This is a genomic window from Candidatus Pantoea multigeneris, assembly GCF_011752615.1.
Taxonomy (GTDB): Bacteria; Pseudomonadota; Gammaproteobacteria; order Enterobacterales; family Enterobacteriaceae; genus Pantoea; species Pantoea multigeneris.
This window is the reverse complement of sequence record NZ_VWXF01000004.1, coordinates 1-230,686: the sequence shown is the minus strand read 5'-3', so window position 1 is coordinate 230,686 and position 230,686 is coordinate 1. Positions and strand designations below refer to the sequence as shown.

Here is a 230,686-nt window from a genome sequence, read left to right as displayed (position 1 = left end):
AGGGCCGGGCGCATCAACTATCCCATTTATGATAAGAGTAAGTGCCATTTTTACCATGTAGTTAACGTATTTGATAGCAACTAAACTCGAATCTCTTTCATCCTTGAGTGACTTGTTATGCCACTTATCACACAGACGTTTAATCATCGTTCGCTGATGCGAATAGCCATTGTCATCGCGTTTATCCAGTTCACTAATGCGCTGGAATATATGGTGTTCAATCCTGTTTTTGCCTTTATGGCGGCAGATTTCGCCGTCCCGATCTCTTTTTCCGGCTACGTGTCCGGCATGTACACGTTCGGCGCGGTCCTTTCGGGAATTATTGCCTTTTACTGGATTGGACGTTGCAATAAGAAACGTTTTTTAATCGTTAATATGGCACTGTTGGGCCTGCTGACACTTTTGACGACATTCACGACCAGTTTTCATCTTCTGCTTGCGCTGCGATTCTGCGCAGGCGTAGTTGGCGGGACCACAATGGGTGTGGGAATCAGCATTGTCATCAATAACGCCCCGGCCGATGTGCGCGGAAAAATGATGGCTACGGTGATTGCATCATTTGCGCTGGTCAGTATTGTTGGAATACCCGCTATTTTATTTCTGTGTACCCACGCTGGTTGGCATCTCGCGCTGTGGTCGATAACTGCACTTTGTTGGTTAGCATTACCACTGATTGTCTCTACCATACCTCAAGACCCTGTCTCTTCGGATAGGATCTACATACCGCGTCTCGATACGGAAACCTTACTGTTTGCCTCCAGTAATGCGCTGGTACAGTTTAGCCCGATGCTGGTCATGCCGGTGTTGGTTCCCTTAATGTTACAACAGTTGGGGGCTGCGCCAGACCAGCTACCCTGGTTGTTCTTTGGTGGCGGTGTTACAGGTTATCTGGCGACAAAAGTAACCGGTATGTTGACCTCTCGTTTTTCCGCTTTCATTCTGGCAACAGGTTCAACCAGCATCTTTATATTGAGTTTGCTGATTCCTCTCCTGGGCTATCAGCAGTCGGTATTATTTATCACTCTTTTCCTTGGTGCATCTTATAGTCGCCTGGTGGCTTCTTCCACGCTAACGATGCAGTTTCCGGATAGCGGACAGCGAGCTGGATTCTCTTCATTGCAGACATCAATAATGTATTTAATGACCACCATAGCTTTTTTCCTGTCCGCTCTACTATTCCCTGAACACGGCATGACACAGAGGGATACAAACACCTTACTAACGATAAGCGCAATAAGCGCATCAAGCTTCCCGATGGTCGTGATTATTCTGCAAAAGAAGCTGGCAAAACGTTTTCAACCATCAATCATACAAAGTTAGCCGTTGGTTTTTAATCCACTGAGGGCCAAAGGGCGTCCCTGCCCTTAGCCTTCTTAATCTTTGCTTACCCACACATCGTAGGCATTTTCCGGGATCTGACGGAAGGTACGGAAACCAATGCCGTGGACATGTGACGCGGCGGCAATTTCATCATCCGGAGCGTACAGCGGGATCGCGAGCGCCTGTTGAAGAATGGCGTAATTTTGCAGTTCGCTATAGATGGCTTTGCGTTTGGCTTCGTCCAGCGTGTGTGCAGCATCGTTCAGCCAGGCAGAGACTTGCGGTGCATCGGTGCGGCTGTAATTGATCGCGCCACCGGCATCGATCGGCAGGTAGTGATTTTCCAGATCGAGGCCGTCCGTATCGTCGTGAGAATTTGGAATGGAGCCGTAATTGCCATTCTTAATGTACTGATAATAGGTACCGGGATCGACATAGCGGATTTTCAACTCAATGCCTAAACGCTGGCGAGCCTGCGCCTGCACCGCTTCCAGCAACACATCTCGCTGATCGCGCACCGTAACCTGTGATTGCACCACCAGAATGCTCAGCCGCTCGCCATTCTTCACGCGGATGCCATCGCTGCCCTTGAGGTTCCAGCCGGCTTCATCCAGCAATTTATTGCCAAGCTGAGGATTATTACCGTATTTGCCCTCAATGCTCTTGTCATACAGCGGATCAATCGGTGAGGTGATCCCCCAGCTATGTACGCGGTGACCACGGTAAATCGACTTGATAATGCTGTCGATATCCAGCCCCTGGAGCAATGCTTGTCGCACATTTAACTCTTTGGTTGGCCCGTCTTTGATATTCAGGAACAGGGTGTAAGGCGTCCCCGTGTTGGGTGCGCTCTGGTAGCTAAAATCGGGATTATCGATAAATTCACCCGCATCATTACCTGAGATGCCCTCAATAGCATCAACCTGACCGGATAACAGCGCGCCGGTTCGCACCGAAGACTCCGGTAAAATACGATAGGTAATACTGTTGAGATACGCCGGTCCCTGGTGATGCGCATTCCCGGAAGACCAGTGATAATTTGGATTACGTACAAAAACAATTTGCTGATTCTTATCCCAGCGTTTCAGGATAAATGGCCCGGTGCCATAAATATCCGGTCCGCCTTGTTTCAGGTCTGGCTGTTTCCATGACGATGGCGAGAGTAATTTCAGCCAGCTAATATACGAAAGAAACGGACTATAGACTTCTTTTAACGTCACGCTCACCGTATATTCATCAGGGGTAGTGATACTCGCAATGCGTGAGCCAATCACGCACATGGTGGAGCCTGCACAATAAGTCAGGTTTTGCAGATTATGGAAATTCTCAGCAACCGCAGCCGCATTAAACTTTTCGCCATTAGAGAACGTCACATCCTGACGTAAGTGGAATGTGTATGTCTTATTATCTTTGCTGATTTCATAGCCGGTAGCGAGCCAGGGAATATAGCTACCATCGGCTTTGCGCGCCAGCAGGGACTCAAACGCTGCACGCTGCACCAGCTCCACTTTCGTCTGACCGTTAAACTGTGGATTCAGTGTAGTGGGATTGGTTTCAATCCCCCAGACGAAATCTCCCCCCTGCTGCGGTTTTTCAGCAGCATTATCGGCGGCGTAAAGGGGGTGTAAGCCAGATATAACCAACAGTGCGACAGCACTTAGTGAATATTTCATAATACTCTCATCGACAGGTTGCGAAATAATCCCGGAGGGTCATTAGCCAGATTAAAAATGTCTAATATGAATAGAAAAATGACGAATGATTATTGATGAGAGCGTTGACAGAGTAAAATCACAATACCTGCATAGAATGGATAATAAACAGCATTGTGCTTAAATATGGCGTGCTATTTAGCCATTGATCGCCTGCGGGTTGCCCTCTTCACACTCTTCAGGACGCAAGGTATTAAACGTGTGTAATAACGCTTTAAGCTGCTGCATCTGTTGCGGCCCAAATTGCTGCTCAATCTGCTGGTAACCCGCATCTATTTCGCTACACGCTTGCTGATACAACTCGACGCCGCTCGGCGTCAGTGAAGCAAACAGTTTACGTTGGTCGTTCAGCGGTTTGAGACGAAACACCAGCCCATCACGTTCCAGCCGGGTCAGAATGCCGGTCAGGCTGGGGCGCAAAATACAAGCCTGCTGCGCCAGGTCGTGAAAATCCAGTGACCGGTGTTCCGCCAGAATACGAATGATGCGCCATTGCTGCTCCGTCAGGTTGTAGCGATTCAAAATCGGACGGAAGTAGCCCATCGCCGTTTCACGCGCCTGGAGCAAGGCAATGGTCAGGGAATCATACATATTCAGCACCGTTCAGGATTGGTTTAAGGATGAGTTACGCAGTATAGGGTGATGCAACTCACATGCCTATCTGCAAATAATGACACAGCTTCACAAAAGCATAATGTTAACAACTTAATAAAGTGATCGCCATCACAAATAAATTAACAAAAAAATAACACACCCAGGTTCATACAAATCATAACCACATGATTATTAGTAATATAATCCTGTTTTTTGTCCGAAAAATTCAATTTCACCCCCTTTTTCACCGTCTTGACCACCTCCACAACTCCGATCTAATAATAATTCATTAACATGTTAACGATGTGGCGTAGATGCCCTCACAGCTACAAGGAATCGCAATGAAAAGGTCCGTATTTGCTGTTGCGCTCAATCATGGCTCGCAAACAGCAGCCTGGGATGAACGCTTTCATGAAGCTCCCTACAAAACGCCGCCGAAAACCCCGGTCTGGTTCATTAAACCGCGCAATACCCTGCGAGCTAACGGTGATGCGGTACAACTGCCGCCGCAGTTAACCACCTACAGCGGCGGTACCCTTGCGGTGGTGATTAGCAAAACGGCACGTAAAGTTGCCGTGGGCGATGCCGCGAAGTTTATCGCCGGGTATGCACTGGCCAATGATGTCAGCCTGGCGGAGGAGAGCTTCTATCGCCCCGCCATTCAGGCGAAATGCCGTGATGGCTTCTGCCCGATTGGCGAAGTGGCAATGCTGGAGGACGTCAGCAATGTGCAAATCCTCACCACCGTCAATGGCGTCGAGCGCCAGCGCTGGTCCACCGCCGAGTTGCACCGTAATGCGGCCGAATTAATTGCCGCGCTGAGCGATTTCGCCACCTTGCAGGCCGGGGACGTAATTTTGCTGGGTACCCCGCAGGTACGCGTTGAGCTAGCACCGGGCGATGACGTGGTGATTAGCGCAGCCGGGCTCCCTTCGCTGCACACCCGCTTTACCGCTGATGCCGTGATTGCCAGCCAGCCGGACGGTCAGCCAACGCTGTTTGCTCTGGGCCTGAACTACGCCGATCACGCCAGTGAACTGGACTTCAAAGCACCGGAAGAGCCGCTGGTATTCATCAAGGCAGCCAACACCATAACGGGCGATCACAGCGTTAGCGTACGTCCAGACAATCTCGAATATATGCACTACGAAGCCGAACTGGTGGTGGTGATCGGCAAAACCGCGCGCAACGTCAGCCGCGCCGAAGCATTGCAATATGTGCAGGGCTACACCGTCTGCAACGACTACGCGGTACGTGACTACCTGGAAAACTACTACCGCCCTAACCTGCGCGTAAAAAGCCGCGACACGCTGACGCCACTGTTACCCAAAATTACGCCGCGTGATGCCATCCCGGACGTGCAGAACCTGCAACTCAAAACCTTTGTTAACGGCCAACTGACCCAATCCGGCACCACGCATGACATGGTCTTCGACGTTGCCTACCTGATTGAGTATCTGAGCAGCTTCATGACGTTACAGCCAGGCGACATGATCGCCACCGGCACGCCAAAAGGGCTGGCGGATGTGAAACCCGGCGACGAAGTGGTGGTGGAAGTTGAAGGCGTAGGCCGTTTAACCAACCGGATTGTCAGTGAAAAAGCGTTTGAGGAGAGCCTGAAATGAAAAAGATTAACCACTGGATTGACGGCAAAAGCGTCGCCAGCAACGACTACTTCACTACCGTCAATCCTGCCAATGGCGAAGTGTTAGCCGAAGTGGCGTCTGGCGGGGAAAAAGAGATTCATCAGGCCGTTGAAGCCGCTAAAAATGCGTTCCCGAAATGGGCCAACACCCCTATGAAAGAGCGCGCACGTCTGATGAACCGCCTCGGTGAGTTGATCGACAAAAACGTGCCAGAAATCGCCGCGATGGAAACCGCCGATACCGGCCTGCCGATCCATCAGACCAAAAACGTGCTGATCCCACGCGCCTCGCACAACTTTGAGTTCTTCGCAGAAATCTGCCAGCAGATGAACGGTCGCACCTATCCGGTTGACGACAAGATGATGAACTACACGCTGATCCAGCCGGTGGGCGTCTGCGCGCTGGTGTCACCGTGGAACGTGCCGTTTATGACCGCCACGTGGAAAACCGCGCCCTGCCTGGCGCTGGGTAACACCGCCGTCTTAAAAATGTCGGAGCTTTCACCGCTGACTGCCGACCGTCTGGGTGAACTGGCGCTTGAGGCCGGTATTCCGGCGGGCGTACTCAACGTGGTGCAGGGTTATGGCAACACCGCGGGTGATGCGTTGGTGCGCCACCATGACGTGCGCGCTATCTCCTTTACCGGTGGCACCGCAACCGGCCGGAAAATCATGCAGACCGCAGGTCTGAAAAAATACTCGATGGAGCTGGGTGGTAAGTCCCCGGTGCTGATTTTTGAAGATGCAGACATTGATCGCGCCCTGGATGCGGCGCTGTTTACCATCTTCTCCATCAACGGTGAACGTTGCACCGCAGGCTCACGCATCTTTATTCAGCAGAGTATCTACCCGGAATTCGTACGCCGTTTTGCTGAGCGTGCCAATCGCCTGCGCGTCGGCGACCCAACCAATCCTGAAACCCAGGTCGGCGCGTTGATCAGCCCGCAGCACTGGGAAAAAGTCTCCGGTTATATCCGTCTTGGTATCGAAGAAGGTGCCACCCTGTTAGCGGGCGGCCCGGACAAGCCAGAAGGCCTGAGCCAGGGTAACTATCTGCGCCCTACGGTGTTTGCCGATGTGGACAACCGCATGCGCATCGCGCAGGAAGAAATCTTTGGCCCGGTTGCCTGTCTGCTGCCTTTCAAAGATGAAGCAGAAGGTCTGCGTCTGGCCAATGACGTTGAATATGGCCTCGCCTCTTATCTCTGGACTCAGGATGTCAGCAAAGTCCTGCGTATCTCGCGCAGCATTGAGGCCGGCATGGTCTTCGTCAACACCCAGAACGTCCGTGACTTGCGCCAGCCGTTTGGCGGCGTCAAAGCCTCAGGAACCGGACGTGAAGGCGGCGAATACAGCTTCGAAGTGTTTGCTGAGATGAAGAACGTCTGCATCTCCTTTGGCGACCACCCAATCCCGAAATGGGGCATCTAATCCCGGTTCAGTCTCTCCACGCGCTGGAGAGGCACATTGTTACCCTACTGAGAGTTTTACGATGACAACAAAATTAACTACCGGCCTACCCGCGCCTGATGTACTGCGCTGCGCCTATATGGAAATTCAGGTCACGAACCTGAAAGCGTCGCGCGAATTTTACGTGGATATTCTCGGTCTGCATGTGACCGCAGAAGATGACAAGACGCTGTATCTGCGTTCGCTGGAAGAGTTTATCCATCACAATATCGTGCTGCGTGAAGGCCCGGTGGCTGCCGTTGCCGCTTTCGCTTTCCGTGTCCGTAGCCCGGAAGATGTGGATCGCGCTGAGGCTTACTACAAGGCGCTGGGATGCAAAACCGAACGCCGCGTGAACGGTTTCGTGAAAGGCATTGGTGACTCCGTGCGCGTTGAAGACCCGCTCGGCTTCCCTTACGAATTCTTCTATGACGTGCAGCACGTAGAACGCCTGGCGTGGCGTTATGAACTCTATACCCCAGGCGCACTGGTGCGTCTTGACCACTTTAACCAGATCACGCCAGATGTGCCGCGTGCACTGGAATACATCGAGGGACTGGGTTTCCGCGTCACCGAAGATATCCGCGATGATAAAGGCACCGTGTATGCCGCCTGGGTGCGCCGTAAATCAACGGTACATGATACCGCGATGACCGGCGGTGCAGGCCCACGTATGCACCATATTGCTTTCGCTACCCATGAGAAACACAACATTCTGGCGATCTGCGACAAGCTCGGGGCGCTGCGTAAATCAGACATGATTGAGCGTGGCCCTGGCCGTCACGGCGTCTCTAATGCCTTCTATCTCTATATTCGCGATCCAGACGGGCACCGCATTGAGATCTATACCCAGGATTACTACACCGGCGATCCAGACAACCCGGTAGTGAGCTGGGATGTGCATGACAATCAGCGTCGTGACTGGTGGGGAACGCCTGTGGTCCCAAGCTGGTACACCGACGGATCACTGGTGCTGGACCTCGATGGCAAACCACAACCGGTGCGTGAACGTGAACACACCAGCGAAATGGCCGTGACCATCGGCGCCGATGGCTTCTCCTATACCCGCAAAGGGGATGAAGAAGCCGGTTATAAGCTCGGTAACACGCTCTAATCCTCAGGCTGCGGTCCTGTCCACCGCAGCCTCCTTCTTTCAGGAGTTCGCTATGCCCCACTTTATCGCCGAGTGCACTGAAAACATTCGCCAGCAGGCCGATCTTCCTGGCCTGTTTGCTGAGGTTAACCGCCACCTTGCCGACAGCGGTATTTTCCCGCTGGGTGGCATCCGCAGTCGCGCCCACTGGATCGATACCTGGCAGATGGCGGATGGCAAACACGATTACGCCTTTGTGCATATGACACTCAAGATCGGCCATGGCCGTCAGTTGGATGAGCTCCAGCCAGTGATTGCCGCGCTGTTTGAAAAGATAAAACAACACTTTGCGGCGCTCAGCGCAGAACGCTATCTGGCACTGTCGCTGGTGCTGGAAGAGCTGCATCCGGTGCTGAACTTCAAGCATAACAACGTCCATGCGCTGTTTCGCTAACCTGTAAGGAATCTCCCGTGTTAGATAACGCCACCATCAAAGCGCTGGCCCACGAACTGCACCAGGCGGAGCAGAAACGTGAGCAGACGCGCCAGCTTTCTCTGCGTCACACCGACATGACCATTGACGATGCCTATGCCATTCAGCGTCAGTGGGTTGCCACCAAAATTGCCGAAGGCCGGGTATTGAAAGGCCATAAGATCGGTTTGACGTCCAAGGCCATGCAAGCCAGTTCACAAATCAGCGAACCGGATTACGGTGCCTTGCTCGATGACATGTTCTTTGACGACGGCAGCGATATTCCCATTGATCGTTTCATTGTTCCGCGCGTTGAGGTCGAACTGGCTTTCGTCTTAGCTAAACCGCTGCGCGGCCCCAACTGCACGATGTTTGATGTCTACAACGCCACGGATTACATCATCCCGGCGCTGGAGATCATTGATGCACGCTGCCACGGTATCGATCCGGAAAGCCAACGCCCACGTAAAGTGTTCGACACCATCTCAGACAACGCCGCCAATGCCGGGGTAGTGATGGGTGGCCGTCCGATCAAACCTGATGTGCTAGACCTGCGCTGGATTTCAGCGCTGATGTATCGCAATGGCGTCATTGAAGAGTCAGGCGTAGCCGCTGCCGTGCTGAACCATCCGGCCAACGGTGTGGCCTGGCTGGCCAATAAACTGGCCCCGCATGACGTGGAGCTGGAAGCGGGACAAATCATCTTAGGGGGTTCATTTACCCGTCCGGTTGCCGCGCGCAGAGGTGACACCTTCCACGTAGATTACGGCGTGATGGGTGCTATCAGCTGCCGCTTCGTTTGAGGAAAAGCGATGATAATCAATACGTTTAAGCAAGCGTTGGCGGCGAAGCAACCGCAAATTGGCCTATGGCTTGGCCTGGCCAGTAGCTACAGTGCTGAAGTAGTGGCCGGTGCCGGATTTCACTGGTTGTTGATTGATGGCGAACATGCGCCCAACGACGTGCGTTCCGTGCTCGGTCAACTCCAGGCGATAGCGCCTTACGCCAGCCAGCCGGTCGTGCGACCGCCGTGGAACGATGCGGTGATCATCAAACAGCTGCTGGATACCGGCGCACAAACGCTGCTGATCCCAATGATACAGAACGCGGAAGACGCGCGTAACGCGGTAAAGGCCTGTCATTATCCACCGCGCGGTATCCGTGGCGTGGGCAGCGCCCTCGCCCGCGCCTCACGCTGGAACCGGGTGCCGAACTATCTGCAACAGGCCGATGATGAGATGTGTGTGCTGGTGCAGATCGAAACCCGTGAAGGCGTCGCCAACCTTGATGAAATCCTCGCCGTAGAGGGTGTTGATGGGGTGTTCATTGGCCCGGCGGACCTCAGTGCCGACATGGGCTATATGGGTAATCCGGCACATCCTGAAGTTCAGGCCACCATTGACCGGTGTATTGAGAAGATTCTCGCGGCCAACAAAGCGCCAGGCATCCTGATGGCGAATGAAGCGCAGGCTCAGCGCTATCTACAACGGGGGGCGCTGTTTGTTGCGGTCGGCGTCGATACCACGCTATTAGCACGCAGTGCTGAAGCATTGGCAGCCCGTTTTACCTCTTCCCTTTCACAGTCAACCGACGGTCAGCAGTCAGTCTACTAAGCTACCGGGAGAAAACCATGACGACTTCAACGCAACAATCCTTTGATGCTAACGTTTCTGCCACTGAACAACGTGTTGTGAAAAAGCTCTTTCGGCGTCTGATTGTGTTTTTATTCGTCCTGTTTGTTTTCTCCTTTCTTGACCGCATCAATATCGGCTTTGCCGGGCTGACCATGGGTAAAGACCTCGGTCTGACATCCACCATGTTCGGTCTGGCGGCCACGTTGTTCTATGTCACCTACGTGATCTGCGGTATCCCCAGTAACATCATGCTGGGCATTGTTGGCGCACGCCGATGGATTGCCAGCATCATGGTGCTGTGGGGCATCGCTTCTACCTGCACGCTATTTGCCACCAATGCCCATACGCTCTATCTGTTGCGCATGCTGGTAGGGATTGCCGAGGCGGGCTTTCTGCCGGGCATTTTGGTTTATCTCACCTGGTGGTTCCCGGCGTATTATCGCGCCAGGGCTAATGCCCTGTTTATGATTGCGATGCCGGTCACCATGATGATTGGCTCGTTGCTCTCTGGTTATATTCTCGCGCTGGATGGCCTGTGGGATCTCAAAGGCTGGCAGTGGTTGTTCCTGCTGGAAGGCTTACCCTCAGTCCTGCTGGGGATTGTGACCTGGTTTTTTCTGGATGATAAACCCGCACAGGCGCGTTGGTTAGACGGTGATGAGAAACGGGCGCTGATCGCCATGTTGGATCGTGAGCGGGAAATTCCTAAGCCCAATTTTTCCACGCGTAAACCGCTGTGGCGTGAAGTTTTGACTTCTACGGTGCTGCTCTACACGCTGGCTTACTTTTGCCTGACCAACACCCTGAGTGCGATCAATATCTGGACGCCGCAGATCCTGAAAAGCTTCAATGAAGGCAGCAGTAATATCGTGATCGGCGTGCTAGCCGCAATCCCTCAGCTCTGCACCATCCTCTGCATGATTTGGTGGAGCCGCCGCTCAGACCGTTTGCAGGAGCGCAAGCGCCATACCATTTTGCCCTACCTGATGGCGGCAGTCGGCTGGCTGCTGGCCTCGGCAAGTGCCCATCCGCTGCTGCAACTGCTGGGCATTGTGATTGCCTCCTCTGCCGCCTTTACCGCCATGGCGATCTTCTGGACCACCCCGGACCAGGCGATCAGCTTTACCGCTCGGGCGTTAGCACTGGCGGTGATCAATGCCATGGGCAATGTCGGTTCTGCTGTTAGCCCCCTGCTGATTGGCATCCTGCGCGACACAACAGGCAGTTTCAGTGCGGGATTGTGGTTTGTCGCAGGGCTGCTGGTGCTAGGGGCGCTGGTGTTGACCAAAATACCGATGAACGTGCGTAAACCTTCCTCCGTCTCCTCTGCGCAGCAGTCAGGCCCCCTTCCTCAGGAGACACAATGAGTAGCTTTGAGAATATTGATATTGGCAAGGTGTATCAGCCCGACCACGCCAGCGAGGAGGTGCATTACGAAACATTTGCCCGCCTCGCCAGCTTCTTTGGCCGTGATATGCATCCCCATTGGCACGATCGCTCTTTTCAGCTGCACGTTCTGGTCACCGGGAAGATCACTCTGCAACTGGATGAACATTTTTATGATTTGAAGGCGCCGCTGTTTGTGCTCACGCCGCCCTCCGTGCCCCATGCCTTTATCACCGAATCAGACAGTGATGGTCACGTGCTGACCGTACGCCAGGAGCTGATTTGGCCGCTGGTGGAGAAGCTGTGGCCAGGCAAAGCCGATGCGATCAATCGCTCTGGCATTTGCCTGTCGCTGGAGTCGGCCCCAGCGACACTGGAGGCGCTGCACCACTACTGGCCGCTGATTGCGGCGGAGTTTCAGCAAAATTCGCCGGGGCGGGAGCTGCTGCTGAACGCACTGGCCCAGGCGGTGTTTACCCTGGTACTGCGTGAAACGCCCCCCGAGGAGATTGCCGTCAGCGGTATTCGCGGAGAGATGCGCCAGTTCCAGCGCTTTAACCGTATGATAGATGATTGCTTCCGCCAGCATCTCACGGTACCGGACTACGCGCGCGAGCTGGGGCTGAGCGAATCCCGGCTCACTGAAATGTGCCGCCGGTTCGCTAATCAATCGCCCAAAAAGTTGATCTTTGAACGCGTGCTGCGTGAAGCCAAGCGCCAGCTGCGTTACAGCAGCGAAAGCGTCAACCAGATCTCCTACGCGCTGGGGTATAAAGATCCGGCCTATTTCGCGCGTTTTTTCCATCGAATGGCGGGCTGTTCCCCGACGCAGTTTCGCCAGCAGTAGTTTCTTTCCCGCCATAAAGCGATGAGGTTTCCCCCTCGTCGCTTTTTTCGTTTGACGTCGATCTCACTTTCTCCCGCGCTGGTGAAAAGTACCGGCTTTCCCCTGAAACGTCTCTTCCGACAGCGTCGATCCAGCGCTTAAATCAATTAACAGGAACAATACATTCATATAACAACCCGGCGTTTGTACCCGAAGCGTCACCCTTTTGTGAGGTAATATCATGAAACCTGAAGATCATCGCGCTGCGACTAACCGCCCCTTCACCGGCAAAGAGTTTCTTAACAGCCTGCAAGATGGCCGTGAAATTTATATTTATGGTGAACGGGTCAAAGATGTCACCACGCATCCGGCGTTTCGCAATGCGGCCGGTTCGATCTCCACGCTGTATGATGCGTTGCACGCTCCTGCAAGCCACGACAAACTGTGCTGGCAAACCGATACCGGCAACGGCGGCTATACCCACCGCACCTTCCGCTTCGCCCGTTCAGCGGATGAGATTCGCCAGCAACGTGACGCAATCGCCGACTGGTCCCGCCTGACTTACGGCTGGATGGGGCGTACACCAGACTACAAAGCGGCTTTTGGTTGCTCGCTCGGGGCAAACCCGGAGTTCTACGGTGAATACGCTGACAACGCGCGCCACTGGTATAAACGCATTCAGGAAGCGGGCCTGTATTTTAACCACGCGATTGTTAACCCACCGATCGATCGCCACAAACCTGCTGATGAAGTGAAAGATGTGTACATCAAGGTCGAGAAAGAGACCGATGCGGGCATTATCGTCAGCGGCGCAAAAGTGGTTGCCACCAACTCAGCGCTGACCCACTACAACTTTATCGGCTTTGGCTCCGCGCAGGTCATGGGTGATAACCCCGATTTCGCCCTGATGTTTGTTGCGCCCATGGATGCCGATGGCGTGAAGCTGATCTCCCGCGCCTCTTATGAGCTGGTAGCCGGTGCCACCGGTAGCCCGTTTGACTACCCGCTCTCCAGCCGTTTTGATGAAAATGACGCGATCCTGGTGATGGACAAGGTCTTGATCCCGTGGGAGAACGTGCTGATCTACCGTGACTTTGATCGCTGTCGCCGCTGGAGCGTCGAAGCCGGTTTCGCCCGTCTCTACCCGATGCAGGCCTGTGTTCGCCTGGCGGTGAAACTCGATTTTGTCACCGCGCTGCTGCAAAAAAGCCTCGAATGTTCCGGCGTGATGGAGTTCCGTGGCGTGCAGGCTTCGCTGGGTGAAGTGGTCGCCTGGCGTAATCTCTTCTGGTCACTGAGCGATGCCATGGCCGCCGAGGCGCAGCCGTGGAAAAACGGCGCGTGGCTGCCGGATATGCAGGCGATGCAGACCTACCGCGTGATGGCGCCAATGGCCTACGCGAAGATTAAAAATATCATCGAAAGCAACGTGACAAGCAGCCTGATCTACTTGCCTTCCAGCGTGCGCGATCTGCAAAACCCTGAAATTGATCAGTACCTGGCACAGTATGTACGCGGCTCCAACGGCATGGATCATGAGCAGCGTATCAAGATCCTCAAACTGATGTGGGATGCAATGGGCAGCGAGTTTGGTGGCCGCCATGAGTTGTACGAAATCAACTACGCCGGAAGTCAGGATGAGGTGCGCCTGCAGTGTCTGCGCCATGCTCAGGGTTCCGGCAACATGAAGAATATGATGGAGATGGTGGATCGCTGCCTGGCGGACTACGACCGTGACGGCTGGACGGTGCCACATCTGCATAACAACAGCGATATCAATCAGCTTGATCGTTTACTGAAGTAAGAGAGGTAGATATGTCTACGCAAGAACAGCATCGTCTGAATTTCCGTGACGCAATGGCAAGCCTGCCAGCTTCGGTGAACATCGTCACGACCCAGGGCAGCGCAGGACGCTGTGGGATTACCGCGACCGCCGTCTGCTCGGTGACCGATACCCCTCCAACGCTACTGGTGTGTATTAATAACCGTAGCGCCATGGTGCCGGTCTTTGAGGAGAATGGCAGAATGTGCGTTAACGTGCTGAATCACCAACAGGAAGAGATGGCCCGCCACTTTGCGGGCATGACCGAACTGACGATGGAGCAGCGTTTTACCCTGGATGGCTGGCGTGAAGGCGCGCTGCAACAGCCAATTCTGCAACAGGCACTGGCGAGCCTGGAAGGGGAAATCCAGCAGATTCAGACCATCGGCACTCACCGCGTCTATCTGCTGGAAGTGAAACAGATTACGCTGGCCAGTGAAGGCCAGGGACTGATCTACTTCAAACGTGAGTTTCACGCTACGCCGCACAGCGTACCGGCTTGATACCTGACAAAAACCCGGCTCAGCCGGGTTTTTTTATGGCGTCAGATCGCCACCAACTGCCTGACGCCGTCGGCCTCCATGTTTTTACCGCTGCCACGCTGAATAATTTCACCACGAGACATCACCAGATAGTGATCGGCCAGTTCAGCAGCAAAATCATAAAACTGCTCCACCAGCAGAATCGCCATGTCTCCCCGCTGGGCGAGGTGACGAATCACCGCCCCAATCTCTTTGATCACCGAAGGCTGAATGCCCTCTGTGGGTTCATCAAGAATCAGCAATTGCGGCTGACAGGCCAGTGCGCGACCAATCGCCAGTTGCTGCTGTTGTCCGCCGGAGAGATCGCCACCGCGCCGCAGCTTCATCTCCTGTAGCACCGGAAACAGTTGGTAGATCTCCTCGGGGACGTGTTTCGCTGCACGGCCGGTAAAGCGCGCTCGCCCGAGTAACAGGTTCTCTTCCACCGTCAGCCGGGGGAAGATCTCTCTTCCCTGTGGCACATAAGCCATGCCCGCTTGCACCCGCTGATGGGATTTGCGCTGGTTTATCAGCTTCTCCTGCCAGCGGATCTCACCGGATTTAGCCGGAATTAATCCCATCAGACATTTCAGCAAGGTGGTTTTTCCTACCCCATTACGCCCCAGCAAGCAGGTAATTTCTCCCGGTCGGGTTTCAAATGAGAGGCCGCGCAAAATGTGGCTACCGCCATAATATTGATTCAGTTCAGAAACCTGTAACATGTCAGCGCCCCAAATAAACGTCGATAACCCGATCGTTAGCCTGTACTTCGCGTAACGATCCCTCCGCCAACACCTGTCCCTGATGCAGTACCGTCACGTGATCGGCGATGGTTTCGACAAAGCCCATATCGTGTTCCACCACCATCAGTGAATGCTGGCCCGCCAGGCTGCGAAACAGCTCTGCGGTGTACTCGGTTTCTGCATCGGTCATGCCTGCCGCCGGTTCATCGAGCAGCAGCAGATGCGGGTCCTGCACCAGTAACATGCCAATTTCCAGAAATTGCTTTTGCCCGTGGGAGAGCAAACCGGCCATACGCTGCCGTTCGCCACCCAGTCGCAGCAGTTTCAACACCTCATCAATGCGATCATGCTGTTCGCCGTTGAGCCTGGCGCGCAAGCTGGCCCATACCGACTTATCGGTCTTTAAGGCAATTTCCAGGTTCTCGAATACCGTTAGCGCTTCAAATACCGTGGGTTTCTGAAACTTACGGCCAATGCCTGACCGCGCGATCTCCACCGATGACAGGCGAGTGAGATCCGTGTCCTGGTCATAGATCACCTGGCCGTTGTCAGGTCGGGTCTTCCCGGTGATCACATCCATCAGTGTGGTTTTGCCCGCCCCGTTGGGACCGATAACGCAACGCAACTCGCCAACACCGATCTTGAGTGACAAATCGGTCAGCGCGCGAAAACCATCAAACGACACATTCACTTTCTCCAGTTGCAGTACCGGATCACGCTGATCGCGGTAGCGGTCGGCTGGATGGGGCTGAGTAAATAGCGGTTCAGTCATTACGCCTCCGGCGCAGCAGGCCAATTACACCACGCGGCAAGAACAGCGTGACGAGGATAAACATCAGTCCGAGAAAGAACAGCCAATACTCCGGGAAAGCCACGGTAAACCAACTCTTGGCCCCATTCACAATCGCAGCCCCCAGCAACGGGCCAATCAAAGTACCTCGACCGCCCAGCGCCACCCAAATCGCAGCTTCAATGGAGTTAGTCGGCGACATTTCTCCCGGATTAATAATGCCTACCTGCGGCACATACAGCGCCCCCGCCAGACCACACAGCATGGCGGATAGCGTCCAGACAAACAGCTTGAACCCTTTGGGATCGTAGCCAATAAACATTAAGCGGTTTTCTGCATCCCGCACCGCCGTCAACACGCGACCAAACTTGCTGCGCGCCAGGGCAAACCCAACGCCGAGGCTTGCCAACAAAAGCAACACGGTACAGACGAACAGGCCAATACGGGTGGTGGTGGCGGTGATTTCAAATCCCAGAAGGGTGGTAAAACCCGTAAAGCCGTTGTTGCCACCAAACCCCGTTTCATTACGGAAGAACAGCAACATGCCAGCATAAGTCAGTGCCTGGGTCATGATAGAAAAATAGACCCCTTTAATCTTCGATCGAAACGCAAAGAAGCCGAACAGCAGCGCTAATCCGCCGGGCACCAGCACAATCAGGCACAACGCCCACGCGAAATGCTCGGTTCCCGCCCAGAACCAGGGCAATTTGTCCCACGATAAAAAGGACATGAACGCCGGAAGCTGGTCCCCTGCCGCCTGGCGCATCAGGTACATGCCCATGGCATAGCCACCCAAGGCAAAAAACAGGGCGTGGCCCAGCGAAAGCAGACCGGCATAGCCCCACACCAGATCCAAAGCCACCGCCACAATGGCATAGCAGAGGATCTTGCCGACCAGCGTCAACGTATAGGTAGAGACCGCCAACGGATGGCTGGCCGGTAAAAGTGCCAGAAATGGCATCACCAGTAACATCAGGGTGATGATGATCCCGCAGCACCAGCTCAGTCGTGGCGCTTTACGGGCGAGTGTTAATGTCAGTGGCTGGCTCATCAGTCGATTACCCTCCCCTTGAAGGCAAATAATCCCTGCGGACGTTTTTGAATAAACAGGACGATCAATACCAGGATCAGGATTTTGCCCAGCACCGCGCCAATCTGTGGCTCCAGCACTTTATTCAGAATGCCCAGACCAAAGGCGGCAACTACCGTACCCGCCAGTTGCCCCACTCCCCCCAATACCACCACCAGGAAGGAGTCGATGATATAACCCTGCCCCAATTCCGGCCCGACGTTGCCGAGTTGCGACAGTGCAACACCGCCCAGGCCAGCAATCCCGGAGCCCAGGCCAAATGCCAGCATATCGATGCGCCCGGTCGGCACCCCACAACAGCCCGCCATGGTGCGGTTCTGGGTAACAGCACGTACGCTAAGGCCGAGCCGGGTTTTGTTCAGCAGCAGCCAGGTCAGTGCCAGAACCACAAACACAAAGCCAATCACCGCGATGCGGTTATAAGGCAGAACAAGGTTTGGCAACACCTGCCAGCCGCCAGAGAGCCAGCCAGGATTAGACACTTCGAGGTTCTGCGCACCAAACATTACGCGGACTAATTGAATCAGCATCAGGCTGATGCCCCAGGTCGCCAGCAGCGTCTCTAACGGGCGACCATACAGATGGCGGATAATCAGGCGTTCCAGCAGCATCCCCATCATAGCGGTGATCAGGAATGCCACCGGCAGTGCCAGAAGCGGATACCAGGCCAGCCACTGGGGCGCGAATTGCTGAAACAGGCTTTGCACCATCCACGTTGCATAGGCCCCCAGCATCAGCATCTCGCCATGAGCCATATTGATCACGCCGAGCAGACCATAGGTGATCGCAAGGCCAAGTGCGGCAAGCAGCAAAATGGAGCCAAGGGAGAGGCCGGTAAACGCCTGTCCTAACCAGTCGCCCCACATCAGGCGATGCTTGATCTGTTGAAGACTGTGGCTAGCCGCTGCGCGAACCTGGGCGTCAGGCTCATTGCTGACCTGGGTTAAACGATTGAGACTGGCCTGCATATTAGGGTCGCTCGACGCCCCCAACAGGGTGACGGCGTCAAGGCGTACGGCAGCATCCGGACTGGCCAGTTGCAGATTGGCCGCTGCCATCGCAAGCACCCGATGAACCTCGGGATCTTTTTCTGTCGCCAGGCGCTGTTGAATAAGCGGGAGTTGATCGGCAGCGCCATCGTTTTGCAGCTGTTGGGCGGCGCGAAGGCGAACTGCCGGATCTTGGCTTACCAACTGATGCGCCGCGAGCGCGCTGGCAATCAGTTGGCGCAGCCGGTTATTCATAAACAGTTTTTTCGTTTCGCCCGTGGGTTGCTGAGCGCTATCCAACGGGAGCAGTTTGTCAGCCTGTTTATCGAACGGCTGTTTGTTTTGGTCGATGACTACGCTTTCGTTGCGCAGCGCCTGTAACAGTGGCACGCGGCTGGCCTGTGGCGATGCGGCCCATTGTTGCAGCAGCGTCGCCTGTTGATTACGGCTGGCGGCGGCAAAGTCAGCGCCATCGCCCGCCTGGGCGAGCCATGGCAGGAGCAGCAGCAGACAGCAAAGATAACGGCGGATTGTCATGGTGATGATCCTGTTTGTCGTTGGTGCGGCTTGACGCCCTCACCCTGTGGGTGAGGGCATCAGCACGCTACTGGGTCGATTTCACCGGATAATCCGGCTTCTTATCATTGCCTGCGATATACGGACTCCACGGCTGCGCGCGGACCGGTTTATCGGTCTGCCACACCACGTTGAACTGGCCGTTATCCTCGACTTCGCCAATCATCACCGGCTTATGCAGATGGTGGTTGGTTTTATCCATGGTCAGGGTGAAACCGTCTGGTGCTTTGAACGTCTGGCCAGCCATCGCTGCCCGCACCTTATCCACATCCGTGGTCCCCGCCTTCTCGACGGCCTGGGCCCACATGTGAATGCCGACATAGGTCGCTTCCATCGGGTCATTGGTCACCACGGTGTCTGCATTCGGCAGGTTATGCGCTTTGGCATAGGCACGATAATCCGCAACAAATTTGGCGTTGGTGGGGTTATCCACGGACTCAAAGTAGTTCCACGCCGCTAACTGCCCGACCAGCGGTTTGGTATCAATGCCACGCAGCTCCTCTTCACCGACCGAGAAGGCAATCACCGGAATATCCGTGGCTTTGATGCCCTGGTTAGCCAGCTCTTTGTAGAACGGCACATTGGAATCGCCGTTGATGGTGGAGATCACTGCCGTTTTACCGCCAGCAGAGAATTTCTTGATATTAGAAACAATGGTTTGATAATCGCTGTAGCCAAACGGGGTATAAACTTCTTCGATATCTTTATCCTGCACCCCTTTGCTATGCAGGAACGCACGCAGAATTTTATTGGTAGTGCGTGGATAGACGTAATCAGTACCCAGCAGGAAGAAGCGTTTGGCCGCCCCGCCGTCTTCACTCATCAGGTATTGCACCGCCGGAATGGCCTGCTGATTAGGCGCAGCGCCGGTATAGAAGATGTTCGGTGACATCTCTTCCCCTTCATACTGCACCGGGTAGAACAACAGACCGTTCAGTTCTTCAAACACCGGTAACACCGACTTGCGTGAAACAGAAGTCCAGCAACCAAACACCGCAGCGACTTTGTCTTGCGTCAGCAGTTGGCGTGCTTTCTCGGCAAACAGCGGCCAGTTTGACGCCGGGTCAACCACCACCGGTTCCAGCTTTTTGCCCAACACACCGCCTTGCGCGTTAATCTCATCAATGGTCATCAACGCCATATCTTTTAACGGTGTCTCTGAAATCGCCATGGTGCCGGACAGTGAAGAGAGGATGCCAACCTTGATGGTGTCAGCGGCCTGGGCACCAAAGGTAAACCCCAGACTTGCCACAGTGGCGGTGAGCGCAAAAGCTTTTAGCAACGAACGTCTTTTCATTGTTAAACCCCTAAATATGTTGATGTTGTTATTCAATGGGTTGAAGCCTGGCCTGCTGTAACATATGCAATGTGATCTTTCTGACCTCTGCCTTACTGACCGCGATATGGTCAGTTAAAATGCGTTGCGCCTCCTCGGTGTGTTGCTGGAAAATTGCCCGTAAAATCTGGGCGTGTTCACGGTATGTCGCATCGACCCGGTCATCTCGCGTGAAGTCGAGACGGCGGATAATGCGGATTTTTTCGGTCAACTCGGCGTGGATGCGCGCCATCTCCTGATTGCCGGCGGCGGCGACCAGCGCCATATGAAACGCTTCGTCTTGCAGCGACACCGCTTTGCCGTCTTCTAGCTGGGCCGCATCCATCCAGAAGCTTTTCAACGCGCTGAGGGTCTCGGCACAGGACAGCGGCGGCAGCGCACACAGGCGGCGCACCGCTTCGCGTTCCAGCACGGTACGGAAGTCGTACAACTCCTCGAAGTATTCGAAGTCGAACGGCTTCACCTGCCAGCCACTGCGGAACCACACTTCGACATAGCCCTCGCGTTCCAGCCAGAACAGCGCCTGACGCACCGGGGTACGGCTCACCTCCAGCCGCTCAGCGATTTCGTTTTCGCTGAAGCGGTCACCGGGCATGAGGCGAAACTCAAAAATGTCCTGTTTCAGTGCCTGATACACCTTCTCCGCCAGCGCTTCCGGGCGGCCTTTACTGCGTGGGCTTTGATTCATGGGATCTCCTTATTCCAGCCACAACAGGGTGTCGCCCGGACTCACCGGACGCCCGGACTGGCAGGCAATGCGTTTCACCGTGCCAGCCTGCGGCGCGACAATGGCCAGTTCCATCTTCATGGCTTCAACGATGATCAGCGTCTGACCGGCTTCCACCGCATCACCCGGCTGCACCAGCACTTTCCAGATATTGCCGTTCATATCCGCGCACACTGCCAACGCATCGTCATCGGCTTGTGGTGCAACCAGCGTCTCTTCACGGGTTAGCGGCGCGTTCTGCTCTTCCTGCGCCCACAGCATCACTTCCTGTTCGAAAGCGGCAGACTGACGCTGACGGAAGTCGGCAATCGAGTCGGCGTTTTCCGTCAGGAACTGCTGGTGAGCAGCAAAATCAAACAGCGTCTCTTCGATGCGCACCGTGGCGCGCCCCTCGCGGAAGTCATCGCGCAGTTGGGTGAGCTCATCTTCCGTCACCGGATAGAAGCGCACCTGATCGAAGAAATGCAGCAGCCAGGGCTCATCCGCCGCGAACTGATCGTTTTTAAGGAATTTGTTCCAGATCGGCAGCGTGCGGCCCACCAGTTGATAACCGCCGGGAGAGTCCATGCCGTAGATGCACATGTACATCCCGCCAATACCGACCGTGCCTTCGGCGGTAAAGGTACGTGCCGGGCTGTATTTGGAACTGAGCAGGCGATGGCGTGGGTCGATCGGTACCGCGCAAGGCGCACCGAGATAGACATCGCCCAGTCCGAGGATCAGATAGCTGGCATCGAAAATCGTGTCGCGTACCGCTTCACGACTCTCCAGACCGTTGATGCGCTGAATAAAGTCGACGTTGTTGGGCAACCAGGGCGCGGTAGTCCGCACGGTTTCCTGGTAGCGCTCAACGGCACCCAGCGTAGCGCTGTCTTCAAATGCCATCGGCATCCAGACCACGCGCGACGGGACTTTCAACTGGCTGACATCGCCGAGTCCCGCTTCCAGTTCCAGCAGCAGATTCATTAGCTGTTTTTGGCTGAGAATCAGGCTGTCATAGCGCACTTGCAATGAACGTACACCGGGCGATAGCTCTTCAACACCCGGCACCGCGCGCTCACTCAACGCTTTCATTAACAGGTGTACCCGCAGGCGCAGCGCCAGATCCAGTACGTTATCGCCATACTCAATCAGCACGTATTTATCCCCGGCCTGCCGATAGACGGCAGCAGGCGTGGTGTCTGCGGCGGGCAGTGCGGCCAGCAAGGTTGCGGAGCCGAACGCCGTGGCCGCTAATGACGGCACAGCAAACGACCTGGCGTGATGGCTGCGCAGCGTGGCGACCGACTCAGCCTGCGCTTTTTCAAGTGCCACCGCTTCTTCCGCACTGACCGGATGGAAACGAATGCGGTCGCCGGGTTTTACCTGGCCGACTTTCCACAGTTCGGCTTTAGCAATGGTCACCGGACAGACGAAACCGCCGAGACTTGGGCCGTCATGGGTGAGAATCACCGGGAAATCGCCGGTAAAGTTCACGGCCCCAATCGCATATTCGCAGTCATGAACGTTGGAAGGATGCAGCCCGGCTTCCCCGCCGTTGGCACGCGTCCAGGTCGGTTTTGGCCCCACTAAGCGCACGCCAAGGCGGTTAGAGTTGTAGTGAACCTGCCAGTCACTGGCAAAGAACTCATCAATCGCGGCTTGGGTAAAGAAATCTGGCGCGCCATGGGGTCCATACAGCACACCAATGCGCCATTCGGTGCCGTAATGTGGCACCAAAGCACGATCCAGCGCTTGTGGTTCGCTCACCGGCGCTGGCGTGGTACAGGCGGCCAGCCGTGGCTGAGAGATCGGCAGCATATCAGCGACGCGCAGGGTGCGACCGGCATGGCCGCCAAACTGCCCCAGAGAGAAGGTAGAACGGCTGCCAAGATATTCCGGCACATCGAAACCGTTACGCACCGCCAGATAGGTGCGGCAACCACTTTGAGCACGGCCAAGGGCCAAGGTTTGCCCTGCTTTAACGCCGACCGGCTGCCAGTAATCCAGGCTCTCGCCATCCAGTTCTGCCGGGCAATCAGCCCCGGCCAGGGCAATCACCGCATCGCTGTGAAAACGCAGCGTTGGCCCTTGAAGGGTAAATTCCAGCCCAGCGGCGCTGTCGTGGTTGCCGACAATGCGGTTAGCAAGGCGGAAAGCATAATCATCCATCGGGCCAGAAGGAGGGACGCCGATATCCCAGTAGCCAAGGCGGCCAGGGAAATCCTGAATGCTGCTGAAGGTGCCCGGTTGCAGCACTTCAATCACACTGGCAGATGGCATAAAGCTGTCGAGGAAACGCGTCCACACTTTGCCGCTGCGGAACGCTTCCGTGGCGACAATCTGGCGCAGATAGTCGAGGTTGGTGGCAATACCGTGCAGTTGCGTGGCATCCAGCGCCTGCTGCATTTTCGCCAGCGCCGCTTGACGAGTGTCGGCGTGAACGATCAGTTTGGCGATCATCGGATCGTAAAACGCCGAGACCTCCGTGCCGGTATCGATCCAGCCATCCACGCGCACGTCTTCCGGGAAACTGACGCCTGTCAGCACGCCTGGACTCGGCTGGAAGTTTTTCAGCGGATCTTCTGCGTAGATACGGACTTCAATCGATGCGCCTGCGGGTGCCTGTTGCAGACGCGCCCAGTCAATGGCATCACCTGCGGCAACCTTCAGCATGCACTCCACCAGATCGAGGCCGGTGACACACTCCGTCACTGGATGCTCCACCTGTAAACGGGTGTTCACTTCGAGGAAGTAGAACGCGTCCTGTTCGGCGTCGTAGATGTATTCCACGGTACCGGCACTGCGATAGCTCACCAGCTCGCCCAGACGCACCGCCGAAGCCAGTAGTGCTTCACGCGTGGCCTGAGGAAGATTGGGCGCTGGCGTCTCTTCCACTACTTTCTGATTGCGGCGCTGGAGTGAACAGTCTCGCTCACCCAGGGCGATCACTTTGCCGCTGCCGTCACCAAAAATTTGCACTTCAACGTGGCGCGCACGGTCGATAAACCGCTCCAGGAACACGCCTGCGTCACTGAAGAATTGTTCGCCGAGACGACGCACACTTTCCCACGCTTTACGGAGCGCATCAGCGTCGTCACAGCGAGTTAAGCCAATACCGCCGCCGCCCGCCGTGCTTTTCAGCATCACGGGATAACCGATGTTTTCGGCGGCGCTAAGCGCGTCTTCCAGTGAGTTCAGTAACGGCGTACCCGGCGTCATCGGCACGCCTGCGCTGGCGGCCAGTTCTCGCGCGCGGTGTTTCAGGCCAAACTCACCAATCTGCTGTGCGTTCGGGCCAACAAATGCAATCCCTGCCTCTTCGCAGGCGGCGGCAAATGGCAGGCTCTCAGACAGGAAACCGTAGCCCGGCCAGATGGCTTCTGCGCCGGTCTCTTTGGCGGCGGCCAAAATTTTATCGATGCGCAAATAGCTGTCGCTGGCTTTATCGCCACCCAGCGCAATCGCCACATCGGCTTCTTTCACATGGCGTGCATTACGGTCTGCATCGGAATAGACCGCGACGCTTCTCACACCGAGGCGTTTCAGGGTACGGATCGCGCGGCAGGCAATTTCGCCACGGTTAGCAATCAGAACGGTGCTGAACATGGTTATTTACTCCCCTGAGAGGCCAGCCAGTTGCGCCAGCCACCGAATTCGGTAATTTCCAGCGCCTGTGACAGCACCGCCGGTTCGCAGATAAAGCCTTTCACTACCCGGCCATCGGCCAGCGTCAGTGAGCCAATGCCGAGCGGTGCCGGGATTTCCGCCACGAACTCACCAAAGCGCGCCAGCGGGATATCCCACAGTTCCACGGTGATGGCGGCCCCGCTGTCGCCTCGCAGCAGGCCCGGTTTTTTGATCGGCCCATCAAGCAGAGCAAACAGGCGATAGTGGTTGGCCGTTTGCGTCTCTTCCACCAGTACGGCGTTGCGGGTGGTGAGCTGGAAGTTGAGTGGCATGCCGGTGAGGTGCGCCCCAACCACCGCCACGCGTACATGATCGGTAGAAACCGGTAATGCGCCGGGTTGGATCGGCAGAGTTTTTCCGGTGGCCCCTAACGTCAGCGCCATCTGTTGCTGCCAGCGCAGGCCAAAACCGGCCAACGCGCGATCCTGCCAGGCTGGTGCGATCACGGTGATCCCGGCAGGCAGGCCGTCGTTGCGGAACGGGCCAGGCAGCGCCAGTGCGCTGAGATCGGCGAGATTGGTGAAGTTGGTGTAGGTGCCGAAGTGTGAGTTGTAGTGCACCGGTTCCAGCTTCATCTCTTCCAGCGTGTGGATAGTTGGAGAAGTCGGCACCACAACCGCATCAAACTGCGCCAGCGTGTGTTGGATCTGGCGTGTTAACTCAGCACGCAGGTATTCAGCCTGATAAGCCTCGACGGCGGTGTATTTCAGGCCGCTGCTGACGATGCCATACACCACCGGGTCCATCTCTTCCGGGCGGTTGATCATTTCGCCGACCGCCACGGTGCGTTCTGCCACCCAGGGGCCGTAATAGAGTTGTTCGGCAAGCCGATGGAACGGGGTGAAATCAATCGGGTGCAGCGTGGCACCACCCACTTGCAGTTGCTCTAGCGCTGCCAGCCAGGCCGCTTCGGCCTGCTGGTCCCCAAAGAATTCTGGCGAGGCCGGGATAGCGAAATCGGGCTGCGCTTTAAAGCTGGCTGGCGCAGTGTGCGGGTTGCTGCGGGAGTAAGCATCACCCGCGTCGTAGCCGCCTGCGGCAGTCGCCACGGCAAAGGCATCTTCAACCGTTAAAGCAAACACCGAGATGGTGTCATTCAGGCGACAAGCAGGCACCACACCGCTGGCAGAGAACCACCCTTTGGTTGGCTTTAATCCAACGATGTTGTTAAAGCCTGCCGGTACGCGTCCCGAACCGGCGGTATCGGTGCCGAGAGAGAAGCCAACCAGACCGCGCGCCAGCACCGAGGCGGAACCCGAGCTGGAACCGCCGCTGACATAGTCAGGATTAAAGGTGTTGCTCACTGCGCCAAATGGAGAACGCGTGCCCACCAACCCCGTTGCATACTGGTCGAGGTTGGTTTTCCCTATCACCACCGCACCCACCGCTTTTAACTGCGCTACCACAAAAGCATCGACTTCAGCGGTGTAGGTGAAAGCCGGACAAGCTGCGCTGGTGGGCCAGCCCGCAACGTCAATATTGTCTTTCACCGCAAACGGCACCCCAAACAGCGGCAGCGCTGACGGGTTACGCAGGTAACTCGCCAGCAGAGGCTCAATCTGTGCCTGTAACTGCGCCGGTGTAGCGAGATAGAGCCAGGCATTGTCTTGCGTGTCTATGGCGTCAAGGTGGGCGGCCAGCACATTACCGATCGCTTCAGGTTGATGTTGATACAGCAGTTGCCAGTCTTTCAGGGTCAAACCAAAGGTAGAGGCCATAATGAATTCCAACTGGTATACAAGATGGGATTTGTATTGCAATTGGCTTGCCAGTTTTTTAACCAACTGAATTGTATTGTTTTTATATTTATGCAGTCGGGATTGAACGCATTATCGTCAGAGAATGGTGCAGCCGTTGCACCAAAAATAAGCTGAAGGGAAGTCTTTAAAGCGGTAATAATCCTGGCGGAATACGGGTGACGTCACAGCAGAATGCTGGTGACCAAATTTCAGAACAATTGATGAAATTAACTAATAAACCCTAGCTAATTACCCTGTCTAATCAAATAAATTACTTCGCGTTATGCTTTTTCTCCACAACAGCTAAAGGATAACGCGATGCAAACCGTAAAACTGAACAATGGTGTTGAGATGCCCCTGCTGGGCTTTGGTGTGTTTCAGATGTCTGATGCCGCGGAATGCGAGCGCGCCGTGATAGATGCCATCGATACCGGATACCGCCTGATCGATACCGCCGCGTCTTATCAGAACGAAACCCAGGTCGGCAAGGCACTGCAACAGGCGGATATTGCACGCAGTGAGCTTTTTGTCACCACCAAACTTTGGCTGCAAGATACAAATTACGCGGGCGCTAAAGCCCAGTTCGAACGCTCCCTGAATCGGCTGCAACTTGACTACGTTGACCTGTATCTGATTCACCAGCCTTACGGCGATGTGCATGGGGCCTGGCGCGCCATGGAAGAACTACAGCAGGCAGGCAAAATTCGTGCTATCGGCGTCAGTAACTTCCATCCAGACCGACTGGCCGACCTTATGGCCTTCAACAAGGTGATTCCTGCGGTAAACCAGATTGAAGTTAACCCCTTCAACCAGCAGTTGCACGCCGCACCATGGATGCAAAGCCGTGGTATTCAGCCGGAAGCCTGGGCACCGTTTGCTGAAGGCAGAAATGGTCTGTTTCAGCATCCTGTGTTAACTGCGATAGGTCAAAAGTACGGCAAAAGCGTGGGCCAGGTGGTACTGCGCTGGATCTTCCAGCGGGGCATCATTTCACTCGCCAAAACGGTGCGGAAAGAACGTATGGAAGAGAATATCAACATTCTCGATTTTGCACTCAGTGCGGAAGATATGCTGCAAATTGCCGCCCTCGACACCGCAACCAGCGCCTTTTTCTCTCACCGCGACCCGGCAATGGTGGAATGGCTGACTGGCCGCAAACTTGATGTTTAACTCGCGATAGCAAGGGGTTTTATTCAATGCAAAAACGTTATCTGGGACAATCCGGACTCGAAGTATCCGCTCTTGGACTCGGCTGCATGGGCTTAAGTCACGGCTATGGCCCAGCGACCGAGACCCGTCAGGCTATCGAACTCATTCGCGCAGCGGTTGAGCGTGGGGTCACATTCTTCGATACCGCTGAAGTGCCATCAATCACTCGGTGAAAACAAGTTGTTTTCTTATGTACCTATTAGGCTAGTGTGGTGAATACACGGTGTAAAGACGAATTTGTAGGCAATGATCTGAATTTTAGGAATAAAAAACCCGCCGAAGCGGGGTTAATTTAATTCCTGGAGACAGTAGCCGACTTGAGGGCTGGTATCGCGGGATATAATGAGAACGATGAATTTTTGTACATTCTTCTGAATTTCATTCGGCGTCCAGCCACTTAAATCGACCAACATACCTTTGTTCCAAGGCAGGAAACCTTTAGCGCCGACACCCAAATCACTCAAACGATCTTCAAATACCTGCCCCTTTGCATTGTAGATGCGCACATCACAAATATCATAAAGGCGGACAGCCCAGATTTTAGCACCTTGAACTGTTTGATCATCATCGCAGACTAAGTGCTCAAACCAATTAAGCAAGAAAATGTAAGCTCTACTACTCAAACCCTGTTGTTGGAACGATCGCTCAACTTTCACCCCAGCAACTTGAGGTGCAACAACTGCTTTGCCGTCGTCATCAGTGAAATGATAATCGCGTAGCGCTATTCTTCCTGCAGGTTGACTTTTAGCTTCATCAAGCAGTCCTGAACCCAACAAATGTTCTACAATCTCCGCATCTGATGCGTCATCTTTCATATCAAGAATGACATCCGTTATCGCTTCATAGTCATCGTCGGCTGCGCCCACTCGCTCAATTGTGACATAGGTATGAATCTCATCTTCGGGGTCAACAAGCCTAAGTTGGGTTAACTTATAAAGTGCAATGTTGGTGAAGAGATATCCAGAACGAACAAAGCAAGTCTCCCCTTCGTGGGCAAACTTGCTTATGTCTTTATCGAATGAAGAACCTAGAACTAGTGTAGGAGCCATTTAGCGTTATCATTAGCATTATTGGTGCCGCCGATAGTATCACGCTTATTTAGGAATTCGCGAATGGAAGATTCGATTACCTCTGAGAACATAGACATATAAGATTCTAGCTCAGGGTATTGTTTAGATGGCTTCACCGTAAAACGGACACGACCCTTAAGAACAATTGCTTCGGCAAGTGGTTTTACTTGAGCAATAGCGTTCTCAACATCGTCCTTGAAGGTCACGATGAATTGCAGGTTCTGTGGCTCTAAAGCCTCATTGTCCAGCGTGCGCACTTGTACCGTCTTTGCGTTTAACAAATGGGTAGAAATGACACTCGTGCAATCACGAATAGTCTGAATTGAGCGCTTAAAATCTTTTAAATTCAGAGAGTCACGCATGTGTCCACCTTAGCCGAGTGCATGTTTCAGCATTTCGGCGCCCCCTACTTGGGGATTTAGAGGCTACGAGTATGCTTCGTAGGTCTTCATATAAATTGAGTAATAAATTTTTTTGTTACACGCAAAACATACGCCATTACTCAAAAAAGATCAAAGTAAATGTGCGTTAAACCCCAGTGAACAAACAGATTACTGAGGTTCAATAAGATTTTACCACGCAAATTCAAAGGTCTAAAAAAGCGGAAAAGTCGCTGGCTTTCGCGCTCCCAATGACACAACGCAGCACCTTAAATGTTGTGGGTAAGGATCTTACGTTTTGTTTCCTGTATCAGCTAATCACGATAGCTGATGTAAATGGAGTTTGCAGCATCGCAGAACAACCAGTCACTGCGCTGCAAAGCGAATACTCCATGCGATCACATGAATCTGAATAGGAGATTCTGCCGTTACTGGAAGAGCTGGGCATTGGTTTCGCTCCCTTCAGCCGCTTAGGTAAATGGCTTTCAGACGGGAGCAATTAAACCAGGAACAACGTTTAGAAAGGATGATTACCCTAGCACCGTGCCACGCTTCGCCAATGAAGTTGTTGGGTGAACTGGTTAAAGGCAGCCCCGTTATACCCGGTAACGTAGTAGATCAATCATCAGTGCAAAAGCGGGTGGATACTTCTTACGACTCGGGTAGTAAAAATAAGTTGAATGTGTGCGCTAACGCGCCAGAACAAAAAACAGACTGGACACAGGAGGTTTTCCGTTTGCCAAACGAGGCGCTACAGTTAATTGATGATATCTCCAATGGCATCAATTTATGCGCACCTCTTTAAGGACACATCTGCACGCCCGCCTCTGGCTTATCCTGGCGATTCTGGCTGGGGTGTTCTGTTTCCTGCTGCTGCCAGACAAACTGGGCTATCTACAAAGGTTGCTGATTGGCTGGAACGTTCTGGCGTGGTTGTATCTGGCTTCTCAGTGGTTTCGCATGCTCCATGCCAAAACGGAGCATATTGAACATATCGCCAGAATACAGGATGAAAGCGCGTCGTTGGTGTTAAGTGTGATTATCCTGGCCTGCCTGGTCAGCGTGCTGGCGATATTACTTGAGCTTTCATCGCTAAAATCATTAACAGGTACGCCGCGCGTGCTCCATATTGTCCTGACGGCCACCACGTTAATTGTTTCGTGGACGCTGCTACCAAGCTCTTTTGCCATTCATTACGCGCACCATCATTACCTGCACCGCAGTAAAAATGTGGTGCCACTGCGCTTCCCGGAGAATCCAGAAGATCCCAATTACTGGGACTTTCTCTATTACGCTTTTACCATTGCGGTGGCTTCACAAACCGCTGATGTGGCAACAGGCTCGCGTGACATACGCAGAATCACCCTGCTGCAATCGGTGGTCTCTTTTGTCTTCAATCTTGCGATCCTTGGGCTGTCCGTCAATGTGGCGGCCGGTTTGCTCAGTTGACCGGCCAGCCCGATGTAGAGGATTACTGGCGGCGCCCCTTATTAATGGAAGCGGACCAGCTAAAGTCAGAGACTTCACTTGCCGCCAGTGAGGCAGGTTTTTTCTTACGCACCGGCTTGTTCTTTTTCTCTGCGGCCGCTTTCTCTTTTGCCAGCTTCACTGTCATGACCTGTTGCCTTGCTTCGGCACTCAGCTCTTTACGTTTTTTGTCGTCTGGCTCCTTGCCACTGCGTTGACGGAATTTCTCCACCAGCCCGTTGAGCGTCTCTTCAACGACCAGGCGTTCATCGGGGGTGAACTGATCGATGGAAATCATTTTCTTGTCGTTCATTACGTTTTCACTCCAGGGGGATCACCACCACAGTGTAGCGCAGTTACTGCAAAAACCGTGCGGTAAAACCCAACGCCGCTCAATGAATATTCTTTGCGTTTATTCATCTTAATAAGACAGGACGGTCACCGCTAAAGTATCTGCCTTGATTCCCGACATCACATTTAGCATGCATAACCGATACCTTGAAATTAACCGTCGTCGCAAACGCTTTAGCGGCACAGATATCCGCCAGGCCACGACCCTGAGTGATTTACAGCATCTGGCGCAGAAACAGCTGCCCAATTTCGTTTATGAATATATTGCCGGGGGCGCAGATGACGAGATCACTTTGCGTCACAACCTCGACGTATTCAGCAAGCAGCGCTTCTCTCCCTATACGCTACGTGATGTCTCCCATCCCGATACACGGATAACGCTGTTCGGCAAGCAGGCGGAACTGCCGCTGGCAATCGCCCCTACAGGCCTGGCCGGGCTGTTCTGGCCCGATGGCGATATGCGTCTCGCTGAAGGCGCTGCGCTGGCGGGCGTGCCTATGACACAAAGCACGGTGTCGATGTCATCCATTGCCGATGTCGCCGCAGTACCGGGATTGCGCCACTGGTTCCAGCTCTATTGCTACGGCACGCCAGATATTTACTCCAGGCTGATTGCACGAGCGCAAGAGTGTGGCAGTGAAACGCTGGTGGTGACGACGGATTTACCAGTTACCGGCAACCGCAGCTGGGATCGCAAAAATTACAGCTCGCCAAAAAATCTCTCCCTCAGAAGCAAACTGGATATGCTGCTGCACCCCACCTGGGGACTGCGCATGCTGCGTAATCGCAAGCGCCCCAATTTTGTAAACCTGCTGGAGTTCCTCGAACCGGGTAAACAAACCCTTCAGGATGTGGCGCATTGGATCAATCAGCATAAAAACCCAGGCTTAAGCTGGAAAGATATTGAGTACATCCGCACCCTCTGGCCGGGAAAACTGGTGGTGAAAGGCATTTTGCGCCCGGAAGATGCACTTATCGCGCGTGATAAAGGCGTGGATGGCATTGTGGTCACTAATCATGGCGGAAGACAGCTCGATCAGGTGGTGTCGCCTTTGGAGGTTCTACCGGCGATCCGCCAGGCGGTGCAGCAAGATCTGACGATCTTTATTGATAGCGGCATTCGACGCGGCAGCGACATAGCGATCGCCCTCGCGCTGGGTGCCGATGCTGTCCTGTCTGGGCGAGCAACGCTGTACGGCTTGTCGGCTGCTGGTACTGCTGGCGTGACGCAGGCGCTCTCCATACTTCGCCGTGAACTGGAAACCACACTGGCACTCAACGGGCTGAATAACGTGAGTGAACTCAGCCCGGATATTTTAGTGCCGGTGCGTTAAGTCCTGAGATCGTCATCTATCTTTCACCTAGCTAGCGAGGTCAGCAACTATGCTTCAGGTATCCGTATTTGTCGGGGAGATGACCGATGCCTGCTGCGCTTAGTCCATCCGAAAAGGCGTTACTGCCGCTGATTGATCAGTGGATCAACCAGCATCGTCCACAGTTTATTGCCGATCTCGCCGGTTGGATTGCTCATGCCAGCGTCAGCCGCGCCGATTTGGCTCTACCTGGTGCCCCGTTCGGCCCGGCATGTGCCGCACTGTTGCAAGAAGTCTTAGCTCAGGCACAAACGGCTGGCTTTCGCACTGAGAACCACCAGGGCTATGCCGGAACCGTGGTTTACGGCCAACAGCGGTACGAGATTGGATTGATCGCCCATCTGGATGTGGTGCCCGCAGGCGATAACTGGACATTTCCTCCGTTCCAGCTCACGCAACACGGAGATTTCCTGACGGGACGCGGCGTTGGCGATAATAAAGGCCCGGCCCTGATGAACCTCTATCTGCTGCGGTTACTGCGTGACCTTAACATCCCGCTGCATCATAACCTGCGGTTGATTTATGGCGTGGCTGAAGAGACCACGATGGCTGACCTTATCTGGTATCAGCAGCACGCGGCGATACCCGAGTATTCACTGGTCACCGATGGCTTTTTTCCGGTGAATCATGCGCAAAAAGGACAGCTGACCTTTACCCTGCGGCTGGAAAATGCCGGCGAACTGGCTGCCATTCGCGCAGGCAACGCCAGTAATTCCATTCCCGCCAACGCCGAGTTGATCGTCGACGAGGAAAGGATAAAGCAACTCGCCGCTCAACAACAAAACAGACATCATGACGTGACATTGTCACACAATGTTATGTGTACCCAAGGCAGTGGCGGACATGCCGCATGGCCTGAGGGTTCCACCAACGCCGCATTACGACTGCTGAGCGCCCCACTATTACTGGACTATTTACCCGTGCGGGAACAGCAGTTGGCACACCAACTCGTCAGCCTGTTTGCCTCACCCTACGGTGCCGGTTTTAATCTCAGTCTGGAAGACGAGGCTTCAGGCAAACTGACGCTTAACGCCGGATTATGGCAAGGTGATGGTCCAGGGACGTTACGCATCACCTGCGACATTCGTTATCCCGTCTCCTGTCGAGGCGAAGAGATTATCGCGCGGATAAAAGCGCAAATTGCAGGCTCTGAACTGGTTCTGGAAGATCAATGGGAGGATAGCGCGCCGTTTTATCTGCCAGCGAACCATCCGGTTATTTCACTGTTGCAAGAGAGCTGGAATGCGCTCAGCAGACGTGATGACCCCAGCTATGCCATGGGCGGTTTGACCTACTCGAAAGTTTTCCCCCGCGCGATAACTTTCGGTCCCGGTTATCAACCAACCGCCGAAAACACCCCTGACTTTCTCCCGCCGGGCCACGGTTTCCCCCATGCGGCAGATGAAACTCTCCATCTGCCCTCGCTGTTGCAGGCTTTACCTCACTATGTGATTGCGTTAATTCGGCTGGATGGATGGTTACACCATCACCGCCAAAAATAAGGCAGATTTCACCGCAAAAATATGATGAAGTGATGAGCACAGGATAAAGACACTCTCCACGGATTCAGGTAAACATCATGACAATGCTACTACCACTGGTCTATTTGCTGCTGGGTTGGCTCTGCGGTAAAACCCACTGGAATGTAAAAACCCCCGCCTCCTGGCTATTAACGCGTTTTATTATTCCGTTGGTCATCATCTACAATCTCTCCACCCACTTCAGCAGCATGGCAGGCATTATTGTCGTGACCGCGCTGGCGATGGTATTGATGCTGATGCTGGCCCGCTGGCTTTGGGGCGATGCAGTGAAAGCGTTGTGCTTTGCCTATCTCAATATTGGCTGGTTGGGCCTGCCAATTGCCAGCGCCCTGTTTGGCAATGATGCCGCAGCGATTATTATTGCCGCCTATGTTGGCAGCTCTTTAGTCGGTAATTCGCTGGGTGCCAGCATGCTTGCCAGTGATGCTTTTAGCCTGAAAAAAATCGTACAGACGCCGCCTGTCATTGCACTGGCTATTGGTATTCTTCTGATTCCTGTTGGCCCATGGATAACCCAACACGTTGGCGGTATTTATCAGCTCGCCAAATTTCTGATGAGTTTCCTGGGTATGGCGGTGCTGGGTATCTGGCTGGCAAAAACGCCCTTGAACCGAGGCAATATCGGCGTGGAACTGAAAGCCTTTCTGCAACGTGCCGCTGCCGTGTTTGTTCTTGTTTCACTGCTTTATGTTTGCGCCCGCATCGGTCATTTCGCACTGATAACCGATAACGCTGCCGTGCTCTATCTATTCTGTCTGCTGCCGCCTGCCGCCAATATCATCGTGCTGGAAACTCACTACCTCGGCACCGGTCGCTCTGCCAGTATGATCACTTGCGGTACCTGCATTAGCCTGGTGGCGATTGCGCTGTACTCGCTGGCGATTATTGGCGCCCGGCTGCTGGCGGCCTAAGCTTGATCTTGCATTAACTCAGCAGATTTATTTGTTTTCCGCTCAGGCGTAAAGCCGTTTTACTGCCTGCAATCCTGCGCAGAACAACGGTGCGGGCAACTGATGTGGAGATTCATGCATGGCATTCAACTGGGAAAATCCCTATCCCTCCGTACGTACCCCGTTATTCGCCCGTAATGTGGTTGCGACTTCTCACCCTCTGGCGGCACAAGCGGGGACTCGTGCTCTGCTCAGTGGCGGCAACGCCGTCGATGCTGCGATCGCCGCAGCCGCAACGCTTACGGTGGTTGAACCCGTCTCAAACGGGCTGGGGAGCGATGCTTTTGCCATGGTCTGGGATGGCAAGCAGCTCCATGGTCTTAACAGTTCTGGTCCCGCCCCAGCCAGTTGGTCGCTGGAAAGGTTTGCACAACGTTACGGCAGAGATGACCAGGACCTGGCAAAATTGCCACAGCGCGGTTGGGACACCGTCACCATTCCCGGTGCGGTGGCAGCCTGGGGTGCGCTGCATCATCGCTTTGGCCGGTTGCCGTTTTCCCGGCTAATGGAAACTGCCTGTGAAATCGCTGAGCGCGGAGTCACCATCGCCCCACGGGTGGCGCAAAAGTGGCAGGCCGCCGCCCCACTGCTGGCGGATCAACCCGGTTATGCGGAAACGTTTTTACCTGATGGGCGCGCACCGCGCACCGGCGAGAAGTTTGTGATGCCGGGTGCTGCCAGAACACTGCGGCTTCTGGCCGATCGTGGCTACCGCGATTTTTATCAAGGGGAAGCAGCGGAAGCGATAGTCAGTTGGGCAAGAAAAACCGGGGGACAGATAACGCTGGAAGATCTGGCGGGTTATCAGCCGGAGTGGGTGAATCCGATCGGTCAGCGCTATCGCGGTTATGACCTGTTTGAGCTACCGCCAAACGGCCAGGGGATTGCAGCCCTGATGGCGCTAGGAATTCTGGAGCACTTTGATCTCAGGAGTCTGCCGCTGGATGGTGCGGCCTCACAGCATCTGCAAATCGAAGCGATGAAACTCGCTTTTGCCGACTTATATCGCTACGTCGCCGATCCACGCAGTATGGACATCACACCCGAGCAAATGCTGGAATCTGACTATCTGGCCCGACGAGCAAGGCAAATTAATTTACACCAGGCTGCACGGCCCCAACCGGGTATGCCTGCCAGCGGCGGAACCGTCTACCTCACCACCGCAGATGAAAGCGGCATGATGGTCTCTTTTATCCAGTCAAATTTCATGGGATTCGGCTCCGGTGTCGTGGTGCCGGAATACGGTATCAGCTTACAGAATCGCGGTGCGGGCTTCTCAAACGATCCTAAATCCGCAAATGCTTTAGCCGCCGGGAAGCGCCCCTTCCACACCATCATCCCCGGTTTTTTGTTTAAGGACGGCCAGCCACAAATGAGCTTCGGGGTGATGGGCGGAGACATGCAACCACAGAGTCATGTGCAAACCCTGGTGCGAATGCTGGATTATCAACAGCAACCACAGGCCGCCTGCGATGCCCCTCGCTGGAAGGTTAATCGGGATTTCACGCTCGATCTGGAACAGGGGTTTGACCCTGCGGTGGGAGACGTCTTGCGTCAACAGGGACATGAATTAAAGTCAGTCTATGACAGTTACATGGACTTTGGTTCAGGGCAGTTTATCTGGCGATTGTCACAGGACCCTGAGCATGGCTATGTTGCGGCCAGTGACAGCCGACGTGACGGGCAGGCCGTCGGATTTTAACGTCGTCCCTGCCATCAGGCAGGGACGTGGAAAACACTTAGAGGAAAGCCCACAACAGCCAGGTCAGGGCGAAACCGGTAATGCCCATGATCGTGGTCAGTACGGTCCAGGTTTTCAGGCCATCGGCCACAGACAGGCCGAGGTAACGGGTCACGACCCAGAAACCTGCATCGTTCACATGTGACAGACCGAGGCCACCAAAACAGGCCGCCAGCGTCACCAGCACGCGCTCCATATCGTTGACACCGCTCACCGCTGAGGTTAATAGCCCGCTGGTGGTGAGAATGGCTACCGTTGCAGAACCCTGTGAAGCACGCAGCGCCAGAGAGAGGATAAATGCAGCGGGTACCAGAGGCAGGTGCAGCGTTTCCAGCGTGACGGCCAGCGCTTTACCCACGCCAGACTCCACCAGCACCTTACCGAAGGCACCGCCTGCACCCGCAACCAGAATCACACTGGCGGAACCCGGAATCGCACGCCCCGTCAAATCTTCCAGTTTGTCTTTGCTCCAGCCACGACGCACACCCAACAGCCATGCTGCCAGTGCCAGCGCAATCAGCAGAGCAATCGGTGGTGTGCCAATAACGGTCATCACTTTACGCAGTACAGAATCTTCGGCTAACACCGAGTGAGAAACCGTTCCCAGCACAATCAACAGAATCGGGATAACGATCAGGCCAGCAATCGTCAGCGCACCCGGTGGTTTAGGCTGATCTTTCTCTACCACACCTTCCGGTTTCGCCAGTTGCAGGTTCTCCAGCACTTCCACCGAGAGCTGATAGTTACGACGGTTCATCCCTTTAGCGACGTAGTAACCCACTGCACCCACGGGAATCGATACCGCAATGCCCAACAGCATCAGCCAGCCCATGTCGGTATGTAAAATCCCCGCCGCCGCCGCAGCCCCTGGGTGCGTCGGCAATGCCACGTGGACCGTCAGCATCACGCCCGCCATCGGCAAACCAAACTTGATCGGCGAGACGCGTGCCACTTTGGCGAAGCCGTAAATCAGTGGGATCACGATGATAAAGCCCACTTCAAAGAACACCGGAATGCCAAGAATAAATGCCGCCATCGTCAGCGCCGCAATGGTGCGCTTAATACCGAGCGACTTGCTGAAACGCTGTGCCAACGATTCCGCACCGCCGGAGGCTTCGATCACTGCGCCCAGCATCGCCCCCAGCACGATAATAATCGCGATATGGCCGAGTAAATTACCCATGCCACTCATGATCACTTCCATGATCTTATCTGTCGGAATGCCAGTGGCGAGGGCCACTAACAAACTCACAATTAACAATGAAACAAACGGATGGACTTTTGCTTTAATGACCAACAACAGCAGGATAAATATGCTGGCGGTCGCGATGGTTAATAGCAACGCTGTGGACATGGTAAACCTCGGGTATCATTATCGTTTTATAATCAATCGGGTACAGAGCGCCCTGGTGTAGGCAGAGGTTACAAACAGACCGGTGCGTTAACACCGGTCTCAACACACTTTTCGGTCAGGCTTTTTTTGCCCACGGCTGGAACCAGCCGAGCCCCTCAAGCGTGGTGGTGCGTGGGATATATTCACAGCCGATCCAGCCGCTGTAGCCCACTTCATCCAACAGCTTAAACAGCCATGGATAATTGATTTCGCCCTCATCAGGCTCGTGACGGTCCGGCGCGGAGGCAATCTGGATGTGGCGATAACGCCCTGCGTTATCGCGGATCAAACGGCTGAGGTTGCCATCCACCAGTTGGGCGTGGAACAGATCCAGCTGCGTAAACACATTCGGTCGGTCGATACGCGCGGCGATATCCAGCGTCTGATACTGGCTGGCGTAGAGATAACCCGGTTTGGTTTTCGGATTCAGCGCTTCAAGCAGCAGTGCAATACCGTGCGGTGCAAAGCGTTCTGCCGCATAGTGCATGTTGCTGATAAAGGTCTCGACGTAGGCCTCACGCGAAGCCTCCTCGGGGACCACAGAAGCCATCACATGAACTTGCGGTACGCCTAATACCCGCGCATATTCCAGAGCGCGATCGATATCCGCTCTGGCATCAGCTTCACGTCCTGGCGTCGCCGCCAGCCCCCACTCTCCGGCGGCAACATTGCCCGGTGCCGTGTTAAACAGCACCAGCTCAAGCTGATTGTCATCCAGCAGCTGTTTTAACTGCGTAGCGGGATAGTCATACGGAAACAGAAATTCGACCGCGGTGAAACCCGCTGCGGCTGCGGCGGCAAAACGTTCAAGAAACGGCACTTCCGTGAACATCATGGATAAGTTGGCTGCAAACTTTGGCATCAGTAATTCCTTAATTCCGCAACTTCTTCAGGGGTGAGATAACGAATCGCGCGGTTACCCAGGGTGAACATCAGTCGCGCCGTCTCCTCCAGCTCTTCCGTATTGTTGGCCGCTTCACGCAGAGATTTACCCACGACCACCGGACCATGATTCGCTAACAAGAAGGCGCTGTAGCGGCTGGCCAACTGCGCCAGATCCTGTGCCAGTCGGTCATCACCTGGCTTGTAGTAAGGCACCACAGGCACATCACCTACGCGCATCACCACGTAAGGGGTAAACGGACGAATACAGTTTTCAGTGTCCAGCCCTTCCAGGCAGGAGAGCGCCGTCAAATAGTGGCTGTGCAGATGCACCACCGCTTTGCATTCTGGATTGTTCAGATACAGCGCACGGTGAAAGGCGATCTCTTTCGAGGGTTTATCGCCGGAGATCCATTCGCCCTGTAGTGTCACTTTCGACAGGCGATCGGCTTCCAGCTCACCGAGACAAGACCCGGTTGGCGTCGCTAACAGATTGCCATCTTCCAGCAACAGCGACAGATTCCCTGCCGAGCCGGTGGCATAGCCGCGATCAAAAAATGAGGCACCGAGCTTCACCATTTCCAGACGAGCTTGTTGTTCGGTCACTGTGAAAACTCCGTTTGTGCGCGGCGGAAGAATTGCTCATCGCCAAAGTTGCCCGATTTCAATGCCAGCGACAGCGGCTGGTGAATATCACGCACCCAGGGAACCCCAGGAGAGATGGTCGGGCCGATGTGGAAAGCAGTGACGCCCAGGCTCTGCGCCACCACGCCAGAAGTTTCTCCTCCGGCGACGATAAAGCGCTGCCAGCCTCTTGCCTGCAACTCACGGGTCACTGCAGCAAATAACTGTTCAACCGCATGACTACTGCGCTCGGCTCCGTATTGCTGCTGGATCAGCTGCAATTGCTGGGCATCTGCGGTAGCAAACAACAACGGGGCCAGCGATTGGTCGCTGTTGGCAACCACCCAGTCACACAGTTCCTGAGCATACGCGGAGGCATTCTCCAGGCAGCGCACCACATCCACTTCATGAGAAGGTGCCTGTTGACGATAGGCATTAACCTGTTTGTTGGTCATCTGGGAGCAAGACCCAGAGATGACCACTGCGCGGGCACCCTGTGGACGGCCTGCATTCTCAGCAGCCCGGCTATTGCTGCCCGGTTGCGCCCATTGACGCGCCAGACCAATAGCCAGACCCGATCCTCCCGTCACCAGGCGCATATCACGCAGGGCTTCCCCCTGAACCAACAGGTGCTGTTCGTTCAGCGTATCCAGCGCGACATAGTTAATCCCCTGCGCTTTCAACTCGGCAAGCCTGGTGCGGACAGCTTCCGCGCCTTGATCCAGGACCGGAGCCGCGATCAATCCGGCTTTACCCTGAGACTGACGCTCCATCAATCGCAACAAGTTGCTGTCGGTCATTGGTGTCACGGGGTGATGACGCATACCCGAATCAGACAGCAGTTGTTCACCGACAAACAGATGACCGAGATAAACAGTACGGCCATTAACCGGTAACGCCGGACAGATCACCGTTTGCGTCTCGCCCAGTTCCGCTAATAAGGCATCGGTCACCGGGCCAATGTTGCCTTTTTCAGTGCTGTCGAAAGTAGAGCAGTACTTGAAGTAAAAACGGTCACAGCCTTGCGCCTGCAACCAACGTAAGGCTGCCAGCGACTGCTCCACCGCTTCATTGACCGGATTAGAACGCGACTTCAGGCTGATGACGATAGCTTCTGCCGTCAGGGTGTCATGCTGCTGCGGCACACCGTTGAACTGGATGGTGGATAGCCCGTTTTGCACCAGGAAGCTGGCGATGTCGGTCGCCCCGGTAAAGTCGTCGGCAATGACTCCTAAACGTGTCATGCTGACTCCTTGCCTTGTGGCAAAGTAATCCCGCTGAAAATCTTAATCACCGCGCTGTCATCTTCACGGCCATGGCCGGCATTGCTGGCCTCGGTAAACATGTTGAGTGCGGTAGACGCCAGTGGCAGCGGGAAATGCAGTGATTTCGCCGTTTCCGCGACCAGGTTCAGGTCTTTCACAAAGATATCAACCGCTGATTTCGGGCTGTAATCGCCATCCACCACATGACGCATGCGGTTCTCAAACATCCATGAGTTACCGGCAGCGTTTGTGACCACGTCATACATGGTGTCCAGTGGAATGCCAGCACGCGCGGCGAGGGCCATCGCTTCAGCACCCACGGCAATATGCACACCGGCCAGCAGTTGGTGAATAATTTTTACCGTGGAGCCAAGACCAATTTCGCTTCCCACGCGATAAACTTTTGCCGCCACCGCATCCAACACCGGCTGTAAGCGTTCAAAGGCCGCATCACTTCCGGAAGCCATCACCGTCATATCGCCGGTTGCTGCTTTTGCCGCACCACCTGAAACCGGTGCATCCAGCATCAGAAGCTGATGCTGTGCCAGCTGCTGTTCAATCTGCTGCGCATCCTGAGCGGAAATGGTGGAAGAAACCATCACGACCGTGCCTGGCTTTAATTTCGCAGCTAAACCGTTGTCACCAAACAGGATGCCTTTTACCTGAGCTGCGTTAACCACCAGCAGCAACACCGCATCCAACTGATCAACAAAGCTGTCTGCTGAGGTTTGCGCATCACGCGCGCCAGCCTGACGCAGTGCTTCCAGCGCTACCGGGTTCAGGTCTACACCCCAGGTGTTTAAACCTGCGCGAATACAAGAGGTTGCAGCCCCCATTCCCATAGAACCTAAACCGATAACACAGACATTTGAGAGTGGCACTGTCGGCCTCCGCTGTTAAATTAAGTGATTATTTGTTCGATACTGTTAATCCTGCCAGCTTATCCGCAGCCGAAATGTGCCAGACATCACAGTTTTCACACAAAAGAACACACATAACAAAAATTCACATTTCACGTCACCGCCTGTTTCACAGGGGATTTCGGACGATTTCATCTCTGATAAGGCCCTTTTTCTGTACGCGTATGCGCAAGATTGTTTTACAATGTGAAAAATTGATAACGCGCGCAGAGGCATACGTGATTCCAGTCGAACGACATCAACAGATATTAGCCATGGTGGCAGAGCGTGGTGTAGTGAGCTTTGCTGAACTCACCGATCGCCTTGGCGTCTCGCATATGACCATCAGACGCGATGTACAAAAACTGGAGGAGCAAGGTTCATTGCTTTCGGTATCGGGAGGCGTACGTTCTGCCGACCGGCTAGCCAGCGAGCCTTCACATCTGGCAAAGACGTCGCTGTATAACGCGGAGAAAGATGCGATTGGTCGTTACGCGGCGCAATATATCCCGCTTAACAGTTGCATCTACATTGATGCCGGGACTACCACGCTGGCGCTGGCTCGCGAGTTGCTGGAGCGTGAGGATTTATTGGTGGTGACCAATGACTTTATGGTGGTCAATCTGCTCATGGAGCAGAGTCGCTGCCGAGTGATCCACACTGGCGGTACGGTGTGCCGTGAAAACCGTTCTTGCGTAGGAGAGAGCACCGCGCGCAGCTTACGTAACCTGGCCATCGATATCGCCTTTATCTCCGCCTCCTGCTGGGGGCCGCGCGGGCTGTTCACGCCTGATGAAGATAAAGTGACGGTCAAACAGACCATCTGTGAGGTCAGCAGCAAGCGGGTCTTACTGAGCGACAGTTCGAAATACAACAAGATTGCGACCTATCTGGCGCTACCGCTAAACAGCTTTGACACCATCGTGACGGACGGCGGTCTGAGCAGCGCAGCGCAGACCGCCTTAAGCAAAGGCAAATGGGAACTGGTGCTGGCGGAGTAATCCGCCACCGGTTTAACGTCCCTTCTTCTTACGGCCAGGTTGGGTGAAACGCTTGCGGTTGCCTGCGTTTGCAGCCGGTTTATCTGCCTGAGCCGTGCTTTTTACCGCCGGTTTTTTCGCTGGCGCACTTTTGGCTGGGGTCTTCTTTTTCGGCTTATCTTCAGAGGTGGAGCTTTCCAGCAGTTTGAACAGATCGATAAGCTCATCGTCAGTCAAATCACGCCACTCGCCCAGCGGGATCCCTTTCAGGCTGACATTCATAATGCGCGTACGTTCCAGCTTGGTCACTTCATAGCCGAAATGCTTGGTCATACGACGGATCTGACGGTTCAGCCCCTGTACCAGGGTGATGCGGAAAACAAAGGTCGACTCCATCTTGACCTTACATTTTTTCGTCACTGTCCCGAGCATAGGAACGCCTGCGCCCATCCCCAGAATAAACTCCTGAGTAATCGGCTTATCGACCGTGACCACGTACTCTTTTTCATGGTTATTACCGGCCCGCAGGATCTTATTCACCAGATCGCCATGGTTAGTGAGGAAAATCAGTCCTTGCGAGTCTTTATCCAGACGGCCAATCGGGAACACGCGTTTGCTGTGATTCACGAAGTCACTGATATTATCGCGTTCGCCCTCTTCCATGGTGGTGATGATGCCCACCGGCTTATTCAGGGCAATCAGGACCAGATCTTCTTCATCGCGCGGTTCAATCAGCTGACCGTTAACTTTTACCTCATCCCCGGCGAATACCTGCGCGCCGACCGTCGCACGTTTACCGTTAATAAATACGTTGCCTTGTTCGATGTAGCGATCGGCATCGCGACGTGAGCAGATACCGCTCTCACTGATATATTTGTTCAGGCGTATGGATGAGTTAGTCAGCATGATTCCTCCGAAAAAAAACGGACTATACAGCAATATTATGTGGCGAAAACGCTTTTTTAACGTCGCAGAGACGACATTACGCCAATAAAACCGTACCGGTCGTAATTATTGACTGGCGGGCGAAAATAACTATTATCCCCCCGCCCAACTTCAGGCGCGAAGCAATCGATTGCATTTCTGCACTTGGCTCCGCCGGGCATTTTTCCTGTCTGTTAAGACAGGCTTTTAACACCAAGCAAGACTGGAATGAAAATGAAAAAATTTAACGTCGCATTGACGTTGCTGGCAGGGGTGATTTCTCAAGCGTGTTTACTGGGTCAGGCTCAGGCGGCGACCTTCTCTTCTTCTGCAGCGTGCAACGCCGATTCAGTCGATTCCCTGACTGAAATGTTCAGCTGTGGCTCGGTACATGGCAGCCTGCGTTCTCTTTACTACTCCACGCACAATGCCTATTTCTCCCATGGCGTGAGCCAGGACACCATCAGCTACGGTGGCAGCGTCAAATACGCGACCGCTGAATATGAAGGATTTAGCCTGGGTGTGAGCGGCATCTTCCAGCGCGGTATCGCCCATAACCAGGATCACCTGGTTAGCGAACTGGCTGATAATGAGACCGGTGTAGGCGAAGCTTACCTGAGCTGGCACTATCAGGATTTCCGCATTACCGCTGGCGATCAACATCTTAACCTGCCTTTCGTCGGTGATTATGACTGGCGTATCACCCCGAGCCTGTTCCGTGGTGTAGATGCCAACTACGGTGACGCAGAGAACTTCCTGCACGCCACCAAAGTCACACGCTATAAACCATGGGGTGACGATCAGTTCCTGCGCACAACCGCCTATGGCGATGAAAGAACCAATGGCATGTGGGCATTGGGTGCAGGTCGTGCGGTGCAATTGGATAATAAAAAGCTGACCGGACAGCTGTGGTATGAAACCTATACCGACTATACCCGCATTGGTTATGCTGACAGCTTCCTGTCATGGACCGATAACGCTGCGCAACCAAAAATCGGCGTGCAGTTCATTCGCGGTGTGAGTGATGGCAAAGCCCTGGCCGGTGAAGTCAACAGCACCAGCTACGGCGCGCAGTTCAGCATGAACCTGTCGCCTGCCGTCCAGTGGTCACTGAACTATGACCATATCGCAGCAAACAGCAATGCCTACGGCAATGGCGCGTTGGTTACCCCTTATGCGCACAATATTTCTTCAGGTCCGTACTTTGCTCAGCCATTCTTTACCAGCACCCAGGATCTGGGCAGCGGCAACGCGTACTCCACTAACCTGAACTGGACCACCAGCGAAACCCTCTCTCTGGGTGCGCAGTACTCGTTCATGGATCTGACTGCCAGCGCAGGCGCAAGCAGCAGCAATCAGTCAGAGTATCTGGTTTACGGGACGTACAGCTTTGATGGCGTGTTGAAAGGGTTGAGCCTGACCGATCAGTTTGGCGTGCAGACCGTGTCGACGTCGGATAGCAGCTTCTGGCAGAACCGTGTGACCTTGCAATACAACTTCTGATAAAAAACGCGCCCCATCGGGGCGCGTTATCACATTCAGTGGCTACGAACCGCTGCGCGATCCTGTTGCCCTTGTTTCTTTCGATGAACCACCCGACTCACCGCCACCACAATCAACGTTAACAGTCCGGTAGCCAGCACCTCAATCCGGTGTACTGGATTAAACAGCATGATCCCTAACACCCCGATAATAAAGGCAATCGTGACCCACGTCAGGCCAGGGAACAACCACATACGGAACGCCATCTTTTCACCCGCCGCTTCGCGTTTCTTACGCAGTACCAGATGAGAAATTGCAATCACCAGATACACCAGCAGTGCAATGGCCCCTGAGCTGGCCAGTAAGAAATTGAAGACTGCGTCCGGCGCGAGGTAGTTAGCAATGACAGCAAGGAACGCCGCTGCTGTAGAGAGCAGAACGGCAACCCACGGGGTGCCACTCCGGCTGGTACGTGCGGCCGCAGCAGGCGCATCTTCACGCTTCGCCAGTGAGTAAAGCATACGCGATGACGTATACAGGGCCGAGTTCAGGCAACTGCACACCGCTGTTAACACCACCAGGTCAACAATCTGACGCGCATAAGGAATGTTCATCAGTTGCAGCGCGGTTTGATATGAACCGACTTTGATCAGTGAAGGCGAATTCCACGGGACTAATGACACGACGAGGAAAATCGACAGCAGGTAGAACAGTGCAATACGCCAAATCACCGAGTTAGTCGCTTTAATAATCTGTGCACCCGGATTTTTTGACTCTGCTGCTGCGATGGTGACAATTTCGGTCCCCATAAACGAGAACATAGTGGTGAGAATAGCAGCCACCACAGCGCCAATACCGTTCGGCATAAAGCCTTGGGTATCAAACAAATGCGAAACGCCGCTGGTTGAACTGCCCGGAATAAAGCCAAATACGGCCAACCCAGCAGTACAAATAAAGGCCACGATGGCGACGACTTTGACGATGGCCAGCCAGAACTCGAATTCACCGTAGTTCTTCACGCTGAATAAATTACTGATAGTTAAAAACAGAGTAATGAGTAAAGTGAACTGCCAGATTGCCACTTGCGGGATCCAGGCATGGAGAATGGTGCCAGCGGCATTCGCCTCAAGTGGAATCACCAATACCCAGAACCACCAGTAAAGCCAACCTATCGTAAAACCTGCCCAACGCCCCAGAGACTTCTCCGCGTAGGTGGAGAAAGAACCGGAATCCGGCGAAGCCACGGCCATCTCCGCCAGCATACGCATAATCAGCACGACCAGCGCACCCGCTGCGATGTAGGCGAGGAGTACCGCAGGCCCGGCTTCCGCAATCGCATGTCCGGACCCCACAAAGAGTCCGGCCCCAATAACACCGCCGATTGAAAGCATACGTACATGGCGTGGTTTCAGGCTCTGGGCCAGCGCATCACGCTCTTTATGTGTTGTCATCTGTTTTCCTTGTCATCAATGCTTAGCCGGTACAGCTGGCCACCTGGTCTTCACAGAAGAGGAGGAATTGGCCCGCACCATGCGGGCCGGGGTGTTATGCAGAAACAGTGCCAACCTGTGGATTCGCCACGCAGGTTTCCATGACCTGAGCCAGAATTTCCAGCGCCTGGTCAAACTGAGCCTGAGGAATGGTGAGCGGATAGAGGAAACGAATGACATTTCCTTTTGGCCCGCAGGTCAGCAGCAGCAGCCCCTGCTCCATCGCCTCTTGCTGAATGGCGGTGGCGAGCGCGGCTTCGGTAAACTCCACTGCAATCATTGAGCCCAGCGCACGTACATCAGTGATGGCTGCGTACTTTTCACTGGCATGGTGCAGAAAACCAGTGAGTTGCTCCCCTAATTGCACCGCACGCTGGCATAACTGCTCTTCGTCAATCACGTCCAACACCGCGTGAGCGGCAGCAATCGCCAGCGGGTTACCGGCGTAGGTGCCACCCAAACCGCCAGGGCCGGGTGCATCCATCACTTCAGCGCGTCCGGCTACTGCCGAAAGCGGCATCCCCCCCGCCAGGCTTTTTGCCATGGTGATCAGGTCAACTTTTACCGGGTAGTGTTCCATGGCAAACAGCTTGCCCGTGCGGGCGAAACCACTTTGCACTTCATCAGCAATCAACAGAATGCCGTGCTGATCGGCCAACGCACGCAGGCGATTAAAGAACTCAACCGGTGCAACATGGAAGCCACCTTCCCCCTGAACCGGCTCAAGCACAATCGCGGCCACATCTTGCGGGGCGATATCCTGGGTGAAGAGGTCCTGTAAGCTGCTGAGCGCATCTTCAATGCTGATACCTTGCAGCGCATTCGGATAACGGGCATGCCACACAGAGGCCGGCATCGGACCAAAATCGCGTTTATAAGGTGCGACTTTGCCAGTCATCGCCATCGTCATGAACGTACGGCCATGGAAAGCGTTGCCGAAGGTAATGATGCCGTGGCGACGCGTGGCAGCACGGGCAATTTTCACGGCATTTTCTACCGCTTCTGCACCCGTGGAGAAAAAGGCGGTTTTGGCCGTTCCGACAACCGGTACACGGGCATTGATGCGTTCAGCCAATGCAACATAGCTCTCGTAGGGAGTGACCTGGAACGCCGTGTGGGTAAATTTTGCGAGCTGTTCTGCAACCGCTTTTTCGATGCGTGGATGGCGATGCCCGGTATTTAATACGGCAATCCCACCGGCAAAATCAGTCCATTGACGCCCTTCGATATCCCACAGCGTTGCATTTTCAGCACGTTCCACATACCACTGGCAAAGATTGCCAGTACCGCGTGGTAATGCTGCATTTTTACGTTGTTGTAGCTGCGCGTTTTTTCCGTTCATACCCTTTCCTCAGTCAGATGCGTCTTTACAAATCACAGTAAACACGGTTATTTAGCCGTGGGGCCAGGTGACTTGCCAGAGCCAATTCAGTACAGAAGGATGGAGCCAATTGCGTACTCTCTACGCCGATCATGTTTTAGAACGTTTACAGTTTTTAACCGAAGGATCGCTGCAACAGCGCCTGCTCAACTGCATGCAAGCCGCGATTATCGAAGGGATTTTTCCGCGCAGCAGCAGGCTTCCTGCTTCGCGTGAACTGGCACGTGAATTAAAAGTTTCGCGCAATACCGTGATTAACGTTTATGAAAATTTAATGGCGCAAGGCTATGTTATTGCACGTACCGGTAGCGGAACCTGGATCGCCGAAGCGCTGCCAGAGGGGTGCTTACAAAGCCCATTAGCCCCACAAGATACGCAAACGTTACCCAGCAAACAGGCGACGATTTCGCGACGCGGTGCAACGTTACTTGGCCATGCCACAGCTTCACCCTACCAATGGGGCGCGTTTGTTCCCGGAGCGCCGGATGTGGCTGCGTTTCCTCACAAGTTGTTTAGTCAGATCCAGGCGCGATTAAGCCGTGAACCGGATGTCCATCGCCTGATTTACAGCAGCGGTGGCGGTTGTCCTGACCTGCGCCATGCCCTGGCGGGTTATTTGCGTGTTGCGCGCTCAGTACGCGCTGATGCTGAACAAATCATCATCACCGAAGGCATACATCAGGCGGTAGATCTGATCTCTCGGGTATTAAGCGATCAGGGCGATACCGCCTGGATCGAAGAGCCGGGGTATTGGGGAACCCGTAACCTGCTGCGCATCAACGGGTTGAAAATTCGTGCCGTTCCGGTGGATGAGCAAGGCTTAATCGCCGATTTACCACCGCGAACAAAAGCGCCAAAATTGATATTTGTGACACCGTCACATCAATATCCCCTCGGTGTCCACCTGAGCCTCGAAAGGCGGCAGCAGTTGCTGGCCCTGGCGCGTCGCCATAACAGCCTGGTAGTGGAAGATGATTACGACAGTGAGTTCCGTTTTTCCGGTCACCCTCACCCTTCACTGCAAGGCCTGGAACCCGATGCCCCCGTGATTTACATGGGAACCTTCAGTAAGACGCTCTACCCCGCGCTGCGCATTGGTTATATGGTGGTCCCCAGGAATCTGGTCGAACCGATGCGCATTGCAGCGGCTGAGCTCTATCGTGGTGGTCATCTGTTAATACAACGAGCGCTGGCCGAATTTATCCAGGCTGGACACTTTAGTGAGCATATTCGCCGTATGCGACTGCTTTACAGCCAGCGGAGACGCTTTTTGTACGGATTGATTGAGCGCTATCTCGGGCCAGAATTTTTGCCAGTGGTAAACCATGATGCCGGGCTGCATCTGGTGATGAACCTGCCTGACGGCTGCGATGATGTGGCTATTGCCGCATCAGCACTGCGGCGGGGAGTCAAAGTCCGCGCACTGTCGCAATATTACATGCTGCCACAGTCACGACGCGGCCTGCTGATGGGTTATGCCTGTGTCGATGAGCGCCAGTGCCAGGACGCCTTTGGTATTCTCAAGGCCTGTCTGGCGGATGCGGGTATTCGTCCACGTAACACTTCCGTTTTTGCACGCTAGATTTAGTCTTCGCGCCAAACCTGGCGCAACACTATGATGAAACAGGAAAGCCGAAAATCAAGACTTGACTTGGTTATTGTCTTTCCTGTAAACTCCAAATGATTCCAGTAAATTCTTGTGTTACTTTTCGCTGGTCCACTCAAGGAGCAGAGAAATGTACACGCCAGCCACTACCTCAACGCCGCATGATGCCATATTCCGCCAGCTACTCTCTTGCGACACAATTGCCAGGGATTTTATTCAATTACACCTGCCATCAGAGTTTCTTAAAATTTGCCAGTTAGACAGCCTTAAACTGGAATCAGGTTCATTTATCGAAGAGAACCTGCGTGCTTGCAATAGTGATGTGTTATACAGCCTCAACACCCAATACGGCATGGGATATGTGTATGTGCTGATCGAACATCAAAGTACTGCCGATCCGCATATGGCATTCAGATTAATGCGCTACGCAGTAGCCGTGATGCAGCGGCATCTGGATGCTGGAAATACCCGTTTACCGTTGGTCGTGCCTGTTCTCTATTACGCAGGTAAACGTACTCCGTACCCTTATTCGAATCGGTGGTTAGACGGTTTTGAGGACCCAGAACTGGCATCCAAAGTCTATAACCGTGATTTTCCGCTGGTCGATGTAACGACAATGCCCGATGCGGAAATCGCAACACAGCGCAAAATGGCGGCACTGACGTTTCTGCACAAACACGTTAAACAGCGGGATTTAATGCAGGTAATGGATGACTTTGTCGCTATTTTGCAACGTCACCACATCACCGCTACGCATTTTCGTCGATTGATTCAGTACATGCTGAGCACCAGCAGTATCGAAGACGTGGATGCGGTATTAGCAACGTTGGCAGAAAAACTGCCACAACGAAAGGAGACATTAATGACATTAGCGGAGCAGTTAATTGCCAAAGGTGAACGCATTGGCAGTGAGAACCTGATGCTGGTAATTGCCCAAAAAATGCTGGATGAAGGTGAGGAGCAAGACCGTATCATTCGGTTAACGGGTATTGATTCTCACAGCCTGGCGGGGATGGTGGCTGATCGTACGCAGGCCGCGCACGATCGGTAATCAACTAAACGCCATCCAGCGGGATTTATCTTGATTGGGCCGCATGCGGAAATTCACAAAGGTTTCGCATTCATCCAGCGCCAGATAAATATTCATCTTATACAAATGATCCATGCGCTGACCGGGTGCCTTAACAAAAGTATGACCGGGGTAAATCAGCGCATCAGCAGCGAGTCTCTGTTTGAGTTGTTGCACGCTATTGAACAACGTTGTTGCCGCTTCCCGATCCGGGCAGAGCCCCACGCCTTCGGCAAACAGGGTATCACCAGTGAAAACGTTTTGGCCTATCTGAAAACAGCTACTGCCGGGCGTGTGACCAGGGGTGATGAGCGTTTGAATCGCCATACCGCCGATTTCAAGTACCTGCTCGCTGAAAAGCTGTAGCTGCTCGGCATGATAACCCGAATGCTCAGCTTCCTGCTGAGAGAGCCAAATTGGGCAGTGGTATCTATCTGCTAATGGCTGCGCCAGATTAATGTGATCGTCATGGGCGTGAGTCACCAGAATCCCCTGCAAATCAACCTGACACTGCTGCATAATCTGTTGGATTTTGTCTAACTGCCACGCAGGATCGATAATAACCGCAGCCCGGTTAGCACAATTAATCACCAGATAGCAGTTGTTGATAAATTTCCCCTGAGCCACTTTTATCGTGATGACCTGGATTCCTGCATCCTCACTGGCTGTCATTATAGATTCCCTGTTTTCTTAGAAATAATCACCTGCATGCCTCACATACAGGCAGTTATGCTGCGGCGTGCCCAATTTGCTGTTTACCCATGTCTGCTACCAGACCGCGTTTTGACAACGCCAGGCTTAATACCTCTGCGGCTGGAAGATACCACATCTCCGTCTTATCATCTTGTTCGTTGAGTACCGTTCTTCGACCCAGAGGAGATCACGTAAAACGGTATCACCTTGTTCAGATAAACATCAAACCCATGACATTAGATTACCAAAACTAATGAAAAATTATGTCACCACCATCAACAAAAACACAACAAATTGATTTTAAACAAAAAATACGCCAAAAAGGAAAAATAAAAAACTAAAAAAATTAATTATTTCTGTTATGGGAAGATCGATATTCATTTAGCTACCCTGCTGTAATAGTCATGACAATTCCCCTTGTTGCAAGGCGCAGGTGCAAAATCTGGCACCATTAGGTAACAAAGACGAAGGTCATACCTGTAGTAGCAGTAGGAGCCGGGCACACACCCGGCGATTGTCGATTAATATTGGGCAGTCACAATCTTCGCTGCGGCGGCCAGTACATCGCGACGGCTTTTAGCATCAGGCTGAGGTTGCACGAAGAAGGTCGTCAGGATCAACGGAGCCCCTTTTTCACGCCAGATCACCGCAATATCGTTAGTCCCACCGTAATCACAAGAGCCGGTTTTATCCCCCACTTTCCAGCCAGAGGGCAAGCCTGCGGCTATGCTCTGACGCCCGGTCGTATTGCCCTTCATCCACTGTACCAGTTGCTCACGCTGGGGAGCAGCAAGTGCCTTGCCCAAGGTAAGCTTTTGCAGGCTATGAGCCATAGATAAAGGCGTGGTGGTATCTCTGGGGTCACCTGGAATGGCACTGTTAAGCTCCGGCTCTTTCCGATCGAGACGAAAATCACTGTCACCCATTTCCTTTGCAAACGCAGTCACCTTTGCCGGTCCCCCAAGATGGTCCAGTATCAGATTCATCGCTGCATTATCACTGTATTGCAAAGCTGCTGCGCTCAACTCGGCCAGCGTCATGCTGCTGCCAACCTGTTTTTCGGTGATGGGGTTGTAGTTCACCAAATCGCTGGCGTTGATGGCCAATCTCTGCTGCAACACCGCACTGTTCTTTTCACTTTGCTGGAGTAATGCTGCCACGGCCATGACTTTGCTGGTGCTGCACATCGGGAATCGCTCATTAGCCCGGTAGCGAATTTGGGTGTTATCCGCACTGTCAATCAGCACCACGCCTAATCGTCCCCCTGACTGCGTTTCAAGTTGGTGCAGCTGCTGCTGAATTTTCTCAGAGCGCGATTCTGCATGCACACCACTGACCACAAAACCCGTTAGTATCAGGATAGCAGCACGAAAATAACCTTTATTTTCAACTCTCAATTCAATACTCCCTATTCTGTAATATTAGCTAAAGAAATGCGTCATGTATTAATGTCATAAAAAAAGATATAATAGATTAAATTGACAAGTCACGCCCTCGTACCGATCACGTTCGGGGTTTATTTACAATGATTTAACGCTTTGATCACCTGGCAAATTGTAATAACGCACGACAGCAATTCACTGCCGGTATAAATAATTAATGAGAACGTATGAAAAAAAGAATCCTCATGCTGGTTGACGGCTTACCAACAGGTAGCGCGGAAAAGGCTGTGTTAACGCTGGCCAGCGGCCTTGTTGCTCTGGGACACCACGTCGCCATTTTTTCGCTCCGTAGCGTATGCCACTATACTCTCCCCGAGGGAGTTGTTTATCAGGTAATTACTGACAAGCATCGTTCGTCATGGCTAAACATTAATGAATCTAAACGTCGCGCACAGCATCTGGACGAGATTATTAGCCGAACGCAGAAATTCGAAGGTGATTATGATTTAGTCATTTCACATTTATATAACAGTGACAAGATCGTAGCGCGTTGCCGCTCATTGGATCAAAATAAAGTCTGGTTTTGCCTGCATGAAATGCTGTCTGTTTCCTCTGATTTATCGCGTTCAGGCTATTCAGGACGCATTAATAAAAAAAGTATTCAGCGTGTTTATCAGCAGCGTAATATTATCGCAGTGTCACAATCAATCCTGGACGATATTAAACAGACTTATCAGATTGAACCGGCACGCAGCGCAATAATTGGTAATCCTTATAATATCGCTGAAATTCAAAATCAGATGAATGAACCCTTCACACCTCCGGAAGAGGCGTATCTGCTGCATGTTGGGGGTCTGGATCAGAATAAGCGACACGATCGTCTGTTAGAAGCGTATGCGCTTTCAGGTGTAACGCTTCCGCTGGTGCTATTAGGGGAAAGTGAAACTGCACAGTTGGGCACGCTTAAAGCCCAGGCGCAGACGTTAGGCATTGAAGACCGGATAATTTTCCAGGGCTACTGTGCTAACCCCTACCCCTGGATGCGTAAGGCAAAAGCGCTGGTTCAAAGTGTAGACACAGAAGGGTTCGGTGACGCCGCACTGGAAGCCATGTTATGCGGCACCCCCGTGATCAGCACGCGCAGTGCAACAGGGACCGTCGCGTTGCTCAAGGGTGATTTAGAGCGAGGCCTGGCGGATGCTAATGCACCAGCGCTGGCAGAGAAGATTCGTGAAGTGGTGACAAACCCGCCTGACGTTTCCGCTGTTGATTTCAGCCAGTTTGAGACGCAACAGGTGTGCCAACAGTACCTGGCACTCAATTAAGCTGCACCGGGCAACAGTGCCCGGTGCCTCAGCGCTCAGAAGCTACTCTGAGCGCTGCTTACGTGAAATAACATAAGCACCAGAATCGATGAGATAGTGTTCTGCATTCTCAATCCGCGCCACCGCCTGCTGACCATGTTTTGCCACTAACAGGGCCAACAAACATTCCGCAATCCCCATTCCTGACACAATCGAAGGGAAAAATGAGGGCCCATCCGTATTGAAGTACAGTGAACAAGCGGCTTTCTGAGCCACGGGTGAAACCGGTGAGTCGGTTATGGCAATAATTTTACTGCCTGCTTTAACTGCCGCATTCACCAGCTTCAGGACTTCTCGTGAGTAGGGGGAAAAACTGGCAATCAGCACGCAGTCATCTGCCGTGAGTTCACGACTGTAAATCTCACTGCCGCTGGCCAGTCCATCAATCAGCGTGACACGGGGATTAAACAGTCGGTAAACATAGAACAGTGACCAGGCAATGGGAAAACTGGCACGGTACCCGCAGATATAAACGTGACGCGCATTATCCAGCAACTCAACCGCCTGCTGCATCGCGGCATGGTTCTCAACTTTGGTGTGTTCCAGGTTACTGGCCTGAGCGTTAAAGACCTCATGGTACAGGTCTTGTTTAGTTTCACTGTTTACCAGTTTTTCCGCTCTTGATACATATGTATCATTTCTTAACCCTAGTTCATCAATGAAAGCATTTTTCAGATCCCCCCAGCCGGGGAAGCCGAGACGCTGAGCCAAACGCATCAGCGTAGCCGGTTGTACTCCTGCACTCACGGCAAAGGTACGCATCGATTCCACAACCAACTGATTGGCATTTTGCAGGGAAAACTCAGCGGCATGTTGAAGTTGAGGCGAAAGTTGGCTGAACTGACTGGTAATTTTGTCACGAAGGTTCATACAAAACAGGTTCTCGGCACAAGGCGGTAAGGTGTTTACCGGCGGAATATGCTGACTTTACCAAAGCTGCGGCGTGGTTAACACCGCTTAAATCCTCGGGTGTTAACTGGACAGGCGAATTTTATCGCCGACCTGCAGAAATTCCGGCACTGGGCCAGTTAAATGCACCGTGCCGGGTAACTCTGCGTTGTTAGCACCATCAAAACTCAACGTAACATGTCCTAACCGGGTGAAGTTTGCATTTGCCACCTCACCCACTGCACTAATTTCTCTCCATTGTTGGCCGATCTGTAACGACCGGCCCGGATATAATGTTTCGCCATCTGGCAACCTGTTGATCACCACACAATAATCAGCCAGTTCCTGAGGAAGCGGTTGGGAAAAAAGTATCACTTTACCCTCACGCAAAAACTCGGCGACATACTGACCCACGGCAATAATCTCAAAGGGCGGCTTCACTTATTTTTATTCGCAACGGTACGGGAAGAGACAGGATAACCAGGGTTTTCTCTGACAACTATCTCAGGTTGCGGCGCTTTAGCCCGCAGGCGCTTATCAAACCAGCCGACCAGCAGCGGTGCCAGCAGCATGGTAATAATGCTGGCTGTTGCTAACTGCGCCGTGGCCGCGTCAACGTAGCTGGCCAGTGAAGGGTCAGCCTGTGCAACCATTGCAGGCGTCAGAGCGGAATTCGCTGCCGTGGTCCCTAATGCAGCACCCAGTGCCGTTTTCTTTTTCAGGAACAGGTTATAGATAAAATAGAACAGCACACCGGTTGCCGCTGAGATTAACCCCAGAACCACGCCTGAAAGCCCGGCGGTGAAGACTGTGTTAATGCTGGAATTGGCACCAATCGCAAACGACATCAGAATAATCACCAGCGGCTGCGCAGCGCTACACAAGCTTTTGAAACGCTCATCCAGGTTGCCCCACAGCATACCAATCACTAACGGCACTAGCATGGAGAGCAGCGCAGCAAAAGGAATATTGGCTAACCCACTGACGCCAAGCACCACCATCGTGACAAATGGACCATCCTTAATGCAAAAGACTGAAATAGCGCCCGCATCACTGGCATCACCGTAATTGCTACACAGCGCAATATACAATGAGCTGTTTGAACTGGTGAGGCAGGCTACGAGTGCCATGGTTGAGATGCCAAAGAAACCCGCTGCACCGAAGAAATAGCCCGCAGCCCAGACCGTCAAGGCCCCCGCCACACATTTCAGGATCAGCAGTACCGAGCCTTTATATAGGGGCAATCCCGCCTGACGAATATTAATTGAGCTCCCGCAGATCAACAGGAAGATGCCCATCATGGCACTGGATCCCACTTTAAATAACGCCGTCGTTGGGCCGCCAAGTGCCAACGCCTGGGGGAAAAAGGTATTAATCAGTATGGCTGCCAGCAGAGGAATAATAATTAAGCCACCTGGTACTTTATTCATTTTCTCGAGAATATTAATATTCATAGATTCGCTCGCCTGAAGAAACTGGACATAAGCATCCCCTTACGCCACTTTTCAGTAGCGTAGAGAAGTGCTGGAGTGTTGTTATTGCTCTGCTTCGCGATAAATACGACTAATAATAGTGCTGACAATATCTTCCGGTCCGGTAAGCCCTCCTTTGCCAACACAGATCAATCCGTCATAGCGGCCACCGATGATCTTCACCATGTCGGTTTGCGGGATAACGTAGTCAATCATTTCAATGCCACTGGCACCTAACGCTTTGACTACATGGACCATAGTGTCACCGCCAGTCAAATACAGCCCTTTAATCTCATCACCCGTGAGTGCCAGCAACTGCTGCACAATGCTGGCCAAACCATGATTGATATTTTCTGCGGCCTGGCCTGGGTTAAGAGAAAACTTCTCTTCTTCATGGGGTAAATCTAACAGTGTCCCGGTTAAAGCGGATTCAAATACAAACAAGGCGTTTTTATTTTGCAACATACTTTGCTGGGCAAACTTTACTACACGTTCAATTTCAATCCCGGCGGCATGTTGACGGTCAATTAATAATTCAGCATCAACCGGAATATGACAAACACGTCGATCGTGGGCAATTAAATGGCTTAATTGTTTTCGTGTCACCGCAGTTGCACTGCCTGCAACAATCAAAATAGATCCGGATTCAGCCTGTGCACTGTTTTCCTGCTGTGAGAGGGAATGTAAATTCCCCATCAGACCACGCTTTGCCGCCAGACGCTCGGTAAAGGGGCCGGGATCCACCGCCAGCACATTCCAGTTTAAACCGATCACTGCTCGAGCAATGGCATCAATGTCGTCCAGCGTAATCGCATCTACTACCACTACCCGGTTGCCCGCCTGCTGCTGCGCCTGTAACGCCGGGACGATTCCTGCCTCTCCCTGTAACACCTGTGCCAGCGCAATGTGCCCGACCGAGAATTGCGTTTGGCGCGCCAGCAAACCAGGTATCCAGGACTCAGTGACAGGTGTACGCACATCCCGTGCCACATCAGTACAAGAGAGGGCTACCGAATCAATAACGGAATAGCCTCCCACCAGAATACGTCGCGACTGCGGCATCGCCGGAACCACTATTGCCAGCGTCTCCTGCGGCAGTTGAGCCAGCATGGCATCAATTTCATAGCCAATCCCGCCACGGAGCGTGGTATCAATTCTTTTCGTGAAGTAGTGCGCACCGCGCGCCTTTAGATTTTGTACCGCTACCGTTACCCGTTGCTGTGCCTCCGCTTTGGGTAAAGGGCGACTGTCACTGCTGACCACCATCGCTGGATAAACAGCATCATTGGCCGCAAAAGTGTCGCTATCAAAGAAGGCGGCACTTTTTAACCCATTGTGGGCCAGTAAGACACCGACAGTGGTTGCCCCTGTCAGATCATCTGCCACGATCCCCAGTTTGCCTCCCTCACCCTGCGGATAAACCCGCTCGATACTGGCCGGTGTGACGCCCGAAACGTAGATATCTTCATGGATGAAGGCGGCTAACGGGCCTGATTTCCCCGTAGGGTGTAGATTGATAGTGGGGATCCCGCGCTTGGGATAGAGCCCACAGCGCAAGGTACCACCACAATCAATCACCATAATGCCAATCTCTTCTGCCGCGGGTTCGCCATGCCTGAAAACATCGACGGATGGCCATCCGGTTAGCTCACACAGGCGATCTACCACGGCTGGACGCTGCCCTCCCGTGATATAGGCAATTTTTTTGGACTGGGCGAGGTTGATGCGAAGTGGCCCGCCCCAACCTTTACCCCCTTTGCCGATCAACAGATAGTTATCCATACACACTCCTTTTAACCTGCGGCAGAGAGGGGCTTAGTGCTGTTTCATTTTCCAGTAACGCGCAACCACCAGCGTCGATTCCAGCATACTGACCGAGCCCGCAGTGCCGGTCCCGGCGATGTCAAAAGCGGTGCCGTGATCGACCGAGCTACGCATAAACGGCAGACCGAAGGTAATCGTGATCGATTTTTCGAAATCCAGCGTTTTACAGGCGATGTGGCCTTGATCGTGATAAAGCGAGAGGATGGCATCGTAACGGCCCTGTTTGCCCAGGTGGAACACCGAGTCTGCCGGGATCGGGCCAATGGCATTGATGCCCAGTTCCTGCGCGGCTTTCACCGCCGGGATCAGGTTGTCCTGTTCTTCATGTCCAAACAGGCCGTTATCTGAGGCGTGTGGGTTCAGTGCTGCAACAGCAATCAGCGGATTTTTGATGTTCAAGTCATTGAACTCATGATGGATCTGCTGAACGCAGGCCAATACGTTCTCTTTGTTGGCATAGTCACAGGCCGCTTTGAGTGAAATATGACGGCTGACAAAGAACACGCGCAGTTTCTGCACGTGGAACATGGTTAAGCCATAATCAGAACGCGTTTCGACCTGGTAAATTTCGGTATGGCCCGGCAACTTACACCCGGCCAGCTTGATTGCCTCTTTGTGAATCGGGGCGGTAGACACCGCGTCAATCTTCCCTGCCATCCCCAGCTCAATGGATTTCATTACATAGTCCAGCGACATTTTCCCCGCCAGCTGCTGTACTTTGCCCCACTCGATGCTGTCACAGTCATAGTCGCCCGTTTCCAGCACATCCAACGTTCCCCAGCTGAATTTTGCTTCGGCGGGTTCCGAAATTTTGTTGATCGGGAAATCACATTTCAGAATTTTCATCGCCCGCTGGATAATCGGTATAGAACCAATTAAGAATGGCTGGCACTCCTCGTACACACCTTTGTCCATCATCGTGGCGAGTGTAATTTCTGGACCTATCCCTGCTGGGTCGCCAATGGTGACTGCTACTACGGGTTTCTTCTCTGCCAGTGCCATAATTACTCCTGATTAGATCAAACAAATGTTCACATGTTAATCATATGAACATTAGCATAGCGGATGTTTAGCCCACTATTAAGTGACCAAAATCACAGTTACAGAGGAGAAAGCCAGCACTTATTCAAATTGTGACCGAGGCAATAGTTTTGATTAATTGATGAATAGACAGAGAATATGCGGGGTTATGTGGGATGAGGGCAGGTGAATCAGCATTGTCGTTCATTTGTGTTATATTTGAACTTTTGATATGAAGCCAGAGCCCTGTTAATGACTCTGGCTTCATCTTACGCAGGATCAGGCTTCATTTTGATGATCGCCGGAAAGTCAGGCTGGCCCCGCTCACGGAAAGCAAGGCCAGCAGTGTCATCGCGATCACTGGGGTCAGCACCCCCCACCAGGCCCGCTCAACATACGGCATGCCTTCTGCCAGAATTCGGCCCCACTCCGGCGACGGCGGTGCAGCCCCCAATCCAAGGAAGCCCAGTGACGTAAGCGTGAGTGCAATACCGGGCACTCGCAGCATGGCGTGTCTGAACAATGGGCCCGCAAGTGCTGGCAGAATATAGAAGTAATCACGCCTTACAGGTCCAATCCCGCTTAACGGTAGCAGTCTGAGCCAGGGTCGAGCACGAATTTCTGCGGCGAGTGCCGTGCTATGTGCGGCCAACGGTGCCCAGGCTATCAGAACCACCGCCAGAACAGCACCGCTCTCTCCCGGCCCAAGCAGCGCCACCACCATCATGCCCGCCAGCGTGGTGGGCAGCGCGTTAGCCAGTTCCATCGGACCGCTAAATACGCCGGGATAGATGCCTGCAATCATACCGGTCACCAGGCAAATCAGCGCCACGCCGAGCGCCAGTAGACAAGTGTGCAGCGTACCATGCGCCACTCGCGCCAAGAGATCCCGGCCCATAGCATCGGCACCAAATGGCAACCCCCAGTCAGGATCCGCCAGTCGCGTAAAGGCGGTCTGCCACGGATCTCGCGGCAAACCCGCCATCAATAAGGCAACTAACAGGCACAGCGATATTCCCGCTAGCAAGTAGCTGGAATTTGCCTTTTGTGTGGGTTCGGGTGTGGAGAGGCTAAAGCTGCGCATCGCCCTGCCTGCCAGCACCGATTGCACCAGACGACAAGCGCAGCTGACTGACATAGCGAAGAAGAGCAACAACAGAATGCCACACTGCAATGCAGGCAGATCCTGAGCGATAGCTGCGCCTAATGTAGCGCGCCCGATACCGGGTATCGCAAAGACCTTCTCAACGGCGATCGCCCCACCCGCCAGTGCCACAATGACCTGACCGAGCACCGGTAACAGGCTAATCAATCCCCGTTGCAATACTGCACGGATAATTGCCCAACGTCTTATACCCGCCATACGCCAGGTGATGACCCAGCGCTCACTGAAAGCCGTGCCGATAGCCTCTGCGTACAAACGCCCCAGATATCCCCCTGCGGGTAAACCCAAAGCCAGTGCAGGCAGCACTACGTCCCGTGGGGATTGCCAGCCATAAGGGGAAAACCATGGCTGCCAGACGGCAAACAGCAGCAACAACACGGTAGCGAGGAGAAATTCAGGCAGAGTCGTCAGGAGTACCGCAACTGCGGATCCAGACGCCGGCTGTCGACCCGCAACACCGCGCCACAGTGCAGGCAGAGACAGCATGAGTATGACGGCAACCGCCACCAGCAGTGACCAACACATCAGGGTGAGAGAAACACTGCCCGCGTGCAGCATCCCTGCCATCACGGGTTTGCCAGATACCCAGGACACGCCCGCATCCCCCCGGAGCATTCCGCGCGCCCATTGCAATAACAATGCGAACGGCCCCTGATCCAGCCCCCATGCCGTGCGAATGGCTGCCAGGGTTTCCGCACTGGCTTCCTGCTCCCCCGAACGCGCACGCAGCAAAGCTAATGCAGGATCGCGACCCGACAGCCAGGGCAACAGAGCAATCAGCAGCAGAATGCCCACAGCCGCAACCCCGCGTGATAACCAGGCAATAGCTGACATCCGTTACTCCGCCTGAATCCGTGTATTACTGTCTATCAGACTGCGCTCACGCGGGTCACGGATAGCTGCAATAACCCGCTGACTCTCACCCTGAATCACGCGCTCATGCAGCATCGGAATGGCGGCATCCGTCGCCAAAATCATCTTTTCCACCTGCATAATCGCCACCCGACGCTCGTGACCCGCCGGGATCACCGCGGCTTGCTTCAGTGCTGCGTCTATCGCTGGTTGACACAACTGAGCAATGTTAAAGGAGCCATCGCAGGCGAAATCACTGTACAGGTAAGCCAGCGGATCACCTGAGTCCAGCACGGTGGCGCGGGAGAGGATAAAGGCATCAAATTTTCCCGCCAGCGCATCTGACTCAATCTGCGAATACTCGCGGACCACCTGCTTAACGCTAAAACCCGCAGCGGTCAGCTGCTGTGCCAGATAGACCGCGACTTCAGGCAGTTCGGTACGATCGCTAAAGGTTGCCAGCGTAATTTGCTGGCCCGAAATAGCCGCGGGTTGTATCCGATTTGTCGGGGGTGTACGCAGTTGCGCTGCCCAAGGCAACGCCGGACCTAGCAACCCTTGGGCAATATCTGCGCGTTTTTCATAGACGTTGTCCACAATTTGCTGTCGGTTGATGGCACTACGGATCGCCGCACGAATAGCCGGATCCTGTGTAATACCGGTGCGGGTATTGAGATACAGGGTATTGGTGCGCGGCATGGGTACTTCATGGACCCGCTCAGGATCGAGCAGCGGAGCCTGTGCAACGGGAATCGCTTCGACAATATCTGCTTTGCCGCTGCGCAATGCTGCTGCGCGTGCGGTGCCATCCGGCACAAAACTGACATCAATCCCGCTGGCAGAGGCTTTTTCGCCCCAGTAGTCGGCGAACCGTTCCAGGGTTGCGCTGCTCGTGCCGTCCACATGGGTCAATACATAAGGTCCACTGCCATGATTCACCGGATCGACCCCATGACCACTGCCGTAGGCCAGAGGGGAGAGAATCGCCAGCTGCGGACTGGAGAGACGCTGAGGTAACAGCGGGTCCGGCTGCTGGGTAGTAATTGACAGGGTATATTCACCCTCTGTCGCCATTTGCCACTTTACCCCATCCAGAATACGCGGCTTAGGCGCGGCACTGTTCGCCGCCGTCAACGCATTCACCACTGCCGCTGCGTTGAGCATTTGCCCGTCGTGAAACTTTACGCCCTGGCGCAAGATCACCTGCCAGCGAGTCGGGGTGAGCTGCTGCCAACTGAGCGCCAGCGCGGGTTGAGCCTCCCCGACGCTGTTCAAGGTGACCAGCGTTTCCGCCGTGCTCCAGCGGGAGAGCTTAAAAGCGTCATCGCTGAGTGGCGTCAGCCCCGATCGTGGCGGCTGTAGCATCGCCACCCGGATACGATCATTTTGAACAGCGGCCGCCGCCGGGTCGCTGTCATCAAAACAGCCCGCCAGTAGCCATGTAGCCCCCATTAGCGCGGCAAATGAGGCGAAATAACCGGTCTTAGTCATCTTTTTCCCTTGGTAGAGATGTAATGGCCCCGCCTCTGCATGCAGCGGTGAGGAAAATAACATCCATTTTTTGATTAAATGTTGAGTTGAGGTATGGCCTGAAGCAGTCGGCGGGTATAAGCCTGATGCGGTTGGATCAGTACCTGTTGTAACGGGCGATCTTCAATAATTTCGCCTTGTTGCATCACCAGCAGACGGTCACAGAGATCGGCAGCCAGCGTAATATCATGGCTGACCACCAGCATTCCCATCTTACGGCTGTCACTGATGCGTATCAGCAGTGCCGTCATGGCCTCACGCAGCGGTAAATCCAGCCCGCTCACCGGTTCATCCGCGAGTAAAAAATCAGGTTCCACGATCAACGCCCTGGCCAACGCCACCCGCTGGGCCTGCCCGCCAGAGAGCTCAGCGGGACGTTTTTCCAGCACACGCAGGCTAAGTTCAACCTGATCAAGCGTCTGACTTAACTGCTGTCGGTTTGCTTTAATACCTGAAAGCCGTAACAGCGGTTCTGACAGTAATTGTCCTACGCTCAATCGAGGTGCCAGCGCGTTAAGTGGATCCTGTGGAATGTATTGCACGCGCCGCCAGTAGCGCTGTAGATCCCTACGAGGTCGGACCTTAATCTCACGGCCTTCACAACGTAACGTGCCACTTTGCGGTGCTTGTAACGCCAGTAAAATCTGCAATAAGGTGGTTTTACCGCAGCCAGAACTCCCTACCAGACCAACCCGCTGGTGTTGTGCTAGCGCCAGAGAAAGCCCCTGAAACAGAGCCGGACAGGCACAGCCATAATGCTGGCGAGGTGGGTGGTAATGCAGGTTTTCCAGCTGTAGGAAGGGAAGTTCATTATGCATTGTCATCACCCCGCCAGCGCGACTGGCGCCTGTAACCGCTGGCAACTGCGGCGGGCGGAGGCCACCAGAGCCTGAGTGTAAGGATGCTGAGGCGTGTGAAGTAACTGCCGCATACTGCCCTGCTCGACAATACGTCCCTGCTCCATCACCAGGCCGCGCTGGCAAAGCTGCGCAGCAATCGCTATATCATGGGTGATGAACAACAATGTCAGTGGCGTGAACTGCTGTAATTGCTCTAGAACCCGTTGCTGCGTCAAGACATCAAGAGCCGTTGTGGGCTCATCAGCGACCAGCAGCGTAGCCCGACTTAACAGCGCAAACGCGAGGCAAACCCGTTGCCGCTGCCCGCCGGAAAGTTCCCCCGGATAACGACTCAGCAAATGAGGAATGTCATCCAACTTCATTTTTTGCATGGCCTGCTGAAGTGCGGATTTATCACGTGTGGCCAGCACTAACGCAAACTGCTGGCCAATTTTTACCAGAGGATTGAGCGCCGTGGTGCTGTCTTGTGACATGCAGGCAACCCGGCTACGCGCTGTGCGCTGCATGGCATTACGGTTGAGTATCTCTTCATCCAGCAGGGAAATTTCGCCCTTGCTCACGGCGGTTGCAGGCAAGAAACCGGCAATCGCGCGCGCGGTTAACGATTTTCCCGACCCGGAAGCGCCAAGTAAACACACCCTCTCTCCCGCATACAGTTGAAAGCTCAGGTTATGAATTACGGTTTCGCCCTTTAGCGCAACAGAGAGCTGCTGGACTTTGAGCAAAGGAAGAACAGGATGAGTTTCAACAGCCATAACGCAGTACACCGCAGGAATTAAGTTATGTGATAACATAACAAAATGAATCAGGGTAATGCAAAATGTTTCAACGCGCTTTCACTCGTGCCTTGCTTTGTAAAGTCTTACAACCTGAGGACATACTTTCTTAAGCCTTAAGCCCCCCTGTTACCAAACGCCAGGCTGTACATCCCCCTAAGATGGGTTAACAATGCACGTTGAATTTTTTCGCTATACCCACTGCAATTCACAAGGATTTAATTATGTCGGTGAGACAACAACTTCTCGCAATTACCCTCGGTGCCGCTTTACTGCCAACGCTGGCTGCTGCTGCGGATAGCACCCCTGCTTTCACACCAGAACAGGAAGCCCGCATCGGTCAAATCGCCTCTGACTATCTGGTGGCCCACCCAGAAGTGTTGCTTCAGGCAAGCCAGAAATTGCAGCAGTTGCAAGAACAACAGCAGATGGGCGCGATGACCGAAGCGGTTATTCAAAATCAGGCTGCGCTGGTTAACGACAAAAACACCCCAACCTACGGTCCGGCAAATGCAAAAGTCGCCGTAGTTGAATTCTTTGACTATCAATGCATCTTCTGTAGTCGCCTTGCGCCAGTAATGGAGCAGGTGGTGAAAGAGAATCCAACGACGCGTTTCGTGTTCAAAGAGTGGCCAATCTTCGGCGATCGTTGGGAAAACTCATTAGTCGCCGCGCAAACCGGATTGCAGGTTTACCAGCAGAAAGGGGCTGAAGCTTATCTCGCCTACCACAACGGTATTTATGCCACCGGCCACAATGAAGGCAAGCTGACTCAGGATGATATTACTCAGGCAGCTAAAAAGGTGAAATTTGATGCCAGCAAAGCCACTGATACCCAGCCCGTGCTGGTGGAAATCAATAAGCTAGCCCAGCAGATTGGGCTGAGCGGCACACCAGGTCTGATTGTATTGCCTACTTCCGGTGCAAACGCCCAGAACACCACCGTTTTCCCTGGCCTTGCCAGCAAACAGGCGATTGAAGCCGCCATTAAGAAAGCGGCTGGCGGCTAATTTCCTTATTTCAAGTCTGAAAACCTGCACTTAGGTGCAGGTTTTTTTATTTAATCCTCTTTATGTTCCGCATTGTGTTTTTTCCCATCACGCATCTCAAAACAAATATTTTTTCTTTTCTCCGAACTTTCAAAAAACAGTCGAAACTAAACTCAGGCAATATGATTTAACAACATAAAATCTGAGCGCCTTTATCTTTAATAAAGAAATATATAAAACCTAAAATTAAATACGTGCATAGCCGTCCGACAGCAAACCATTAGCCTCAAAGCCATAAATGAGGCAAGGACTGCGATCACGAAAAAACAACCAGGAAATTTATGCCAACTATTCCATCTACTGCATTTTCAATTGTCCCGTTGAATAGCTCACTTAACCACCAACCCAATGCCATGCCACTCATGAGTAACCTGAACCAGGTTGCTCATACCATCAATGAAGTGAGGGAAAAAGTCGGCAGCATTGGCATACCAACCCCTAGAAAACAAAGGGTTAAAGATGCTAAAACCTTCTATGCACTCACCACCGGGATTGAGCAGGCACGCCTGAAAACAGGGCTTTATCAGGCCGCACATGACCACGCTGTAAAAATATTAACGCAGTTAAACAAACCCAATTTGAATCCAGACACCATTTATTTAAACCGTTTTTCTGATAGCGTCAGTGATTCACGCTCCTTTACCGGCTGGCAACATAATAATCTCCCTGACAGTAGTTATAGCCTGACAGAAGCGGTTATGCGAAACTTTCTTCCGGGTGAGGTTGATTTTGGTGAAATCTCTGGCATGGACCTGTATAGCGGCATTTACCACACGGGAAAAAACAGCACCCAAGGTTACAATGCAAACAATGAAGTTCAGTTATTACCATCAGCGTTCATGAATAAACTCGAAGCAAGCGATTTTTCGCGAGCTTATAAAAAAACCTGTACTGATTTCTGGCAAAAATACAGCAATGATTCTCGTGTCATCGCAAAAGCCGTATTCATTACGGCGGCAGATAATGCACGTAACAGTGGTCACCTGAGTGAAGCGGGTTACCGTTTAGCGACCAGAGCAGCGTCCCCCGACCTGGTGCTGTCAAATATCAAATCTGATGACGCTGGGCACGCCTTGTCGCTCAAAAACTTACAAACTCAGAATCCACTAAAAGGTGCGGTGCGTCCTCTTGATGTTTATGGTTATCCGTCTAACTTGCTGATTTTCAGCGATCCAAATCAGGCACAGGGCCGTGGTAAACAAGTGCTCTATAGCCCTGTCACCCACCAGTTACATGAATTCGACAGTAAAAACGCGCTTTGCCAGTGGCTAGTCGACCAGGCTAAAGATGGCAAAAAACGTGAGGCGCTGCTGCAACACTGGACACTGTATAACCAGCAGGATGGCAACACCTATGCCGGGGTAAAAAAAGCATTAGAAGGTATCGGAACAGGCGATGCGTCCTGGCGGCCCCAAACCAAACCGTACAAATATCTGCTGACTCAAGATAAGCCGTTAAAAGAGGATGTATTCACTCACATCGCCAAACAGGCTCAGGCCGCTCAGGCTTCGAATGCTGACATGCTGGTCACCTCAAATGCGCAAGTACAGGAAGCGATCTACCTTGGCGATCTTAAAGCAGCAGAAAGTATCCTGTTGCCCTTAGCGATGCTGGGACCGGAACTGTTTGCGATACCTGCCGCTATTGATGCGGGCGCTGAAACGGCAATTGGCCTGCACGGTATGACTGACAATGCGAGGGCCTCCGACCGCAAACAGGGATTTGTCACGACTCTGTCTGGCTTAATCGACGGTTTGTTCTCTGCCGGATCGGAAGTCCCGGTTTCCAGAGATATGCCAGAACTACAGGGGGTGGATTTTGCCAATATCGATCATGATACCATTGGTGATGAGTTCAAGATTGATGACGCTAACGATATTGAGTTGCAGCAGATGTCCAGCCCGGCAACGCCGCTGAATCGTAACCATAAACTGGATTTGACTGGCGCAGTAAATCAGGCGGATACCACGACCAGGACCGCCAATGCGGGCAGTATCTGGACACTTCCCGATGGCCAAAATGCCTTTGTTAAGTCATCCGTAGCCCACCTGATGAAATGGACGGAAGTTGAAGGCAAGCTTGAGATGCAATATTTAGGCGCTCCAACTGCGGCTGAGCAACGTTTCTTTGTAGAAAGAGAGGTTGCAGCAACCCGGCAAACAGCCCTGCAGGCCTTACATGAAAATGCCACCCCTGAAGCTTTTATTGGCACAAAAAAGTCCGCTGAGGGCATAGAAGAAAACTTTGTCGCCACCAAAGCGCTCAGCAATTTCCGTGAGCTGGGTGAGATTTTGGTCGACGGCACCTTTGTAGAAGACCAGTTAGCCGTCAGCAAGTTAAACAAGCAAGGAAAAACTGCACTGCAAGGAAAAATTGCCGAGTTGCGCCAACTGCAAACGCAGTTCGATGAACTCAAAGCCAAAGATCCACAATGGTACACCTCGCAGGATGATGTCCTGAAACAGTCAATCGCCAGGATGCGGGAACTGCGCACCGAGGTCGTCAACGAACTTTTGCCCGCCAGGTTACAACGTCAACTGCTGGCTCACGTTATGAATGATCAGGTCATCGGCGAGCTGGATACCGTTAATACCTGGGGACAGAACGTGGGCTTTGCGAAGTCGACAACCGGCAAGTGGCAGATGGTCGCGCTCGATCGCGGCGCGTCCTATGACGTCGGATTCTGGGGAACCGCGAAAGATCAGGATGGCTTTAGCACGGCAAAAGGCCAACGCCCGTTTATTCTGCAATCAGCCAGCGAAGAGAGTTACACCCGCCAAAGCGCAAAATACTCCGGTCCATTACCACAGTTAGGCACTGACCTGTCCAACTTCCCTTACCCTGAGGATGTAGCCACCATTGCTGGCGCAGGACAAAATGAAGCCATTCGTAAAGAAACCCTCAACATGCTGGCCTATCAGGATATGTTGTTAGAAGGCCGCGGCGGTGCCGATAGTGCGTTTAATCAGAACTTTGAAATCCTTTCTGATCCGCCAACGGATCGCCTGAAAGAGAACGGTCTGATGACAAAAGATGAGGTGATTGCGGCCGATAAGTTACGCCGTGATGCACGTATCGTGCAAGCCGGTGGTGAAGATGCCGTATCGCAATGGGCAAAAGAGCATCCGGTTGACGCAGGAAATATAAAACAGTTGGCCAATGCAAAAAGAAGCCATATGGGGCTTAACCGCATTGCCTGACAGCATCAAGGCGAGCAGTCGCTCGCCTGATGTCATCAACGCTTAACGCTGGCTGGGAAACGCAAACTGTGCGGCTTCCTGGCTTTGCGCTTTAGGCCAACGCTGGGTGATGGTTTTGCGGCGCGTGTAGAATCGCACACCATCCGGGCCATAAGCATGCAGATCACCAAAGAGAGAACGCTTCCAACCGCCAAAACTGTGGAAGGCAACCGGGACCGGTAATGGCACGTTAACCCCCACCATACCTGCCTCAATTTCATTTCCAAACTGACGTGCCGCTTCACCATCACGGGTAAAGATACAGGTCCCGTTTCCGTACTCATGCGCATTAATGAGCGCAATCGCCTCTTCCAGGGATTTGGCTCTGACCACACACAACACCGGGCCAAAAATCTCTTCCTTATAAATCCGCATCTCCGGCGTTACCCGATCAAACAAGCATCCTCCGAGGAAGAATCCGTTCTCATGGCCTGAAATTTTCAGCGCTCGACCATCAACCACTAACTCTGCGCCGACATTGACGCCATCATCAACATAGCCGCTGACTTTGTCACGGTGTGCGGCAGTGACCAGCGGCCCCATATCCAGCCCACACTCTGTGCCTGCACCGATTTTTAACGCCTGAATGCGCGGCACCAGCTTATCAACCAATGCATCAGCCACTGCATCACCAATACACACGGCCACGGAAATGGCCATGCAACGCTCACCGCATGAGCCATACGCTGCGCCCATCAGAGCATTCACTGCATTATCCAGATCGGCATCCGGCATCACCACGGCGTGATTTTTTGCACCACCCAAAGCCTGCACGCGTTTACCACGCTTTGTCCCTTCACTGTAGATATATTCCGCCACAGGGGTGGAACCCACGAAGCTAATTGCTTTTACATCTGGGCTTTCCAGTAGCGCATCAACCGCTTCTTTGTCGCCATTCACCACATTCAGCACGCCTTTCGGCAAGCCCGCCTGCTGGAACAGCGAGGCAATCAGTAACGTTGAGCTTGGATCACGTTCGGAGGGCTTCAGAATAAAGGTGTTACCGCAGGCAATCGCCAGCGGATACATCCACAGCGGTACCATCGCCGGGAAGTTGAACGGGGTGATGCCCGCCACCACACCCACGGCATGGAAGTCACTCCAGGAGTCGATTCCAGGCCCGGCATTACGGCTGAATTCGCCTTTCAGCAATTCTGGTGCAGCCGTAGCGTACTCCACATTCTCAATGCCACGTTTCAGCTCGCCTGCGGCATCTTCGCGGGTTTTACCGTGCTCTTCGCTGATCAGCGTAACAATCTGCTCTTCGTTCTCTTCCAGCAGCTGTTTAAAGCGGAACAGCACCTGCGCACGCTTGGCCGGCGGCAACTCACGCCAGGCTGGCAGTGCAGCCTTAGCCGCATCAATCGCCTGTTGGACCGTGGCACGGCTTGCCAGCTCTACCTGGCGAATAGCTTCACCGGTTGCCGGGTTATAAACCGGCACGCTGCGCCCCGCTGCTACAGGTGTTTCGCCGTTAATTAAGTGTGTGATTACTGTCATCATCGTTTCCTTAAGCGGTTGCGTGAAGGGCTTCGCCTACCGCATCAAACAGGCGGTCCAGTTCAGCAGGTTGGGTATTAAACATTGGACCGAATTGCAGCGTATCGCCGCCGAAGCGCACATAAAAGCCGGCTTTCCATAACGCCATACCAGCTTCGAATGGCCTGATGATGGCATCGCCCTCGCGCGGAGCGATTTGAATAGCACCCACCAGACCGCAGTTACGAATATCCACCACATTCGGGCTGCTACGCAGCGCGTGCAGGCTGTTTTCAAAATGCGGAGCGAGTTCAGCAGACTGTGTCACCAGGTCATCTTTCTCCAGCAGTTCCAGGGTTGCCAACGCAGCAGCACAAGCCACCGGATGGGCTGAATAGGTATAACCGTGACCAAACTCCACGGCGTATTCTGGCAGTGGTTGAGACATAAAGGTGTGATAAATCTCACTGCTGGCGACCACGCCGCCCATCGGGATTGCTCCATTGGTAATCTGCTTGGCGAAGTTGAGGATATCTGGCGTTACGCCAAAATACTCAGCACCACTCCAGCGCCCCATGCGGCCAAAGCCCGTGATCACTTCATCAAAAATCAGCAAAATATTGTGCTGGTCGCAGATTTCGCGCAGGCGCTGTAAATATCCCTGTGGCGGGATGATCGCACCCGCAGAGCCAGAGAGAGGTTCAACAATCACAGCCGCGATGTTGGACGCATCATGCAGTTCAATCAGCTTCAGCATCTCATTTGCCAGCGCAACTCCGCCCGTCTCGGCCATGCCGCGGGTGAAAGGGAGATCCGTCTGTAAAGTATGTGGCAGATGGTCAACATCCATAAACTGGCCAAACATTTTACGGTTGCCGCCAATTCCTCCCAGGCTGGTGCCTGCGATGTTGACGCCGTGATAACCGCGCGCACGACCAATGAATTTGGTTTTCGCCGGTTGTCCCTTCGCTCGCCAGTAAGCGCGTGCCATTTTTACTGCGGTATCCGCAGATTCCGAACCCGACCCGGTGAAAAAGACGTGATTCAGATCGCCAGGCATCTTTTGGGCAATTTTGTCTGCCAGCGCAAACGACAAGGGGTGTCCGTACTGGAAGCCCGGTGAGTAATCCAGTGTACCGAGTTGTTTGGCTACAGCGGCCTGAATTTCACTGCGGGTGTGACCCGCACCACAGGTCCACAATCCTGAAAGACTGTCAAAAATCTGGCGGCCTTTATCATCCGTTAACCAACGGCCTTCTGCTGCCACGATAAAACGCGGGTCACGCTGAAAATTACGGTTAGCACTGAAAGGCATCCAGTGTGCTTGCAGATTAAGTGAAGCAATATTGATGGCATCAGACATGGTCGGCTCTCTTCCAACAGGTGTGGATTCAGTGTGCCGTGACTACATAGGTAAGTTAAATCACAATAATTGCACCATTAGATACAGAAAAACTCACCCATAAGCCTGACCGATAATGCGGTGGTTCTTTCCGGGATCTGCGGATGTTTTTATGCTGAATAAGTGCCTACGAGCTAGCGGATTTCACTGCTTTTGGCACAGGTAATTTGACCGGTTTCGCATTGTGAAAATAAGAAATTTGTATCCCTTGAACAAAGCGGCATTTGCTGGGTTGCTGAAGAAACAGTCGTGTGGACAGTGGCAGAGTAAGATCTGGTTGCTGTTTCAGCACAGCAACCAGAATCTACGCGCGTTTGGGCTTGTAATACCTGCTGCCATAGCATTACGGAGATAACACAAGAAATTACAGCCGGACATTTTTTCTTACTCTGCGCATTCCTGAGCCGCGTCTTAATGTCTCCTTAATCTTACCCTGAGAAAATCAGTGGGTGTTCCCCGAGAAGAGTTGAACAATGTTCAAACCAACAGCTGAAGATAAATTGTGCGAGATGTTTACCCTGCTGCTCAGCGCAGTGGCGGTCGTGGGATTTCTGGCGGTGTGGTTCACCACCTAATCCGACGAGAACTCCACCCATGCGCGGCAACCGGGACCCGGTTGCCGGTTTTGCAGATGGAAACGCCCTTTATGCAGTTGGACAATACGGCTAACAATACTCAGACCCAAGCCAATCCCCCCATAGCGCCGATCCATCCGGACAAAGGCTTTACTCAGTTCACCGCTTTTTGCTTCATCAATACCCGGTCCCTGGTCTTCCACGATTAACTCTGCCTGGTGATCATTCTTAATGGTCACCGTAATGATGGAGCCTTTAGGGCTGTAGCGTGATGCGTTTTCCACCAGATTACGCAGCAACATGCGAATTAAGGTTTCATCTCCTTTTACGGTCGGTTCACTCTCCGTCACTAACTGGAGCTGCTGTAAGCGTGGTGCGAGTAGCATTTTCAGTTCATCCTGCATAGGCAGCACTACACCTTCAACCAGCGCCACACTCTGATACTCTCCGGCGGTGAAGGATTGTCCTACCCGTGCCAGGTGCAGCAGCTGAGCAACGCTGTTCATCATATGGTCGAGCCGATCAATCAGCGGCTTCATACTGATATTATGCGATTTCTCAATCAGCTCGAGATGCAAGCGTAGCCCGGCAATCGGGGTACGTAATTCATGCGCAACATCAGCGGTGAACAGGCGTTCACGTTCCAGGTTGCTGGTTAAGCGACCAACCAGTTGATTGATGGAATGGGTGACGGCATCAATTTCCCTGATGGCGCTGTGATAACGCACCGGTTCGATATTGTCATCGCTGCGATTTTCCAGCTCTTGTTGTAAGTGGGACAAAGGACGGGTGATCCATTTGACGGCCTGCAAACAGAGCACCAGCGCCAGGGTAATCATTACCAGGCTGGGCACCGCCAGGCTCGCCACCGCTTCATGAATCTCCTTCTCAACGTGTCGATGCTCATTTCGATGTTGGATAGCGGCATCCACCAGGAACTGAATCTGCTCTTTACTTTCATGCCAGAGCCAAAACACGCTGATGACCTGACAGAACAGCAAAATAAGGCCGATAGCCAACAGCAGGCGAAAACTCAGCGTGGTACTTTTGCGCGTTTTAGCCGGTTGTTTCATGACGCGGTGTCCTGCTGCTCACTATTGACCAACGCATAACCAAAACCACGCACTGTTCGAATGGCTGATTTACCGATTTTGTCGCGCAGGTTGTGGATGTGTACTTCCAGCGTATTGGTGGAAGGTTCGGTTTCCCAGTTATAGATATCGTTATAGAGGATTTCACGGTGTACAGGATTCCCGGCCTTAAGCATCAACCGCGCCAGAATGGCGTGCTCTTTGGGCGTCAGATCCAGGCGCTGTCCGGCTAATGTAATTTGCCGCAATGTCATGTTGAGCGTCAGGTTGCCGACCTGCACCAGCTCGTCCCCTTGATTTACGTGGCGACGGATCAGCGCACGAATGCGCGCCAGCAGTTCATCCAATGAGAATGGCTTGACCAGATAATCATCCGCCCCGGCATCCAACCCGGCAATGCGTTCCTGAACCGTATCACGGGCAGTAAGGATCAACACCGGATGCATATTTTTCTGCCGCCGCAAGCGCAGCAGAAAATGTAAACCGTCTTCATCCGGCAAACCTAAATCCAGCACCAACAGGCTATACATGCCTTCGCGAAAGGCGGCTTCCGCCTCACGCACAGTGGTGACACCGTCACAAACATAACCTTCACTTTTCAGTGCCAGGGTTAAGCCCTGTAACAGCAGGGCATCATCTTCAACCACTAATATTTTCATGCTCTGTACTCCGACAGCCCGTAAGAATGTCATCTGCCGGGCGATATTCCTTTGTCGCAATGCCCGTCAGGCCCAGCATAGTGGAAAACAGGTTATCCTGGGAGAAATTCGCCGATTTTGCACGTTGCTCCAGGCAGGTCTGGCTGACACCGTAGCGTTGCTGATAGTCCGGCGACAGCCACAGCAACATTGGTACATGCTTCTGAGCTTCAGGGGCGATGCTGTAAGGCAATCCGTGCAGATAAACGCCGTCTTCACCGAGTGATTCACCGTGGTCAGAAAGATAAACCAGGCTGGTGGTGAACTGGCTCTGATGCGCCTTCAGCAGGTTGATCGCCTTATCGACAATATAATCGGCGTACAACACGGTATTATCGTAAGTATTCACCAGTTGCTGCTGTGAACAGGTCTGAATCTGACTGGTTTCACAGGTTGGGGTAAACTTCGCAAACTCAGGTGGATAGCGATGATTGTAGGTTGGGCCGTGGCTACCAATGGTATGAATCACGATCACCCCATTCCCTTTCAGGCTTTCTATATACTGCTCCAGCCCGTGGAACAACACTTCGTCATAGCACTCACCTTCAATGCACATGCCCGGCAAATTCAGCGCGTTCATATCCTGGTGTGGCACCCGGTTACAGACGCCTTTACAGCCGCCATCATTCTCATTCCATAACACCTGAATACCGGCACGCTGTTCGATATCCAGTAACCCTTCCTCATGGCTGGCAAGACCATCGTCATAATGGCTGCGTGGCATATTAGAGAACATGCAAGGTACGGATACCGCTGTTGACGTGCCACAGGAGGCGGTATTAGGGAAATAGATCACCTGATCTTTTGCCAACCGTGGATTAGTCTCACGATTGTATCCACCCAGAGAGAAATCACTGGCGCGCGAGGTTTCACCCAACACCATAATCGTCAGATTTGGTTTGGTATTGCTGCTGAAAGCGGGTTTTTGCTGCGCATCAAGGCCAATTTGTACCAGCGGCAGGTTATCCATACGGTGGTGGACATACCAGGACCAGACGGCAGTAATACTGTTAGAGGGGCTTAGAGATTTTACCAGCTCTTTGTTATTGCGGAACAGTGAGGCGTAGTCCTTGTAGAACAACAAAGCCACCAGAATGATCGCGCAACAGGAAAGCACCACGCTGAGGCTGCGATTGCGCAAGCTACGCCAGCCGGAAGCCGGTTTCTTGACCTGTAACCAACAGGCCAGCAGGCTGCTCACTACCGCAGTAAATGCCAGCGTCAGTAACATCTGCGGAGTCACCAGTGCCCAGCTTTCAGCAGGAGTGGTATCCACAATGTTACTGATCATGGAGCGATCCAGCACAATGCCATAGTTCTGAATAAAGTACTGCGCACTGGCGGCGACCAAAATAAACAGCACGATGACCAAGCGGTCCAGCCAAATAAACGAAGCCAGCGTCACCACAATATTGATCACGCTAAAGGCCACGACCGGCATTGAAAGAAAGACCAACAAACTTTGTCCCTGATGCAGCGGCAACAGGCTAGCGGCCTGGCGATAAAAGGCAATATTAAGAAACAGCGCGATATACGCTGAGAAAAGCATTAAGAAGCGCAACTGGCCAAGCGCAGGCCGACGCAAAGTAATCCGGGACATAGACAATTTTCCATCATGAATAATGGTCGTTATCTTGCCCGGTACAGATTAAGACAACCTTAAGATGCTTAAGGTTGGCAGGTTAACGGAGGTCGCTGGCTGCCCGCTTGTTCACTCGCTGCCAGTGCATCAGACCGATGAGCACCAGCAGGCTCAGCAGCGCTGCGCCACTGAAAACCCGGCTACTGTCACCCGGTATGTAAACCATAAAAGCTGCGAGGAACTGCCCACTGAAGATCGCCATCGCCAGTCGGGCCAGATTTTTCCCTCGCAGAGGCGCAGAGCTGTAATCTACGGTCATATGATTGACCAGCGGGATAGAAAACCCAAAGCCACAGCCGAGCATAACACCGCCGAAAATAAACAGCGGTAGCTGAGTTGCGAAGGCAAAGAACAAATGTGCAGTTGCCAGGCAGAGAAAGGCGACACTCAGCAACTGCGCATCACGTATGTTTTGCAGCAGACGCGGCATCTGCGAAGCGGCGGCAACCGCGACCAGGGAAACAAACGACAAAAAATAACCCGTCATTGCCGGACTAATGCCCGCCGCATGAAAATGCTGTGGGATCATAATGATCGCCGTAAAGAAAATGATCATGGCGCTACAGGCCGCTAACTGAGCAAGGCGAAGTCCAGCGGGATGATTTCCCAACGTCGGCATGTTTTCCCCCTCACCTGCTGTATTCGTGGTGGCAACACGTGGAACCCAGCGCCACAGCATCAGCAAAAGCAGCCAGGCACACAGATAAAGCGAAAATGGCCAGCGCCAGTTTTGTTCGGCCAGCACGCCGCCAATTGCGAGAAAAATCACGCCCCCCAACTCAATGGACATCCCCTGCCACGCCATCATTTTGAGTCGCGTTTCGCCGTGCCAAAAAGTCGCAATCAGCGCTGTACCCGCACTCATGACCATCGCGGTAGCGCCGCCAAGCAATAACCGTTCGGCAAAGACCATTACCACGCCTTGCAGGAAAACAGCACCCGCGCCAAGCAAGCCATACAGCAATAATCCCGCCGCCAGGGTATGCCATGCGCCCAGACGATCAATGCATCGACCTGCCAACGGCGCAAATAGCACCACCCCCAGAGACGGCAAGGTGATTAGCCAGTTAGCGCCATGTGGCACCCTCAGCCCCTTTGCAACGTCATTGATGCCCGGCACGATCACACACCCGACCATGATCGTCAGGCAAGCAACGGCAAGCAGAGTAAATACGCCCGTTTTAGTTGGATAAGACATAGTGATCCCGTAAGTAAAATTGTCCGTTGAATGGATAATACGGGAGAGTAAAGCACGAAATTACGCTGCATAAATGCTGTAACCTGTCCATACTGTCCACTTGGTGGATAAACAGCAGCATCGAGAGTGGCTTTATGCAACAAGACCAACAAACGAGTTCGCAAGTCATCGCCCGTACGGCGCTGATCCTGCGTACTCTGGAGAATTATCCTCAGGGTTTATCGATTTCAGCCCTGGCCAGGGCGACCGCCATGCCACGTACCACAGTGCATCGCCTGGTCACATCGCTGATGAGTGAAGGACTACTGAGCCACAGCGAACGGCTTATTTGCCTTGGCCCCGCACTGATCCGACTGGCTGGCTCTGTGCATACTGATGTGATCGCTATTGCCCGTCCAGCACTTGAAACCCTAGGCCGACGAACGCGAGAAACCGTCGAGCTTTCCGTTTTTCGCGGTACCCATGCCATTTCACTGAGTCAGGTGCCTTCAGACCAGGAGCTACGTGTGGTATCCGTGGTGGGTACGGCATTCCCTTGTCACTGTAGTGCGCATGGCAAAGCCCTGCTGGCTGATATGAGTGACAAAGAGGTTCTGCAACTTCTTGGCACACAGCCAGAGAAACGCACGTCATTGAGCCTGGATACACCCGAAGCGATCCTTGCCGATCTCATTGCTACCCGCACTCAGCGCTACGCTACTGACATTGAAGAACACGCGCGTGGTGTCTGCGGTATTGCCGTAAGCCTAAGGACCGGACCAGGAGAGCGCTATGCTTTATCCATTGCAGTGCCCGCTCAACGTTTTAGCGAACAGCGTTCGCGGTTATTAGCCGCATTGATGCAATGTCGCGCTGAAATTGAGGCAGCACTCTCCCGCTAGTTTCTGATATGAACCTGCCTAAAAATCATTCAAATTAACTGAATTAGTTCAGCAAATCGTTCAGCTTTTAACCTTGCCAGTTCAGGCCTATCATTTCCTACATCAAGGCGAAATGCCTTACAACAAACAATATCTTCTGAGGAAATGACCATGAAAAACATCAAAACTTTAGTTGTAGTTTCAGCTCTTTCACTGTTCTCTGCGGCTGGTTTTGCCCAAACTATCAGCGCAACCAGTTCTACGCTGGATGGTGCAGAAGCCAAAATTGCCGCTCAGGCACATCAGGCAGGCAGCCAGTACAAAATTACCGAAGCGTATAGCGGTAACCGCGTGCACATGACCGCTGAGCTGACAAAATAATCGCAAAGAATGATAAAAACCCGATGAAATGATAACCGCACTAATTGATAACAAGCTAATAGTAACATGGGTTATCATTACTTCATCGCAGGCACACAGCCTGAACCTGATAAGCAAAACGCAAAATTAAGGATACCGACCATGAAAACTATCAAAACATTGTCATTAGCTACCGTTGCTGCGCTGTCACTGATCTCTTTCGGCAGCTTCGCCCAGAGCGTGACTGCGACCAGCTCAACCCTGGATGGCGCAGAAGCAAAAATCGCCGCTCAGGCACAGCAAGAAGGTGCGAACTACAAAATCACCGAAGCGAATTTCAATAACGGTGTGCACATGACCGCCGAGCTGTACAAATAATATCCCTCTGTTGATTTAGCCGCCGCAAGGCGGCTTTTTTTATGCCTTTTAACGGGTATTCAGGCGTTCAATCTCCCCACTGATGGCTTTGATTGTCATCTGCGCAGCACGCGAAAGCTGGCGTGAAGGTGCAGTACACAGCGCCAGCGTCAGGGGGCGAATCAGTTGCCCTTTCAACGGGACAAAACAGAGCTGCTGCTGTTTAACCTCTTCCAGCACATCCAGCAAGCTTAATACCGCCACACCGGCACGCTGACGCACCAGCGATTTGATCAGCCGGATGTCATTACACACAATCGCATTTTCGGGTGCCAGGCTATGATGCCGGTAGAGCAAACGCACCCGGTCATAAACCACGAGCGGCTCACCGGGAATAATGTGGCGTTCCTCACTGAGTTCGCCAGGTGACAGACTGGCGCGTTCAGCCAATTCATGCCCGGTCGGCAACACCACACCCATGGGCATTTCAGCAAATGCCAGTACATCCAGGCCACTTTGCCCTTCCGGATCGAGCACCAGACCAAAGTCGATTTCAGCCTGCCGAATGCGCTGGCTGATTGACAAACTGTCTCCCACCGAAAGATCGAGGCGTAACCACGGCCAGTCGCTGGCTATGCGGGCAAAGGCATCCGCCATACAGCCATCACTCAACGCCTGAATCAGTCCCACGCTAACGTGGCCCCGTTTCACCCCTTGAATATCATCGAAATAGTGGCAGGTCAGGCGGAACTCTCGCTGCCAGCGTTGAATATTATCCAGCAGGAGTTCTCCTGCGGTGGTCATCCGTAACCCATCGGGCAACCTTTCAAACAGCGGCAGGCCATATTCGGCCTCCGCTTGCAGGATTTGCCGGTTGATTGCCGAAGCAGATACATGAAGCCGCTCAGCCGCTTTCCGCAGGCTACCGCTGCGGGCGACTTCGGCAAAATAAAGCGCAAAGCGAGAAAATGGACTCACGGCAACTCCTGTACTGTTTTTTGCAACACATAAGTGAATTCTTGCTGATGGATGTAAACACCTTAATCCGTACAAAATGCACTGACAATCATTTTACCGGTGGCTGACACCGGATTTATGTGAGCAAAAAAAGGAAGCCTCCCATGACAACACTTGCCCCTCCTGCCCATTGCACATTCGAACCGGACGATTGGCTGCGTCTGGCCCAGCAGTGGCATCCGGTCGCCCGCTCTTGTGATGTTGGGCCGCAGCCAACCAAAGCCGTGCTGCTGGATGAACAGTTAGTGGTTTATCGGATCCATGGCAAGGTGGTCGTAGCACGGGATGTCTGTCCCCATCGTGGTGTGCCTTTGACGCTGGGGTTCCACGATGAAGAGGGCGTTATCTGTCCTTATCACGGCTTACGCTTTGGTGACGATGGCCGCTGCAATCGCATCCCTTCCAGCCCAAATCAGCCGATACCCGCCAAGCTGAACCTGATCACCTATGCGGTGGAAGAGCGCTTTGGCCTGGTGTGGGTCTGTATGGCGCCTGATGCAGAATCGCCCGCCCCGTTGCCGCAGATGCCGCACTGGGTCGATGAAGGTTTTCAGCAGATTAACTGCCCGCCGTTTGACGTAGACGGTTTTGCCGGTCGTCAGGTTGAGGGTTTTCTCGATGTCGCACACTTTGCGTGGATTCATACTGAAACCTTCGCCGATCCGGATAATCAGGAAGTTCCCCCCTATAACGCCGTCGAGACACCCACCGGTTTTGTGGTGGATTACTGGAGTAGCGTGGGCAACTATCCTGCCAGCTCAGAGCATCAGGCTCCCGAAGGGTTCGAATGGCTGCGCCATTTTGAAATGCACTTACCGTTTACCGCGACCCTGACCATCCACTTCCCCGGAACAGCACGTCTGGTGATCATGAATGCGGCATCACCGGTATCCGCCAGAAAGACCCGTATGTTTGCCCCGCTGGCGCGCAATTTCGATCTGCATGTGCCGGTGGAAGACGTCCATGCTTTCAATCACAAAGTGTTTGAAGAAGATCGTTTGATGGTCGAAACACAGCGTCCAGAACGGCTGCCGCTGGATCTGACCCTGGAAGCCCATATTCCGGCAGACCGCAGTTCAATTGCTTATCGGCGTGGTCTGAAAAAAATGGGCTTCGGCGAATTTTTCCTCGTTTAACGGAGGTGAAACATGCAGACATTACGCGTCAGAGTCGAGGGGATGTGGTGCCAGGGACGGCACAACCTCGCCGTCACATTAGCGTCTATTGATGGCGTTTCATTGCCTGCCTGGACTCCCGGTGCGCACATTGATGTGCACCTTGGGAATGGTATGGTGCGGCAATACTCTTTAACCGGCAGCGCGCGTGATGCGCAACACTATATGATTTGTGTTGCCAAAGAGTCAGCGTCTCGCGGAGGTTCACGCTTTATTCATGAAAAACTGCGCCCCGGTGATGAACTAAGCATTTCACCGCCACGTAACCTGTTTCCCCTGTTAGAAACACCCAAAACGATTTTACTGGCAGCCGGTATTGGGATTACGCCCCTGTATGCGATGGCCGACCAACTGCGTGCCAACGGACAACCGTGTGAATTGCACTATTACGTGCGGGAACGCCAGGATATTGCTTTTGCCGAGGCTTTACACCAGCACAACTGCACTTTCTGGTGTAGTAGTGAGGGCTATAGCCCACGACAACACAGTGTGGAATCGCTGATGCATCCACAGCCGCTCGCCCGGATTTATCTGTGCGGTCCGGCCGGTTTTATGGCACGTATGCAGGAGATTGCACTGGCGTACGGGTGGCAGCCAGAACAAATTTGCAGTGAAGCGTTTGCGCCAGTACCCTCCGTGGCTACGGCATCAGGGGATAATGTGTTTCATGTAATGCTGACATCCACGGGACAGCGCTGGCCGGTGCCTGCGGACAGCACCATCGCTCAGGTATTACAAGCCCAGGGCGTTGCCGTTCCGCTCTCCTGCGAGATGGGTCTCTGCGGGGCCTGTCTGACACCAGTGAAGCAGGGCGAGGTCGATCATCGCGACACAGTGCAGAGTGAAGCGGAAAAATGCGCATCACAGCAGATGATCGCACTGTGCTGCTCACGCAGTCATTCGCCGGAACTGGTGATTGACCTTTAAATCAATTCGCGCAGGTTGTATATCACGCCTGCCACCGCAATCAGCAGCAGGAATAGCGCACTTATCCGCGCCAGTAATGGGCTGCGACGTCCTGGCAGCCAACGTCGTACCAGTAAAATCAACAGTGAAAGAATGCCCAGATCCACCACCAGCCAGACCAATGTTAGCCAGATCAGACTGCGTGTCAGATCTGGCGTAATCGCAATGAACTGCGGGAAAAAGGCGGCAAAAAACAGAATATCTTTCGGATTTGCAATCGCGGTGAGAAACCCGCGTAACCAACCGCCCCGCAATCCCGGTTGCAACCCGGTGTCATCTGGCGCACTGCGCAATGCCGACCAGGCCATGGAACCAATATACAGCGATCCTACTGTTCCCAACACAGCCAGCCAGCGCCCTTCAAGTGCCACCACGCCAGCTAACGTCAGCGCCGCCAGGGCAATCAACACCAGCGAGGCCATATTCGTGCCAATGGCGGTGGCAAATGCACGGCGCGGACCCTGTGCTAATGCAGTGCCGGTGACCAGCGCCACCACCGGCCCTGGCGTTAACAGTAACAGCAACGTAGCGGTGAAATAAGCCAATAACAGAGCGATGTTCATTTAATGTTTCTCCCGAATATGGCCACGAAGTATTGACGATTCGGCTCGTATTGCAAAACGTAAAAAACTGACGTTCAATGTGATTAATACTCACAATGGATGATGGTTTATGTCTTTGCCTCCGCTGTACGCCCTGCGGGCTTTTGATGCCGCCGCACGCCTGGGTTCGTTTAGCCAGGCGGCACAACTGCTGCACCTTACGCCCGGGGCGATAAGCCGCCACGTCCGCACCCTGGAAGTGTGGTTCAACTGTACGTTATTCCATCGCCATGGCCCACGCGTGGTTTTGAGCGACGCGGGCCGCGCACTGGCGGCTGAACTGGCCGCTGGATTTGAACAACTGGAACGTGCCTGTGCGCATTTCCGGCAACAAAACGGCGAACTGCGACTGAAAGCCCCTTCCACGTTAACCATGCGTTGGTTATTACCGGCGCTACAATCCTTTAATGAGTTTGAATCAAGTTTCCGCGTCCAGTTAACCAGTGTCTGGATGGATAAAGACAGTATCGATTTTCATCGTGAGCCTTTTGACTGCGCCATTTTGTTAGGCAATGGGCAGTTTGGTGCAGAAACCCACGCACAGCGGCTGTTTGATGAGTGGTTAATTCCCCTCTGCGCGCCTGATTTCCCGCTAGCAGGACAGGATTACGATGTCATCCACCCTTCTCCCGATCGGCGTGACTGGCGGCGTTGGTTACAACGCAGCGGTATAACAGGTTCGCAACGCCTTAACCAAGGTAAGGTGTTTGATACCCTTGAACAGGGCAACATGGCCGCCATCAGTGGTCACGGTATTACCGTGGGCGATCTGCTGTTGAGTCAGTCGGCGCTTGAGTCCGGGCAGTTAGTCACTCCCTGGCCGCAGGCGGTAGCAACCGGAGACAGCTATTATCTGGTGTGGTCGCAGCGCTCCACGCGTTCAGCCAACATTGAACGCCTGAACGCGTTTTTACAGCAACGTGTGCCGCTATTGCCCACTTCGGGCGTGACACTTCTCCCGGAAAAAATATAACGCTTTCCAACGCCGACATTCTCAGGCACCATTTAGGTAACAATCACTTCCTAAATGGCGCTTGAAATGTCTCTTACCCCGCGACGTGAACGTGGACGGCCACGTGAGTTTGATCTCAATCAGGCATTAGACAACGCCATGCTGGTGTTCCGTCGTCAGGGATTTCACGGCGCTTCCATCACCGATCTCGGTGCTGCCATGCAGTTAACCGCGGGAAGCATCTACAAAGCCTTTGGCGATAAGCACGGGCTATTCTTGCAGGTCTTTGAGCGTTATCTCCAGCTACGTCACCAGGCTTTGCGACACGCCCTGGAAAATCAGCCTGACGGACGCAGTGCGATCAAACAACTCCTGCAATTTTACTTCGACTCCTCACGTGACTTACAAGGCCGCCTCGGCTGCATGGTGGTGAATAGTACCGTGGAGCAAAACCTGTTAGAGGAGCCATTGGCGCAACGCGTGCGTGAAATCGTGCTCAGCAACCGTACCCGGCTGGTGCAACTGATTGAACAGGGGCAACAAGATGGCTCAGTCAATCCCGATATACATGCCCAGGCGGGTGCAGAAATGCTGCTCTGTGTGTTATTTGGTATGCGCGTGGTGGCTAAGAACGACAATCTGCAACATGAAGAACAGAGTCTGGCACTGATCCTGAAGATGCTGGATTAAAAAATTTTCCCCATTTAGGAAGCGATCACTTCCTATATAAGATACGAGGTTACTATGCACCATCATTCAGTTCCAACAACACAACACGTTGTTGCAGGATTAGCCGATTTTTATCACCACTATGCTGTCGTTGATGGCGTTCGTCTCCACTATGTCGCGGGTGGCAACCCCGCAGGAGAAACACTAGTCTTGCTGGCCGGTTTTCCGCAAAGCTGGTTTGCATGGCGTGACGTGATGGCACGTTTAGCCGCCAGGTATTTCATCATCGCCCCTGACCTGCCGGGACAAGGGGATTCCGACTGTCCGCTGCAAGGTTACGATACCGAAGCTTTAGGGGATACCTTGCACGGGCTGCTGACACAGCTTGCCGTCTCACGTTATTTCCTGGCCGCGCATGATGTCGGCTCGTGGGTGGCTTTCCCCTATGCGCTACGCTTTGGTGAAGAACTCCAGGGGCTGGCTTTGCTGGATGCGGGGATACCCGGTGTGACGTTGCCCGACCAGCTTCCGGTCACACCCGATCGCGCATGGAAGACCTGGCACTTTGCCTTTCATACTCTGGCAGACTTACCTGAAATGCTGTTACAGGGGCGAGAAAGGCAATATCTGGAGTGGTTTCTGCAACGTAAAACGGCACGCGCAGATATCTTCACCCCGGCGGTCATCGATGAGTACCTGCGTACTTTAGTCCGCCCAGGCGGATTACGGGCCGGGTTAGCCTATTACCGTGCAGCCTCACTCTCTGCCAGCCAAAACCGGGAATGGATTGCGCAAAGCAAACTGACCGTTCCGCTATTGGCTGTTAGTGCCGATCAGGGGTCTATTCCTGACATGGCAGCCCCGCTGCGTCAGTACGCTACGCAGGTGGAAGGCATCAAGCTTTCCCAGTGCGGGCATTACATCCCGGAAGAACAGCCTGAAGCATTGTCTGCTGCGCTGGACGGTTTTTTCGCCGGTATTTGTAGCAGCGATGGACTTCATTAAAGATTTATTGACCTTTTGCAGGCATTTTTGCGCTACCCTGTGCCGCGTTTCTTCTATTTCAATCAGGTATTTTCATGACAAAGCGTAAAATGACGCTCACTGCTGCTCTGTTGGCTGCTGCTGCACTGGTAGCCTGGTGGCTGGTTCCGCACTACAGCAAAGAGGATGAGGCTTATTACGTTTCGGTGTTTTGTGCGATTCACCACGACGATAGCTCGCTATTTCTTAAGGATATGAACACGGTGATTGAGGGCGGGAACTCAGACTATGCACTGCAAAAGATTCATTTCATCCCATCGTTGGGCAAGAAGGTCGTAAACAGTTGGTCGAAACTCACCCCTGAGCAACAACTGAAGGCCAAAAACGATAATCCAGCTTGCCAGCAGTTAATGCACCAGCAGCTGGATCGATAATCTGTCACGTCGCGCCGCTATCACCTCTGCGGCGTGACGTTGTCACTCAATGCCACAAGCGCTATCAAGGCGATTTGCCGCCACAATGGCAAGCTGGCTAAAACCTCTTCTTTCCAGTGTCATTGCCGCTTGTGCTGCACGAATCCCGCTGGCGCACACGAAGACAATTCTCCGGTCGTGTGGCGGTTGCCACCCAGCCAAATCTCGCGGCAGAATACGTAAAACTTGCGCCTGAATACTTTGTGGCGCCTCCTGTTCACTGCGCAACTCAACAATACAATCGCCCTCCATTAACATCGAACTGTCAATAAATGGCACGCCGGGTTCCAGCGGTTCTTCTGCCTGATCAAAGCGGAATTTACGAAAATGCCAGTTAGCAAAGTCACAGTTAATCAGACTGCCCAGCGGAGAAGGCTGTAGCTCCAGCAGCACGCTGAGCGCCATTTGCGCCTGCATCGCACCCAGCGTGGCGACAGCCGGTCCCATGACACCGGCGGTATTGCAATTAGCGGCGGCGGCAGGCAGACGTGGGAACAGCGCCCGATAGCCAGGCGCACTGCCACAAAATCCCCCCACGTAACCCTGACGACCCAGTACCGAAGCACTGATCAAGGGGATACCCAACGCCTGACAGGCATCCGATAACGGATAGGTCACCGCAAAATTATCCGCAGCGTCCAGTGCGAGATCGATATCGACCAATGCCTCCGCCACATTGCCCGGCAGCAGCGGTTTGATCACCGCTTCAACCACTACGTCAGGATTCCTCTCTGCCACCGCGCGTTGCGCACAGAGCGCTTTTGGCTGGCCGATATCTGCCAGGGTGAATAAGTTTTGCCGGTGTAAATTATGCTCTTCAACGACATCGTTATCGTAGAGGCGAATAAAGCCCACCCCGGCACCCGCGAGCAGAGGTAACAGAGACGACCCGAGGCCACCCGCACCGACAATCAATATCCTTGCTTGTGCCAGCTTTTGCTGCCCGGCATCGCCGACTTCTTCCAGCATCACCTGACGCTGATAGCGTGCGTGGCTCATGACCCAAACTCCGCCAGACCGAATAATGGCGTTGAAGCCGCAGCCATATCCCGGCGTTCCATCAATCCCGCTTCATGTGCAGTCAAACCCGCCTGAACCGCCTGACCAAAGGCCGTCGCCATGGCGACAGGATCACGTGCTTTTGCGACTGCGGTGTTCAGCAGAATCGCATCAAATCCCATTTCCATTGCCTGTGCGGCCTGGCTGGGCGCGCCAATGCCCGCATCAATAATCAGCGGCACATGCTTAAACCAGTTTCGCATGGTGCGCAGGCCTTCGATGTTACGTAATCCCTGACCGGAACCGATGGGTGCGCCCCACGGCATCAACACTTCACAGCCCGCTTCCAGCAGTTTTTCCCCCAGAATCAAATCCTCTGTGGTGTAGGGGAAAACCTGGAAATCTTCGCGACACAGAATACGTGCGGCTTCGACCAGCGCGAACGGGTCGGGTTGCAGCGTATCGGCGTGACCAATCACCTCTAACTTGATCCAACGCGTGTTGAATACCTCTCGCGCCATATGCGCCGTCGTCACCGCGTCTTTGACGGTGTGGCATCCTGCGGTGTTAGGCAGCACCCGTTTATTGAGCTGCGTGAGCAGTTGGCGAAATGCTCCCCCACCTTCACCTTCACGCCGTAAGCTGACGGTGATGATATCTGACCCGGAAGCCTCCACCGCCTGCTGTAACACCGCGGGTGAAGGATAACCGGCAGTACCAAGCAGCAGACGTGACTGTGGTTGATAATCGTAGAACATGGCTCAACCTCCCTGCATCGGCGACAGCACTTCCAACTGCTGCCCCTCAGCCAGCGCAAAATCTGCGTAACGGCTGCGTGGGACAAACTCGCCGTTCACTGCGCTGGCAACACAGCTGGCATCAATATTTTGCTCCAGTAATAACGCCGCGAGCGTCATTGCGCCGGTTTCTACCGGTTGCCCATTCAGTTCAATTTTCACGCCAGATTCTCCTGGGATAATTTTTGCATTAATTGTTCAGCCATGATTGGCGCTAACAAAAAACCGTGACGGTACATGCCATTCACGTGGAAGACGCCATCTTCATAGCGTACCTGTGGCAGATTGCAGCGATAAGCCGGTCGTAGGCCGGTGTTGCTTTCAATCACACGCGCTTCTGCCAATGCGGGATGTAACGTATACGCCGCACTCAGTAACTCCATCATCGCGCGTGCACTGATAACACTGTTGTCATCACTTTCGACCATGGTCGCTCCCAGCATGAATCGCCCCCCTTCTCGCGGGACCAGATAACAGGGGAAACGGGGATGCAACAGGCGAACAGGACGGGAGAAGGACACTTCACTGGACTGCAGGATAATCATTTCACCGCGCACCGCGCGCAATTCTGGCTGGGCCTGACGGGCATGAATACCACGGCAGTCAATCACCCTGCCGGTAGCAGGTCCGCTGTGGAAATTCACGCCTGAAGCAATCAGTTTTTCACGTAGCGTAGTCAGAGCAATGCGAGGATCAAGATGGGCTTCACCGGCAAAGAACAGTCCGCGACTGAAGCGTTTTTCCAGAGCAGGCTCCAGCGTTTCTGGATCAACCCACTGATGCTCACGCGTCATAGCAGCGAAGCGGTCCAGCTCGCGCGCATCGCGGGGTGGAGCCACTACCAGCGTCCCCTGATGTTGAACACCGGGGATCCGGTCAGCCCACCAGGCGGCACTGTGTTGCCCCCACACAATCACTTCTTCAGGCGCGCTTTCCGCTTCGCACCAGGGGGCCAGCATGCCGCCCGCACACCAGGAGGCGGGCTGATGATCGCTGGTGATCACTTCCAGCTTTTCTCCGCGTTCCGCCAACAACGTGGCGACACAAAGCGCGCTTACGCCATTGCCCAAGATTGACCAGTGGCTCATGGCAACACCTCTGGCTGTAAGGTCTGAAAATGTCGGGAATTTTTCACCGTGGCCTCATGATAAAACAGCTGTGAGACCCGTGATACATCGTGGAATAAGCGAGAGAAGTGGCATGGCGTGGAGGCGCGTGCAGCAGTACAAACGGCGCAAAATGCCTGTCTTCCTCCGCCAGTATCAACTGGGTCAGGTTCTAAGGGTCGCTGAACCGCGCAGATGCGCTACCAGCCTCTCAGTCTCTTGGGCGAGACTCCCCTGACGCCCCTAGTTGTAGTGTAAGCGGTGCTGCGCCGTCAAGAATTTTCCCGCAAACCCTACCCTGTGTTGAACACAGGGTATACTCTGCTCCATTGTGCTAAACGCAAAGAACCTGCCCTATGAAAATGCCTGACCTGAATTTACTTATCGCGCTGGATATCTTACTGGAGGAAGGCAGCGTGGTGGGTGCTGCCCGTAAAATGAATCTCAGCCCGGCGGCGATGAGTCGCACCCTGGGCCGGATCAGGGAAACCCTGAAAGATCCCATTTTGGTGCCCGCAGGCCGCAAACTAGTGCCAACACCGCGCGCATTAGCGCTACGCGAAGAAGTCAGACTGGCAGTGAGTCAGGTCAAACACTTGCTGACCCCGGACAGCGCGATTGATGTGAGCTTACTGGCACGCCGTTTTAACGTGCGGGCGAATGATGTTTTTGTCGGGCTCTATTCCGGCCGCCTGCTGGAGAAAATGGCGCTGGAGATGCCGCTGGCATCACTCTATTTTTCCGCCGAAGAAGATAATGTCGATGGTGACGTACTCCGTCGGGGAAATGTTGATTTGTACATCAGCGCTTCACGCCCCCTGGGCGCGGAAATCCGCGTTCAACCCCTGTTTACCACTTCCTTTGTCGGCATTGCCCGTGAAGGTCATCCCATCTTCGATAATCCTATTAGCATGGAAAGTCTCACCCAGTGGGAACACATTGGCGTGTCCAGACGTGGAAAATTCTCCGGCCCCATTGACGATGCATTAGCGGAAGCAGGCTTGCAGCGCAAAGTCGCTCTCGTCGTCTCCACGCCCTTTACCGCGCTATTTGCTTTGCAGGATTCAGATCTGCTGTTGCCGCTGCCTGAACATCTGGCCCGTCACGCGCAGGCAGCAGGTTTACGTATTCGGTTATTTCAACTGCCGATTGCGTTGCAAACGGTGCTGTTTACGCAAGCCTGGCACCCCCGCTTTCAGCAGGACCCGGCGCACCAGTGGCTCAGACGCACCATCCACAGTTTATGCAATATCGATTGAGCCGTGCGTTTAACGCAATCATCAATTCCAATCATGTCACTTTCCATCATGGATAACGCTGCCTAAAGTACCGCTGCACACACTTTAGAGACAGCAAAATGAGTGATACCCCCTTATCCCTACGTCTGGTGCGACGGCTCAGCGCACTGGATATCACCACGGCACACAGCACCTACTTATTCCGATCGCTGCTGGCTGCCTGGCTGGCGCTGGTGACAGCCTATCAGCTACAACTCGAATCCCCGTGGTCAGCCGCCTCTACCGTACTGCTGGTGATTAATCCCATTCAGGGCGCGGTTATCGGTAAAGGCAGTTGGCGTATTCTCGGCACACTTTTAGGAATGGTCGTGTCGGTGTTGCTGTTGGCATTTTTTGCCCAACAACCCTGGTTCTTTTTAACTGGCTTCAGCCTGTGGCTGGGTTTTGCCGTCGCTGGAATGACCCTACTGCGGCACTTCCGGGCCTCTGGCATGGTGGTTGCCGGATATACCGTGGGTCTTGCCACTTACGGTGCGTTGCAGCATCCCGAGTTAACCTTTGAGCAAGTGATCGCACGCGGTTCAACCGTGGTGGTCGGTGTCGTTTCTCTCGGCATTGTCACCGCCTTATTCAGCCGCCGTAGCATTACTGCGAAGGTGGACAAACAGCTAGCCCATCTGACACAAGCGTGTTTTGAGGCGATCAGCCTCTCCTCCACTGAAGAGTTTTCGTCCCGCCGTCGCCATTTGCTGGCAGATCTCTATGCTATGGATGACCTCCTCGCCGTTGGCAAAGCCGAATCTGCGGTTCTCGCAGCCAGGGCAAGGGCCCTACGCTACTGGGTCTCCTCTCTGTCGGCGGCACTGACGGCACCTGCAAGCCAGGCGCACGACTGGGCACAGATCCATCAGTTAATTTGTCAGGGAAATCATGGACTGGTATCAGCCCTGCATCGGTTAAAACCCGGCCGGGATCACCATCAGGATGCACAGTCATACGCTTGCTATCAGGCTTTACGCTGTCTGGCGCACGATAAAAAGTTACAGCGTCACAGAATCGTACCGGCAATCAGTTTTCATCGTGATAGCAGAATGGCGATGATTAACGGGAGTCGTGCCGCATTGACCCTATTTTGTGGGGGTGCGGTGTGGTTACTCAGCGGCTGGAGCAATGGCGATACCATGCTGTTGATCCTGGCGCCCTACTGTTCTTTGTTGGCACTTTCGCCGGCACCCGCCATCGGGGCAAAAGGCTTTGTGAAAGGGACGCTATATGCGATCCCTCTTGCTGCGGTGTGTGCTTTCGCTATCCTGCCCGCCATTCATGATCTCCCGTTACTGCTGCTGGTGCTTGGGCTGTTCTGGACGCCGGGTATTTTAGCGACCACCCAACCCCGCAATATGTTGGCCGGACTCGGTTATCTGGTGGGATTCAATACGCTAGTCGCGGCGGGCAATCCGATGCAGTTTGATGGTAACGACTTTCTGAACCAGTCCGTCGCCTGGCTGCTGGCAAGCTGTTTTACCCTGCTCAGCTTTCGCGTGCTGTGGCCGCCTAACGCTCCACGCCAACTGGCGCGATTGCTGCGAACGATACAGGCAGCCGCTCTGCAGCCAGGTCATTCGCCACGTCATCTCTGGCGCCAACAACATCGCCTTGCGTTACTGGCTGCAATGACTCGCGCACATCCGGATGTCAGTCATCCCGTGGACGGTAGCCTACCGCTGCTGCAACAACAGCAGCTGATCCTGCAATTACAGCAGCATATCCGGGATGATCATCGTCACAGCATTACCCTCCAACGGGCATTAAAGCGTATGCGACAAAGGCATCACCAGCCAGTGCGAGCCGCGCAACCGCTACGCCATGCTGCATGGTTAATCCGTCGTCAGGATAACCCCCATGACCACGCGTTGATCGCACAACTCAATCTGCTGGCGAAATTACTGACTGACCAAGGAGATAAAAATGCTAAGTGAAGTCGCGGTGGCAGGTGCATTGCTTCCCCCACTGTTTGTTTATGTCTTATTCACAATGCCGCTGTTTTTGCTCTTGCGCTGGCTGCTGGTACGCAGTGGTGTGCTGGCGCGCATCTGGCATCCCGGGCTGTTTGAGTTTTCCCTTTCCCTTTCACTTTTGGCGTTGATGGTGTTGTATGTTTGATCGCTTTTCCTTTATTAAACCGTGGATTAAAGTCATTTTTACTCTGCTGTGCGCTGCGTTTGCGGTAGCGCTAGTGATACAGCTGTGGCAAGTCTATATGCTGGCTCCCTGGACCCGCGATGGCCGAGTGAGTGTTCAGGTCGTGCGAAGTGCACCTGATGTTTCAGGCCCAGTTGCTCGCATCAATGTTGTAGATAACCAATATGTGCATCGCGGTGATGTGCTTTATCAAATCGACGCGGAGCGCTTTAGCCTGGCGGTCGCTCAGGCGGAGAGCGAACTCATGGCCGCACGCGCCACGTTGCAGCAAAAAGCAGCAGAAGCACAACGCCGCCGTCAGATGAAAAATCTCATGGCCGTCGAGGAAGTACAGCAAGCTGATGCCGCTTTGACACTTGCGCAGGCCGCCGTACAACAGGCGCGGGTGACGCTTGATACTGCCAGGCTCAATCTGCAGCGCACCACGCAACGTGCGACTGTTGATGGCTACGTCACCCATTTACGTCTGCAGCCAGGAGATTACGCCGTGGCAGGCGAAGCCAATGTGGCTTTGGTCGATGCCCACAGTTTCTGGATCACAGGATATTTTGAAGAGACGCGTCTGCATGGCATTCACATTGGCGATCGCGCTGAAATCCGACTGATGGGCTATCAACAGCCTCTGCTCGGCCATGTCGTGAGCATTGGGCGCGGCATCACCGATCAAAACGAGCAATCAGGATCATTGGGCCTTGCCAGCGTTGAACCGAGCTTTACCTGGGTGCGATTGGCTCAGCGCATCCCGGTGCATATCGCGATTGATCATGTCCCGCCAACAGCGGTTCTGGTGGCAGGAATGAGCAGCAGTATTGCAATTAAAGCACCAGGGCAACCCCATGGCACCCTGCTGGCATTGATCCAAAAGCTGAATTAATTTTCCCTGCCGACGTCGAGTTCGTTCATCGAAGGCGGGCAAGGGAAATGTTGGCGATTTCAGGCTGAAATCCTGTTGTAACAATCAGATAGCACTGCGTAGCTTTGGTATACGCAGTGCTGCCTGGTGGGTATCACATTACGCTTCCGTTTTACTCACTGCTTTGATGCGTGCCGCCAGTGCGCGCTCAATGGTCTGGCGATGATAGGGTGACATTTTGCGCCACTCTTGCGCTTCTTTGCGCGTGCGGCCGCAGCCTCGGCACCAGCCAGTTTTACCCTCAAACAGGCATAAATCCGTACAGGGGGATTTTACCGCCATCTTTGACTCCTTTTAAATTAAACCATGAAGGCCGTGCCAGCCCATATAGAGACCCACCAGGGCGATTAATCCACTGGATAAATAGGGTGCTCTGCGCGCCAGTTGTTCAAACCCACTCCAGCGGCGGCTGACGTGGCGCACACTCAGTGCGGCGCCCACACCCACCGTGACCAGCGTTAACGCCAGACCTACGCTAAAACAGATCACTAAAGCTGCCCCGAGGCTGAACTGTTTAACCTGAATACAGAGCAGCAGTACGGTAATTGCTGCCGGACAAGGGATTAAACCGCCCGTGAGACCAAACAGTAAGATCTGCCCGTTGGTGACCTCACGGCCATCGAAACGACGGCGAATATCATCAGCATGAGCGCGTTCATGTGCATCCTGATACTCTGCCGATCCCTGTTCCAGATCTGCCAGCTCTGAATGATGATGTTCATGAAAATGCAGATCGTAGCGATGTTGGTGATCCCCATGCCCCAGCATCAGCGTGACGTTAAATTCATGCGGCTCGGGAATAACATCCCTGGACCTGATCTGATCGGCCAAAACGTGAAAAGTAAACTGCTGACTGCTGCCATCAGGTCTCCGGGTTTCTAACTGAATGCTCTCTGCCTGCCACTGGTGTCCGGAAACTGGCGTGAAGACCCAATACGCAGGTCCGGCGGACTCATCAATAGCCAGTTGCACTTTTCCATGTCCAGTATCAATCAGCAGGCTCTCATCATGCTGATGCGGCTCCCGACCCTGGTGCCATTCCCTTGCCTCAGACCAGGTTCTCCACCCCATCCAGATTGCAGTAACCAGAATAATGACGCCAGAGATCGTCTGGAGCCAGGGTTCAGCAGCCTGCGCGGTGAAATGATGGCTGATTGTCATTCCGCCCAACGCAATCAGCCACACCACCATGGTGTGCGACACTGTTGCGGCAAGACCCAACAGCACGGCCTGTTTTACCGAGCCGCGGATAGCCACAATGAAAGCGGCCATCATCGTTTTTGAATGCCCCGGCTCCAGCCCATGCAGAGCGCCAAGCAACACTGCGCTGGGAATAAACAGCCAGGCACTGGTGACTCCCTGACTGAGCAGAGCAGTAAAATCTGTCATAAAAAGATCCGTGTCGTGATAAGTTGAAGACGGCATTGCAGTGCCGTAAAATGAAAACACGCATACTATACCCCAGTATAGGTATTGATCAACGGAGAAGTTATGGCGCATACGCTAAAACACCAAAAGAGCCTGTTAACCCGCGTTCGGCGCATTAAAGGCCAGGCAACCTCACTTGAAGCGGCGCTGGAATCAGGCGAAGACTGTTTGAAAGTACTGCAGCAAGTGGCTGCCGTCCGAGGGGCGGTGAATGGCCTGATGAGCGAATTACTTGAAGGCCACATTCGGGAACATCTGATGAATGAGTCGGCATCTGCCGAGGACCGTGCTCAGGATATGGAAGACATCGTGGCGGTTATCCGTTCCTATCTCAAATAAAGTCGTCACGGGGAACACATGCTCTGGATAATCAGCAAATACGCTATCACGGCGGCTATGGTGGTACTGATTTCTGAGGTGGCAAAGCGCAGTGACCGGTTAGGGGGGTTGATCGCAGCACTGCCCCTCGTCACAGTGCTGGTTTTAATCTGGATGAAACTGGAAGGACAGAGTCAGGCCAAAGTTGCCAACCATGCCTGGTACACCTTCTGGTATGTCGTGCCTACCTTGCCGATGTTCGTCGCCTTTCCGTTTCTCTATCAGCGATTGGGTTTTTGGCTGACATTACTGGCCTGCTGCGCAATGACGATTGTGCTGTTTGCTCTCTGGGCGCTGTTCCTGCGCCGTTTTGGCATTGAATTGATGTAGTGGATCACATGCTGTGCCGGATCAACATTGCGGAATGTGATCCGGCGCAGCTTTCCTGTGCGCAGACCCGATGCGAAAGATAATTTTTATTGTTATCTTTAAATGGAAAATAAATTTCAAAAAGGACAAAAAGATGAGCGCGATCCCTTCCGCAGAACAGATCATTCAACAGGAACGAGAAGCCCGGCTACCCCGCTTTGATTTTAGCCTCGCATGGACCATTGGACAGGCGATTCAGCAACAAGCCAACGCGAAAAAATACCCGGTTGCCGTTGAAGTTTACGCCTTTGGACAAACCGTGTTTCTGTCAGCACTGCCTGGCTCAGCACCGGAAAATATATTCTGGTTAACAAGAAAACGAAACACAGTGTTGTTTACGGGACATGCCTCAATGTACGTTGGCCTGGTGAATGAACAAAACGGCAAACGCATGGAGCAACAAAACTGGATGGATCCAGCGCAGTACACCGATCACGGTGGCTCCTTCCCACTGATCAATCAGGATGGCGTTGTTTTTGGTGCTGTCAGCGTCAGCGGCCTTCCATCGGAAGACGATCACGCCCTGGCTCTGTGGGGCATTCAGCAACTCCAGCAACAGCTGTCACAAGCGGATTAATGGATTTCACTCCAAATTGACGGCTTTGGTGATGGTACTGGTGATGGCATCACGCAACTCTGCGGGGCCAGGAAACCCGCAGTGGCAACATTACACCGTTAACAGATAAGCTCCACACATCAATAGCTCATCAGTTTATTGATCCAGGACAAGGCTGGGTTGTCGTGGCTCTGTCACGCTGTGTCTACCGTGTTAGGCGCAGGAGAGCAGAAGATGACCGCAAAAGCAGCACTTATCGGGGGAATTGTGGTGTGGGGGGTTTACGTTGCCTGGATAGCCCATTACTACGCCGCAACCTTTGTGTCATTTGGTTCCTGAAAGACAAAACTGCAGCCATAAGCTGCAGTTTTTTATTCATACCACGTCAGAAATGCACTCAAAGCGTGCAAGTCACGCTGATATTAGTGGCAGACTTGAGGCAGTTCACTTTCTGAAAGACCGGTGATGCGTAATACAACATCACGATCAATGTGGTTTGCCAGCATTTTTTCGGCGAGTTCAAGCGTCCTCTCACTCATCGCTTCTAATCGGCCCTCTTCAAACCCTCTCTTTCTGCCAATTTCTTCCAGTTGTTCTGCAATCGTCATTAAATCATCCTCGTGTTTTGGCAGCTTATGTGCCAGTTCAACGACAAACGTTTTAGCATCAAAGGTTTCACCCGTTTTAAGCAGGTAGTTTATCAGAGAAACTAGTTGCTGTCGTGTGATAGCCTCAACAGTTAAGATTTTGTTTAATTGCTTAAACAAAGGTGAGAGGTCGCGCTGAAATATATGCTTTTGTATTAGCGTCAGTGCTGCCATTCGCCGATGATGCACAATTTCATCATCTGGAATAACGGTAACATCCACCAAAATAAACTGGCTTTTGTAGAAATACTCCGCCTGTTTAGGATCGTAGAACACGTCCAGCAATGAAGTTGTGTACGGGTAAGGGCTTCTTTTTCCGGCATAAAACAGTACTGGAACCACTAACGGCAACTTCTTATGGCCTGCATCAAGATGCCGCTGCATTGCAGCTATACCATAACGAAGCAGCCGAAAAGCCATGTGTTGATCAGGGCTTGACTGATGTTCAATCAAAACATAGATATAAGCATCCTGATCCGCGACTTTCAGGCTATACAGGACGTCACTGAAATAAGGACGAAGCGTCTCTTCGACAAAGTTACCGCATTCCAGCTTTAATGTAGCATAATCACACATCGTCTGTAGCGATTCAGGTAAGTGCAACTGCATAAAATCCTGTGCGGTTTCAGGATGCATTAAAAACTGCTTAAACACCGCATCATGAGGTGTTGAAGTTCCTCGAGGGGAATTCGCTGCTATTCCATCTGCCATCTCTTTTTCCCTGGGTTGGTTAACGCGGCAGAATGCTAGAGAAATTTAAGCCTGATAACGGCAAGACCTGGCCTGGAATAGGCATATTTTCAGCCGTAATAGTGCGGTAATTAAAGAGAGTTCGGGAGAAGTAACAGTATTCAATGAAAATATTGAAACTGGCGCTCCCGTTGCGGGAGCGCCATCACAGCTATTTCAATTCGGTTTCCAGGGCAGTACCGCCCCCCATGACTTTATACAGCGTAATCAGGTTGGTGTAGTAAGCCTGCTGGGTACTGACCAGGCTGGTACGTGCGGTATATAACGTGCGTTGTGCCGTCAGCGCATCGAGATAGGTATCAATTCCGTTACGATAACGCAGATCGGCCAGATGGTAGTAACTTCCTGCTGAAGCCACATAGTTCTGCTGACGCATCAGTTGCTCGTTTATGGTGCCACGACGTGCCAACGCATCCGCCACTTCCTGGAATGCCGTCTGCACGGCTTTCTCATAGGCTGCTACGTAATACTCTTTTTGCGCTTTGGTGTAACGCAGTTGCGCTACGTTATACCCACCGGCAAAAATCGGTAGCGACACACTGGGCGCAAATGACCACACACCCGCACCATTTTTAAACAGCGATGAGAGCTGGCTGCTTCCCACGCCGCCGCTGGTCGTCAGTGAGATGGTCGGGAAGAAACTGGCCCGCGCCGCCCCAATGCTGGCATTGGCTGATTTCAACGTATGTTCAGCTTCCAACACATCTGGACGATTCAACAGCACATCTGAAGAGATCCCGGCCGGAATATTGGCGAATGCCTGCTGCAAAGACTCGATGCCCTCTGGCAACAGGTTATCCGGAACAATTTGTCCGACCACCAGATCCAACGCGTTTTTATCCTGCGCTACGCTGGTGGTGTAGCTGGCGATATCCGACATGGCCGACTGGTAAGTGGTATCCGCTGAGGAGACGTCCACCATTGAGGCCGTTCCATGTTCGAACTGCTTACGCGTCACTTCCAGCGACTGGCGAGCACTCTCCGCCGTGTCTTTAGCAATCGCCAGATTACTGCGATCGGCCGCCAGGGCCAGCCAGTAATCCACCGTGTTGTACAGCACGGTTAGCCGCGTACTTCGCGCGGCTTCGGCTGTGCTGAGGTAAGTTTCATACTGCTCTCGCGTCAGACTCTGGTTCTTGCCAAACAGATCCAACTCGAAGGAGCTGACACTACCCTCAGCGGTGGCACTGCTGCTAATAGCGGTCTGATTACCCGTCCCGGTCAGTGCACGACTACGGCTGCCAGAGAGTTCTGCATTGACCGTTGGGAACAGAGCAGCGCGCTCTTCCCCATACTGGGCATGCGCCGATTTCACGCTGGCAATCGCTTCACGCAGATCACGACTGCTACTGAGCGCCATGCCCACCACCTGCCGCAGACGGGCATCGAGCACATACTGCTGCCAGCTCGTATTGCGATACTCCTCTTTTTGTACCGGAGTCAGCGCAGTATAGGCTGCGCCCTGCGGCGTCTGGCCTGGAACAGGTGATGAAGGTCGGTCATAGTGCGGATCGAGAGAAATACAGCCCGAGAGCAACAGGGGCAGAACCGCGATCAGAAAACGTGGTGACATCTTATTTCTCCTCCTGCGCGGCAGTATCAGTCACTTTTCCATGTCCATAAGGCACAGACGGGAAGACTCGGCGCACAATCACAAAGAACAGCGGCACCAGGAAAATCGCCAATGCGGTCGCAGAAATCGTACCCCCGATGATACCTGTACCGATGGCGATGCGGCTGTTAGCGCCCGCACCGCTGGAGATAGCCAGTGGCAGAACCCCGGCGGTAAAGGCCAGCGAAGTCATGATGATGGGGCGCAAACGCATGGATGCGGCGTGAATGGCCGACTCAATCAGCCCTTCCCCTTTACGATAATTTTCCTCTGCAAATTCAACAATCAAGATGGCGTTCTTCGCTGAAAGACCAATGATGGTGAGCAGCGCTACCTGGAAATACACGTCGTTTTCAAGGCCGCGTACCGCAACGGCCAGCAGTGCTCCCACAACGCCCAGCGGGACGACCATCATTACAGAGAACGGCACTGACCAGCTTTCATACAGAGCAGCAAGGCAGAGGAACACCACAATCAACGACAGCCCATACAGAGACATGGCCTGATTGCCCGACAGACGCTCTTGATAAGAGAGACCGTTCCACGAGTATGTGGTGCCCGCAGGCAATTTCGCGGCCAGCTTCTCCATGGCTGTCATCGCATCCCCTGAACTTCCCCCATCACCCGCTTCCCCTTCAATCTCATAAGAAGCCAGGCCGTTGTAGCGTGACAGTGCGTCCGCGCCATACGCCCAGTGTGAAGTTGAGAACGCTGAGAACGGTGCCATCACCGTGTTACCACTGCTGTCTGTTCCACTGACAAACCACTGATTGATATCTTCTGGCTTGCTACGGAACTGCTGATCGCCCTGCATGTAAACTTTTTTCACACGACCGCGATCGGTGAAATCATTCACGTAAGTTCCGCCAATGGCGGCACTGAGCGTGCTGTTGATATTGCTGATTGAAAGCCCCAGTGACTGCGCTTTTTCATCATCGATATCCACCTGCAACTGTGGCAGGTCTGGCAAGGTGTTAGCACGCACGTTCGCCATCGCGCTGTCTTTGTTCGCTTCAGCAATCAGCTGATTACGCATCTTCAGCAGTTCATCACGGCTGGTGCCTGCTTTCGCCTGGAGCTCAAACGTAAAGCCATTAGACTGCCCCAAACCGGAAACGGCGGGTGGTGACAGGACAAACACCTGTGCGTCACGGATGGAAGAGAGCTTCATCATGGCGCGACCGGCTATGGCATCCGCGCTATTTTCACTGCCCTTACGATCGCTCCAGTTTTTCAGCGCGATGAACCCGACCCCGGCATTCTGCCCACTACCGGCAAAACTAAAGCCGTTAACCAGCATGCTGACGTTGACGTTATCTTTCTCTTCCGTCGCGAAATAGTGCTGAATCTGGTCACGCACCGCATTGGTCCGGTTTTCCGTAGCACCTGGTGCCAGGGTGTACTGCACCATAATGTAGCCCTGATCTTCCGTTGGCAGGAAGCCAGTAGGCAGCTTGATATAAATCACTGCACAGGTCGCCAACACAATGGCATACAGTAATAAATAGCGCGCCCGGCTGTGGATCACATGTGCGACACGATGGTGATATTTGCCCTGCAATTTTTCGTAATTGCGGTTAAACCAGGCGAAGAAACGTCCCTCTTTCTTGTCTTTGTCATGTGGCTTGAGCAAGGTGGCACACAGCGCTGGCGTCAGCGTCAATGCGACAATCACTGAAAGCACCATAGAAGAGACAATGGTAATGGAGAACTGGCGATAAATAACGCCGGTCGAACCACTAAAGAAGGTCATTGGCAGGAATACCGCCGACAGCACCATCGCGATCCCGACTAACGCACCGGTGATTTCGCGCATGGACTTTTCCGTGGCTTCCCGTGGTGGCAGATGTTGCTCTCGCATCACGCGTTCCACGTTCTCCACCACCACGATGGCATCATCCACCAACAGCCCTATCGCTAGCACCATACCGAACATGGTTAAGGTGTTGATGGAATAACCGAAGGCCGCCAGCACGCCAAACGTACCGAGCAGAACCACCGGGACGGCAATCGCGGGAATTAACGTAGTACGGATATTTTGCAGGAACACAAACATCACGATAACCACGAGAATAATCGCTTCAACCAGCGTTTTTACGACTTCTTCAATGGAGACTTTTACGAAATCGGTACTGTCCAGCGGATACGCAACCACATAGTTAGAAGGCATACCGCGTTCGAGTTCTGCGACGGTACTTTTCACTTTCTCCGCAGTGGTCAACGCATTCGCGCCTGAAGCCAATTGCACCGCGATACCGGAAGCAGGATGACCATTAGCCAGCACATCTGCACTGTAGTCTTCCGCGCCCATCTCAACGCGAGCCACATCGCTCAGATGCACGACCGAACCGTCCGTTTTACTTTTCAGCACAATGTTCCGGAACTGCTCTGGCGTTTGCAGACGCGAGCGAGACTGCACCGTCGCCACTAACTGCTGCTCTTTGCTGGCCGGTTGTGCCCCTAATTGCCCGGAAGAGACCTGGGTGTTTTGCGCTTCAATGGCGGTTTCCACATCCGAAGGCATCAGCGAGTAGGCAGCCAGCTTGACCGGGTCCAGCCAGATACGCATCGCGTACTCTGCACCAAACACCTGTACCCCACCAACCCCAGATACACGCGCCAGCGTATCTTCGAAGTTACTGACCAGATAGTCGGCAACATCAGCAGAGTTACTTTTGTTGCTTTTGTCATACAGCGCCATGATCAACAAGAAGTCACTTTGTGCCTTCTCGACCGTAACCCCCTGTGTGGTCACCGCATCTGGCAGTCGGCTTTCCGCCTGCTGAACTTTGTTCTGTACCTGAACCTGAGCGATATCCGGGTCAGTTCCCTGGGCGAACGTCACGGTGATCTTGACCTGCCCGGTGGAAGCAGTACTGCTGGAAGAGAAGTAAAGCAACCCATCCAACCCGGTTAATTGCTGTTCAATAACCTGGGTAACACTGCTCTCCAGCGTTGCCGCTGAGGCACCGGTATAGGTGGCTTGAATGCTGATTTGCGGTGGCGCGACGTCAGGGTACTGCGCAACCGGCAGGCTTTGAATACTGATTATGCCGAACAGCATAATCACAATGGCGATCACCCACGCGAAGACCGGGCGGCGTATGAAAAACTGAGCCAGCATCTTACTTGCCTCCGCTCGCGTCGCTATCGTTGGTGGTGCTGCTGTCAGTTTCTACCGGTTTCACCGTCATACCAGCCTGAACTTTAGCCGTGCCCTGGACAATCAGACGATCGCCGCTCTGCAACCCGCTATCCACTAGCCAGTTGCTGCCAATCACCTGGTCGGTCACGACGGTACGACTCTCAACTTTATTGTCTTTATCCACCACCAGCGCCGTGGCATTACCTTTGGCATCACGCGTAATGCCCTGCTGCGGCGCTAGTATCGCATCCTGACGCGTCCCGTTACTTACGGCAGCACGCACATACATGCCAGGCAGCAGTTCATGCTCAGGATTCGGGAAGACTGCACGCAAGGTCACAGAACCGGTAGACTCATCAACAGAGACTTCCACTAACTCCAGCTTGCCCTGATGTTGATAGGTGGAACCATCTTCCAGCGTGACTGTTACGGGGACGATCTCATTTGACTGATGCTGGGCCGTTTGCGCTTTACGCAGCTTGAGCAGTTGCACGCTGGATTGTGTTAAATCCACATAGATCGGGTTGAGGGCACGAATGGTTGCCAGTGCCGTCGTTTGGGCCGCTGAAACCAGTGCGCCAGGCGTTACAGAAGAGATACCGATGCGGCCAGCAATAGGCGCTCGCACTGCGGTGTAGTTGAGATTAATACGCGCACTTTCAACCGCTGCTTTGTATTGCGCGACTGAGGCGAGGTTTTGTTGGTAAGTAGCATCTGCATCATCGGCATCCTGACGCGAGACACCGTTTTCTTTCACTAATGCACTATAACGTTCCGCTTTCAGTTTGCTGCTTTTGACAATCGCAACGGCGTTTTTCCACTGTGCCACCGCCTGATCGTACGTCGCTTGATAACTGGCCGGATCAATCTGGTATAGCACCTGGCCAGCTTTTACTTCATCACCTTCGGTAAAAAGACGCTTAAGAATAATGCCATCAACCTGAGGGCGAACATCTGAAACCATTGAATCGGTCACGCGTCCGGTTAACTGACTGGATAGCCCAACAGGCTGGGCTTTAAGCGTAACCACACCGACTTCCGTCGCGGGCGGGGTTGCAGAATCCGTTGCAGGTTTATCGCAAGCACTTAACAACAAAACCAGCGCGGGAATCATAAGCCGCTGAATAACCATAAGGTCAGTCCTTTTATATTATGAAATCAGTTTCCCAGTGTAACAAATAGCTAGCGAAACGGTATGTAAGTAAAGTGAAAAATAAATGACGCTTTTTTTGTAAAAAAAACGGCACTCTCAGCGCTAATTTTTTTGCATGGTCTATGATTATAAGTTGGCTCTTTTACACGCAGTGAAGTTTATTGATAATTAAATGCCATTCAAATTATTTTATATTTAACTTGAATATTTTTATCGAGTGTGAACAGCCTGGCGGCAAGGGAGAGTGATGTGCAGAAGCTGTAGCGGCAGCCTTAGCTGCCGCCAGACAACCCTTATTTCAGCGCAATACGGACAACGCTATCAGGGCCTTTTGTGGTGTTGTCTTTATTGAAGTCCTGTTTCAGCGTGACATACAGCGTTTCACCATCAGCAGAGAGCAACAGGCTATTTGGATGCGTGTCAAACGACCAGCTATTTTTTACTGCCAGTGTGGTGGCATTCAGCTGCAATACTTTCTGGCTTTCACGCTGACTGATATAAATCTCATTGCGTTTCGCATTAAACTTGATACCCAGGGCATCACCTTCAATACGCTTAATCACTTTTCCAGTGTGCTCGTCGAATACCAGCGTGGTTTTCGCCTTAGAATCGTCAGTTACAAACAGACGACCCGTGGCCGGATCTTCTGCCAGGTTCAACAGCAGGTACTCTTTACCATCACCCGGTGTCCAGCGTTTTTCAATCTTGTGGCTGTGTGGGTTGATAACCAGCACTTCACCGCCGCCGTTCGCAGCATAAATACGGTCGGTCACTGGGGAATAAATAATCCCGGTTACCCATTTTCCGGCATTTTTGATGCGCGCTTTCAGCTTCATGGTCTTCGCATCAACCACCCAAATCACGCCTGGGTCGCCGACACCACCAATAAACAGATCGCCTTTATGCCAGAAAATTTCACGGGCACCGTAGTGATCGCCATCTTTGCTGCGTTCGCTAAATTCCAGACGTTGCAGGACTTTACCGCTCTTCGCATCAATTTTAGAGACAGTGCCATCCAGTGAATTGGTGGCAAACACTTCGCTGCCATCTGGATTGCTCGCCATACCGAAGTTTTTCAGGTCGGTGTGGGTTTCACCGGTGATTTTCAGCGTAGCGGGATCAAGACGATAAATCACCCCACCGTTCACATCTTTGAATGACTGCGCGCTGGCAACAAACAGTGCGTTGTTCTGGCCAGAGAGCGCCATTTCATACAGACCATCGCCCAGTGTGGCTTTGGTTATCTGACTGTCTGCCGCTTTCGCTGGAGCAGCCACAACTGCAGGGGCCTGAGTTTTCTGTGCGGGTGCCTGGCAGGCTGACAAAGTAAAGGCGGCAACCACCGCCAGAGCCGCCGCGCTATGACGCGGCTTGAACAACGCTTTCATGCTGAACTCCCTTGAATAATGAGGTCTTTGCATCCAGCAAAATTACCGATGCAGACGTCAAAAAGAATGAGAAGCATACGTATTATCAACCAGTAAGTAAATCGACATGCCCCCAGCGCATTTTCGTCAATTTTTGTTACACCTTGCCTGCACTAATGTCGCGACGACTCAAAGGCTAATTATTATCATTGCGATTCTCATAAGAGAACGATACCGGTTGTGGGTAACATGCAATAGTTGGCAGGAAAACCCATACCTGGTCGGCATCACGCCATAAAACCTACATTCCTTTTAGGGAAGTGAATATGTCTTTCAAAAGCAGGGAAACCGGCACCGGTCTGCAAACCACCGGTGTCAAAACAAGCTTCAAGTGGTCTTTATTAGCCCTTTCTGTCAATGCGCTGTTCAATCCGCTGGCAGCATTGGCAGCAAGTAGCACAGCCACCACCACAGCAGCAACTTCGCAGGATCTGGTGGTCGATGCCAGCGTCGCGGGCAGTGATGACAGCGATAAAAAGGATTACACCGAGCAGGTCACGCGTGCAGGTACAAAGCTGCTACTGGCACCACGAGATGTACCGCAATCTGTGACGGTCGTGACACAGCAGCGCATGAAAGATCAGCAGTTGCAGACGGTTGGCGATGTTCTCACGAATACCACCGGTATCTCGGCCAGCCTGTATGACAGCGAGCGTTCGAGCTACTACTCTCGCGGCTATCAGATCACCAGCTACAGCTACGACGATATCCCAACTTCGGTCAGTGATACCTGGAACCTCGGCGACGCCGCAGAAGACTCGGCTATTTATGACAAAATTGAGGTTGTGCGGGGTGCCAATGGCCTGATGAGCGGATCGGGCAGTCCAGGCGCGTCGGTCAATATGGTGCGCAAACGTGCCGATAGCAAAACCTTCACCGGCGATCTCTATGCCAGTTATGGTAGCTGGAACAATCAACGCTATGTTGCCGACCTGTCCGGTCCCCTCAACAGCACGGGGTCGGTGCGTGGCCGCGTAGTGGCGGGTTATCAGGATCAGGACAGTTGGTTAGACCGCTACCACAAGCGCAAAGAGTTCCTGTATGGCGTGGTCGATGCGGACCTGACCGACAGCACGACGCTCTCATTGGGCTATGACTTCCAGGAGAGCCAGACCGCGAACCCAACCTGGGGCGGGCTGCCTATTTGGTACAGCAACGGCGCACCAACCCACTTTGCCCGCAGTACCAACCCTTCAGCGGACTGGACACATTACGACCTCAGCTCACACAAGGTCTTTGTTAACCTCGACCAGAAATTCGACAACGGCTGGGTATTCCGTCTCAATGCTACCCATGCCCAGGCGACCGTGAATGACAAACTGATTTACCTTGAAGATTTTGCCGATGCGCAAACCGGCCTTGGTTTATCCGCCTTTGGCAGTAAGGACCAGGGCAAACGTAATCTGGATTCTGTAGATACCTTTACCAGTGGCCCGATTGAGCTGTTTGGTCGCCAACACCAACTGCTGGCAGGACTCAGCTTCAGCCGCCAGCACAACCGCTATTACAGTTCAAATGGTGACTTCGGTGACACCACCATGCCAGACATCAACAACTGGAACGGTGACGTGGCTGAACCGTCATGGGGCGACTGGTATCTGGACTCTGATGATATCGTGCGACAGAAATCCATGTATACCGCCGCCCGTTTCTCCCTGGCCGATCCGCTCTCGTTGATCATTGGCGCACGCTATACCCAATGGAGCACACACGGTAGCAGCGGTAACGTCACCAAATATAACACCACGCCGTATGGTGGCCTGGTGTATGACATTAATGACACATGGTCCGCCTACGCCAGCTATACCTCCATCTTCCAGCCGCAAACCTATCGCGATGCCAACGGCCATTATCTTTCACCGGTTACCGGGAAAAACTATGAAACCGGCCTGAAATCAGACTGGTACAACGGCAAACTCACCGCAACGCTGGCGGTATTCCGTCTGGAACAAAGCAACGTCGCCCAGGCGCTGGATGGTGTGTTCGTGAATAGCTCCAGCGAACAAGCCTATACCACCGCCAACGGCACCGTCAGTAAAGGGGCCGAGTTTGAACTGAATGGTGCCGTCACTGACAACCTGAAAATGACGTTTGGCATCAGCCGTTACGTGGCTCGTGACAATACCGGCGCACGCCTGAACAGTGATATGCCGGAAACCGAGATCAAGCTGTTCACCAGTTATAACCTGCCAATGCTGCCGGAACTCACCGTCGGCGGAGGCGTAAACTGGCAAAACCGCGTGTATAAAGATGCGACCTATGTTGATGGCTCAACCAAACGTTACTATCAGGGCAGCTACCCGCTGGTTAATCTGTTTGCACGCTATGACGTGACTAAACAGCTTTCCGTGCAGGCCAACCTGCAAAACCTGTTTGATCGTGGTTACTACACCTCCATGGATGATGACCTGGTCTACGGTCAGCCGTTTAACTACTCCGTCAGCCTCTCTTATCACTTCTGATGCCGCTCAAACCCCCGCTTTTTGCGGGGGTTTTCAATCCCGGCTTTTCTCTTGCCGGTGATTGTAATCGCCCGCTGAATCACGTATAAAAAATGCCTCTCCGAGGGGTGTCCAGTGATGGGCTGAGATGGTGCAAACCGAACCCTTTGAACCTGATCTGGGTCATGCCAGCGAAGGGACGGGTCGGCAATCCTGCTACGTGCAACTGCCTGTTCTTACCTCCGGATGCCCGGATCTCCTGAAAGCGAATGGAGGTCCAATGTTTCTTCCTCAGTTTGATGCTGGCCTGTATGGTCAGTTACGCCGCAATGCTGGCTCCGTCTGGCAATCCTATGTCTGTCATGATTTCGTCCAGCAACTCGGTACAGGCACCCTGCCACATCATGCTTTCCGCCACTATCTGACCCAGGACTATCTGTTCCTGATCCACTTTGCCCGCGCTTATGCGCTGCTGGTCAGTAAATTCTCCACCTTGCCGGAAATGCGTGCGGCGACAACTTCCCTCAATGCCATCGTGAATGAACTGCCACTGCACGTGGCTTATTGCCAGCAGTGGGGGCTAAATGAAAGCAAGATGGAACAGGTGGAGGAAGCGGCTGAAACCATGAACTACACGCGCTATGTGCTGGATATTGGTCATCGTGGTGATGCACTGGATCTGCTCGCGGCATTAATGCCTTGCGTTGCCGGTTATGCCGAAATTGGCTTACGCCTGCTGAATGACCCTAATACGGTGCTGGAAGGCAATCCGTATGCTGACTGGATCCGCAACTACGGCGATCAGGCTTATCTGCGTGGCGTGCAGTCATCCCTTGATCTGCTGGAGAAAGTGGCTCATCAGCGCGGGGGAGAGAGCCGTCTGGCCGAACTTAACACCATTTTTAACACTGCAACCCGGCTCGAAGCGGCTTTCTGGCAAATGGGGTTGGATGCACCGGCGCAATGAGAAATCCACCGTTTAATCGCACCCAAGTGCCACCGGGTATCGCCGTACGCGATCTCTGTTTACGCTTCGGTCAGCGCACCATTTTCGAACGGTTGAGTGTCGATATTGCCAGCGGGCAAATCGTCGCCCTGCTGGGGGCCAGCGGGGCGGGCAAAACCAGCCTGCTCAGGATCATCGCCGGGCTGGCACAAGCCACATCCGGCAGTGTCATGGGCAGCGATGGGCTACCCATCAGCGGCAGAATTGCGTGGATGGGCCAAAAGGATCTGCTCTACCCGTGGCTGAGCGTGCAACAAAACGTGATGCTGGGTGCGCGCCTGCGTGGCGAGCAACCGGACCACGACTGGGCATTGCATCTGCTCGAACGCGTCGGTTTGCAGGATCAGCGTGATGCCCGTCCGGACACGCTTTCAGGAGGGATGCGCCAGCGGGCCGCGATTGCCCGTACCCTGTATGAACGTCAGCCCATTGTCCTGATGGATGAGCCCTTCTCCGCCCTTGATGCGATAACCCGCGCACGGGTACAGAACCTGGCCGCTGAACTGCTACAGGATCACACCGTGCTGCTCATCACTCACGATCCGGTGGAAGCCTGTCGCCTGGCGCACCAGTTGTTGGTGCTGTCACCGCATCCTGCCGGACTGGACACCTCACACACGCTGGCAGGAACACCGCCGCGCGCCTTAGATGATCCTGAACTGCTCCGCAGCCAGGGGGCGTTAGCCCAACAACTTCTGCGAGGAGCCGAATAATGGAGAGAACCGATTCTCGCCTGAACCGCCTCTGGCGCGGGGCTGTGGTCTTTGCGGGTTTACTGCTGCTGTGGACGCTGGTCACGATGAGCGGCGTTCCTCGTTTTCTCTTGCCCAATCCTGCTGCCGTGGTCGAAGCCTTGTGGCAGAACCGGGATTATCTGGCCGACCATACGCTGGTCACCGCGATGGAAATTCTCAGCGGCCTGGTGTGCGGTGTGTTGCTGGGCAGTGTGCTGGCGCTGTGTATGGTGTTTTCACCGCGCTTGCAGCGTTGGGTGATGCCCATGGTGCTCACCAGTCAGGCCATTCCGGTTTTCGCCTTAGCCCCGCTGCTGGTGTTGTGGTTTGGCTTTGGCATGAGTGCCAAGGTGGTTATGGCCGTGCTGGTGATTTTCTTTCCTGTCACTTCCGCTTTCTATGACGGCCTGCGCCGCGTCAGCAATGACTACCTTGATCTGGCTCGCACCATGCGCGCTTCGGGCTGGGCGCAGCTGCGCCATGTGCGGCTGATGGCCGCTTTGCCTGCCTTCGGCACCGGACTGCGCATGGCGGCCGCCGTGGCACCGATTGGGGCGATCATTGGCGAATGGGTAGGATCAGCCGAGGGGCTGGGCTACGTCATGATGAACGCCAACGCCCGAATGCAGAGCGATTTATGCTTTGCTGCACTGTTTATTTTGATTTTGATGACCATCGCGCTGTGGGTGGCGATCGATACCCTGCTCCGCCGCCTGATTAGCTGGGCACCGGATACACATTAAAAATTTTACCAAGGAAAGACCATGTTCAAGAAAACGGCGACCACCTTACTGTTAGCCGCCTGCATTAGCCAGGCGCATGCGGCGGAAAAACTGACACTGATGCTCGACTGGTATGTTAACCCGGATCATGCGCCGATTATGGTGGCAGAGCAGATCGGTGCCTTCAAAGCAGAAGGGCTGGACGTGAAAATCGTTCCACCTTCCGATCCTTCACTGCCACCGCGCTTGGTGGCGGCGAAACAGGCTGATTTAGCCATCACCTACCAGCCGCAGTTGCACTTCTTCGCCGATGAAGGTTTGCCGCTGGTGCGCGTGGGCACGTTAATCAACACGCCGCTGAACACGGTAATTACCCTCGATCCTAAGGTTAAATCTCCGGCGGAACTGAAAGGTAAGACCATCGGTTTCTCCGTCAGCGGGATTGAACAAGCCACGCTGAACACCATGCTGGCCCACGACGGTGTCAGTGGCAAAGAGGTCAAACTGGTCAATGTTAACTTCCAGCTCACCAGCGCCCTGTTGACGCACAAAGTTGATGCCGTGATTGGCGGTTATCGCAATATTGAAGCGCTGGAGATGAAAATGCAGGGGGCAAAACCAGTGGTGTTCAACGTGGAAGATTATGGCGTGCCTGCTTACGATGAGCTGATCATCGTTGCTAACCGCGACGAAGTGAACGACCCACGGATTAAGAAATTCCTCGCCGCGCTGAAAAAAGGCAGTGACTATCTGCACGCGCATCCGGAAGAGAGTTGGAAAGCGTTTGCCGCCGCGCACCCGGAACTGAATACCGACTTCAATCATCAGGCATGGATGGCATCACTGCCGCTGTTTGCACGCGACCCGGCGAAGCTGGACAAAGCCCGCTACGACGCGTACGAAAAATTCCTGTTTGATAACAAGCTGATCAAAAAAATCACGCCGGTAGACAGCTACGCCGTCGAGCCTGAGTAAGGCATCCGTGCAGGAAACGCCGTCGCGTTTCCTGCCGCTCCAGGTTAAAACTCTTTCTGTCCACCTAACTCGATCACCCGGTTAGGCGGGATGCGGAACTGCTCGTGAACCCGCAAAGCATTTCGCTGGAAGAAATGGAAGATCCCACCTTTGATTCGCGCCAGCCCCTTGCGCTTTTTCATCACCAGCGTGTCATGGGAAGTAAAGAATGAGGCTTCGTTAACTGAACAGCCAAAGCCTTCCATGCCGCATAAATGCAGAATTTCTTGCATTGAGGGGACTTCGTGCCAGCCATAAGCCGCCGTCACCTGCCAGAAAGTGGGTGAAAGTTGCTGCATGCTCAGGCGCTGCTGGTTGTATACACGCGGCGTATCAACGGTGCGGATGTGCAGCAGCACAGTACGCGCATGTAACACCCGGTTGTGTTTCAGGTTATGCAGTAGCGCCTGCGGGATTTCATACTCTTTACGCGCCAGGAAGATGGCGGTGCCTGCCACACGCTGAGGTGGATTGGCTTCCAGCGACTGAATCATCGCTTTTAAGCCTACGGGGTCATTGTCAAGACGGCGGATCAGGCGGATACGCTCACTGCTCCAGATCCACATAAACAGTAACATGGTAAACGCCAGCAGCACCGGTACCCAGCCGCCGGAGAGCAGTTTCATCAGATTGGCGCTAAACAGGGTGACATCCACCAACAGCATCACAGCGAGGCAAGCCAGCACCGCAGGCAAAGGCCAGTGCCAGTTTTTAAACGCCACAATGCACACGAGGCACGCGGTCAACACCATCGTACCGGTAACAACGATGCCATAGGCCGATGAGAGCGCTGAAGACTGGCGGAATGCCAACACGATAACCGCCACGGCGACAAACAACAGCCAGTTCACCACCGGAATATAGATCTGCCCGGATTCGGTAGACGAAGTATAAATAATGCGTACTGGCGGCAAAAAGCCCTGGCGAATCGCCTGGTGCGTCAGTGTATACACGCCACTGATCACCGACTGAGCCGCAATAACTGTCGCCAGCGTCGCCAGCACAATCAGGGGGATTTGCCCCCAACCCGGCGCCAGGATATAGAACGGGTTTTGCACCGCTTCGGGTTGCGCTAATACCAGCGCGCCCTGTCCAAAGTAGTTAATCACCAGCGCCGGCATCACCAGCACTATCCACGCCAGACGTATCGGTTTTTTCCCCAGATGGCCCATATCGGCATACAGGGCTTCCGCCCCGGTTACCGCCAGCACCACCATGCCCAACGCTGCAAATGACAAGGCTTTATGGCTGAATAAGAATTCCAGCGCATAGGCCGGGTTGATCGCCAACAGCACGGTCGGATTCATCATAATGCCCCGCACGCCGAGCAGCGCCAGGGTGATAAACCATACCAGCATAATCGGGCCAAAGATCCGGCTCACTTTTTCTGTGCCGTGTTTTTGAATCATAAACAGCCCGACCAGAATCAGCAGAGACAGCGGAACAATAATATGTGACAGCTTGGGTGCCACCACCTCGATCCCTTCTATGGCCGAAAGTACAGAGATAGCAGGCGTAATGACCCCATCGCCATAAAAAAAGGCACTCCCAATCAGGCCCATTAAGACGATGATTTGGCTGGCACGCGCCGATACATGCTGCCTGGCTAATGACATCAGGGTCAAAATGCCCCCTTCGCCATCATGATCCGCTCGCATCACAAAGCAGACATATTTAAGCGTAACGATCAGCGTTAATCCCCAGAAAATCAGCGAGAGAAATCCCATGATGGCAGTCGGGGAAATGTGTCCATCCGGTAAGATCGACAGGCATTCCTTGAGGGTGTAAAGCGGGCTAGTGCCGATATCACCAAACACAATGCCCGCCGCTGCCAGCATCGCAGCAGGAAGGGGCTGTTTATTTGCGGTCATAAAAAGTGATGATTCCCGTCAGTTGTTGAGCAGCCAAAAACCCAGACAGGTGAGAACCTTGCCACCTGTTCAGTCAGTATAAGCTGACATCTGCGCATCAGGTATGAAGATTAGACGGGGCCAGCAAAGTCCTTAACAGGCACTTTGCTGGCGAGTAAAAAGGGGGAAACTACGCGTATCAGGCGTTCTGTGTTTGCTGTTCATCCCGTGCTGAAGTTGAGCAGCACAGCGCCAGAATCACCATGATTAACACCGGCAGCATCGCCATCCGCAACCCGGCGTGTTCACCAATAAAGCCCAACGCCGGTGGCCCGACGAGAAACGCGATATAGCCTAAGGTGGCAGCAATCGTCACTCTTACCGCACTGTTCTTGCCTTCACCGGCGGCTGAGATGGTCAACGGGAACCCGAGGGAAGCGCCCATGCCCCAGAACAATACTGCTGCGGCCGCCAGCCACGCCTGGCTGGAAAAAATCACCAGCGCGAGTCCGATTGCGGCAGACGCTGCGCTGGCACGTAGCATCCAGACCCGACCAAACAGCGCCACCAGAAAACCGCCCAAAAAGCGCCCGGCTGTCATCCCGGCAGTGAAACCCACATAGATCAATGTCCCTGCCGCTGCGCCGAAGTTATGACCATCGATCATCAGTAACGGGATCCAGTCGTTGGCAGACCCTTCCGCCAGCGCCATCGCCAGAATCACCACGCCCAGTAACAGCAACCGCCGATCGCGCAGCTGTGCTTTCACCTGCGTGAGATAATTTTCCTGCTCGGCATGTTCATCTTCAACCGGCTGTGACCAGGGAAACTGACGCCACATCATCAACGCCATCAACACGGCGACCACGAACACCAGGCTAAAGTGCAGTGCGGTGCTGATATTTAGCGCCGTCATCGCCATGCCAAGAAGCGCGCCACACAGCGTGCCAAAACTGAAAAAACCGTGCAGCGTGGTCATGATGGTCTGACCGCTGCTTTGCTCAAACGCCGCGCCTTCAATATTGATTGAAATATCAATCCAGCCCGTACCTGCGCCAAACAAAGCCAGCCCCAAAAACGCCAGCGCGGTGCTTTGTAACGCCAGGCCCGCCGCCAGCACCGGCAGCCCCATCAGCAATAAAATAAACCCGGCGGCCATCACGGTACGAATACCAAAACGATGGGTCACTTTGCCCGCACTCAGTACTCCAAACAAAGAGCCACAGGAAAAACCAAACAGGATCAAACCCATCAGTTCAGTGGATGCGTGCAAGGTGTCACGCATCGCTGGCGTCCGTGTCACCCAACTGGCCCAGCTGAATCCGGGCAAAAACATTAATCCATACAGCGCGGCTTTTTGCCGCAATAACGAAACCGACATGCTCTCTCCAGCGTCCTCAACGACAAAACCCCAACAATATGCATAAGATTTTGCGATAGTGAGTCATTGTAGCGACAAATTCCCTATGTCGCTCAAGGCAATCACACTGCCGGGAGGCCAAGATGCCCGCGCAAGGTCGTATGTTGATACTCGGTACGGAAAATGCCGCGCTCCTGTAACAGCGGTACGACTTGCTGGAAAAAGGCGTCTGACGCGCCAGGCACATAAGGCGGCATGATGACAAAACCATCCACGGCCCGTTCCTGATACCAGAGTGCAATCCGGGCGGCTATCGACTCGGCGGTACCTGCCACAATGAAACCACTGCGTGCCACCCACTTAGTGAACTGGCGCAGCGTCATGTTCTCTGCTCTGGCGTGATTCAACATCGGTGAGAAACGCTCACGACGGCCCAGTTGGGCTGAAATGTCCGGCACTGGCTCATCCAGCGCGTGCTGCGACCAGTCATAATCCATGGTGTTCGAAAGGTGAGTTAGCGTTGCCAGCGGATGATGCAACTGCGTTAGCGTTTCTAACAGCTCATCCGCCTCTTTTTGTGTCGCAGCAATGATCGGTTGTAATCCAGGCAATACTTTCAGGCTGTCTGCTTGCCGCCCTTGCCGTTCAACCAGCGCTTTAAGGTTGGCGTAATAACTTTTAGCACTGGCAAGATCGGCTTTCTCGGCGGCGAAAATAACGTCGGCATGTCGCGCAGCCAGTTCAGTGAACGCGCTGGAACCTCCCGCCTGAATCGTGACCGGATGGCCCTGTGGCGGCCGGGAGATATTCAGCGGGCCTTTAACCTTGAACCACTGATTATCGATATCGACATAGCGGATTTTTCTGCCATCCGCATACACCCCCTGTTCACGATCGCCTTGTATCGCATCACCTTGCCAGCTATCCCAAAGTTGCGTGACAGCCTGAATAAAAGCTTCCGCTTTCAGGTAACGCCGATCGTGGCTGAGCAGTTGCTGACCAAAATTGCGCGCCTCTGCGGCACTGGTGGAGGTGACGACATTCCACCCGGCCCTGCCAGCACTGATATGATCCAGCGTTGCCAGCGTGCGGGCAGTAGCAAAAGGGCTGGCAAATGAACTGGAAATGGTGCCAGCCAGGCCAATCCGATCGGTTACGGCAGCCAGTGCTGAAAGCACCGAAAAGGGATCGGGCCGCTCGGTGACACGATGCTGTACCGCATCGGCAAAGTGGCCAGCATAGATGTCATCTACCGAGAGCTTATCGGCCATGAACACCAGATCGAATTTAGCCGCCTCTGCCTGCTGCGCCAGACTCTTGAGCAGGCGGAAGTCAGCAGGATGAGGCACCTCAGGCAAACCCGGCATGCGCCAGCCCGCGTAGTGACACCCCGTAGTTTCGAGAAATAGCGCCAGGTGTAAGGACATCATCAATCTCCCTGATGGCTAGCGGGGGGTTGGCTTAAATCGGTATCAAACCATTTCTGGGAAATTTTCTTTAAGGTGCCATCGGCGCGTAGTTGCTGAATGGCCTGATCCACCCTTTTACGCAGTTCCTCACCGCGCGCATCTTTGCGGAACGGTAATGCAGCAGGTTTCACCCCAAATGGCTCACCAACAACCTTCAATGGCAGCCCTTTCTGTTTGATTTGGCCAAGCAAAATCACCTGCCCGGAGACAAAGGCATCCACTTTGCCCTGCGCCACCGCATTGGCGACCACATCCATCCCTTCAAAAGTCACCAGTTTGATCTGATTTTGCGGGTCAAACTCCTTTAATACGTTGGCGTAATTCGAACCCAGCTCTGCGGCTACGGTTTTGCCTTTCATATCCGCCAGTCCGTGTATGTTGTAATTATCTTTACTGACGGCGAGCTGCGCGGCGGAATAATAGTATGGCGTGGTGAAATCATACTGTTTGCGCCGTTCCGGGGTATCGGCGAAGTTGCCCACCGTATCAATCTTGCCGGTTTGTAGCGATCCCAGCACCCCGACCCAGTCAGACATTACCCACTCGATTTTCAGGTTCGCTTTTTGGGCAATTGCCGTGATGATGTCAACGCTAAAGCCTTTAAGCTGGCCGTGATCGAGAAAGTTATGAGGATACCCTTCCGGCGTCGCACCAACGCGAATCACCTCCTGACCAGAGGCCGCAGTGTCGGTTTTATCACAACCGCTCAGTATCAGACCCGCCAACACAATAGCCCCGGTATGTAACAGCTTCATGCGTAAAACTCCTGTTTCAGTTGTTATAAGGTTTACCGACATACTTCTCTAAGCGCCGCTGCCCTTCTCCCAGCAGAATGGTCAGCGCCCAGTACACCAGCGCGACCGCAGCGTAAGCCTCAAAAAATTTCAGCGATTCAGTCGCCGCCAGTTTGCCCGCCGAAAGTAACTCGGTGACCCCCAGGGTAAACGCCAGCGATGAGTTCTTGATCAGGCCAATGTAAACATTGCCGGTCGCGGGAATGGCATTACGGCACACCTGCGGCAACAGAATGCGCCAGCAGGCCACCGGCAGGCTGAGGCCACTCGCCAGCGCCGCCTCGGTTTGCCCTTTATCCACCGAGTCGATCCCCGCGCGAAAAATTTCTGCCAGATAAGCCGATGTATTTAACGCCAGGCCGATAATCACCGCATAAATCGCCCCCATCGCGTTCAACACCGGGAATAGTTGTGGTAAGCCAAAATAAATAATCAGCAACTGTACGAGTACCGGTGTACCGCGAAAGAAGGAGATATATATCGCGGCTAAAGATTTAAGCACCCTGCCACGGCGTAATAACACCGCCATAAACACACCAATCAGGGTGGATATCACCATCGCAGCAACAGAAATCACTAAGGTAATCGGGAGATAGGTCAAAATAACCGGGATCACCTTAAACATGTAAATCAAATCAAAATTCATCGCGCTATATCTCAGATTTAAATTTCGTAATCATTGACAAAGGCACCAATACGGCTGTTTGCTTCATGATTAAAAAATTGTTCAGGGTTACCCTGTGCGGTGATTTTCCCCTGTTCCATAAAAAACAGGCGGTCGGAGATTTCTCTGGCAAAGCTCATCTCATGCGTCACAATCACCATCGTCAGTTTCTGTTGGGCGATGTCAGAAATCAGTCGCAGCACGCCGCGCCGCATTTCAGGATCGAGAGAGGAAGTCGGCTCATCCATCAGAATGACTTCAGGCTGTAGGCTTAACGCACGAGCAATGCCTACCCGCTGCTGCTGCCCACCAGACAAGGTTGCTGGATAGGCATCGGCTTTACTACTGAGCCCCACCGTGTTGAGGTAATGTAACCCCTGCTCCCGCGCCACCCTGGCACTGAGTTTTTTGCCATATCGCAACACTTCAGTGATATTTTCCAACGCCGTTTTGTTGCGAAATAAATTATAATGCTGAAACACCATTGATGTTTTCTGTCGGATTTTATTGATCTCTTGATGACTTATTTTCGCCATATCGACGTTAATGTCGGCAATCGCCATTTTTCCACTGTCAGGCTTGACCAGTAAATTTAGCGATCGCAGCAGCGTCGACTTTCCCGATCCTGAAGGACCAATAATCGAGACCACTTCCTGCGGAGCCACAGAGAAATTAATATCAGCGAGCGCCTGAAAGGTATGAAATCTTTTATTTATTCCCTGAACACTTATCATCATTTCCCCAAATGGTCATTAACCACACGGGAGTGATTATCATAATTCAACCGGGGCAAACAAAATGCTTTAACAGGGAAAGGTTATGCAGGGGAACACAATTAAGTGGAGCAAGGCAGATGTTACTGCCTTGCTCATTGGATTACTCAGTCCGTGGAATGGCCACGCTCAGGGTCATTTCTACCTGACGGAGATCGCGGTAGAGGCTCACCATATAAAGCAGTATCACCACGGAAAACGGCAGGCCACAGAGTACCACCGCCGTTTGCATCGCGCTGAAACTGCCCGCAGATAACAGCCCTACACACACCAGCGTGGTCACTACCGCCCAGAAAATACGTAGCCATGCCGGGGCATCATCACTGGCTGTCCCGCCGACGCTGGAAAGGTTCGCAATCATCAGCGTGCCAGAATCCACCGGTGTCAGGAACAAAACAAAACTGATTACCACGGTGAAGCCAGAAATCGCAGTGGTCCAGGGCAGGTATTCAAACAGTTTAAACAGCGCCATCGGGGGATCGCTAATGGCAATTTGCCCCAGCAGATGTTGACCGCCCTCAAGCACCAGATTAATCGCCGTATTCCCAAACAGCGACAGCCAGGCCAGGGTGAAACCCAGCGGGATCAACAGTACGCCAAAGATCAGCTCACGAATGGTGCGGCCCTTGGAAATACGCGCAATGAACAAACCGACAAACGGTGCCCAGGCAATCCACCACGCCCAGTAAAACAGAGTCCAGGCTCCCTGCCACGCCTTCGCTTTACCGTACAGATAGACATCAAAACTGCGGTTCACTAACGAAGTCAGGTAGTCACCGGTATTCTGTAACAGCCCGTTTAGCAAAGTGAGCGTCGGTCCGGTCACAAAGATGAAGAGCAGCAGCAAGCAGAGGAACACCACGTTGAGGTTAGAGAGCATAGCAATCCCTTTCTCAACGCCAGACACGGCCGCCAGCGTCGCGACCGCCATCATCACCACAATTAAAATTAACAATACCTGGGTATTCTGCGGGATGTGGAACAGATAATTGAGTCCGGAATTGACCAGCAGCGCCCCGATACCGAGATTGGTGACCATCGAAATCACCGTGACCAGAATGCCAAAACTGTCTACCAGATGCCCCGGCCAGCCATGAATACGGCGGCCAAACAGCGGATAGAGCGCCGAACGCAGTGCCAGCGGTTGCTCACGTCGATAAGCAAACCAGGCCAGCGCCGTCGCGATCAGTGCATACAGCGCCCAGCCGTGTAATCCCCAATGGAGGAAGGTAATCGCCATCGCCTGTCGGGCCGCGGCAACCGTGCCTCCCTGGCCTTCAGGCGGTTCGAGGAAGTGGTCCAGCGGTTCATAAGCGCCATAGTAAACCAGCGCAATACCGATACCGGCAGAGAACAACATCGCAACCCAGGAAAGATAACTAAACTCAGGTTTTTCATCTTCACGTCCAAGCCTGAGATGGCCGAATCGCGACAATGCTAACCAAAAGACAAACACCATACACACCACCATCAGCAGCATGTAGTACCAGCCAAACACATCTGAGACCCAAAGTTGAGCCTTATTTAGCCATGTCTGGCTTGCCTGGGGATAAAGAACAATCAGGAGACTGAGCAGCAGAATAACGCTGGCTGAGCCAATAAAAACAGGGAGATTTACACGTATAGGTGGTTGAGTTTCTTCAGTTTGTTGACTTATCACTGTCATGTTGAAGGTTCCGAGTTCTGAGTGGTAAGAGCCGCTCTTGCTACATCGAATATGACAACTGGCGACATTTATATGACACTTTTGCAGCATATTCGCTATTGATTGATCATTCAATCAATGAATAAAATAAAAGCCTGAACCCTACGGAGAGAACCTGGTGCGCAAAGAAATTCCAGAACAGCGCAAGCAGCAGCTGATTGAAGCTGCCTTTGAAGCAATACGTAATGTCGGCCTGGCAGGCGTCACGATGTCGCAGGTGGCTAAGCAGGCAGGCATGTCTACGGGCTTGGTCAGCCACTACTTCGGCGATAAACACGGCCTGCTCCACGCCACCATGCGCAAAATCCTGCGGGATTTGCAACTCGCGGTGGCGGAATGTCGCCAGCAGGCAGAAGGCGATCCACAGTCGCAGCTGTACGCCATCATCGATGGCAACTTCGACCCCAGCCAGACCAATGAAACTTCGATGCGGGTCTGGCTCGATTTTTGGGCCGCCAGCATGCACTGCGACGACCTGCGTCGCTTGCAGCACATCAACGATCATCGTCTGTTCTCGAATATCTGTTATCAGTTTGCTCGCGTGTTCCCGCAGCAACACGCCCGGTCTGCCGCACGCGGCCTGGCAGCGATGATCGATGGCCTGTGGCTGCGCGGCAGCCTGACAGGTAATCAGTTTGATGTAGAAAAAGCCCGCTTAATTGCGCGTGACTATGTTACGCAAAAACTTTCAACTCACTCTGTGGAGAAAGCACACTAATGGCAAAGTTTCCCCTGCAACAACTCTATATTGATGGCCGGTTATGCGATGCCACCGGCAATCAAACATTCCAGACCTTCAACCCTGCCAATGGCGAATTGCTGGCAGAAGTACAGGCAGCTAGCGAGGCGGATGTTGAGCGTGCAGTGGAGAGCGCAATACGAGGCCAACGCATCTGGGCCGCGATGACAGCCACTGAACGTGCCCGCATCCTGTTACGTGCCGTAGAACTGCTGCGCGAACGCAACGATGAACTCGCCGCACTGGAAACGCTGGACACCGGTAAACCGCTGTCAGAAACCCAGGCCGTGGATATCGTCACCGGCGCAGACGTGCTGGAGTATTACGCCGGCCTGGCAACGGCGATTGAAGGACAACAGTATCCGCTGCGTGACAGCAGCTTTTTCTACACGCGCCGTGAACCGCTGGGCGTCACTGCCGGGATTGGGGCCTGGAACTATCCGATTCAAATCGCGTTGTGGAAGTCCGCTCCGGCGCTGGCCGCCGGTAATGCCATGATTTTTAAACCCAGTGAAGTCACCCCACTGACGGCCCTGAAGCTGGCGCAAATCTACAGCGAGGCGGGCTTGCCTGATGGCGTGTTTAACGTGCTACAGGGCGCAGGCGCACAAGTCGGACAATGGCTGACTGAGCATCCTCACATTGAAAAGATCTCCTTCACGGGCGGGGTGGAAACCGGCAAAAAAGTGATGGCCAGCGCAGCGGCGTCGAGCCTGAAAGAGGTAACCATGGAGCTGGGCGGAAAATCACCGCTGATTATCCTGCCAGATGCGGATATCGAACAGGCTGCGGATATTGCCATGATGGCTAACTTCTACAGTTCTGGCCAGGTCTGCACCAATGGCACCCGGGTATTTATTCATCGTTCGCAGAAAGCGGCCTTTGAGCAGGCGTTGTTGGTCCGTGCTCAGCGCATTCGTCTGGGGATGCCGACCGATCCCGCAACCAACTTTGGTCCTCTGGTCAGCTTCTCACACATGGAAAAAGTGCTGCACTACATTGAACTGGGTAAACAGGAAGGCGCAACCCTGCTGACCGGCGGTCAGCGTGAAACCCGTGGTGAGTTCGCCAACGGTGCCTTTGTCCAACCCACCATCTTCACCGACTGTACTGACCACCAGCGTATAGTGCAGGATGAAATTTTTGGCCCGGTGATGAGCATTCTTACCTGGGATGACGAAGAGGAAGTTATTCGTCGTGCCAACGCAACCCACTTTGGTCTTGCCGCTGGCGTTGTCACGCAAAACCTGGCCAGTGCCCATCGCATCATCCACCAGATTGAAGCCGGTATTTGCTGGATCAACAGCTGGGGAGAATCTCCGGCACAGATGCCAGTCGGCGGTTACAAACAGTCAGGTGTCGGGCGTGAAAACGGCCTTTCTACTCTGGCACATTACACCCGCATCAAGTCAGTTCAGGTCGAACTCGCCCCCTTCAGCTCAGTGTTTTAATCCAAGGAGACTGCAATGACCACCATCAGGGAATATGACTACATCATCATCGGTGCCGGTTCTGCTGGCAACGTCCTAGCAACGCGCCTGACCGAAGATCCGTCTGTCTCGGTGCTGTTACTGGAAGCCGGAGGTCCGGATCATCGCCTTGATTTCCGCACTCAAATGCCTGCCGCGCTGGCTTACCCACTTCAGGGCCGCCGCTATAACTGGGCCTACCTGACCGATCCTGAACCCCATATGAACAACCGTCGCATGGAGTGTGGTCGCGGCAAAGGGCTGGGTGGATCGTCGTTGATCAACGGCATGTGCTATATCCGTGGGAACGCGCTGGATTACGATAACTGGGCGCGCCAGCCTGGGCTGGAAAACTGGAGCTACCTCGACTGTCTGCCCTACTTCAAAGCGGCAGAACGCCGTGATATTGGCGGTAATGATTACCACGGTGAAAGCGGCCCGGTCAGCGTCACAACTCCTAAAGCCAGCAAAAACGTCCTGTTCAACGCGATGATCGAAGCCGGTGTACAGGCGGGTTATCCTCGTACGGATGACCTGAATGGCTATCAACAGGAAGGCTTTGGTCCCATGGACCGGACAGTGACACCGCAGGGTCGCCGGGCCAGCACCGCACGCGGTTATCTCGACCAGGCACGATCGCGCCCTAACCTGACCATTGAAGTCAATGCGCTGACTGACCGTATCTTGTTTGATAACAAACGCGCCACTGGCGTGCTCTGGCTGCACGAAGAGACAAAGCATCAGGCACGGGCGCGCCGTGAAGTCTTGCTGTGTGGCGGTGCTATCGCCTCGCCACAAATTCTGCAACGCTCCGGCGTAGGCCCGGCAGAACTGCTGCGCAGCCTGAACATTGATGTCGTGCATGATTTACCCGGTGTCGGGGCCAATCTGCAAGACCACCTGGAGATGTACCTGCAATATGAGTGCAAACAGCCAGTTTCCCTGTCACCGGCATTGAAGCTACACAATCAACCGGCGATCGGGGCGGAGTGGTTGTTTAACGGCAGTGGGATCGGGGCCAGTAATCAGTTTGAAGCTGGCGGCTTTATCCGCTCGGATGAAGAGTTTGAGTGGCCAAATATCCAGTACCACTTCCTGCCGGTGGCGATTAACTACAACGGTTCTAACCCGATTAAAGAGCACAGCTTCCAGGCGCATGTGGGCTCGATGCGTTCACCAAGCCGAGGCCGCGTACAGATCCGCTCGAAAGATCCCCATGAGCACCCGAGCATTCTGTTCAACTACATGGAACACGAACAGGACTGGCGCGAATTTCGTGCCGCCATCCGCATCACACGTGAAATTATGCAGCAGCGCGCGCTGGACCCGTTCCGTGGGCGGGAAATTTCACCGGGTGCAGGCGTCGAAACCGATGAACAATTAGATGCCTTTGTGCGCGAACATGCAGAAACGGCCTATCACCCTTCGTGTTCGAATGCGATGGGGTATCACGAAATGGCGGTAGTGGGTAATGACGGTAAAGTGCATGGCATGGAGGGATTACGTGTGGTAGATGCGTCGATCATGCCGCAAATCACCACTGGCAACCTCAACGCACCAACCATCATGATCGCCGAAAAAATTGCCGACATGATTCGCGGCCGTCCACCGTTACCGCGCGTTGAAGTTCCTTACTATGTGGCGAATGGCGCACCGGTAAAACGTGCGTAATACGCGACAACAGGCAGCCCGTTTGCAGGCTGCCTGTTAATTCTCACCGAAAGAGCGGTACGCACTTTCTTCACCTGTAGCAGCCACATTGCTTCGCGATCCGTATCACATCAGAGCATGATAAGATAAACGCCTCTAATTCAGCCCCTTATCTTTATCGCATCAGGAAGCCAGATGGATCTCATCGGTATTATCATGTCAGCCGGGAAAGCCTCGGTGAATGTGGCGCTTTACACACTTATTCCAATCATGGTGGTCATGTTGATTATCATGCGCTACCTGGAAAATCGCGGCATTCTTGATCGAATCGTCCACCTGATGACGCCGCTGTTGCGTCCGTTTGGTGTCACTGGCATGGCTATCTTCGCGCTGATTCAGCTGAACTTTGTCAGCTTTGCCGCCCCCTTGGCCGCACTGGCGGTAATGGAAAAACGCGGCATCTCCGATCGCCATATCGCAGCGGCCCTGGCGATGTTATTTGCGATGGGTCAGGGTAACGTGTTCTACCCGCTCATCCCCTACGGCCTCCACATGGGCGCGGCGGTGGCTATCTCCATCGTCGGGGGCTTGTGTGCTTCCGCCCTCACCTGGCATGTCGTGGGGCGAAAGCTCTCATCCGCCACCCTGGCGCGTGATGAAGATGAACTGATGCAGGAGAAGAGTAATACCGGGTTGATCGCGATTATTAATGGCGCAGGTGCCGATGCCATTCGCCTCTCTTTAGGCTCAGTGCCAATGCTGATTTTGTCACTGACGGTGGTCGGTATTTTAACGCAGGCTGGAGCGATTGATGCATTGACACGCGCGCTGACGCCGTTACTCAACTGGCTGGCCATTCCTACGGTCTTTGTCCTTCCCGCGCTGACCAAATGTCTTGCCGGGGGAACGGCCTATTTCGGCGTGCTGAGCGATTTAATTCACAAAGGAATGGTGAATGTCCACCAGATCAATGCGTCTGCCGGACTGCTGATCCAGACCTTTGACCTGCCCGGTGTGGGCATTTTCCTCGGCCTCGCGCCGCGTTTTGTGCGGCTATTTCGCTTTGTCATTCCTGGCGTAATTGTCGGCATCGCACTGCGCGCCGCGCTGCACATGTGGATTTTCTGACGGCATTCTTAACCTGAGTTCATAAATCTATGCACGATCAACGTCTCAAAGATATTGTTCCGTTCGTGGTGAGCGTCGAGTGCGGCAGCTTTACAGCGGCGGCAGAACGCCTACAGGTTACCGGTTCCGCCATCAGTAAAAGCGTGACCCGGCTTGAGAACCGCCTGGGCTCACGCTTGCTGGAGCGCAGCACCCGGCGATTACAATTAACCGATGCTGGTAACGCTTATTACCAGACTTGCATGCGCATCATGGAGGAGCTGGCCGAAGCAGAATCAGTACTGGCGGCACAGCGCACTATCCCATCAGGCCGGATACGCCTGAGCGTCCCTAATACTTTTGGCCGACTGGCCGTGATGCCGGCACTGATCCCGTTTTGTCAGCAGCACCCGGAACTGACGCTAAGCCTGACGTTTTCGGATCGGTTCGTTGATCTGTTTGAAGAGGGCATTGATGTTGCCGTTCGCATCGGTAACAACGTCGACCTCCCCGCCGCTCTCGGCTCACGGCCGATGGGGCGCGAACGCCTGGTATTTTGTGCCTCGCCCAGCTATCTCCAGCGCCATGGCACTCCGCAAACCATTGAACAACTGCTCCAGCATCCCGCTATTGTCTACGAGAAAGCCGATGGCAGTGGCAAACCTTGGTTGTTCACCGGCGCAGACGGCCACCCTGAATGGCGCAACGTTGCCCATCGCATGTCACTGGGTGAGGTCGATGCACAGTTACAGGCCGCATGTGCTGGCCTCGGCATAGCACAAATGCCCACCTGGCTGATTCGTGAAGCGCTGGAGAGAGACGAACTGCGCATCATACTGCCGCAACTGCAACCGGAGGGATTGCCGCTGACGCTGATCTGGCCGCGTCGTAAGCAACTCCTGCCAAAAGTCGATGCACTGTTGCTGGCGCTCGAAGGGCTACGCATTCACTAACGGTTTACTGCTGAAACTGCCCCGGTGTACTGCCCATCACTTCACGGAAAGCGGCGGTAAACGCTGCCGGGCAGGAGAACCCGAGTTGAAAGGCGATCTGTTTCAGTGAAATGCCATTCGCCAGCAGATCCAGCGAGGCATAGATACGCGCCCACTGCTTCCAGCCGCGCAGCGTAAAGCCGGTATCTTTCACAAACTGCCGTGAAAATGTACGTTCTGACATGGTCGCCAGTTCGGCCAGTTGGCTGAGTGAGGCGTGCCAGTTATTGTGCATCATCATTTCCAGGGCGGCACGATGCAGGCGGCTATCCAGCGGCATCGGCAGTGCGGCTGGCAAGATCTCCGTTTCACTCAAGACCTGGAGCAACAGGCTTGCCATCAGGCGATGACTTTCAGCGTTATAATTTTGATCAAACATCCCGGCGATCAGTTGACGAAACAGATCGGTGACCGCAATGACATGCACCTCATCGCGCGCCTTAAAATCCTGACACAACGCAATAAACGGCGGCTCAAAATACACCGTTCGCAGTTCAGTACGGGAAAACACGTTAAAGGTGTGCTCAACGTAGGAAGGCAGCCACAGCGCGCGCTGCGGGGGGATCACCCAACGCTTATTTGCGGACTCCACCAGCATCACACCGGTGATGGCAAACAGTAACTGTCCCTGCGGATGTGAATGCGGTAGGCGAATATCTCCGCGCTCATAGGTACGGGCAAGGCATCCCCAGCCGGGCTGGGTATTTACTTTTGGCGTGTCATCTATCTTGTTTGGCATTTCGCATTCTGAAATTACATTTAACATGGTTTCTCTGGCGCGATTGGCACCAGCACGCTTGACCTGACTTGGCTTAAGTCAGACAAGTCCTGAAACCAGTGTAGAGGTGAACAGGGCATAAGGTGAAGCGTGATTTTTTTTGGAAAACAGGGGCTATGGCCTCGCCTGCTAACGGAATCTTACTATGTCTTTAACCTCAACCAACGCGCACACTGCGTCGCCCAACCAGGATACTGATGCTCAACAGTTACTGGTGAGTATTGTCGGCGCGGTCGCCATTTCACATGGCTGCAATGACTTCCTGCAATCGATGCTGCCGTCGATCTATCCGATGCTGAAAGACAGCTACAGCCTGAGCTACGCACAAATTGGCCTGATTACGCTGGTCTTCCAGATCACCGCCTCGCTGCTACAGCCGTGGATTGGCATGTACACCGATAAGCATCCGAAGCCCCTGCTGCTGCCAGGCGGTATGGTGGTTTCACTGGTGGGCGTCGGCCTGTTGGCGATGGCCTCAAGTTTCGGTCTGATCCTGCTTGCTGCCGCGTTGATTGGCGTCGGCTCCGCGACCTTCCACCCAGAAGCCTCCCGCGTGGCGCGCATGGCTTCTGGCGGACGCTATGGCACCGCACAATCTACATTTCAGGTCGGCGGTTATATCGGCACGGCTATTGGGCCACTCGCGGCGGCGCTGCTGATTATTCCTCATGGTCAGATGTCAGTCGCCTGGATGATGCTGGTGGCGCTGTTAGCCGTGGTGATCCTGTCGGTGATCAGTCGCTGGACGGTCAAGCATGGCCACGCCAACATGAAGAAAAAAGGCGGTGCCGTACTGCGCCAACTCTCGCGCAAAGAGGTTTGGCAGGCGCTGGGCGTGGTGGGCATTCTGATGCTGGCGAAATTTACCTACATCTCGTCGATCAGTACCTATTACAGCTTTTATCTGATGCAGCGTTTTAACCTTACCCTTGAACACGCGCAGTACTATCTGTTCAGCTTCCTTGCGGCTGTGGCGATTGGCACCTTTGTGGGTGGCCCGATTGGCGACCGTATTGGGCGTAAAGCCGTGGTCTGGATTTCTTTTCTCGGCGTAATCCCGTTCGCACTGCTGATGCCGCACGCGAACCTGATGTGGACCGTGATCCTCACCATTTGTATCGGTCTGGTGTTGTCCTCCGCCTTCGCGGCGCTGGTTGTCTATGCGCAAGAAGTGGTGCCAGGGCGCACCGGGATGGTCTCCGGCATTATGTTCGGTACTATGTTCGGCATTGGCGGTATTGCCGCAGCTGCACTGGGCAAGTTTGCTGATACCTGGGGCATTACGCTGGTCTATAACGCCTGCGGCTTCCTGCCACTGCTCGGATTTGCCACGCTTTTGATGCCTGAAACCCGTCTGAAAAAACAGTGATACCCGGTGGCGAGCACCTTGTGCTCGCTACGCCTTTATCGTCTGCCTGCTTCTCACTTTGCCGATCACGGAAAATAGGAATAGCGATTAAACACATGTAGCGGTGTTTTCACGCTGGCTACGGCTTCCCCCCCGCCGCATTCGGTTGACCAGCTCAAGGCAGTGTTGGATTTCCGCACGGATATCATGTCCCAGCACAATATCCATCTCCCCAGATTCCAGTAACAGGCGGCTCTCTTCACTCAGCTCATGGCCGATAAAGATCACGTTCTCCTGCAACTGATACTCTTTTAGCGCACGCGCCACACCACGATTCCCCCCCGCCATGTTATATATGCCCACCATCGGTGGATTGCTCGCCAGGAATTTTTTCACGCTCTGATAAGCCCCGTCTGACTCATCATTGATATTTACGCGCTCGACCACGTTCAGCCACGGGAACTGTTCACGCAGCACGCGACGAAACCCCACTTCCCGCTCTTCCTGCGTGCGATAGGTCGAACTGTAAACCAACAGAATATTGCCGCTCTGCTGCGGTAGCAGTCGGCCCATAAACCATCCAGCGGTAGCCCCCGTGCTGATTTGGTCGATACCGATATAGGCCGAACGCCGGGAGTTGGGCAGATCGGTAGACAGACAGATCACATGCACACCGTTATCCACCGCCTCGCGCACGGCTCGGTTCACTTTGAGGTGATCGCGCGAGACTAAAATGATGGCTTCACTCTCACGCGCCCGTCGTGTAATGGTCAGACTGAAACGATCCGCATCCACCTGCACATTTGGCACACTGTCGAGCGTAAAGCTGATATCCAGGCGGGCGGCAATCAGCGCCCGCGCCTCTTTTTCCACCAGCGTCAGGTAGCCGGAACCGGCTTCACAAATAAAAGCAATTCGCCTTTTTTCCGGGCTTATCTCCCCTACGGCCTCCGGTTTTCCCAGCCGAAACAAGGCCGCCTCCACTTTTTTACGCGTAGCTTCCCTTACACCAGGGCGACCATTAAGGACACGATCCGCAGTGGCGGTACTGACTTTTGCCTCTGCGGCAATTTGGCCTATGGTGGGATTTTTCCATGATGGTTTCGTCAGCATCACTGTTTTCCTGATTGTCTAAACCTCATTCAATGCACGCAGCATAACAAATAGATCGCAAAAAAAGAAATCAAGTAATCTATTGATGTGTATGGATAAAGCTATTTTTGATGTTAATCAAATCAAATAAATGTGTGATTAAAATCATTGTTTAAAACATAAAACATCACATTGCTTTGACTTCATCTCCCGCCAGGCCGATTAATGACGTCACATTTCACCCCTTTGCCATTGCCTGATGCAGTGGCCGTGATTGTCAGGAGCCGTTATGTCTACCCAAGCAGTAACCAAAACCGCCAACCCCGTACGCTGGGGGATCGTCAGTACCGCCAATATCGCCTGTGCCCGTATTATTCCGGCCCTGCTGGCGAGCAGTAACAGTGTTATCCACGCCATTGCCTCACGTTCGCAGGCGAAGGCCGCCGAAAAAGCAGCAGCGTTTGGCATTCCGGTGGCTTATGGCTCTTATGAAGCGTTACTCAACGATCCCCAGATCGAAGCGATTTATGTCCCACTGCCTAATGACCAGCACGTGGATATGGTGTTAGCCGCAACCGCCAGAGGTAAGCACGTACTGTGCGAAAAACCGGTGGCATTGAATGCGGAACAGGCTCGCCGACTGCTGGATGTGCCGCAAAATCTGGTGGTGGCGGAGGCGTTTATGGTGCGCCATCACCCACAATTTGCCCGCCTGCGGGCGGAGTTGCGCAGCGGCCGCCACGGCAAACTGCAAACCGCACAGATCCTGCTCTCTTTCCTGCTGGATAATCCAGGAGACTTCCGCTTCGACGTCACCAAAGGAGGCGGAGCGCTGTTTGACCTCGGGTGTTACACGGTCATGACGGCGCGTTATCTGCTGGAACGCCAACCTGAACGGGTGTTCTGCTCGATGGTGCGCTCACCGGTCAACGGCACCGATGAGCAGACCCACGCGATCCTCGATTTTGGTCACGGCCAACAGGTCACGCTGAGCGTGGGCCTGAAACAGGCTGCGGCACAACGCGTACAGGTCGTGTGTGAAAAATCCCTGCTCGATCTGAATGCACCTTATGTGCCCAGCCTGGGATCGCCCGCCACGTTGAGTATCAGTAGTCACGCCGGGTTGGATGATGCCGCCTTGCAGCCAGAAGCCCTGCCGGTGGTTGAACAATATCAGTGCGAAGTTGAGCATTTTTCCCGTGCGGTACGCGGGGAAGTACAGCCCGAGTTTGGCATTAACGATGCCATTGAACAGATGCAGGTCATGGATGCGCTATTCGCCTCTGCGGCCTCGGGCCAATGGGTCAAGGTTTAAGGAGACGGCATGAAACAGATCAATATTGCCATTATCGGCGCAGGGATGATTGGTGCAGCACATGCCAGCGGCTACCGCAGCCACCAGGCGCGACTGTCCACGAGCCAGCAACAGTTCGTGCTCCACACGGTATGTGATGCGCGTGAATCCGCCGCCGCTGAACTGGCCGCTGTCTGGGGTTTTGCACATGTTGCCACTGACTGGCAGGCGGTAGTCAACGATCCGGAGATCCAGGTCATCAGCATTGCGTTGCCAAATTTCCTCCATGCCGAAGTGGCCGCCGCTGCATTAAAAGCGGGTAAGCATGTGCTGTGTGAAAAGCCACTGGCGTTAACCGCCAAAGAGGCCTGGGATCTGACCCAACTGGCGCAGCAGAGCGACAGCATTTGCGGCAGCGTCTTTAACTATCGCCGCATCCCGGCGGTGGCACAGATTAAACAGTGGGTGGATTCTGGTGAAATCGGCAACTTACAGCATCTGCTGATTCAGTATCAGTGCGGCTATGCCGCCGATCCTCAGCTTCCTTACAGTTGGCGCTACCGCCAGCAAACCGCAGGCGGCGGTGCGCTGCATGACATTGGTGCCCACGCGATTGATATTGCCCGCTTTATTGCGGGAGATGTCGAAACCATTAATGGCGCATGCAGCAGCATCACCATTCCCCAGCGTTTCGTGGCATTAGGCGCAAATGCGGGCCACAACCATGTGGCGCTGAGTAACAAGCGTGAAACCGTCGATACCGATGACATCGCTTCCTGCGTCATGCGCTTTACCTCCGGGTGCCAGGGGCTGTTCTCTGCCAGTCGCGTTACGGTGGGGATGGGTAATACCCTCTCGTTCACGCTCACCGGCAGCACCGGGACTATTCAGTTTAATTCGGAGCGACCGGGTGAGTTTCAGATCAGTCGGTTTGGCCGTGAAAACGGTGCCTTTGTCACCGTGCCGAACCAGCCCGCCTTTCCGTATCTCAGCCAGTGGATCCCGGTACCGCATGACGGTGTCGCGATTGGCTATGCCGAAAGCTTCGGCTTCATGATCGCCGAGTTTATGCAGGCGGTCAGCGAAAACCGTCCGTATCGTAACGGCACGTTCTCTGACGGCTTTGCCGTTGCCCAGATACTGGAAGCGATCCAACGTGCTGCTGAGCAGCAACGTCCCGTCGCTATCCGTGAACTCACGTTTTAACCGGGGATACATTATGTTGAAAGTTGCTGTTATCGGCGCAGGCCGAATTGGTCAGATCCATGCTGGCAATATTGCGGCTCACCCACAGTGTCAATTGGTCAAAGTCACCGATGTTTATGCACCCGCTGCTACGGCACTGGCGGAAAAACTGGGGGCACAGGTTGCGACGCTCGATGAGATTTTAGGTGATGCGAGTATCGATCTGGTCGCGATCTGTAGCGCCACCGATACCCATGCCGATTTAATCGAAGCCGCAGCCCGGGCCAAAAAAGCCATTTTCTGTGAGAAGCCGGTGGATTTAAGCCTCGAACGGGTGCGCCGCTGTCTGGCTACCGTGCGCGAACACAACGTACCGCTGATGGTCGGTTTCAACCGCCGCTTCGATCCCAGCATGGCACAACTGCGTGAAAGTCTGCGTGCGGGTGAAATCGGTGCCACTGAAATCGTCACGATCAGCTCACGTGACCCCGGCGCGCCGTCTCCCGAGTATGTGAAAACCTCCGGCGGGCTGTTCCGCGATATGACCATCCATGACTTTGATATGGCGCGCTGGCTGCTGGATGAAGAACCGGTGTCGGTTTTCGCCTCAGCGGCCGCCTTAGTCGATGAAAAAATCGGGGCTGCGGGCGATGTGGATACTGCGGTGGTGACCCTGACCTGTGCCAGCGGAAAAATGGCGGTGATCACCAACAGCCGCCGCGCCAGCTACGGCTACGATCAGCGTATTGAAGTTCATGGCAGCGAAGGCATGTTAGCGGTGGTCAATCACCCGGAAACCAGCCTGGTGAAATCCGTCGCAACCGGCGTGATCGCCCAAAAACCGATGCATTTCTTCCTGCAACGCTACGGCGATGCCTACCGCAACGAACTGGCCGCGTTCATCGATCAGCTCAGCAAAGGCACCGCGATTGCACCGGGCGGCGAAGATGGATTACAAGCCCTGTTGCTGGCGGATGCCGCACTGGAATCACTGAAAACCGGCAAACCGGTTGCGCCAGGAGCTCTCTGATGCATATCGGCATGGTTACTGACAGCCTGGCGCAGCTCAGCACCGATGAGGTGCTCCATACCGCCGCCGAACTGGGACTGAAATCGGTCGAATTTTGCTGCGGCAACTGGAGTGCCGCACCACACCTTAATCTGCAACAGCTATTGAGCAATAGCAAAGCGCGTGAAGACTTCCACGCCAAAGTGCGCGATCACGGCTTGACCATTTCGGCCCTTAACGCCAGTGGCAACCCGTTGCATCCTGGAAAAAGCGGCGTGGAGCACCATGCCTGCGTGGAGGGCACGCTGGAACTGGCTGGAAAGCTGGGTGTGGAACGGGTGGTGATGATGTCTGGCTTACCCGGTGGACCGGGCGATCAATGGCCGAACTGGATCACCGTAGCCTGGCCCCCCTTCTGCGCCCAAATCCTCGACTATCAGTGGAACGACGTGGCGATCCCGTGGTGGAAACAGACGGTGCGTACCGCTAATCAGCACGGTATCGAAAAGTTGTGCATTGAGTTTCACGGTGGGCAACTGGTTTACAACTTACCGACGTTCTGGCGCTTGCGTGAGGCGGTCGGCGAGACGGTGGGGGTTAACTTCGACCCCAGCCATCTGTTGTGGATGGGTGCCGATCCCCTGGCCTGTATTGATGAACTGGGCGATGCGATTTATCACGTCCATGCAAAAGATACATCGATTAACCCCCGTCGGGCAGCACTGAACTCACGCCTTGAGTCACAGCAGGGTGCCCATCCGCGTGAACGTAGCTGGAACTACGTCACGCTGGGCTACGGGCAGGATGAGCGGTGGTGGAAGCAGTTCTGCTATCAGCTGCGCCTGGTGGGGTATGACGATGTGCTGAGCATTGAACATGAAGATGCGCAGCTCTCGCGCCTGGAAGGGATACGCAAATCGGTGGATTTGTTGCAACGCACGCTGGCAGCGGAGCCTTCTGACTATCAGCTGCCGGACATCGGTTAATTCGCTGTACCTACAAGGGCGGTGTCATGCCGCCCTCTTACCCTATAAAAAAGAAGAGAAAACATCATGCGTACAACGTTAAAAACCTTCGCTACCCTGCTTTGCATGTTGCCGCTCTCCACCCAGGTACTGGCCGCCAGCCCACGCGTTAGTGTGACGATGTCGGCCTTTGACGATAATTTTCTTACCGTATTACGCAGCGCCATCGCTCAACAGGCAGCGACGGATGGGGTCAAAGTCCAGTTCGAGGATGGAAAAAACGACGTCAGTAAACAATCAAGCCAGATCGACAACTTTATCTCTTCGCAACCTGACGCCATCATCATTAATCCTGTCGACAGCACAGGCGTATTACCCATCAGCCAGAACACCGCTGATGCAGACATTCCGCTGGTTTACGTTAATCGTGAACCGATCAACATCAAAACCCTGCCGCCTTATCAGGCCTTTGTCGGCTCCTCAGAAATTGAAGGCGGCACGCTGGAAGCCAACGAGGTGTGTCGTCTGCTGCACGGCAAAGGTAACGTGCTGATTATGCAAGGCGATCTGTCGCAACAGTCGGCCATTCTCCGCACCAAAGCGGTGGAAGAGGTGTTCAAACGCCCAGACTGTAACGGCATTAAAGTGGTCGATAAACAAATTGGCAAATGGACTCGCACCGGCGGCAACGACCTGATGGCGAACTGGCTCTCCACCAACGTCAAATTTGATGCGGTAATCGCCAACAATGATGAAATGGCCCTGGGTGCGATTCAGGCGCTGAAAGCCTCTGGTCGGGATATGAAATCGGTCGTAGTCGCGGGGATCGACGCCACTGATGATGCCGTGGCCGCCATGAAAGCAGGCGATTTGGCCGTCACCGTGTTCCAGGATGCCAAAGCTCAGGGCCGCCAGTCGCTACAGGTCGCCGAGCAGTTGATCAAAGCCAAACAGCAAAATCAGCCCACTGCCGTGCCCAAGTCGATCCTGATCCCTTATACCCTGGTGACCCCTGCCACGGTGAATCAGTATCCGAAAAAATAACCGGAGGCGACAATGATCTCAGCCACTCTGAATCAGGTCGCCCATAACGGGCAGCCTAAACGTAGCACCTACAGCGGCGATTTTGTGCTGGAAGTAGACCAGGTGACGAAAGCTTTCCCAGGCGTGATCGCACTGGACAACGTGTCATTACGCATCCGCCCCGGCAGTGTTCATGTCCTGATGGGCGAGAACGGTGCAGGCAAATCTACCTTGATGAAAATCATCTCCGGTTTATATCAGCCGGACAGCGGCACGCTGCGTCTGCGGGGAGAAACGGTGCAGCTTAACAGCCCACTGGCCGCTCAGCGTGCTGGTATTGCTATGATTCATCAGGAGTTGCTCTTGATGAACTCCATGACGGTCGCCGAGAACATCTGGATTGGCCGTGAGCCGCGCAACCGCTTCGGCGTCATCGACCATAGCCAGATGCAACGCCAGACCGAAGCCTTACTACAGCGCCTGAAGCTGAATCTCGATGCGGAAAGTGAAATTCAGTCGCTCTCCATGGCGAACCGCCAGATGGTGGAGATTGCGAAAGCCGTTTCGCTGGAAGCCGATGTGCTGATCATGGATGAATCGACCTCTTCCCTGACCGAAACCGAAGTTGAACATCTGTTTGCCATCGTTAACGACCTCCGCGCCAGCGGGATTGGCATCGTCTATATCACCCACAAGATGAATGAGCTGTTTGCCATCGCCGATGAGTTTACCGTGTTTCGCGATGGTAAATATGTCGCAACGCATCCAGCCAGTGGCATCACACGTGAGGCGATCATCAAATTGATGGTGGGTCGGGAAATCAGTCAGATGTTCCCGAAACAGCCTGTGGCATTGGGTGAGGTGGTATTAAGCGTTGATCAACTCGGACTGGATGGCGTGTTCGCCAACGTCAGTTTTGACCTGCGTGCCGGTGAGATTCTCGGCTTTGCCGGTTTGGTGGGTTCAGGCCGTTCCAACGTCGCGGAAACATTATTTGGTATCACGCCAGCTACCCACGGCACCATCAAACTGAAAGGACAGCCCTGCGTGATCGACTGCGCCGGAACGGCTATCCGCCACCGCCTGGCGATGTTGACTGAGGATCGTAAAGAAACGGGCTGCTTTTTACCGCTCAATATCCTGGAGAACATGCAAATTGTCGCGCTGCAACAGGGATACAGCCAACACGGTGTAGTACGTGAAGCCGCCGTAGAACAAGCCTGCCATAACATGGCACAACAACTCCGCGTAAAAACCCCCAACCTGTATGAGTGCATCGAGAACCTCTCCGGGGGGAATCAGCAAAAAGTGCTGATTTGCCGCTGGTTGCTTACCCAGCCTGACATTCTGATTCTCGATGAACCCACGCGCGGCATTGATGTGGGGGCCAAAGCCGAGATCCACCGGCTGATTGTCGAGCTGGCGCGTACCGGTGTCGCCATCATCATGATCTCCTCGGAATTGCCTGAAGTGCTGGGCATGAGCGACCGCATCGTCGTGATGCACGAAGGACAAGTCACCGGGATTGTCGATGCGGCAAGCGCGGATCAAGTCACCATCATGAGCCTTGCGGCTCGTTAACTTACCCTGAGAACATATTATGAGCGTATCAACAGAGAATTTTCAGGCTCCACGGGTGACACGTCAGCGGCGTGTACCGGCGGAAGTCAGTATCTTTCTGGTGCTGATTGGCATTGCCGTCCTGTTTGAGGTGGTGGGCTGGATAGTGGTGGGACAAAGCTTCTTGTTTAACCTGCATCGCTTGCAGATCATGGTGTTACAGGTGGCGGTAATTGGCATTATTGCCGTTGGCGTGACGTTGGTCATTATTACAGGCGGTATCGACCTCTCATCAGGATCGGTCGTGGCCATGAGCGCGATGATTGCCGCCACGTTTGCACAAACAGCGCAGTGGCCAACCCTGTTCTATCCATCACTCACCGATCTGCCCTTCTTCGTTCCCCTCGCCATCGGCTTGCTGATTGGCGCGTTAGCGGGCCTGGTGAATGGCATTTTCATCAGCCTGACGCGCATTCCGCCGTTTATTGCCACTCTCGGCATGATGGTCGCCGCGCGCGGTATCAGTAACTGGTTTACCGCAGGCAGCCCGGTTTCGGGTTTCACCACCGGCTTTGCATGGCTAGGTAATGGGCTCGGTCGCTGGGCACCGGTAGTGATATTCCTGTTAGTGGCACTGCTGTTCCACCTGGTGATGCGCTACACCCGCTTTGGCAAGTTCACCTATGCTATTGGGGCCAATTTGCCTGCTGCCCGTGCTTCAGGCATCAATATTGAGCGCCATCTGATCAAAGTGTATGCCATTGCCGGTTTGCTGGCCGGGCTGGCTTCCATGGTGGCTATCGCCCGTATTCAAACTGCGCAGGCTGGCATGGGGATGATGTACGAGCTTGATGCGATCACCGCAGCCGTGATTGGTGGCGTCTCGCTTTCCGGTGGGCGCGGACGGGTACTGGGCACGGTAATTGGTGCCTTAATTCTCGGCGTCATGATGTCTGGCTTCACCTTTTTGCGCGTCGATGCCTATTATCAGGACATCATTAAAGGTGGCATTATCATTATTGCGGTGATCGTAGACCAATATCGCCAGTCGCGAAAAACCCGGAAAAAAGCGCGTGCCTTGACCCAGGGTTAATTGAACACCCCATTCGGGAAGTATCCCGGATGGGTTTTTTACATTGAGAGATTCACTTAAAGGAACAATGCCCGCGTCTTACATGAAAAGGGGTTTTAATAACAACGCGGTAATGTAAATTCCGATACCAAACGAGGTATGCGCGATCAAACTACGACGGCGAGCAACCGCTGGGGCGGGAGTATGAGATGCTGCGACGCCAAAACCAAACCCAGGCTGCATAATAAAAAATGGTGCACAGACGCTGATAATGCCGGTGAGGAGCGCAGGTATAAAAGTAGGTTGTGTAAGCCAGTCGCTCCCTGAAAAAGCGAGCATGAAATAACAAAAAATCATGCCAATCAGATAGTGAGCACTCCATCCTAAGACCATTTCACCGCGCATTTTCTTTGAATTTAAAATAGTGTGGTGAACGAACTGCGCATGGGTCATGTGGAGCAACCAGCGTCCCACTAAGCGATAATCCAGGCCCGCAATGTTGAATAACCGTTTTTGTAAGATTGCCCAGATATCCATAATAAGCGTTGCCCCAATGCCAAGAAGCGCAGCCTGTAACGCAATATTCATCCTATAATCCTTTTAAGAAGTTTCCGGTCAAACAGTACCTTTGGTGCTACTGAACCCATTGCCTGAGACTGTCCATGACGCGTCATGTGTGATGTTATAACAACCAATAAGTTGATTGAATCATGAGCGAATGTTTTTCCTGTGTCAACTCACCCGATTCACAACAATCTCAATGCTTTTCATGAACTGGCAGAAGTCACTCGCACTTTGAGCAAGGTCCATCGTTTGATTCTGCCTGAGCTGATTTCGCAAGGAGAACGTTGGGTGTTTCGGCTGGCAGAATGTGCAGGATTATCCATCGCCAACGCGTCTTAGTACCTACAGCAACTGAAATGATGACATCACCCGAGGTTTATGGCTGTGCACGGATGATGTTTTAACTCGGTTAGACTTTCTTCTCTGATGCTCTATGATGTGACTCACTCATCATCAATCATGTATCCGCAATGACAAAACCCAGCATTCATAAAAAGATCACCATTCATGAAATTGCGCGTATTTCCGGGCTCAGCACGGCGACGATTGACCGCGTGTTAAATCAGCGTCCCGGCGTGCGTGAAAGTACCCGCTTGCGGGTTGAAGCGGCGATTGCTCAGTCGCAGCAGGCACAGCAACAAGAGTTAGCCACCCAGCGCATCGCCTTTATCATTGAGGCCGGTTCCAGCTTTGCCCAAACCGTACGTGAGGCGATGGAGCAGCTACAGACGTACTATCCGCGCATCAGTTTTAGCTTTGACAGCGTCCCCGGTTACCAGTTTGACCCCGCCAGTTTCTGCCCCTTGATCGCGGCACGCAGCGCGGAAGCGGATGCCATTATTCTGGTATCACGCGACCATGTGCAGGTGAACAGTGAAGTGCGTAAGGCCATTTCCAATGGTGTACCGGTGATCGCGCTGGTCACTGACTTGCCTTCAGCCAGCGCCTATGTCGGGGTGGATGAAGTCAGCGCAGGCGCTAACGCCGCGCTGTTTATTGGTCGGATGGCACGTTCAGAGGCGAAAAAATTGCTGTTCGTCGCCAGTGCTACTTACCGCTGTCAGGAAGAGCGTGAGATGGGCTTCCGCCGGGTGATCCGCAGTGATTTCCCTGGTCTGGAGATTGAAGAGACCTTTATCTCTAACGACGAATCCGACAAGACCTACGCGTTAATGACCAAATTCCTCGCGAAAAACCCAGGCACCGTCGGGATTTATAATTCAGCGGGCGGTAATCGCGGCATTGCGCGCGCCATTAAAGAAGCGCAGTTAGCACAGGATATCGTGTTTGTCGGTCATGACCTGACCGAGCATACGCAGAAGTTGCTGGAACAGGGCGACATGGATGTGGTGTTCTCTTACGACATGAAGCGTGTCGTCAAGCAGGCGATCGATATTGCCAGCCAGCCGCTGGAAAAGATCAGTAGCTCGCGGATTATTCTGCCGCTGATCACTTACACTCGCTACTCGTGGTTTGGTGACATTAACCCGCTTTGACGTAGCTGGATTGCCAGCCCACTGCTGCTGGCAATCCGTTGAGGCTATCAGACTTTACGTTTTCTACTCAGCCAGACGAGCAGCGCCAGCATGACAATCACATCTGCCTGAATAAACCACGCATCACAAAAAAACATCACAATCAATCATCAAGCACCATCTCATGCATGATCATGAGGCGATGGCCTTTCAGTTAGCCAGGGGTCGGCAAGTACGATTTTCGTTTCAGCGTGTGCCAGGCGAGTACCAGGGCAAAGACGGCACCTACCGCCAGCAACGTGCTGATATCTCCGCTGAAGCAGGCATAAAAGATCACCACAGAGAGCATCAAACTCAGGGTGGCAGTAAGATGCCCCCCAAAGGCACGATAGGGACGCGGCGTCTGTGCCTGTGTTTGGCGTAAGCGGAACCAGGCCAACGTGGTGAGGAAATAGCTGGCGGTAAACAACACCACCATTGCGACTAAGACTTTATCAAGATTTATAAACGACACACCGAATCCCAGCGCCATCACCAGGCTAATCGCCGGAACGGGCGTCCCTTTACGACTACAGGTGGCAAAGTAGCTGGGAACAAAACCGCTGCGCGCCAGATCAAACAGCTGACGTGAAGCCGACCAGGTCAGTGAAAAGAAGCTGGCAATCAGGCCAAATACTGCACCTGCGCCAATCAGCAAATGTAAGCGGGATAATCCGACGCTATCCAGCGCGGCCAACAGCGGGTCGCCAGCCTGGGCAAGTTGCGTTGTTCCGGCTAGCCCCGGTGCGAACAGCAGCACACCGCTGCCGGTTATCGTCAATATCAACAGGGAAAGCATCAGCCCGCGCGGCAGATCGCGCCCCGGATCCCGCACCTCTTCTGAGGTCGTCACGGCCTGTTCCACCCCGACGAACAACCAGAGAGCAAACGGCAGCGCCAGAATCATACTGTGCCAGGAGAATGGAGTATCCCCCAGCCGCTGCGGCTGAAAATGCGGCATGCTGATACCGGAAAACACCACTAACGTCATTACTGCCACTAACCCGGCTAATAATACCAACCACATCGCCTCCTTACTGCCGGCGAGATGTAACATCAATACAGCAACAAATAACATCACTTTGATGGTAGTCGCATCAAAGCCAGTGATAGACTGCGCGTAAGCCGCGATAAAGCTGCCAACAATACCGGTCCCTGCCACCAGAGCTGTTGCCATCGCCACGTTCACCATGCCCCCAGGCAGTTTGCCAAATGCTGCGGCGGTATATTTTGCCAATCCCCCGGCACTCGGCCAGGTACTGCCCATTTCAGCTACCAATTGCAGAAAACAGAGATAAAACACCAGCATCAGCAGTGCACCTGCCAACATATTTTTCCAGCCAAAGACCAACCCGAGATTCCAGCCAGAGAACTGTCCGGCAATCACAATCGAGACACCGATAGTCGCGACCATATACCCTTTTATCGTTTCGCTTCCGATAGCTGACATAATGCACCCTCTCATTTACCCTGCTGAAATAAGCCGATGCATATTTTCATCACCGGCTAGTTTTTAATTTTAAGTGTTATTTATTATTTAAACTCTGGTGATTCCCATAAGTTAAGTTTTACGCCAATGCCTTTCCCCAGTGCTTTTCGATAAACTTTTGTTCCCCATGCCACATCCTCAACCGGCATTCCACCTACTGACATGATAATAATCTCTTCGTCATTAGTACGACCTGGTGCTGCCCCGTAAACAATTTTTCCAATATCCTCGAGGTCATCCCGTGTTAATTTCCCTTCATGGATCATATCGAGGAAATAGACGCCAATAATCGGTATATGGTTATGTGCAGGCTTTGGCATCTCTTCATACCAGGCATCGTACAACCCGGTGTTATCCAGCACTTTACGCACGTCGGGCTGCTCCATCCCTTCGTCGATGCGGCACAGTGCAGGCATCACCAGAAATGCACCCGGTTTAACCCATTCACGTTTTACTTCCGGATAAGTTGAAGCATCACCGAAGTCGCCAGAACTGCAGTAAGTCACAATATCTGAACCGCGCACCACCTGTTCCAGCGTTTCAACCACCTCAATGTGTTTGATTTGTGGATAGGTCTGACTTACCCAGGTAATAAAGTTATCCAGGCTCTGCTGACCACGCCCTTTCACCTTTAAGGTGTCGATCGCCGGACAAACCGCCATAAATGCCGCCACTGACGTTTTGCCCATCACTCCGGGTCCTAACAGGCCAATCACTTTTGCATCTTTGCGAGCCAGATGACGCGCCCCGACGCCAGGAACAGCCCCGGTACGATAGGCAGACAACAAATTAGCTGACATATGAGCCAATGGAGCACCGGTGTCGGCATCACTCAGTGTAAACATCAGAATAGATCGTGGCAGACCCTTTTCCCGGTTGGCAATATTAGAGCCATACCATTTCACCCCAGCCATATGAAAATCCCCCCCCAAATAGGCAGGCATTGCCATCATGCGGCGTTCGGTCGTGGGTTTAGGCATATTTGGAAACGGTGAGTTCTCCGGGAAAGTAATCATTGCGCCATGAGAATCATTATTCGTACCCGCCATGCGATAATCACCCGCATATAATAAGCCAAACATCTCTTCCATGGCATCAACGCAGGCAGCCATATCAGTCACACCGGCTTTGATCATGTCTGGCTCGGATAAATAAATAAAATCAATTTTTGTTTCAGCAGTCATGGCTATTTCCTCGCAAATAAATATGAGTAGAGTCATCGTTATTCAGGTTTAAACATTAAGCGTTAATGTTCTCTGGCATTAGTTTTTGCCGGGATGTCATTATTAGTACCCGCCCAGAGAACAAGAAGTATTGGAAAATAACGACATGGATAAAATCGGTTCCATTACCGGCCTGGCACTGCTCTTGCATTGAATTTGTTTTACATTGCGAGGAGATCACTCATGGCTAACTGGAATAACCCGCTGCCTGGCACCCGATTTTGTCCTGAACAACCGTGGTTTGTATTCAATGCCGAGGGAGAGTACTCGCTGATGGTGTCAGATAACCCGTTGATCTCGCACTACTACCAATTTTCTGCGGCGGATATGTTGCACAATACTCTGGCTATCCCGGATGGTTGCGTTGATATCCTGTTCGACTGTGACAGCGTGAATCCCAGTGCGCGTGTCTGTGGCACCCCGTTGGAAGCACGCCATTTTACGTTGGAACATGCCCACGTCTATTTCGGCGTCCGTTTTGCGCCAGGCGTGGTGCCACGCTTTACCGGTTTGACGGCAGAAGAGATGATTGATGGTGAATTTATGCTGTCAGAGCTGTTGCCGGAGGGCGAGGCGGCGCTAGAAGCCATTGTAAAAACACCGGATCTGGTGGAAAAAATAGCCACTTTTCAACGACTGGTGCTGCCTTGCGTTCAGGTTTCCTGTGCTGCTTTAACGCAAAGTGTCATTCAGGTCATCCGCAATACAAACGGTCATCTTGACCTTGCCGCACTGGAATCCCGCACTGGCTATACGCGCCGCACGTTGCAGCGCCAGTTCCGACAAGATACCGGTATGACGCCAAAGGCGTTTAGCCGTATTACCCGCTGCCAGTCTGCACTGGCCGTGTTGAACCAGATGCCGCACCTGGCCTTCTCAGACCTGGCGCTGGAACTCGGCTTTTACGATCAGCCGCATTTTCACCGGGAGTTCCGCAAACTGGTCAACACTACCCCCACTGAATATCAGCAGCGCATATTGCAGGAACGCTACAGCACGCGGCTTTGCTACGCATAACTGCACCAGTGCGGGGAAACCTTCACCGCGCTGGTGCAGCTATGGCTTAATGCGTATCGCCGTAGTAAGCGTGATGCAATTTATCGACGTAGATATGTCGATAAAATCGTTTTTTTTAAACATGTCCTGCCAACATGTTGATGCTATCGACACGTTACCGCGATATGTCGATAAAATCGGTTTTTTTAAACATGTCCTGCCAGCATGTTGATACTATCGACACGTTACGGCTATATGTCGATAAAACCGTTTTTTTTAAACATGTCCCGCCAACACGTTGATGCTATCGACACGTTACCGCGATATGTCGATAAATTCGGTTTTTTTAAACATGTCACGTGACGACAGCCACCCGCCAAACTATGATATCAACATGTCGATAAAATCGGATTTTTTAAACATATGCGTTGGAACCCTGAAATTCCATACAACACCCTGCCCCTGTTACCGCCAGAATTGGCACTTATTGAAACTCACAAAGTACTGAAGGCCTGTATTCGAGCCCGCACCGCTTTGGCTGAACTGAAAACCTCGGGAGAACTGCTGCCCGATCAACAGTTGCTGATTAACATTCTGCCAATGCTGGAGGCAAAAGACTCATCGCGCATTGAGAACATTGTCACCACCAGCGATCAGCTGTTTCAGTATGCAGATCGGGAAGAACATGCCGATCCAGCCACCAAAGAGGCTTTGCGCTATCGCACTGCGCTGCATGAAGGCTTCACTCATCTCAATCACTATCCACTGTGTACCAATACGGCGATAAAAATCTGTACTACGCTGCGGGCCATCCAGACTGATATCCGCAAAACGCCGGGAACCGTGTTACACGACCAGCATAAAAATGTGGTGTATACCCCACCGGTGGGTGAAAGTGCAATTCGCGATTTACTCACTAACTGGGAACAGTTTATACACGGTGAAGATGAGCTAGATCCGCTGGTTAAGCTGGCTGTGTCACATTATCAGTTTGAGTGTATCCATCCATTCCCGGACGGAAACGGGCGCACCGGTCGTATCCTGAATACCTTGTACCTGATCCAGACGGGATTACTCTCACTGCCTATTCTTTATTTGTCGCGTTTTATTCTCGCCAGGCGTGATGAGTACTACACGCTACTCCATAAAGTGACAGCAGAGGGTGACTGGGAAGCCTGGGTGCTGTACATGCTGGCCGCAGTAGAAGAAACGGCCCGCTGGACCACCAGTAAAATTGCCGATATTCGCGAGGTCATCACGCAAACTACCGATTACGTCCGCGAAAAACTGCCCAAGATCTATACCTACGAGCTGATACAGGTTGTGTTTTCTCAGCCCTATTGTCGAATCGAGAATCTCGTCACCAGCGGTGTCGCCAAACGCCAGACGGCGTCGAGCTATCTGAAACAGCTGGTAGAAATTGGCGTGGTGGAAGAGATGACAGCAGGTCGCGAGAAGCTCTATATAAACACCCGATTACTGCAGGTACTGGATAGCTGATCGATAAACATATTTCTTATTACCCAACACAGCCAGACAAGCGCAGAATGTTTGCACCCTACAAAAGGACTTCATCCGATGCATCATGACGCCACTGCTGAACATTTGTTGTCGATTCGCCCTGCCACCGCCCAGGACAATATCACTGCATTGACCCAGTTACTCCATCGCGCCTATCAGCGGCTAGGGAAAATGGGATTGCGGTACATGGCGGTGGATCAAACAGAAGCCGTGACCCAGGAAAGGATGGCACAGGGCACCTGTTTACTGGCTTTTTATCAAGGCAGCTTATGCGGCACTATTCTGCTGCGGAATGCGCAGCAAACCAACGGGTGCCCGTGGTACAACCAGCCTCAGGTGGCTTCTATCGGGCAGTTTGCGGTGGATCCTGACTTGCAGGCTCAGGGCATCGGCTGGCGCTTAATGCAGGCCGCCGCGCAACTGGCACGAGAGAGTGGTGCAAAGGAGTTGGCGCTGGATACCGCCGAACAGGCTGAACACCTGGTCGGCTGGTACCAACGGCTCGGGTATCGCTTTATTGAAACGGTGCAGTGGGGCCATACCAACTACCGCAGTGTGATTCTCAGCCTGAAGCTGCACCAGGAAACACCGGAAGTGCGGAGCTTATAGCGGAATCCCTGAGCCGTTTCATTCGTCATCTTCCAGCATACGTACCGCGCCAAAGGCGGCACTGGAGGTCATCGCGGCGTAGGCTTTCAGTGCCGCAGAGACGCGTCGCTGGCGCTGAGCCGGTTTCCAGGCTTGCTTGCCCAGTGCTTCACGTTTCTGACGGCGCAGCGCCAGTTCGTGATCGTCGAGCTTCAGTTGGATACTGCGATTCGGGATATCAATTTCGATCAGGTCGCCGTCTTCAATCAGCGCGATGTTGCCACCTGCAGCCGCTTCCGGTGAGGCGTGACCGATGGAGAGACCGGAAGATCCGCCCGAAAAACGCCCATCGGTAATCAATGCGCATTTTTTATTAAGCCCTTTGGATTTAAGGTAGCTGGTAGGATAGAGCATCTCCTGCATGCCCGGCCCACCGCGCGGCCCTTCATAGCGCACCACCACCACATCCCCCGCCTGCACCTGGCCGGAAAGAATGCCTTCTACCGCCTCATCCTGCCCTTCAAACACTTTGGCCGTGCCGGTAAAGCAGATCATGCCTGGATCGACGCTGGCGGTTTTCACGATGCAGCCATCCTGGGCGATGTTGCCGAACAGCACGGCTAAGCCGCCGTCCTGGGTAAAGGCATGTTCGGTGCTACGCAGGCAGCCGCTTTGGCGATTGGTATCCAGCGCGGGATAGTAGTTGTTCTGGCTGAAAGCGACTTTGGTTCTGACGCCACCCGGTGCGGCGCGATAAAATTGACGCACTTCCGTGTTGCGGGTGGATTTGATATCCCACTCTTCCAGCGCTTCGCCCAGGGTCGCGGCATGTACGGTGGTTGCGTCGGCATGAATCAATCCACCACGGTTCAGTTCTGCCATCACCCCCATCACACCACCGGCACGGTGAATGTCTTCCATATGCACGTTTTCAATCGCGGGGGCGACTTTGCACAGCACCGGCACTTTACGTGACAGGCGGTCGATATCCGCCATGCTGAAATCCACTTTCCCTTCATGCGCGGCGGCCAGCAGGTGCAGCACGGTGTTGGTCGAGCCGCCCATGGCGATATCCATCGCCATCGCGTTTTCAAACGCTTTGAAACTGGCAATCGAACGGGGCAAGACGCTGCTGTCGTTCTGTTCATAGAAGCGACGACACAGATCCACAATGCGACGGCCCGAATCGAGGAACAACTGCTTACGCAATGCGTGGGTTGCCAACATCGAACCGTTGCCAGGTAACGCCAGTCCCATTGCTTCTGTCAGGCAGTTCATGGAGTTGGCGGTGAACATACCGGAGCAGGAACCGCAGGTTGGGCAGGCGGCTTCTTCGACCGCTTTCACCTCTTCATCACTCATGCTGTCATCAGCGGCTACCACCATCGCATCGATCAGGTCAAAAGCGCGTTTTTCCCCGCGCAGCGTCATTTTGCCGGACTCCATCGGCCCGCCAGAGACAAAGATCACCGGGATATTAATGCGCAGCGCCGCCATCAGCATGCCGGGGGTGATTTTGTCGCAGTTAGAGATGCAGACCATGGCATCCGCGCAGTGGGCGTTGACCATGTACTCGACGCTGTCCGCGATCAACTCACGGGAAGGCAGGCTGTAAAGCATACCGCCGTGGCCCATGGCAATCCCGTCATCAATCGCGATGGTATTGAACTCTTTGGCCACCCCACCGGCCTGCTCGATCTCACGTGCGACCATCTGTCCCAGATCTTTGAGATGCACATGCCCCGGCACGAACTGGGTGAAAGAGTTGACGACCGCAATGATCGGTTTATCGAAATCAGCGTCAGTCATGCCAGTGGCGCGCCACAAGCTACGTGCGCCAGCCATATTACGACCATGGGTAGAAGTACGGGAACGATACATTTTCGGGTGCCTTAATTGTTCTGGTAAGGCCCCAATCTTAGGATGGACAAATTGTGCGGTGAAATATATTCTTTTGTACTGATTAAGTCACTGTGGATATAAGTCATGGATGTTCGACAACTGAAACACTTCGTTACAGTCGCCGAGACGCTACATTTTGGTAAGGCAGCGGAACGCCTCCATATGACGCAGCCTCCGCTCAGCCAGTCAATAATGGCGCTGGAAAAAGAGTTGGGTCACGCTCTGTTTTTTCGTACCAAAAGAAATGTCCAGTTAACGCCTTTCGGCGAGCAATGGTTATTTCATGTTAAAAATAGCCTCAGCAGCCTTAATGCCCTGCCAGATATTGCCGACCGGCTGAGTAAAGGCGAGTCAGGACAATTATCACTCTCATTCATCAGCAACGCGGGATATAACATTTTACCGCGCTTAGTCAGTGAATTTCGCCAGCGTTTTCCTTCGGTTGAACTGGTCCTGACAGAAGCCACCAGCGACGTTCAGTTGGCCGCACTTATCGCTGAAGAGATCGATGTAGGGATTGTGATCCCGCCGCCTGAAGAGAGCTTTCCACCCACGCTGGATTACCAAAAAATCCTCTCTGAGCCCTTGGTAGCCGCGGTGCCAAAAAGTTGGCTGGAGAGTGACAGGATTTCCCTTACCAAAGGAAAACTCTGCCCGCATCAAGTGATTGCGTCGCCACTGATTCTGTTTCCGCAAAAAGTCGCCCCCTCTTTCCATGCTTTAGTGATGCGTTATTATGCTGAGCAGGGTGCGAAGCCGAATATTATTCAGCAGGCAATACAAATGCAAACCATTATCAGTTTGGTTGCTTCCGGAATTGGCATTGCGCTGGTGCCTGACTCATTACGTCATCTGGCGCGAACCGGTGTGGTTTACGTTGACCTGCTGGAAAATCCGCCACTGCTGGATATAGGCTTTATCTGGCGTAAAGATAATCCTTCTCCGCTGCTACAAAAATTACTGTCTTTAAATAAGAATAAAGCAGAATAACCAGTCACTCCCTGGCACCATCACCAGAAATACTCTTCTGGTGATGAAAAAATCGCATTTCTGAATGTGTCTACAGATCCTTGACTAATTCCTGATGATAACGCGTCAAAATATCCAGAATAATGGTAACAAAACGATCTTCATTACCGGCATACCACATCACACTCAGCGGTAATCCAGGGACGTTTTGATCCAGTTGTAGATCAATATACTTCACACCATCGGTATTCATATTGCGGTACGAAGCGGGCACCAGCGCCAGCCCAAGTCCCGCCGCCACCATACTCAGGATGGTCTGCTTTTCGTCGGCATATTGCGCAATAACCGGGGTTAACCCGACGCTTTTGAAGATATTCATGGTTAAGTCATGGCTGTGTGGACGAGTTCTGCGCTCGGGCATAATAATCGCTTCATCACGAAAATCCGCCACACTCACCTGGTGCCGCTGGGCCAGAACGTGCTGCGCCGGTACCGCCAGCACCGTCGTTTCGCGGGTGATAAAACGCGCCGCCAGATTGACGTCCAGCGTCTCAGGTGGACGCACAAATATCACATCCAACCAGCCTGAACGTAAACGTGGGATCAGGTTGCTGGTTTTATCTTCTGTCAGATGAATATCCGCATCCGGATATTCCCGCACAAACAGATTAAGCAGCCCCGGTAACAAGCCGCGTGCAGCGCTGTCAATCACGCCAATACGCAGGGTTTTTCGCTCGCCGCGTTTGGCTTCCCGGTAGCGCGCGGCCAGCGCGTCAAAGGCGGCGACAACCTGTAACGCTTCGTGCAAAAACTCTGCGCCACGCGGTGTCAATGACACGTTGCGTGTAGAGCGGTTGAGCAGACGTAATCCGAGGTCATCTTCCAGCAAACGAATAAAACGGCTCAGTGACGCAGGCATCATTTCCATTCGCTGCGCTGCACGGCCAAAGTGAAGTTCCTCACCTACCGCGATAAAGCAACGCAATTGATTTATATCCACATTTTCCTCGCCACAATATTATTCAAATTATTTATATAAAGCACTGCCGATGATAAAACCCGGCAAAAACGCATACTCAATCCCACTAAAACACAAAAAACCCTACACAAACTGCGGAGCACTCTAATATGAATTCTCACCTGGAAAAAAGGGTGATGCGCAAAGTTACACTGCGCATTATTCCTTTCATCATGCTGCTCTACTTCATCGCTTTTCTTGACCGCGTCAATATCGGTTTTGCCGCGTTAACGATGAATAAGGATCTGGGTCTGTCGCCCGCCATTTTCGGTATCGGCGCGGGGATCTTTTTCATCGGTTACTTTCTGTTCGAAGTTCCGAGCAATCTGATTTTACATAAAGTCGGCGCGCGTATCTGGATCGCTCGCGTCATGATCACCTGGGGCCTGGTGTCCGGCTGTATGGCTTTCGTCCAGGGCACCACCAGTTTCTATGTCTTGCGCTTCCTGTTAGGTGTTGCGGAAGCGGGCTTCTTCCCCGGCATCATTCTGTACCTGAGCTACTGGTTCCCGGCAGCCCGTCGTGCGCAAGTGACGGCACTGTTTATGGCCGCAGCACCCATCTCAACTGCGCTAGGCTCTCCGATTTCCGCCGCACTGCTGGAGCTGCATGGCTACCTTGGCTTCGCAGGCTGGCAATGGATGTTTGTGCTGGAAGCCGTACCTGCCGTCATCCTGGGTGTTGTGGTGCTGTTCTACCTCACCGATCGCCCAGAGAAAGCACGCTGGTTGGATGAAGAAGAGCGTACCTGGCTGAAAAACACCATGGAAGCTGAGCAGCTGAGCCGCAGCGTTAACAATGCCAGCCATAGCGCATGGCGTGGCCTGGCAGATCGTCGCGTACTGGCCCTGGCACTGGTTTATTTCGGCACGTCCGCCGGGCTTTATACCTTGGGCATCTGGGCACCGCAAATTATTCATACCTTCGGCGTCTCCGCACTGGAGACCGGATTCCTGAATGCGTTCCCTGCGGTCGTGGGTGTGATCGGCATGGTGCTGTGGGCTCGCCACTCTGACCGGACATCTGAGCGCACCTGGCACGTAATTATTGCCTGCATCATCGCCGCTGTCGGTCTGATTTGTGCCGGAAGCGTCAGTACATTGCTCGGCGTCATCTTCGCCCTGACTCTGGTGAACCTTGGTATCAGCGCCTCCAAACCGCCGCTCTGGAGCATGCCAACCCTGTTTCTTACGGGTCCGGCTGCGGCCGCAGGGATTGCCGCCATTAACTCCATTGGCAACCTCGGCGGCTTTGTCGGCCCCACCGTTATCGGCGTTATTCGCCAACAAACTGGCAGCTATGCATGGGGACTCTATTTTGTCGCCGGGCTGCTGATGCTCTCTGCCTTAGTGGTTCTGTGGCTCTCCACAAGTCAGCGGAAAGTGCAGAACACTGATTTAACTCATCCTGAAACACACTGATTCGATTTGGAGAAAACAATGCGTACTTATTCTATTGCTGCTATCCCTGCTGACGGTATTGGCCCTGAAGTGATCTCTGCGGGTGTTGAAGTGCTGCGCGCGCTGGAGCGCCAAAACAGCGAGCTGAAATTTGATATCGAAACCTTTGACTGGGGCTCAGATTACTATAAGCAGCATGGCGTGATGATGCCGGAAGATGGCCTGCAAACCCTGAAAAAATTTGATGCGATCTACTTCGGCGCGGTGGGCGCGCCAGATGTGCCGGATCACATCACCTTATGGGGTCTGCGCCTGCCGATTTGCCAGGGCTTTGACCAGTACGCCAACGTACGTCCGACCAAAATTCTGCCCGGTGTCACCTCCCCGCTGCGTAATCGCGGACCAGGGGATTTAGATTGGGTGATCGTACGTGAGAACTCTGAAGGTGAATATTCTGGTAACGGCGGTCGTGCGCACCGTGGCTTACCGGAAGAAGTGGGCACTGAAGTGGCGATTTTCACCCGAGTGGGTGTCACCCGCATCATGCGTTATGCCTTTAAGCTGGCACAGTCTCGCCCACGTAAATTACTGACGGTGGTGACCAAGTCTAACGCCCAGCGTCACGGCATGGTGATGTGGGATGAGATTGCCGCTGAAGTGGCACTGGAGTTCCCGGACGTGAGCTGGGACAAAATGCTGGTCGATGCGATGACACACCGCATGACCCTGCATCCACAGAGCCTGGATACGATCGTTGCGACTAACCTGCATGCGGATATTCTCTCCGACCTGGCAGGCGCACTGGCTGGCAGCCTGGGTGTTGCGCCAACTGCCAACATCGACCCAGAACAGCGTTTCCCTTCCATGTTTGAACCGATTCATGGTTCTGCATTTGACATCACCGGCAAAGGGATTGCGAACCCTATCGCCACCTTCTGGACTGCGGTGCAGATGCTGGAGCACCTCGGTGAACATGATGCGGCGAAGTTAATCATGGAAGGCATTGAGGATACCTGTGCCAAAGGCATTCTGACCCCTGATGTCGGCGGAAAAGCCAATACTGCTGAAGTGACACGCGCTGTCGTGGCGTACATCGAAGCCAAAATCAACGTGGCAGAAACGGTATAACTATGCGCAATGAAGACGCCAGATCCCTGCTGTGGGATCTGTTTTCCTCAGCGGTTGACAGCGCCCGGCCAGGGCCTGTCGTCCCTCCGGCACTACCGGAAAAACCGACCGGCCGCTGCGTGGTGATTGGCGCAGGCAAAGCATCGGCGGCGATGGCAGCCGCAGTTGATGCAGCATGGCCAGATGTGGATGTGAGTGGCGTGGTGGTAACACGTTATGGTCATGCCGTCCCGGCTGGACGCATCACCATCTTACAGGCGGCCCATCCGGTCGCCGATGAGATGAGTGAAAGCGCCGCACGTCAGATCGTCGAAGCACTACAAGGGTTAACCCGGGATGATTTAGTGCTGGCGCTGATCTCGGGTGGCGGTTCCGCACTGCTGGCACTGCCAGCCGCAGGACTGACGTTGGCAGACAAGCAGGCCATCACCCGCTCACTGCTGCACAGCGGGGCCAACATCAAGGAGATGAACCTGGTGCGACGTCATCTTTCCGCCATTAAAGGCGGCAAGCTGGCGAAACTGGCGCGCCCTGCTCGTCTGGTATCGCTGATCATCAGCGATGTACCGGGTGATAATCCGGCTGATGTTGCATCAGGCCCGACGGTAGCGGATGACAGCACCCCGCAACAGGCACTGGCGCTGCTGGATCGCTATCAGATCCCGTTGCAGGATGCGGTGCGCCGTCATCTTAGCCAGACCGTCGCCAGCGAAAGTGCGGACGATAATGCGCAAACGCACCTGATTGCAACGCCATCACTCGCACTGCAAGCGGCGGCAGATGCCGCCCGCCGTCATGGCATTACGACCCTGATTTTAGGGGATGCCATTGAGGGTGAAAGTCGCGAAGCAGCGATTGTAATGGCTGGCATCGCCCGTTCAGTAAAGCAGTACGGTCAGCCCCTTGCTGGCCCGGCAGTCTTGCTTTCCGGCGGCGAAACCACCGTTACCGTCAGCGGCGGCAAAGCCGGTAAAGGCGGGCGCAACACCGAGTTCCTGTTAAGCCTGGCCTGCGCGTTACAGGGCGAGAGCGGTATTTGGGCCATCGCCGGGGATACCGATGGCATTGACGGCACCGAAGATGCCGCCGGTGCGATTATCGGGCCCGATACGCTGCAACGCGGCAACGCCGCCGGTGTGATCGCTCGTGATTATCTCGATGCCCATGACAGCTACAGCTATTTTCAGGCCACCAACGAGCTGGTGATCACCGGCCCAACCCTGACCAATGTGAACGATATCCGTGCCATTCTGATTGTTTAACGCTTTTCTCTGCTTTGCCTGGAGCCGGTGAAGGGCTCCAGGTTTTTTTTAATGCGAATGCACCCCAGCCAGATGCCCGTTAGGGATCTCCAGCGGGCTGTTATCCCCTTCTGTCGGCTCTTTCAGTTCGCGCAAAATACCGCACTCACTCAGACTCCGATCGGCATTACAGTGCTGATTCAACGCTTTGAGCTGTTGTTCCAGCGCCTGCAACTCCTGAATACGTTGTTGAACGTGGTGCAGGTGCTCACTGATGATCGCATCAATTTTGCCGCAGTGCGGTTCCTGCGACTCTTTGGCTTCGAGCAACGCACGGATTTCATCCTGAGTCATATCCAGCGCGCGGCAGCGACGAATAAACATCAGCCGCTCAACGTGGGTGTGATCGTAGTGACGATAATTGTTTTCGCCCCGCAGCGGCGCATGCAGCAGGCCCGACTTTTCGTAATACCGCACCGTCTCTACCGGGCAGCCCGCGAGTGTCGCCAGTTCACCTGTCTTCATTTATTTTTCCTCATCGGCTTGACCCTGTAGCAGCTTCAGGGTTTTTAATGCCAGTATAGTTAATCGACTGGACAAAGAAAATGCGTCTGATTCCTGATGAACACCCGCGCCCCTCCGCGATCGTGAAACCCACCGCGCCAGCCTCCGATAGCTGCGCCCAAAGCTGCTGCCATGCAGCTAGCGAAACGTTAACGCGTCTGGCAAGCAGCGAACAGGTGGCGGGCGGTGTGAAAACCGCTATTCGCATCATGCAGATGGATTGCCCGGTTGAAGAGACGCTGCTACGGAAAAAACTCGGCAATATGGCAGAAGTCAGCGCGCTGGAATTTAACCTGATGCAGCGCGTGTTGCTGGTTACGCATCAGCCACAGGCGCTGGAACGCGTGCTGGAGGCGATCCGCTCACTGGGGTTCACACCCGAAACCGGCAGCAACCCGGCACCCGTTAACACTCAAGCCAAACCCTGGTGGCCCCTCGCCCTGGCGGCTGTTGCCGCCGCCGCCGCTGAAATCGCAGACTGGATGACCTTACCGCAAGGCGTGGAAGCGGTGCTGGCGCTGGTAGCGATTGCTGCCTGCGGTCTGACGACCTATAAAAAGGGCTGGATTGCGCTACGTAATCTTAATCTCAACATCAACGCGTTAATGAGTATTGCGGTTACCGGCGCACTGCTGCTTGGCCAGTGGCCCGAAGCAGCGATGGTAATGGTGCTTTTCACTGTTGCCGAACTGATCGAGGCCCGTTCGCTGGATCGCGCCCGCAATGCCATCAGTTCACTGATGCAGCTCACACCTGACACCGCTACCGTGCAACAAGCGGATGGCAGTTGGCAATCCTGTGCCGCCGCTAGCGTACAACTGGACAGCCTGGTGCGAGTGAAACCCGGTGAACGCATTGCCCTGGATGGCGAGATTGTACGCGGACAAACCACGATTGATCAGGCACCGATCACTGGCGAAAGTTTACCCGTGGACAAAAACGTGGGCGACAAAGTTTTTGCTGGCACCATTAACCAGACCGGCAGCGTCGATTATCGCGTGACGGCCAGCGCCAGTAACACTACTCTGGCGCGTATTATTCACGCCGTCGAACAGGCTCAGGGGGCAAAAGCCCCGACTCAACGTTTTGTCGATCGCTTCTCCCGCATCTATACCCCGTGCGTATTCTTGCTGGCACTGGCCGTGGCGATTATCCCCCCATTGTTTGGCCTCAGCGGCTGGCAGCCTTCCCTCTACAAGGCGTTAGTGATGCTGGTCATCGCCTGCCCGTGCGCGTTGGTTATCTCAACGCCGGTCACCCTGGTCAGCGGTCTGACCGCCGCAGCCCGACGCGGTATTTTGATCAAAGGTGGCGTCTATCTGGAACAGGGGCGCAAACTACGCTGGCTGGCGCTGGATAAAACCGGCACGCTGACCCAGGGCAAACCGGTGCAGACGGATATCATAAGCTGCACCGCATTGCCGCAACAGCAGGTGATTGCGATTGCGGGGAGCCTTGCCAGCCAGTCAGACCACCCGGTATCGCAAGCCATCGCCCGCGCCAGTGCTGACACCCAACGCGCCAGCCTGAAAGGCTTTACCGCCCTGCCCGGTCGAGGCATTAGCGGTACGCTAGACGAGCAGACCTATTATTTAGGCAACCTCCGCCTGACGCGGGAAACCAGCGGCTGCGATGCGCAAACCGAAAGCAAAGTCCGCGAGCTGGAGAGCATGGGCAAAACCGTGGTGCTGTTAAATGACGGCACGCAAGTGCTCGCCCTGTTCGCCGTTGCGGATACGGTTAAAACCACCAGCCAGCAGGCTATCCAGCAACTGCATACGCTGGGCGTAAAAACCGTGATGCTGAGTGGCGATAATCCCCACACTGCGCAGGCTATCGCCGCACAGGTCGGTATCGATCAGGCCCTGGGTGACCAGTTGCCTGATGACAAACGTCAGGCGGTGGAAAATTATGCCGGTGAAGGTGTCACCGGCATGGTGGGTGACGGCATCAATGACGCACCGGCCTTAGCCGCGGCCAACATCGGCTTTGCCATGGGCGCAATGGGAACGGATACCGCTCTGGAGACCGCCGATGTGGCACTGATGGATGATGACCTGCGCAAGATCCCGCAGTTCGTGCAGTTATCCAAACGTACTTACGCCATTCTGATGCAGAACATCGCCCTCGCGTTGGGTATCAAAGCCCTGTTCCTCGCCCTGACCTTTGCCGGTATGGGTACGCTGTGGATGGCCGTATTTGCCGATGTCGGTGCCAGTCTGTTGGTGGTGGCTAATGGATTGCGCCTGTTACGCCACTGATCCCTTCTCGCCTGCAACCGAGGTTGCAGGCTATCGCTATCTCGCTGATTTGCCTGCTTTTCCAGCAGTCCGCCTGTTCTCTTCAACGCCCCAGTAAGCAAAGCCGCACTTGATGTAAGGGAATGTGTCTGGGTTAGATGTTATCTCATTGATTTTATTGAATTAAAAACACTCCTGTCATTATTCAAATAGTTTATATAAACCCGCGCTAATGATAATCCCACACAAAAGCGCATACTACGCGCGATTACAACTCAGTAACAGATTATCTACATCACGGTCAGGCGGTTAATTCACCTGAGCGGTGATTTTTGTTTGGTCAAAAGGGGAGATTATCACGTTCAAGATTTATTTAATAATGACACCAGGTTATCGACTTAATAATCAATAAGAACGAGTTAATATAAAAATGACAGAAGAAAAAACCGGCATCGGCCGGCGGCCCTTTATTTTAGGGTCATTGATAGGTATTGCTTCTTTAGGGATGAAATGTGGCGTCAGTTCAGTATTTGCTGCCGTACCCGATGCTAAGGAAGCATTGAGCCATTACCAACCGGAGTTTTTCACTCACGATGAATGGCAGTTTATTATGGCTGCTTGCGATCGCATTATTCCCACCGACCATGAAGGCCCAGGTGCATTAGACACGCACGTGCCGGTTTTCATCGATAAGCAAATGTTAACGCCTTATGGCAAAGGGGATGACTGGTACATGTCCGCCCCCTTCAACAGCAAAGCCAGCAAGCTGTTCGGCTATCAGATGCCGTTTAATTTGCAGGTGCTATACCGCAAAGGCATCGCGCTGACTAACCAGTATTGCCGCATCACCTTTAATCAGGCGTTTTGCGATTTACCGGCTAAAGTCAGGGATGATGTCCTGACCCGATTAGAACAGAACAGTGTGAACTTCGCCGAATATGGAGAAGCCGACCTGAATGCCGGTTATTTCTTCACACGCTTACTGGAAAATACCAAAGAGGGTTACCTGGCCGATCCGCAATATGGCGGAAACTTTAATATGGCTGCCTGGAAAATGATTAATTTCCCAGGGGCACGCGCCAGTTATCCGCAATGGATAAAAATCCATAACGTTAAATACCCTCTGGGTCCAGTTGCATTAAATGGCGACACTGCCTGAGTTCTAACCGGAATTAAAAATGAAAAAAACCAATCAACACGTTGACGTTGTCATTGTGGGCTTAGGCTGGACCGGTGCCATCATGGGTATCGAACTGGCCAAAGCAGGACTCAAAGTTCGTGCACTTGAACGCGGTGAAGATCGCCTGAACGGCGATTACGCTTACCCGAAACCGGCTGATGAGTTGGCCTACACCAAGCGCCACAAAATCATGCAAAGCCCGCATGATGCGGCCTTTACCATTCGCCACAATCAGAGCGAAACGGCACTGCCAATGCGTGAACTGGGCGCGTTTCGCCTCGGCGACGGTGTGGGCGGTTCCGGGCTGCACTGGACAGGGATGATCACCCGTCCTACCCCGGTTGATTTAAAACTCAAAACCTATGCTGACGCCCACTTCAAACCGGGTCAGTTGGATGAAGAGCTGCGTATCGCGGACTTCCCGGTTGACTGGCAAGAACTTGAACCGCATATGGATTTCTTCGACCAGGTATGTGGTTCTTCAGGTGAAACCGGCAATTTACGCGGTGTTATCCAGCCAGGCGGCGATCCCCTGGAGGGACCGCGTTCGAACCCGTTCCCAAATAAGCCGCTGGAAGACAGCCTCAACAGCGCCCTGTTCCGTAAGGCCACGGCGGAAATGGGTTATCACCCTTACTCGATGCCTTCGGCGGCTGTTTCCGTGCCTTATACCAACCCGTATGGTCAACAGCTTGCGCCTTGCAACTACTGCGGCTTCTGCCAGTTCTACGGTTGCGTTAACTATTCTAAAGCGTCCCCACAGACGGCGATCCTTGACCGCCTGAAGTTGATGCCAAACTTCGATTACCTCACCCATGCCAACGTTATCCGCGTGGAAAAACAGCCCGATGGCAAAACAGCCAGCGGTGTGACTTATATCGATGGCGAGGGCAATGAAGTGTTCCAGCCCGCTGACATCGTGATTCTCGCCACCTTTGGTCTGAACAACGTCCGTTTGTTGCTGAACTCCGGTATTGGCGAGCCTTACAACCCGATTACGGAAACCGGTGTCGTGGGACGCAGCTACACCCACCAGTATGGTGGTGGATACACGCTGTTCTTTGATGATATGGCGTTCAATCCTTTTGCCACCGCAGGACCGACCGGCACGGTAATCAGCGATTTCGGTACCGGCAATATCGATACCTCGGCACTGGGCTTTATTGGTGGCGCGAAGATTTACAGCTCCCAGCCTACCGGCACACCGATGGCAGCACCCGTGCGTAAAGGCGCTCCGGCCTGGGGCGCTGGCTGGAAAAAAGCGTTGAAACAGAGCTATGGCCACTCCATGGGCGTCAAGCTGGAAGGCAGTAACATGGCGACACGTGGCAACTACCTCGATCTCGACCCGGTTTATAAAGATCGTTTCGGCATGCCGTTGCTGCGCGTGACCTATGACTACGTGCAGAACGATCTGCGGATGTTGCAGTTTATGAAAGAGAAGATGGAGGCGATCACCAAACACCTCAATCCGAGCCAGTACTCGCACAACATTCTGAAGATGGACAGCCACTTCGCCAGCTCGCCGAACTACGTCAATACCCACAACGCCGGGGGCGCGATCATGGGTAGCGATCCGCGCACTTCGGTACTTAATCGCTACTTACAGTGCTGGGATGTTCATAACGTGTTCGTGCCAGGAGCTAATGCCTTCCCACAGAACTTCTATGCCAACCCGACCGCCGCCGTTGCCGGGCTGACCTACTTTTCGGTAACAGCCATTCGCGAGCAGTACCTGAAAAATCCTGGCCCGATGGTACAGGCATAAGGAGCAAAAGGATGAAGACAACTTTGCGTTATCTGGCCGCGATGACATTGCTGGCACTGGGACAATCGGCCGCACATGCGGACGATGCTGCGCTGATTAAACAAGGTGAATACCTGGCCCGCGCCGGAGACTGCACGGCCTGCCATACCCTTAAAGGCGGTGAAGAATTTGCTGGTGGCCTGGCGATCCACAGCCCAATGGGGATTATCTACTCCACCAACATTACGCCAGACCCTGAGGCGGGGATTGGGCAATACAGCGAACAGGAGTTTGCTGATGCAGTGCGTAAGGGGGTTCGTCGTGACGGCAAGCACCTCTACCCGGCAATGCCATACCCAGACTATCGCGGCATTACCGACAACGATATTCATGCGCTGTATGTTTACTTTATGAAAGGCGTGAAGCCGGTTGCGGCGAAAGCCACAGCAACCGATTTGATGTTCCCATTCAACCAACGTTGGGGCATGGCGTTCTGGAACTTTGCCTTCGCAGAGGATAAAGACTATCACCCGGTCACGCCAGCGGATCTGGATCGTGGCAAATACCTGGTGGAAACACTGGGGCACTGCGGTAGTTGCCACACCCCAAGAGGGATTGGTATGCAGGAGAAGGCACTGAATGACAGCAGCGATACTTACCTGTCTGGGGGAGAACTCAACGGCTGGCCAGTCCCTGCTCTGCGCGGTATGCCCGGTTGGTCGGTGAAAGATATCACTGACTATCTCGCGACCGGACGTAACGACTTTGCCGCCGTAGGCGGTGAGATGACCGGTGTGGTTGAACACAGCATGCAGCACATGTCTGATCCCGACCTGCAAGCGATTGCCGGTTACCTGAAGTCACTCCCTGCCGGGCCACAGGTGAACTACCACCGTCAGGATGCAGACAAAGCGACACAGCAAACGGTGGATACCCTGACGCAGGGCCAGAACCTCAGCGCCGGTCAGTTGTTATATATGAACAACTGTGAAGCCTGTCACTGGACCGACGGTAAAGGTGCCAAAGGGATCTTCCCACGCCTGAACGGCGGTGATGTGGTGCTGGAAGAGAATCCAAACGCGCTGATCAACATCATCCTGCAAGGAGCTGAAACCCCGTCAACGCCGAAAGCGCCGTCGGTGCTGACCATGCCGGGCTTCTCTCATCGTTTGAGCAATAAGCAGGTGGCCGATCTTGCGACCTTCGTGCGCAGCGGCTGGGGCAACAATGCGCCACCGGTGACGGAGAAAGACGTGCGGAAGGTGCGCGAAGCGCAGGAAGCTGAGCAGAAGTAAAATGCGGGCGGCTGTTCTGCCCCACAGGAGAGTAACAGAAGCCGCTGCCCATTTGAGCAGCGGCTTTTTTGTTATGACTTATTCGGTAAAGCGTAAGCGATAACCGAGTCACCCTCTGGCGTCATCATGCCATGGTGGCCCCCGGCCATGATGATAACGAACTGCTGACCGTTCACTTCATAGGTCATTGGGGTCTCCTGGCCGCCCGCTGGCAATTGATCTTTCCACAGCGTTTTACCGCTTTTCACGTCGATAGCGCGCAGATAGTCATCGGTGGTTGCACCGACGAAAGCAACGCCACTGCGCGTGGTTAGCACGCCGCCGTTGTTTGGCAAGCCAATCTGCAGTGGCAGCATCGAATGCAGGCCCCATGGGCCATTACGCTCGGCGGTGCCTAACGGACGATCCCACAGGGTTTTACCACTGGTCAGATCGATAGCTTTGATCATCCCAAACGGCGGCTGCTTACAAATTACACCAAGGTTTGACACCCAACCGGTATTCACATCCTGCCCGTAAGGCAGACCTGCCTGCGGACGGTTGCGGCCCGGTGGTGGGTTTTTATAGCGCGCATCCCCCATCCAGAAGACACCCAACGCATCATCAACGGCACGCGGCACCAGCTTCGAATAGCTCGGCAGATCGTTGTAGTTTTCAATGATCACGCCGTTGTGCACATCCACCGAGATACTGCCCCAGTCGGAACCGCCATTGTTGCCGGGATACTCAATCCAGGGTTTGTCGGCGCTCGGTGGGGTGAAGATGCCCTGATAGTTAGCGGAGCGATACTGAATACGACACGCGAGCTGATCAAACGGCGAGATCCCCCACATCATTTGCTCGGTCAGGTCAGGCTTTTGTGTATGACTGTACAGTGAGCGTTTTTGCGTTGCTGCACGCTCAGCAGGCTCGACACCGCCCTGGGGCGCGGGCTGCTCTTCCACTTTATGCAATGGCTGACCGGTACGGCGGTCCAGCACCCACAGGTCACCCTGCTTGGTGGTTTGAATCAAGGCAGGCACCAGCCCTTTGTCGGTCGGGAAATCCACCAGACTTGGCTGTGCCGGGGTGTCATAATCCCAGACGTCGTTGCGAATAAACTGATAGACCCATCGCGGTTTACCGGTGGTGACGTCCAGCGCAGTCACGGAAGAGCTGTACTTACGTTCTTCCGCGGTACGGGTAGAGCTGTAGTAATCCCCGGCGGAGTTTGCCATTGGCAGATACACCAGGCCTAACTTCTCATCCGCGACGGCGGTCGACCACATGTTTGGCGTACCCGGCGTGTAGGTTTTCCCCTCGGGTGGCGTGGTGGCGATGTCTGGCTGTTCCATGTCCCAGGCAAAACGCAGCTTACCGGTAACGGCATCATAACCGCGCACCACACCCGAAGGCGCTGAACGCAATTGCCCATCCATTACCTGCTGGCCCGTGACCACAACGCCACGTACTACGGTTGGTGCGGCGGTGACCGAGACCATGCCTGCTGGCCACTTGCCCAGCCCCTGCATCAGATCCACAAAGCCGTGATCGCCGAAATCTTCACAAATGGCACCGGTATTCGCATCCACCGCCGCCAGTTTTGCATCCAACGTACCGACGATAATGCGCTGTGCACACTGCTGCCCCGCAGTCGCTGCCGGGTCGGCATAGTAAGCCACACCGCGACAGGCGGAGTTGGGTGGCGAAGACGTTGCAGGCGTTTTCGGATCGAACATCCACTTCTGCTTACCGGTGGCCGCATCGATGGCAAAGATCTTATGGCGAATGGTACAGCCATAGATCGCATCGCCCACTTTAATTGGCGTCAGTTCATTACCGAAGTTGGCGCTATGCGCTTCACCGGTATGATACTCCCAGACGCGTTTCAACTGGCTGACGTTGGCCGGTGTGATTTGCTGCAACGCTGAATAACGCTGGGCACCATAGCCGCCACCATAAGTCGGCCAGTCCTGTGCCGCAGGCGTGGTCTGCTCATCATAATAGTGACCCGCCGGGGTGCTGTTTGCCTCGACCTGCCACGGCTTCTGCGCCAGCGGGACGGCAACCACCAACCCCACCACCGTCAGCACCAGAACGGCGATACCATAGCGACGATAGCCCTTTGCACCATCGCGATGATATTTTGGCATCAGCAAGACGGCAAAAATAAGGTATACCAGCGGTAAATCCAGGCGTGGCACCAGCGCCCAACCATCCAGCCCGGATTCCCATAAAGACCACACCAGAGTGGCAATAAAACTCAGCGTGTAGAGATATAAACCGGACGCACGGCGCAGAAACACCAATATACCGGCAATCGCCCAGACCGCCCCCGCTAATACATACCAGGCACTGCCATGCAGCGTCAGTAATTTATAGCCGGGCACCACTAAAATAATCCCTGTCAGAAATAACAATAGGCCAAATAGCCGTAGCCCGAGACTTCTCAGGCGTGACGACTGCGTGGCAGCAGATGCAGATTCGTTCATGTTAGCGCTCTTTGAATGGAGTGTTCGATTAAACGACATGGCAACGTTGTAACATTGCGAGACGTTTAATAACCTGATATTTATGTGGGAATCAATGCGTTAACATTTCACTCACACTTTTACAATCTAGGTATCCATTCAGATGACGTCAATACGAATAATTTATATAAACTATTTAAATAATTAGACAGCGCTCTTTTATCACGTTATTTGGCTGAAATACGGCTCACCAGAAGAAAATATAGCCCTTTTTTGATAAAAAAAAGCCGCCTCCGATTGAGAGGCGGCTTTAAATAGTGAGAAACCACTATTCAGCTTTTACCACACGCAGTCCGCCATAGCTCTGACACACCGGCATCATTTCCAGCGTATTAATATTGACGTGCGCGGGCAGTTGCGTCACCCACCATACTGCTTCAGTAATATCTTCCGGTGTCAGCGGCTGAGTATTGGCATAGGTCTGCGCCACTTTGTTCTCATCGCCTTTGAAACGCACGCTGGAAAACTCAGTTCCGCTGACCAGCCCCGGCTCCAGGTTTGTCACCCGCACGGCAGTGCCTGCCAGGTCGGTGCGTAAATTGAGGCTGAACTGACGTACAAAGGCTTTACTGGCCCCGTACACGTTGCCGCCCGCATAAGGCCAGCTGCCCGCCGTAGACCCCAGATTCACAACGTGCCCACGATTACGTTCCACCATGCCAGGCAGAATCACCCGCGTCATATGCACCAGCCCGGTCACGTTGACGTCGATCATGGTGTTCCAGTCGTCAATATTGGCCTTCTGTGCCGGTTCCAGACCCAGAGCCAGGCCCGCGTTGTTGATCAACACATCGATCTCACGCCACTCCGCAGGCAGTGTTTCCATTAACTGCGCCACGGCTGCACTGTCGGTTACATCCAGCACGCAGGGATAGAGGTTCTCTCCTGCCAACGCTCGCAGCTCATCCAGCTTCTGCTGACGACGACCTGTCGCGATAACCCGGTGGCCTTCAGCAATAAAACGCAATGCCAGGTGCCAGCCAAACCCGGCGGTTGCACCACTGATCAATACCAACATCTTTTATCCCTGCTTTAAAGCGCGGTGAACGGTACACCACCGCGCGATTTATTTTCTTTTGGGGTTTCCACTAATGAAACCACAATATATTCATCAGCCACTGACAGGCTCTCTTTCACCGCGAGATACAGTTTCTGCATTAACTGCTCTTTTTGCTCACGTGTACGGCCGCTGGCCATGTGTACGACAACTTCTGGCATCGGTTATTTCCTCTTTGCTGGCAGAATAAACTGGCCGACTAAGCCGGCCGATCCAAGATTGTGCCCTTTCAACGCCGCCATCACCGCTTCACGCGTCTCACCGCGTGCCAGTGCATCGGGTGCCAGGTCGGTGGCGATCAGGGTAAAGTTATAGTTATGGATATCTGACACGGCTGGCGGGCAAGGACCGAAGTAGCCCTGAATCTGCTTACCGTTGGTTCCTGCGATATAACCCCGGTTTTGGCTGAGATCTTCACGGTTGAAAGCGTGGCGCTGCGCGTCGATGCCATAGCCAATAAAGTGCGTCATTCCCAGACCATTTACGCCTTGCGGATCTTCAATCAACAGCACATAGCTTTTAGTGCCTGCGGGTTCACCCTGCCAGCTCAGCTGCGGGGAGAGATTACTGCCTGGGCACTGCCCACCGGCTCCCATTGAAACAGGAAGTGGACCGGCGTTATGAAAATCGGTGGAATGCAGTGTGAAGGGGGCAGCCAGTGCCGCCGTGCTGCACAGTGTTACGCCTGCCAGTGCCATCATGGCCTGATGCATCACTTTCATGCTCTCAACTCCTGTTGGTTACAAATCAACACAATGAATGTCTGGCTCGCCCACCAGTAACGGCTGAGTGTCCGCCAGCAACTGCTGGAAATGCGGTTGTTCGAAGTGGAATAAAATCGCGGCTTCGCTGTGCCAGGTTTCATGGATCAGAAACACACCGGCCTCATCCACACTCTGGTAAAGGTCATAATGCACATTTCCCTCTTCCCTCTGGCTGGGCGCTACGCAGCGCTGAATCGCCGCGCGCAGTGCTTCGGCTTTCCCTGGCTGCGCGACAAACTTGGCCACTACACGTTTCTGTTTTTGCGTCATTCGCTTGAAATCCTTGATCAAGTGGTAAGGAATTGGGTGCCAAAGGCCTGCATCATTTTGCGACTGGCGGCAGAGAGTGTGGTGGCACTCTGGCGGCACTGTGCGCTGGTAGAGAGCGCGCTGCGACACACATCCCAGCTCTGTTTTTCTGGATACCAGGCCTGGGTCTGAAACCGCGGGTCGGCACTCAGCAACTGTTGGCCCGTCCCGGCGGGGAGGAACAGCAGGTCCCCCTGACGGAGCTGCACCTGTTTTCCCTTATCGCCACCGGTTTGCATCACGCCCGTTCCGGCGGTGACCACGTGCAGCACATGCGCCTGACTGTGGAAATAGGGTTTAGCAAAGGGTTGTCCCTGCCACTGCATACGCCAGCCGCTGCGTTGCAGTTTGGCGTTTAACGGGTCATATGCCAGCGCGTGGCGAAAGTGGACGATGGGCAAGCCCGGATGGTTAGGCACCCAATCTGCTGGCTGGGCATACCATTGTTCTACCAGCTCAAACGGGGATGGCCCTGTGGCATTGGCTCCCCAACAGCGCCAGACGGGTAAAGTCAGCGCGGTCAGGGTTGAGATCTGTAAAAAATGACGTCGGGTTAGCATTACTTTGCCTCCTTGACCCATGAATGCCCAGCACCTGCAAACAGGTATTGCGTAGCACGCCACATACCTAGATAATCAATACCTAGATAAACTAAGTATGAAACATCATGAAGTCAAGATGCTATAGTACGAAGGTTTGTAACTTAGTGGATGAGTGAGCCAGAAACATGAGAAGCAGTGCCGACGACAATCTTAAGAGCCACATCGAAATGGTCATTCTGGCTGCGCTGGAACGCGGCCCGCGTCATGGCTATGCGCTGATTGAGTTGATCCATCAGCTCACTAACGGTGTGCTGGCCTTTCAGGAAGGTACGGTTTATCCGTTACTGCACCGTATGGAACAGCGGGGTCTGATTGCCGCTGAGTGGGAAATCGCACCGTCAAAGCGCAAACGCCGCGTCTACCAGTTGACGCGTGAAGGGACCACTGAGCTCCTGAAACAGCGCCAGGCATGGGACAATTATAGCGGTGCCATCGGAGCACTGTTGCAGAGGCCTTGAGATGTCCGATTTCCACGATTATCCCCCCGCGGCCCGCGATTACCTGTTACAACTGCACCAGGCGCTGAGCTTCGCGCCGCGCTATGCCACAGAAGTGTGTGCGGAAGTCGGCGATCACTTCATGGAAGCTATCGAATGCAGCGATCAACATCCTGACAGCGCTGCGTTAAACGCGACGCAACGCTTTGGCTCACCGCTGTTACTGGCAGCAGAGTTTTCTACCGTACTCATCACCCGCAAATTACGTCATACCCTGCTGCTGAATATGGCGGTAATGGTCGTGATGATCGTCGCGGTGTTCAGCTGTTTTGCCGGTCGCCAGGGTGGAGCCGGGGCCATCGCCGCCTGTTTAAGCGGCGCGGTTGCCTGGTCAGGACTGTTGCTGATTCAACGTAACCAACTCAGCGGCACACAGCTTTATCACTGGTTATGTACCCCGATGATCGCCTGCCAGATCACCTGTTTTGTGATGATTTTAGGTCTGGTATGGAACCTCACCCATTTTTCGGGTGGATCGCCACTGTGGGCGCTGTTTGATGTCACCGTCGTAGCCATGATGGCATTGCGGATGCTGCACCTGCGGCATCACAGCCGCAGGATGTGTCTGCTGTGGCGTCAGATGATGCCTTAACGGGTTTCCAGTGGCACTTTTTGCGTAGGGGGTGGGAACGCCACGTCCATAGCTTGCAAATCACCACTTTCCAGCGTTAACGCCAGTGCCTGCGCATTCTCGCGGATGTGCGCGGCCTCCCCGGACTCAGGGATGGTCAAAATGTTGTTTTGGCGAATTACCCACGCCAGCAAAACAGAAGATGGACCGGTGTGATATTTGGCCGCCAGCTGAGTAATCAGCGGATGGCGAAGCAGTGACGCGCCTTCCCCACCCAGCGGTGAGTAGCCCATCAGCCCTACCTTGTGCTGCGCTGCCCATGGCATCAAATCGAACTCGATCCCACGACTGGCCGGGTTGTAAAACACCTGATTCACCGCACAGTTTTCACCGTTTTCCACGGCAAACAGATCCTGCATATCGCTGACGTCAAAGTTGGAAACGCCCCAGGCGCGAATTTTTCCCTGCTGTTTCAGTTTCTCAAACCCTTCCACCGCTTCAGACAAGATGCTGCCGAAGCGCCAGTGCAGCAGGTAGAGATCCAGCGTGTCGGTCTGCAAGCGCTTCAGGCTCGCATTACATGCCCGCTCCATCATCAAACGATTGGCATTCCAGGGATACACTTTCGACACCAGGTACACCTTGTCGCGCAGTCCGGTAATGGCCTTACCAATCAGCGTTTCGGATTTTCCACGGCCATACATTTCCGCCGTGTCAATCAGCTTCATCCCAACGTCTAAGCCGGTACGTAACGCCGTGATCTCTTCCTGTTCGGTATGCCGTCCCTGGCCTAAATGCCAGCTTCCCATACCAATGGCAGGCAGCGCCTGGCCCGTGATGTTGACTGTTTTCATGCGATTTCTCGTGTTTTCGGGTGAATAGTGTTGGCTTCAAGCCGCTGCTGACGCCGTCCCAGCCACTGGCTGTTTGCCAGCCAGACCAGCGAAACCGGGAGCGCCAGCCACATCAGCGTTGCGGCGGGTAACCCCAGTGAACCGGAGAGTGTCCAACTCCAGGCACCGACCTGATCGCCAGCGCGATACACGGCGGTATCAATAACGTTCTTCGCTTTGTACTTGTCTTCGCGGCCCAGCACGGTAAACAGCACCTCACGTGCCGGACGAGCAAAAGCAAAGTTGCCCGCGCGACGCAATACGGAAAAGGCAATGACCGAGGCCATCACCGGCCACAGAGAGAGTGAAAGGAATCCCAACAGAGAGAACAGCGGCAGTAATCCCAGCACTACCGGTGTGCCATAGCGTTGCAGCAGACGGCTGGTGAGAAAAATCTGCGAAAACAGCGTAAGCAGATTAACCACCAGATCGGTGGCGGCAAAGAAGGTGGTGCGTTGGCTATCCAGTTGAAACCACTGATGTACCAGCTCCGCCTGACGAAAATAGAGCAGCGTCGAGGTGATGGAATAAAGCAGCATGTAGAGGCAGATATTCAACAGGTAGGTGGATCGAAAAATCGCCAGAATACCTGACCAGATGCTGCCCCCCAGCGGCTGTTGCACCTCTTGCGCTTCTTGCTGTGCCAGATGGGTGATCCGACACAGGCGACCGGCACAAAACACCGACACTTCCAGCAGCACTGCGGCGATCAGCAACAACCCACTGGTGCTGAGATGATGAGCCAACAGTGTCGCCAGTGCAGAACCCCCAATGGCCCCCAGCGTCGCCCCTGCGGCAATCAGCCCGAACAAGCGAGTGGCCCTTTCTCGCGAGAACAGATCGGAGACCAGTGACCAGAATACGGACACCACATACAGATTAAACACCGAGACCCAGACAAAAAAGATCCGCCCTATCCATACGCGCTGTGACGCGGGTAGCCAGTACATTAGCGCGGCGAAAATCAGCAGATGGAGCAGGAAAAAACGATACACCCACGGAATAAAGCGCTGGCGTGGCAGATAACGGGATAAAGCAGCAAAAGGCAGATTCAGACATAACATGGCAACCAGCGTCGCGCTAAACAGCCACTGTAAATTGCGCACGCCACCATCGATCCCCAGGGTATCGCGCACCGGGCGCAGTACGTAGTAACAGCAGAGTAAGCAAAAAATATACAGCACGCTCCAGAGCAGCGCCCGCACCTCTTCAGGGCGGACGCCAGCAAACAGGGGTTTTTGCGCTGGATTCTTAGCGGCATTGGGGGCGACGGCAGATTGGGACATCTTCACTCCTGTGTAATCAAAAGGCAGACTCACTGTCTCACTTATACCTATACAATCTAGGTATGTGAGTCAGTGCTGTCAATTGATTAGCGCAGCTTTGAAGATGCGAGAACTTATCTCTATGAATTTAAAATATTATTTCCTTGTAAGCGAACCTGTCAGTGGTTTTTCAGTACCATGACCGCATAGCGACATGCGGTATCGGACGGATTTATAAACACGCAGTCCATGGGATCGCCCAATTCCAGGCAGTCACCACAGTGCAGTTCATGCGTCACTGTCCCCTCTTTAAACCACAGCGTCCCTTCCAGCACCCAAATGAGCTGACGGCGGGAAAAATACGAGATGGCAGGCATCGCTATCTCTGTTCGCGCAGGAAGATCCACATTCACCACATCCAACGGGATGTTGCCTGGTGAGACATGACGACGCACATAACCGGTTTGCGGATCTTTCCATACGGGTTGCTGCTGGTGTTTAAGCAAAGTCCCATTTTGCATTTCACTCTGCGCAATCAACTGCGACATACTCATATCGAACGCGCCGGCAAGACGTGAGAGTAATACCGCCGTTGGGCTGCTTTCACCCCGCTCCACTTTATGGATCATCGCGCGTGAAACGCCGGAGTGCTGCGCCAGATCGGTTAGCGACCAGCTACGCTGCTCACGCTCAATACGCACGCGCTGGCCGATGCGTACGTTAATGTCATCTTCTTTACTGGACAATTCATCTAACATAGTGGATAACTACCATAGTAAAACTTTTATCCACTATAGTGAATGGTCAGTGAGGTGTCCACGATGTTAATCAGGCAGGCCCGTGAATCCGACGCAGTCGTTATTACCCCTATTTATAACCATGCGGTGCTGCATACCACTGCGATCTGGAATGATACCCCCGTCGATGTGGCTAACCGTCTTCAATGGTTGAAAGATCGCCAGGCCACCGGCTATCCGCTGTGGGTAGCCACTGACGATCGGGATCAGGTGATTGGCTACGCCACCTATGGCGACTGGCGGCCCTGGGATGGCTACCGTTTTACGGTTGAGCATTCGGTCTATGTACACCCAGACGCGCAGGGCCAGGGCGTAGGTAAACGACTGATGCAGCAGTTGATCGCCTCAGCCAGAGAACAAGGCAAGCACGTGATGGTGGCCGGCATTGAATCGGGCAATACTGGGTCGATCATTCTGCATCAAAAACTGGGGTTCACTGAGAGCGGCACCCTGCGTGAAGTCGGCACCAAGTTTGGCCGCTGGCTGGATCTCACTTTTATGCAGTTGAAACTGGGCGAATAAAGTCACCTGCGTAACTGGATTATCTCTCCCTGCTCGCTACAATGGCGGCTTCGATATTGAAACGGCAGGGAATCAGGTGAAAATTAACGTAGAACAGGAAGATGCGGGTTTTATTCAGCGCTTTTTTGCACAACCCACAGCAGAGGTTGATCCGCAGTCTGAACAAGGTGAACGTCTGCGCCACGCGCTGAATAATGCCTATCAACAACAGCGGTCTGAAACCGATCGTGAATGGAAAACCAGCCTGACCTTTATCGTGCTGTTTCTGTTTTTATATATTTTACTCGGCGCTTCACTCACGCTGAACCTGTCACCCAAACCCGGCGATCGCAAAACCATTGAGATCGCCCTGGAAGCGGTTCCCGTTCTGCTCTCATTCTCCGGTTTCTTTGTTTCGGTGTTGTTCGTCTTTTTTGCCCGTGGCTGCGCTCGCCGCAAAAGCAACTGGGAACGTACGTTAGGGGTGCTGGAAAAATACAGTGGCGGAGAGATGTACAACCAGACGCTGCAACGGGGTGCTACCACCACCGATTATTCACTCTCCGCCATTAATATTGCCCTGGCGCTGTTTATTTGTGTCACCTGGGTGGTGATGTACAACTATTTCACCTTCACCACCAGTGGGGTGATCGGCAGCGTGATTTCACTGTTTATCACCACCATGGTGTACGTGATTCTGGATATTCAGCTGTTGAAATCTTCCCGCGCTCAGGCTGAATAACCCTATTCCCCGCAGGTATGCGGGGAATTTTCCCTACCCGGCGTTAGGGTAATCGGTATAGCCTTTGCCGTCGCCGCCAAACAGCGTGGACATATCGGCAATCGGTGCCAGCGGCAAGTGATGTGACAGCCGCGCAGGTAAATCAGGGTTGGAAACAAAAGGCCGACCGAAAGCCACTAAATCCACTAATCCCGCCGCCAGATAGCGTTCCGCTTTCTCCTGAGTGTAATTCCCGGCGACAATTAAACGTCCGTTGAAGGCTTCACGGAGCTGATGGCGGAAAGGTTCGGGCACTATAGGTGCATCATCCCAGTCCGCTTCGGCGAGGTGGATATAGCCAATCCCCTGCCCGCTGCACCACTTCGCCAGGGCCAGAATGGCGTCAATCGCCTCTGGATCGTTCATCCCTCGCTGTGTAATAAACGGCGCCAGACGAATACCGGTGCGTTCGGGGCCAATGGCCTCGCTGATGGCCGTCAGCAGTTCCTGCGCAAAACGAATCCGGTTTTCCAGCGCGCCGCCGTATTGGTCAGTACGATGATTCGACGTGCGGCGCAGGAACTGATCCACCAGATAGCCATTGCCGCCGTGGACTTCAATCCCGTCAAACCCCGCTTCAACCGCATTCAGGGCGGCCTGACGATATTGCGCAATCGCACGCTGGATATCCTGGTGCGTCATCTCGCGGGGCACCGGGCAATCAATCATCTCACCCTGCCCGGCAGCGTTAACAATCCACACCTGGCCATCAAACGGAATGGCAGAAGGTGCCAATGGTTTGCCATCCGCATGAAAACTGGGGTGCGACATCCGCCCCACGTGCCACAGTTGGCAAAAAATCGCGCCGTTGGCAGCGTGTACCGCTTCCGTCACCTGCTGCCAACCGGCGATTTGCTGCGCCGAGTGGATACCCGGCGTCCAGGAGTAGCCCTGTGCTTCAGGCGCAATTTGCGTGGCTTCAGTGACAATCAGCCCTGCGCTGGCCCGCTGCGCATAATATTCTGCCATCAGCGCGGTCGGCACATTGCCTGGCTGCGCGGTGCGGGCGCGCGTCATCGGGGCCATCACGACGCGGTTTTTCAGGTGCAGAGCGCCGAGTTCAAGAGATTGCAGGAGTTTTTGCGTTGCCATAGTGATACTCGCTGTTAACAATGGATTTAGGAGCCAAAGTAGCGATGGCCATTAAGCGAGTAATAGACATTCGATGCGCAGCCAAAAAAACCGCACATCTGGTTAATTCAGCCAGTGCTTATTGGCTGACTCGGCGACGTTTTCGATCGTAGAAATAGAGTGCGGGAAAATAAACCAAAGATAACCAGGCAGTCAAAAGATTACTGGTCTTTACCGGTTCATGAAGGATAAATTCATTCACTGTCAAATTCACCGCATTAGCAATCTGAAGCGCCATAACCAGAATGAAAATAACCGTGATGGTACGATGAGATGGCTTAAACATCCGTTACCTCGGGTGAGTTGAGAAGTAAAACTTTATGACCGGCAAGAAAATAATAGCCAGCGTGGTCATCACTGCCACGGCATGTTTCTCTGCTTGATTATCACGTAACCTTGCAATAATTCCCGCAATCACCCCCGCCAGAATGACCATCACATAGAGGGATAAAAAACGCGGTGAAAGTAGTGAGGCCGTGCTGGGCAGCGAAAAGGAGAACAGTGCCCCCATCCCTGCCACCACTAACGGCGTTTTATAAGCCACCATACCCTGCATTTTACTGTCCTTAATAAAATCATTGTGGGTGCGTTATCGTATCAATACGCCTGTAAGAAATACAAATCTTATATCTGGAATAAAACCCCTCACTTTATTCCAGAAAGGCATTAATATTTTACAGCAAAATAGCAGATAATTTTTACCCCCTGAATTTGTAAGGGGAAATAATCCCGCTTCGCGTCAAAGCGGGCTTTATATTTAGGGTTAGCCATCGGTGGAGCGGCTGACATCTTCCCATGCATCTATCTGCTGATTTAATGCTGTCAGCTTTTGGCGTACCAGATGCAACGCATCACTGCCTAATAACAAATGTGCGGGTGGACTTGGGTTTTCCATCAACGCCAATATCACCTGTGCGGCTTTCACCGGATCGCCCAATTGCTTGCCACTTTTTTCCTCGCGCGCCTGGCGAATGGGATCAAATAAGGCGTCATAATCAGTGATGCTCCGCGCACTGCGCACCATCGAACGGCCCGCCCAGTCGGTACGAAACGATCCCGGAGCCACCGCCGTCACCGCGATATTGAACGGGGCCAGTTCCTGACTTAATGTTTCTGATATCCCTTCCAGGGCAAACTTACTGCCACAGTAATAGCTGATACCAGGCAGCGTGATGAAGCCGCCCATTGAGGTGATATTGATGATGTGTCCCCGACGCCGTTGGCGCATAAAGGGCAACACCGCTTTGATCATCGCCACGGCACCAAAGACGTTCACATCAAACTGGCGGCGCAATTCATCCAGCGAGGACTCTTCCATCACCCCCTCATGACCGTATCCGGCATTATTGACCAGGACATCAATTGGACCGATGCGACTTTCAACATCCGCAATAACCGCATCGATAGCGGAAAAATCGGTGATATCCAGTTCACAGGCAAACGCATTTTCCGCATGCAAAGCCTCAAACGTCGTTTTTGCCGAGGCATTACGTACAGTACCAATCACCCGATAGCCACTGGCTAATGCCACCTGCGCCAGCGCGCGGCCAAAACCACTGGAAACCCCAGTGATGAATATCGTTTTTAGATGAGACATTGATAGCACTCCATAAGTAAGCAGGTAGTGCATGATATTCTCACCATGGGTATGCTATAAGGCCTTATCTGATGAATTGATTGCCCAATCTTATGAGGGCGCTGTTTTATGATGCCTGAACACGCACAACAGCAGATGGTGAATCTGCTTAAAAAGCTCGCCCCGCAGGAGGGTTACAATCTCACGGCCCTCTCTGATGTGCGTATCCTGCGCTCCGATCGTCCGCTGGCCCGCACCCCCGTGCTGTATGACCCTGGCATTGTGATCGTTTGCCAGGGTTCGAAGCAGGGATTTTTTGGCAATCGGGTTTATCTCTATGATGAACAGCACTATCTGGCGGTGTCCGTGCCGGTGCCTTTTACCATGGAAACGGTAGCCTCGGCGGAGCATCCGTTGCTGGCAATCTATATGCATCTGGATTTCAACGTTGCGACGGAGTTGCTGTTGCAGTTAGATCAGCAAGAGATCCCGTATGAAACCAAAGCGGCCCAGAGCATGATGTCGAGTCTGATGGATGAGGCGTTGCGGGAGGTGATTCTGCGCTTTCTCAACGCTATGAATCATCCGCTGGATGCGGCCATTCTTGGGCCGTCATTGGTGCGTGAGATTTATTATCGCGTTTTGACTGGCCCACAGGGCAGCGCATTGCGGGCCGCCCTGAATTTACAGGGTCACTTTGGCAAAGTGGGCAGGACGCTGAGCTATATGCACGCAAACTATGTGCAACCGCTGACGTTGAGCCAACTCGCCGCAGTGGCCGGCATGAGCGTACCCACATTTCACACCCATTTTAAGAGCATCACCCACCAGTCACCGATGCAATACCTGAAATCAGTGCGTTTGCATCAGGCGCGTATGTTAATGGTACGTCAGGAGATCACTGCCTCTGCCGCCTGCTATGCCGTAGGCTACCAGAGCGCTTCGCAGTTTAATCGCGAATTCAAACGCCTGTTTGGCCTCCCCCCGGCGGAGGAGATTAAACGTATGCAGCGCAACTTCGCCGTACCGCCGGCCCAGTTGGCTTCGGCGTTTGTTTCTTCGCATTGAAAGTTAACCTCACGTCGAAAAGATCAGCTTCAGGAGGCAGGTTATGTCTGTTTCAGATAAACCGCCTAAACTTGGACCTTATGCTTTGTGGTATGTATACTTTTCATCCACATAAGGAATGTAAGGAAGAGAGATGAACCGGACGTCAGAAGTACCTCAGTTATCTTATTGTGCAGCCGGAAAAGGCCCTTTGGTCATTATGCTCCATGGCCTTTTAATGGATGGAAAATCCTGGCAAGAAAATGGCTTTATTTCCGCATTTAGCCCCTCCTTTTCCGTTGTTTGTCCGGATCTTATTGGCCACGGAGAGAGCGATAAACCCGCAATTCAGGAATGGTATACCCGAGATAATCAGGCATTAACGATCGTCAACCTCATGGACGAATTGGGTTATGAAAAGGCACATATCATCGGCTATTCCTCAGGTGCCTGGTTGGCAACCGGATTGTTAGCGTTGTATCCAGAAAGAGTGGAATCCGTTGTTTTAGGCGGATGGGATTGCACCCAGGGGATGCCAGAATCACTGAGCTTCGAGATTTTTATGGCTTATGCCCATGAAGTAGCGCCACAGCTCACTCACTCAATGTCACCTGCCGATGAAAAAAGTGTCGAATACTTTTTCAATGAACTCAAAAAGCAGACAAAAGGTGATGATAAATTATTGATGCAGGGTATCCCCGCCTTAGTTTGGGCAGGCACCCGCGATCCTTATTATGCGCCGATGGCGGAATTAGCAGAAAAACATGCCATTCCATTGATTTCAGGCCAGGGTGATCATTTGAGTGAAGTCAATACACCTGATGGCTCAACGATTGGCAGGATTTTGAAGTTTATTAAAGATCGGAGCGTGATTTAAAGAAAGTATGTCAATTTTGCCGCAGGCGTCCTACTGATCCTGTTTTCATTACATAGCCAGATTCACTAAACCACCGGCGAGAATTGAACCTTAGCTCACGGGAATATCAAAGCTTATTCCCCAAGTTTTGCCACGACGCCAGCACCAGCTAAAAGCATACGAATTTACTGCTGGCAAAGCCGAAAGCGGAACCTGTTGCCAGTGTAGACTTGCCTTTGCTGAAGTAAACGTCATGATAGGTCTTTACGTTAAGAGGGATACCATGAGTGATTCTACCAGTACGTCTATCGGGCTACTCCTTTTCCCGGCGCTAACTCAACTTGATCTGACTGGCCCGTTTGAAGTTTTCGCACGAGCGCCAAACACTAGCGTTCATCTCATCTGGAAAAACCTCGACCGGGTCATTTCTGATCGGGGTATGGCGATACAGCCAACAACGACATTCGAGGCATGCCCAAAACTGGATGTCATTTGTGTCCCTGGCGGCCCCGGCCAGATAGACCTGATGGAAGACGAAGAAGTCCTTTCGTTTATCCGTACTCAGAGTGAACAAGCAAAGCTGGTAACTTCAGTATGCACAGGTTCGCTGGTGCTGGGTGCCGCCGGATTGCTTGAAGGATACAGGGCAACGACGCACTGGGCCTCTCTGGAACAGCTTGCATTATTAGGTGCAGAAGCAGTGAATGAGCGCGTAGTGCGTGACCGCAACCGTATAACAGGTGCAGGTGTAACTTCAGGTATCGATTTTGCGCTTAACGTGGTGTCCGAAATGTACGGCAGTGACATAGCGCAGAATATTCAGCTGCATATGGAATATGACCCCGCCCCCCCCTTTAACTGCGGCTCTCCACGTACAGCATCCGCAGAGCAGCTAAGAAAAGCGCAAGAACAGGTTGCACCATTTATTGAAAAGCGGTGGCAGGCCACTTTAAAAGCCGCTGCCCGGCTTAAGAAATAAGTGCATTGAGAAAGAGTAAAACTACCTTTTCAATATTCAATGCCTGCTTTTTCACTTAGCAGGCATGACCCTGACTCATTATTCAATCAGGACTGAAAATGCTGAGTTCATAGACTATACATGGCTCGTCGTAATGCCTTTCTATTGCTTTGTAAGTCATTCCCAAACGCTGCATGACTCGATGTGAGGGCGTATTTTGCGGATCGGCAACAGCCACTAAATAAGTGGCACCGATCCGTTCAGCCGCAAAAGCAATAATCGCTTGCGCGGCTTCCGTCGCATAACCTTTGCCATGATGTTCAGGGATAAGCCGCCAGCCGATTTCAAAGGGTGCTCCCTCTACGTTTGCCAGGTGCTGAAGACAACCTGCGCCAACAATTGATCCAGAAACCTTATCTTTGATAGCCCACCACGAAAACCCATATTTCTCCCAGCGGCTATGAACACGTTGGATGCTTTCCCGGGTTTCTTCAGGCGTTTTAACTATCCCTTTGTTGATATAACGCATAACGCTGGGATCGCTATCCATGGCTCTAAGGCCTTCATAGTGTGAGTTCTGAAAGGGTTCAAGCCGTAAACGTTCGGTTTCCAAATCCATATGATATTTCCTTTAATGATCACAGGCGGGGAGAATATCCAGGTCATCGCCTGCTCTTACCCGCGTTTCAGACGTTTCTGCAAACACTAACACATCGGTATGAGAAACGAACAGCCCAAGGGGATCATATTCCTCAACGGCCAACCCCTTCACCTCTCCTTCCTGAGCAACGCGCTGCTTCTGGCCGTGAGCTCTAAAGCGCTTCTTAAACGATAGATGAACATGATTCATTGAGGAGGTATCTGTTCATTTGGGCTGGAAATAATAGCACTTAAATTTAAAAACACGTTTGAAAAATACCTTAAGTTATGTGCTATGAATGAGCGAGGATATAAACGTGCCCAGTACTGAAAATTTTTATAATAATACTGTTTTGTCGCTACCTCTTGCGAACTGGAGCGGTAGTCCTGATCTTCCGATGTCGGCGGTTAATGCACTTGAGACAGGAAAAGTCATCTTCTTACCTAACCTCAGCTTTTCACTGAGCCGTGAAGAGTTACAGTTACTTGACCCCGCAATCGTTGATCCAAAACGTAAAAATATCAGTTATCAGCCGCTGAAAAAGAGAATTGCAGGGGTAGCCACCAAAGAGCACGAGTCCGCTATTTCTGCACTCCTGGAGCGGCATCATCAAGCGTGCCTGCAATTGATTAAGGCGATCTTTCCCGAATACCAACAGACACTGCACACCCCGACGAACAGCCTGCGGCTGCATCCGGTAGCGCAATGGACAAATAACACGTCATGGCGGAAAGATGATCGCCGCTTGCATGTTGATGCGTTCCCGTCACGCCCTAATTATGGCGAACGTATTTTGCGTATTTTCACCAATATTAATCCAGGCACAGAGAATCGTTCGTGGCGGGTAGGAGAAACATTTCCGACGCTGGCACAAAAATTTTTACCACGCCTGAAAAGCTACTCTCCGTTTCTCAGCAAACTGCAAAATAGCGTTGGCATCACCAAAAGCCTCCGAAGCCATTACGACCACTTAATGCTTCAGCTGCACGATGCCATGAAAGCAGACGCGGATTATCAGAAAAACGGTCCCCAGATTGCCATCGAATTCCCACCCGGCAGCAGCTGGGCCTGTTTCTCAGATGGCACCCCGCATGCCGCTATGGGCGGACAATTTATGCTGGAACAAACGTTTCTGTTGCCCGTAAACGCCATGCAGGACCCTAAGCACGCACCGCTGAAAATCCTTGAGTCATTAATGAATAAGCCTTTGATTTAAAAGGCTCGCATTTATCCAGCAAGCAGACGTGAGATCCCCCTGGCTGTAAACCACCAGGGGGGCAAATAGCTTCAACGCGGATTCAGCTGTTCTTCCATCCTCTCTGCCAACGGCAGCAAGTGCCCTTGGGCGTGAATGGCAAAGGTTGCCAGCCGCACCTCACCCTCACCCTGCACCTGTGCCAGGGAGGTCGCAAACGTCTGATAATGCGCGCTGGCGGTCAGCGCGCTTTGCTGCGCCATCAGGCTGCTGTAAAGCCCCAGACCGGCTATTAACGTAATACCCAGTGAAGCCAGCCGCACCCGTCGCTCCTGCTGCGGCAGCAGTGTGGCAATCAGCCGTCCGGCAAGCAGGATCAGGCTCAGCGCATTAAGCAGGATCAACACGCTACCCAAGGCAACCGTCAGTCCACTGCTGTAGATCAGCCCCATCACCTGGCGCTCGGTTTCCCGATCCCACTTCAGCGGCCGCGCTTTCAGCGGAGTGGTCACACCGCTGGCCAGTTGCAGGCTACGTAATGCCAGCAGTTCGCCGTCCGGCACCGTCTGGTCCTTAACGCCGAAGATAGCGGCCAGCTCCGGTAGGGACTTGTTAGCCAGCAACTTATTAACACCGAACACAGTGCTCTTCTGCGTAGAAGTCATTTCCGCCACGCGATCGGAGATAAAATGCAGTACCCAAACCTTGGAAGACCAGGTCGTGCCCGCAATCAGCGTGAGCGCCAGCAGGATAATCGCCAGCCCGTGCGCCTTAATGCGTTTCAGCAGAGGCTCAAAGACCAGCGTGACCAGCAGAAGCAGCGTGCCGCTGGAGGCCATCAGCCAAAATATCAGCGGCGTGTTGCGGAAAAAATGGATCTCACGGGCGTCGTACAGCGCGGTGAGCGCAAAAGCCAGCCACAGCAGTGTGACCAGCATGAGCACCAGGTTAAGCGAAAACGCCGTCCAGGATCGGCGAACAGCGGGTTGCGTCAGCTGATCGTCGAGCGGAGAGAAAGTCATGAGCAGTCCTTTATGGGAAAAAATCCGTGGGAAGAGAATGAAGCCGCCTTAAACGGGCGGCGTACCCAGCGAACCAATCAGATGTTCAGCATCACTGGCGCTGTATTCAGCGTTCTGCATCGCCATTGCGGCACGTTCGGCGTAGTCGCTGGCACGCTGTTGCAGCATCAGCGATTCAGTGGTGACCTCTTCCAGTGCACTCATCGTCGATCGCGCCTGATGCAGATGATCCTCACCATTACCGATCGCCTGCTGCGCTGCATGCAAGTTCAGGCGGGCACGCTTGAGAATTTCCACCGCCTCCCAGGATATCTCATTGAGGCCCGGCTGATGCGCTTTCTGAAACTCCAGCGAACGGCTGTCATTCCAGCGGCGCAGCAACTCTCTGGACTCATCGTGGTACTGATTAACCTGATGAGAGAACAGCATGGTGTGTTCCTCCACCAGGTTATAGATCGACTGAATCTGCAGGGATGCGTCCATTACAGGCCCCCTGTGCTGTTGATTTGGCGCAGCGCTTCAAACGCATCACCCAGCTCTTCACGAGCGCGCCACTGGCGGCTCTGATACTCCTCCAATGCGCCCTCAAAGGCGTAGTGTCCCTGCAGCGCATCGGCGACTTCATCTTCCGCCTGCGTGGTGTGCTGGCTGGCGGTCTGATGCTGTTCGCTCATCTGCTCTGCCAGCCTGCTGCCGTGCTGTGCTTGCTGCCAGGCTTCATCTGACCACTGTAACGCTTCACGCGCGCTGTGGCTGGCCTGACTGGCACGATCGCGTGCCTGGTCAGCGTAATGCAGCGCCTGTTCGGTTTTATTCACCCCCTCTTCGCAGCGACGGTGGCGATGAAGCGCGTCGTTCAACCTGGCGATGGCATCCTGCAGCAGCGCCTTACAGTGATTAAGCCGCTGCTGGGCGCTCTCAACCTCGCGCATCGCGCTGTTGACCCCTGAGGCTTCCGAACTGCAGTTGGGCTCCACACGTTGCCCTTTCGAATCGGTCGTGTAAGAGCTCGTACAGCGGTTATAAGCACTGCGGGCGTAATTCAACGCATCTTCAGCACTGCTGTAGCGCAACTGTGCAGTGGTCACCTGACCCTCAGCGTGCGCCTGGGCAGTACGGCACTGCGCAACCAGCTGCACCGCGCGGTCAAGCGCCGCCCGCCACTCTGCGCTGGCACGCTGGCAGCGCAGATAGACGTTGGCCGCATGGCTGTGGGTCTGCGCTGCACGTTCTTCCGTGCTGTTAGCCAGCTCACGCACCGCGTGGCTTTTTTCCTGTACGTCGTGCAGATGCTGGGTAGCATCGTCGATCTGACTGGAGACCAGCGCAACGCCCTCTTTAAAATCGGCCACTACGTTGTCTGCGCGGTGGAAGTGGCCCTTGTTCTCCTGCTGCACCACGTTAAAGTTGCGGCTCCAGTCCATCAGCTCCTGCTCGATCTGGTCGATAAGAAACTGGGCTTCACGCGGGGTTTGTGTCATTCCGTTAACCCTCTGATTGAGAATGTGCTGTCAGTTGTTCAAGGATGGCGTCCAGCCGCGGCAGAATAAGATGCAGGCGCTGCGCCTGCTGTTCAGCGCGCCGACTGGCACGTTGAAACTGCTGGTGAAACGCCTCAGCGCTCTCCCCCTGATAGGCCTGGCGCAGTCGATGCCAGGCAGTAATCAGGTTTTCATGGCGGAGCTCAACGTCTTGCAGGCGGCGGGCGATGTCATCACGATAGCTGCGCAGCTGTTCGATCTGTAGCGCGCTCATCAAACTTGTCCCCGCAGATAGCTGGCAATCTGCCGCAGCTTAACGGCCAGATGTTCATCCAGCTCAGGAGCGTCGGTTTTCAGATAGGCATCATTTTCAGCCATGCACTCTTCAAGAAGCACGGCGGTAGCCTGATGCTGTTCATCGCACCACAGGTCGCGCAGCAGGGTAAAGCCCTCTTGCAGGCTCTTCTGCTGACCGCTCAGCGCCTGGTGGAATGCCTCCAGCTCACGCTGGAGGTTTCTCATAAGCGGATAGCTTTCATTCAGTGACAAAAGAGACTCCAGTGAATGTGCGATCCAGCATCTGTTGCAGCAGCTCGCGGGTCTGCTCACGGCCGATGTCGTGGTTGAAGGCATAACTGCTGAACAGGTTACGCGCGCGGTCGCCCTTCACCAGGTCAACGTACATCGCCGCCAGCGGATGCTCGGTCATCTCTTCAATCTGCGTGGCAGCCAGCGAGGCGAACAGCGTCATGGAGTCATCGGCACTGAGCTGCTGCACCACGCGGTGGATAAAGTCGCGGCCATCGCGAGAAGGGTTCATAAAGCTCTGCAGCGCGGGAACCGACTCGGCGGAGATGATCACATGGCGCGAACGGTCACTGCCGCGACGGAGCAGGTCACGCCACGTTGCCCACAGGCCACTTTCCGGCGCGCCGTAAGGGTCATAACCATCAACCAGCGCGTTAATACGGTCAGGCTCACAGACAACCAACAGCCCCTGACGGGTATGGGCGGCGTCAGCAAATGCGGTAAGCGCCGCTTCCGCGCCCTCGGCGTCAGCGATGGTCACATTCGCACCCAGCCCCTGCAGGTACTCTGCGGCGGTACGCACAATGCCGCCACCCGGCAGATAAGGGTCCAGCGCATCGATCACCGTCAGGTCAATCTCCTGCGGCGCGACGGTCGAAGGCAGGCCAATGATCATATTCGCCAGCATCGCCGCACGCAGTTCGGTACGGGCACCGACCATCAACAGGTTCTGGCCACGGCCGCGACGCAGGGTGCAGAGCGCGTGGGAACGCACATCGAAGTTACGCCCCAGCCACAGTCCAATCGGCTTGCCAGAAGGCGTCCACATCCGTTCTTCAAAGCCGCCGTCGCGCAGCGGCGTGGCGGCAATGCGCTGCAACTCTTCCACCGATGGCGGAGCGAGTTGGTACTTCATCACAAAGGCGTTATCGGCCAGGGTGCTTGCCATGGTGCCGTCCAGCATTATCGGTCGTGGTGCCTGCGGACCTGCATGGGCGACGATGCCCTCAATCACCGTTTCCAGCGTTTGCTGGCTGTCGTCAGCACCCTGCCCGTCATCGCGTCGTGCCAGGCGTGCAACGGCACCACGATGGTTGTCACCATCACGGCCAGACTGCGCATTAATCACCAACTCACCAGAGGCCGCGAGATCGCGGATCAGGCGTTTACCTTCAGCGCCAAAGGCGGAGATGGTCTGGATATAATCCTGCGCCAGTGAGAGTGAGGCACGCAGGTGGATCTCATTGAAGTTGCTGCTGCGCATCCCCTCCACATCAAAGCGCTGTGCGCACAGCAGCAGGTGAGTACCGGCCGCACGTCCCATGCGCAGGATCGGCCCGAGTTCGTCCATTCCCGCCTGGGGATCGCCTTCGAATATCAGCTGATATTCGTCGATGATCATCAACATACGCGGTAACACCTTGCCGGTTTTACTGCGGTAAGCCGCGAGATTATTCACGTTCTCATCTTTGAACAGCTCGTAACGGCGCTTCATTTCGGCATGGAAGTCAGCCAGAATCTTACGTGCGATCGCAGGGCGAGTGCGTAACGAAACCACTTCTGCGTGCGGCAAATCCTTGTAGAGCTTGAACTCGACGCCATGTTTGGCATCCAGCAGGTAGAGCTTTAGCTCTTCCGGCGAGTAGCGGCTGGTCAGGCCAGAGATAATCACGTGCAGCAGGTGCGATTTACCGGAGCCGACCTGACCGGCGATCACGCCATGAGCCACTTCACCGGAGGCATGGTGCTTACCAAACAGGATGTTCAGACGCTCACCGACCGGCGTCTCAATACGCTCGGCGGAGCTGGCTGACATCATTTCATCTGCGCTCGCCAACGCGTTAAAGCTGTTGCTGCTCTGCTGGCGGTTGCTGGCACCGGCCTGGTCGAGCAGTTTCTCAATCTGTTCATGGCTGGCGAAGTCTGGGATCAGCAGCCCACTCTTTTCACGACAGTCAATGACCACCGAATTCTCAAACGCTTTCATATCGAAGTCGCGTGGCAGAGGGGATGAGGTGTTGTACTCCAGCACCATATGGCGACCGGCACGTGGGCCAGAAACGCCGATGCGCGTCAGCAGCTCCAGCGCACGCGGCTCGCGCTCGTAGGCCGACGGGAAGTCAACCACGGCGACGATCTCAAAGGATTCACCGGAGCGGCTCTCTTTCGGCAGATCGAGGAAACGCCCCGCGCCACCGACGACGCGCTGGTTAATACGCTGGATATCCTGAGTGATGGTGTTCAGGGTTTCGCCGATGGTATTCCCGGCCTTGCGCGTGCGCGGCAGGCTGGCCTCAAACGGGAAGGTCGCCCCGAGGCCTTTCGGGTCAAATAAGGTAAAGGTCGAGCTACCGGGCAGCAGCGTGGCGGTACGCAACACGATATCACGCTGCAAAGCGCGTGAACGCTCAAGGCTCTCGTTGTCAGTGAGCAGGATCACCGCACCCTCCGCCCGCAGCAGCGGTTGGTAGATCACGCGGAAAGCGTATTTCCCGTCAGGTTTCTGAATCGCCACCTGGCCGTAAAGGTAGTACTCCAGCGGCGTGGGGTCGTTGTCTGCCTTGAACAGATCCCAGAATTCGCTCGCCCACGGTGCGCACAGCGGCAGCGGTATCTGGTCATACAGCGCTCTGACTCGCGCCTCTTCGGTGGCAAACTGTCGGTCCAGATCCGGCTTCAGCAGCGGGATGGTGCTTTGCAAAAAGCCTACCTGTTTACGGATATTCCCTTCCAGTGCGTCAATCGACTGGCGAGTTTTAGCAAGTTCCGCACGCAGCGCGGCGGAGCCGGATGTTGAGTTCATCGACTTTTCCCAATCAGAAGACAAGATAGAGTACCCACAGCACAACGATGCCACAGATGATCAGCTTGGTTTTTTTCTGGCGTTCGGCTTTTTCAGCCTGTGCCAACTGCTGTGTTAACTGATGGTAGTGGCTTTGCTGCTGGTTTAGCTGCTCGCCGAGCTGGCCAAGGGTAGCCACTGACTTTTGCACTTCAGCAAAGTCGAGTTGCTGCGCTTCTGTCGGGTTAGCCGTGCTGAACTTACTGAAATCATTTGCGAGTTTATCGGCAGCAGCTTTGGTGCGCTGGTACTGCTGCTGTGTCGCTAGCACGTCCTTAAATGAGTTGCTGAACTCGTTAACCAGTTGTGATTGTTGCATTGTCAAAATCCCTGTTCTGCAATGAAACGGCATCCCGTTATTCGTTAAATCAGCAAGTTAAACCTGCCTTTTTCGCCGGTCCGCCGGACGGGGTAAAACCACTATAGATACGTAACGCACTCTGGAAGCCCATAATGACGCCCCGCCAGAGGGTCACCAATCACCTTATAGCGTAAAAAAACCGTTAAATATTGCTAACTGAAGTAACTAACGTCAAGGAATAATTCTCATTTGGCGTTTTAAGGAATTTCTTAACTGGAGGTCGACCGGGTTGCAGAAAACGCTCATATAAAGGACAGAAAAATCCCATTTTTTTTACACCTCCTTTGACCAAAACATGCTGGCGACTTTTCAATCAGTTATCGCTTATTTGCTCTCTCTTTACGGCCTCTGCGCTGCACATTAACGACGCATTTTGTAAGCAAATAGTTCAGTTTTATTGACGATTAACCACAATGATATTAATGTGCGTGCACAAGCACATAGTTGGTTTTCATTAAAATTCAGTGCTGAAACAGTTAAATGGCGTCATTATTAGAATTTACCAACATCAGGGATATTTATTAATAAAGACGTTGGGGCGGTAGCAGGCAGATAAGCCCGCACCACACCTGACCGTGAAACAATAATACCCCCTCACTGAAGCGGGTGCCGGATGGCCGTTTGCCGCCCAGCCCCGCCTCAGTATTTTTTTCGGTGCGACGAAGTGTGTACGAGCCGGATGCAGCGCCCTACCTTGCCTCATGCTTTCCCCCTCGCCGTAACCCCCAATCCAACCCTACCCAGCTGGAGAAGCTATGAGTCTCAGGGACAGTGCGCTCGACTTACGTTGTTTTTTGCAGGAGCTCAAACGACGTGACGACCTGACCGAAGTGAATGTGGAAGTGGATGCAGACCTGGAGATCGCGGCAATTTGCCGCCAGGTATATGAAAAACGTCTGTCTGCCCCGTTGTTTAACCAGATAAAGGACGCACTGCCTGGCAGCCGTGTTCTGGGTGCGCCAGCAGGCATGCTGCGCGACAGCGCAGTGGAGTACAGCCGTCTGGCGCTGCACTTTGGTTTACCCGCAGAAACCCGCCCACAACAGCTGGTGCAGACGATTCGTCAGGCAATGAAAGCCACCCCAATCAAGCCGCGCCAGGTCGCTAATGGCCCGGTCAAACAGCATCGCTGGCTGGGTGATGAGGTGGATTTAACGCGTCTACCCGTACCCATGCTGCACCAGCAGGATGGTGGGCGCTATATCGGCACCTACGGTTTCCACGTGGTGCAATCCCCTGATGGCAACTGGGATAGCTGGAGTATTGGCAGGCTGATGCTGGTGGATGGCAAAACCCTTGCAGGCCCCACCTTTCCGACCCAACATATTGGCATGATCCGCGAAATGTGGACGCAACAAGGCAAAGCCACCCCCTGGGCGTTTGTGCTTGGCGCGCCGCCCGCCGCGATTGCCGTTGCCGGAATGCCGTTGCCCGCGTTTGTCAGTGAGCCCGATTACATCGGCGCACTGCTGGGTGAGCCGCTGGAGGTGGTGCAGGCCGAAACCAACGCATTGTGGGTGCCTGCCAATGCGGAGATTGTCATTGAGGGTGAAATCAGTCTTGAAGAGACGGTGATGGAAGGGCCGATGGGGGAATACCATGGCTATCAGCGTGATACCGGTAAGCTACAGCCCGTGTTCCACGTTACCGCCGTGACCTTCCGCGAGCGCCCTATTCTGCCGATCTGTGTGGCTGGCGTGCCTGCTGAAGAAAATCACACTATCTGGGGAACCATGATTGCCGCTCAGGTGCTGGAAGACCTTCAGCAAGCCGGGTTACCGGTTGAAATGGCGTGGTGTTCGTATGAAGCTGCTTCCTGCTGGACCGTTCTGGCGATCAACACGCAAAAACTGGCTGAGATGCGCACCAGCGCAAAAGCGCTAGCGGACCAGATTGCCCATGCCTATTTCGACTCCCACGCCGGTTATCTGGTGCCAAAAGTGATCGTTGTCGGCGACGATATTGATATCACCCGGATTGAAGAAGTGGTGTGGGCTTTGGCTACCCGTGCGCATCCGCAGCACGATTATTTCCCCTACCCCGATAAACCCGGCTTCCCCCTGGTACCCTATCTGAATGCTGCCGATCTCGCAGCGGGTAAAGGCGGCAATATGGTGATCAATTGCCTCTACCCTGAGCAGTTTGAGGGCAAAATGCGTGCGTCAACCGCTTCCTTTGCCCACAGCTATCCAGACGCGTTGCAACAACAGGTGCTGGACCGCTGGCAGGAATATGGCTTCAACCGCTGAGTCGTTTAAGCCCGGTTTGGCTGACCGGGCTGGACGCATCTGGCGAAAGGCACTAGTATTATTTCCTTTTAAATCAGGGACATTTCCTGAGTGATTTGACGTTAACATGACAAAATTTTCTGCGACTGGACTACCGCTCAGTCCGATATTTTCTATCACTAACATCACGCGTAACCGCGAGCGCTACCTCACGGGTGCGCTGGCATCGATTGGACTTACGCTGGCGGAGTGGCGCGCGCTGCGCATCATGCACAGTTTCGCTGAGGCGATCCCCATGGGCGTATTGATTGCACACTCGCAAACTGACCGTTCCGCACTGGGCAGAACCGTTGATCGGCTAGTGCAGCGAGGCTGGGTGGAACGCATTCCCGATCCCAATGATAAACGGGCTTTTCTGGTGCGAAAACTATCCAGCGCAGATGAAATCTTTGAGCGGGCCTTCCAACTGGTGGGCGCATTTGATGCCACTCTGCAAGTCGAACTGACACTGGAAGAACGGGCCGTATTGCGTGGCGCGCTAGAAAAAATAGAGCGTCTCTCAGACCAGTAAAGAGACGGCCCACGCGGATGGCGTGGGCCATCGCGTTAATGCAGCGGTTGTATCCGTTTCCACCACCAGAACAGTACCGCCACCACCAGCATCGCGATACCAATCCAGAGGTTAATCGGCATCCCTTGGGCTTTTTCCAGATCCTGCGGCGTATCCAGCCAGCCCACCAGGGTTAAAATCAGTCCATACACCCCAATCACCCAGCTAATTAGCGTCCGTAGGTCAAATAAGCGACGGCTGGCGTCTGAAGATCCACTCATAGTTGACTCCTCCAGTGCATAATCCATAAGGTCAGCGCCACCACGGCAACCAGTATCAATCCGCCCATCACCACAGGTGAACGATACCAGGGCACGGCAATCTGCGCTTCATGGGCATCCGGTGAGTTCGGGTCGGCCAGGCCCCAAATCAATCCGCGCAACTCTTCCCGCTGACGTGGCGCAGTGAATAATGTGATCACTAACGTCACCACTGCGGTACAAACAAAGGCGGCAATCGCCCCGTAGAAGTTTGCCATTTGCGCACTAAAACGTGCCGGTTCCATCATCCCGCCCTGATAGAACCAGGCCATGTGCGGCGCGGCAAAGTGCGCGATGGCGGCTCCAATACTGCCTGCCAACATGCCACAGAATGCCCCCCAGGGTGAGGTGCGCCACCAGATCACCCCAATCAGGAAGATGGTGAACAACGGGGTGTTAAAGAAGGAGAACAGCATCTGCATGTAGTTCTGGATGTTGTTATAGGATGCGGCGATAAATGCCGTGCCCACACTGGCCACAATCCCCACCACGGTAGCGATACGTCCCACATTAAGGTAGTAGCCATCGCTGCGGTTTTTTGCCAAATAGGGCTTCCAGATATCCCAGGTGAAAACGGTATTAAAACCACTGACGTTAGCCGCCATACCCGCCATAAACCCGGCAATCAGTGCCGTCACCGCCAGTCCCAGAACACCATTGGGCAGCAGAGTCTGCATCAACGCCGGAATCGCATTGTTGAAGGCAGGCCCGCCAGATTTACCCAGTCCAGGGATCAGCACCAGCGCAATCATGCCCGGTAATACGGTGAACAGCGGCAGCAGCAGTTTTGGCATCGCCCCAATCACCGGCGTCATACGCGCTGCGTTGAGGCTTTTGGCGGATAAGGCACGCTGAATTTCTGCGAAGTTAGTGGTCCAGTAGCCAAACGCCAGCAGGAAGCCTTCCCCCATCGCAATACCGATCCAGTCACCGAGTGGATTGCTCCAGTGCCCTACTGAAGTGCTTTCCCAGGTATTCAGATGCGCAGCGGGCAGATGCTGCGCCAGGCCACTGAAGCCGCCAACGTGATGTAATCCGATGATCACAATCGGTGCCAGGCCAAACAGGATGACAAAAAATTGCAGGACTTCGCCGTAAATTGCCGCCGACAGCCCACCCAACACGATGTACAACAACACAATAAACGCCGATACCGAGATGGATAACATCAGCGGCCAGCCCAGCAGTAGTTGCACGATCAGCGCCAGCGCATAAAGGTTAATCCCGGCGATCAGGATCTGCGATACGGCAAAAATCACCGCATTGAGTAAATGTGTCGCCGGATTAAAGCGGCGACGCAAATATTCCGGCACGCTGTGTACGCGGGATGAGTAATAAAACGGCATCATCGCCACACCGAGGAAAATCATCGCCGGTATCGCCCCAATCCAGAAGAAATGGATCGCCGATGCTCCATACTCAGCACCGTTGGCGGCGTTGCCGAGGATTTCCAGCGCTCCCATATTTGCGGAGACAAAGGCCAGGCCACAGATCCAGGCTGGCATACTCCGCCCTGAGAGGAAAAAATCACCGGCAGTGCGCGTGGCGCGCTTAACTAACAGCCCCAGCACAATAATCACCGCAAAATAGATCAGTGGAAAACTGTAGTCGAGCAGCGAGAGATGCAGCAACGCCTCTCCTGATGTTGAAGCCTGCATAGAAAACCCCTTTTTTGCAGGAAGTAAGCGCGATCAGTCGTTCAGCGTCAGGCAACGATCGGCACGAGTGCGACTGGCAATGATGCGACTGGCGTTAGGGAGATCCGTTTGAGCAATCCAGTCCCTTGCCGCCTGCTCGCTGCGCCCAAACTGCATATGACGTGTGAGCAGACGCTGAAATTCCAGCTCTTCATCCACATCGAGAAACCAGCAACTGTCGAGCAGCGCGCGCACGCCCTGCCAGGGTTCATCGCTGAGCAGCAGATAATTGCCTTCGGTAATGACCAACGGAATATCGCCCGCCACACCAATTTCACCGGCAATCGGTTCTTCAATTTCACGATGGAAAGCGGGCGCATAGACCCGGCTGTCATTGAGTGGCTGGCGAAGCCGACGCAATAAGGCCTGATAACCGGCGCTGTCGAAGGTATCGGGCGCGCCTTTGCGCCCGGCGCGGTTTAAGCGTTGCAGCTCAAGGTTGGCCAGATGAAAACCATCCATTGGGACCACAACCGCCTGACCCGGCAATGCCTCACACAGGCGCTGGGCGAGGGTTGACTTGCCGCTGCCCGGTGCTCCGGCAATCCCGAGGATCTGACGGCCGCCTCGCGCCAGTAGCTGCTGGCAATCTGCCAGCAGTTGGTCAAACGTGACCTGCTCTGAATAGACACTCATGCGCCTTGCTTCCTGCTGGCTTGCAGATGCCCATCAATAAAGCGACGCGCATGGCTGGCCAGGTCGAATCCATCGCTCCACAAATTGCGCCAGATAGAGAGATCGACCGAAAGGCCGCGTGACACCACCGCAGATGAGAAGCTCTCAAAGGCAATCGGCCCCTGGTAGTTAATGTGCGCCAGTGCATGGAAGAAGCTCGAGAAGTCGAGATGACCTGAACCCAGGTAGCCGCGATGGTTTTCACCAATGTGTACATAACCGAGTTTATCGCCACACGCCAACACCGGGCTGTAGAAATCCGCCTCTTCGATGTTCATATGGTAGATATCCAGGTGTACTTTCAGCTGTGGCGAGCCAACCTGCTCAAGAATTTCCAGTGCCTGTTCCGTGGTGTTTACCACGTTACTTTCATAGCGGTTGACGATCTCCAGCCCCAGCGTGATGTCATACTGCGCCGCGCGATCGGCCACCCGTTTCAGGGAGTCCACCACGTTACGTCGCCCCTGCGCGCTGACCGGCTGCTGATATTTGCCGAAGGCGCTGTAGAGGCCCCCACACAGGTACTTCGCACCAATACGTGAAGCCACTTGCAGGCTCTCTTCCAGCAGTTGCACACCGCGCGCGACCACAACCGGATCTTCGGAAGAGACATCCGCATCAAAGGCCAAACCTCGTGAACAGCTCACGCCCATTTTCTCCGCCACCAGCAACTCGCGCAGGCCATCCTGATCGAAATCAGTCAGGTCATGAAGCGAAAGCTCAATAAAATCATAACCCGCACGTTTGCTCTCCGTTACAATTCGCGCTACTGATTTTGGCGTGAGATCGCCAGCCCATACCAGGGCATGTACACCAACAGGATTCATCATCTTCTCCATTTGTTAACACCGCAGGCGGCGGTGACGACACAACCGACTTATGCGTAAAAACTACCAATAAGTATGCTTTTGTCAAAAATTTACGCAAAAGAAATGGAAAAAAATGTGATGAAGCGCTATTTTTTGCCACATCAACCTCTGGAGTGGTAGGGCTATGCAATCTGATTCATTAAGCATCTCTTCAACGGGCGCGGGTGCCATTCTGTCTCTGGTGCGGTCGGGTCAGGCCACAACGCGCGCCGCGCTGATGGCAGTGACCGGACTTTCGCGATCAACCATTGGCCAACGCCTGGACAGGCTGATTCAGGCCGGTTATCTGCAAGTCATCAGTACCACCATTTCTACCGGAGGAAGGCCCGTTGAAGCGCTTCAGGTCAACCCCGACTATGGCCTGCTACTGTTGGCTGCCGTTGGAGCCAGTGGGTTTCGGGTTGCCGTCACGGATTTTTGTGGTCGGATGCTGGAAGTCCACAGTGAAACCTGCGCCATTACGGCTGGCCCGGATGTCATCCTGTCCCGTATCCGCACGCTGTTCTTGCAGTTGTTGCAACGCACCCCACAGGGGAAAAGTGCCCTGCGCGGTATCGGTATCGGTCTGCCCGGCCCTATCGACTTTGTTCATAAAGCCATTGTTCAGCCGCCGATCATGCAGGGTTGGGACAATTTCTCGGTGCCCGGCTTTTTCGCTGCGGATTTTCCCGTACCGGTGTTGATGGACAACGACGTAAACCTGATGGCGCTGGGTGAACACCGCTTCAGCTACCCGGCGGAGCAGGACTTGCTGTATCTCAAACTCGGTACCGGGATCGGCAGTGGGATTGTGATGTCAGGCAAAATTCAGCGTGGAGCATTGGGTGCCGCGGGGGATCTCGGCCACTGGTTCCTGCCAGACTGGCGCAGCCAGCAACCTTTGCGCACCTGTCGTTGTGGTAAGCAAGGCTGTCTGGAGGCCTACTCGTCCGGCTGGGCATTATGCGATGAGTGGCAGGTTGAGTCAGTGCGGATGCTGATGCTACAAGCCGAACAGCCCGCCTTACGCCAACGCTTGCAGGCTGCTGGCGTACACCAAGGGGAAGCGCTGGCCATGGCGATCAATTTGCTCAACCCTGCTCGTGTGATTGTGGGTGGCGAGTTGCTCAATGAACCGCTGCTCGCCTCACTGCGTGAAACGGTCTATCTGCGTTCTGGCGCACTCTCTACCCGAACGTTGCACATCGATCAGGGTCCATTAGGTGAAAATGCGGGGTTGTACGGCGGCGTCGCGCTGGTGACGGATTACTTGCTGTCACCGGCATTGGTAGATGCGATTTGTCTGCGTTGAGATGTCTGTAACCGCTATTCTGGAAGCCGGATTCCAGATTCGTATCAACGTCGTTGATACGATAAAGGTTGCTGCGTATACTTGTATCAACTTTGTAGATACGTAGGGTGCAAGAATGCGACAGACCATTAAACGTTGGGGCAATAGCCCAGCAGTACGAATCCCAAGCCAGTTAATGCACGCGATGTCACTTGATGTGGATGCTGAGGTTGAAATTACAGTGGTATTCGACAGTGAAAACAAGCCACACCTTATGATTGAACCGGTTGAGCAGGCCCCCACTCTCGCGGCGTTACTGGCTAAAGTGACGCCTGAAAATATCCATTCGGAAGTTTTTACCCGTGAAACTGATAAGGAATCCTGGTGATGGGTTATATTCCAGATGCCGGAGATATCGTCTGGATGCATTTCGATCCCCAGGCAGGTCATGAGCAAGCAGGCCATCGTCCTGCTTTAGTGCTGAGTCCGAAAGAGTACAATCACAAAATTGGCCTGCTAATTTGTTGTCCACTCACGACAAAAATTAAAGGCTACCCGTTCGAAGTTACCCTATCCAGCCAGGCTGGAGCTGTCGTGCTAGCGGATCAGATAAAAAGCCTGGACTGGCGTGCTCGGGAAGCAGCGAAGAAGTGTAGTGTCATGCCGACAGAACTAGAAGCGGTAAGAAAAATTGCCCGGCTACTGGTAGGGTAAAAACCGACCAACGTTCTCCAGCATCGCTCTCTTAATACAATCATTTTCAGCAATGCCATTGCTAAAGTCACCATCGTTCTGATAATGACTAAATAATTTAAAATAACGATAAAAGTATGTCCGCCCAAACGCAGTTATTTTAATCACATATTAAAACCGCCCTGAAAGTGACACTCGTCAGGGCGGTTTTATCAGGCGACCATGGGCAGTAACGCGGTCTGTAGCGGTTGCAGTAGCTGGTCCAGGTGCTCCGGCCGATCGGCGTAATCACGGCGGACGTCAGTGGGCGTACACCCCAGATAACGGCGGAACAGGCGCGTTAAAGACTGTTGACTGGTGAAACCATTATCCAGCGCTATGGTCATGATTTTACTGTTAGTTTCTGCCAGTGCATGCGCCGCATTTTGCAGGCGTCTGTAGCGAATATACTCAGCCAGTGAGATGCCCGTGATCTGGCGAAACTTCCGTTGAAAGTGCCAACGGGTATAACCACTCTTCTCTGTTACGACGCAAGCTTTCAGCTCATCATCAAGGTGATCATCGATCCAGGTCAACATATCAACAACGACCTGGTTCATAACATTGGCTTGATTAATTTTCACGTTGTACCTCTGGCCTGAAATATGGGAAACAGTGACGTTGCCGATGGTGTACAGGTTATAATTTTGTGTCTTAATAAACTGATTCAATAATAACACCGAACATACCCACAACTTATTCAAATAATTTAACCGTATTCACTGAATAAACTGAAAATGGCACGGTTGCGTGCGTGGCCATCTTGTGGTCGTGAATTTGTTACGCATAACATGTTAATTTTGTTGTTAAAACCCACCCTTCTCTCGCAAGGCTGATATTTCAGATAGCGCTCAGTGCTATGTTCTGTTAATACTTTCAAGGTACTGTTGTAAACGCTTTACCGGATTTAGCATTAACTAACACCTTGTTTATTATAATTAATGCGATTTGGTTGTGTATTTTTGGTGATAATGATTATCATTATGTTACATTATTCCCTTTGGCGCTTTTGCCACCTTTTACGCCTGTCAGTTCACCTTTTTCGACTTTGCAGAGGCGATTTATGAATCCTGTTATTTATGTGGTTGACGATGACGCAGCAGTCCGTAATGGCTTGCAACGTCTGCTGGAAGCCGAAGCGTACAACGTCTGTATTTTTGCATCTCCGCTCGATTTTCTTGCTCATCCCCTACAGGCGGTGCCGGGTTGTTTAATCCTTGATATGAATATGCCGGAAGCAGATGGTTTTATGGTGACCGCCTCTTTACGGGAACGGGGCCACACCATTCCCACCATTTTTCTGACCGGCTTTGGCACCATTCCCGTGACGGTTAAAGCCATGAAGGCTGGCGCATGGGAGTTCCTGACTAAACCCGCTGATCCAGAGAAACTGCTCCAGAGCGTGGCAGAGGCGATCCGGTTGTCAGCTTCCGCACTCAACGAAAATCAGGAAACGCACCAGCTCACACAGCGCTTGCACTCCTTAACGCCGCGCGAGCGCGAACTGATGGAGTTGGCTGTCAGTGGACTGCTCAATAAACAGATTGCCACCGCGATGGGCGTCAGTGAAATCACGGCGAAAGTGCATAAAAGGCGCGTGATGGAAAAGATGCAGGCACGTTCCCCCGCCGATCTGGTCCGTATCGCTGAACGACTCAACCTGTTCAAAACTCAGGTACATTAATCTGTCTCATCCTGTCGTAACGGCAGGGTGAACCAGAACTGGCTGCCATGCGGTGCTTGCTGGCCCACCTGCAATTTGCCGTTATGGCGCTCAATAATGCCATTACAGATGGTTAACCCCATCCCCATCCCCTGCGGTTTAGTGGTGTAGAAAGAGTCGAATAACCGTTTCATCACCTCTGCCTCAATCCCCACGCCGTTGTCTGCTACGGTAAAGCACAGTGTTTGCGCATCCGGATTGGTGGTTATCAGGCTGAGAATACGTGGCCTGTCCTCATTGCCGTTGAGTGCGTCGATGGCATTGACGACCAGATTGAGCAGCACCTGCTGAATCTGAATATTGTCACACCAGATATGCGAAGCCTGCGCCTGCAAACGGTTATCAACAATGATCCCCTTGCGTTCCAGCTCACTGCGCGACAGTAAAATGATATGCTGGGCAATATCATGAATATCAGCCACCGCGAAGACAGAAGCCTGATTGCGGGTTAAGGCTTGCAGCCCACGAATAATGTTGCCCGCGCGCTGACCTTCATCCGCGATGTCTTTGAGGCCAATACGGACATTTTCGCTGTAACCCTCTCCACGATTGAGCCAGCGCAGGCTGGCCGCCGCATTGGTCACAATTGACATCAATGGCTGGTTGATTTCATGGGCGATAGAGGCGGTGAGTTGCCCCACGGTGGTGGCGCGTGAAACGCGAGCCAGCTCAATTTGCGCGGTACGCGTGGCATTCTCGGCCATGCGCTGCTGGGTAATGTCCGAAATGATGCCGTAATACTCGATGACCTGGTCATCTACCCGTAGTGGATCGCCAATGCCCAGCAAATAACGGCACTCTCCGTCCGGCCGCAGAATACGAAACTCCGCGCGCATGGTGACGCCAAGCCGCACGCTGTCATGGACCAGAGTGCTGATACGTGCATGATCCTCACTGTGCACGCGCAGCAAAAAGTCTGCCATTGACAGTGCCTGTTGCCTTTCTTCCAGCCCGAGGATGCGCGCATACTCCGCTGAAACTGCCATCAGATCCTGCTGGAGTTCCCAACGCCAGCTGCCGGTATGGCTGATCTGCTCTCCCAGCATCAACGAGGTCTGGCTGGCACGCAGCGCTTTTTCTACACGACGCCGCTGTTGGTTTTCAGCCGTAAGCTGGCTATACAGCCTTGCGTGTTCAATGGATACCGCGGCCTGCGCTGCCAGAGTGCGAATGATGCGTGAGTGCTCCGCCGTGAACACATCCGGCAGCAGGCGATTTTCCAGATACAAAATGCCCACCATTTGACGTTGACGGAACATCGGCACACACAAAATTGCCGCTTCCGATGACACCAGATAAGGGTCATGACTAAATGGACTAAACACTTCCGGACTCGCCGTGCGAATTTCCAGCCCGGTACGGATGACCGCAGCCACCACCGAGAGCGGTAGATCGCCGCTGGTCAACGGCCTGCTGGTTATCTCTACCGCCACGCCGTCTGCCGTCATCATTGCACTGGCTTCCAACCAGGGCGCATTACCCTCATCAACGCGGAGCAATAATCCACGCTGTGCGCCCGCCCGTTCCAGTAACATAGTCATCAAAACATGCAGCAAGCGGTCGGGATCGATCTCTTCGGTTAAGGCGCGAACCGCTTTCACCACACTGTCCAGATCGCGTGCGGCTTCACTCGCCAGTAACGGCACCGTATCAGAGTGCGTTGAAGCCGCACCGCCGGAGAGATGCGGAGAGTGGCTTTCCATTTGCGTAACTTTGGCCTGTGCTCCCCACTCACGCCAGCCCGACAGCGCACTGCGGCTGTAGGCATCGGCTGCAACCTGCCAGTGATTTTCGCGCGCAAAACCGGCAGCCAACTCGCAGGACAACGCATAGATATGGCTAAACTGGGCTTCTCTGGCGCGCTTAATCGCTTGTTCATAATGTGTTAATGCGGCACCCGCGTTGCCATCCAGACGCGCGATTTCGGCGGCAATTAACGCCAGCTTATCGCGAAACAGACCCGGATTTGCCTGCGCCCAACGCGCAATTTTCAGGTAGTGATCGTCCACTACAGCGCGCTGAGCGGCGGTCATGACCGGGCCACGAGCGGCGACGCGAATCAGACATAAAGCACGATAAAAATGGTAATCGAACAGATGAATATGCGCCGGTACCGTGGTACTGAAAGGGGCCGCGCGATCGAGGCAATCCAGTCCCCGATTAAACTGGCCGGTGAGGCAAAATGCCATCGCCCGATACAGCCAGAACCAGAACTGCATCAGCGGGGCCTGCCCAGGGCTGCTTTTGCTGACGGGCGCGGGCAGCAATGATGACGGGATCGCCTGTTCCGCGCTCAACTCACCCTGGGGAGTCTGACGCAGAAACATGACCCAGGCTCGCTGGATCAACAGCACATTTTCCACATCATGGAAGCCGGCTTTGCGCACAAAAGCCAGCCCGCGCTCAATGCTGGTGAGCAGGCCATCCAGATGGTCGCCTCGGGTAATAAAATTGATGATCTGATGACGAATGGCAAAACAGGCCGAAGTGGGATCGCCCAGCGCCACCGCCGTGGTAAATGCCGCCTTGGCCGAGGCCACGACGTTGGTGATCGGCTGAGTCCAGACCGCAATCAGGTCCAGCGCCAGCAGGGTTTGTGCCTTGACCCGGTTGTAAGCGTGGGTGTTCACCAGTTTGCGCGCCAGCAGCGCGTACTGATAACCAGTGCTGTAGGCCTCATAGCGATGCCCAAGCAAAACACCAAACCACGCCATGGCCGGACAAGATGCCGCGCACAGGCCATGTTGCAGAGTCAGGGTTAAAATCCGGCACAGCAGCAGGAAATGCAAGCGCGGACAGGCGAAGGTGGCAAAGACTGCAGCGCTGTTCAACAACGCGATCAGCGCCTCAACATCGGGATTTTCGATAGCCGGCAGACGGGAAAAGGCCGTTTCCGCATCGTCCCCGGTTTGCAGCTGCAATGTTTGCCACGCCGCATCACACTCTTCGCTGGTGGGATGGCGGTGCAGTGGCTCGCCAAACACCTTTAACCACCCCATGATGGTGTCCAGAGCCAGCCAGAGATCGGACTGCCGCATCTGGATTTCCGCCAGTAAGCAGGCTGCAACAGCTTTGTCACGCAAACTGCCGGGTGCCAGTAATGTCTGTTGGCAAAGTTCCCAGGCCTGGCCCAGATTGCCCAGCAGAAATTCACATTCTGCCTGGAGCAGGTCCAGTTGCAGCTGCACCGTTGTTTCATCCGGCAAACATAGCTGACGCACCGTATGCAGGTAACGCAGCGCGGTAAGATAATCCCCGCGCGCTTTAGCTTGCTGCACAGCAGTGATACCGGCCTGAATAAACTGTGACCGCTGAGCCGACTCCCGCGCCAGGTTTGCGGCAACGGCGAGGGCGTATAGCAGCTGATCCAGCGTTTCACTCAGCGGCTGGCGGTCATAGTCTTCCAACAGCAAAACCGCAGCCCGCAGTTGAATGGGCTGCCGCTGCGCCAGATTCGTCAGCGCCAGTGCCATATCAAAGATACGTTCGTGGGAGAAAAACCACTGTTCTGGGGTAATGGTTAACAAGTGGAGGTCAGCCATTTCCTGTAACCGTGCATGCACCTGTTCAACAGGGAGTGCGGAGAGCCGGGCAGTGAATGCCACACTGGCCTTGCGGCCGATAACCGCCAACGTCGCTAACAGTTGACCAGCAGGTGCCGACAGCCGGTCGCGCTGCGCCAGCGCCACGCTGGCAATATGTTCACTGACCGAGCGCTGATGCAGCGCAGTAAAATCGATCAGCCAGCCACCTGCAATTTTATCGCGTTGGAGAGTGCCCTCTTCCAGCGCCGAACGGAACAATTCACTCACCAGGCGAGGATTACCGCCGGTTCGCGTATGGATCAACTGTGCCAGTTCACGTTGTTCATCCCTGGCCTGAATACCGCGCTGCGCCAGCCAATGGGCGATGGAGACCGCTGACAGCAACTCCGGGGTGATCACGCTGGGCTCGGAACCCGACTGCATAAGCTGACGTCGCGTCTCCCCCATGCCATCCCGCGCAGCCACCAACAGTAACAGTGGCACCACTTTGCTATGGCTGAGCAGCAACATCAGCAGTTGTCGGCTGGCGGCATCGGCGTGATGAAAATCATCCACGATAATCGCCAAAGGCTGATCCTGGCGGGTGAGCGCGTTAATCAGGCACAGGACCATGCGACTAAAGCGGGTCTGATCTTCAGTAAACCCATGTTCCGTGGCAGCAGGTGCAGACTCCAGCAAAGCGCCAAGCTCCGGCAAGAGCGCTAACGCCAGATCGATATCGGCACCAAGGGAACGGGTGATACGCAGTTTCCAGCGCTTTACTTCCGCTTCCGGTTGACCCAGCAAATGTAGGATCAGCGAACGGAAGGCCATCGTCACCACGGCATAGGGGCGCATCGGGGATAACCTGTCGCCCTTCGCCACGGCTAACAGGGCATTTTGCTGTTGGAAAGATTTTATCGCGCGGGAGATCAAGGCAGATTTCCCCACGCCTTCCGCCCCTTCAATCAACACCAGTGCCGGACTGCCGCTGGTTTTTACTTGCTGCCATCGCCCGGTAATCGTGTGAAGATCGGTATCCGCGCCCCCCGGCAACGGCATGGCAAGATCATCCGTGCGGTAGTCCTGCTGGGCGGGAATAAAGGGGGCAATCTCCCCCTGCAGATGCAACATGTTCTGGCAACGCTCAAGATCGGCCATCAGCCCCTCCACCGATTGATAACGGTGCTCGGGGAGTTTGGTCAGCAGGCGTAACACCACCGCAGATAACATTACCGGGATATCTGGCAGGAGTTCATGGGGTGGGCGCGGTTCCGATGCAATGTGACAATGCATCCATTCCGCTGCGCTGCCTTCACTGGGTGCAAAAGGCAGCGAGCCGGTTAACAGCTCGTACAATACAATGCCAAAACTGTAGAGATCGCTGGCATAACTCAACACACGTCGGGTACGCCCGGTATGCTCAGGGGACATATAAGCCAGCGTGCCACCCGCGCCAGGCCAGCACATCTGTGGTACTAACTGCGATGTTTCACTGGCAAGCCCAAATCCGGCCAGCCGCCAGCCGCCCTCTTCCTGATGAAAAAAATTACCTGGCTTGATGTCACCATGAATCATGCCGTGGCGGTGTAATTGCTGTAATGGCAGGCACAAACGTAAGGCAAGATCGATAAACTCATGTGCGGTGCGTGCCGGAATGCCGATGTATGCCTGGAGCGTTTGGTAGTGAAACCACGGATAAAGCAGCGCGAACTGCCCATGATAAAAGGTGTAAGCCAGCGGCAGCAGTGCCCAGCGCCCGGAGATACTGTCTCGCAGCGCATACTCATGACGTAACAGCGGTGTGATTTGCTCGACATTCGCCTCTCTTGCTGCGGTAGCAAGGATCAGACGATGCCCGGAAACGGGATCGGTCGCGCTGGACCAGGCAATCCCGCCCTCCTGAGCGATAAGCGTGTAGTGCATATCTTCAGAGAGTAATGTCACCTGCTGTCGGTGTGCATCGTGGGAGTAGATTGAGAAATCCAGTGTCTTCATGCCTCTCCTGCCTCAATGCACTGTCGAATATGACTTAGCAGTAACTCTACATCAATCGGCTTCGGAAGCCATGTAATGGCACCCAGGTGTTGGGCATACCACAACATATTTTCACCCCCGTGGCCGGAAAGAAAGATCACTGGCGGGGGCGGTATGTCACCTTCAGCCAGCGTTCGGTAGAGTTCAAAGCCACTGATGCCGCTGAGAGAAATATCCAGCAGCATCAGTGCGGTGTCTTGCAGCACGGCGCTGTCCGCCAGCAGAGCTTCACCACAGTCATATAACTGCGGTTGATAGCCTTCTGCCGCCAGCAGGTTACTCAGCCCGTGACGAACGGCGCGATCGTCATCGACAATAACAATTCGAGCTACCTGCTGCATGACACCTCCCTGAACGATTCACTCTCCAGCATACCGAAGCTTCCAGGTGGTGCAACGTCCTGGAAGCCGTCACGTCAGAACTTAACGCACGGGTGCCGCAACCGGAGCCAGCGTGCGATGTTCACTGGTCTGGCGTGAAGGGGCTTTATGCACCATGGTGTAGGCATAATCTACGCCCATGCCGTACGCGCCCGAGTGCGTTTTCACGATATCCATGACGGCATCATAGGTTTCACGGTGTGCCCAGTCACGCTGCCATTCCAGCATAACTTGCTGCCAGGTCACCGGGATCACACCCGCCTGGATCATACGTTGCATCGCGTAGTCATGGGCTTCTTTCGACGTGCCGCCTGAAGCATCGGCGACCATGTAAATTTCATAATCGCCTTCCAGCATGGCGCACAGCGCGAAGCTGTTGTTACAGACTTCGGTCCACAAACCGGCGACGACCACTTTTTTACGGCCATTCGCCGCCAGAGCATCACGCACTTTCTGGTCATCCCAGGAGTTCATGGAGGTGCGCTCCAGAATGTCCTTACCAGGAAACACATCCAGCAGCTCCGGATAGGTATTGCCAGAGAAGCTCTCGGTCTCAACCGTGGTCAGGATGGCAGGGATATTAAATACCTGTGCTGCTTTGGCTAACGCTACCGTATTGTTTTTCAGCACCTGGCGGTCAATTGACTGGACGCCAAAGGCCATTTGCGGTTGATGATCGATAAAAATAATCTGGCTGTTATGCGGGGTCAGTACTTCAAGTTTTGCGTTAGTCATGCGTTTACCCAATAAGGTTGATGAAAAAGGATGTCCTTAAAACCAGCAACAACAGTGGGCATAACGGCACCCCACTGCCTGATTGCAGTGTAGGGGGCATTCAACACGGCGGGTATTATCCAGGTGTATACCTATACTTTTGTATAACTAGACGCTGAATCCGCCGCCTGCCCATAATTCTCCCCATTCAGGTGTGCCTCGGTTGTTGTTCTCGCGACTGCCCGCCTTATTTCACTATCAGCAAGGAGAAGTTATGGTTGAGCTTGGTAAAGCAGAACTGATTCTGACCAACGGTCAATTTCACACCGTTGACCGCGAGAATCCGCAGGCGGATGCCGTTGCCATTCGTGACGGCAAATTTCTCGCCGTTGGCACCCTGGCCGAAGCGATGCAGCACCACTGTGCCGGCACCCGCGTGATTGATTTACAGGGCCATACCGCCATTCCGGGTCTGAATGACTCGCACCTGCACCTGATTCGCGGTGGGCTGAACTACAACCTGGAACTACGCTGGGAAGGGGTTCCGTCTCTGGCCGATGCCTTGCGCATGTTGAAAGAGCAGGCATTACGTACGCCTTCACCGCAGTGGGTGCGCGTGGTGGGTGGGTGGACCGAATTCCAGTTCGCTGAACGCCGTATGCCCACGCTGGATGAGATCAACGAAGCCGCGCCAGATACCCCGGTATTCATCCTGCACCTTTACGATCGCGCCTTGCTCAACCGCGCGGCGTTAAACGTGGTGGGTTATACCAAAGATACGCCTAACCCACCGGGTGGCGAGATCCAACGCGACAGCAATGGCAACCCAACCGGAATGTTGATTGCGCGTCCGAATGCGATGATCCTCTACGCCACGTTGGCAAAAGGCCCCAAACTCCCGCTGGAATTGCAAATCAACTCAACGCGTCAGTTTATGCGTGAGCTTAATCGTCTGGGATTAACCAGCGCGATTGATGCCGGTGGCGGCTTCCAGAACTATCCAGATGACTATGAAGTGATTGCGCATCTGCACGCGGAAAAGCAGATGACGATTCGCATCGCCTATAACCTGTTTACTCAGCGCCCCGGTCATGAACTGGAGGACTTTGAGAAGTGGACAGATATGCTCACGCCGGGCCAGGGCAGCGACTACTTCCGCCACAACGGTGCCGGTGAGATGTTGGTGTTCTCCGCCGCTGACTTTGAAGACTTCCTTGAACCGCGTCCGGATCTCGCGCCGGGTATGGAAGATGAACTGGAACGTGTAGTACGCCATCTGGTTGAGCATCGCTGGCCATTCCGTTTACACGCCACCTATGACGAATCGATCAGCCGGATGTTGGACGTCTTTGAGAAAGTCGATCGCGATATTCCTTTCAACGGGTTGCACTGGTTCTTCGATCATGCGGAAACTGTTACGCAGAAGAATATTGACCGCATCAAAGCCCTGGGCGGCGGTATTGCCGTACAGCACCGTATGGCGTTCCAGGGCGAATATTTTGCCGAACGTTACGGGATTGAAGCGACGCGTCATACACCGCCGGTTGCACGCATGCTGGAAACGGGCGTGCCCGTGGGCCTTGGCACCGATGCCACCCGTGTAGCCAGCTATAACCCGTGGACCGCGCTCTACTGGTTGGTTTCCGGTCGCACCGTCGGCGGAATGCAGATGTATGACGTGAATGCCCGCCTCGATCGCGATACCGCACTGATGCTCTGGACTCAGGGCAGCGCCTGGTTCTCCAGCGAACAGGGTAAGAAAGGTCAGATAAAAGTGGGGCAATTAGCCGACCTTGCGGTGTTGAGCAAAGACTATTTCCGTGTTCCGGAAGAGGAGATCAAAGGTATTGAATCCGTCCTCACCGTGGTAGACGGCAACGTGGTCTATGCCGCAGGCCGCTTTAACGGCGAAGCGCCTCCTTCACTGCCGGTGCTCCCGGACTGGTCTCCGGTAGTTAAAGTCCCTGGCCACTACCGCAGCGCGCCACCGACGGGTGCAACCCGTGTCGGCTTACAAACCCAGGTGCATCATTGCAGTGGTCCTTGCGGCGTCCATAGTCATCAGCACGACATTGCGCGTCGTTCGGATGTCCCGGTGTCCGATGATACGGCTTTCTGGGGTGCGCTCGGCTGTAGCTGCTTTGCCTTCTAAGATTTCACTGAACCATGACCTGTTTTAGCCCCGCCTGTCCGGGGCTATTTTCCCGCCGCCATTACTGCTAACACCTCACGGGAGGAGCCTGAGCATGACCCAGGCCAATGATCTACACCTGACAACCACTGAAGAACCCCCTGTGGCGGCATCTCATGCCTCCCCCTGGGCACCGTTAAGCCAACGCGTGTTTCGTATGCTATGGATTGCCACCGTTGTTTCCAACGTGGGCTCATGGATGAATGATGTGGGCGTGAACTGGACGATGCTCTCGCTGAGTGCCGATCCTCTTGCGGTTGCGCTTGTCCAGGCCGCGGGCAGTTTGCCGATGTTCCTGTTTGCTCTGCCTTCTGGCGTGATGGCCGATATTGTCGATCGCCGTAAATACCTGCTGTTTTCCCAGGTTTGGGTCTTTATTGCGGCGGCGGGCCTGGCGGTGCTCTCCTTTACCGGCCATATCACACCGCTGGTGTTACTGGCAGCCGCGTTTCTGCTCAGCACTGGCGCGGCAATGAGTTCACCGCCCTTTCAGGCCGTGGTGCCAGACCTGGTAAGCAAGTCGCAGTTAGGTCCGGCGATTGCCCTTAACTCGCTGGGGATTAACATCAGCCGCGCCATCGGCCCGGCGCTGGGGGGATTGGTGCTCTCATTCGCCTCCCCCTGGTTAGTGTTCGCCCTTAATGCCCTCTCCGTGTTGGGGGTTGCCTGGGTGCTATACCGCTGGAAAGCGGAACCCAACGTGCAGCATCTGCCACCGGAGCACTTCTTCCCGGCGGTGCGTGCCGGGATCCGCTATGTGCATGCCGCGCCGGTATTACGTAACGTGCTGGTGCGAACCGTAGCCTTTTTCCTGTTTGGCAGCGCAGGCTGGGCACTGTTGCCCCTGGTGGCGCGTCGCGAACTCGGCCTCGGACCTGGGGGCTACGGCATCATGCTGGCCTGCATTGGTATCGGAGCCATTACCGGTGCGGTGCTGCTGCCACGGATGCGTAAAAAGCTGAACGCCGACCAACTGATGGTAGCTGCCAGCATCCTGTTTGCCGCCACCATGCTGGCGCTGGCTTACGTGCGCCATTTCTGGCTGCTTAATGCCTGCGAGTTCTTCACCGGCTTTGCCTGGATTATCGTACTCTCCACCCTCAACCTTGGCGCGCAGCGCAGCGCGGCTAAATGGGTAAAAGCGCGAGCACTGGCGGTCTACCTGAGCCTGTTCTTTGGTTCAATGACGCTGGGCAGCGCCATCTGGGGCCAACTGGCTTCACACTACTCAATCCCAACATCTCTGTTGATCGCGACCGTGGGCATGTTGTTAGCCAGCACCACCGTGCTGCGCTGGCGGCTGGATAAAGACCCCGATCTGGATCTCGACCTGAGCACACACCTGCAACAGGCGTTACCGGAAATCAAAGGTCATCATGACCGTGGCCCGGTGATGGTCAGCTATGAGTATCAGGTGGCAGAAGAGAACACCCACGCCTTTATCCGCTGCATGCAGGAGATGCGCCGCGTGCGCCGCCGCAGTGGTGCCATCAGTTGGGGAATTTATGAGGATGTCGCCCGGCCTGGGACATTCGTCGAAAGCTTTATTGTTAATTCGTGGATTGAGCACATGCGCCAGCTGGAGCGCTACACGGTTAACGACTGCAAAATTCAGCGCCGAACCCAGAAGTTTCACCTGTCTGAAACCCCGCCAGTGGTACGTTATCTGGTTGCGCCGTATTAACCGACTACGCTTTTCTAACCATGGGTACTGTTTTTTCACATCACAAGGGTCTTACTATGAGCACGATTAAAACGCAGGATGGTACGCAGATTTATTACAAAGACTGGGGCAAGGGCCAACCGGTTCTGTTCAGCCATGGCTGGCCGCTGGATGCGGATATGTGGGACAGCCAGCTCAATTTCCTCGCGGAAAATGGCTACCGTGTGATTGCGTTTGACCGTCGCGGCTTTGGTCGTTCAGAGCAACCGTGGGAAGGGTACAACTACGATACCTTCGCTTCTGACATTAACGATCTGATCACCGCGCTGGATCTCAACGATGTGACGCTGGTCGGCTTCTCAATGGGCGGTGGTGACGTCAGCCGCTATATCGGCACCTATGGCACCGCACGGGTTAAAGCGCTGGCCTTACTGGGCGCTGTAACCCCGATCTTTGGTAAAACCGCTGATCACCCGGAAGGCGTTGATATGTCGGTCTTTGACGGCATCAAAGCCGGTCTGCGTAAAGATCGTGCCCAGTTCATCAAGGATTTTGCAACGCCATTCTATGGCACCAACGCCGGTCAAACCGTTTCTGAAGGTGCACTGACCCAGACGCTGAACATCGCGCTGCTGGCCTCTTTAAAAGGCACCCTGGATTGCGTCACCGCCTTTGCGGAAACCGACTTCCGTCCAGACATGGCAAAAGTGGATGTTCCTACCCTGATCATTCACGGCAGCAACGACCAGATCGTGCCATTTGAAGCCACAGGCAAACTGGCACATGCGCTGATCAAAGGCTCTGAGCTGAAAATCTACGAAAACGGCCCGCACGGTTTTGCGTTAACTCATGCTGATGAGCTGAATGCCGATCTACTGGCATTCCTGAACAAGCTGTAATCACAACGGGGAGCGCATGGCTCCCCGTTTTCAACCTACAAACCGGCTCAGGCAATCGCCCGACGACGCCAGGAGAGCATGTACCCTAACAGGGCACAGAGTGCGATCAGCCACGGAATGAAACGGATCAGCACGGAATCACTACCGCTCATTAATTGCAGATTTTCCACCATCATGACCAGCGTGATCCCCATCAGTACCAGCGCTGCCAGCGGTGCCCAGAAAATTTGCCACTTGCTGAACTCGTGCTGATTACGGGCAAAGTAGGCCACCACCGCAGCGGAAACCCCAATTTGCAATAGCAGGATACACAGAGTGGCAATCGCTGAACCAAAGGCGAAGATGTGTAGCATTGGATCGAGATTCACACTCCCCATCCCTGCCAGCAACAACATCGACAGCACACCATGCAGATGGCTCGCATTATGCGGTGTGCCATTGACCGGGTGGGTTTTACATAACTCTTTCCAGATCAGCCCATCACGGCTGATGCTGAACAGATAGCGCGAAATATTGTTATGGAAGGCAACCGTTGCGGCAAACAGGCTGGTGATCAGCAGCACCGACATGGTATCCACCGCCCACTGTCCAACGTATTGACGCGTAATATCAAAAACAAAGTTGCCGGGATCTTTACTCGCGATGACCACTAACTGGTCGAAGCCATAGGCCTGGACCAAAGACCAGCTGGTAAAGCAGAAGAACACGGTGATCAGTAACAGCGCACACACGGTAGCGCGCGGTACAGTTTTTTCCGGGTTGCGGCACTCCTCGGCATAAATCGCGGTGGACTCAAAACCAACAAACGAGGCGATGGCAAAGATAAAAGCGATACCAAGATTGCCATGCATAAAGACCGAAGGTTCAAACGAGGTAAAATTCAGCGGCCCGGTTTTCTTCACCAACAGCATGACATCCGTCACCAGGACAATCGCCACCTCTGCCAGCATCAGAACACCGAGAATTTTTCCGCCCACTTCAACCCGACGAATACCCAGCATCCAGGCAATCAGGGTGAACAGCATACTCAGCACCCACCAGGGTACATTCAGGCTGAAATGCTGTTGCAGGAACTGGGCGCTGAAGAAGCCCAGCATCGCCACCACCGCCAGTTGAATCGCAATGTAGGCGAGCAGCGCCAGAATGGATGCAGAGGACCCCCAACCTTCCCCCAGCCCCTGCTTGATGTAACTGTAAAAAGCCCCTGCGCTTTTCACATACCGGCTCATGGCCAGATAGCCCACAGAAAACAGCATCAAAATCAGACAGGCGGCAATATAGACCACCGGAATACCGCCGCCGTTACCGGTAAAAATCGCGACCGGTAATCCTCCCACTACGCCCGTCAGCGGTGACGCTGCGGCCACCACAAAAAAGACCAGTGAGAACAGCCCCAACGTATTTTTTCGAAGACCAGTATTATTACTCATCGCCAGCGCCTTATGGGTCAGTGGATATTCAACAGAAATGTTTTTCTGTTTCTATTTACTGACTGCATCATTTCGCAGCGATAAAGTTTGCGATAGAAAAAAACCGACAGGCGCCCTGTGCAAACCTTGCACCACAAAGGCGCAATTGCACCGTTTTAGTGAAAGCGTAAACGCTCACCCCAAATATTACCGCCGATACGCCGTTGATAATCCAGTGGCGTGGTATTCACCAGTTTTTTAAATTCACGCAGGAAATGTGATTGATCGCTAAATCCTAAATCGAGAGCCATATCACTAAATGACAACCCATCGGCATGATGAATACTGTTGAGGGCTGACTGGCAGCGAATCGCGCGGCAAAACGCTTTCGGAGAGAGGCCGGTATCCTGACGGAACTGACGCTGAATAGTGCGGCAGGTGTAGCCGGTTAACGTTTCCAACTCTTCGATTCGCAGGTTGCCATTTTGTTGGCAAATCATGCCGATCGCCTGGGCGGTCAACGTGGAGGGCTTGCGGGTGATACCTGGGGTAAAGTATTGATTAAAAATCGCCATTTGCTGGCTTAAGTCCTGCGCCTGCACGATGCGCTCAAAGGCCAGACGCCCTTTTGGCACCACATCAAACAGATTTATTTCGTGATTCGTCAGCTCTTCCGCACTGATATCCAGGAAATCTGGGATGACGCCGGGCGCAAAACGCACGCCAAAATAGGGGTGATCGCAGTTCATATCTGCCGCTCTGGCTTCCAGCGTGGTGCCGCAGACCAGGGCAGACGGGTTATCAGGATCACAATCAAAAAGAATATCGATACAACCGTCAGGCACCGCATAAGTCATGCTGGCGTCGTGATCGACCGTGAAACGATAAAAATGAGAAATCACCGGATTATCAGATGGAATCAGTGAATACTGCTGGGCGGCGCTCATAACAAACCAAGGTTGTTCCGGGCGTAATGGTTTTTTTGGCGATGTTTTTCTTTTTACTGTCATCACATTATTCCTGGCATGGCCGAGAGTTTAACTTTAAAAGATGCAATTTATATACCAGTGCATTTTCTCAACCGCGTTCCCTGTCGCAAAAATACAATACAGTGATTGCTCTCCCGCGTTATTCATTACGTTATCAGCACTTGCACTGGGCCTGATCGGCCAAAACAGAGGCGCAGTGTAAACATTCAGTCAGAAGGATGCCGGGATATGTCTCACAGTACTAAAATCGATTTTATCTACCTCTCCGAGCCAGACATGATCCGCGCTGGCGTGACCGATATGCCCGCCTGTGTGGATACCATGGAGGAGATGTTTGGTCTGCTCTATCACGGCGACTATCGTATGGCCGGTTCAAATAACGATTCACACGGCGCGATGGTGACTTTCCCGGAAGAATCGCCTTTCCCTACCATGCCAAAACCTACGGCCGATCGCCGAATGATGGCGATGCCTGCTTATCTGGGCGGCAATTTCTGCACCGCAGGCGTTAAGTGGTACGGCTCGAACATCGCTAACCGCGAAAAAGGCCTACCACGTTCAATTTTGATGTTCACCCTCAGCGATGCTGACACGGGTGCCCCTCTGGCGCACATGTCCGCTAACCTGCTTTCTGCCTATCGCACCGGTGCCATTCCTGGCGTTGGCGCGCGTCACCTGGCGAGACGTGACGCGCGAGTTGTCGGCCTGATGGGACCCGGCGTAATGGGCAAAACCACGCTCGCGGCCTTCATGGCCGTGCGACCGCAGATCGATACCCTGAAGATAAAGGGACGCGGGGCTAAAAACCTCGACCTCTTTATCAGTTGGGTAAAAGAGACCTTCCCACAGATCACCACCATTCAGGTGGTGACGGAGATTGAGGAGTTGGTGCGCGGTTCCGATATCGTCACTTACTGCAACTCAGGTGAAGTGGGCGATCCGGAAAAATACCCGCTGGTGAAACGTGAGTGGGTGAAACCGGGGGCGTTTCTTGCCATGCCGGCCTTGTGCAATATCGATGAGGGGATGGAGCAGCCTGACGTGCGCAAAGTGGTGGATAACACCGGCCTGTACCACGCCTGGTTTGAAGAAGTGCCAAAACCTGCCCATAAACACATCCCGATTATCGGCGTGAAATTCATGGATATGATCGCCGAAGGCAAAATGCAGGCTGAGCAGTTAGAAGATATCGGCAAGATTATTGCCGGTGACGCCACAGGCCGTGAGAACGACGAAGAGATCATCATCATGTCCGTAGGTGGCATGCCGGTTGAAGATGTGGCGTGGGGCACGATGGTGTACCGCAATGCGCTGAAAAACGACATTGGCGTGAAACTCAACCTCTGGGAAACCCCAGCACTGCGCTAAGCAACGCTTATTGACTGATTAACAGGAATAACATTATGACCCGTATCGTAAAAGTAAAAACCGGTTCCATTTTTGAAGAGAAAGCCAGCTACTCACGCATCGTTGCCGTAGACAACTGGATCTATGTGTCTAACACCGCTGGACGTAATCCTCAGACTAAACAGATCCCTGAAGATGTCGCGGAGCAGACTCGCCAGGTGTTCGCCAACATTGAAGCGGCACTGGCTGCCGTTGATGCTTCTCTGGCGGATGTGGTGATGTCACGCGTGTTCATTCAGGAACCTAAAGATACTGAAACCGTGATGGCGATTATTGGCGAGAAATTCCGTGGCATTAACCCGGCAACGACCGTTACCTGCCCGCCGCTGGGTTCCACGGTCTACAAAGTCGAGTTGGAAGTCACCGCTTATCGTGGCGCGGGTGCCGCTGAAGTGGAAGAGATCACCATCGCTCTGTGATGGCAATAAGGGAGCAGGCATTGCTCCCACAGCATGTAGAAGGTGTGTGTTATGGGTCCTGAAATTAGCGCTGTAGAGACCTCTTCAGCCTTTCCTCAAGCCACTACCGTGGTGATTATCGGTGGTGGGATCGTCGGTTTAACCGCTGCGTTGACGCTGGCCGAACGCAATATTCCTGTCGTGGTTCTGGAAAAGGGGCGTATTGCAGGCGAGCAGTCATCACGCAATCTCGGGTGGGTGCGCAAAACCAGCCGTCAGGCCGACGATATTCCTCTGGCACTGGCCTCTGACCGGCTGTGGGCAGAAATGCCGCAACGCATCGGCAGCGAAGTGGGTTATCGGCAGGCGGGCATCATGTTTATTGCCCGCGACGAAAAACAGATGGCGATGCATGAGAAGTGGGTGAACTCCGTCAGCCATCTCGATCTCGGTTCTCAGTTGCTGACAGCTGACCAGATCGCTCAACGCGTTCCCGGCGGCAAAGGCAACTGGGCAGGCGGCGTTTTCACCGCCAGCGATGGGCGTGCCGAGCCAACGCTGGCGTCCAGCGCCATTGCGCGTGCTGCCATGGCAAAAGGTGCCGTGATTATCGAGAACTGCGCGGTGCGCACGTTAACCACGCAAGCAGGCAAAGTCAGTGGTGTTGTCACGGAACGAGGCGAGATTCGTTGCGATCAGGTGCTGTTGGCCGGTGGGCTGTGGTCACGCCGTTTCCTGGGCAATTTAGGCATCTCGTTACCGACATTACCGTTGATCTGTTCGGTGTTGCGTACTCGCCCGATGGAAGGCCCCACTGACATCGCCGTAGGTGCACCTGACTTTTCGTTCCGCAAACATCAGGACGGCGGTTTTATCATCACGCAGCGTGGCGCACTCGATGCACCGCTAACGCTCGATCACGCTTTGCTTGGCATGCAGTATCTGCCACAGCTCCGCGCCGCGCGCGATAATCTGCGTATTGGTATTGGTCGTCACTCTTTCCGTGACCTGACCCTGAGTCGACGTTGGGGTGCGCAGAGCCGCACGCCTTTCGAGCAAGTCCGCGTGATGGACCCGAAGGTTAACCCAGCCTTGAATCAGGAAGCGCTAAATAACTTGAAAGCCGCCTGGCCCGCGTTCCAACAGGCAGAAGTTGCCGCAGCCTGGGCGGGGATGATTGACGTGACGCCGGACTCCAACCCGGTGATTGGCCCGGTAGCGAAAATTCCAGGGCTGACGGTAGCCACCGGTTTCTCCGGTCATGGCTTCGGCACCTCTCCGGCAGCCGGACAACTGGCCGCGGATTTAGTCGCAGGCATGACGCCGATTGTCGATCCAACGCCTTATCGGTTTGAACGCCTCTGATACACCCGGCAACATTGACGATGATCACGCGACAGGCCGCTAAGCCTGTCGCTTTTTTTTAGTAGGATTGCTTGCTTTCCACCACGGGACATTAAAACTGTTTTGTAGATCAAGAGAGAGAAGACAAGCATCATTCTGATTTTGAAAAGAACCGTCACTCTGCATTTTATCTTCCTTAATTAAGCTTTCTTATTACGGAGCCGTTTATCCAGCCATTTATATTTTCAACGGCTTGAGAAAAATAGGTTACGTAGTTTGAATCACTAACATACCCAAGATGGGGTGTGGCCAGTAAATTTCGGCAGTGTCGATAATCGGATTCAGGGCTTAGCGGTTCCTCTTCATAAACATCAATCGCAGCGCCAGCAATCTTATTTTCTTCTAAGGCAGTAACGAGTGCGCCCTCTTCAATCAGCGCAGCACGTGAAGTGTTAATGAGTAATGCCGTTGGTTTCATAGTGCTAAAATCTGCTGTAGTCAGCAGCCTTTTAGTTGACGGACTGCTGACTAAGTGAAGCGTTATCACATCGGAAATTTTCAAGATCTCTTCTTTGCTCTCGACGAAGTTTACATTTTCCTCTGCGGCCCTTTCGGCAGTCAGATTTGGGCTCCACGCATAGACATGCATACCAAAGGCTTGTGCAAACTTAGCCACCTGCTTGCCAATTTTTCCCAGGCCAATAATGCCAATGTTTTTCCCATTTAGCGTGGTCCCGACAGTTTTCTGCCATGTCTGATAGATTGAGACATTATTTGCTTCAGCAACAATGTTGCGCGCCAAAGCCAGCAAGAGACCCCATGTTAATTCGGCAGGAGGTTGGCTACTGCTTTGTGTGCCACAAACTGTAATACCAAGTTCACTGCATGCCGTCATATCAATCGAGGAATTTCTCATGCCGGTGGTGATAATTAACTTTAGAGAGGGGAGCTTCTGAAGAAGTTCTTTTCTGAGCGGGGTTCTTTCACGCATCACAATGAGAACATCTACATCTTTTAGCTTTTCCAATAGCGCCTGCTGATCGGGGATATTAACCGTCAGGTTTTCGATATCCAGAAATTCATTAACGGCAGACCAGTCAACAATATTCAACGCTACATTTTGATAATCATCGAGAATAACACACTTATACTTTGCCACTTGATAATCCTTTGAGAGTTAAATCAACCAACAATGGGCATTACTGATACAGGCTGATGAAGTGCATGCTGTCCGCAGCATAATACCGAAAAAATTGTAGTGCAGCCCGGTTTCCCGATCCAGGTAGTCGCCCCGCTAAAGCTTCATCCCCTGCGTTAGTCCCTTGCGGACATCTCTGCCCGCTTCTCCACCTTAAAAGACGCGTAGTGATTGTTTTTTCCGCATCACCGATCTGTGCCTGCGATCACAGGCGGGGAAAATAAATGATTCCACTAATGGTATTTTGTTGATCTAAAGAACCGTAAGTGGCTAGAGTGATGCTGCCACATGTTAATGAACTGTAATCGCGAGTGTCTCGGGTAACTCTCCTACTTCTTACTCATTCAGGCGTAACACCAGGTCTGGAATAAACGAAGAGAAAGACGATGGTCAACATCACTGAAACGAAAGATAAAGCCTCTGATCAAGGCACAGATAATCAGCCTCGCTGGGTGAAAACCTGGTGGAAACTTATGGATTTCGACATTGGCATCATTCCACTGCCGGTGTATATCGTTATGGTCATCCTGATGGTCAGTTTCACCGCCATCAATGGGATTACTAAAGAGCTGGCAATGGTGATTGCTATCGCCGCTACCTTTGCTTTTACACTGGGTGAGATTGGCAACCGACTTCCTTTGCTGAGAAATATCGGCGGCGGTGCCGTACTGGTGACCTTCGTCCCTTCGCTGCTTGGTTTCCTTGGCTGGATCCCTCAACCCATGACTGACAGCGTGGGAGAGTTTTTCAAAACCAGCAAAATCCTTAACCTGTTCATTGCAGCCGTGATCGTCGGGTCGATTCTTAGCATGGACCGCTCCCTGCTGATCAAAGGTTTTCTGAAAATTTTTGCGCCACTTGCCGTGGGCTCGGTCTGCGCAGGTATTATCGGAACCGGTGTGGGCGTATTGATGGGCATTGATATACATGAAGCATTTTTCTATATCGTGGCGCCCATCATGGCCGGCGGAGTGGGTGAAGGCGCGATCCCTCTGACTATCGGATATTCGCAAATTCTTGGGCTCGACCAGGGCGAGATGCTGGCAAAAGTGATGCCTGCCATCATGGTGGGTAACCTGACGGCAGTCATTCTTGCGGGACTGCTGGCGAACCTGGGCAATCGGCTGCCGCACCTTAGCGGCAATGGCGTACTTCAGCCGGGCGCGGAAGACCTTTTAGATAAACAACCGAAGGCAGAAAAAGGTTGCGATATTCGCGCTGTGGCAGCTGCTGCCATCGTCGCCGTGATGCTTTACCTGGTGGGGGTGTTGATGCATGACCTGCTGAAGTGGCCCGCTCCTGTCGTCATGCTGTTCCTGGCGGTGTTGCTGATGCTGTGCCACCTGATCTCTCCGCGTATCCAGGCGGGTTCAGCTGTGGTGTACAAATTTGCACTGACAGCGATGGCCTTCCCGATTCTCTTCACCTTCAGTCTGGTGCTGACACCGTGGGAAAGCCTGATTGCGGGCTTCGCACCGGCAAACCTGATCACTATCGTGGCTACTGTGCTGGCTATGGTCACAGGTGGCTTCTTTACCGCTCGCTTCGTCAATCTCTATCCTATTGAAGCGGCAATCGTTACGAGTACCCATAGTGGCATGGGCGGCGCGGGGGATATCGCCATATTGACGGCCAGTAACCGCATGCGTCTTATGCCATTCGCTCAGATTGCAACCCGCATTGGCGGAGGCATAACGGTTGCACTGGCCCTGATTATGATGCACTTGATCTACTGATCATTGCCTCAAGCTCAGAGATGAAAAGTCCGGACGATGTCCGGATTTTTCATTTTGGTTGTTTCTCACGGGAAGCATCAGAGAGGTGCATGCGCATATAGTCTGAAGCTGCCTCCCTATCGCCTTCAAGTAGCAATCCAATCAGAACCAGATGCTCTTTACAGCGACGCAGCGCCTGCTCCCGGTCGATGGCTTTCGTGTACTCCATCAGACGACGGACGCGGTTCAAACGACGCAAGGAGTCCAGAATGAACATGTTGCCGGAACAGGCGGCAATCGCCTCATGTAGGCGGGTATTAGCATCAAAAATCTGCGCCGGCGTTGCGGAGAAAATGGCTCCGTTACATAACCACCGCTGCTCTTCCTGACACTGAAGAATACTGGCCTCGTCAAGCCTGAACGTCGGCTCCAGAATTCCCGCAGGCTCAATAATTTTCCTGAAGCGGTAACTTTCGTTATAGGCCCCCCCGGACGACATCGATTCCGCGAATATCCAGCCATGCCCAGGCAAACGCTCCACCCAGCCTTCATGATGAATGCGCAACAGGATGTCACTCAGCAGGCTGCGCGTTACACCATAACGGCGCATCAGCTCATTCTCCGTGACTTTCTCAGGCAACTCCCCTTTTAGCCTGTCATTCGCAATCTGGAAATAAATTTCATCCGCGTTGCTCTTTACCGGTTCAGTAAACGGTGAGCAGGAAAGTGCGCCTACGGCCACCACATAACCGCCTTCCGGATGGCGGCTAATCAGCGCTTGATCCGCCATCTTTGCCAGCGCAGTGCGGACAGGGGATCGCGAAACACGCAGATATTCCGCGAGTGCACGCTCGGGAAGCCGCGCACCGATATCAAGTGACTGATTATTGATGTACTGAATGATGCTTTGAACCAACTGCGTTGACAGCGTTTGGGGCATAACTGCTCACCCTTGAGAGAGTTAAACACCAACTTTAACCCGAGAGCGTTAGATCCGTAAATTTGTTACACCCCGGCAAATGTGACTCCGTTAACAAAAAAGTGCCATAGCAATTGCACCACACGCCCATAATGGTATTTTGATTAAACAAGATACCATTGAGGTGAGCCATGTCAGGGTCAGTTTTACCGGAAAATATCTGTGGGGCGTGCGACAGCCACGTTCACCTGTTTATGCCCGATATTTTCCCCTATGCCAGCGACCGTCGTTACACCCCAGCTTCCGCAACGCTGATTGATTTAGCGGCGCATAACGCATTACTGGGCGTCACGTACAACGTGCTCGTTCAACCAAGCTGTTATGGCACAGACAATCGCGCGCTCTGCCATGGCCTGACGGTTTTGGGTTTTGACCGTGCACGGGGTGTCGTCGTGATTGATGTTGACCACGTTACCGATGAAGAGCTGCGCGCGTTGCATCTGAAAGGCGTGCGTGGCATCCGTCTGAACCTTTCCGTTTCAGGTCAGGGTGATATTGCCCGCATACGAGCAGAAATGGACAGAGCAGCGGAACGGATTGGTCCTCTGGGCTGGCATATACAAATTTTCGCCAGTCCAACCCAGCTTGCCCTGCTACTCCCGTTAATACGTGACAGCAAGGTGCCCGTGGTACTGGATCACTTTGCCGGTGGCGTCGCATTGGTCGATGAAGTCACTGAGCTGCTTCGTCGTCCTGACATCTGGATCAAGCTTTCCGCACCCAGCAGGGTATCAGACGCTTCGGGCTATGAGGGTCTGGCCGGTGTGGTAAAGCGCTTGGTCAGTGTGGCCCCCGACCGCCTCATTTGGGCATCCGACTGGCCTCACACCGGTGGTCATGGCCGACGCACGGGTTCGGTTGAAGACATTGAGCCCTTTGCTGCCATAGACGACAGACAGGACTTCCAGCGCCTTGCCGGATGGATCGATAACGGCGAACTGTTACGCCGTATTCTGACGACCAACGCGTATGCGCTTTACGATTTCTGAAACTGAAAAGAAGGCTGAATCATGATTGTTACCGTTAATCCCGCAACGGGTCGCCCGATTGCTGAGTATCCGCTGCACTCCTCTGCTGACGTTGAACAACGCATCGCCGGTGCCTATGCCGCGCAGCAGTCCTGGGGCACAAAGCCCGTTTCAGAGCGGGTAAGCTTATTGATCAGCGTGGCAGCAGTGCTACGCCGCAATAAGGCCCGCTATGCGGCAACCATTACGGAAGAGATGGGTAAGCCAATTGCCGAAGCAGAAGCCGAAGTTGAGAAGTGCGCGGTAACCTGTGAATTTTACGCGGAAAGCGCAGGAAAGTTCCTCGGAGACACGCACGTACCGAGCAACGCCACTGACAGCCGTATTGTTTACGATCCGCTGGGCGTGGTGCTGGCCATCATGCCGTGGAACTACCCGTTCTGGCAGTTCATCCGCTTTGTGGCACCTGCTCTTGCCGCTGGTAATGGTGCCCTACTCAAACATGCTAACAATGTTGCCGCCTGCGCTATCCAGCTGGAAGAACTGCTGCGTGAAGCTGGCGCTCCAGAAGGTCTGGTTTCGACGCTGCTCATCAACGCCTCTGACGTGGCGGGCGTGCTGGCCGATCACCGCGTAGCCGCCGTGACACTTACGGGTTCAACTGAAGTGGGCAAAATCGTGGCATCGCAGGCCGCGAGTCTGATGAAAAAGCAGGTCCTTGAGCTGGGTGGCTCTGATCCCTTCCTTGTGCTGGCCGATGCAGATATTGAACTGGCCGCAAAAATGGCGGTGAAAGCGCGCTTTTCCAATACCGGGCAGAGCTGTATCTCCTCCAAACGCTTTATCGTGGATGCAAGCGTGGCGGATAAGTTTACTGCGCTTTTTGTCGCAGGCGTTAAGCAACTGAAAACCGGCAATCCCACCGACCGGGAAAACACCATTGGTCCGATGGCACGTGAAAATTTGCGCGATGCGCTGCATGCACAGGTTGAACGCAGTATTCAGGAAGGCGCGAAGTTGGTCATCGGCGGTCACGCTGTCGATGGTGCAGGCTATTACTATCTGCCAACGGTGTTGGATCACGTCACCCCACAGATGACCGCCGCTATCGAGGAAACCTTTGGGCCGGTCGCCGCTATTATCCGCGTGCAGTCTGAAGATGAAGCGATTGCTGTGGCCAACAACACTGAGTTTGGCCTGGGCGCGGCAGTATGGACCGGAAATGTTGAAAACGGCTATCGCGTTGCGCGCCGCATCGAAGCTGGTGCCGTGTTTGTTAACGGGCTGGTTGCCTCAGACCCTCGCCTGCCGTTTGGTGGCATCAAGCAGTCCGGTTATGGCCGCGAGCTGGGCGAGCTGGGCATCCGCGAATTTACTAACGTCAAAACACTGTGGATCGGACCCGCTAAGTAAAAGAGGACTGTGAGCATGATTAAAACCGAATCGAACTCTTATCTGCTGCATCCGGCAGATATCAAGAAACACGACCGTGGTGGCGGCGCCAGTACCACTCCGCTCGTCACCGCAGGAATGGGTGCCAGCGCCTTTATTACCGGTTATACCGAGTTTGTGGGTGGCGCAAAAATTCCCTTCCACTTTCATAACTGTGAAGAGAGTGTGCTGTTGGTTGAGGGCAACGCCATTTTTGACATCGACGGACAGGAATTTGCGATTAAGCCACAGGATGTCACCTTTATTCCTGCTGGCGTTCCCCATCGGTTCCGTAATGCCTCAGAAACGGAGCCAATGAAAATCATGTGGATTTATGGATCACGTGATGCGAATCGTACTCTGGTTGAAACCGGTGAAACGCGGCCAATTGCGGCAGAACACAAAAGTTAATTAGTCAAATTAAGGTAAGGATAAAAGTCATGAAATTTCTCGTTCTGCCGGGTGACGGTATCGGCCCTGAGATCATCGAATCAGCAGTGGCGGTTTTAAAAGAAGTCGATAAAAAACACGGTCTGGGCATTGAGTATGATTACCAGGAGATCGGTTTCGCCAGTCTGGAAAAATACGGCACCACGCTGCGTCCTGAATTGCTGGAAAGCGCACGTACTTATGAAGGCATTCTGCTGGGCACCATCTCGCACGCTGATTATCCCAAACCAGAAAAAGGCGGTATCAATGTCTCAGGTGCCTTCCGCGTTGGCCTCGACCTTTATGCTAACGTGCGCCCTGCACGTACCCGTCCTTACATCACCAGCAACCTGCGTGAAGGAAAAACCATGGATCTGGTGATCATGCGTGAAGCGACAGAAGGTTTTTACCCTGACCGCAACATGTCCCGTGGCTGGGGCGAAGTGATGCCAAGCCCGGATATGGCACTTTCTACCCGTAAAATTACCCGGCACTGCTCGGAGCGCATTGCCCGCCGCGCCTTTGAACTGGCAGCCAAACGCCGCAAAAAAGTCACCGCTATCCATAAAGCAAACAGCTTCCACATGACAGACGGATTGTTCCTTGAGGCTGTGCGTACCGTGGCTAAGGATTTCCCGGACGTCCAGTTGGATGACCTGCTGGTTGATGCCTCTACCGCGCACCTGGTGCGTAACCCGGAACGTTTTGACGTGCTGGTTGCAACCAATTTCTACGGTGACATTCTTTCGGACCTGGCCAGTGAACTGTCAGGTAGCCTGGGCCTTGCCGGTTCGGTAATGGCTGGTGACACTCAGTGCTGCGCTCAAGCGCAACACGGTTCCGCACCGGATATCCAGAACCAGGACAAAGCGAACCCAACGTCCATGATCTTGTCAGTCGCGATGCTACTGGAGTGGATCGGCGAGAAAAAAGTGCTGCCAGTCTGGCGCGAGGCCGGAGCCACCATTCACAACGCGATTGAAAAAGTGCTGGCCGATCCCGCTCACCGCACGGTGGACCTGGGCGGCAGCACCGGTACCAAAGCTTACACCACTGCGGTCATTGAGCAGATCCGCAGCCTGTAACCGCATGTCAGGATGGGGTAACAGGCAAGGATGCTTCTCTGATAACGCTACGTGAGAGAAAAACAAATGCCAGAGATTGTGGTGTATGCGGTAGAAGGCCGTAGTGCCGAGCAGAAGAAAAAACTGATGGTAAAGATCACTGAGGCGGTGGTTGACACCTTTGGTGTGGATAAAGATCGTGTGGTGGTCTCCGTTGTGGAAACCAAAGCGGCAGATAAATCGCGTGGTGGTGTGCTTTACAGCGAACGCTAAAAGTAAAACAATAAAGTGGGCACTGATGCCCACTTTTTTATAAGGAAGAACGAATGATCCATGTCATTGCGATAATTAAAGCCAAGCCTGGCATGCGCGACCAAATTATTTCTCACGTACAGGAAAATATTCCTGCCGTCATCGCTGAAGAAGGTTGCATTGAGTACCGTCCTGTTATTGATCTCTCCGCGGAAGCCGTCACTGGGTTTGGTGCTGACACGCTGGTGATTATTGAAAAATGGCGCGACGAAACCTGCCTAAAGAATCATTCAGTTGCACCACATATGAAAAATTATGCTGAGAAAGTGAAAGATTTCATTCAGGAACGAACCATTCATATTTTGAAAGATATCTGATTTAAACCGCCAATTAATATATCCGCAAACTGTTGGCTATTTAGCCAATGGCTTGCTTACGCTCACTGAACGCTAAATCCCCTATTCCGGGACCTACAGATGACCACGCATTCTCGATGAAGTCAGCAGTTAGCGAACTCAGGAGAAGGGCAAACCCTGGCGAAAGCCGGCCCGCTTAAAAAATAAATAATAATTTCTTACCCTGTACCTACGAAGGAGATGCACATGATTTCACGTCGTTCTCTACTGAAAACCCTGCCACTGGTTGGTATGGCTGCAGGCATCAATACGAAACTGAGCTGGGCTGCGGCCATTTCATCGGACAATTTTTCCTCCAGGCTGAAATTTATTCCGCCTTCGGGAAGTTGTGACTGCCATGTGCATGTGTTCGATCCTGAACGTTTTCCCTTCGTGGAAGCGCGAGTTTATACCCCTGACCGTGCTCCCATCAGCGATCTTGAACGCCATCTTAAAGAATTGCACATGGATCGCGTTGTTCTGATCCAACCGAGTCCTTACGGCACGGATAACCGCTGCATGCTTAACGCGATTCAGGTTCTTGGTCAGAAGAGAGCGCGTGGAGTGGCGGTGGTTAATGATGACATTACATCAGAAGAACTACAGAAGCTGCATGAACAGGGTATACGCGGACTGCGCCTGAATATGGAGGCACGTGCGGGGGCCAAACTCAGCGCAGAGGAGAGTGGCGCGTTTCTGAAGAAGATGGCTGATAAAATCAGCCCACTGGGATGGCATCTGCAGATATACACCAATCTGCATGAAATTGCCGACCTGAGCACCACCATTACTCAGTTGCCCGTCCCCATCGTCATTGACCATTTGGGCAAGCTTAAAGCAGAGGAAGGTATTCAGCAGCAGGGCTTTAATGAACTGCTCTCCCTGCTCGATTCCGGCAACGTTTACGTTAAGCTTTCAGCGTTCTATCGCGTAACAAAAGATACCTCCTGGCAGAATGTTAAGCCATTTATTAATGCACTGGTTTCACGTAAATATGACCGTCTTATCTGGGCGTCTGACTGGCCACACACCATGCCAGCCCCAGGTAAAAAGCGCACGAAGGAAGGCGTTGAATATTTCTACCCGGTCGATGACATCTCGATTTTGAATGCGTTTGGTTCATGGCTACCTTCTGAAAAGGTTCGGCGCGAAATCTTTGTTGATAACCCAACCCGGCTTTACTGGACCAAATAGTTTTAGCATTGCGGCTTTACGGCTCCGCAGTGCTTTATGTCACCGGTATCACTGATGCCGGTATCACTGATTCCGGTATTTAAAGACTCATAAGTTGTGAGCACAGCGAGTATTTCCAGCCATCTTGTTCACCCGGTATTATTGTCACTCTCCCTGTTTTTTCTGATCATTGCGGGCGCTTTGTGGTGTTGGGCTGGTCATGTTGCTTAGCTGCTTTGGCGTCCCGTCCGGGCGGGTGTGATACCAGTAAATCCGCGTGTACTCCCGCGCCCTGTCCGGCGTCCCAGCGCGTCGTAGCGGAACTGCACCACCGTCTGCGGCATCGCCGGGCGGTCCGGCGTCACCGTGACTTTCGCCAGCCGGTGCTCCACGTTCCACTCCAGCGCCAGGTGCCGTTCCGCATGATGCTATTGGGTTGTACGTGTTGAAATCAGGTCAGCATGGGATGTTGTTGATATCGCCGTGGCGCGCATCAAATTGCCATCACCGACAGCCAGGTCAGCCCACTGGCGGCTTTCAGCGATGATTTCTTCGTCGTGCGTGAAGCGCGGGTAGCTGGTTTCCGCTCTCAGGTTGCCTCACTGTGTCTGGCACAGATTCAGGCCGTATCTCTGGCTCTGAACAACGCCGACGCTCCAACGCTGATAGTGCAGTAAACACAAATCACAGAATGCACGCTTTGCGTGAGTTCTGGTGTGTAGAAAAAGATACTTTATTAACGCCTTCCAGCCGACGAAAATCGCTTACAACACTTTGTTTATGAATTAGAAAATCACGATTAAAACCCTAGTCCGTCTGTAAAGACTACAGATTAAAATACCATTCCAGGAAAGCATTAAAGTCATTCCATTGATATTGAAGTTTGCCATTTTTAAAATCGTTTATGTCTTTTCCTGGACTTAGGCCAATCACAGCCCCATTCGCTCTGTTATAAAAGAGACCATGCCCGCCTTCAAAACTGTCGAGAGGAATAAATTCATCTGGAAGCATCAATAATTTATGTGTTCTTTTTAAATCAAATTCATAGTTTGCGTTTAATAAAAACCAGCCTAACTGATAAATTTCTTTACCTTGGCTATTGAAAGTAGGACCATCTTCGGCATGAGTATAAAAATCATAAATCATTGACGCTGGTTGGATGCCTAGCTTAATAATTTCATTTGCATAATCATGGGCGGCATCTTCAAACCACCACCCTTTCTCCTTTAAATTATCTATCAGTTTTTTAGAGAGCATATCACCACCCTGGTATCATAAAATTAGCACATTATGATTATAAAAACTTTAATGACATTTATATTTCATGAAAATACAAATATAAAAACAGCAAATAATTTATGTTGCTTTATGTACTTGCAGAGATTAAGCGCCACATTGATTTATTTTATTTTTAAATCGTAATTAATCAAGAAGTAAGTAGTTATGTGTAGCAAGATTCGTGTAATTTTTTACTCACATAAATGTATTGAAAACATTCTGATTTAGTGGAGGAAACGAAGACCAATCAATAACCCGGAGGGATATCCCCGCCCCGGTTTATTATGTTAATTTAACGCATATTCAATTGAATTTATAACACTCTTATGGAACTGAATTGACTCTTCACCTACAGGTATATTATCGATTGGTAATTCAGTTTCTATACCATTATGATTATACACTTTATTTCTTATCGGGTTTTTAAAGTAGTGTTCATGATAGACATCCAGCCTATTTGAACCCAATTTTTTAAGTGTTACAAAATACCCATTCTTCCAACATGACGCATTCGTAATGATTGGCGGCAGTAACAAATCTTCTTTTTTCAATGTGATATTTTCGTCAGGTGATAGCGTAAAGCTATCATATATATATATAACGATAGCATTTTTAAATGGGCCGACATCAATTTTACCTAAAGAGACCATGCCGTAACCAAAACGACCATCGCTCAATTTAAAATAAAAAACATCGCCTTCATTCGGCCATTTTTTTTCCGTTCCGTTACCTGGCATTACAGTTACTTTGTCGGCCATTTTATGTTTATCCCATTGTCATTAAGCCACTTCTCGCCCCACGAAACAGCATCTGAATATAATTTCCTTGTGGGGCTAATGCTATTTATTGAACTTTCAAAATATGGGTTATTATGAATAATAGCCTGTTCTATACTCCGAGCATGACCACGATTCAGAGGCTCTTCAGTAACTCGAACTAACTTATCGAATCTCTCGCCATGTTGTCCAGCGCGAATATCCACATCTTTGCTTATACCTACATACACAGGTTTCCCATCTTTATATCCCAAATACACATGTGTATTATTTCCACCTCTGGCTTTCGCTTTTATCCAGTCCACAAACGACATACTTCTTGCCGTTTGTTTCATACTGCCAGTTCTACAAGCAGTTAAACCAAGCGGATCCGCCCAGTTAACCGGATCCGGCGCATACGCATACAGGTTCAGGCCACCCGCCAGTCCTATCGGATCCGGGCTGATAAAGTGCATGCTGTCCGCGTCGTAGTACCGGAACAGATTGTAGTGCAGCCGGTTTCCCGGTCCTGAGAGAAATTCCATGGGGACCTGCGTCCCCTCGATGATTTTATATTAACGTTAATTAAAAATTCTCAGCTTCTTATCTTTCAACCATATACACTGAAAAAACCAACGGCATCACTGGTAAAATTATTGATTCCTGATTTTTTCCAGACCCTTGATAAGACGATTTATATTATTAACATCCCCCCCTTTATCAAGGTATTGAGACCAGCCCGGAATAACTTTCTTAAAAAGCTCAAGGCCATCATCTGTAAGGTGTGATTTCTTTATTACCAAGTCATCTTTAACATTACCATTTTCATCAAAAGGCTCAACGTTAATTAGGAGATTATGAGTCTTCAGGAAGCGCATCAGCATCCCTGAACGCAATAAAACAATATCTCTCCATTCCTGACTCTTATTTCTGGATAAAAGCATAGGTACACTACGCACTGTAAAATCTGATTCAGACATTTACCTCACCCTTATAACTGTTGATATATCATCTAACTGTATCAATTCCCTAGTATTAGGGTTTCTAACAAATACCCCTCCGGCTTCATGTATCCGGAGTTCTTTATCAAGCTGCGCATCTTTTGTAGTTGTACGACTTGTTATTTCAACGGGTCGCCACTTCCCATCTTGCCCTTTAACCACAAAATCGATTCTACGCCTTTCTCCGGTCATAGGATCTTTAACTGACTTTCCATTCATATCACGCAAATAGCGCTCCCTTAACACGTTATCTTTTCCGTAACGTCGTTCAAGAATTGCCTGAGATCTTATCTCACGAGCAGTTCCATCTATTTTGTTTTGAATACATTTTAAACCCAGTGGATCCGCCCAGTTAACCGGATCCGGCGCATACGCATACAGGTTCAGTCCGCCCGCCAGTCCTATCGGATCCGGGCAAATAAAGTGCATGCTTTTGAACTGCAATACCGGATTAAATAATTTTAAAATCAGTATTGCAGCTTATGAATTAATTTAAATTATAATATAAATTAAAAATATTTCTTAATATTAAAAAATCTCACATTCATTTTCTCATTAACATGCCAAAAATATAACTATGAAGGAAAAATGCCTGACTGATATGACTTCCATAAATCATCCACAGCCCAACTGTTGCTTTCTTTTAATATAATGCCTTTGGATATCAACTCAAAATCATCAGATATTCTCCCTGATATTTCTGGATTACCTATTATTTTGAAAGAAGCCTTAAAAACAGCCTCTCTTATTTTTTGATGCAATCTATATCTTTATCAGTGAATCTTTCTTTTTCCATTCGGTTAAACTCCATCATCCATCTGCTATCAAATGGATCTTCATCTCGCGAATCTAAAGAGCCGTCCTCATCAATTTTTTTAAGAAAATCGAAAAATGATGCTATTGAGACAGCATTATACTGGTCATTTACATCAGTATCAGTCATTACATTAACCCTTGTTTTAAAATCCATTTTTCAATAAAATCAACAACATGAACTGAAGTAACATTCTCTCCTAATATATACTTTCCATTCGGAGATCTTACATCAACCTTTATATCATTCAGTCCTTAATACGCATTTCTATATGCCTCAAACAACTCCTTTTCTGACCCTAAGAAATCACCCTGCCGTGGTCCCACAAATTCTCTTTCTGCATCGTGCATACGCCAGTGATCATGTTCAGGATTAGGACCTCTTGGGAAAAGAGTCGGTCTTGTTTTATCAGATCTGGCAACCTCAAAGGGCCGTCCTTTAGATTTTCTGACTGAAGGAACATGATGTCCAGATTCACCGACCCCCATACATTTTTCCAATCCCCAAGGATCGATCCAATTCAGAGGGTTAGGTGCATACTGATAGAGATTTGCTCCACCTAATAGACCAATCGGATCCGGGCTGATAAAGTGCATGCTGTCCGCGTCGTAGTACCGGAACAGATTGTAGTGCAGCCCCGTTTCACGGTCCAGGTACTGGCCCTGCATCCGCAGGTTGTCTTCCCGCACCACCGCCGAGTTTATCTCGCCCCAGGCCGTGTCTACCCGGCCCCAGGCGTCGTTCACGATGCGCCACACCTCCTCGCCGTTGCTGTCGCTCAGCTGCTCCGGCGTCCCGTCCGGGCGGGTGTGATACCAGTAAATCCGCGTGTACTCCCGCGCCCTGTCCGGCATGTCGATGCGGGCCAGCGGCACGTAGCTGTCCGTGTCGCTGTAAACGTACGTCGTACTCCCGTCCCGCCGTATCTCCTGCACCAGCCGCACGATGCAATCAGCTTTGCGTGTTGAAATCGGCCAGAGTTGAGTGCTACTGGCTAGGAAGGCTAGTTAAGTAGTGCTTGCACATATCGAATTTTTATCATTCCTCCTACGTCCGGAAAAAAATTATCACGTTTCGGTGCTAAGACTTTTATTGATGAGATGTTTAATGAATTAAATCAACTACTTTAAATCCCCACCTAGCATTTACCTTATTAATTTTCAAGGCACTAGATGTCTCCTGCCAGCGGGAGACATTTAGCCCATAAGATGAAGCTTCTAATTTACAAGTATGCTCTCTTCCATTTCCCTTCATCTAACCATTCTTTTTTATCAATTTGCCAACGGTCCTCCTTGTATATTAAGGTGTACCTGTATTCATTTTTAAATCCAGTATTTTTTTTAACTTGAATTAATGTTTTTTTAGCAGAAATATCTTCACTTGTTATCTCATCATTTTCTATATCATAATCTGGCGGGAAGCTTACCTGCATTGAAACCTGGCGGCCATACTTCCTCTCTTTTTTAGTGCACCACTTATTAAAAATCTCATCTAACTGACAAGAATATGGCTGCTTATCAATTGCTGGATTTTCCATAAACGCTTCACGGAAGCTATTTTCCCATTCACCCATATCTTCAATAAAACAAATTAATATTTCTTTTGCGTTCATAATTCAATTTCCAAAAATTGAGTAAAGTACTGTCTTCCCATTTTGAGAAACGTTATAAATAATACCGGTAGGCCTAGTTCCACCATTTGAATAGATAAATTTCCAGTCTATATCAACACTACCATTTTTGCTTATATATGTTCTAACTTCGTTTTCGAACACTCTATATCCCCCACGATTTATTGCTGGTAACTGAGGGAAAATATTTCCTTTTCCTCCCTGCCCCCCTAATACTTTAGCTAAAATATGCCCAGCATCATCTGTCTGGAAGCCCATAGCTCTGGCTGCAGCTCGCGCACTGGCATTAATTCCCGTGCCAGTTTTTAAATCTGCAGGTGAAACTGTTGCTCGCGCTGTCAGAACTTCACCATTTTGACCACGAGTTACTGTTGGGCATTTAGAAAGACCCCACGGATCTGCCCAGTTAAACTGCCCCGGCTCATACACATACAGGTTCAGTCCGCCCGCCAGTCCGATCGTATCAAGTTACAAAAGGGTCCAACATGCGGGGTGTTCTACCTATTCTGGCCATAATGAACCATCGTTTTTGCATCATAGATGCATATCCTGCCTTCTTACCTTGATAATTTCCATCCTCACAAAATTATTCTAATGAAATATTAATAAAGGATTATTGATGTAGGGGTACATATCCTATATAGGAAACTGGCTGCATAACGGAATAAAGTGAGCTATATCTTTTGGACTCAGTGTAACCTTCCCGGAAAACCTCTGATGATCAGCATAATTTCTGGTTATGTGATATTTAAGATTCAGTAAATTAACACTTTCGTATAACAGTAAAAATGGTCAGAATGTTCTCGAGATAACCATCCCAGCCATTTTTTTACTTTAGCTCTTTTTTCCTTCCCAAATAAAAGCCAAGATACTTCCTTTGTCTTTCTTTAAACGCACGAGATTTACTATAACTATACGCATCGTCAAAGTATTTATATGACTCATCATATTCCTCTAACTCATAACATACCATTCCAAGATCAATTAATGGAGCAGTATCTATATCTGAGCCTCGAGTTTGCAATGCAATCTCCGCCCATTCTTTAGATTTTTTGAAGGCTGCCATATCAAAGTAAGCACTATATATGCATGCTGAAATCCAACTGGCAATTTCCCATTCCAGCTTAGGCTCAGGAAGAAATTCCCAAGCTTTTTTATATTCATCTAATGCCTCTTCATAAGATTTAACATCATGAAGCTCATTACCTTTTTCTACTTTAGAGACTATTATCCCTTCCAAATTCTTATTTTCTTCAGCAAGTTCTTTCATTATATACCTATCTTAATCATGGGAAGTATTGTGATATTTCCGCCGGTCCAATACAATTACTAGGATCTTTATATCTATCGGGTAACATTGCACCTTGAGAACGATTGTGACCATAATACTCTAATTCATAATTCTTGGAGTCTCTCATAAAGGCTCTAACCTCTCTAGATTTAGGGCCATAATAACCACCTTTTTGGTTCCAATACTTAACTGCATATGTCAAGTGAGCCATGTCACCATCTTTGACATTATACCATCGATTATCTGCTGAACTCTTAAACTGCATCCTATCACCCGTGCCGCGAATACGACCCTCACCACGCATTCGCTCGATAACTTCTCTGCCAGTTTTGCTATTTTTACCTGGGGGTTCTCCCCATATTATTTAGACGACAAGTTGCAAGACCAAGGGGATCTATATATGTCAGTGGGTGCGTCGTGCTGCCGCTACGGCGTATCTCCTGTACCATCCCCAGGCCGTCCCACACGACGCTACCAAGTCAGAGTTAAGCGTTGCTGACAAACATGACTGGCATTGCTGGCTTGCGTCAAAGGAAAATAATAAAGCCGGAGGGATTCTGGATATCTCTTCCGGCTTTATTTTATAAGCTATCTTTTATCCATTTATCTTCAACGACACTAAACCTTTCTTTTTTATCAATTCTCCACTCATTATTTTTATAATGAAGAGTATAGCGATATTTATTTTTCAACCTATTCAGCTGGTTAGTATAAATAATCACCTTCTTCCCATTACTTTCAATTTTTTCAATGAGTTGATTATCAACATCATACTCTGGAGGTTCCCCGCAGTGTAATGATGCTTGCCTACCAATCTTTCTATCTCTAATTGTACAGAACTTCAAGAAAATAGCATCTATCTCATTTTGAGCTTTGTTTTGCTCTTCAATACCGCCTTCTCTCATGGGAATGTAATTATCATTTTCCCATTTGTTCATAGCAGCAAAAAAACTTAATAACACATTTTCTTTCTCATCTAATATAGCCATTATATATTCCTAAAGAAGTCACCTAGAATTTTTGAACCATTTTGATAAACATCATATTGAATTCCTGTAGGTCGCAACCCACCATTAGAATATTTAAATGTCCATTCAATATCCACGGCCCCATGCTGACTAATGTAATCTCTGACCGATTTTTCAAATATTCGATATTCGCCACGATTAACTTTTGATAACTGAGGAAACAAGTTGCCTTTTCCGCCTTGACCACCGAGCACTTTATCAAGTATGTGACCAGCATCGTCGCCTGGCAGACCTATAGCTTTAAATAGCAGCTCTCGCACTAGAATTTACGGCTGTACCTGTCTTTAAGTCTGATAGCGAAACTGTGGCTCGCGCTGTCAGAACTTCACCATTTTGACCACGAGTTACTCTTGGGCATTTAGACAGTTTCCACAGGTCCGCCCAGTTAAACGGTCACGGCTCATACGCATACAGGTTCAGCCTGCCTGCCAGTTCCGGATCAAGTTACAAAAGCGTCCAATATGCGGGGTGTTCTACCTATTCTGGCCGTAATGATCCATCGTGTTTGCATCATAGGTCATATCCTTCCTCCTTACCTTGATAATTTCCATCCTCATAAAATAATTTTAATTAAATATTAATAAAGGATTGTTGATGTACGGGTACATATCCTATATAGGAAACTGGCTGCATAACGGAATAAAGTGATTGACCTTCCTCAATGTCTACACATTGAATAGTACTGGTGATTGCGAGTTCTTGTGTCGTGAAGCATCTGTCATAGGAAATCTGCCATGCCCCTCTCTGTCTATATATCACAGCATCATAGCCGCAGGTGAAAGAATAATACAGGAAGGATCATAGAGATCACTTCCATATTTTTTATGGAATTTTCTTAGCTGCCATTTTAGATGACGTAATTCTCCATGAAATCAAAATACCTAAATCACCTAAACATTTATTTATTGATTCAAGTGAATTCTCTTCCACTTGCCATAACCATGATCCATTATTTAATTTTTTTAAGACACCACGACCTTCATCTTTTGATATCCAATCTCTCAACGGAATACCACCAACATCAATTAAAATATGACTTCCATTTAGAATGTTTACAGGATAGACCATTCTTAACATGATATTTTTATATTTTTCTTCTCCTTGAAATCTTCCAGGTGTTTCCTTTTTGAATAGAGAGGAATTTTCATATGGGAATATATTAGCCAAATTATTTCCGGCTGCATAGTAAAATGCTTTACTCATCTTATCGCAAGAATATGCGATACCATAAGAAAGACTTTTTGAAATTGATAGTTCTTCAATAAAACAAATTATTTCATGGTAGGACAATGATTCGCTTATACATTGAGCATCAAGATGAAAGAAACCACCAAATTCATTTGTTGTATATCCAAACGATGCCAACCATGGTGTGCTCCCCTTCTTGTCGTTATATAATCTAAATGATGTCACTTCCCTATCATTTATTTTTTTTTCCAAATCAGAAAAAGAGACATCAAAGATGTCATGATCGCCTTTATGATCACCATCAGTTAAATATTTATAATAACCAGCCTTTGTTACTGATAAATTTATGCACTCAAAAAACCTCTTCCCAAAGTAAAATGCTTCTTCTGGTGTAATATTCTCAGTTCCATAAATCGCTATCGCAGTGTACATATTCTCACCTATATACTAGAAATTAAATCATCAAGCATTGACTTCATGTCAAAAGCGCTATATGGATGTTCAAACACTAAAATTTCACCTTGTTTACTGACAGGCAGATTGCCCATCGCTGTTTCGTTACGTGAAGTTAAAGTTGGTAGTTTTCTACCCATATCTGTTTTGGATGCCAACTCAATTGAGTGAACTCTTCCATTAACATCAACAGCCATAATATCAGGGCGTCTCCCAGAGATACCTTTACCATTAGCAAAACTATACGACCGGTTCAAATAAATATCTTTAAACTTACCACTCATAGCTAATTTATTAGCTATGACTTCTGAGAATTGATTATGCCCTGGGGTTTTGTCTTTTTGCCCTATGCCATGAATTCGAGTGCTATTAACTTCTCTCACAGGGCATGTTTTAAGACCCCACGGATCCGCCCAGTTAACCGGATCCGGCGCATACGCATACAGGTTCAGACCACCCGCCAGTCCTATCGGATCCGGGCTGATAAAGTGCATGCTGTCCGCGTCGTAGTACCGGAACAGATTGTAGTGCAGCCCCGTTTCACGGTCCAGGTACTGGCCCTGCATACGCAGGTTGTCTTCCCGCACCGCCGCCGAGTTTATCTCACCCCACGCCGTGTCCACCCGGCCCCAGGCGTCGTTCACGATGCGCCACACCTCCTCCCCGTTGCTGTCGCTCAGCTGCTCCGGCGTCCCGTCCGGGCGGGTGTGATACCAGTAAATCCGCGTGTACTCCCGCGCCCGGTCCGGCGTGTCGATGCGGGCCAGCGGCACGTAGCTGTCCGTGTCGCGGTAAACGTACGTCGTACTCCCGTCCCACCGTATCTCCTGCACCATCCGCAGGCCGTCCCACACGAAGCGCACCCGGTAAGACGCCGGCAGCGGCACCACCGGATGCCACGACCGGTTGCGGCTGACGTAGTGCACCTGTTTCTCCGTCCGGCGTCCCAGCGCGTCGTAGCGGAACTGCACCACCGTCTGCGGCATCGCCGGGCGGTCCGGCGTCACCGTGACTTTCGCCAGCCGGTGCTCCCCGTTCCACTCCAGCGCCAGGTGCCGTCCCGGCTCGCGTTTCCCGATTACCCGCCCGTGCACGTCGTAGCGCCATTCCACCTCGCCCAGCCGCGTCACCCGGTTATGGGCCACGTAGCGCCGGCCAGGCTCTCCGGTCACGCCCGCTTCCGGCGCACTGCCCTCCCCGGTCAGCCCGTGAGCGGCATACAGGTTGCGCCACATCTCCGGCAGGTCGTCGTTGCCGGGCGTGCCGGCGTGTCCCGGAGTGTCCCGGCGCGGCGTGCCGCTCTGCGCTGGCGGGCCGCCCGCGTTGGTGCCCGCGTCCAGCGGGTTCCCGGCGGCGTCCCATTCCCACTGCCGGTTGCCCGGCAGGCTGCCGGACTGCTCCTCCAGCCGGTCATCCTCCCCGTAGCGCCAGCTGCGGTAGCGCGAGGTCATCTCCCCGGCCTTTTCCGTCTTCAGCCGTCCCGCCAGGTCCCAGCTGCGCCGCCACGCCCACTGCGGCGTGGACGGCTGCCGCAGGCCGTCGCGGTACGTATCCTGCGCCGCCGGGAAGCCCCGCCGGTTGTAGGTGGTGTAGGTGGTGAGCCGCCCCTGCGTCCGGCTGTCCTCCCGGTGCAGACGGTCGCGGGTAAACTCGCTGATGATGTCCTCATCCAGCGCTATCGCCGTCAGGTGCCCGCTGCCGTAGTAGTGCTGGCGCAGCGTCCGGCCGTCCGGCAGCGTCAGCGCCGTCAGGTTACCCAGCGCGTCATACGCCCGCGCCATCGCGCCCTCTTCCCCCTGCTCACCCGTCACCCGGCCCAGCAGGTCGCGCGTCAGGCGCAGGCCGTCTTCCCCGTGCTGCGCAAAGCCGCCGGTGCTCAGCGCCGGATAGCGCGCCGCCGTTATCAGGCGGCCGCAGGCGTCGTAGCCAAAGCGCGTCTGTCCGTCCGGCGTGCTGCGGGCGGAGGGCAGCCCGGCGGCGGTGTAGTCAAAGCCCCAGCGGATGGCCTGCCGGTGGCCCTGAGCAAACACCTTCTCGCGCAGGCGGCCCGCCGCGTCGTAGCTGTAGCCGGTCACCACCCCGTCGCTGGCGGTTTCCGCCAGCAGCAGCCCGTCCGCCCCGTAGCGAAAGGCGGTAGCTTCCCCGTTCTCATTAATCAGCCGCACCGCCCGGCCCTGCGCGTCGCTCTCCAGTCGCACCGTCTGGCCCGCCGGGTTGCGCGTCAGCACCAGCTGGCCGCTGGCGTCATACTCCCGCGCGTAGCGCCGGTTGTCCGGCCCGGTGTAGGCCACCGGCAGCCCGTTGTTATCCCACTCAATGCGCTCTACCGGCCGGTCGGGCTGGCGGCGCGTCAGGACCCGGCCCGCCGCGTCGTGCTCGTAGTCGGTGTGCCTGCCGTCCGGCAGGATTTCCCGCAGCAGCCAGCCGCGCGGGTGCCACTCGTAGCGCGTCTCGCTGCCCGAGCAGTCGGTGTCGCTGGTCAGCAGGCCCCGGTCGTCATATT

General features: G+C 53.2%; 211 protein-coding genes, 6 pseudogenes and 2 riboswitches (1 of these 219 cut by a window edge). Of the genes and pseudogenes, 102 read left to right on the top strand and 115 right to left on the bottom strand.

Features of this window, described 5'->3' with window-relative positions:
• Positions 1-14, bottom strand: partial view of a LysR family transcriptional regulator gene (locus F3J40_RS11880; RefSeq protein ID WP_167014849.1) — the 5' portion only. 892 nt of this gene lie to the left of the window's left edge; 14 of the gene's 906 nt are visible here — the first part of the coding sequence; it begins with the start codon at positions 12-14; the stop codon falls past the left edge of the window.
• Between the two features lie 103 nt (positions 15-117).
• Between F3J40_RS11880 and F3J40_RS11875 the strand changes: the two genes are divergently transcribed.
• Complete coding sequence (locus F3J40_RS11875) at positions 118-1,320, top strand: MFS transporter (RefSeq protein WP_167014847.1); 1,203 nt, start codon at positions 118-120, stop codon at positions 1,318-1,320.
• A 53-nt stretch (positions 1,321-1,373) separates the two neighbouring features.
• Here F3J40_RS11875 and F3J40_RS11870 read toward each other — a convergent pair whose 3' ends face one another.
• Positions 1,374-2,993 carry an ABC transporter substrate-binding protein gene (locus tag F3J40_RS11870; RefSeq protein WP_167014845.1) on the bottom strand — a complete coding sequence of 540 codons (1,620 nt, stop codon included), beginning with the start codon at positions 2,991-2,993 and terminating at the stop codon, positions 1,374-1,376.
• Positions 2,994-3,170: 177 nt separating this feature from the next.
• Positions 3,171-3,623, bottom strand: coding sequence for a homoprotocatechuate degradation operon regulator HpaR (hpaR, locus tag F3J40_RS11865; RefSeq protein WP_167014843.1), 453 nt, complete (start codon positions 3,621-3,623; stop codon positions 3,171-3,173).
• 344 nt (positions 3,624-3,967) lie between these two features.
• Between hpaR and F3J40_RS11860 the strand changes: the two genes are divergently transcribed.
• The 10 genes from F3J40_RS11860 to hpaC all read left to right on the top strand — a co-directional run bounded on the left by F3J40_RS11860 (position 3,968) and on the right by hpaC (position 14,456).
• Positions 3,968-5,251 (top strand): fumarylacetoacetate hydrolase family protein, encoded by a 1,284-nt coding sequence (locus F3J40_RS11860; protein WP_167014841.1) that lies wholly within the window; start codon positions 3,968-3,970, stop codon positions 5,249-5,251.
• Complete coding sequence (gene hpaE, locus F3J40_RS11855; RefSeq protein WP_017349079.1) at positions 5,248-6,702, top strand: 5-carboxymethyl-2-hydroxymuconate semialdehyde dehydrogenase; 1,455 nt, start codon at positions 5,248-5,250, stop codon at positions 6,700-6,702. The genes F3J40_RS11860 and hpaE overlap by 4 nt, the downstream gene beginning before the upstream one ends.
• Before the next feature lie 61 nt (positions 6,703-6,763).
• Positions 6,764-7,834: a 3,4-dihydroxyphenylacetate 2,3-dioxygenase gene (gene hpaD / locus F3J40_RS11850; RefSeq protein ID WP_017349080.1), complete on the top strand. Its 1,071-nt coding sequence runs from the start codon at positions 6,764-6,766 to the stop codon at positions 7,832-7,834.
• Positions 7,835-7,886: 52 nt separating this feature from the next.
• Positions 7,887-8,267: a 5-carboxymethyl-2-hydroxymuconate Delta-isomerase gene (locus F3J40_RS11845; RefSeq protein ID WP_017349081.1), complete on the top strand. Its 381-nt coding sequence runs from the start codon at positions 7,887-7,889 to the stop codon at positions 8,265-8,267.
• A 17-nt stretch (positions 8,268-8,284) separates the two neighbouring features.
• On the top strand, positions 8,285-9,088 hold the full coding sequence (gene hpaH / locus F3J40_RS11840) for a 2-oxo-hept-4-ene-1,7-dioate hydratase (RefSeq protein ID WP_167014839.1): 804 nt from the start codon (positions 8,285-8,287) through the stop codon (positions 9,086-9,088).
• A gap of 12 nt (positions 9,089-9,100) precedes the next feature.
• Positions 9,101-9,898 carry a 4-hydroxy-2-oxoheptanedioate aldolase gene (gene hpaI / locus F3J40_RS11835; RefSeq protein ID WP_369410942.1) on the top strand — a complete coding sequence of 266 codons (798 nt, stop codon included), beginning with the start codon at positions 9,101-9,103 and terminating at the stop codon, positions 9,896-9,898.
• Positions 9,899-9,915: 17 nt separating this feature from the next.
• Positions 9,916-11,286 (top strand): 4-hydroxyphenylacetate permease, encoded by a 1,371-nt coding sequence (hpaX, locus tag F3J40_RS11830; protein WP_167014835.1) that lies wholly within the window; start codon positions 9,916-9,918, stop codon positions 11,284-11,286.
• On the top strand, positions 11,283-12,152 hold the full coding sequence (gene hpaA, locus F3J40_RS11825) for a 4-hydroxyphenylacetate catabolism regulatory protein HpaA (protein WP_167014833.1): 870 nt from the start codon (positions 11,283-11,285) through the stop codon (positions 12,150-12,152). Before hpaX ends, hpaA begins: the two co-directional genes overlap by 4 nt.
• Positions 12,153-12,372: 220 nt before the next feature.
• Positions 12,373-13,935 (top strand): 4-hydroxyphenylacetate 3-monooxygenase, oxygenase component, encoded by a 1,563-nt coding sequence (gene hpaB / locus F3J40_RS11820; protein WP_167014831.1) that lies wholly within the window; start codon positions 12,373-12,375, stop codon positions 13,933-13,935.
• A gap of 11 nt (positions 13,936-13,946) precedes the next feature.
• Positions 13,947-14,456 carry a 4-hydroxyphenylacetate 3-monooxygenase, reductase component gene (gene hpaC, locus F3J40_RS11815; protein ID WP_167014829.1) on the top strand — a complete coding sequence of 170 codons (510 nt, stop codon included), beginning with the start codon at positions 13,947-13,949 and terminating at the stop codon, positions 14,454-14,456.
• A gap of 41 nt (positions 14,457-14,497) precedes the next feature.
• Here the strand turns inward: hpaC and urtE are convergent, their stop codons facing one another.
• From urtE to atzF, 8 genes are all read right to left on the bottom strand, one after another.
• Complete coding sequence (gene urtE / locus F3J40_RS11810; RefSeq protein WP_167014827.1) at positions 14,498-15,196, bottom strand: urea ABC transporter ATP-binding subunit UrtE; 699 nt, start codon at positions 15,194-15,196, stop codon at positions 14,498-14,500.
• Between the two features lies 1 nt (position 15,197).
• Positions 15,198-15,989, bottom strand: coding sequence for an urea ABC transporter ATP-binding protein UrtD (gene urtD, locus F3J40_RS11805; RefSeq protein ID WP_167014825.1), 792 nt, complete (start codon positions 15,987-15,989; stop codon positions 15,198-15,200).
• Complete coding sequence (gene urtC, locus F3J40_RS11800; protein WP_167014823.1) at positions 15,982-17,058, bottom strand: urea ABC transporter permease subunit UrtC; 1,077 nt, start codon at positions 17,056-17,058, stop codon at positions 15,982-15,984. The genes urtD and urtC overlap by 8 nt, the downstream gene beginning before the upstream one ends.
• Complete coding sequence (gene urtB / locus F3J40_RS11795; protein WP_167014821.1) at positions 17,058-18,623, bottom strand: urea ABC transporter permease subunit UrtB; 1,566 nt, start codon at positions 18,621-18,623, stop codon at positions 17,058-17,060. Before urtB ends, urtC begins: the two co-directional genes overlap by 1 nt.
• 67 nt (positions 18,624-18,690) lie before the next feature.
• On the bottom strand, positions 18,691-19,959 hold the full coding sequence (urtA, locus tag F3J40_RS11790; protein WP_017349092.1) for an urea ABC transporter substrate-binding protein: 1,269 nt from the start codon (positions 19,957-19,959) through the stop codon (positions 18,691-18,693).
• Positions 19,960-19,987: 28 nt separating this feature from the next.
• Positions 19,988-20,686 carry a GntR family transcriptional regulator gene (locus F3J40_RS11785; RefSeq protein WP_167014819.1) on the bottom strand — a complete coding sequence of 233 codons (699 nt, stop codon included), beginning with the start codon at positions 20,684-20,686 and terminating at the stop codon, positions 19,988-19,990.
• A 9-nt stretch (positions 20,687-20,695) separates the two neighbouring features.
• Positions 20,696-24,313 carry an urea carboxylase gene (uca, locus tag F3J40_RS11780; RefSeq protein WP_167014817.1) on the bottom strand — a complete coding sequence of 1,206 codons (3,618 nt, stop codon included), beginning with the start codon at positions 24,311-24,313 and terminating at the stop codon, positions 20,696-20,698.
• Between the two features lie 2 nt (positions 24,314-24,315).
• A complete protein-coding gene (gene atzF, locus F3J40_RS11775) occupies positions 24,316-26,112 on the bottom strand; it encodes an allophanate hydrolase (protein WP_167014815.1) in 1,797 nt (598 codons plus the stop codon).
• Between the two features lie 339 nt (positions 26,113-26,451).
• Here atzF and F3J40_RS11770 point away from each other — a divergent pair, with 339 nt between their 5' ends.
• Together F3J40_RS11770 and F3J40_RS11765 are read left to right on the top strand one after the other, a co-directional pair.
• A complete protein-coding gene (locus F3J40_RS11770; RefSeq protein WP_167014813.1) occupies positions 26,452-27,303 on the top strand; it encodes an aldo/keto reductase in 852 nt (283 codons plus the stop codon).
• Positions 27,304-27,329: 26 nt separating this feature from the next.
• Positions 27,330-27,497: pseudogene (locus tag F3J40_RS11765) on the top strand (aldo/keto reductase); the annotation flags it as partial.
• A 132-nt stretch (positions 27,498-27,629) separates the two neighbouring features.
• On the opposite strand, the gene F3J40_RS11760 reads toward F3J40_RS11765, so the two are convergent.
• Positions 27,630-28,391, bottom strand: coding sequence for a hypothetical protein (locus F3J40_RS11760; protein ID WP_167014811.1), 762 nt, complete (start codon positions 28,389-28,391; stop codon positions 27,630-27,632).
• Positions 28,376-28,774 carry a hypothetical protein gene (locus tag F3J40_RS11755; RefSeq protein WP_167014809.1) on the bottom strand — a complete coding sequence of 133 codons (399 nt, stop codon included), beginning with the start codon at positions 28,772-28,774 and terminating at the stop codon, positions 28,376-28,378. Before F3J40_RS11755 ends, F3J40_RS11760 begins: the two co-directional genes overlap by 16 nt.
• 371 nt (positions 28,775-29,145) lie before the next feature.
• On the opposite strand from F3J40_RS11755, the pseudogene F3J40_RS11750 reads away from it, so the two are divergent.
• Positions 29,146-29,362: pseudogene (locus tag F3J40_RS11750) on the top strand (aldo/keto reductase); the annotation flags it as partial.
• 219 nt (positions 29,363-29,581) lie between these two features.
• The gene (locus F3J40_RS11745; RefSeq protein WP_167014807.1) at positions 29,582-30,241 is read left to right on the top strand and encodes a DUF1345 domain-containing protein; all 660 of its coding nucleotides are present in this window, start codon (positions 29,582-29,584) and stop codon (positions 30,239-30,241) included.
• 22 nt (positions 30,242-30,263) lie between these two features.
• On the opposite strand, the gene F3J40_RS11740 is transcribed toward F3J40_RS11745, so the two are convergent.
• Entirely contained in the window at positions 30,264-30,572 is a 309-nt protein-coding gene (locus tag F3J40_RS11740) for a hypothetical protein (RefSeq protein ID WP_167014805.1), read from the bottom strand.
• A 169-nt stretch (positions 30,573-30,741) separates the two neighbouring features.
• Here F3J40_RS11740 and F3J40_RS11735 point away from each other — a divergent pair, with 169 nt between their 5' ends.
• The 4 genes from F3J40_RS11735 (at position 30,742) to F3J40_RS11720 (ending at position 36,176) form a co-directional block, all read left to right on the top strand.
• On the top strand, positions 30,742-31,944 hold the full coding sequence (locus F3J40_RS11735) for an alpha-hydroxy acid oxidase (protein WP_167014803.1): 1,203 nt from the start codon (positions 30,742-30,744) through the stop codon (positions 31,942-31,944).
• Positions 31,945-32,030: 86 nt separating this feature from the next.
• Positions 32,031-33,485 (top strand): Sapep family Mn(2+)-dependent dipeptidase, encoded by a 1,455-nt coding sequence (locus F3J40_RS11730; RefSeq protein WP_167014801.1) that lies wholly within the window; start codon positions 32,031-32,033, stop codon positions 33,483-33,485.
• Positions 33,486-33,562: 77 nt separating this feature from the next.
• Entirely contained in the window at positions 33,563-34,435 is an 873-nt protein-coding gene (locus tag F3J40_RS11725) for an AEC family transporter (protein WP_167014799.1), read from the top strand.
• A 118-nt stretch (positions 34,436-34,553) separates the two neighbouring features.
• Positions 34,554-36,176, top strand: coding sequence for a gamma-glutamyltransferase family protein (locus F3J40_RS11720; protein ID WP_167014797.1), 1,623 nt, complete (start codon positions 34,554-34,556; stop codon positions 36,174-36,176).
• A 37-nt stretch (positions 36,177-36,213) separates the two neighbouring features.
• On the opposite strand, the gene F3J40_RS11715 is transcribed toward F3J40_RS11720, so the two are convergent.
• The 5 genes from F3J40_RS11715 to ltnD all read right to left on the bottom strand — a co-directional run bounded on the left by F3J40_RS11715 (position 36,214) and on the right by ltnD (position 41,260).
• On the bottom strand, positions 36,214-37,569 hold the full coding sequence (locus tag F3J40_RS11715) for a GntP family transporter (RefSeq protein ID WP_017349105.1): 1,356 nt from the start codon (positions 37,567-37,569) through the stop codon (positions 36,214-36,216).
• Positions 37,570-37,684: 115 nt separating this feature from the next.
• Positions 37,685-38,470, bottom strand: coding sequence for an HPr family phosphocarrier protein (locus F3J40_RS11710; protein ID WP_167014795.1), 786 nt, complete (start codon positions 38,468-38,470; stop codon positions 37,685-37,687).
• A complete protein-coding gene (gene otnC, locus F3J40_RS11705) occupies positions 38,470-39,096 on the bottom strand; it encodes a 3-oxo-tetronate 4-phosphate decarboxylase (protein ID WP_167014793.1) in 627 nt (208 codons plus the stop codon). Before otnC ends, F3J40_RS11710 begins: the two co-directional genes overlap by 1 nt.
• Positions 39,093-40,358 carry a 3-oxo-tetronate kinase gene (otnK, locus tag F3J40_RS11700; protein WP_167014791.1) on the bottom strand — a complete coding sequence of 422 codons (1,266 nt, stop codon included), beginning with the start codon at positions 40,356-40,358 and terminating at the stop codon, positions 39,093-39,095. Before otnK ends, otnC begins: the two co-directional genes overlap by 4 nt.
• The gene (ltnD, locus tag F3J40_RS11695; RefSeq protein ID WP_167014789.1) at positions 40,355-41,260 is read right to left on the bottom strand and encodes an L-threonate dehydrogenase; all 906 of its coding nucleotides are present in this window, start codon (positions 41,258-41,260) and stop codon (positions 40,355-40,357) included. The genes otnK and ltnD overlap by 4 nt, the downstream gene beginning before the upstream one ends.
• Positions 41,261-41,517: 257 nt before the next feature.
• Here ltnD and ygbI point away from each other — a divergent pair, with 257 nt between their 5' ends.
• Positions 41,518-42,279, top strand: a complete 762-nt coding sequence (gene ygbI, locus F3J40_RS11690) for a DNA-binding transcriptional repressor YgbI (protein ID WP_167014787.1) — start codon at positions 41,518-41,520, stop codon at positions 42,277-42,279.
• A gap of 12 nt (positions 42,280-42,291) precedes the next feature.
• Here ygbI and rluF read toward each other — a convergent pair whose 3' ends face one another.
• Positions 42,292-43,164 (bottom strand): 23S rRNA pseudouridine(2604) synthase RluF, encoded by an 873-nt coding sequence (gene rluF, locus F3J40_RS11685; protein ID WP_167014785.1) that lies wholly within the window; start codon positions 43,162-43,164, stop codon positions 42,292-42,294.
• A 252-nt stretch (positions 43,165-43,416) separates the two neighbouring features.
• Between rluF and F3J40_RS11680 the strand changes: the two genes are divergently transcribed.
• The gene (locus tag F3J40_RS11680; protein WP_167014783.1) at positions 43,417-44,685 is read left to right on the top strand and encodes an OprD family porin; all 1,269 of its coding nucleotides are present in this window, start codon (positions 43,417-43,419) and stop codon (positions 44,683-44,685) included.
• Positions 44,686-44,720: 35 nt separating this feature from the next.
• Here the strand turns inward: F3J40_RS11680 and gabP are convergent, their stop codons facing one another.
• Together gabP and gabT are read right to left on the bottom strand one after the other, a co-directional pair.
• On the bottom strand, positions 44,721-46,115 hold the full coding sequence (gabP, locus tag F3J40_RS11675) for a GABA permease (RefSeq protein ID WP_167014781.1): 1,395 nt from the start codon (positions 46,113-46,115) through the stop codon (positions 44,721-44,723).
• Positions 46,116-46,209: 94 nt separating this feature from the next.
• Positions 46,210-47,496, bottom strand: a complete 1,287-nt coding sequence (gabT, locus tag F3J40_RS11670; RefSeq protein WP_167014779.1) for a 4-aminobutyrate--2-oxoglutarate transaminase — start codon at positions 47,494-47,496, stop codon at positions 46,210-46,212.
• A gap of 109 nt (positions 47,497-47,605) precedes the next feature.
• Here gabT and pdxR point away from each other — a divergent pair, with 109 nt between their 5' ends.
• Both pdxR and F3J40_RS11660 read left to right on the top strand, forming a co-directional pair.
• Complete coding sequence (pdxR, locus tag F3J40_RS11665; RefSeq protein WP_205297326.1) at positions 47,606-49,117, top strand: MocR-like pyridoxine biosynthesis transcription factor PdxR; 1,512 nt, start codon at positions 47,606-47,608, stop codon at positions 49,115-49,117.
• A gap of 154 nt (positions 49,118-49,271) precedes the next feature.
• The gene (locus tag F3J40_RS11660; RefSeq protein ID WP_167014777.1) at positions 49,272-50,192 is read left to right on the top strand and encodes an Rpn family recombination-promoting nuclease/putative transposase; all 921 of its coding nucleotides are present in this window, start codon (positions 49,272-49,274) and stop codon (positions 50,190-50,192) included.
• On the opposite strand, the gene F3J40_RS11655 is transcribed toward F3J40_RS11660, so the two are convergent.
• Both F3J40_RS11655 and bla read right to left on the bottom strand, forming a co-directional pair.
• Entirely contained in the window at positions 50,193-50,882 is a 690-nt protein-coding gene (locus tag F3J40_RS11655; protein WP_167014775.1) for an MBL fold metallo-hydrolase, read from the bottom strand.
• Positions 50,883-51,424: 542 nt separating this feature from the next.
• Entirely contained in the window at positions 51,425-52,261 is an 837-nt protein-coding gene (gene bla / locus F3J40_RS11650) for a class A beta-lactamase (protein WP_240155445.1), read from the bottom strand.
• Positions 52,262-52,512: 251 nt separating this feature from the next.
• On the opposite strand from bla, the gene F3J40_RS11645 reads away from it, so the two are divergent.
• Positions 52,513-53,610 carry a glycosyltransferase gene (locus tag F3J40_RS11645; RefSeq protein WP_240155434.1) on the top strand — a complete coding sequence of 366 codons (1,098 nt, stop codon included), beginning with the start codon at positions 52,513-52,515 and terminating at the stop codon, positions 53,608-53,610.
• A 42-nt stretch (positions 53,611-53,652) separates the two neighbouring features.
• Here F3J40_RS11645 and F3J40_RS11640 read toward each other — a convergent pair whose 3' ends face one another.
• The 9 genes from F3J40_RS11640 to F3J40_RS11600 form a co-directional block, all read right to left on the bottom strand.
• Complete coding sequence (locus F3J40_RS11640) at positions 53,653-54,519, bottom strand: MurR/RpiR family transcriptional regulator (RefSeq protein ID WP_017349121.1); 867 nt, start codon at positions 54,517-54,519, stop codon at positions 53,653-53,655.
• A gap of 102 nt (positions 54,520-54,621) precedes the next feature.
• Positions 54,622-54,951 (bottom strand): PTS glucitol/sorbitol transporter subunit IIA, encoded by a 330-nt coding sequence (locus F3J40_RS11635; RefSeq protein WP_205297325.1) that lies wholly within the window; start codon positions 54,949-54,951, stop codon positions 54,622-54,624.
• Between the two features lie 23 nt (positions 54,952-54,974).
• A complete protein-coding gene (locus tag F3J40_RS11630; protein WP_167014770.1) occupies positions 54,975-55,991 on the bottom strand; it encodes a 2-keto-3-deoxygluconate permease in 1,017 nt (338 codons plus the stop codon).
• An 81-nt stretch (positions 55,992-56,072) separates the two neighbouring features.
• Positions 56,073-57,791: a four-carbon acid sugar kinase family protein gene (locus F3J40_RS11625; protein WP_167014768.1), complete on the bottom strand. Its 1,719-nt coding sequence runs from the start codon at positions 57,789-57,791 to the stop codon at positions 56,073-56,075.
• Positions 57,792-57,824: 33 nt separating this feature from the next.
• Positions 57,825-58,835, bottom strand: a complete 1,011-nt coding sequence (gene pdxA, locus F3J40_RS11620) for a 4-hydroxythreonine-4-phosphate dehydrogenase PdxA (protein ID WP_167014766.1) — start codon at positions 58,833-58,835, stop codon at positions 57,825-57,827.
• Positions 58,836-59,139: 304 nt separating this feature from the next.
• Positions 59,140-60,852 carry an ABC transporter permease subunit gene (locus F3J40_RS11615; RefSeq protein ID WP_167014764.1) on the bottom strand — a complete coding sequence of 571 codons (1,713 nt, stop codon included), beginning with the start codon at positions 60,850-60,852 and terminating at the stop codon, positions 59,140-59,142.
• A gap of 3 nt (positions 60,853-60,855) precedes the next feature.
• Complete coding sequence (locus F3J40_RS11610) at positions 60,856-62,361, bottom strand: ABC transporter substrate-binding protein (protein ID WP_167014762.1); 1,506 nt, start codon at positions 62,359-62,361, stop codon at positions 60,856-60,858.
• 74 nt (positions 62,362-62,435) lie between these two features.
• Entirely contained in the window at positions 62,436-63,224 is a 789-nt protein-coding gene (locus tag F3J40_RS11605; protein WP_370659861.1) for an ATP-binding cassette domain-containing protein, read from the bottom strand.
• Positions 63,224-64,015, bottom strand: a complete 792-nt coding sequence (locus F3J40_RS11600; RefSeq protein ID WP_240155432.1) for an ATP-binding cassette domain-containing protein — start codon at positions 64,013-64,015, stop codon at positions 63,224-63,226. Before F3J40_RS11600 ends, F3J40_RS11605 begins: the two co-directional genes overlap by 1 nt.
• Positions 64,016-64,260: 245 nt before the next feature.
• On the opposite strand from F3J40_RS11600, the gene F3J40_RS11595 reads away from it, so the two are divergent.
• Both F3J40_RS11595 and F3J40_RS11590 read left to right on the top strand, forming a co-directional pair.
• Positions 64,261-65,046: a DsbA family protein gene (locus tag F3J40_RS11595; RefSeq protein WP_167014758.1), complete on the top strand. Its 786-nt coding sequence runs from the start codon at positions 64,261-64,263 to the stop codon at positions 65,044-65,046.
• A 320-nt stretch (positions 65,047-65,366) separates the two neighbouring features.
• Positions 65,367-68,285, top strand: coding sequence for a dermonecrotic toxin domain-containing protein (locus F3J40_RS11590; protein WP_167014755.1), 2,919 nt, complete (start codon positions 65,367-65,369; stop codon positions 68,283-68,285).
• A gap of 42 nt (positions 68,286-68,327) precedes the next feature.
• Here the strand turns inward: F3J40_RS11590 and F3J40_RS11585 are convergent, their stop codons facing one another.
• The 6 genes from F3J40_RS11585 to F3J40_RS11560 all read right to left on the bottom strand — a co-directional run bounded on the left by F3J40_RS11585 (position 68,328) and on the right by F3J40_RS11560 (position 76,409).
• On the bottom strand, positions 68,328-69,824 hold the full coding sequence (locus F3J40_RS11585; protein WP_167015145.1) for a CoA-acylating methylmalonate-semialdehyde dehydrogenase: 1,497 nt from the start codon (positions 69,822-69,824) through the stop codon (positions 68,328-68,330).
• A 10-nt stretch (positions 69,825-69,834) separates the two neighbouring features.
• Positions 69,835-71,166 carry an omega-aminotransferase AptA gene (aptA, locus tag F3J40_RS11580; protein WP_167014753.1) on the bottom strand — a complete coding sequence of 444 codons (1,332 nt, stop codon included), beginning with the start codon at positions 71,164-71,166 and terminating at the stop codon, positions 69,835-69,837.
• 610 nt (positions 71,167-71,776) lie between these two features.
• Positions 71,777-72,853, bottom strand: coding sequence for a two-component system sensor histidine kinase PmrB (gene pmrB / locus F3J40_RS11575; protein WP_167014751.1), 1,077 nt, complete (start codon positions 72,851-72,853; stop codon positions 71,777-71,779).
• Positions 72,850-73,530 carry a two-component system response regulator PmrA gene (gene pmrA / locus F3J40_RS11570; protein ID WP_167014749.1) on the bottom strand — a complete coding sequence of 227 codons (681 nt, stop codon included), beginning with the start codon at positions 73,528-73,530 and terminating at the stop codon, positions 72,850-72,852. Before pmrA ends, pmrB begins: the two co-directional genes overlap by 4 nt.
• Positions 73,511-75,169: a phosphoethanolamine transferase EptA gene (gene eptA / locus F3J40_RS11565; RefSeq protein WP_167014747.1), complete on the bottom strand. Its 1,659-nt coding sequence runs from the start codon at positions 75,167-75,169 to the stop codon at positions 73,511-73,513. The genes pmrA and eptA overlap by 20 nt, the downstream gene beginning before the upstream one ends.
• Before the next feature lie 82 nt (positions 75,170-75,251).
• The gene (locus tag F3J40_RS11560; RefSeq protein ID WP_167014745.1) at positions 75,252-76,409 is read right to left on the bottom strand and encodes an MFS transporter; all 1,158 of its coding nucleotides are present in this window, start codon (positions 76,407-76,409) and stop codon (positions 75,252-75,254) included.
• Positions 76,410-76,543: 134 nt separating this feature from the next.
• Here F3J40_RS11560 and F3J40_RS11555 point away from each other — a divergent pair, with 134 nt between their 5' ends.
• The 3 genes from F3J40_RS11555 (at position 76,544) to F3J40_RS11545 (ending at position 78,007) form a co-directional block, all read left to right on the top strand.
• Positions 76,544-77,290: an IclR family transcriptional regulator gene (locus F3J40_RS11555; RefSeq protein WP_167014743.1), complete on the top strand. Its 747-nt coding sequence runs from the start codon at positions 76,544-76,546 to the stop codon at positions 77,288-77,290.
• Positions 77,291-77,440: 150 nt separating this feature from the next.
• Positions 77,441-77,650, top strand: a complete 210-nt coding sequence (locus tag F3J40_RS11550) for a YdgH/BhsA/McbA-like domain containing protein (protein WP_017348290.1) — start codon at positions 77,441-77,443, stop codon at positions 77,648-77,650.
• 141 nt (positions 77,651-77,791) lie between these two features.
• On the top strand, positions 77,792-78,007 hold the full coding sequence (locus F3J40_RS11545; RefSeq protein WP_017348289.1) for a YdgH/BhsA/McbA-like domain containing protein: 216 nt from the start codon (positions 77,792-77,794) through the stop codon (positions 78,005-78,007).
• Between the two features lie 48 nt (positions 78,008-78,055).
• Here F3J40_RS11545 and F3J40_RS11540 read toward each other — a convergent pair whose 3' ends face one another.
• On the bottom strand, positions 78,056-78,964 hold the full coding sequence (locus tag F3J40_RS11540) for a LysR family transcriptional regulator (RefSeq protein ID WP_167014741.1): 909 nt from the start codon (positions 78,962-78,964) through the stop codon (positions 78,056-78,058).
• 143 nt (positions 78,965-79,107) lie between these two features.
• On the opposite strand from F3J40_RS11540, the gene hpxD reads away from it, so the two are divergent.
• Both hpxD and F3J40_RS11530 read left to right on the top strand, forming a co-directional pair.
• A complete protein-coding gene (hpxD, locus tag F3J40_RS11535; protein ID WP_017348287.1) occupies positions 79,108-80,139 on the top strand; it encodes a molybdenum cofactor-independent xanthine hydroxylase subunit HpxD in 1,032 nt (343 codons plus the stop codon).
• Between the two features lie 12 nt (positions 80,140-80,151).
• Positions 80,152-81,105 (top strand): PDR/VanB family oxidoreductase, encoded by a 954-nt coding sequence (locus tag F3J40_RS11530; protein WP_167014739.1) that lies wholly within the window; start codon positions 80,152-80,154, stop codon positions 81,103-81,105.
• Here F3J40_RS11530 and F3J40_RS11525 read toward each other — a convergent pair.
• Complete coding sequence (locus tag F3J40_RS11525) at positions 81,102-81,707, bottom strand: LysE family translocator (RefSeq protein WP_167014737.1); 606 nt, start codon at positions 81,705-81,707, stop codon at positions 81,102-81,104. The genes F3J40_RS11530 and F3J40_RS11525 overlap by 4 nt on opposite strands.
• A 109-nt stretch (positions 81,708-81,816) precedes the next feature.
• Between F3J40_RS11525 and F3J40_RS11520 the strand changes: the two genes are divergently transcribed.
• From F3J40_RS11520 to F3J40_RS11505, 4 genes are all read left to right on the top strand, one after another.
• Positions 81,817-82,719 (top strand): LysR substrate-binding domain-containing protein, encoded by a 903-nt coding sequence (locus F3J40_RS11520; RefSeq protein WP_167014735.1) that lies wholly within the window; start codon positions 81,817-81,819, stop codon positions 82,717-82,719.
• Between the two features lie 66 nt (positions 82,720-82,785).
• A complete protein-coding gene (locus F3J40_RS11515; protein WP_167014733.1) occupies positions 82,786-83,388 on the top strand; it encodes a TetR/AcrR family transcriptional regulator in 603 nt (200 codons plus the stop codon).
• Positions 83,389-83,442: 54 nt separating this feature from the next.
• Entirely contained in the window at positions 83,443-84,372 is a 930-nt protein-coding gene (locus tag F3J40_RS11510; RefSeq protein WP_167014731.1) for an alpha/beta fold hydrolase, read from the top strand.
• A 74-nt stretch (positions 84,373-84,446) separates the two neighbouring features.
• A complete protein-coding gene (locus F3J40_RS11505) occupies positions 84,447-84,785 on the top strand; it encodes a hypothetical protein (RefSeq protein WP_167014729.1) in 339 nt (112 codons plus the stop codon).
• 42 nt (positions 84,786-84,827) lie between these two features.
• Here F3J40_RS11505 and F3J40_RS11500 read toward each other — a convergent pair whose 3' ends face one another.
• The 4 genes from F3J40_RS11500 to F3J40_RS11485 are packed head-to-tail and all read right to left on the bottom strand — an operon-like array spanning position 84,828 to position 87,708.
• Positions 84,828-85,823, bottom strand: a complete 996-nt coding sequence (locus F3J40_RS11500) for a ThiF family adenylyltransferase (protein WP_167014727.1) — start codon at positions 85,821-85,823, stop codon at positions 84,828-84,830.
• Complete coding sequence (locus tag F3J40_RS11495) at positions 85,820-86,581, bottom strand: thiazole synthase (protein ID WP_167014725.1); 762 nt, start codon at positions 86,579-86,581, stop codon at positions 85,820-85,822. Before F3J40_RS11495 ends, F3J40_RS11500 begins: the two co-directional genes overlap by 4 nt.
• A gap of 3 nt (positions 86,582-86,584) precedes the next feature.
• Positions 86,585-86,782 carry a sulfur carrier protein ThiS gene (gene thiS / locus F3J40_RS11490; RefSeq protein WP_017348278.1) on the bottom strand — a complete coding sequence of 66 codons (198 nt, stop codon included), beginning with the start codon at positions 86,780-86,782 and terminating at the stop codon, positions 86,585-86,587.
• Positions 86,779-87,708 carry an FAD-dependent oxidoreductase gene (locus F3J40_RS11485; RefSeq protein WP_167014723.1) on the bottom strand — a complete coding sequence of 310 codons (930 nt, stop codon included), beginning with the start codon at positions 87,706-87,708 and terminating at the stop codon, positions 86,779-86,781. Before F3J40_RS11485 ends, thiS begins: the two co-directional genes overlap by 4 nt.
• 143 nt (positions 87,709-87,851) lie before the next feature.
• Positions 87,852-87,972, bottom strand: a riboswitch (TPP riboswitch).
• A 110-nt stretch (positions 87,973-88,082) separates the two neighbouring features.
• On the opposite strand from F3J40_RS11485, the gene F3J40_RS11480 reads away from it, so the two are divergent.
• The 4 genes from F3J40_RS11480 (at position 88,083) to F3J40_RS11465 (ending at position 92,040) form a co-directional block, all read left to right on the top strand.
• Positions 88,083-88,985: a LysR family transcriptional regulator gene (locus F3J40_RS11480; protein WP_167014721.1), complete on the top strand. Its 903-nt coding sequence runs from the start codon at positions 88,083-88,085 to the stop codon at positions 88,983-88,985.
• Between the two features lie 98 nt (positions 88,986-89,083).
• Entirely contained in the window at positions 89,084-90,943 is a 1,860-nt protein-coding gene (locus F3J40_RS11475; RefSeq protein WP_167014719.1) for an FUSC family protein, read from the top strand.
• The gene (locus F3J40_RS11470) at positions 90,933-91,127 is read left to right on the top strand and encodes a DUF1656 domain-containing protein (RefSeq protein WP_017348274.1); all 195 of its coding nucleotides are present in this window, start codon (positions 90,933-90,935) and stop codon (positions 91,125-91,127) included. Before F3J40_RS11475 ends, F3J40_RS11470 begins: the two co-directional genes overlap by 11 nt.
• Complete coding sequence (locus F3J40_RS11465; protein WP_167014717.1) at positions 91,120-92,040, top strand: HlyD family secretion protein; 921 nt, start codon at positions 91,120-91,122, stop codon at positions 92,038-92,040. The genes F3J40_RS11470 and F3J40_RS11465 overlap by 8 nt, the downstream gene beginning before the upstream one ends.
• Before the next feature lie 138 nt (positions 92,041-92,178).
• On the opposite strand, the gene F3J40_RS11460 is transcribed toward F3J40_RS11465, so the two are convergent.
• Together F3J40_RS11460 and F3J40_RS11455 are read right to left on the bottom strand one after the other, a co-directional pair.
• Entirely contained in the window at positions 92,179-92,361 is a 183-nt protein-coding gene (locus F3J40_RS11460; RefSeq protein ID WP_167014715.1) for a DUF1289 domain-containing protein, read from the bottom strand.
• 12 nt (positions 92,362-92,373) lie between these two features.
• Positions 92,374-93,468: a nickel/cobalt efflux protein RcnA gene (locus tag F3J40_RS11455; protein WP_167014713.1), complete on the bottom strand. Its 1,095-nt coding sequence runs from the start codon at positions 93,466-93,468 to the stop codon at positions 92,374-92,376.
• 102 nt (positions 93,469-93,570) lie between these two features.
• Here F3J40_RS11455 and F3J40_RS11450 point away from each other — a divergent pair, with 102 nt between their 5' ends.
• The 3 genes from F3J40_RS11450 to F3J40_RS11440 all read left to right on the top strand — a co-directional run bounded on the left by F3J40_RS11450 (position 93,571) and on the right by F3J40_RS11440 (position 94,831).
• A complete protein-coding gene (locus tag F3J40_RS11450; RefSeq protein WP_017348270.1) occupies positions 93,571-93,846 on the top strand; it encodes a metal/formaldehyde-sensitive transcriptional repressor in 276 nt (91 codons plus the stop codon).
• A gap of 18 nt (positions 93,847-93,864) precedes the next feature.
• Positions 93,865-94,215 (top strand): DUF3147 family protein, encoded by a 351-nt coding sequence (locus tag F3J40_RS11445; RefSeq protein ID WP_167014711.1) that lies wholly within the window; start codon positions 93,865-93,867, stop codon positions 94,213-94,215.
• Between the two features lie 133 nt (positions 94,216-94,348).
• Positions 94,349-94,831 (top strand): heme-degrading domain-containing protein, encoded by a 483-nt coding sequence (locus tag F3J40_RS11440; RefSeq protein ID WP_167014709.1) that lies wholly within the window; start codon positions 94,349-94,351, stop codon positions 94,829-94,831.
• A 401-nt stretch (positions 94,832-95,232) separates the two neighbouring features.
• Here F3J40_RS11440 and F3J40_RS11435 read toward each other — a convergent pair whose 3' ends face one another.
• The 5 genes from F3J40_RS11435 to F3J40_RS11415 form a co-directional block, all read right to left on the bottom strand.
• The gene (locus F3J40_RS11435) at positions 95,233-96,168 is read right to left on the bottom strand and encodes an Rpn family recombination-promoting nuclease/putative transposase (RefSeq protein WP_167014707.1); all 936 of its coding nucleotides are present in this window, start codon (positions 96,166-96,168) and stop codon (positions 95,233-95,235) included.
• Positions 96,169-96,358: 190 nt separating this feature from the next.
• Complete coding sequence (locus F3J40_RS11430; protein WP_167014705.1) at positions 96,359-97,780, bottom strand: efflux transporter outer membrane subunit; 1,422 nt, start codon at positions 97,778-97,780, stop codon at positions 96,359-96,361.
• 1 nt (position 97,781) lies between these two features.
• Positions 97,782-100,943: an efflux RND transporter permease subunit gene (locus tag F3J40_RS11425; protein ID WP_167014703.1), complete on the bottom strand. Its 3,162-nt coding sequence runs from the start codon at positions 100,941-100,943 to the stop codon at positions 97,782-97,784.
• 1 nt (position 100,944) lies between these two features.
• Positions 100,945-102,096 carry an efflux RND transporter periplasmic adaptor subunit gene (locus tag F3J40_RS11420; protein ID WP_167014701.1) on the bottom strand — a complete coding sequence of 384 codons (1,152 nt, stop codon included), beginning with the start codon at positions 102,094-102,096 and terminating at the stop codon, positions 100,945-100,947.
• A gap of 314 nt (positions 102,097-102,410) precedes the next feature.
• Complete coding sequence (locus tag F3J40_RS11415) at positions 102,411-103,505, bottom strand: YncE family protein (protein WP_167014700.1); 1,095 nt, start codon at positions 103,503-103,505, stop codon at positions 102,411-102,413.
• Between the two features lie 305 nt (positions 103,506-103,810).
• Here F3J40_RS11415 and fhuE point away from each other — a divergent pair, with 305 nt between their 5' ends.
• The 5 genes from fhuE (at position 103,811) to F3J40_RS11390 (ending at position 109,422) form a co-directional block, all read left to right on the top strand.
• Complete coding sequence (gene fhuE, locus F3J40_RS11410; protein ID WP_167014698.1) at positions 103,811-106,006, top strand: ferric-rhodotorulic acid/ferric-coprogen receptor FhuE; 2,196 nt, start codon at positions 103,811-103,813, stop codon at positions 106,004-106,006.
• A gap of 93 nt (positions 106,007-106,099) precedes the next feature.
• Positions 106,100-106,202: riboswitch (TPP riboswitch) on the top strand.
• 63 nt (positions 106,203-106,265) lie between these two features.
• Complete coding sequence (gene tenA / locus F3J40_RS11405) at positions 106,266-106,952, top strand: thiaminase II (RefSeq protein WP_167014695.1); 687 nt, start codon at positions 106,266-106,268, stop codon at positions 106,950-106,952.
• Positions 106,949-107,704, top strand: coding sequence for an ABC transporter ATP-binding protein (locus F3J40_RS11400; protein ID WP_167014693.1), 756 nt, complete (start codon positions 106,949-106,951; stop codon positions 107,702-107,704). Before tenA ends, F3J40_RS11400 begins: the two co-directional genes overlap by 4 nt.
• Complete coding sequence (locus F3J40_RS11395; protein ID WP_017348258.1) at positions 107,704-108,468, top strand: ABC transporter permease; 765 nt, start codon at positions 107,704-107,706, stop codon at positions 108,466-108,468. Before F3J40_RS11400 ends, F3J40_RS11395 begins: the two co-directional genes overlap by 1 nt.
• A 21-nt stretch (positions 108,469-108,489) precedes the next feature.
• Positions 108,490-109,422: an ABC transporter substrate-binding protein gene (locus tag F3J40_RS11390; protein ID WP_167014691.1), complete on the top strand. Its 933-nt coding sequence runs from the start codon at positions 108,490-108,492 to the stop codon at positions 109,420-109,422.
• A 44-nt stretch (positions 109,423-109,466) separates the two neighbouring features.
• Here F3J40_RS11390 and kup read toward each other — a convergent pair whose 3' ends face one another.
• The 7 genes from kup to F3J40_RS11355 all read right to left on the bottom strand — a co-directional run bounded on the left by kup (position 109,467) and on the right by F3J40_RS11355 (position 118,037).
• Positions 109,467-111,332: a low affinity potassium transporter Kup gene (gene kup, locus F3J40_RS11385; protein WP_167014689.1), complete on the bottom strand. Its 1,866-nt coding sequence runs from the start codon at positions 111,330-111,332 to the stop codon at positions 109,467-109,469.
• Positions 111,333-111,510: 178 nt separating this feature from the next.
• Entirely contained in the window at positions 111,511-112,692 is a 1,182-nt protein-coding gene (locus tag F3J40_RS11380; RefSeq protein WP_167014687.1) for an MFS transporter, read from the bottom strand.
• A 101-nt stretch (positions 112,693-112,793) separates the two neighbouring features.
• On the bottom strand, positions 112,794-114,101 hold the full coding sequence (locus F3J40_RS11375; RefSeq protein WP_167014685.1) for an NtaA/DmoA family FMN-dependent monooxygenase: 1,308 nt from the start codon (positions 114,099-114,101) through the stop codon (positions 112,794-112,796).
• Positions 114,101-114,895 carry an amino acid ABC transporter substrate-binding protein gene (locus tag F3J40_RS11370; protein ID WP_167014683.1) on the bottom strand — a complete coding sequence of 265 codons (795 nt, stop codon included), beginning with the start codon at positions 114,893-114,895 and terminating at the stop codon, positions 114,101-114,103. The genes F3J40_RS11375 and F3J40_RS11370 overlap by 1 nt, the downstream gene beginning before the upstream one ends.
• A gap of 16 nt (positions 114,896-114,911) precedes the next feature.
• Positions 114,912-115,580 carry an amino acid ABC transporter permease gene (locus F3J40_RS11365; RefSeq protein ID WP_167014681.1) on the bottom strand — a complete coding sequence of 223 codons (669 nt, stop codon included), beginning with the start codon at positions 115,578-115,580 and terminating at the stop codon, positions 114,912-114,914.
• A 17-nt stretch (positions 115,581-115,597) separates the two neighbouring features.
• Positions 115,598-116,332, bottom strand: a complete 735-nt coding sequence (locus F3J40_RS11360) for an amino acid ABC transporter ATP-binding protein (RefSeq protein ID WP_167015143.1) — start codon at positions 116,330-116,332, stop codon at positions 115,598-115,600.
• 142 nt (positions 116,333-116,474) lie between these two features.
• Positions 116,475-118,037, bottom strand: coding sequence for a BCCT family transporter (locus F3J40_RS11355; protein ID WP_167014679.1), 1,563 nt, complete (start codon positions 118,035-118,037; stop codon positions 116,475-116,477).
• A gap of 154 nt (positions 118,038-118,191) precedes the next feature.
• Between F3J40_RS11355 and betI the strand changes: the two genes are divergently transcribed.
• From betI to F3J40_RS11330, 5 genes are all read left to right on the top strand, one after another.
• Positions 118,192-118,794: a transcriptional regulator BetI gene (betI, locus tag F3J40_RS11350; RefSeq protein ID WP_167015141.1), complete on the top strand. Its 603-nt coding sequence runs from the start codon at positions 118,192-118,194 to the stop codon at positions 118,792-118,794.
• Positions 118,794-120,266, top strand: a complete 1,473-nt coding sequence (gene betB / locus F3J40_RS11345) for a betaine-aldehyde dehydrogenase (protein WP_167014677.1) — start codon at positions 118,794-118,796, stop codon at positions 120,264-120,266. The genes betI and betB overlap by 1 nt, the downstream gene beginning before the upstream one ends.
• A 15-nt stretch (positions 120,267-120,281) precedes the next feature.
• Positions 120,282-121,955 (top strand): choline dehydrogenase, encoded by a 1,674-nt coding sequence (gene betA, locus F3J40_RS11340; protein WP_167014675.1) that lies wholly within the window; start codon positions 120,282-120,284, stop codon positions 121,953-121,955.
• A 174-nt stretch (positions 121,956-122,129) separates the two neighbouring features.
• Positions 122,130-123,062 (top strand): nucleoside recognition domain-containing protein, encoded by a 933-nt coding sequence (locus F3J40_RS11335; protein WP_167014667.1) that lies wholly within the window; start codon positions 122,130-122,132, stop codon positions 123,060-123,062.
• A 29-nt stretch (positions 123,063-123,091) separates the two neighbouring features.
• A complete protein-coding gene (locus F3J40_RS11330; RefSeq protein WP_167014665.1) occupies positions 123,092-123,994 on the top strand; it encodes a LysR family transcriptional regulator in 903 nt (300 codons plus the stop codon).
• Between the two features lie 4 nt (positions 123,995-123,998).
• Here the strand turns inward: F3J40_RS11330 and F3J40_RS11325 are convergent, their stop codons facing one another.
• Positions 123,999-124,772 (bottom strand): AraC family transcriptional regulator, encoded by a 774-nt coding sequence (locus F3J40_RS11325; protein ID WP_167014663.1) that lies wholly within the window; start codon positions 124,770-124,772, stop codon positions 123,999-124,001.
• Positions 124,773-124,956: 184 nt separating this feature from the next.
• Here F3J40_RS11325 and F3J40_RS11320 point away from each other — a divergent pair, with 184 nt between their 5' ends.
• On the top strand, positions 124,957-126,180 hold the full coding sequence (locus tag F3J40_RS11320; RefSeq protein ID WP_167014661.1) for an MFS transporter: 1,224 nt from the start codon (positions 124,957-124,959) through the stop codon (positions 126,178-126,180).
• 87 nt (positions 126,181-126,267) lie between these two features.
• Here F3J40_RS11320 and F3J40_RS11315 read toward each other — a convergent pair whose 3' ends face one another.
• The gene (locus F3J40_RS11315; protein WP_240155430.1) at positions 126,268-127,272 is read right to left on the bottom strand and encodes a LacI family DNA-binding transcriptional regulator; all 1,005 of its coding nucleotides are present in this window, start codon (positions 127,270-127,272) and stop codon (positions 126,268-126,270) included.
• A 268-nt stretch (positions 127,273-127,540) separates the two neighbouring features.
• Between F3J40_RS11315 and F3J40_RS11310 the strand changes: the two genes are divergently transcribed.
• The 7 genes from F3J40_RS11310 (at position 127,541) to F3J40_RS11280 (ending at position 135,380) form a co-directional block, all read left to right on the top strand.
• Positions 127,541-128,566: a Gfo/Idh/MocA family protein gene (locus F3J40_RS11310; protein ID WP_167014659.1), complete on the top strand. Its 1,026-nt coding sequence runs from the start codon at positions 127,541-127,543 to the stop codon at positions 128,564-128,566.
• A gap of 9 nt (positions 128,567-128,575) precedes the next feature.
• On the top strand, positions 128,576-129,751 hold the full coding sequence (locus F3J40_RS11305) for a Gfo/Idh/MocA family protein (RefSeq protein WP_167014657.1): 1,176 nt from the start codon (positions 128,576-128,578) through the stop codon (positions 129,749-129,751).
• 13 nt (positions 129,752-129,764) lie between these two features.
• Positions 129,765-130,760, top strand: coding sequence for an inositol 2-dehydrogenase (gene iolG, locus F3J40_RS11300; protein ID WP_017348240.1), 996 nt, complete (start codon positions 129,765-129,767; stop codon positions 130,758-130,760).
• Complete coding sequence (locus tag F3J40_RS11295) at positions 130,760-131,725, top strand: sugar phosphate isomerase/epimerase family protein (RefSeq protein ID WP_167014655.1); 966 nt, start codon at positions 130,760-130,762, stop codon at positions 131,723-131,725. Before iolG ends, F3J40_RS11295 begins: the two co-directional genes overlap by 1 nt.
• A gap of 66 nt (positions 131,726-131,791) precedes the next feature.
• Positions 131,792-132,748 carry a sugar ABC transporter substrate-binding protein gene (locus F3J40_RS11290; RefSeq protein WP_167014653.1) on the top strand — a complete coding sequence of 319 codons (957 nt, stop codon included), beginning with the start codon at positions 131,792-131,794 and terminating at the stop codon, positions 132,746-132,748.
• 12 nt (positions 132,749-132,760) lie between these two features.
• Positions 132,761-134,308 (top strand): sugar ABC transporter ATP-binding protein, encoded by a 1,548-nt coding sequence (locus F3J40_RS11285; protein WP_167014651.1) that lies wholly within the window; start codon positions 132,761-132,763, stop codon positions 134,306-134,308.
• Positions 134,309-134,327: 19 nt separating this feature from the next.
• Positions 134,328-135,380, top strand: a complete 1,053-nt coding sequence (locus tag F3J40_RS11280) for an ABC transporter permease (RefSeq protein WP_167014649.1) — start codon at positions 134,328-134,330, stop codon at positions 135,378-135,380.
• 78 nt (positions 135,381-135,458) lie between these two features.
• On the opposite strand, the gene F3J40_RS11275 is transcribed toward F3J40_RS11280, so the two are convergent.
• Positions 135,459-135,947: a DUF2938 domain-containing protein gene (locus F3J40_RS11275; protein WP_167014647.1), complete on the bottom strand. Its 489-nt coding sequence runs from the start codon at positions 135,945-135,947 to the stop codon at positions 135,459-135,461.
• Between the two features lie 141 nt (positions 135,948-136,088).
• On the opposite strand from F3J40_RS11275, the gene F3J40_RS11270 reads away from it, so the two are divergent.
• Together F3J40_RS11270 and F3J40_RS11265 are read left to right on the top strand one after the other, a co-directional pair.
• On the top strand, positions 136,089-136,262 hold the full coding sequence (locus tag F3J40_RS11270; protein WP_167014645.1) for a hypothetical protein: 174 nt from the start codon (positions 136,089-136,091) through the stop codon (positions 136,260-136,262).
• Between the two features lie 131 nt (positions 136,263-136,393).
• Positions 136,394-137,419, top strand: coding sequence for a LacI family DNA-binding transcriptional regulator (locus F3J40_RS11265; RefSeq protein ID WP_167014643.1), 1,026 nt, complete (start codon positions 136,394-136,396; stop codon positions 137,417-137,419).
• Between the two features lie 193 nt (positions 137,420-137,612).
• On the opposite strand, the gene F3J40_RS11260 is transcribed toward F3J40_RS11265, so the two are convergent.
• Positions 137,613-138,887, bottom strand: a complete 1,275-nt coding sequence (locus F3J40_RS11260) for an amino acid permease (RefSeq protein ID WP_167014641.1) — start codon at positions 138,885-138,887, stop codon at positions 137,613-137,615.
• 83 nt (positions 138,888-138,970) lie between these two features.
• Complete coding sequence (locus F3J40_RS11255; RefSeq protein WP_167014639.1) at positions 138,971-140,110, bottom strand: ornithine cyclodeaminase family protein; 1,140 nt, start codon at positions 140,108-140,110, stop codon at positions 138,971-138,973.
• A gap of 222 nt (positions 140,111-140,332) precedes the next feature.
• Between F3J40_RS11255 and F3J40_RS11250 the strand changes: the two genes are divergently transcribed.
• From F3J40_RS11250 to F3J40_RS11240, 3 genes are all read left to right on the top strand, one after another.
• Positions 140,333-141,166 carry a helix-turn-helix domain-containing protein gene (locus F3J40_RS11250; protein ID WP_167014637.1) on the top strand — a complete coding sequence of 278 codons (834 nt, stop codon included), beginning with the start codon at positions 140,333-140,335 and terminating at the stop codon, positions 141,164-141,166.
• 402 nt (positions 141,167-141,568) lie between these two features.
• Positions 141,569-142,645 (top strand): protein adenylyltransferase Fic, encoded by a 1,077-nt coding sequence (fic, locus tag F3J40_RS11245; RefSeq protein WP_167014635.1) that lies wholly within the window; start codon positions 141,569-141,571, stop codon positions 142,643-142,645.
• A gap of 78 nt (positions 142,646-142,723) precedes the next feature.
• The gene (locus F3J40_RS11240; protein ID WP_167014633.1) at positions 142,724-143,275 is read left to right on the top strand and encodes a GNAT family N-acetyltransferase; all 552 of its coding nucleotides are present in this window, start codon (positions 142,724-142,726) and stop codon (positions 143,273-143,275) included.
• 18 nt (positions 143,276-143,293) lie between these two features.
• Here the strand turns inward: F3J40_RS11240 and ilvD are convergent, their stop codons facing one another.
• Complete coding sequence (ilvD, locus tag F3J40_RS11235; protein ID WP_167014631.1) at positions 143,294-145,135, bottom strand: dihydroxy-acid dehydratase; 1,842 nt, start codon at positions 145,133-145,135, stop codon at positions 143,294-143,296.
• Between the two features lie 105 nt (positions 145,136-145,240).
• Between ilvD and F3J40_RS11230 the strand changes: the two genes are divergently transcribed.
• Complete coding sequence (locus tag F3J40_RS11230; RefSeq protein WP_167014630.1) at positions 145,241-146,146, top strand: LysR family transcriptional regulator; 906 nt, start codon at positions 145,241-145,243, stop codon at positions 146,144-146,146.
• 70 nt (positions 146,147-146,216) lie between these two features.
• On the opposite strand, the gene F3J40_RS11225 is transcribed toward F3J40_RS11230, so the two are convergent.
• Positions 146,217-147,125: a LysR family transcriptional regulator gene (locus tag F3J40_RS11225; RefSeq protein ID WP_167014628.1), complete on the bottom strand. Its 909-nt coding sequence runs from the start codon at positions 147,123-147,125 to the stop codon at positions 146,217-146,219.
• Positions 147,126-147,253: 128 nt separating this feature from the next.
• Between F3J40_RS11225 and F3J40_RS11220 the strand changes: the two genes are divergently transcribed.
• Genes F3J40_RS11220 through F3J40_RS11210 form a run of 3 tightly spaced genes read left to right on the top strand, consistent with a single transcriptional unit; the run spans position 147,254 to position 150,933 of the window.
• Positions 147,254-148,564, top strand: coding sequence for an MFS transporter (locus tag F3J40_RS11220; RefSeq protein WP_167014626.1), 1,311 nt, complete (start codon positions 147,254-147,256; stop codon positions 148,562-148,564).
• 18 nt (positions 148,565-148,582) lie between these two features.
• Positions 148,583-149,671: a tartrate dehydrogenase gene (locus F3J40_RS11215; protein ID WP_017348213.1), complete on the top strand. Its 1,089-nt coding sequence runs from the start codon at positions 148,583-148,585 to the stop codon at positions 149,669-149,671.
• A gap of 2 nt (positions 149,672-149,673) precedes the next feature.
• A complete protein-coding gene (locus F3J40_RS11210; protein ID WP_167014624.1) occupies positions 149,674-150,933 on the top strand; it encodes a glycerate kinase type-2 family protein in 1,260 nt (419 codons plus the stop codon).
• 48 nt (positions 150,934-150,981) lie between these two features.
• Here the strand turns inward: F3J40_RS11210 and cadR are convergent, their stop codons facing one another.
• Complete coding sequence (gene cadR / locus F3J40_RS11205) at positions 150,982-151,437, bottom strand: Cd(II)/Pb(II)-responsive transcriptional regulator (protein WP_167014622.1); 456 nt, start codon at positions 151,435-151,437, stop codon at positions 150,982-150,984.
• An 80-nt stretch (positions 151,438-151,517) separates the two neighbouring features.
• Between cadR and F3J40_RS11200 the strand changes: the two genes are divergently transcribed.
• The 4 genes from F3J40_RS11200 (at position 151,518) to F3J40_RS11185 (ending at position 157,938) form a co-directional block, all read left to right on the top strand.
• A complete protein-coding gene (locus tag F3J40_RS11200; RefSeq protein WP_167014620.1) occupies positions 151,518-153,737 on the top strand; it encodes a heavy metal translocating P-type ATPase in 2,220 nt (739 codons plus the stop codon).
• A 409-nt stretch (positions 153,738-154,146) separates the two neighbouring features.
• Positions 154,147-154,875, top strand: a complete 729-nt coding sequence (locus F3J40_RS11195; protein ID WP_167014618.1) for a gluconate 2-dehydrogenase subunit 3 family protein — start codon at positions 154,147-154,149, stop codon at positions 154,873-154,875.
• A gap of 19 nt (positions 154,876-154,894) precedes the next feature.
• Positions 154,895-156,664, top strand: coding sequence for a GMC family oxidoreductase (locus tag F3J40_RS11190; RefSeq protein ID WP_167014616.1), 1,770 nt, complete (start codon positions 154,895-154,897; stop codon positions 156,662-156,664).
• Between the two features lie 11 nt (positions 156,665-156,675).
• Positions 156,676-157,938 carry a c-type cytochrome gene (locus tag F3J40_RS11185; RefSeq protein WP_167014614.1) on the top strand — a complete coding sequence of 421 codons (1,263 nt, stop codon included), beginning with the start codon at positions 156,676-156,678 and terminating at the stop codon, positions 157,936-157,938.
• Positions 157,939-158,009: 71 nt separating this feature from the next.
• On the opposite strand, the gene F3J40_RS11180 is transcribed toward F3J40_RS11185, so the two are convergent.
• The 6 genes from F3J40_RS11180 to F3J40_RS11155 form a co-directional block, all read right to left on the bottom strand.
• Positions 158,010-160,409 carry a membrane-bound PQQ-dependent dehydrogenase, glucose/quinate/shikimate family gene (locus tag F3J40_RS11180; protein WP_167014612.1) on the bottom strand — a complete coding sequence of 800 codons (2,400 nt, stop codon included), beginning with the start codon at positions 160,407-160,409 and terminating at the stop codon, positions 158,010-158,012.
• A 307-nt stretch (positions 160,410-160,716) separates the two neighbouring features.
• Positions 160,717-161,466: a bifunctional NADP-dependent 3-hydroxy acid dehydrogenase/3-hydroxypropionate dehydrogenase YdfG gene (gene ydfG / locus F3J40_RS11175; RefSeq protein WP_167014610.1), complete on the bottom strand. Its 750-nt coding sequence runs from the start codon at positions 161,464-161,466 to the stop codon at positions 160,717-160,719.
• A gap of 14 nt (positions 161,467-161,480) precedes the next feature.
• The gene (locus F3J40_RS11170) at positions 161,481-161,666 is read right to left on the bottom strand and encodes a tautomerase family protein (protein ID WP_017348204.1); all 186 of its coding nucleotides are present in this window, start codon (positions 161,664-161,666) and stop codon (positions 161,481-161,483) included.
• 3 nt (positions 161,667-161,669) lie between these two features.
• Positions 161,670-162,227, bottom strand: a complete 558-nt coding sequence (locus tag F3J40_RS11165; RefSeq protein WP_167014608.1) for a YbhB/YbcL family Raf kinase inhibitor-like protein — start codon at positions 162,225-162,227, stop codon at positions 161,670-161,672.
• Between the two features lie 18 nt (positions 162,228-162,245).
• Complete coding sequence (locus F3J40_RS11160) at positions 162,246-162,539, bottom strand: putative quinol monooxygenase (protein ID WP_167014606.1); 294 nt, start codon at positions 162,537-162,539, stop codon at positions 162,246-162,248.
• Positions 162,540-162,556: 17 nt separating this feature from the next.
• Positions 162,557-163,138, bottom strand: a complete 582-nt coding sequence (locus F3J40_RS11155; RefSeq protein WP_167014604.1) for a cupin domain-containing protein — start codon at positions 163,136-163,138, stop codon at positions 162,557-162,559.
• Between the two features lie 167 nt (positions 163,139-163,305).
• Between F3J40_RS11155 and F3J40_RS11150 the strand changes: the two genes are divergently transcribed.
• The gene (locus tag F3J40_RS11150) at positions 163,306-163,638 is read left to right on the top strand and encodes a helix-turn-helix transcriptional regulator (protein ID WP_167014602.1); all 333 of its coding nucleotides are present in this window, start codon (positions 163,306-163,308) and stop codon (positions 163,636-163,638) included.
• A 1-nt stretch (position 163,639) separates the two neighbouring features.
• A complete protein-coding gene (locus F3J40_RS11145) occupies positions 163,640-164,269 on the top strand; it encodes a hypothetical protein (protein ID WP_167014600.1) in 630 nt (209 codons plus the stop codon).
• Here the strand turns inward: F3J40_RS11145 and F3J40_RS11140 are convergent.
• From F3J40_RS11140 to F3J40_RS11130, 3 genes are all read right to left on the bottom strand, one after another.
• A complete protein-coding gene (locus F3J40_RS11140; RefSeq protein ID WP_167014599.1) occupies positions 164,266-165,102 on the bottom strand; it encodes an aldo/keto reductase in 837 nt (278 codons plus the stop codon). The genes F3J40_RS11145 and F3J40_RS11140 overlap by 4 nt on opposite strands.
• The gene (locus tag F3J40_RS11135; RefSeq protein WP_167014597.1) at positions 165,099-166,427 is read right to left on the bottom strand and encodes an NTP/NDP exchange transporter; all 1,329 of its coding nucleotides are present in this window, start codon (positions 166,425-166,427) and stop codon (positions 165,099-165,101) included. The genes F3J40_RS11140 and F3J40_RS11135 overlap by 4 nt, the downstream gene beginning before the upstream one ends.
• Positions 166,428-166,585: 158 nt before the next feature.
• Complete coding sequence (locus F3J40_RS11130) at positions 166,586-167,164, bottom strand: XRE family transcriptional regulator (protein ID WP_017348196.1); 579 nt, start codon at positions 167,162-167,164, stop codon at positions 166,586-166,588.
• A 63-nt stretch (positions 167,165-167,227) separates the two neighbouring features.
• Here F3J40_RS11130 and F3J40_RS11125 point away from each other — a divergent pair, with 63 nt between their 5' ends.
• Both F3J40_RS11125 and F3J40_RS11120 read left to right on the top strand, forming a co-directional pair.
• Positions 167,228-167,725 (top strand): GNAT family N-acetyltransferase, encoded by a 498-nt coding sequence (locus F3J40_RS11125; protein ID WP_167014595.1) that lies wholly within the window; start codon positions 167,228-167,230, stop codon positions 167,723-167,725.
• A gap of 76 nt (positions 167,726-167,801) precedes the next feature.
• Positions 167,802-168,446: a RipA family octameric membrane protein gene (locus F3J40_RS11120; protein WP_167014593.1), complete on the top strand. Its 645-nt coding sequence runs from the start codon at positions 167,802-167,804 to the stop codon at positions 168,444-168,446.
• A gap of 33 nt (positions 168,447-168,479) precedes the next feature.
• Here F3J40_RS11120 and F3J40_RS11115 read toward each other — a convergent pair whose 3' ends face one another.
• The 3 genes from F3J40_RS11115 to F3J40_RS11105 all read right to left on the bottom strand — a co-directional run bounded on the left by F3J40_RS11115 (position 168,480) and on the right by F3J40_RS11105 (position 171,213).
• The gene (locus F3J40_RS11115) at positions 168,480-169,577 is read right to left on the bottom strand and encodes an alkene reductase (protein ID WP_167014591.1); all 1,098 of its coding nucleotides are present in this window, start codon (positions 169,575-169,577) and stop codon (positions 168,480-168,482) included.
• 328 nt (positions 169,578-169,905) lie between these two features.
• The gene (locus tag F3J40_RS11110; protein WP_167014590.1) at positions 169,906-170,172 is read right to left on the bottom strand and encodes a hypothetical protein; all 267 of its coding nucleotides are present in this window, start codon (positions 170,170-170,172) and stop codon (positions 169,906-169,908) included.
• Positions 170,173-170,379: 207 nt separating this feature from the next.
• Positions 170,380-171,213: an oxidoreductase gene (locus F3J40_RS11105; protein ID WP_167014588.1), complete on the bottom strand. Its 834-nt coding sequence runs from the start codon at positions 171,211-171,213 to the stop codon at positions 170,380-170,382.
• Between the two features lie 108 nt (positions 171,214-171,321).
• On the opposite strand from F3J40_RS11105, the gene F3J40_RS11100 reads away from it, so the two are divergent.
• From F3J40_RS11100 to F3J40_RS11090, 3 genes are all read left to right on the top strand, one after another.
• The gene (locus F3J40_RS11100) at positions 171,322-172,260 is read left to right on the top strand and encodes an AraC family transcriptional regulator (RefSeq protein ID WP_167014586.1); all 939 of its coding nucleotides are present in this window, start codon (positions 171,322-171,324) and stop codon (positions 172,258-172,260) included.
• A gap of 133 nt (positions 172,261-172,393) precedes the next feature.
• A complete protein-coding gene (locus F3J40_RS11095; RefSeq protein ID WP_167014584.1) occupies positions 172,394-173,116 on the top strand; it encodes an alpha/beta fold hydrolase in 723 nt (240 codons plus the stop codon).
• A gap of 262 nt (positions 173,117-173,378) precedes the next feature.
• Positions 173,379-174,074, top strand: a complete 696-nt coding sequence (locus tag F3J40_RS11090) for a DJ-1/PfpI family protein (protein ID WP_167014582.1) — start codon at positions 173,379-173,381, stop codon at positions 174,072-174,074.
• A gap of 82 nt (positions 174,075-174,156) precedes the next feature.
• Here the strand turns inward: F3J40_RS11090 and F3J40_RS11085 are convergent, their stop codons facing one another.
• Both F3J40_RS11085 and F3J40_RS24735 read right to left on the bottom strand, forming a co-directional pair.
• The gene (locus tag F3J40_RS11085) at positions 174,157-174,672 is read right to left on the bottom strand and encodes a GNAT family N-acetyltransferase (RefSeq protein ID WP_167014580.1); all 516 of its coding nucleotides are present in this window, start codon (positions 174,670-174,672) and stop codon (positions 174,157-174,159) included.
• A gap of 12 nt (positions 174,673-174,684) precedes the next feature.
• On the bottom strand, positions 174,685-174,903 hold the full coding sequence (locus F3J40_RS24735) for a hypothetical protein (RefSeq protein ID WP_205297324.1): 219 nt from the start codon (positions 174,901-174,903) through the stop codon (positions 174,685-174,687).
• Between the two features lie 88 nt (positions 174,904-174,991).
• Here F3J40_RS24735 and kdoO point away from each other — a divergent pair, with 88 nt between their 5' ends.
• Positions 174,992-175,909: a Kdo hydroxylase KdoO gene (gene kdoO, locus F3J40_RS11080; protein ID WP_167014578.1), complete on the top strand. Its 918-nt coding sequence runs from the start codon at positions 174,992-174,994 to the stop codon at positions 175,907-175,909.
• 71 nt (positions 175,910-175,980) lie between these two features.
• Here kdoO and F3J40_RS11075 read toward each other — a convergent pair whose 3' ends face one another.
• From F3J40_RS11075 to F3J40_RS11045, 7 genes are read right to left on the bottom strand one after another with little or no spacing between them, the layout of a single operon-like run.
• Complete coding sequence (locus F3J40_RS11075; protein ID WP_167014576.1) at positions 175,981-176,910, bottom strand: hypothetical protein; 930 nt, start codon at positions 176,908-176,910, stop codon at positions 175,981-175,983.
• Between the two features lie 48 nt (positions 176,911-176,958).
• Positions 176,959-177,393, bottom strand: a complete 435-nt coding sequence (locus tag F3J40_RS11070; protein ID WP_167014574.1) for a hypothetical protein — start codon at positions 177,391-177,393, stop codon at positions 176,959-176,961.
• Positions 177,393-178,391, bottom strand: coding sequence for a hypothetical protein (locus F3J40_RS11065; RefSeq protein WP_167014572.1), 999 nt, complete (start codon positions 178,389-178,391; stop codon positions 177,393-177,395). Before F3J40_RS11065 ends, F3J40_RS11070 begins: the two co-directional genes overlap by 1 nt.
• Positions 178,392-178,395: 4 nt before the next feature.
• On the bottom strand, positions 178,396-178,665 hold the full coding sequence (locus F3J40_RS11060; protein WP_167014570.1) for a hypothetical protein: 270 nt from the start codon (positions 178,663-178,665) through the stop codon (positions 178,396-178,398).
• Positions 178,665-178,940 (bottom strand): hypothetical protein, encoded by a 276-nt coding sequence (locus tag F3J40_RS11055; protein WP_017348180.1) that lies wholly within the window; start codon positions 178,938-178,940, stop codon positions 178,665-178,667. The genes F3J40_RS11060 and F3J40_RS11055 overlap by 1 nt, the downstream gene beginning before the upstream one ends.
• Positions 178,927-181,722 carry an FtsK/SpoIIIE domain-containing protein gene (locus F3J40_RS11050; RefSeq protein ID WP_167014568.1) on the bottom strand — a complete coding sequence of 932 codons (2,796 nt, stop codon included), beginning with the start codon at positions 181,720-181,722 and terminating at the stop codon, positions 178,927-178,929. The genes F3J40_RS11055 and F3J40_RS11050 overlap by 14 nt, the downstream gene beginning before the upstream one ends.
• A gap of 13 nt (positions 181,723-181,735) precedes the next feature.
• On the bottom strand, positions 181,736-182,080 hold the full coding sequence (locus F3J40_RS11045; protein WP_167014566.1) for a hypothetical protein: 345 nt from the start codon (positions 182,078-182,080) through the stop codon (positions 181,736-181,738).
• Positions 182,081-182,877: 797 nt separating this feature from the next.
• On the opposite strand from F3J40_RS11045, the gene F3J40_RS11040 reads away from it, so the two are divergent.
• Together F3J40_RS11040 and F3J40_RS11035 are read left to right on the top strand one after the other, a co-directional pair.
• Positions 182,878-184,371, top strand: coding sequence for a UbiD family decarboxylase (locus F3J40_RS11040; RefSeq protein ID WP_167014564.1), 1,494 nt, complete (start codon positions 182,878-182,880; stop codon positions 184,369-184,371).
• Positions 184,372-184,477: 106 nt separating this feature from the next.
• On the top strand, positions 184,478-184,921 hold the full coding sequence (locus tag F3J40_RS11035) for a MarR family winged helix-turn-helix transcriptional regulator (RefSeq protein WP_167014562.1): 444 nt from the start codon (positions 184,478-184,480) through the stop codon (positions 184,919-184,921).
• Between the two features lie 35 nt (positions 184,922-184,956).
• Here F3J40_RS11035 and F3J40_RS11030 read toward each other — a convergent pair whose 3' ends face one another.
• The 4 genes from F3J40_RS11030 to F3J40_RS11015 are packed head-to-tail and all read right to left on the bottom strand — an operon-like array spanning position 184,957 to position 188,422.
• A complete protein-coding gene (locus F3J40_RS11030; protein ID WP_167014560.1) occupies positions 184,957-185,181 on the bottom strand; it encodes a hypothetical protein in 225 nt (74 codons plus the stop codon).
• A complete protein-coding gene (locus F3J40_RS11025) occupies positions 185,178-186,878 on the bottom strand; it encodes a sodium:solute symporter family protein (RefSeq protein ID WP_167014558.1) in 1,701 nt (566 codons plus the stop codon). The genes F3J40_RS11030 and F3J40_RS11025 overlap by 4 nt, the downstream gene beginning before the upstream one ends.
• A 33-nt stretch (positions 186,879-186,911) precedes the next feature.
• Positions 186,912-187,553 carry a nucleoside/nucleotide kinase family protein gene (locus F3J40_RS11020; RefSeq protein WP_167014556.1) on the bottom strand — a complete coding sequence of 214 codons (642 nt, stop codon included), beginning with the start codon at positions 187,551-187,553 and terminating at the stop codon, positions 186,912-186,914.
• Positions 187,550-188,422, bottom strand: coding sequence for a sugar phosphate isomerase/epimerase family protein (locus F3J40_RS11015; RefSeq protein ID WP_240155429.1), 873 nt, complete (start codon positions 188,420-188,422; stop codon positions 187,550-187,552). Before F3J40_RS11015 ends, F3J40_RS11020 begins: the two co-directional genes overlap by 4 nt.
• Positions 188,423-188,585: 163 nt before the next feature.
• Here F3J40_RS11015 and F3J40_RS11010 point away from each other — a divergent pair, with 163 nt between their 5' ends.
• The 3 genes from F3J40_RS11010 to mazF all read left to right on the top strand — a co-directional run bounded on the left by F3J40_RS11010 (position 188,586) and on the right by mazF (position 190,445).
• On the top strand, positions 188,586-189,752 hold the full coding sequence (locus tag F3J40_RS11010; protein ID WP_167014554.1) for an ROK family transcriptional regulator: 1,167 nt from the start codon (positions 188,586-188,588) through the stop codon (positions 189,750-189,752).
• Positions 189,753-189,867: 115 nt separating this feature from the next.
• Positions 189,868-190,119, top strand: a complete 252-nt coding sequence (locus F3J40_RS11005) for an AbrB/MazE/SpoVT family DNA-binding domain-containing protein (protein WP_026042667.1) — start codon at positions 189,868-189,870, stop codon at positions 190,117-190,119.
• Positions 190,113-190,445, top strand: coding sequence for an endoribonuclease MazF (mazF, locus tag F3J40_RS11000; RefSeq protein WP_205297338.1), 333 nt, complete (start codon positions 190,113-190,115; stop codon positions 190,443-190,445). Before F3J40_RS11005 ends, mazF begins: the two co-directional genes overlap by 7 nt.
• Before the next feature lie 191 nt (positions 190,446-190,636).
• Here mazF and F3J40_RS10995 read toward each other — a convergent pair whose 3' ends face one another.
• Positions 190,637-191,047, bottom strand: coding sequence for a helix-turn-helix domain-containing protein (locus F3J40_RS10995; RefSeq protein ID WP_167014550.1), 411 nt, complete (start codon positions 191,045-191,047; stop codon positions 190,637-190,639).
• 479 nt (positions 191,048-191,526) lie between these two features.
• Here F3J40_RS10995 and F3J40_RS10990 point away from each other — a divergent pair, with 479 nt between their 5' ends.
• A complete protein-coding gene (locus F3J40_RS10990) occupies positions 191,527-192,147 on the top strand; it encodes a response regulator transcription factor (protein WP_167014548.1) in 621 nt (206 codons plus the stop codon).
• On the opposite strand, the gene F3J40_RS10985 is transcribed toward F3J40_RS10990, so the two are convergent.
• The 3 genes from F3J40_RS10985 to F3J40_RS10975 form a co-directional block, all read right to left on the bottom strand.
• On the bottom strand, positions 192,144-197,708 hold the full coding sequence (locus F3J40_RS10985) for a trifunctional serine/threonine-protein kinase/ATP-binding protein/sensor histidine kinase (RefSeq protein WP_167014546.1): 5,565 nt from the start codon (positions 197,706-197,708) through the stop codon (positions 192,144-192,146). The two genes, F3J40_RS10990 and F3J40_RS10985, sit on opposite strands and share 4 nt — an antisense overlap.
• Positions 197,705-198,088, bottom strand: a complete 384-nt coding sequence (locus F3J40_RS10980) for a response regulator transcription factor (RefSeq protein WP_167014544.1) — start codon at positions 198,086-198,088, stop codon at positions 197,705-197,707. Before F3J40_RS10980 ends, F3J40_RS10985 begins: the two co-directional genes overlap by 4 nt.
• An 81-nt stretch (positions 198,089-198,169) precedes the next feature.
• Positions 198,170-198,862 (bottom strand): hydrolase, encoded by a 693-nt coding sequence (locus F3J40_RS10975; RefSeq protein ID WP_167014542.1) that lies wholly within the window; start codon positions 198,860-198,862, stop codon positions 198,170-198,172.
• A 253-nt stretch (positions 198,863-199,115) separates the two neighbouring features.
• Between F3J40_RS10975 and F3J40_RS10970 the strand changes: the two genes are divergently transcribed.
• The 3 genes from F3J40_RS10970 to F3J40_RS10960 all read left to right on the top strand — a co-directional run bounded on the left by F3J40_RS10970 (position 199,116) and on the right by F3J40_RS10960 (position 203,594).
• The gene (locus F3J40_RS10970) at positions 199,116-200,993 is read left to right on the top strand and encodes an amidohydrolase (protein WP_167014540.1); all 1,878 of its coding nucleotides are present in this window, start codon (positions 199,116-199,118) and stop codon (positions 200,991-200,993) included.
• A gap of 94 nt (positions 200,994-201,087) precedes the next feature.
• Positions 201,088-202,716 carry an MFS transporter gene (locus F3J40_RS10965; RefSeq protein ID WP_167014538.1) on the top strand — a complete coding sequence of 543 codons (1,629 nt, stop codon included), beginning with the start codon at positions 201,088-201,090 and terminating at the stop codon, positions 202,714-202,716.
• A 56-nt stretch (positions 202,717-202,772) separates the two neighbouring features.
• The gene (locus F3J40_RS10960; RefSeq protein WP_167014536.1) at positions 202,773-203,594 is read left to right on the top strand and encodes an alpha/beta fold hydrolase; all 822 of its coding nucleotides are present in this window, start codon (positions 202,773-202,775) and stop codon (positions 203,592-203,594) included.
• Positions 203,595-203,641: 47 nt separating this feature from the next.
• Here F3J40_RS10960 and F3J40_RS10955 read toward each other — a convergent pair whose 3' ends face one another.
• Together F3J40_RS10955 and F3J40_RS10950 are read right to left on the bottom strand one after the other, a co-directional pair.
• A complete protein-coding gene (locus F3J40_RS10955; protein ID WP_167014534.1) occupies positions 203,642-205,024 on the bottom strand; it encodes an APC family permease in 1,383 nt (460 codons plus the stop codon).
• 155 nt (positions 205,025-205,179) lie between these two features.
• The gene (locus F3J40_RS10950; RefSeq protein WP_167014532.1) at positions 205,180-206,013 is read right to left on the bottom strand and encodes an AraC family transcriptional regulator; all 834 of its coding nucleotides are present in this window, start codon (positions 206,011-206,013) and stop codon (positions 205,180-205,182) included.
• 207 nt (positions 206,014-206,220) lie between these two features.
• Here F3J40_RS10950 and F3J40_RS10945 point away from each other — a divergent pair, with 207 nt between their 5' ends.
• From F3J40_RS10945 to F3J40_RS10935, 3 genes are read left to right on the top strand one after another with little or no spacing between them, the layout of a single operon-like run.
• Positions 206,221-207,360 carry an ornithine cyclodeaminase family protein gene (locus F3J40_RS10945; protein ID WP_167014530.1) on the top strand — a complete coding sequence of 380 codons (1,140 nt, stop codon included), beginning with the start codon at positions 206,221-206,223 and terminating at the stop codon, positions 207,358-207,360.
• 35 nt (positions 207,361-207,395) lie between these two features.
• Positions 207,396-207,818: a RidA family protein gene (locus F3J40_RS10940; RefSeq protein ID WP_167014528.1), complete on the top strand. Its 423-nt coding sequence runs from the start codon at positions 207,396-207,398 to the stop codon at positions 207,816-207,818.
• Between the two features lie 51 nt (positions 207,819-207,869).
• A complete protein-coding gene (locus tag F3J40_RS10935; RefSeq protein WP_167014526.1) occupies positions 207,870-209,162 on the top strand; it encodes an NAD(P)/FAD-dependent oxidoreductase in 1,293 nt (430 codons plus the stop codon).
• Positions 209,163-209,337: 175 nt separating this feature from the next.
• Here F3J40_RS10935 and F3J40_RS10930 read toward each other — a convergent pair whose 3' ends face one another.
• Complete coding sequence (locus tag F3J40_RS10930) at positions 209,338-210,300, bottom strand: D-2-hydroxyacid dehydrogenase family protein (RefSeq protein ID WP_167014524.1); 963 nt, start codon at positions 210,298-210,300, stop codon at positions 209,338-209,340.
• A 425-nt stretch (positions 210,301-210,725) separates the two neighbouring features.
• Here F3J40_RS10930 and F3J40_RS10925 point away from each other — a divergent pair, with 425 nt between their 5' ends.
• A complete protein-coding gene (locus tag F3J40_RS10925; protein WP_205297323.1) occupies positions 210,726-212,075 on the top strand; it encodes a 2-hydroxycarboxylate transporter family protein in 1,350 nt (449 codons plus the stop codon).
• A 49-nt stretch (positions 212,076-212,124) separates the two neighbouring features.
• On the opposite strand, the gene F3J40_RS10920 is transcribed toward F3J40_RS10925, so the two are convergent.
• Positions 212,125-212,994: a GntR family transcriptional regulator gene (locus F3J40_RS10920; RefSeq protein ID WP_167014522.1), complete on the bottom strand. Its 870-nt coding sequence runs from the start codon at positions 212,992-212,994 to the stop codon at positions 212,125-212,127.
• A 170-nt stretch (positions 212,995-213,164) separates the two neighbouring features.
• Between F3J40_RS10920 and F3J40_RS10915 the strand changes: the two genes are divergently transcribed.
• From F3J40_RS10915 to F3J40_RS10885, 7 genes are all read left to right on the top strand, one after another.
• A complete protein-coding gene (locus F3J40_RS10915) occupies positions 213,165-214,022 on the top strand; it encodes an amidohydrolase family protein (protein ID WP_167014520.1) in 858 nt (285 codons plus the stop codon).
• Between the two features lie 21 nt (positions 214,023-214,043).
• Positions 214,044-215,414: an NAD-dependent succinate-semialdehyde dehydrogenase gene (locus tag F3J40_RS10910; protein ID WP_167014518.1), complete on the top strand. Its 1,371-nt coding sequence runs from the start codon at positions 214,044-214,046 to the stop codon at positions 215,412-215,414.
• A gap of 15 nt (positions 215,415-215,429) precedes the next feature.
• Positions 215,430-215,843, top strand: a complete 414-nt coding sequence (locus F3J40_RS10905; protein WP_167014517.1) for a cupin domain-containing protein — start codon at positions 215,430-215,432, stop codon at positions 215,841-215,843.
• Between the two features lie 29 nt (positions 215,844-215,872).
• Positions 215,873-216,946: an isocitrate/isopropylmalate dehydrogenase family protein gene (locus tag F3J40_RS10900; protein ID WP_167014515.1), complete on the top strand. Its 1,074-nt coding sequence runs from the start codon at positions 215,873-215,875 to the stop codon at positions 216,944-216,946.
• A gap of 51 nt (positions 216,947-216,997) precedes the next feature.
• Entirely contained in the window at positions 216,998-217,198 is a 201-nt protein-coding gene (locus F3J40_RS10895) for a tautomerase family protein (protein ID WP_369410936.1), read from the top strand.
• Between the two features lie 53 nt (positions 217,199-217,251).
• On the top strand, positions 217,252-217,554 hold the full coding sequence (locus F3J40_RS10890) for a putative quinol monooxygenase (protein WP_167014511.1): 303 nt from the start codon (positions 217,252-217,254) through the stop codon (positions 217,552-217,554).
• Between the two features lie 225 nt (positions 217,555-217,779).
• Positions 217,780-218,766, top strand: a complete 987-nt coding sequence (locus tag F3J40_RS10885; protein ID WP_167014509.1) for an amidohydrolase family protein — start codon at positions 217,780-217,782, stop codon at positions 218,764-218,766.
• Between the two features lie 144 nt (positions 218,767-218,910).
• On the opposite strand, the gene F3J40_RS10880 is transcribed toward F3J40_RS10885, so the two are convergent.
• Positions 218,911-219,144 carry a hypothetical protein gene (locus F3J40_RS10880; RefSeq protein WP_167014507.1) on the bottom strand — a complete coding sequence of 78 codons (234 nt, stop codon included), beginning with the start codon at positions 219,142-219,144 and terminating at the stop codon, positions 218,911-218,913.
• Positions 219,145-219,224: 80 nt separating this feature from the next.
• Between F3J40_RS10880 and F3J40_RS10875 the strand changes: the two are divergent.
• A pseudogene (locus F3J40_RS10875) lies at positions 219,225-219,422 on the top strand (MurR/RpiR family transcriptional regulator); the annotation flags it as partial.
• Positions 219,423-219,570: 148 nt separating this feature from the next.
• On the opposite strand, the gene F3J40_RS10870 reads toward F3J40_RS10875, so the two are convergent.
• The 14 genes and pseudogenes from F3J40_RS10870 to F3J40_RS10800 form a co-directional block, all read right to left on the bottom strand.
• Positions 219,571-220,002, bottom strand: coding sequence for a hypothetical protein (locus tag F3J40_RS10870; RefSeq protein WP_167014505.1), 432 nt, complete (start codon positions 220,000-220,002; stop codon positions 219,571-219,573).
• A 308-nt stretch (positions 220,003-220,310) separates the two neighbouring features.
• Positions 220,311-220,781 (bottom strand): Imm26 family immunity protein, encoded by a 471-nt coding sequence (locus F3J40_RS10865; RefSeq protein ID WP_167014503.1) that lies wholly within the window; start codon positions 220,779-220,781, stop codon positions 220,311-220,313.
• Positions 220,766-221,323, bottom strand: coding sequence for an RHS repeat-associated core domain-containing protein (locus F3J40_RS10860; protein WP_167014501.1), 558 nt, complete (start codon positions 221,321-221,323; stop codon positions 220,766-220,768). The genes F3J40_RS10865 and F3J40_RS10860 overlap by 16 nt, the downstream gene beginning before the upstream one ends.
• A 108-nt stretch (positions 221,324-221,431) precedes the next feature.
• Positions 221,432-221,758 carry a hypothetical protein gene (locus tag F3J40_RS10855; RefSeq protein WP_167014499.1) on the bottom strand — a complete coding sequence of 109 codons (327 nt, stop codon included), beginning with the start codon at positions 221,756-221,758 and terminating at the stop codon, positions 221,432-221,434.
• A 333-nt stretch (positions 221,759-222,091) separates the two neighbouring features.
• Positions 222,092-222,202, bottom strand: a pseudogene (locus F3J40_RS25345) (RHS repeat-associated core domain-containing protein); the annotation flags it as partial.
• A gap of 152 nt (positions 222,203-222,354) precedes the next feature.
• A pseudogene (locus tag F3J40_RS25400) lies at positions 222,355-222,722 on the bottom strand (immunity protein PIM1 family protein).
• A pseudogene (locus tag F3J40_RS25180) lies at positions 222,722-223,447 on the bottom strand (RHS repeat-associated core domain-containing protein). The pseudogenes F3J40_RS25400 and F3J40_RS25180 overlap by 1 nt, the downstream one beginning before the upstream one ends.
• Before the next feature lie 368 nt (positions 223,448-223,815).
• Positions 223,816-224,205: an NTF2 fold immunity protein gene (locus tag F3J40_RS10835; protein WP_167014495.1), complete on the bottom strand. Its 390-nt coding sequence runs from the start codon at positions 224,203-224,205 to the stop codon at positions 223,816-223,818.
• A gap of 3 nt (positions 224,206-224,208) precedes the next feature.
• A complete protein-coding gene (locus F3J40_RS25175) occupies positions 224,209-224,652 on the bottom strand; it encodes a DNA/RNA non-specific endonuclease (protein ID WP_369410934.1) in 444 nt (147 codons plus the stop codon).
• Positions 224,653-225,052: 400 nt separating this feature from the next.
• Positions 225,053-225,493 carry a hypothetical protein gene (locus tag F3J40_RS10825; RefSeq protein ID WP_167014493.1) on the bottom strand — a complete coding sequence of 147 codons (441 nt, stop codon included), beginning with the start codon at positions 225,491-225,493 and terminating at the stop codon, positions 225,053-225,055.
• 602 nt (positions 225,494-226,095) lie between these two features.
• The gene (locus tag F3J40_RS10815; RefSeq protein WP_167014491.1) at positions 226,096-226,503 is read right to left on the bottom strand and encodes a RhsIA family immunity protein; all 408 of its coding nucleotides are present in this window, start codon (positions 226,501-226,503) and stop codon (positions 226,096-226,098) included.
• Entirely contained in the window at positions 226,503-226,802 is a 300-nt protein-coding gene (locus F3J40_RS10810; RefSeq protein ID WP_167014489.1) for a DNA/RNA non-specific endonuclease, read from the bottom strand. The genes F3J40_RS10815 and F3J40_RS10810 overlap by 1 nt, the downstream gene beginning before the upstream one ends.
• Positions 226,803-227,364: 562 nt before the next feature.
• Positions 227,365-228,162 (bottom strand): hypothetical protein, encoded by a 798-nt coding sequence (locus tag F3J40_RS10805; RefSeq protein ID WP_167014487.1) that lies wholly within the window; start codon positions 228,160-228,162, stop codon positions 227,365-227,367.
• 8 nt (positions 228,163-228,170) lie between these two features.
• The coding region (locus tag F3J40_RS10800) for an RHS repeat-associated core domain-containing protein (protein ID WP_167014486.1) at positions 228,171-230,686 on the bottom strand (2,516 nt) is incomplete at its 5' end.

What these genes read in the sequence shown, in the direction of transcription:
- F3J40_RS11215 (WP_017348213.1), top strand. Translation starts at nt 148,583, where the DNA reads ATGCGTACTTATTCTATTGCTGCTATCCCTGCTGACGGTATTGGCCCT.
- F3J40_RS10915 (WP_167014520.1), top strand. Translation starts at nt 213,165, where the DNA reads ATGTCAGGGTCAGTTTTACCGGAAAATATCTGTGGGGCGTGCGACAGC.
- F3J40_RS11210 (WP_167014624.1), top strand. Translation starts at nt 149,674, where the DNA reads ATGCGCAATGAAGACGCCAGATCCCTGCTGTGGGATCTGTTTTCCTCA.
- F3J40_RS10960 (WP_167014536.1), top strand. Translation starts at nt 202,773, where the DNA reads ATGAGCACGATTAAAACGCAGGATGGTACGCAGATTTATTACAAAGAC.
- F3J40_RS10935 (WP_167014526.1), top strand. Translation starts at nt 207,870, where the DNA reads ATGGGTCCTGAAATTAGCGCTGTAGAGACCTCTTCAGCCTTTCCTCAA.
- F3J40_RS11510 (WP_167014731.1), top strand. Translation starts at nt 83,443, where the DNA reads ATGCACCATCATTCAGTTCCAACAACACAACACGTTGTTGCAGGATTA.
- urtA (WP_017349092.1), bottom strand. Translation starts at nt 19,959, where the DNA reads ATGAAAAGACGTTCGTTGCTAAAAGCTTTTGCGCTCACCGCCACTGTG.
- F3J40_RS10920 (WP_167014522.1), bottom strand. Translation starts at nt 212,994, where the DNA reads ATGCCCCAAACGCTGTCAACGCAGTTGGTTCAAAGCATCATTCAGTAC.
- F3J40_RS11335 (WP_167014667.1), top strand. Translation starts at nt 122,130, where the DNA reads ATGGATCTCATCGGTATTATCATGTCAGCCGGGAAAGCCTCGGTGAAT.
- F3J40_RS10815 (WP_167014491.1), bottom strand. Translation starts at nt 226,503, where the DNA reads ATGGCTATATTAGATGAGAAAGAAAATGTGTTATTAAGTTTTTTTGCT.
- F3J40_RS10985 (WP_167014546.1), bottom strand. Translation starts at nt 197,708, where the DNA reads ATGAAGACACTGGATTTCTCAATCTACTCCCACGATGCACACCGACAG.
- hpaR (WP_167014843.1), bottom strand. Translation starts at nt 3,623, where the DNA reads ATGTATGATTCCCTGACCATTGCCTTGCTCCAGGCGCGTGAAACGGCG.
- F3J40_RS11420 (WP_167014701.1), bottom strand. Translation starts at nt 102,096, where the DNA reads ATGGTTATTCAGCGGCTTATGATTCCCGCGCTGGTTTTGTTGTTAAGT.
- kup (WP_167014689.1), bottom strand. Translation starts at nt 111,332, where the DNA reads ATGACCGCAAATAAACAGCCCCTTCCTGCTGCGATGCTGGCAGCGGCG.
- hpaC (WP_167014829.1), top strand. Translation starts at nt 13,947, where the DNA reads ATGTCTACGCAAGAACAGCATCGTCTGAATTTCCGTGACGCAATGGCA.
- F3J40_RS11135 (WP_167014597.1), bottom strand. Translation starts at nt 166,427, where the DNA reads ATGTCCCAATCTGCCGTCGCCCCCAATGCCGCTAAGAATCCAGCGCAA.
- fic (WP_167014635.1), top strand. Translation starts at nt 141,569, where the DNA reads ATGCGTTGGAACCCTGAAATTCCATACAACACCCTGCCCCTGTTACCG.
- F3J40_RS11560 (WP_167014745.1), bottom strand. Translation starts at nt 76,409, where the DNA reads ATGTCTTATCCAACTAAAACGGGCGTATTTACTCTGCTTGCCGTTGCT.
- F3J40_RS11645 (WP_240155434.1), top strand. Translation starts at nt 52,513, where the DNA reads ATGAAAAAAAGAATCCTCATGCTGGTTGACGGCTTACCAACAGGTAGC.
- F3J40_RS11415 (WP_167014700.1), bottom strand. Translation starts at nt 103,505, where the DNA reads ATGAAAGCGTTGTTCAAGCCGCGTCATAGCGCGGCGGCTCTGGCGGTG.
- F3J40_RS11155 (WP_167014604.1), bottom strand. Translation starts at nt 163,138, where the DNA reads ATGCTAACCCGACGTCATTTTTTACAGATCTCAACCCTGACCGCGCTG.
- F3J40_RS11390 (WP_167014691.1), top strand. Translation starts at nt 108,490, where the DNA reads ATGTTCAAGAAAACGGCGACCACCTTACTGTTAGCCGCCTGCATTAGC.
- F3J40_RS11455 (WP_167014713.1), bottom strand. Translation starts at nt 93,468, where the DNA reads ATGACAGATTTTACTGCTCTGCTCAGTCAGGGAGTCACCAGTGCCTGG.
- F3J40_RS11735 (WP_167014803.1), top strand. Translation starts at nt 30,742, where the DNA reads ATGCATAACCGATACCTTGAAATTAACCGTCGTCGCAAACGCTTTAGC.
- hpaE (WP_017349079.1), top strand. Translation starts at nt 5,248, where the DNA reads ATGAAAAAGATTAACCACTGGATTGACGGCAAAAGCGTCGCCAGCAAC.
- F3J40_RS11020 (WP_167014556.1), bottom strand. Translation starts at nt 187,553, where the DNA reads ATGAGTGTCTATTCAGAGCAGGTCACGTTTGACCAACTGCTGGCAGAT.
- F3J40_RS11450 (WP_017348270.1), top strand. Translation starts at nt 93,571, where the DNA reads ATGGCGCATACGCTAAAACACCAAAAGAGCCTGTTAACCCGCGTTCGG.
- F3J40_RS10865 (WP_167014503.1), bottom strand. Translation starts at nt 220,781, where the DNA reads ATGGCCGACAAAGTAACTGTAATGCCAGGTAACGGAACGGAAAAAAAA.
- F3J40_RS11525 (WP_167014737.1), bottom strand. Translation starts at nt 81,707, where the DNA reads ATGAACATCGCTCTGTTATTGGCTTATTTCACCGCTACGTTGCTGTTA.
- F3J40_RS11105 (WP_167014588.1), bottom strand. Translation starts at nt 171,213, where the DNA reads ATGTCTCATCTAAAAACGATATTCATCACTGGGGTTTCCAGTGGTTTT.
- F3J40_RS10900 (WP_167014515.1), top strand. Translation starts at nt 215,873, where the DNA reads ATGAAATTTCTCGTTCTGCCGGGTGACGGTATCGGCCCTGAGATCATC.
- F3J40_RS11770 (WP_167014813.1), top strand. Translation starts at nt 26,452, where the DNA reads ATGCAAACCGTAAAACTGAACAATGGTGTTGAGATGCCCCTGCTGGGC.
- F3J40_RS10805 (WP_167014487.1), bottom strand. Translation starts at nt 228,162, where the DNA reads ATGTACACTGCGATAGCGATTTATGGAACTGAGAATATTACACCAGAA.
- F3J40_RS10970 (WP_167014540.1), top strand. Translation starts at nt 199,116, where the DNA reads ATGGTTGAGCTTGGTAAAGCAGAACTGATTCTGACCAACGGTCAATTT.
- F3J40_RS11355 (WP_167014679.1), bottom strand. Translation starts at nt 118,037, where the DNA reads ATGACAGTGATAAGTCAACAAACTGAAGAAACTCAACCACCTATACGT.
- F3J40_RS11380 (WP_167014687.1), bottom strand. Translation starts at nt 112,692, where the DNA reads ATGTCGGTTTCGTTATTGCGGCAAAAAGCCGCGCTGTATGGATTAATG.
- aptA (WP_167014753.1), bottom strand. Translation starts at nt 71,166, where the DNA reads ATGTCTGATGCCATCAATATTGCTTCACTTAATCTGCAAGCACACTGG.
- F3J40_RS11280 (WP_167014649.1), top strand. Translation starts at nt 134,328, where the DNA reads ATGAGCGTATCAACAGAGAATTTTCAGGCTCCACGGGTGACACGTCAG.
- kdoO (WP_167014578.1), top strand. Translation starts at nt 174,992, where the DNA reads ATGAGCGAGGATATAAACGTGCCCAGTACTGAAAATTTTTATAATAAT.
- F3J40_RS11085 (WP_167014580.1), bottom strand. Translation starts at nt 174,672, where the DNA reads ATGGATTTGGAAACCGAACGTTTACGGCTTGAACCCTTTCAGAACTCA.
- F3J40_RS10835 (WP_167014495.1), bottom strand. Translation starts at nt 224,205, where the DNA reads ATGAACGCAAAAGAAATATTAATTTGTTTTATTGAAGATATGGGTGAA.
- F3J40_RS11520 (WP_167014735.1), top strand. Translation starts at nt 81,817, where the DNA reads ATGTCTTTGCCTCCGCTGTACGCCCTGCGGGCTTTTGATGCCGCCGCA.
- gabP (WP_167014781.1), bottom strand. Translation starts at nt 46,115, where the DNA reads ATGACAACACATAAAGAGCGTGATGCGCTGGCCCAGAGCCTGAAACCA.
- iolG (WP_017348240.1), top strand. Translation starts at nt 129,765, where the DNA reads ATGTTGAAAGTTGCTGTTATCGGCGCAGGCCGAATTGGTCAGATCCAT.
- F3J40_RS11025 (WP_167014558.1), bottom strand. Translation starts at nt 186,878, where the DNA reads ATGCAGGCTTCAACATCAGGAGAGGCGTTGCTGCATCTCTCGCTGCTC.
- fhuE (WP_167014698.1), top strand. Translation starts at nt 103,811, where the DNA reads ATGTCTTTCAAAAGCAGGGAAACCGGCACCGGTCTGCAAACCACCGGT.
- F3J40_RS10855 (WP_167014499.1), bottom strand. Translation starts at nt 221,758, where the DNA reads ATGTCTGAATCAGATTTTACAGTGCGTAGTGTACCTATGCTTTTATCC.
- F3J40_RS11320 (WP_167014661.1), top strand. Translation starts at nt 124,957, where the DNA reads ATGTCTTTAACCTCAACCAACGCGCACACTGCGTCGCCCAACCAGGAT.
- F3J40_RS11030 (WP_167014560.1), bottom strand. Translation starts at nt 185,181, where the DNA reads ATGAGTGGATCTTCAGACGCCAGCCGTCGCTTATTTGACCTACGGACG.
- F3J40_RS11295 (WP_167014655.1), top strand. Translation starts at nt 130,760, where the DNA reads ATGCATATCGGCATGGTTACTGACAGCCTGGCGCAGCTCAGCACCGAT.
- F3J40_RS11230 (WP_167014630.1), top strand. Translation starts at nt 145,241, where the DNA reads ATGGATGTTCGACAACTGAAACACTTCGTTACAGTCGCCGAGACGCTA.
- uca (WP_167014817.1), bottom strand. Translation starts at nt 24,313, where the DNA reads ATGTTCAGCACCGTTCTGATTGCTAACCGTGGCGAAATTGCCTGCCGC.
- F3J40_RS11785 (WP_167014819.1), bottom strand. Translation starts at nt 20,686, where the DNA reads ATGAATCAAAGCCCACGCAGTAAAGGCCGCCCGGAAGCGCTGGCGGAG.
- F3J40_RS10905 (WP_167014517.1), top strand. Translation starts at nt 215,430, where the DNA reads ATGATTAAAACCGAATCGAACTCTTATCTGCTGCATCCGGCAGATATC.
- F3J40_RS11755 (WP_167014809.1), bottom strand. Translation starts at nt 28,774, where the DNA reads ATGCGTGACTCTCTGAATTTAAAAGATTTTAAGCGCTCAATTCAGACT.
- atzF (WP_167014815.1), bottom strand. Translation starts at nt 26,112, where the DNA reads ATGGCCTCTACCTTTGGTTTGACCCTGAAAGACTGGCAACTGCTGTAT.
- F3J40_RS11045 (WP_167014566.1), bottom strand. Translation starts at nt 182,080, where the DNA reads ATGCAACAATCACAACTGGTTAACGAGTTCAGCAACTCATTTAAGGAC.
- F3J40_RS11760 (WP_167014811.1), bottom strand. Translation starts at nt 28,391, where the DNA reads ATGGCTCCTACACTAGTTCTAGGTTCTTCATTCGATAAAGACATAAGC.
- F3J40_RS10925 (WP_205297323.1), top strand. Translation starts at nt 210,726, where the DNA reads ATGGTCAACATCACTGAAACGAAAGATAAAGCCTCTGATCAAGGCACA.
- F3J40_RS11145 (WP_167014600.1), top strand. Translation starts at nt 163,640, where the DNA reads ATGTCCGATTTCCACGATTATCCCCCCGCGGCCCGCGATTACCTGTTA.
- F3J40_RS11655 (WP_167014775.1), bottom strand. Translation starts at nt 50,882, where the DNA reads ATGACAGCCAGTGAGGATGCAGGAATCCAGGTCATCACGATAAAAGTG.
- rluF (WP_167014785.1), bottom strand. Translation starts at nt 43,164, where the DNA reads ATGCTGACTAACTCATCCATACGCCTGAACAAATATATCAGTGAGAGC.
- cadR (WP_167014622.1), bottom strand. Translation starts at nt 151,437, where the DNA reads ATGAAGACAGGTGAACTGGCGACACTCGCGGGCTGCCCGGTAGAGACG.
- F3J40_RS24735 (WP_205297324.1), bottom strand. Translation starts at nt 174,903, where the DNA reads ATGAATCATGTTCATCTATCGTTTAAGAAGCGCTTTAGAGCTCACGGC.
- F3J40_RS11505 (WP_167014729.1), top strand. Translation starts at nt 84,447, where the DNA reads ATGACAAAGCGTAAAATGACGCTCACTGCTGCTCTGTTGGCTGCTGCT.
- hpaX (WP_167014835.1), top strand. Translation starts at nt 9,916, where the DNA reads ATGACGACTTCAACGCAACAATCCTTTGATGCTAACGTTTCTGCCACT.
- tenA (WP_167014695.1), top strand. Translation starts at nt 106,266, where the DNA reads ATGTTTCTTCCTCAGTTTGATGCTGGCCTGTATGGTCAGTTACGCCGC.
- F3J40_RS11625 (WP_167014768.1), bottom strand. Translation starts at nt 57,791, where the DNA reads ATGGATAACTATCTGTTGATCGGCAAAGGGGGTAAAGGTTGGGGCGGG.
- F3J40_RS11725 (WP_167014799.1), top strand. Translation starts at nt 33,563, where the DNA reads ATGACAATGCTACTACCACTGGTCTATTTGCTGCTGGGTTGGCTCTGC.
- F3J40_RS11070 (WP_167014574.1), bottom strand. Translation starts at nt 177,393, where the DNA reads ATGGACGCATCCCTGCAGATTCAGTCGATCTATAACCTGGTGGAGGAA.
- hpaB (WP_167014831.1), top strand. Translation starts at nt 12,373, where the DNA reads ATGAAACCTGAAGATCATCGCGCTGCGACTAACCGCCCCTTCACCGGC.
- F3J40_RS11015 (WP_240155429.1), bottom strand. Translation starts at nt 188,422, where the DNA reads ATGATGAATCCTGTTGGTGTACATGCCCTGGTATGGGCTGGCGATCTC.
- F3J40_RS11040 (WP_167014564.1), top strand. Translation starts at nt 182,878, where the DNA reads ATGAGTCTCAGGGACAGTGCGCTCGACTTACGTTGTTTTTTGCAGGAG.
- gabT (WP_167014779.1), bottom strand. Translation starts at nt 47,496, where the DNA reads ATGAACGGAAAAAACGCGCAGCTACAACAACGTAAAAATGCAGCATTA.
- F3J40_RS11095 (WP_167014584.1), top strand. Translation starts at nt 172,394, where the DNA reads ATGAACCGGACGTCAGAAGTACCTCAGTTATCTTATTGTGCAGCCGGA.
- hpaD (WP_017349080.1), top strand. Translation starts at nt 6,764, where the DNA reads ATGACAACAAAATTAACTACCGGCCTACCCGCGCCTGATGTACTGCGC.
- F3J40_RS11550 (WP_017348290.1), top strand. Translation starts at nt 77,441, where the DNA reads ATGAAAAACATCAAAACTTTAGTTGTAGTTTCAGCTCTTTCACTGTTC.
- F3J40_RS11400 (WP_167014693.1), top strand. Translation starts at nt 106,949, where the DNA reads ATGAGAAATCCACCGTTTAATCGCACCCAAGTGCCACCGGGTATCGCC.
- F3J40_RS11185 (WP_167014614.1), top strand. Translation starts at nt 156,676, where the DNA reads ATGAAGACAACTTTGCGTTATCTGGCCGCGATGACATTGCTGGCACTG.
- F3J40_RS11630 (WP_167014770.1), bottom strand. Translation starts at nt 55,991, where the DNA reads ATGAATATTAATATTCTCGAGAAAATGAATAAAGTACCAGGTGGCTTA.
- F3J40_RS11860 (WP_167014841.1), top strand. Translation starts at nt 3,968, where the DNA reads ATGAAAAGGTCCGTATTTGCTGTTGCGCTCAATCATGGCTCGCAAACA.
- F3J40_RS11110 (WP_167014590.1), bottom strand. Translation starts at nt 170,172, where the DNA reads ATGCAGGGTATGGTGGCTTATAAAACGCCGTTAGTGGTGGCAGGGATG.
- F3J40_RS11495 (WP_167014725.1), bottom strand. Translation starts at nt 86,581, where the DNA reads ATGTTCTACGATTATCAACCACAGTCACGTCTGCTGCTTGGTACTGCC.
- F3J40_RS10885 (WP_167014509.1), top strand. Translation starts at nt 217,780, where the DNA reads ATGATTTCACGTCGTTCTCTACTGAAAACCCTGCCACTGGTTGGTATG.
- F3J40_RS10910 (WP_167014518.1), top strand. Translation starts at nt 214,044, where the DNA reads ATGATTGTTACCGTTAATCCCGCAACGGGTCGCCCGATTGCTGAGTAT.
- F3J40_RS11530 (WP_167014739.1), top strand. Translation starts at nt 80,152, where the DNA reads ATGCAGACATTACGCGTCAGAGTCGAGGGGATGTGGTGCCAGGGACGG.
- F3J40_RS11375 (WP_167014685.1), bottom strand. Translation starts at nt 114,101, where the DNA reads ATGATGTCCTTACACCTGGCGCTATTTCTCGAAACTACGGGGTGTCAC.
- ilvD (WP_167014631.1), bottom strand. Translation starts at nt 145,135, where the DNA reads ATGTATCGTTCCCGTACTTCTACCCATGGTCGTAATATGGCTGGCGCA.
- F3J40_RS11060 (WP_167014570.1), bottom strand. Translation starts at nt 178,665, where the DNA reads ATGAGCGCGCTACAGATCGAACAGCTGCGCAGCTATCGTGATGACATC.
- F3J40_RS11425 (WP_167014703.1), bottom strand. Translation starts at nt 100,943, where the DNA reads ATGCTGGCTCAGTTTTTCATACGCCGCCCGGTCTTCGCGTGGGTGATC.
- F3J40_RS11140 (WP_167014599.1), bottom strand. Translation starts at nt 165,102, where the DNA reads ATGAAAACAGTCAACATCACGGGCCAGGCGCTGCCTGCCATTGGTATG.
- F3J40_RS11160 (WP_167014606.1), bottom strand. Translation starts at nt 162,539, where the DNA reads ATGACGCAAAAACAGAAACGTGTAGTGGCCAAGTTTGTCGCGCAGCCA.
- betB (WP_167014677.1), top strand. Translation starts at nt 118,794, where the DNA reads ATGGCAAAGTTTCCCCTGCAACAACTCTATATTGATGGCCGGTTATGC.
- F3J40_RS11875 (WP_167014847.1), top strand. Translation starts at nt 118, where the DNA reads ATGCCACTTATCACACAGACGTTTAATCATCGTTCGCTGATGCGAATA.
- F3J40_RS11430 (WP_167014705.1), bottom strand. Translation starts at nt 97,780, where the DNA reads ATGTCACCACGTTTTCTGATCGCGGTTCTGCCCCTGTTGCTCTCGGGC.
- F3J40_RS10975 (WP_167014542.1), bottom strand. Translation starts at nt 198,862, where the DNA reads ATGACTAACGCAAAACTTGAAGTACTGACCCCGCATAACAGCCAGATT.
- F3J40_RS11075 (WP_167014576.1), bottom strand. Translation starts at nt 176,910, where the DNA reads ATGACTTTCTCTCCGCTCGACGATCAGCTGACGCAACCCGCTGTTCGC.
- F3J40_RS11370 (WP_167014683.1), bottom strand. Translation starts at nt 114,895, where the DNA reads ATGAAGCTGTTACATACCGGGGCTATTGTGTTGGCGGGTCTGATACTG.
- F3J40_RS11640 (WP_017349121.1), bottom strand. Translation starts at nt 54,519, where the DNA reads ATGAACCTTCGTGACAAAATTACCAGTCAGTTCAGCCAACTTTCGCCT.
- F3J40_RS11585 (WP_167015145.1), bottom strand. Translation starts at nt 69,824, where the DNA reads ATGACAGTAATCACACACTTAATTAACGGCGAAACACCTGTAGCAGCG.
- F3J40_RS11240 (WP_167014633.1), top strand. Translation starts at nt 142,724, where the DNA reads ATGCATCATGACGCCACTGCTGAACATTTGTTGTCGATTCGCCCTGCC.
- F3J40_RS11465 (WP_167014717.1), top strand. Translation starts at nt 91,120, where the DNA reads ATGTTTGATCGCTTTTCCTTTATTAAACCGTGGATTAAAGTCATTTTT.
- F3J40_RS11150 (WP_167014602.1), top strand. Translation starts at nt 163,306, where the DNA reads ATGAGAAGCAGTGCCGACGACAATCTTAAGAGCCACATCGAAATGGTC.
- betA (WP_167014675.1), top strand. Translation starts at nt 120,282, where the DNA reads ATGACCACCATCAGGGAATATGACTACATCATCATCGGTGCCGGTTCT.
- F3J40_RS11365 (WP_167014681.1), bottom strand. Translation starts at nt 115,580, where the DNA reads ATGAATTTTGATTTGATTTACATGTTTAAGGTGATCCCGGTTATTTTG.
- F3J40_RS10940 (WP_167014528.1), top strand. Translation starts at nt 207,396, where the DNA reads ATGACCCGTATCGTAAAAGTAAAAACCGGTTCCATTTTTGAAGAGAAA.
- F3J40_RS11265 (WP_167014643.1), top strand. Translation starts at nt 136,394, where the DNA reads ATGACAAAACCCAGCATTCATAAAAAGATCACCATTCATGAAATTGCG.
- F3J40_RS11480 (WP_167014721.1), top strand. Translation starts at nt 88,083, where the DNA reads ATGAAAATGCCTGACCTGAATTTACTTATCGCGCTGGATATCTTACTG.
- F3J40_RS11065 (WP_167014572.1), bottom strand. Translation starts at nt 178,391, where the DNA reads ATGACACAAACCCCGCGTGAAGCCCAGTTTCTTATCGACCAGATCGAG.
- F3J40_RS11845 (WP_017349081.1), top strand. Translation starts at nt 7,887, where the DNA reads ATGCCCCACTTTATCGCCGAGTGCACTGAAAACATTCGCCAGCAGGCC.
- F3J40_RS11600 (WP_240155432.1), bottom strand. Translation starts at nt 64,015, where the DNA reads ATGGCTGTTGAAACTCATCCTGTTCTTCCTTTGCTCAAAGTCCAGCAG.
- F3J40_RS11305 (WP_167014657.1), top strand. Translation starts at nt 128,576, where the DNA reads ATGAAACAGATCAATATTGCCATTATCGGCGCAGGGATGATTGGTGCA.
- urtB (WP_167014821.1), bottom strand. Translation starts at nt 18,623, where the DNA reads ATGACAATCCGCCGTTATCTTTGCTGTCTGCTGCTGCTCCTGCCATGG.
- F3J40_RS11595 (WP_167014758.1), top strand. Translation starts at nt 64,261, where the DNA reads ATGTCGGTGAGACAACAACTTCTCGCAATTACCCTCGGTGCCGCTTTA.
- F3J40_RS11130 (WP_017348196.1), bottom strand. Translation starts at nt 167,164, where the DNA reads ATGTTAGATGAATTGTCCAGTAAAGAAGATGACATTAACGTACGCATC.
- F3J40_RS11440 (WP_167014709.1), top strand. Translation starts at nt 94,349, where the DNA reads ATGAGCGCGATCCCTTCCGCAGAACAGATCATTCAACAGGAACGAGAA.
- pdxA (WP_167014766.1), bottom strand. Translation starts at nt 58,835, where the DNA reads ATGGCACTGGCAGAGAAGAAACCCGTAGTAGCAGTCACCATTGGCGAC.
- F3J40_RS11125 (WP_167014595.1), top strand. Translation starts at nt 167,228, where the DNA reads ATGTTAATCAGGCAGGCCCGTGAATCCGACGCAGTCGTTATTACCCCT.
- F3J40_RS11515 (WP_167014733.1), top strand. Translation starts at nt 82,786, where the DNA reads ATGTCTCTTACCCCGCGACGTGAACGTGGACGGCCACGTGAGTTTGAT.
- F3J40_RS10870 (WP_167014505.1), bottom strand. Translation starts at nt 220,002, where the DNA reads ATGCTCTCTAAAAAACTGATAGATAATTTAAAGGAGAAAGGGTGGTGG.
- F3J40_RS11010 (WP_167014554.1), top strand. Translation starts at nt 188,586, where the DNA reads ATGCAATCTGATTCATTAAGCATCTCTTCAACGGGCGCGGGTGCCATT.
- F3J40_RS11720 (WP_167014797.1), top strand. Translation starts at nt 34,554, where the DNA reads ATGGCATTCAACTGGGAAAATCCCTATCCCTCCGTACGTACCCCGTTA.
- F3J40_RS11250 (WP_167014637.1), top strand. Translation starts at nt 140,333, where the DNA reads ATGGCTAACTGGAATAACCCGCTGCCTGGCACCCGATTTTGTCCTGAA.
- F3J40_RS11475 (WP_167014719.1), top strand. Translation starts at nt 89,084, where the DNA reads ATGAGTGATACCCCCTTATCCCTACGTCTGGTGCGACGGCTCAGCGCA.
- F3J40_RS10980 (WP_167014544.1), bottom strand. Translation starts at nt 198,088, where the DNA reads ATGCAGCAGGTAGCTCGAATTGTTATTGTCGATGACGATCGCGCCGTT.
- F3J40_RS11730 (WP_167014801.1), top strand. Translation starts at nt 32,031, where the DNA reads ATGCCTGCTGCGCTTAGTCCATCCGAAAAGGCGTTACTGCCGCTGATT.
- F3J40_RS11610 (WP_167014762.1), bottom strand. Translation starts at nt 62,361, where the DNA reads ATGACTAAGACCGGTTATTTCGCCTCATTTGCCGCGCTAATGGGGGCT.
- F3J40_RS11100 (WP_167014586.1), top strand. Translation starts at nt 171,322, where the DNA reads ATGATGCCTGAACACGCACAACAGCAGATGGTGAATCTGCTTAAAAAG.
- F3J40_RS10955 (WP_167014534.1), bottom strand. Translation starts at nt 205,024, where the DNA reads ATGAGTAATAATACTGGTCTTCGAAAAAATACGTTGGGGCTGTTCTCA.
- F3J40_RS11435 (WP_167014707.1), bottom strand. Translation starts at nt 96,168, where the DNA reads ATGGCAGATGGAATAGCAGCGAATTCCCCTCGAGGAACTTCAACACCT.
- F3J40_RS11200 (WP_167014620.1), top strand. Translation starts at nt 151,518, where the DNA reads ATGCGTCTGATTCCTGATGAACACCCGCGCCCCTCCGCGATCGTGAAA.
- F3J40_RS11180 (WP_167014612.1), bottom strand. Translation starts at nt 160,409, where the DNA reads ATGAACGAATCTGCATCTGCTGCCACGCAGTCGTCACGCCTGAGAAGT.
- F3J40_RS11195 (WP_167014618.1), top strand. Translation starts at nt 154,147, where the DNA reads ATGACAGAAGAAAAAACCGGCATCGGCCGGCGGCCCTTTATTTTAGGG.
- F3J40_RS11165 (WP_167014608.1), bottom strand. Translation starts at nt 162,227, where the DNA reads ATGAAAGTGATGCATCAGGCCATGATGGCACTGGCAGGCGTAACACTG.
- F3J40_RS10860 (WP_167014501.1), bottom strand. Translation starts at nt 221,323, where the DNA reads ATGGAATTTCTCTCAGGACCGGGAAACCGGCTGCACTACAATCTGTTC.
- hpxD (WP_017348287.1), top strand. Translation starts at nt 79,108, where the DNA reads ATGACAACACTTGCCCCTCCTGCCCATTGCACATTCGAACCGGACGAT.
- F3J40_RS11360 (WP_167015143.1), bottom strand. Translation starts at nt 116,332, where the DNA reads ATGATAAGTGTTCAGGGAATAAATAAAAGATTTCATACCTTTCAGGCG.
- F3J40_RS10890 (WP_167014511.1), top strand. Translation starts at nt 217,252, where the DNA reads ATGATCCATGTCATTGCGATAATTAAAGCCAAGCCTGGCATGCGCGAC.
- F3J40_RS11470 (WP_017348274.1), top strand. Translation starts at nt 90,933, where the DNA reads ATGCTAAGTGAAGTCGCGGTGGCAGGTGCATTGCTTCCCCCACTGTTT.
- pmrA (WP_167014749.1), bottom strand. Translation starts at nt 73,530, where the DNA reads ATGAAAATATTAGTGGTTGAAGATGATGCCCTGCTGTTACAGGGCTTA.
- F3J40_RS10825 (WP_167014493.1), bottom strand. Translation starts at nt 225,493, where the DNA reads ATGAAAGAACTTGCTGAAGAAAATAAGAATTTGGAAGGGATAATAGTC.
- F3J40_RS11255 (WP_167014639.1), bottom strand. Translation starts at nt 140,110, where the DNA reads ATGACTGCTGAAACAAAAATTGATTTTATTTATTTATCCGAGCCAGAC.
- F3J40_RS11285 (WP_167014651.1), top strand. Translation starts at nt 132,761, where the DNA reads ATGATCTCAGCCACTCTGAATCAGGTCGCCCATAACGGGCAGCCTAAA.
- F3J40_RS10990 (WP_167014548.1), top strand. Translation starts at nt 191,527, where the DNA reads ATGAATCCTGTTATTTATGTGGTTGACGATGACGCAGCAGTCCGTAAT.
- F3J40_RS11395 (WP_017348258.1), top strand. Translation starts at nt 107,704, where the DNA reads ATGGAGAGAACCGATTCTCGCCTGAACCGCCTCTGGCGCGGGGCTGTG.
- F3J40_RS11190 (WP_167014616.1), top strand. Translation starts at nt 154,895, where the DNA reads ATGAAAAAAACCAATCAACACGTTGACGTTGTCATTGTGGGCTTAGGC.
- F3J40_RS11605 (WP_370659861.1), bottom strand. Translation starts at nt 63,224, where the DNA reads ATGACAATGCATAATGAACTTCCCTTCCTACAGCTGGAAAACCTGCAT.
- F3J40_RS11330 (WP_167014665.1), top strand. Translation starts at nt 123,092, where the DNA reads ATGCACGATCAACGTCTCAAAGATATTGTTCCGTTCGTGGTGAGCGTC.
- F3J40_RS11460 (WP_167014715.1), bottom strand. Translation starts at nt 92,361, where the DNA reads ATGGCGGTAAAATCCCCCTGTACGGATTTATGCCTGTTTGAGGGTAAA.
- urtE (WP_167014827.1), bottom strand. Translation starts at nt 15,196, where the DNA reads ATGTTACAGGTTTCTGAACTGAATCAATATTATGGCGGTAGCCACATT.
- otnK (WP_167014791.1), bottom strand. Translation starts at nt 40,358, where the DNA reads ATGACACGTTTAGGAGTCATTGCCGACGACTTTACCGGGGCGACCGAC.
- F3J40_RS11170 (WP_017348204.1), bottom strand. Translation starts at nt 161,666, where the DNA reads ATGCCAGAAGTTGTCGTACACATGGCCAGCGGCCGTACACGTGAGCAA.
- F3J40_RS11035 (WP_167014562.1), top strand. Translation starts at nt 184,478, where the DNA reads ATGACAAAATTTTCTGCGACTGGACTACCGCTCAGTCCGATATTTTCT.
- F3J40_RS11615 (WP_167014764.1), bottom strand. Translation starts at nt 60,852, where the DNA reads ATGTCAGCTATTGCCTGGTTATCACGCGGGGTTGCGGCTGTGGGCATT.
- ydfG (WP_167014610.1), bottom strand. Translation starts at nt 161,466, where the DNA reads ATGTTGGTATTGATCAGTGGTGCAACCGCCGGGTTTGGCTGGCACCTG.
- F3J40_RS11710 (WP_167014795.1), bottom strand. Translation starts at nt 38,470, where the DNA reads ATGCCAAAGTTTGCAGCCAACTTATCCATGATGTTCACGGAAGTGCCG.
- pmrB (WP_167014751.1), bottom strand. Translation starts at nt 72,853, where the DNA reads ATGAAACAACCGGCTAAAACGCGCAAAAGTACCACGCTGAGTTTTCGC.
- F3J40_RS11275 (WP_167014647.1), bottom strand. Translation starts at nt 135,947, where the DNA reads ATGAATATTGCGTTACAGGCTGCGCTTCTTGGCATTGGGGCAACGCTT.
- F3J40_RS11740 (WP_167014805.1), bottom strand. Translation starts at nt 30,572, where the DNA reads ATGAACGACAAGAAAATGATTTCCATCGATCAGTTCACCCCCGATGAA.
- F3J40_RS11290 (WP_167014653.1), top strand. Translation starts at nt 131,792, where the DNA reads ATGCGTACAACGTTAAAAACCTTCGCTACCCTGCTTTGCATGTTGCCG.
- F3J40_RS11500 (WP_167014727.1), bottom strand. Translation starts at nt 85,823, where the DNA reads ATGAGCCACGCACGCTATCAGCGTCAGGTGATGCTGGAAGAAGTCGGC.
- F3J40_RS11485 (WP_167014723.1), bottom strand. Translation starts at nt 87,708, where the DNA reads ATGAGCCACTGGTCAATCTTGGGCAATGGCGTAAGCGCGCTTTGTGTC.
- F3J40_RS11220 (WP_167014626.1), top strand. Translation starts at nt 147,254, where the DNA reads ATGAATTCTCACCTGGAAAAAAGGGTGATGCGCAAAGTTACACTGCGC.
- F3J40_RS11115 (WP_167014591.1), bottom strand. Translation starts at nt 169,577, where the DNA reads ATGGCAACGCAAAAACTCCTGCAATCTCTTGAACTCGGCGCTCTGCAC.
- urtD (WP_167014825.1), bottom strand. Translation starts at nt 15,989, where the DNA reads ATGACTGAACCGCTATTTACTCAGCCCCATCCAGCCGACCGCTACCGC.
- eptA (WP_167014747.1), bottom strand. Translation starts at nt 75,169, where the DNA reads ATGTCCCGGATTACTTTGCGTCGGCCTGCGCTTGGCCAGTTGCGCTTC.
- F3J40_RS11090 (WP_167014582.1), top strand. Translation starts at nt 173,379, where the DNA reads ATGAGTGATTCTACCAGTACGTCTATCGGGCTACTCCTTTTCCCGGCG.
- F3J40_RS11325 (WP_167014663.1), bottom strand. Translation starts at nt 124,772, where the DNA reads ATGCCAAACAAGATAGATGACACGCCAAAAGTAAATACCCAGCCCGGC.
- F3J40_RS11680 (WP_167014783.1), top strand. Translation starts at nt 43,417, where the DNA reads ATGAAAAAATTTAACGTCGCATTGACGTTGCTGGCAGGGGTGATTTCT.
- F3J40_RS11050 (WP_167014568.1), bottom strand. Translation starts at nt 181,722, where the DNA reads ATGAACTCAACATCCGGCTCCGCCGCGCTGCGTGCGGAACTTGCTAAA.
- F3J40_RS11660 (WP_167014777.1), top strand. Translation starts at nt 49,272, where the DNA reads ATGTACACGCCAGCCACTACCTCAACGCCGCATGATGCCATATTCCGC.
- F3J40_RS10945 (WP_167014530.1), top strand. Translation starts at nt 206,221, where the DNA reads ATGTCTCACAGTACTAAAATCGATTTTATCTACCTCTCCGAGCCAGAC.
- F3J40_RS11715 (WP_017349105.1), bottom strand. Translation starts at nt 37,569, where the DNA reads ATGTCCACAGCGTTGCTATTAACCATCGCGACCGCCAGCATATTTATC.
- F3J40_RS11445 (WP_167014711.1), top strand. Translation starts at nt 93,865, where the DNA reads ATGCTCTGGATAATCAGCAAATACGCTATCACGGCGGCTATGGTGGTA.
- F3J40_RS11555 (WP_167014743.1), top strand. Translation starts at nt 76,544, where the DNA reads ATGCAACAAGACCAACAAACGAGTTCGCAAGTCATCGCCCGTACGGCG.
- F3J40_RS10965 (WP_167014538.1), top strand. Translation starts at nt 201,088, where the DNA reads ATGACCCAGGCCAATGATCTACACCTGACAACCACTGAAGAACCCCCT.
- F3J40_RS11870 (WP_167014845.1), bottom strand. Translation starts at nt 2,993, where the DNA reads ATGAAATATTCACTAAGTGCTGTCGCACTGTTGGTTATATCTGGCTTA.
- hpaA (WP_167014833.1), top strand. Translation starts at nt 11,283, where the DNA reads ATGAGTAGCTTTGAGAATATTGATATTGGCAAGGTGTATCAGCCCGAC.
- F3J40_RS11005 (WP_026042667.1), top strand. Translation starts at nt 189,868, where the DNA reads ATGCGACAGACCATTAAACGTTGGGGCAATAGCCCAGCAGTACGAATC.
- F3J40_RS10950 (WP_167014532.1), bottom strand. Translation starts at nt 206,013, where the DNA reads ATGACAGTAAAAAGAAAAACATCGCCAAAAAAACCATTACGCCCGGAA.
- F3J40_RS11745 (WP_167014807.1), top strand. Translation starts at nt 29,582, where the DNA reads ATGCGCACCTCTTTAAGGACACATCTGCACGCCCGCCTCTGGCTTATC.
- F3J40_RS11590 (WP_167014755.1), top strand. Translation starts at nt 65,367, where the DNA reads ATGCCAACTATTCCATCTACTGCATTTTCAATTGTCCCGTTGAATAGC.
- F3J40_RS11260 (WP_167014641.1), bottom strand. Translation starts at nt 138,887, where the DNA reads ATGTCAGCTATCGGAAGCGAAACGATAAAAGGGTATATGGTCGCGACT.
- F3J40_RS11545 (WP_017348289.1), top strand. Translation starts at nt 77,792, where the DNA reads ATGAAAACTATCAAAACATTGTCATTAGCTACCGTTGCTGCGCTGTCA.
- urtC (WP_167014823.1), bottom strand. Translation starts at nt 17,058, where the DNA reads ATGAGCCAGCCACTGACATTAACACTCGCCCGTAAAGCGCCACGACTG.
- F3J40_RS11315 (WP_240155430.1), bottom strand. Translation starts at nt 127,272, where the DNA reads ATGCTGACGAAACCATCATGGAAAAATCCCACCATAGGCCAAATTGCC.
- F3J40_RS11310 (WP_167014659.1), top strand. Translation starts at nt 127,541, where the DNA reads ATGTCTACCCAAGCAGTAACCAAAACCGCCAACCCCGTACGCTGGGGG.